Raw genomic sequence first — 225,378 nt, forward strand, 5'->3', positions numbered from 1 at the left:
GCGATCTGGGCTCTGATCAAGGTCTGGCGCGGCCGGAATTCGACTGCGCTGCGTATTGCCGCAGTGGCGGCGGCCACCCTGCTTGTGAGCCCATACGTCTGGTACTACGAGCTTACCTGGATGGGGCTCGCGATTGCGGGTCTGGCGGTCGAGGGGGCGACGCGTGGCTGGAGGGAATGGGAGCGGGAGATCCTGGTGGTGGCATGGCTGCTGCCGATTGTCCTGAGCGCGAATCACGCGGGCCATTTCCCGCAGGTCGGGCCGCTGGTGACGCTGTTGCTGCTGATGGCAATCCTGCGCCGGGCGCGGACCGGGGAGCGGTTCGCACCCGGTAAATAACAAGGCGCATGACAGCGCAATCATGGCGGTGTGCGCACAAGCCACCCCGTCTCGGGAGGGGATCATGTCAGGCCCATACGACGTCAGGCTGCTTTCTCTGGTTGTGCCCTGCTACAACGAGTCAGAAGGCATTGGCCACTTCTTCGACAGCGTCATTCCCGTGCTCGAGTCCATCGATGCGATCCGCTTCGAGATCGTGCTGGTGAACGACGGCAGCTCGGACGACACGCTGGACAAGCTCATTGCGTATTCGCGCCGGGACGCACGCGTGCGAGTCGTGGACCTGACGCGGAACTTTGGCAAGGAAGCTGCCTTGACCGCGGGACTCGACGAGGCCCTTGGCGACGCGGTGATTCCCATGGACGCCGATTTGCAGGACCCGCCCTCACTGATCCCCGAGCTGCTCATGCGCTGGCGGGAAGGGGCAGAGGTGGTGCTTGCCCAGCGCAGCAGCCGCGTGTGCGACTCGTGGCTCAAGCGCGTGACCGCGGGCGCGTACTACCGCATCCACAACAAGCTGTCCGACCAGAAGCTGCCCGTGAACGTCGGGGATTTCCGGCTGATGGACCGGGTGGTGATCAATGCGCTCAAGCAGATGCCGGAGCGACGCCGCTTCATGAAGGGGTTGTTCGCGTGGGTGGGCTACAAGACCGCGATCGTCCGCTATGAGCGCGAGATGCGCAGTGCCGGTCGTTCCAAGTTTTCCGGCTGGCGTCTGTGGAACCTCGCGCTTGAGGGCATTACCAGCTTCAGCACCATCCCGCTGCGCAGCTGGACATATATCGGCGTCCTGATCGCGCTTGGCGCGTTCTGCTACGGCACCTTCATCGTGGCGCGAACCCTGGTCCTGGGGATCGATGTCCCCGGCTATGCGTCGCTGCTGTCGGTGCTGCTGTTCCTGGGGGGCATCCAGCTGATCGGGCTGGGGGTGGTCGGCGAGTATGTCGGCCGCATCTATGATGAAGCCAAGGGGCGGCCGATCTATCTGGTGCGGCGCCGTTACCAGGAGACCGGCCAGGACAAGCTCATCGCCTCGGGAAGGCGCGTGATCCGGATCGACCGCGGGCATGTGAGCGGTGGCCGCTGATGCGAGCCCGGCCTGGCCCTAGTCCCGATAGGTCCAGGCCCGGTGCGCAAGGTAGGTGAAGACCGGCACCGTCAGGACCACGCCGGCCAGGCCCGCCCAATAGCTGGCCCCCAGATATTGGGCCGTCCAGGAAATGCCCACGGTCAGGCCCAGTCCCAGCAGGGATACGCCGGCAAAGCGGCCCAGGGTCCGGTGGCGCAGCCGCGACGAGAAGCTCCACAAGGTGTTGAGCAGATAGGAGCAGGCGGTCGCGCACACGAAGGCCACGCAGTTCGCCGCGACCGGTGAGGCCGCCAGCGTTGTGACCAGCGTCGCGGTGATGGCGACATGCACGCCCGTCGAGGTGGCGCCCGATACCAGAAAGCGCGTGACCCGGCGAAGTTCGGGCGTGGTGATGCCGGCGTTCACGATGCGCGCACGATCGCCATCAGGGAAATGCCGAACGGCAGCGATCCGTGTGCCAGCCAATGGCGTTCCGTGCTGAACATGCGGTGCAATGCCTGGTTGACGGGTTGGGGCGGGAGCCCCGCTCCCGTTGCCTTCTGGCTGCCGCTCAGCCGGTCGCTGATGCGGGCCGCCACCGCAAGCGGAAACAGCAGCGTGTTGAAATAGGACATCCGTTCCACGCGCATGTGACACCGGGTGACGAGCGCATGCAGCGACCGCTTGCTATAGCGGCGCTGGTGATGCAGGAAGACGTCGTGGGAACTCCATAGCCATTGGTAGGCGGGCACGGTAATGAGTGCGGCGCCGCCGGCTTTCAGCATCCTTGCCGTACAGTCCAGTGCCCCGGCATCGTCGGCGATGTGTTCCAGGCAATCGAGCAGGCAGACCAGGTCGAAGCTGTGTTCCGGGAACGGCATGTCGTCGGGGCACCTGCCACTGCGGATATCGTAGGCCCCCAGGGTCTTCTCCCGCGCCAGCCGCAGGGCGGTGCCATCCATTTCCACGGCGCTGACGTTGCCGAACCGCGAGAGCATCTCAAGGTTTCCGCCGGTGCCCGCGCCGATCTCCAGGATGGATGCGTCGCGCGGCAACGCCAGGCCGGACAGGATCGTGCCGACGATTTCGCGCCGCCCCCGGAACCACCAGTGGCAGGCTTCCGTTTCGGCCATTTCAAGGTAGGCATCAGGTGACATCGGTCGGTTCCTCCGCGATGGATCGGCTAGCCCTGCACGCAGATCAACCCCAGATCCCCCTTCTTCACCTGCAGCTTGTAATCCCGCATCAACCTGAACAACGTCACCCGCGAAATCCCCAGCTCTGCGGCCACGTCAATCAGCCGTTCATGATGCCGCTGCAGCGCCTCGACGATCGCGGTCTGCTCGGCCGCTTCGCGGATGGCCGCGAGCGTGAGCGGGCGGTCGTCGGCGGGGGTGGCCAGCTCCAGGTCGTCGGGCTGGATCACGCCGTCTTCGCACATGGCGGCGGCGTGGCGGATGCGGTTGATCAGTTCGCGCACGTTGCCGGGCCAGTTGTGCTGCTGGATCGCGCGCAGCGCCATCGGCGAGAAGCCGCGGATGCGTGCCGGCGACTGCTTGCGCACGTTGTCCAGCACGTGTTCGGCGATCAGCAGGATGTCGCTGCCGCGTTCGCGCAGCGGTGGCTGGCGCACGCGCAGCACGCACAGCCGGTGGTAGAGGTCGCCGCGGAAGCGTTCGGCGGCGATCGCGGCTTCCAGGTCGACGTGGGTGGCGGAGATGATGCGCACATCCACCTCCACCGATTCGGTGCCGCCCAGCCGCTCGATGCGGCCGGTTTCCAGGAAGCGCAGCAGGCTGGTCTGGCTTTCGATCGGCATGTCGCCGATTTCATCGAGGAACAGGGTACCGCCCTGTGCCATCTCGATGCGGCCAGGCTTGCGCTTGGTCGCGCCGGTGAAGGCGCCGCGCTCATAGCCGAACAGCTCGGACATCAGCAGCGTGGGCGGGATCGCCGCGCAGTTGACCGCAACGAAGGGGCGCGAGGCCCGCTCCGAGGAACGGTGGATGGCATGAGCGGCCAGTTCCTTGCCGGTGCCGGACTCGCCGGAGATCAGCACGGGCGTGTCCCACCGCGACACCTTCTCGATACCGCGGAAGAGCGATTGCATGGCCGGGCAGCTGCCGATCATGCCGTCCGGGCGTGCGGTGCCGGGGCGGGCATGCTGCGCGCCCGGGCGCAGTTGCGCCATGCCGAGCGCGTGGCCGAGCGATTCCGCCAGGCGAGAGTGCTGGATCGGTGCGGTGTAATAGTCGACGAAGTACAGGCCCAGCAGCCGGCGCGCGGATTCGGTCAGGGACTCCTGGCCGGCGATGACGCCGATCCAGCCGATATGCGGCAGCGAGAGCCAGGACTCGAACGATTCCAGGTCGGCGTCGCTGAAGCCGCCTTGCAGGTCGAGCATCGCCGCAAGCGGCTGGTTGCCCGGGGGCAGCGCGTGGAGGTCTTGCAGGTTGGAGGCGAAGCTGATCTTCCAGCCACGCTGCGCGAGCATCCTGCAGAGCATGGCGTCGTGGTGCTGCGACAGGTACAGCAGCGGGCGGTTGGTGTACGCGCTCATAAAATTTCCCCGGATCTTTTGTTTTTACAAAGCCGGCGGCCTGCTGTCGCGGGTCACTGGTTTCGTTCGCTCTAAGGCCAGCGCCTTGCCGCATCATGACCATGCCGCGGCCTGGCGCTCTCCCTAAATTGCTGCCCGCGGCGCTGCGCTGCGCGGGCCGGTGGGCCCGTTTTCGCCGCCGCCGCGACCTTACCTCCCTGGTATCGGTCACGGCGGCTGCCGCTTCGCTTCGCCTGCATCGCAGACTGTTGCTTCACCCCGTTTCTTGTCCGGATGCGCCGGCCTGGCCGATGCGTCCGCTTGTTGTCTGCGTGCCGCCCCGTTTGGCCGTGGCGTGCCCGCATAGTCCAGGTACCACGGGCCGCGTTTCGTCCGCTTGCGGCCCGTGTTCCTGAACGACCTCCGCTAATCTTGTCGACGACCCCTGCAACCTGGCCTGCCGATGCGGGCCAGTTCCTGCCGCGTGGCCCACGCTTACAGCGCCAGTCCGAATCCCGCCCTGGGATGCGGGGTCGTCCTGAAACTGATCTTCGGCGAACGCGTGCCAGTGTGTTGCCGCTTCGGTTTCAGACGTCCCCCTGTTCCGGGCTTCTGTTCGCGCGGACATATGTGCGACGAACGTGCCAGATATGGCTAACTCTTTGATAACAAAAGGAAAGAGGAATTTTCGGCTGGCATTTGCCCGTTATTGGCGATCAATAATGTTCCGCGTCTGATACATGCGGCCGGATTTTTATGCTGCGATGCAATATTTGGTGAGCTCGTAATGAGACACAGGCATCACGCCGCGCGGCAGAAGGGTGGCGAAAGACCTACTTTTTGGCGGCAATTCCCATCCGAAGGAGGGAGAGCGAAATTTCAAATGGACAGGCGTCAGGGCTCGGATGCAGCACGCGAGTGAAGCTGCCAGGTAGTTTCATTTCCGTTACAACGATTTGAACTCTGTACATCGGTAGCCACCCCGGCGCGCCGTGGCTGGCCTCAGCCTTTTGGCGCCGCGCGCGCCGTGCGGGCGCGCTTGGGTGGAGGGAATCGACGCGTTGACAAGCGTTTGCCCGATGCCGGCCAAGGCCGGCCCGGCCGTTTCTCATCTCTTTGGATGGGCCGGGTAGATTTTTCACGGTTGCTGGCACCGTGCGCCGATTGGTTGCATTGGTGAAACTCGGGCAGTTCCGGCAAGGCCGCGGCGCACACGTATGGCGGGTCATCGGACGGCTTGCGCCATTCGCCAAGCCCTTGATTTCACTGGCCTAGACGAAAATGATTCGTATTGCCAACATCCACGCTTCAAACGATTTCATGCATGAAACCGCTCGGCGGGCGTGCCGCCGTCGGCGGCAGGGTGGACGTGGCCGGCTTCCTGCCGGACCTGCTCCTGCAGCCATGCATGGAACTGCTGGATGGCCTTCTCGCGCGGATTGCCTTCGCGCCAGGTGACCCAGTAGTGGAGGCTGGACGGGATGCGGGCGGGCCCGATCTGCACCAGTTCGCCGCTGGCCAGGTAGTCGTGCGCCAGCTGGGCGCGCGCAGTGGCTACGCCCAGCCCAGCGACGGCGGACTGCAGCATCAGGCCGGCATCCTGGAAGATCGGGCCGCGTTCGGGCTCGTCGCCGGGCAGGCCGGCGGCTTCGAGCCAGTCGCGCCAGGGGCGCAGCGCAAAGCGCAGCATCGGCATGCGCGGCACGTCGGCCAGCGTGAAGCCGGGGTAGCGCGCCAGCAGCGCCGGGCTGGCCACCGCGATCACATGGTCCTCGATCAGGTTGTGGCATTCAAAGCCGGGCAGGTCGATGCGCTGGTGCCAGATGCCGACATCGACGCTGTACGGGTCGGGCGGCGTGATTTCCGCATGCAGCCGCAGGTGCAGGTCCAGCGACGGCACCTGGGCGTGCAGGCTGGGCAGGCGCCGGATCAGCCAGGCATTGGCCAGGTCGGCCATCACGCTGACCTGCAGCCGGACGACCGGCGGCCCGGCGCTGTTGCCGGCCTCACGCAGCGCGCTTTCGATGCTGTCGAGCGCGCCGCGCACCTGTTCGGCCAGCCGCGCGCCCACGCTGGTGGGGATCATCTGGCTGCCGCTGCGCTGGAACAGCTTGGTGCCCAGGCTGGTCTCCAGCGCGCGGATATGGTGGCTGATGGCGCTGTGCGTCAGGGCCAGTTCCTCGGCCGCGCGCGAGAAGCTACGGTGGCGCGTGGCGGCCTCGAGCGCACGCAGCGCTTGCAGCGGCGGCAGGTGGACCGGGCGTTGGGCGGGTTTGGCGGGGGATTTGGCCATGGCCGTCAAATTCTACTCACAATTGCGGCGGGTATCTTTCGTTGGCCTTGAATTGCCAGAGGAACGACAATTCGGGCCATCATGACGACTACGACTTCAAACTTGTCTTCTGCGCCCTCGCAAGCGCGACTCGCCACTGGTGCTGCTGCCGGCGCCCGCTGGCGCGTGCTGGCGGTATTCTCGCTGGGCTTCCTGGTGTCCTATCTGTTCCGCGGCGTCAACCTGGGCTTTGCGCCGCACCTGACGCGCGAACTCGGGCTCAATGCCGGCGACCTGGGCCTGCTCACCAGCTTCTACTTCCTTGGCTTTGCCTGCGCCCAGCTGCCGGCGGGAATCCTGCTGGACCGCTACGGCCCGCGCCGCACCGAGGCGGTGATGCTGCTGGTGGCCGTGGCCGGTTCGATGGTGTTCGCGCTGGCGCCCGGCATGGCCGGGCTGGCCGCCGGCCGGCTGCTGATCGGGGTGGGCGTGTCGGTGTGCCTGGGCGCCACCATCCAGGCGCTGTCGATGTGGTTCCCGCTGTCGCGCATGCCATTGCTCAACGGCGTGGTGATGGCCATTGGCGGCCTGGGCGCGGTGCTGGTCGGCGCGCCGCTGTCGTGGCTGCTGTCATTGACTGACTGGCGCACGGTCAGCATGGGGCTGACCTGCATATCGCTGGCGATGGCGGTGCTGCTGTGGTTCGGCGTGCCCGACAAGCCACGCGCCGGCAAGGAAAGCCTGCGCGAACAACTGCGCGGCACGCGCCAGATCCTGGCCAGCGAACGTTTCTGGCGCGTGGTACCGCTGACACTGCTCAATCAGGGCGTGTTCATGGCGGTGCAGACGCTATGGGTGGGTGCTTTCCTGCGCGACGTGGCCGGCTTCGATCCGGCCAGCAGCGCACAACTGGTCTCGGTGATCGGCTTTGCCATGATGGCCGGCTGCGTCGGCGCGGGCTGGGCCGCGCGCCACCTGGAGCGTATCGGCGTGAGCCTGTATGCCTTTGCCGGCACTGGCATGACCGCCTTTATCGTGGTCCAGCTGCTGCTGATGGCGCAGGTCCCGCTGCCGCCGGTGCTGCTGTGGGTGGCTTATGGCGTGTTCGGCTCCAGCGGCATCCTGACCTATGCGGTGCTGGCGCGCAGCTTCCCTGATGCGCTGATCGGAAGGGCTACCACGGCGCTGACGCTGACGGTGTTCCTGTCCACCTTTGCCTGTCAGGTGGGTGTGGGACTGGTGCTGGATCTGTGGCCTGCCACGGCCGGACACTATCCCAAGGCTGCACACCTGACGGCGTGGGGCGGACTGGTGGCGCTGCAAATATTCGCGGCCGTGTGGTACCTGATGGGTGCGCGCCGCCCGCGCTGACGATGACTGGCCCGACCTGAATTTCCTTCGCGTCGTCGCCCCCGGTTGGCGGGCTATCCCAATCCCAATGACGGGTTCGGCACGCTCAGTAAACACCTGGCAACGCGCGGAATCGCACTTTTTCGCGATACCGACAGTATTCGGGGTCGTCGGAGAGCAGCCTTTCTTCGCGATTTATCCGCACAGCCTGCAGCGCGTACAGCCCGGCATAGACCAGCAAGTTCTGCGGCCCGAAATTTGTGAGCAGGAAGCCGACGTCGGTGATGAGGTAGCCAAGGTAGATCGGATGCCGCACGAACCGGTAAGCCCCGCTCGACACGATTCCGCGATTGGCAGGCAGTATTCCGAACGAGAACCGGAGCGAGATCTTTGCGTAGATCTGCCAGGTGATTCCTATGACCTGGAGGCCAGCGCCAAGTATTTCCGGTACCAGGTGCTCCCCTGGCGCCAGCTGAATTGCCACGAAATAGTATGAGGCGCCCAACGAGCAGATGACTGTGACCGGATTCCAGTCTCGTCGCTTCGGAACCCGGACAAACAGGGACAGGCCAAGGGTCAGGCAGTTTGCCAGCACGAGCAGCAGCAAGGTGATTCGCGTCGGGTCCGCGAGCCAGTGCCGGATTGCCGCGTAAGCGAACGCAGCAAACATGATGGCGCTGGCACTTCTGAGACTTGCCTCCAAAAGGAATTCCCGAAGGTCTGTTCTGGGCGCAGGGCCCCCTCGATCCTCGTCCGTTGGGCATTCTGGCATGGCTTCCCCTTGTCCTGGCGGAGTCTTGGCGCTCCGCCTCACTGGCTGTCGTGCAGTTGTTGACCAAGCGTAGCCCGTGAACGCCAGACGTCATATCGGGAAAAAGGATGTTTCGCCGATGAAAGCCGCGCATTGCCTGGTCGATGGCGCAGGCCAAGGGGAAGGCCAGAAGGAAACCGGCAACGAGCTTGCGCATCGCTATCTGGCCGTTACGTCGTTGGCCATTGCGATGGAGCCAGACCTGGCGATGTGAACAGACCTTAGAGCATGACCGGACGGTCGTCCAGCTCGTTCGGGTTGGGCCCGCCGCCAGACGGGAAGTGCGTGGCCAACAGTGCATGGATGCGCGCCACCGTGGCCAGCACCGGCCGTACCGACAGGTCCTGCCTGAGTCCCCGCGCCAGTTCGTCGCACAGCTCGCGCCAGGTGGCGGGCCCCACGCAGGCGTCGATGCCGCGGTCGGCCAGCAGCTCGACCGCATGGTCGGCCAGGTTGATATAGAGCAGCACGCCGGTATGGTCCGCGGTGTTCCAGACCTCGAGCGCGCCAAACAGGAAGCGGGCGCGCTCGCGCGGCGTGACGCCGGCCCAAGCATGGCCCACCGGCAGGCTGGCTTCGATCACCACGCGGATCTCGCCGCGGTGGCTGGCTTCGCCGGCGTGCACGGCTTCATGCAGCTGTTGCTGGGCTTCGGCCGGAAAGTGCTTGCGGGCTGCGCCGGCTGTGGTGGCGATATGGTGCAGGGCACGTCGGAGATTCGGCATTGTCGTCGTTCCTTGCTGTCACCAGTTGCCCGAGGCGCCGCCGCCGTCGAAGCCGCCGCCGCCCCCGCCACCAAAGCCGCCGCCGCTGTCACCGCCGCCTCCGCCAAAGCCGCCACCACCCCAGCCGCCGCTGCGCCGGCCCCAGTCCTGCCCCATGGTGTAGCCGCCCAGGCCGCCCAGCCCACCGGCGATCACGTCGCGACCGCGCCGGGTGGTGACGATCTGCGGGCCGCGTCGGCGCAGGATGGCACTCAGGAAGAAGAACACGATGATCGCCAGCGGCAGCAGTGCCGGCAGCCACTCGGCCAGCCCGGACGATTGCTGCGCCTTGCGCTGCGGTGCCGCCAGGCCTTCCTTGTCGATGGTGGCCTGGATGGCCGAGATTCCCGCCGCCAGCCCGCCGTAGAAGTCGTTCTGGCGGAAGTGGGGGGCCATCACGTCCTGCAGGATGCGCTTGGACATGGCATCGGTCAGCGACCCCTGCACGCCGCGCCCGACCTCCAGCCGCATCTTGCGCAGCCCGGGCGGGTTGTCCTTGGCGATCAGCACGATCACGCCGTCGTCGATGCCCTTGCGCCCGGCGCGCCAGGCGTCGGCCACGCGGATGCTGTAGGCATCGATCGGCTCGGGATCGGTGGTGGGCACCATCAGCACGAAGATCTGGCTGCCGCGCTGCTGCTCGTATTCCGCCAGCACGTTCTCGAGCGCGCCGCGCTGCTGCGGCGTCAGCGTGCCGGTCAGGTCGGTGACGCGCTGGGTCAGCGGCGGCACCGCGACAAAGCCGTCTGCCGCCAGCGCCGGGCCGGCCAGCAACGCCGCCAGCCATAGCAGGGCGGCCGCCAGCCAGGCGTGCCGCCAGGGCGAGCGCAGGGTGTGGCCCATGGTGTGGTCCGTCTCAGAACTTGACTGCGGGCGGCGTGGAGATGGCTTTCTCGTTGTCCACCGTGAACGACGGCTTGACCGGGTACTTGAAGACCATCGCCGTCAGGTTGGTCGGGAAGCTGCGCGCCAGCACGTTGTACTGCTGCACGGCGGCGATATAGCGCTGGCGGGCCACGGTGATGCGGTTCTCGGTGCCCTCAAGCTGCGACTGCAGGTCGCGGAACGAGGCGTCGGCCTTCAGTTGCGGGTAGTTCTCGGACACCGCCAGCAGGCGCGACAGCGCGCCGGACAGCTCGCCCTGGGCCTGCTGGAAGCGCTTGAAGGCTTCGGGGTCGTTCAGGGTTTCGGGCGAGACCTGGATGCTGGTGGCGGCGGCGCGCGCCTTGGTCACGGCCTCAAGCGTCTCACGCTCGTGCGTGGCGTAGCCCTTGACCGTGTTGACCAGGTTGGGGATCAGGTCGGCGCGGCGCTGGTACTGGTTGATGACTTCGCTCCAGGCTGCCTTGACCGCCTCGTCCTTGGTCTGGAAGTCGTTGTAGCCGCATGCGGACAGCAGGCTGGCCATAACCGCCAGCAGCAGCCAGCGCAAGACAGGCATCGGCGAGCTGCTGGACAAGGAGGGGGACGAAGAGGCGCGCATCAGAGACTCCGCGGGTTGGACGAAAACCCAAGTGTAGCGCACCGCCCCTGTCGCCAGAGGGGCAGGCGGCGCACCGGGGCGCCGCCTGCCTGGCATGGCCTCAGCCCGCCGCGAACGCCTTGCGCGCGGCGTCGAGCGTGGCCGCCAGGATGGCGTCGTCGTGCTGCGCCGAGACAAAGCCGGCCTCGAAGGCCGACGGCGCCAGGTAGACGCCGTGATCCAGCATGGCGTGGAAGAAGCGGTTGAAGCGCGCGGTGTCGCTCCTGGTTACCTCGGCGAAGCTGCACGGCACGCCGTCGCGGAAGTAGATCCCGAACATGCCGCCGATGGCATCCGCCGCGAACGGCACGCCCGCGGCCTTGGCGGCCTCGGCCAGGCCGTCGGCCAGCTTGCGGGTCTGGGTGGCCAGGCGCTCATAGAAGCCGGGTGCCTGGATCAGCTTGAGCGTGGCCAGGCCCGCGGCCACCGCCAGCGGGTTGCCCGAGAGCGTGCCGGCCTGGTAGACGCCGCCCAGCGGCGCCAGCTTGGCCATGATGTCGCGGCGCCCGCCAAAGGCCGCCGCCGGCATGCCGCCGCCGATCACCTTGCCCAGGCAGGTCAGGTCGGGCCGGATGCCGTAGTGCGCCTGCGCGCCGCCCAGCGCCACGCGGAAGCCGGTCATGACCTCGTCCAGGATCAGCACCGCGCCGTCGCGGGTGCACAGGTCGCGCATGGCCTTCAGGAAGGCATCGGTGGCGCGCACCAGGTTCATGTTGCCGGCCACCGGCTCGACGATCACCGCGGCGATCTCGCCGGCATGCCTGGCGAAGGCCTGTTCCAGCTGCTCGACGTTGTTGTACTCCAGCACCATGGTGTGGCGCGTCACGTCGGCCGGCACGCCGGCTGACGACGGCGCGTTCTGGGTGGTGTCGGCAAAGGTCAGCAGGCCGGAGCCGGCCTTGACCAGCAGGCTGTCGGCGTGGCCGTGGTAGCAGCCTTCGAACTTGATGATCAGGTCGCGGCCGGTGAAGCCGCGCGCCAGCCGCAGTGCGCTCATGGTGGCTTCGGTGCCGGAGGAGACCAGCCGCACCTGCTCGATCGACGGCACCAGCTTGCAGATTTCCTCGGCCATGGTGATCTCGGCCTCGGTCGGGGCACCGAACGAGAAGCTGTGCGCGGCGGTTTCCTGTACCGCACGCACCACTTCCGGGTGGGCGTGGCCCACGATCATCGGGCCCCAGGAGCCGATGTAGTCGATATAGCGCTGCCCGTCGGCGTCCCACATATAGGCGCCTTCGGCACGCGTGATGAAGCGCGGCGTGCCGCCCACCGAGCGGAAGGCGCGCACGGGCGAGTTGACGCCCCCGGGAATGGTCTGCTGGGCGCGGTCGAAGAGCTGCTGATTACGGGACATGGCGTTGAGGTGAGGACAAGGACTGCAGGGATCGTGTGCGGCGGGCCCGGGCCTTATCGTTGACATGCAGCAAAAACAGCGGAAATTCGCTGCAATTGCCGGCCAATCAGGCGCTAACAGGGCGCTAACATGCGCGAACACGGCGGATCTGGCACGATTCTGGCGGCCGCCGGCTGGCGCCGGCGGCACGGTTTCGGTACCATCTGCGCTGGATTTTAATGGAGAGTGGCCAGAGCCTGTTATGGAATACAAGACTTGGATGTGCCTGATCTGCGGCTGGATCTACGATGAAGCCGCAGGCGCGCCGGAAGACGGCATCGCCCCCGGAACCCGGTGGGAAGACGTGCCCATCAACTGGACCTGCCCGGAATGCGGTGCGCGCAAGGAAGATTTCGAGATGGTCGCCATCTGAGGCGGCGTCCCCCAGAAGAACAATTACCGGGCGCGCGTCGCGCCGATGCGACAGAACGCCGGCCGGCCGCGGCCGGACCGGATTGACGGCCCCCCGGCGTCTTGTCACACTCTGTTGCAAAATGACTGCCCGTCCCTCTGCCTCTGGCTGGGAGGACGGTAGGCAGGTGCGGGTTCCACGCACCGCCGCTGCCGGGCACAGCCCGGCCTTGGAAGGGAAACAAAAATTGTCGGGGGTCCGTCGGGGCGCGCATGGGGTCGCGCTGCTCCGCACGGGTGTTCTCTAGTGCTTGCCGGCGCTCCGCAAGGGGCAGCTGGTCGCGGGAACAACAATGCGGGTCGCTCAAACAGAAGAAAACCAGCGGGTCAATACCGCCGGCGCCCAGGGTGTGGCGCCTGGCGTTTCCATTCCGGACACCACGGCGCCGCCGCGCCGCAAGGTGCTGGTCATTGATGATTCCAGCACCATCCGCCGCACCGCGGAGATCTTCCTGTCGCAGGCGGGATACCAGGTGGTGCTGGCCGAAGACGGCTTCGAGGCGCTGGCCAAGGTGGGCGAGCTGCACCCGGACCTGGTCTTCTGCGACATCCTGATGCCCCGCCTGGACGGGTACCAGACCTGCTCCCTGATCAAGAAGAGTCCGCGCTTTCACGCCATCCCCGTGATCATGCTGTCCTCGCGCGACGGCGTGTTCGACCGCTCGCGCGGCCGCCTGGTCGGCGCGCACGACCATCTAGCCAAGCCTTTTACCCGCGAAGCGCTGCTGCACGCCGTGCAGGCCTGTCTGCCATGCCAGGCCGCGGGCCACGTGCTGCCTGCCTGAAGCGCATGCACGCGACGCCATGTACGAATCGAAGGAAAACCTCATGACTGCCATCAACAAGATCCTGATCGTCGACGACTCCCCCACCGAAGCCCTGTTCATGTCCGACCTGCTCGGCAAGCGCGGCTTCAAGGTCTCGGTTGCCAGCAACAGCGACCAGGCCTTCGCGCGCCTGCAGGCCGAGAGCTTCGACCTGATCCTGATGGACGTGGTGATGCCCGGCCAGAACGGCTACCAGGCCACCCGCGCGATCAAGCGCGACGACCGCTTCAAGGACATCCCCGTGATCATGTGCACCAGCAAGGGCCTGGACACCGACCGCATCTGGGGCATGCGCCAGGGCGCGTCTGACTACATCGTCAAGCCCGTCGACGGCGAAGAGCTGCTGGGCAAGATCGCCGCGCTGGCGCACTGAGCTGCCAGCGCAGGCCGTACGGGAAGCCACTGCCACCTGTTCCGGGGACCGCCAGATGAATGCGCCACGCCAAGACCTCCGCGCCCGCCAGACCCGTCTGCAGGACTACCAGGCCATGCTGGCCCGGCGCCTGCGCGAGGCGCGCAGCCTGCCCGCGCCCGACAGCTACCTGGCGCTGCAGGTGGGCGCGCGCAACTGGCTGCTGCCGCTGGCCGATACCGGTGAGGTGCTCGACATGCGCCCGCCCAGCCCGGTGCCGCTGACGCAGCCGTGGTACAGCGGCCTGGTCAATGCGCGCGGCAGCCTGCTGGGCGTGATCGATTTCAGCCTGTTCTGCGGCGGCGCGCCAACGCCGCTGCAGCCCGGCAGCAAGATCGTGGTGCTGTCGCGCCAGGTGGAGCGCGCCTGCGCGATCCTGGCCACGCGCGTGGCGGGTTTGCGCCATGCCGCCGACCTGAGCCTGCCGCACGGCGATGCGCCACCACCGGCCGGCACGCCGGCATGGGAAGGGCAACGCTTTGCCGACCGCGACGGGCGTGACTGGCAGGTGCTGGACGTGCGCGCGCTGCTGGACGCGCCGGCCTTTCTGCAGGTGGGACGGGTTGCGGCCTGAGGCCCGCCGCCAATTACAAGATACAAGAATGACGCGCAGGCCACGGCCTGCGGCACCCGGCACGAGCCGCCGGGCATGACAACGAAAAAAACGGAAGAGGGTGCCATGGGTTTCAAGAAATTCAGCCTGGGCCGGCGCACGCCGGCAGCCGAAGCAGCCAGCGGCCTGGCGGGCGGGCCCGGCATGGCCTATGCGGGCGGCCCGGAACCCGCACCGGCACCCCCATCCGCCGACGGCCTGGGCGCCACGCCAATGGAGCATGTCACGCGCTGGCTTGGGCGCATGCCGTTCTCGTCGCAGCAGCGGCTGCTAACGGTGGGCGTGGTGGTGTCGCTGGTGGCACTGCTTGGCTCGGTGTACCTGGACAACCGCATCGCCAACAACGCCGCCGCGCAGATCGAGATCGCCGGCGACATGCTGATGCACTCGCAGCGCCTGGGCAAGGCGGTGCCGGTGGCGCTGCTAGGCAATGCGCAGGCCTTCACGCAGCTGCGCCAGTCGAAAGACGCGCTGGCAGGCGACCTGAAGGCGCTGCAGGAAGGCAGCGACGAGAAGCGCGTGCGCGCCACCAGCGGCGCGGCCGAACCGCTGCTCGAGACCGCGATGCAATCGTGGAAGCGCTCCGAGAAAAGCGCCGCCGACGTGCTGGCGCAGCAGCCGGTGCTGAACACCATTGGCCAGACGCTGCAGATCTTCAACGCCTCCAACCCTGAGCTGCTGGAGTCCGCCGAACAGGTCGCGGCAATTAAGCTGCAGTCCAGCGCCAACGCGCGCGAGGTGGCGGCCTCGGCGCAGCTGGTGATGCTGACGCAGCGCCTGGGCAAGAACCTGAACGAGTTCCTGGCCGGCGAAGGCGTCAACCCGGAAACCGCGTTCCTGCTGGGCAAGGACACCAACACCTTCCGCGAAACGCTGGACGGCCTGCTCAACGGCAGCGAGGCGCTGCGCCTGTCGGCGGCCGCCGACGAAGAAACGCGTGGCTACCTGAAGCAGCTGTCGCAGCGCTTTGAAGCGGTGCAGAAGACCACGCAGACCATCCTGCAGAATCTGCCGGGCCTGATTGCCGCCAAGCGCGCGCAACAGCAGATCTTCAACGACAACGAGGCGCTGCGCGGCGAGCTCTCGGCGCTGCAGCGTGCCTACGCGCAGTCGGCGCGCGTCCGCCCGGTGACGCTGGGCGCGACCGTGGTGTCGGCGGCCATGACGCTGCTGTGCCTGGTGGGCCTGGCGGCCCTGTACCTGCGCGATTCACGCATGCGCGCGCTGGAAGCCGAGGCGCGCGAGCGCGAGGCCGAGTCCCGCCGCCTGGACGAAAAGCGCAACAACGACAACACCCAGAAGGCGATTCTGCAGCTGATGAACGAGCTGCAGGACATCGCCGACGGCGACCTGACGCGCCAGGCCACGGTGACCGAGGACATCACCGGCGCCATTGCCGATTCGGTCAACTACACCGTGGAAGAACTGCGCGAGCTGGTCGGCCGGGTGCAGCAGACCGCCGGCGAGGTGACGCAGGCGTCGGGGCAGGTGCAGTCCACCTCGACCCAGCTGGTGTCAACCACCGAAGAGCAGTCGCGCCAGATCCGGCAGACCGGCGAATCGGTGGTGGACATGGCCGACCGCATCACGCAGGTGTCGCGCGGCGCGGCCGAGTCCGCCAACGTGGCGCGCGCCTCGCTGTCTGCCGCGGAGCAGGGCCAGCAGGCGGTGCAAAACGCCATCGCCGGCATGAACGATATCCGCGAGCAGATCCAGGAAACCTCCAAGCGCATCAAGCGCCTGGGCGAGTCGTCGCAGGAGATCGGTGAAATCGTCGAGCTGATCTCGGACATTACCGAGCAGACCAACGTGCTGGCACTGAACGCCGCCATCCAGGCCGCGTCCGCGGGCGAAGCCGGGCGCGGCTTCTCGGTGGTGGCCGAAGAAGTGCAGCGGCTGGCCGAACGCTCCGGCGAGGCCACCAAGCAGATCGGCGCGCTGATCCGCACCATCCAGACCGATACCCAGGACGCGGTGCACGCCATGGAGCGCAGCACGCAGGGCGTGGTGGAGGGGGCGCGGCTGTCGGACAACGCCGGTGCCGCACTGGTCGAGATCGGGCGCGTGTCGCGCCAGCTGGCCGAGCTGATCGAGCAGATCTCGCAGTCCACCTCACACGAGGCTGACCTGGCCACCACCGTGGCCCGCCATATCGAGCGCATCCTGCAGGTTACCGAGCAGACCACCACCGGCACGCGCCAGACCGCGCAGTCGGTGCGCCAGCTGACGCTGCTGACCGAAGAGCTGCGTAACTCCGTGTCGCGATTCAAGATCGCCTGAGTGGCCGGATGACGCCTGCGACCGCTTCCGCGCACCGCGGCCTTACCGGGCTTAGCGGCCACGCGCTCCATGCCAACTCCGCGCCTGCCGCCTGTTGCGGCAGGTCGCCCGCGGCCGCCTTCCGGGCGCCGCACTGGAAGCCGTCATGTCCCTGAATTTCCCTGTCCCGCGCGATGGCGCCGCAGCCGGCGCACCGGCTGACGCCGGCGCCGTGCCTGAGCCGGCTCCCGCGCCGCCGTCCGCGAGCGCGCCAGCTGTTTCCGATCCGGGCGCCCCCGCGCGCGACCTGTCTGGCCTGGCGTGGCTTGCGCCGAGCCTGCGCAGCGCGCTGGAAGACGCCGCCGCCGAGCTTGGCCACTATGTCGACGAGGTCCGCCAGGCGCCCGAAGCGCTGGGCGCGCGCGATACCACCTCACTGCGGCTGGCCGGCCAGCACCTGCACCAGGCCGCCGGCGCCGTGCATATCGTCGGGCTGCGCGGCACCGATCCGTATTGCCAGGCCCTGCGCCGCCTGCTCGAAGCCATCGACGCCGGCACCGTTGCCGCCGGCCCCGAGGCGCTGGCGGTATTCCGCGCCGGCGTGCAGGCGCTGGCCGAGTATGTCGACGACCTGATGGCCGGCGACGATGAAGCGCCGTTGCGCCTGTTCCAGCCCTATGCGGGCGTGCTGGCGCACCTGGGCGAAGAGCGCGTGCATCCGGCCGACCTGTGGCTCGATGAGCTGCAGATGCTGCCCGGCATGCTGCTGCCGGCGAGAGGTCCGGCGGCGGTCATGCGTGCGCGCCAGCAGTTTGAGTCAGCCTTGCTCAAGGCATTGCGCCTGCCTGCGCCGTGCCCCGACGCGGCGCTGCTGCGCGAAGCCTGGCTGCCGCTGTGCGCGGCGCTGGACGAGGTGCGCGCCAATGAGCAGGAGGCGCGCCGCGCGGCGGATCATCCGGATCGCGGGGTCTGGCATGTGCTGGGGCTGGTGTTCCGCGCGCTGGGCCTTGGCCTGTTGCCTTCCGACCTGCTGGCCAAGCGCTTTGCCGGCCGCGCCAACCTGCTGCTGCGCCAGTACCTGCAGGGCCATGTGCGCGTGCCGCAGGCGCTGCTCAACGACGCGGTGTTCCTGCTGGTCTGCACCGGCCTGGCCCGCGACGGGGCCGGTGACGGCGATGGCCTGGCTGCGCCGCGTGCCGATATTGCGCGCACGCTCGCGGCGTTCCGCCTCGACCCCGCACACGCGCTTGCCAATGCGGACTTCCGCCAGCGCTATTACGGCTGGCTCGACCCGATCGACACGCGCAACCTGCAGCAGGCCGCCGCCGGGCTGGAGCACGCCGCCGCCGGCGAACCGACCGGCTGGGAAACCGCGCTGGCCGCGCTGGCCGAAGCCGCGCAGCCGCTTGGGCAGCCGGCGCTGCAGCGCTGCCTGGCGCAGGCGGCCATGCACGGCGGGCAGCATCACCGTGGCGAGGCACTCGGCGCCTCCGGCATCGCGTTGTTTCTGGCGCGCGCGCTGGCGTTGCCGTGGCGCGTGCACGGGCAATCCGCCCATCCGGCGGCGGCGCGTTTTGCCGCGCAGTGCGAGGCGCTGGCGACATGCCTGGCCGATCCCGCCGCGAGCGCGCCCGCGTGGCTTGCGGGCATGGTCGACGAGGCGCGCGCCCAGGCGCTGCGCAGCGAGGCCGTGACGCAGCTGCGGGCGCAACTGGACAGCGGCGAATCGTGGCTGGACAGCTTCGACCGCAACGCGGCCCGCGCCGAAGGCGCCGGCCACCTGCGCGATGCGTGCCAGGCCTTTGCCGCGCTTGGCGCCACGCTGGCGCACTTGCAGTCGTCCGCCGCGCTGCCTGCAGCGCTGGTGGACGATGCCGCGCAGGCCGCCGCCGCGGTGCATTCCGTCAATGCGCGGCTGGCCGATCCGGGCGAACTCGCCGATGCCAGTACGCGCGCCGCGCTGCTGGGCGAAGTCGCGGCAGAGCTGGGCGCGGTCCATGCCTTTGCCGATGCGCTGGAATTCGGCCGCGTGCGGCGGGCCGATACGCTTGCCGACGCCGGCGAGCCCGATGCGCCGCGCGCCGCGCAGCATCCGCTGGCCGCCGCGCGCGCCGCCGCGGCCGAGGCGATCCAGGCCGGCCCCGTGCCCGATGCGCCGCCCGTGCAGCGCCTGCGTGCCGCGCTGCAGGCGCTGGCCGACCAGGCCACCATCGACGACGATGCCGCGCTGCGCCGCCAGGCCGCCGAAGCCACCATGCAATGCAATGCCTGGCTGGCCGGCAGCGATGATGCCGCAGGCAGGCTGGCACTGGCACTGGCCGAGCCGGCGGGGGCTGCGGCACCCGCGGCCGCGCCGGCCGCGGCGCAAGGCCTGCCGGCTGCCGGTGACAAGGCGGCGCTGGACGCCGAACTGCTCGACATCTTCCTGAACGAAGCCGACGAGGTGCTGAGTGGCATCGCAGGCGACCTCGGCTCGGGCGTTGAGGCGCTGCACGATGCCGATACGCTCAGCCGCGTGCGGCGCGCCTTCCATACGCTCAAGGGCTCCAGCCGCATGGTCGGACTGCATCGCTATGGCGAAGCGGCCTGGGCGGTCGAGCAGGTCATGAACCTATGGATTGCCGAGGCGCGCGAGCCGGTGCCGGCGCTGCTGTCGCTGCTGCGCCGCGCGCATGCCGAGCTGTCGGCGTGGGTCGCACAGCTGCATCGCGATGCGGCGACCTGGCACGACATCGCGCCGCTGGTGGCAGCCGCCGAGGCGGTGCGCGACCCGGCCGCCGCGCAGGCCGCGGACGAACTGCCAGTGTTGCCCGGAGCGGCTGCTGAAGCGCCGCCCGAGCCGGCCGCCGAGACTGCCGATCACACCGGCGCCGATGCCGTCGGGCACGGCGAAGACAATGTGATCCCGTTCCGCCTGTCCGGCGGCCTGTCGGACGAGGACGACCACTACAAGGTCATCGGACCGGTGCGCATCGGCCTGGCGCTCTACAACGTCTACCTGCAGGAGGCCGACGACCTGCTGCGCCAGTTCGCCACCGATATCTCCGAATGGCGGCATGAAGGCCATCCGTGCCCGAGCGAACTGGGGCTGCGCGTCGCCCACACGCTGCAGGGCAGTGCGTCCACCGTCGGACTGGAACCCGTGCGTGAGATCGCCGAGGCGCTGGAGGCCCTGCTGCTGCAGCTGGGCTCGCACCCGGTGGCGATGCACCCGGGCGATTTCCGCCTGCTGGAGCAGGCGGTCGAGCGCCTGCGTGGCATGCTGCACCAGTTTGCCGCGGGCGTCTGGCCGGATGCCGATGCCGGCCTGCGCCGCAGCCTGGTTGAGTTTGGCGAGCGCGCGCTGCTGCGTCCGCGCGTGGCGGTGCCCGCCGAGCCGGATGGCTCGGTCGCGCAGCTGCTGGGCCAGTTGCCGCCGGCGCAGGAAGACCAGCCGGAGCCGGCGGCATCGCCCGGGCCGGAGGCCGCACAGCCACTGGCCACGCCGCATGACGCGGTCGTTATCGCGCTGCCGACCCCGCACCGGGCGCCCCTTGCGCCGGTATCGGACGAGGGCGGCGCCCCGGATCCGGCGCTGGTCCAGATCTTCCTGGAAGAGGCACAAGGCACGCTGCCCGAGCTGGGCAAGCTGCTGCGCGGCTGGGAAGCCGCGCCGGAAGACTCGCGCCACGGCGGCCTGGTGCTGCGCGCGCTGCATACGCTCAAGGGCAGTGCGCGCATGGCAGGTGCCATGGCACTGGGCCAGGCCGCGCATGAAATGGAGACGCTGCTCGACGCCAGCCTGCGCGGGCAGGGACAGCAGGCCGTCGGGCCGAAGCTGTTCGAGCGGCTCTATGCCTGGTACGACCGCATCCTGGCGCATGTCGAGGCGCTGCCGTCCGGCCGCCTGCTGCCCGCGGACGACCCGGACGTGGTCAACGGCCTGGCCGAGGTGCCGGAGGACGCGCAGGCCGATGCGCCGCTGCCGCAGGCAGATGCCGTGGTCGAGGCGGTGCCCGCCGCCAGCCTGCCCGCCATGCCGGGGCCGGCAGACGTGATGGTGGCGATGCCGCCGGCCGTGCCCGCCGAGCCGCAACGCGCGCTGGTGCGTGTGCAGGCGCGCGCGCTCGACACGCTGATCAATGAAGCCGGCGAGGTCGGCGCCACGCGCGCACGCCTGGACAGCGAACTGGAGGCGATGCGCGCCTACCTGGGCGAACTGAACGACAACGTCGCGCGCTTGCGCGGGCAGTTGCGCGAAATCGAGATCCAGGCTGAATCGCAGATGGCGTCGCGCATTGCCGACGCGCAGCACAAGCAGGAATTCGATCCGCTCGAGTTCGACCGCTTCACGCGCTTCCAGGAGCTGACGCGGATGATGGCCGAGTCGGTCAACGACGTGGCCACCGTCGAGCAGAACCTGCAGCGCGGCTTTGACCGCGCCGCCGGCGACCTGGCCGCGCAGGCGCGCCTGACGCGCGGCATGCAGCGCGGGCTGATGCAGGCGCGCATGGTGCAGTTCGACGCGCTGGCCGAGCGCCTCTATCGCGTGGCACGCCAGGCCGCGGCCGAGACCGGCAAGGAAGTGCGCCTGTTGATCAAGGGCGGCACCGTGGAAATCGACCGCTCGGTGCTGGACCGCATGGCCGGCCCGATCGAGCACCTGATCCGCAATGCGGTGGTGCACGGCATCGAAGCCGCCGCGCCGCGCCGCGCCGCGGGCAAGGCCGCCACCGGCGCGCTGACGCTGGAGGTGCAGCAGGAAGGCAACGAGGTGGTGCTGCATTTCGTCGATGACGGCGGCGGGCTGGACCTGGCGCGCATCCGCGCGCGCGCGGTCGAGCGCTGTCTGCTGGCGCCGGACGACGACGCCAGCGAAGCGCGCCTGACCGAGCTGATCTTTGCGCCGGGCTTCTCCACTGCCGACGCGGTGTCGGAGCTGGCCGGCCGCGGCGTGGGCATGGACGTGGTGCGCGCCGAGACCGTGGCGCTGGGCGGACGCATCACGCTGGAGTCGAAGCCGGGGCAGGGCACCACCTTCACCGTACACCTGCCGCTGACCACGGCAATCACGCAGGTGCTGGTGATCTCGCTGGGCGCACGGCGCTATGCCGTGCCCAGTGGCATGATCGACCAGGTCCAGCAGCTGCGCGCCCCGGCGCTGCTGGATGCCTACAACCAGGGCCGCCTCACTGTGGCTGGCGCCGAGGTGCCGTTCTTCTACTTCGGCGCGCTGCTGGAGGAAGGCAACGCGGTCGCGGCCGGGCGCAAGTATTCGCCGGTGGTGTTGGTGCGCAGCGGCGCCGAGCGCGTGGCGGTGCATGTGGACGATGTGGTCGGCAACCGCGAAGTGGTGGTCAAGCACATCGGCCCGCACCTGGCGCGGCTGGAAGGCATTGCCGGCGCGACCACGCTGGGCGATGGCGAGATCGTGCTGATCTACAACCCGGTGGTGCTGGCGCAGCGCTTGGTGCGCGAACGCGGCCAGTTGGTGCCGCAGGCCTTGCCGCAGACGCCGGCGCTACCTGCCGTGCAGGCGCAGATGGGCGCGGTCGCGGAACTGGCGAGCGACGGCACCACCGAGCCGGTGCGTGGCCTGGCCGTGCAGCCGACCGTGATGGTGGTGGATGACTCGCTGACCGTGCGCAAGGCCACCCAGCGCCTGCTGGGCCGCGCCGGCTACCAGGTGGTGCTGGCGCGCGACGGTGTGGATGCGCTCAAGCAACTGCAGGATGTCATGCCGGACGCCATGCTGGTCGACATCGAGATGCCGCACATGGACGGCTTCGACCTGACGCGAAACGTGCGCTCCGACGCGCGCACCGCGCATATGCCGCTGGTGATGATCACCTCGCGCACGGCCGACAAGCACCGCCGCTATGCCGAGGAGATCGGCGTCAACGTGTACCTGGGCAAGCCTTACAACGAGGATGAACTGCTGGGCACGCTGCATCGGTTGCTGGGTGAGCGGGCGGCCGGTACGGCAGGGTCGGTGGCGCAGATGCTGGGGGACGGCCAGGCGGGCTGACGGTTTGCTCCCCTTTCCCGCTTGCGGGAGAGGGAGCATGCAGTTGGCATGCAAAGGGCAGCGGCGCGCTCAAGGGTCTGCCATGCAAAAGGCTCGACATCGCAAGATGCCGAGCCTTTTTTCCCTCCACCGGCGCGCCGTCCCGGCTGATTACCAGCGCATCTGCGCGTTCTTGCCGCCGGTGGTGACCGTCGCGGTCTTGGTCCGGCCCTGGTAAGTCGCCCGCACGTTGTACGTGCCCGACGGCGCCTTCAGCAAGCAGCGCGGACCGTCGGCGATAAAGCTGGCGACCTCCTTGCCGCCGCGCATCAGCTTGACGTCCACGTCGGACAGGTACTCGCCGCGCGCGCCCTGCGTGAACAGCAGGCTCATGTTGTACTTGCGCGCCTGCGATTGCAGCGCGACCTGCTCGTCTTCGGCGACACCGCCGCAGATATAGGCGACCGAGCCGGCCGTACGCTGGACCATGGCATCACGCGGCGGCGGCGGGGGCGGCGTGGTCAGCGGCGGGCGTGGCTGCGCGGGCGCTGCCATCGGCGGTGGCGCCGGCGCAGCTGGTGGCGTGCCGGTGGGCGCGGGTGCCGAGGATGCCATCGGCGGCGGTGCTGCCGTGGCAGGCGCCGCTATGCCCGGTGCGGGCTGTGTGGCAGGGGGCATGGTGTCGGCCGGCGGCGCGGCCGGCATCGTGGCACCCGGGGTCGGGGCCATGGTGCTGCCCGGGGCAACTGGCGCCGGGGCGGCAGGTGCAGGGTTGGTGTCTACCACCGGCGCCTGCGCATGGCTGGCAGCCGGCACCAGGGCCAGCAGCGCGACCACGCCGGCGCTGAGCGCGATCACCAGGCGCTTGACGCGCGAGCGGCGTGCCAAGCGCGCTTCGACAATTTCCAGCGAACGGGTAGGGGCAAACGGGAGCAGTTGCGGCATCGTGGCCTCCTTGGGCGAGCTTCGGAATCAGATGCCCCGGAGGACCCCGTGGGATCACTTCGGGTCTCTCTTTTCCATCCTAGGGCTCAAGGGTGGGCAACAGTGCCGGGGTTGGTCCTACATCCGCGTCAGCCGACGGCGCATTGTGGCCCGCAGGCGGCGTGCGAGCGACTTCGCAGGTACCGGAAGAAAAACGGCCCTTCCCGCAGGGGAAGGGCCGTTGACGGCGCGTGATCCTGGCGGGCGGGTTATTTCTGGCTCACCAGCCGCTTGGGCACCGACAGCGTCAGCGCCGCGCCCACCACCAGGCACGCGGCCAGCAGGTACATGCCCGAATCGGTGCTGTGGGTCAGGTCCTTGAGCCAGCCCACCGCATAGGGGCTGAGGAAACCAGCAAGGTTGCCCAGCGAGTTGATCAGCGCGATGCCCGCGGCCGCGCCAGTGCCGGCCAGAAAGGAAGTCGGCAGGCTCCAGAACAGCGGCAGCGTGGTCAGGATGCCGATGGTGGCCAGCGTCAGCGCCACCATTGCCAGCGTGGTGTCGCTATGCCATTGCACCGACAGCAGCAGGCCCAGCGAACCGGCCAGCGCGGGCAGCGCGATATGCCAGCGGCGCTCGCCGCTGCGGTCTGCGCTGTAGGCCACCAGCACCATGCCGACCACCGCGCAGCCATAGGGGATGGCGGTCAGCAGGCCGATATCGAGCGCGCCCTTGACGCCGGTCTGCTTGATGATGGTCGGCAGCCAGAAGCTGACGCCGTACAGGCCCATCACGAAGCAGAAGTAGATCGCGCTCATCAGCCAGACGCGCGGGCTGGACATCACGGTGCGGATCGGCGGGTCTTCCTTGTGCGCATCCTCGCTAGCGATATTGCGCTCCAGCAGCGCCTTCTCTTCCGGCGACAGCCACTTGGCGTGGGCGATGCGGTCGTCCAGGTAGGCCAGCACCCACAGGCCCACCAGGATCGACGGAATGCCCTCGAGCAGGAACATCCATTGCCAGCCGGACCAGCCGTTGTGGCCGTGGAAGGACTGCATGATCCAGCCTGACAGCGGCCCGCCGATTACGCCTGCCAGCGCGACCGCGGTCATGAAGTAGGTGGTGGTGCGCCCGCGCCGGTTGGCCGGGTACCAGTAGGTCAGGTACAGGATGATGCCGGGGAAGAAGCCTGCCTCGGCAATGCCCAGCAGGAAGCGCAGCACGTAGAACATGGTCGGCGTGGTGACGAACATCATCGCCGCCGAGATCGCGCCCCAGGTGATCATGATGCGCGCGATCCAGATGCGCGCGCCCACCTTGTGCAGGATCACGTTGCTGGGCACTTCGAACAGGAAGTAGCCGATAAAGAAGATGCCGGCGCCCAAGCCATAGATGGTCTCGCTGAACTGCAGGTCGTTGAGCATCTGCAGCTTGGCAAAGCCCACGTTGACGCGGTCCAGGTAGGCCACCACGTAGCACATCAAGAGGAAGGGCACCAGGCGCCAGCTGACCTTGCGGTAGGTGGCGTCTTCAAAGGCGGCGTCGCTGACGCCGGGGCTCACTGCGGTCGTTGTCATGCTGTCTCCTGAGGATATGGCGCTTCTGTGTGACGCGTTTTACAGCTACGGTACGACCGGCTCAGACGCAGCGGCCGCCGTCCACTTCGATGCAGGTGCCGGTGATAAAGGCCGCTTCGTCCGAGGCCAGGTACAGGCAGGCGTTGGCCACGTCCTGCGGGGTCGACATGCGGCCCATCGGGATGGTGGCAAGGAACCTGGCGCGGTTCTCGGGCGTATCGGGCATGCCCATGAATTCTTCGAGCAGTGCGGTGGCGCCGATCACCGGGTTGACGCAGTTGACGCGGATATTGTCCTTGCCGAGTTCCGCGGCCATGGCCTTGCTGGCGGTGATCACCGCGCCCTTGCTGCCGTTGTACCAGACCAGGCCCGGGCGCGGCCGGATGCCGGCGGTGGAGGCGATATTGACGAACACGCCGCCGCCGCGCTGGCGGAAGTGCGGGATAAAGGCGCGCGCCGACCAGTAGATGCTCTTGAGGTTGACGGCGTAGACGCGGTCGAACTCCTCCTCGGTGACTTCGAGGATGGGCTTGTTGCGATGGGTCGTGCCGGCGTTGTTGACCACGATATGCACGTCGCCGAAGGTGGCCAGCGCGGCTTCGCGCATGGCTTCGGTGTCGGCTTCGCGCGAGACGTCGGCGCGCACCGCGCGGGCCCGGCCGCCGGCGTCGCGGATCGCGGCGGCGACGCGTTCGGCGGCTTCCTCGCGCAGGTCGGCGACCACCACGTTGGCGCCTTCGCGCGCGAAGGTGTGGGCAATGCCTTCGCCGAACCCGGAACCGCCGCCGGTGACGATCGCTACCTTGTTGGCCAGTCTCATGGCTTGTCTCCTGGTGTTGTGGTTATGTTCTGGTGATCAGTGCTGCGAGGGGTCTCAATGCCTAATGCGAGAACGGCCCCTGGCCGCGCAGTGCATTGGCAACCATCATCAGTGCCAGCAGGAAGGGCAGTGCCACATACAGGCACCAGTGCACGCGGTCGCCGACGACGTCGCCCCACTTGCGCTTGAAGACCTGCAGCCGCGGCATGCCGGAAGGATTGGTGGCGCGCTTGTTCCGCACATGCCACGCCATCCAGAAGAAGAAGATGGCAAAGGCGACGGACAGGAAATTGATGTTACCCATGTTGGATGGCGATGGTTTTCAGGGTGGTGAATCCGTACAGGGCCTCGAAGCCCTTCTCGCGGCCGTAGCCGGACTGGCCGGTGCCGCCGAAGGGCAGCTCCACGCCGCCGCCGGCACCGTAGTTGTTGATAAAGACCTGGCCCGCGCGCAGCTTGTGCGCCAGGCGCAGCTGGCGCCCGCCGTCGCGCGTCCAGACCCCGGCCACGAGCCCGTAGGGCGTGCCGTTGGCCAGTGCGATGGCTTCGGCCTCGGTGTCGAACGGCATGGCGGCCAGCAGCGGGCCGAACACTTCTTCCTGCGCTAGCCGGTGCGCCGGCGGCACGTCGCGGAACAGCATCGGCACCTGGTAGTAGCCGGCCTCCGGCGCCTCGGCCACGATCTGGCCCTGAGCCATCACCGACACGCCGGCGTGCTGCGCATCGGAAACGAAATCCCACACGCGCTGCTGCTGCTTGCGGCTGATCAGCGGGCCGCATTCCAGGTCCAGCTCTGACGGGCCCACGCGCAGCGACTCGAACACCGACGCCAGTCGGTCGAGCAGCGCGTCATAGACTGGCCGCTCCACCAGCAGGCGGCTGCCGGCCGAGCAGGTCTGGCCGGCATTCTGCACGATGCCGTTGACTACCACCGGCACCAGCGTATCCAGGTCGGCATCGGCAAAGACGATCTGCGGCGACTTGCCGCCCAGCTCCAGCGTGACCGGCACGTGGTTCTCGGCGGCCAGCTGGGCCACCTGCTTGCCGGTCTGGGGCGAGCCGGTGAACGAGATATGGTTGATGCCCGGGTGGCGCGCCAGCGCGGCGCCGGCTTCATGGCCGTAGCCGGTGATGATATTGAGCGCACCTTCGGGCAGACCGGCCTCGGCGGCGATCTCGGCCACGCGCAGCAGCGACAGGCAGGCGTCCTCGGCCGGCTTGACCACGCAGGCGTTGCCGGTGGCCAGCGCCGCGCCCACGCTGCGCCCGAAGATCTGCAGCGGGTAGTTCCAAGGGATGATGTGGCCGGTTACGCCGTGCGGCTCGCGCACGGTCAGCACGGTGTAGCCGGGGTTGTAGGGGATGGTCTGGCCGTGCAGCTTGTCGACCGCGCCGGCGTAGAACTCGAAATAGCGGGCCACGGCGCGGGCATCGGCGCGCGCCTGGCGCAGCGGCTTGCCGGTGTCGCGGGCCTCGAGCGCGGCCAGCTCGTCCTCGTGGGCGATCAGCGCCACGGCGACGCGGTTGAGCAGGCGCACCCGCTCGGCTGGCGCCATCTGGCCCCAGGCGCCTTCGGCGGCCTGGCGGGCCGCATGGACGGCGACGTTGATATCGGTGGCGTTGCCGCGTGCGATCTCGGCGAACGGCTCGCCGTTGGACGGATCGAAGACCTTGATGCGCAGGCCGTTGTCGGGCGCGATCAGGCGGTTGGCGACGAAGTGCTGGGCGTGCATGGGTGGCTCCGGGGCAGCAGGTGCAACAGGGGGGGGCAGCACGGCGGCTGCACTATTCAGTGACGGCTGAAGAATGCGCCATTATCGCCGACACCGGCCAGCGTGCAATGCGCCTTGCCTGGCCCAGTTGTCAGCCTGCGGTCAGGCACGAGCCGCTATAATGCCCGCCATCCAACAACACACCGCAGGCATCTGGAGAATCGCATGAGCTTCAATCTCGTGTCCCCGGGCAAGGACATCCCCAACGATTTCAACGTCATCATCGAGATCTCGGCCCAGAGCGATCCGGTGAAGTACGAGGCAGACAAGGAAACCGGCCTGCTGTTCGTCGACCGCTTTATCGGCACCGGCATGCGCTATCCGGCCAACTATGGCTACATCCCGCAGACGCTGTCGGGCGATGGCGACCCGGTGGATGTGCTGGTGCTGTCGCCGTTCCCGATCCTGGCCGGCGCCGTGGTGCGCTGCCGTGCACTCGGGATGCTGAAGATGACCGACGAGTCGGGCGTGGACGCCAAGCTGGTGGCCGTACCCCTGGATAAGCTGTCGCCGGCCACCGCCTACATGAAGGGCCTGTCGGACGTGCCGCAGAATCAGCTGGACCAGATCAAGCACTTCTTTGAGCACTACAAGGCACTGGAAGCCGGCAAGTGGGTCAAGGTCGAAGGCTGGGCCGGCATCGAGGAAGCCCACAAGGAAATCACCGACGGCGTGGCCAACTACAAGAAGTAAGCTGAACCTCCGCTGAAGAAGCCCCGCTCCGGCGGGGTTTTTTGTTGCCGCGCGCTTGACGCACCGCAGTACCTGGGCAAGTGCCTTGCGCTACGCTGTGCGGGTGCTGACAAGAGGAGTCCCCATGCATTCCATCACCGAAATCCAGGCATCGCCGCAGGCCTTGTCGCCGTCGCGCCGCTATGACCGGCTGGCGGTGTGCTTCCACTGGGCGGTATTCCTGCTGGTGGCGCTGGCCTATGCCGCGATCGAGCTGAAGGGCAGTTTTGCCAAGGGCACGCCGCCGCGCGCGCTGGCGATGACGGTCCATGAATGGGCGGGCGCTCTGGTGCTGGTGCTGGCGGTGCCGCGCCTGCTGTGGCGCCTGGTGCGCGGCGCGCCTGCGCTGGAGCCGGGCGCGCGCTGGATGCAGTTGGTCGGCGAGGCCATGCACTGGGTGTTTTACCTGTATATCCTGGCCCAGCCGCTGCTGGGGCTGCTGGCGATGAACGCTGGCGGCCACCTGCTGGTGCTGCCTTCGCTGGGGATAGAAGTGCCAGCGCTGGTGGCAGCCGACCCGGCGCTGAAGGACACCGTCAAGGCAATCCACGAGACCCTGGGCACCGCCTTCTACCTGGTGATCGGGCTGCATGCGATGGCGTCGCTGTTCCACCACTACATGCTGGGCGACAATACGCTGCGGCGGATGTGGCGCTGAGCGCCGGCTCGCGTATTCAGGCGCGGGCGAACGGGTTGCGCTCGCCCAGCTCGTCCAGGTAGGCGTCGATGCCCTGGCGCTCGCGTTCCAGGAAGCGCTCGACGGCATCGGCAAAAGCGGGATGCGCCAGCCAGTGGGCCGAGCGCGTGGCCACCGGCAGGAAGCCGCGCGCCATCTTGTGCTCGCCCTGGGCGCCGCCTTCGAAGGTGCGTATGCCTTGCTCGATGCAGAATTCCAGCGGCTGGTAGTACGCGGTTTCGAAGTGCAGGCAGGCGTGGTACTCCAGCGCGCCCCAGTAGCGCCCGTAGAGCGTGCTGACTTCGGGCGTATCGTCATAGACCAGCAGCGAGCTGGCGATGGGCTGGCCCTCGCGCTCGGCGATCACCAGCAGCAGGTGCTGCGGCATGGCGGCGCCGATGCGCCGGAAGAAATCCAGGTTCAGGTAGGGCGTGGAATGGTGCTCGCGGTAGGTCTGGCGATAGCACCGGTTGAAGAACTTCCACGCATCGTTGTCGATCTGCGCGCCACGCAGGCGCCGGAAAGTGATGCCGGCCTGCGCCACCTGGCGGCGCTCGGCGCGGATGTTCTTGCGCTTTTTCTGCGACAGCGTGGCGAGGAAGTCGTCGAAGCTGCCGTAGCCGTCGTTGGTCCAGTGGAACTGCACGCCGTGCCGCATCAGCATGCCGGCCTGCTGCATCAGGGCGGCCTCGGCCTCGTCGGGGAACAGGATGTGCAGCGACGACATCTGGCTTTCGGCGGCCAGCGCCAGCGCCATCTGCAGCAGCAGGCGGCGCGCATGGGCGTCTTCGGCCAGCAGCCGCGCGCCGCGCACCGGCGTGAAGGGAATTGCCGCCAGCCATTTGGGGTAGTACTCGAGCCCGTTGCGGGCATAGGCGTCGGCCCAGGCCCAGTCGAAGACATACTCGCCATAGGAATGCGCCTTGGCGTAGAGCGGCATGGCCGCGGCCAGCCGTTCCGGGTGGCCGTCCTTGCCCGGCGCCCATAACGTCAGGTAGCGCGGGTTCCACCCGGTTTCGGCGCAGGCGCTGCCGCTGGCGTGCAGGGCATGCAGGAAGGCGTGCTTCAGGAACGGCGTGGCATCCGCGTGGTGCGCCACCAGGGCGTCCCAGGCGGCGGCATCGATCTCGCCCAGGTCGGAGATGATCTCGGTACGGTATTCCTGCGCAGGGTCGCCCGCCGCCTTGCGCTTGTGCTGTGCCGGCTGGCGCTGGTCCTTGCCAGGCACGCATGATTCAGACTGCATTGCACCAGTTTCCGTCTGTGGATCGAGCGAGTCTACCGGAAACGATGCGCCGTTGCTGTGCCCGCGGCAGGCGCGGGGCGGCCGTCGTAAAATGGAGCATCCTCGTCACCAGTGCTGCCGAGGCATCCCGGGATGCTTCAGGCGGCCCGCCTGCGCGCGGCATGGTCCGTCCGATAACCAAGGCCCGATATGAAGAACCCGTTTTTCAACCTGTATTCCCACGGCTTTGCGCGTGTCGCGGTGGGCGTGCCCGTCTGCCGGGTGGCCGACCCGGCCTTCAACGCGGCCGAGACCATTGCCCTGGCGGCGCAGGCGGCACAGCAGGGCGCCGTGCTGGTGGCGTTCCCGGAACTGGGCATCTCCGCCTATACCTGCGACGACCTGTTCCACCAGCGCGCGCTGCTGGACGCCTGCGAGGCGGCGCTGGCCACCATCGTCGAGGCCTCGCGCAAGCTGCCGGCGGCGCTGATCGTCGGCATGCCGCTACGGGTCGAGCACCAGTTGTTCAACTGCGCCGTGGTGGTGGCGCGCGGGCGTATCCAGGGCGTGGTGCCCAAGTCCTACTTGCCGAACTACTGGGAGTTCTATGAGGCGCGCCAGTTCAGCGCCGCCGACAACGCCGCGGTCGAGTCCATCCGGCTGCTGGGCCAGGACGTGCCGTTCGGCGCCGGGTTGCTGTTCGATGTCGAAGACATCCCCGACTTCCGCTTCCATGCGGAAATCTGCGAAGACGTCTGGGTGCCGATCCCGCCGTCGTCGTTCGCGGCGCTGGCCGGGGCCACGGTGCTGGTCAACCTGTCGGCCTCGAATATCGTGGTCGGCAAGGCCGGCTACCGGCACCAGCTGGTCTCGCAGCAGTCGGCGCGATGCCTGGCGGCCTACCTGTACACCTCGGCCGGCAAGGGCGAGTCCTCCACCGACCTGGCCTGGGACGGCCAGGCGCTGATCTGCGAGAACGGCGAGCTGCTGGCCGAATCCGAGCGCTTTGCCGATACCTCGCACCTGCTCTGCGCCGATATCGATGTCGAGCGGCTGTCGCGCGAGCGCATGCACCAGGTGACCTTCGGCCACTCGGTGCGCCGGCACAAGGCAGAAGTGGACAAGTTCCGTGTGGTGCGCTTCCCGCTCGACCTGACCCTGGAAAAATCGCTGCCGCTGGCGCGCAACGTGGCGCGCTTCCCGTACGTGCCGGCCGATCCGCGCCAGCGCGACGAACGCTGCATGGAGGTCTACAACATCCAGGTGCAGGCGCTGGTGCAGCGCCTGTCGGCCAGCAAGATCAGCAAGGTGGTGATCGGCGTCTCGGGCGGGCTGGATTCCACTCACGCGTTGCTGGTCTGCGCCAAGGCGATGGACCGCCTGGGCCTGCCGCGCGCCAATATCCTGGCCTACACCATGCCGGGCTTTGCCACCAGCGACCGCACGCTGCTGCAGGCGCGCCAGCTGATGCAGATGGTGGGCTGCACCGCGACCGAGATCGATATCCGCCCGTCGTGCCTGGCCATGCTGAAGGACCTGGGCCACCCGTACGCCGCCGGCGAGAAGGTCTATGACGTGACCTTCGAGAACGTGCAGGCCGGCGAGCGCACCAACCACCTGTTCCGGCTGGCCAACTTCCACCATGCCATCGTGATCGGCACCGGCGACCTGAGTGAACTGGCGCTGGGCTGGTGCACCTATGGCGTGGGCGACCACATGTCGCACTACAACGTCAACGCCAGCGTGCCCAAGACGCTGATCTCGCACCTGGTGCGCTGGGTGGCTGAGACCGGGCAGGTGGGCGAGGGCGGTTCCGACGTGCTGCTGGCCGTGCTCGACACCGACATCAGCCCCGAGCTGGTTCCGGGCGACAGCAACCACGGCCCCGAGCAGAAGACAGAGAGCACCATCGGCCCGTATGAGCTGCAGGACTTCAACCTCTACTACACGCTGCGCTTCGGCTTCACGCCGTCCAAGATCGCCTTCCTGGCGCTGCACGCCTGGGGCGACCGCGAGCGCGGCGTATGGCCCAACGGCCCGCATGTGGTGCGCAACCAGTACGGGCTGCCGGAGATCAAGCGCAACCTGGCGATCTTCCTGGACCGCTTCTTCCGCACCAGCCAGTTCAAGCGCTCGTGCATCCCGAACGCGCCCAAGGTGGGCTCGGGCGGATCACTGTCGCCGCGCGGTGACTGGCGTGCGCCGAGCGATTCAGAGTCGGTGGTGTGGCTGGCGGACCTGGAGAAGGTGCCGGATTGATGACCGTTTCTTGCCGATAAGAAAAATGGCCCGCATCGAGCGGGCCATTTTTCTGACTGCGTGATTGTCATGGCGCCGGGCCGGAAACCAGTTTCAGCCCCACCACGCCACCCAGGATCAGCGCGATGCAGCCCATGCGCGCCAGCGATGCGGGCTCGCCCAGCCAAAGCATCCCGAGCATCGCGGTGCCCGCCGCGCCGATACCGGTCCACACCGCATAGGCCGTGCCCACCGGCAGCACGCGCAGCGACAGCGTCAGAAGCAGGATGCTGGCCATCCCGGTGGCGACCGTATAGACGCTGGGCCAGAACCGGCTGAAGCCGGCCGACCATTTCATGCCGAAGGCGAAGGCGATTTCAAGCAGGCCGGCAACGGCCAACAGGGTCCAGGACATCTCTCAGGCGGCCAGCAGGCGATGCGTGAACAGGCTGTGCAGCGTGCGCACGAACAGCACCACGATCGCGGTCGTCAGCACCAGCAGGATCAGTCCCGCCAGCCAGGCCAGCACGGCGGACTGCTCGTGCCCGGCGTACTTCAGCGCCGCGTTCGATAGCGCCGCCATCGGGAAGCTGATGGCCCACCACGACGGCGCGAACGGCGCCGGGCGGCGGAACACGCGCCACGACAACAGCAGGAACAGGAACAGGCCGAAGTAGAACAGCATGCCGGCGAACATGTCGACGCTGCCGGTCATATTGACGTAGGCCAGGAAGCCCACCTCGAACGGCGCGATCAGGATGATCAGCGACGGCACCATGCCGGCCGGTAGCGGATCGTGGTGGATCAGGCGCGAGATGATCATGGTGAAGAACACCAGCGCGATCACGGTGCCGACGCCGACGGCGAGCAGGTTGACTTCATGCGCCCAGGCCATCGGCATGGTGCCGCCGGCCACGGCGATGTCCAGTGTGGCCACGCCGGGGATCAGCCACGCCGGCACCACGTTCGCCGCCTCGGTCCGGCCGTGCAGCAGCCGCCCGGCGATGACAAAAGTCAGCCCCACGGTGATCACGGTGCCGAGCGTCCAGATCGTCTGGCCCAGAGTCTCGTGATGCGCGCCGACCACCGACGACAGCAGCAGGATCGCAATCGCGATGGTGCCGAAGAAGTTGCCGGCGACGGGGTGGCTGAACTCGGCCCTGACCGCGTCCGGGTAGCGCAGCCACTTGGCCAGGTAGCCGGCGGCCAGCGCCAGGAAGGCGAGCACCGCGACCACGCCAACCGCGTTGCCAATGACGGGGCTGACGCCGAATGCGGAGCCGGCGCCGCGCCATGCCATGGACAGGCCAGACAGGCCCATGACGGCGCCGAACAGGTTGACCGGAAGGTGTTTCACCGAGCTGCGCGGCGCCGGCAGGGTGGCCGCGGGATGGGCTGCAAGAGTCATAGGGGTGGGTCTGCTTTTCAGTGGGGGCGCCGGCTTGGCGTGCCTGGCGGGAGGGTTGCCGGGGCCGCGTCCTGGATCGGACGGGGCCTGGTGAAAGGAATTATGGTTGCCGCTCTTGCTGGCCGAAAGGCGCTAGACACGTCAAATCCAGCCAAACCAATCGCGATGTCTGCCAGCGCCCGCGCAGCGCCGGAATTCCTGCCTAGACTGCGCCCCGGTTCTGATCCGTAGTGAGAGGAAAGACAGGAATGACTAGACGAAACATGAAAAGAGCCAGCATGGCTGGATTGCTGCTGGCGTGCTGCCTGGGCCTCGCGGCCTGCATCCAGGCGCCGATCCGGCGCCACGAAGGCGAACCCGTGCGGCACGGGCAGGGCGGCGCACGCGAGCATGTCGACGGGGTCGATATCTGGATGCGCGGCGAACCGCCGCGGCCCTACGAGGTGCTGGCCTACACCAGCGTGGAAACGCCGGAAGGCTGGATCGGCGAACGCTTCCTGCTGAAGCGGGTGGCCAGCCGCGTGCGCGAAGCGGGCGGCGACGCTGCGCTGCTCGGCGACCAGCGCAGCCGAGTGGTCGCGCTGCAGCGCGCCGGCAGTCACACCGCGCTGGCGGAGTCGCAGCGCATCGTCGAGATCACCATCGTGCGTTACCGCTGACCCTCCGCGCTGGCGGAATCTGCCTAGACTGCCAATATCAGCCACGCGCCAGCCAACCGCCGGCCACCGCCCCGGTCCCCTGCCTTGCTGCCATGAAGATTGCCGTCGTTGCCTTCCCCGGCTTCCAGATGCTGGACCTCGCCGGCCCCATTGACGTGTTCCACGAAGGTGCCCGCCAGGCCGGGCAGCCTGACGCCTACCAGTTCGAGATCATCGCGCCGGTCCCGGGTCTGCTGACTGCCTCCAACGGCATGCGCGTCGAGCCGGACGCGACGCTCGATACTTGCAGTGACGATATCGACACGCTGCTGGTCGCAGGCGGCCCGGGGTTGCGGCAGCAGCAGCAGGACGAGACCGTCAGCGCTTGGCTGGCACGGCAGGCCCGGACCGTGCGGCGGATGGGGTCGGTCTGCTCCGGCGCGATGGTGCTGGCGCATGCGGGCCTGCTTGACGGGCGCAGCGTCACCACGCACTGGAACACCACCGACCGCCTGGCTCGCTTGTTTCCGGGCGTCCAGGTCGAACCGGACCGGATCTATGTCAAGGACGGCAACCTGTACACCTCGGCCGGCGTGACCGCGGGCCTGGACCTGGCGCTGGCTCTGGTCGAGGAGGATTTCGGCCGCGCCGTGGCGCTGCGCGTGGCGCGCGAGCTGGTGATGTTCCTCAAGCGTCCGGGCGGGCAGTCGCAGTTCAGTGCCCACCTGGCGGCGCAGACCGCCGAGCGCAACGCGATCCGTGAGGTGCAGGGCTGGGTGGTCGAGAACCTGGCGGGCAACCTGTCGGTGGAGGCGCTGGCGGCGCATGCCGGCATGAGCGCGCGCAACTTTGCCCGCATCTTCAAGCAGGAATGCCAGGTGACGCCGGCGGATTTTGTCGAGGCCGCGCGCATCGATGCCGCGCGTCGGCTGCTGGAGGGCTCGCGCCATCCGCTCAAGCGCGTGGCGGCGCTGGCCGGCTTCAGCGATCCGAACAACCTGCGCCGCGCCTTTTTGCGCCGGGTCGGGGTGGCACCGTCGGACTACCGGCGCCGCTTTCGCGGCGAGGCCTGAGCAAGTGCTGTGCACAGGGCTTGCACAGGCTTTGCACAGGTTTTCCGGTCTGGTATCCACAGGGTTGTCCACAGCCTTGGGCGCCGGCGGGCCGCCACGCGGTGCGCACTGGCGAACGTTCTGGCCGCGCCGGGCGAGGGATAGCGGGGAATACGTGGCGCCAATGACTGGTAAAATGCCAGCCGGAGAGCGCCGCGACCGCGGCGATGCGCCGCCAGGCGCGTGAACAAACGATAAACAGGGGCCAGTCATGAAGCAGATTACCGCCATCATCAAACCGTTCAAGCTCGACGAGGTGCGTGAAGCCCTGGCCGACGTCGGCGTGACCGGGCTGACGGTGACCGAAGTGAAGGGATTTGGCCGCCAGAAAGGGCATACCGAGCTCTACCGTGGCGCCGAGTATGTGGTCGACTTCCTGCCCAAGATCAAGATCGAAGTGGTGGTGGCCGAGAACCAGCTGGACACCGTGCTGGACGCCATCGTCAAGGCCGCCCACACCGGCAAGATCGGCGACGGCAAGATCTTCGTCACCGAGATCGAGCGCGTGATCCGCATCCGCACCGGCGAGCAGGACGAAGCCGCGGTCTGAGCCACGGGCCAGGACAGAAAGACGCCGCCTTGCGAGGCGGCGTTTTTGTTGGCGGGGTGGCGTTCAGCTGGGCAGCTTCCACCCGTAGCGCACCGACACCAGCCGCATGGCGATGATCGCCACTGCCCCGGTCAGCAGCGCCGCTTCCTGCTGCACCGCCAGCCAGCTCATGCCGACATAGATCCAGCAGCCGATAAAGGAGCAGGTGGCGTAGGGCGAGCGGTCGCGCAGGATCATCGGCACCTCATTGCACAGCACGTCGCGCACCACGCCGCCGAACACGGCCGAGATGATGCCCATCATCACCGCCACGGTGGGCGTCATCTGCGCCACCAGCGCCAGCGAGGCGCCGGTCACCGAGAACAGCCCCAGCCCGATCGCGTCGGCCACGATCATGGCCCGGTCCGAGGCCACGCGGCTGACCACGCGCAGCACGAACGAGGCGCCGAACGACATCACGAAGATCAGCAGCACGTAGCCTTCGTGGTCGACCCAGTAGAACGGGCGCCGGTCCAGCAGCACGTCGCGCACGGTGCCGCCGCCAAAGGCGGTGGCAAACGCCACCACGAAGGTGCCGACCACGTCCAGGCGCTGCTTGCGCGCGTCAACCACGCCCGAAACCGCAAAGGCGAGCACGCCGATCACCTCCATGATGTGGAGGATCAGGGGCAGCCGCCCCATCAGCAAGTCAAGCGGAACGTGCATCCGCGGCGAGGCGTCAGGTGCGCGGCTGGCGCAGCAGCACCATCAGTGCGCCGGCGCCGCCTTCGGCCTCGCGCGCCTGCACGAAGGCGAGCACTTCTTCCTTCTGCACCAGCCAGCTGCGCACCTTGCCCTTGAGCACCGGCTGCTTGTCGGGCGAGCCCAGGCCCTTGCCGTGGATCACGCGCACGCAGCGCACGCCGTTGCGCACCGAGCGGCGCAGGAACTCGGCCAGCGCCTCGCGCGCCTCGTCGCTGCGCAGGCCGTGCAGGTCGACCTTGTCCTGCGGCACCCATTCGCCGCGGCGCAGCTTGCGGATCACGTCCATGCCGATGCCGGGCCGACGGAACGACAGGGTCTCGTCGGTTTCCAGCAGGCTTTCCACGTCGAAATCATCGGACAGCGAGGCCGCCAGCACCGCTTCGTCGTTGCGGCGCGACTGCACCGGCACCGGGGCGGGCTTGCTGGCGGGCACGGGGGCGCGGTTGCGGTCGCGCAGCTGGCTGACCTGGCCCACGCTGGTGCGGAAGACGTCGGCCTCCTCGCGGGCGCGCTGGGCGGCCTGCTCGGCGGCCACGCGCTCGGTTTCTCGGCGCTCGGTATCGGCCTTGAGGGTGTCGCGCAGCCTGGCAAGGTCGTTCAGGCCGAATCGTTGGGGCGGTCGGTCGGGTTTGCGGGCGCCGTGCGTCATTGAGAATCTCCGGGGGCTCGGCGCCGATTATATCGACTGGCGGGGCAGCAGGAGGGCGGCACGAGGTGCCAAAGGGGACGCGCCGGCGGGCCGTGACGGCCCGGCCGGCGGAGGGAGCTGTGCTTACTTCAGGGCTTCGACAAAGCGCTGGGCGTCCAGCGCGGCCATGCAGCCCGTGCCGGCGCTGGTGATGGCCTGGCGGTAGACATGGTCCTGCACGTCGCCGGCGGCAAACACGCCCGGCACGCTGGTGGCGGTGGCGTCGCCCTGCAGGCCCGATTTGGTCACCAGGTAGCCGTTTTCCATGGCCAGCTGGCCTTCGAACAGGTCGGTGTTGGGCTTGTGGCCGATGGCGATGAACACGCCGGCCAGCTTCAGGTCCTCGGCCTGGCCGGTCTTGGTGCCGCGGACGCGGATGCCGGTCACGCCGGATTCATCGCCCAGCACCTCGTCCAGCACGCTGTCGTAGCGGATCACCACGCGGCCTTCCTTTTCGCGCTGCAGCAGGCGGTCGACCAGGATCGGCTCGGCGCGGAAGCTGTCGCGGCGGTGGATCACGGTGACCTTGCTGGCGATATGCGACAGGTACAGCGCCTCTTCCACGGCGGTGTTGCCGCCGCCGACCACGGCCACTTCCTGGTTCTTGTAGAAGAAGCCGTCGCAGGTGGCGCAGGCCGACACGCCGCGGCCCATAAAGGACTCTTCGGACGGCAGGCCCAGGTACTGCGCCGAGGCGCCGGTGGCGATGATCAGCGCATCGCACGTATATTCACCGGCGTCGCCGATCAGGCGGAAGGGGCGGGCCGGCTGGCCGTTGTCGTCCACCAGCTTGGCAGTGTGGATGTGATCGAAGATGATTTCGGTCTTGAATTCCTCGGCGTGCGCCAGCAGGCGTTGCATCAGTTCAGGACCCTGGACGCCCTTGGCATCGCCCGGCCAGTTCTCGACGTCCGTGGTGGTCATCAGCTGGCCGCCCTGTGCCAGGCCGGTGATCAGCACCGGCTCCAGGTTAGCGCGGGCCGCGTAGACCGCGGCGGTGTAGCCGGCGGGACCAGAACCGAGAATCAGCACTTTTGCGTGTTTTGCCATGATGCGTTCCTGTGGCCGGTGCGGCATGCTGCCCACCGGCATTGCTCGAAAGCGACATTATAAGAGGAGCCGCATTTGCTCACTGTTGCAAATTCCAATGAGTGCGATAGTCTCGGGCCACGTTAAAATGGCCGCCACGATGACCGTCAGCCACCCGGTGAGTGACCACTGACCGATGCCGGCATCGGCCCGAAACGCATCCGGAATCACCTTACACGCGAGTCTTAACCAGGCATGGCCCGAGCTACCACGACCACCCGCACCGATCCCTCAGCCTTGCCATCCCGCATCGGCAAACTGCTGGGCGAGGTCCGCTGGTTTCTGCTGCTGGCCGTCACGCTGGGCTTCCTGTGCGTGCTGGCCAGCTACAGCAAGACCGATCCCGGCTGGTCGCATGCCAACCAGGTGGCCGATATCCACAACCTGGGCGGCCGCGTCGGCGCCTGGGTGGCCGACGTGCTGTTCTTTATCTTCGGCTTTTCCGCCTACTGGCTGGCGGTGCTGCTGGTGCGCCGCTGCTGGCGCGGCTGGCGCACGCTGACCGCCGAGCTGCCCGAGCGCGCGGACCACGGCCTGCACCGCCAGGGCGTGACCGTCAGCTGGATCGGCTTCGGGCTGACCCTGTTCTCCAGCATGGGCCTGGAGGCGATCCGCATGTACCCGCTGCGCGCCGCGCTGCCGCGCGCGCCGGGCGGGGTGCTGGGCGATCTGCTGGGCGGCTGGCTGCAGGTGGCGCTGGGCTTCACCGGCGCGACCCTGCTGCTGTTGCTGCTGCTGGCGATCGGGCTGTCACTGTTCTTCCATTTCTCCTGGCTGACCGTGGCCGAGCACGTCGGCGGCTTTGTCGAGACCCTGTTCCTGGGCTTCAAGGCCCGCCGCGAGAGCAAGCAGGACCGCATTATCGGCGAGGCCGCCAAGACCGAGCGCAAGGAAACCGTCGAGGTGCAACGCGTGCGCATCGAAGAAGCAGCGCCGGTGCAGATCGTGCGCCCGCAGGCGGTGCCCAAGCATGAGCGCGTCGAGCGCGAGAAGCAGCAGCCGCTGTTCGCCGATATCCAGGACTCTGACCTGCCGCCGCTGTCGCTGCTGGACCCGATCCCGCCGCACCAGGAAACCGTCAGCGCCGAGACCCTGGAATTCACCTCGCGCCTGATCGAGAAGAAGCTCAAGGACTTCGGCGTCGAGGTCAAGGTGGTGGCGGCCTACCCGGGCCCGGTCATCACACGGTATGAGATCGAGCCCGCCACCGGCGTCAAGGGCAGCCAGGTGGTGAACCTGGCGCGCGACCTGGCGCGCTCGCTGTCGCTGGTGTCGATCCGCGTGGTCGAGACCATCCCGGGCAAGAACTACATGGGGCTGGAGCTGCCCAACCCGAAGCGCCAGACCGTGCGCCTGTCGGAAATCCTTGGTTCGCAGGTCTACAACGAGAGCGCGTCCAGCCTGACCATGGCGTTGGGCAAGGACATCGCCGGCAAGCCGATGGTGGCCGACCTGGCCCGCATGCCGCACTGCATGGTGGCCGGCACCACCGGCTCGGGCAAGTCGGTCGGCATCAACGCGATGATCCTGTCGCTGCTGTACAAGGCCAAGGCGGAAAGCGTACGCCTGATCCTGATCGACCCGAAGATGCTTGAAATGAGCGTCTACGAGGGCATCCCGCACCTGCTGTGCCCGGTGGTGACCGACATGCGCCAGGCCGGCAATGCCCTGAACTGGGCCGTCGGCGAGATGGAGCGCCGCTACAAGCTGATGAGCAAGCTGGGCGTGCGCAACCTGGCCGGCTACAACAAGAAGATCGATGAGGCCGCGGCCCGCGAAGAGAAGATCCCCAACCCGTTCAGCCTGACCCCGGACGCCCCGGAGCCGCTGGACCGGCTGCCCACCATCGTCATCGTCATCGACGAGCTGGCCGACCTGATGATGGTGGTCGGCAAGAAGGTGGAAGAGCTGATCGCCCGCATCGCGCAGAAGGCGCGCGCGGCCGGCCTGCACCTGGTGCTGGCCACGCAGCGCCCGTCGGTGGACGTGATCACCGGCCTGATCAAGGCCAACGTGCCGACCCGGATCGCGTTCCAGGTCAGCAGCAAGATCGACTCGCGCACCATCCTCGACCAGCAGGGTGCCGAAGCCCTGCTGGGCATGGGCGACATGCTCTACCTGGCGCCGGGCACCGGCTTGCCGGTGCGCGTGCACGGCGCCTTTGTGTCGGACGAGGAAGTCCACCGCGTGGTGGAAAAGCTCAAGGAATCCGGCGAAGCCAACTACATCGAGGGCATCCTCGAAGGCGGCCTGACCGAGGACGCCGGCGGCGGCGACGGGTTTGGCGGCGGTGCCGGCATTGGCGGTGGCGGTGGCGAGGCCGATCCGCTGTACGACCAGGCAGTCGAGGTGGTGCTGAAGAACCGGCGCGCGTCGATCTCTCTGGTGCAGCGCCACCTGCGCATCGGCTACAACCGTGCCGCGCGGCTGCTCGAAGACATGGAAAAGGCCGGCATGGTCTCGGCCATGTCGGGCAACGGCAACCGCGACATCCTGGTGCAGGGCGCGGGTGCTGCCCGCGAAGATGACTGAGCGCCGCTCGCGCAGCCCTCGTAATATCCGGTTACCCGCCGACGTGCGGTGCGCGGAATCCCCGGGCCGCCGGCGGCTCTAAAAGGACAGGTTGCCCGTGCCCGACGCGGCGCAGGCAACGCACCTACAACTACCAGGACCCGAACCATGCGAAACCGCATCCTCGTGTCGGCTTGCGCCGCGCTGGCGATGTTTGCCCTCCAGGCGCCGGCCCATGCCGCCGCCACCGACCAGTTGCAGAGTTTTGTCACCGGCGTGAAGAGCGCGCGCGGCGAGTTCACGCAGCGCCAGGTCAAGGGGCAGGGCGCCAACGGCAAGGTGACCGGCACCTCCAGCGGCACCTTTGTGTTCTCGCGCCCGGGCAAGTTCACCTGGCGCTATACCAAGCCTTACGACCAGCTGCTGCAGGCCGACGGCCAGACCCTGTATATCTACGACAAGGACTTGAACCAGGTCACCGAGCGCAAGCTCGACGGCGCGCTCGGCTCCAGCCCGGCGGCGATCCTGTTCGGCAGCAATGACCTGGAAAAGAACTTCGTGGTCAAGAACGGCGCGACGCGCGATGGCGTAGAGTGGCTGGAGCTGACGCCCAAGGCCAAGGACACGCAGTTCGAGCGCATCGGCATCGGCTTCAAGGCCGGCAATCTTGAGGCCATGGAGCTGCGCGACGCGTTCGGCAACACCACCCTGCTGACCTTCACGGGCATGCAGAAGAACCCGCCGCTGGCGGCCGATGCATTCCGGTTCACGGTGCCCAAGGGCGCCGATGTGATGAAGCAGTGAGGCCCGCCATGAACGATCCGCAGGAAGGTCCCGCAGTCACCATCCGTTCCCGGCGCCGCCAGCGCGCCGTGCTGCTGGCCAGTGCCGGCGCGCTGCTGTTGGCGGCATGCGCCAGCAGCGGCGGCGGCGCCAGCAAGTTCGATGTCGATTCCTTCCTGCGCGCATCGGACTCGGCGTTGCCCGAAGTACTGGGCAATGGGGCCTTCCTCAAGGCCACGCGCGTGCCTGCCACCGACTGCGCGGTGATGCTGCAATCGGCCAGCACCGGCGTACTGGAAGACCTGCCGCCGAGCAGCAGCGCGCGCGGCCCGGCCTGGCTGTTGCACCCGAAGGACAAGCCCGGCGAGGTATGGCTGGTGGTCAGCGAGTCCGGCGGCGAGCGCACCTGCCACGGCCCGTTGCCGGCCGACGCCATGCAGGCGCTGGCCGCCCGGGCCAAGGGCTGAACCTGGGGCGCCGCCGTCAGTGCGGCTTGATGGCGATCTTCAGCACGCCGTCGCGCTGGTTGGCGAACAGGTCGTAGGCCGCGACGATGTCGTCCAGCTTGTACTGGTGCGTCACCAGCGCGCCCAGGTCGACGCGGCCCGACTCGATCACATTGATCAGCCGCCGCATGCGCTCCTTGCCGCCGGGGCACAGCGCAGTGTTGATCTTGTGGTCGCCCAGCCCTGCGGCGAAGGCCGACAGCGGAATGGTCAGGTCGCTTGAGTAGACCCCCAGGCTGGACAGCGTGCCGCCGGGCTTGAGCACGCGCAGCGACTGCTCGAAGGTTGCCTGCGTACCCAGCGCCTCGATCGAGGCATCCACGCCGCGCCCGCCGGTCAGCTTCATGACCTCGTCCACCACGTCGCAGTTGCGGAAGTTCAGGACCACGTCCGCGCCCATCTTGCGCGCGATCTCCAGCCGGTGGTCGTTGCCGTCGATGGCGATGATGGTGGTGGCGCCGCATAGCCGCGCGCCGGCGGTCGCGCATAGCCCGATCGGGCCCTGCGCGAACACGGCCACGGTGTCGCCGATGCGGATATTGGCGTTTTCCGCGCCCTTGAAGCCGGTGGACATGATGTCGGGGCACATCAGCACCTGCTCGTCGGTGAGGCCATCGGGGATCGGCGCCAGGTTGGCCTGGGCGTCGGGCACCAGCACATATTCCGCCTGGGTACCGTCGATCATGTTGCCGAAGCGCCAGCCGGCGGTCGCCTTGTAGCCGTGGCAGCCGCACTGCCCGCTGGCCATCAGGTAGCTGCCATCCTGCGAGGCCACGCCGTCCTGCGCCGCGTACGAGTTGAAGTTGGGGCAGATTGCGCCGGCGATCACGCGCTGGCCTTCGCGGTATCCCGTAACCGCGCTGCCGAGCTTTTCGATGATGCCGACGGGTTCATGGCCCACGGTCAGGCCCTTCGCCACCGGGTACTCACCCTTGAGGATGTGCACGTCGGTGCCGCAGATGGTGGTGGTGGTGATACGCACCAGGGCATCGTTGGGGCCGATATCCGGGATGGGCTTGTCTGCCAGTTCGATCCGGCCAGGCTCGACAAAAACGGCGGCTTTCATCATTGCGGTCATGCGTTGCTCCCAGGGAAGGCGCAAGGGGATGCGCGGTGGGTGGAGTGGGGCGGGATGTTGCCGGCCCGCTTACTCACTGATAGCACGCATGGGTTATAGCCCGGTTTATCCAGATCAAGCCGAGGCCACACGGAAAATGTGCACAATACATGGCAATCCGGCAAAAGTTTCATATCGGTGTGCAAGGAAGCTGAACGCTGCGGTATGCCGCGGGTCCCAGCGTCCTCATACTCGCCATACCCATCAGGAGAACAACATGATTGCGATGCGAACTATCCTCTGCTGGACGCGCCAGGCCGCCACGCTGGCGGCGGGCGGGGTCCTGCTGGCAGCCTGCGCGGCGCAGCCGCCGGCGCCCGCGCCGACCGGCCCGCAAGGCGCGCGTGGCACGCCCGAGGGCTGTGCCGCCGACAAGCTGGCCGACGATGCCCTGGTCGGCAAGACCGAGGCCGAGGTCATCGGCCTGCTGCAGGGCTGCGCGTGGCGCCTGGGCGAGCGCGACGGCCAGCAGTTCCCCGGCACCATGGACTACAACCCGCAGCGCCGCACCCTGGGCGTCAAGGCCGGCAAGGTAGTCTGGGTGCGCCGCGGCTGAGGCCGGGCGCGCATCCTGCGGGCATTGATCTGTCAACTGCCGCCAACATGACGGAATTGTAATTTGACGGTCTGAACAAGAATCAATATTGTTTCCCGCTGACCGGAATCCAATAACCGGGCGGCCCCGGGGTGCCCGGCGGCTGCCCAAACCATGCTGGGGAGCCATCCGCGTGAAGACCACTATCCGAACCTTGCTGCCGCGCGCTGCGGCGCTGGCCCTGCTGACCCTGCCGCTCGCCGCGGCGGCGCAGGAAAAGGTGCTCAACCTCTACACCGCGCGGCACTACCAGACGGACGAAGCGCTGTACACCAACTTCACCAAGCAGACCGGCATCAAGATCAACCGCATCGAAGGCCAGGAAGACCCGCTGCTGGAGCGCATCCGCAATGAAGGCGCCAACAGCCCGGCGGACGTGTTCATCACGGTGGATATCGGCCGCCTGTGGCGCGCCCAGCAGGCTGGCGTGTTTGCGCCGGTAAAGTCGAAGGTGCTGGAATCGCGCATCCCGGCCAACTACCGGGACGCCAATGGCGAATGGTTCGGCTTCTCGGCGCGCGGCCGCGTGATCGCCTACAACAAGACCGCGGTCAAGGCTGGCGATATCGCCAGCTATGAAGACCTGGCCGATCCCAAGTGGAAAGGCAAGGTCTGCACGCGTTCCAGCGGCCATGTCTACAACCTGTCGCTGGTTTCCAGCCTGATCGCCCACGATGGCGAGGCACGCACCGAGCAATGGGCGCGCGGCGTGGCCGCCAACCTGGCGCGCGTGCCCAAGGGCGGCGACACCGACCAGCTCAAGGCGGTTGCCGCCGGCGAATGCGACGTGGCCATTGCCAACACCTACTACATCGCGCGCCTGCTGAAGTCGACCAAGCCGGAAGACAAGGCCGTGGCCGACAAGCTGGGCGTGCTGTGGCCGAACCAGTCGAGCCAGGGCGTGCACATGAATGTCTCGGGCGGCGGCATGCTCAAGCATGCGCCCAACAAGGAAGCGGCGGTCAAGTTCCTGGAGTACCTGGCCAGCGACGAGGCCCAGCGCTACTTTGCCGACGGCAATAACGAATGGCCGGTGGTGCAGGGCGTGAAGGTCAGCAACCCGGCGCTGGAAGCGCTGGGCACGTTCAAGTCCGACACCATCAACGTGGCCGAACTGGGCAAGTACCAGCCGCAGGCACAGAAGCTGGTGGACCGCGCCGGCTTCAAGTAAGCCGCCACGGCCTTTACAGCAGGGCGGTTCCTGCTACAGCAGGAACCGCTTGTTCCCCGTCACCTGCGTCGGCTCCAGCTTGCGGAACGTCAGCTTCACGCTGCTGTTGAGCCGCCGCCCCGCCTGTCGCCGCACCAGTGCCCGGTGCAGCAGGCCCTTGTGGCCGACCGTGCCTTCGGCATAGGGCTGGTCCGAGGTCCCGCCCAGCGCCATCGCGGCCAGTGCCTGGTTGCGTTCGGCCGCACTCTTTTCCAGCAGCTTGTCCAATGCCATGCGTGCGCGCACCTGCGCCGCCAGCGCGGTGTCGCCTGGATTGGCGCGGGCGCGCTCGGCATCCCACGGCAGCTGCACCTTGCCGGCAAGGCGGCGCAGCGCGGCGCGCAGTTCGGCGCCATCCATCCGGGTTTCCTGCACGATCCAGACGGCGTCATGGCGCAGCACCGCTTCGGCATCGGCCATGCGGCGCACCAGCGCGGGCTGCAGCTCGGGCGACGAGAACTGCCGCGCGCGGCGGATCGCGTTGAGCGCGATGCGGCGCACCTGCGGGTTGGCGTGATCGAACAGGTCAGCGATGACGCGCGCGGCCGTGTCGGCCGAATCGACCATCTCCGCCAGCTGGCCGGCCAGCGAGACTTCTTCCACGCCGCTCAGCTTGTTGCGGCTGAGCCGGTTCAACTTGAACAGCAGGATGTGATATCGCAGCATAGGTTCTTGCGCGGCAGGCATGCCGCTGTTCGCTCCCGGGCGAACGCCGGGCCATAAAAGGCTATCGGCGCGCAGCGGTGCGACTTTAGCGCAGGAACGGCAAGGGGCGTAAGTTCAGTGCTGCGCTTCGCGCCGGATCGTGCGCGACAGCACGATCACCGGCAGCAGGCCCACGGCCACGATCACCAGCGAGGCGGTGGCGGCCTCGGCCAGGCGCTCGTCGGCAGCGAGGTTGTAGGCCTGCACGGCCAGCGTGTCGAAATTGAACGGGCGCATCACGAAGGTGGCCGGCAGCTCCTTCATCACGTCGACAAAGACGATCAGTGCCGCCGTCAGCAGGCTGCCGCGCAGCATCGGGAAATGCACGCGCCGCAGCGTGGCGCCGGGGCCGTGGCCCAGGCTGCGCGCGGCGGCGTCCATGCTGGGCGTGATCTTGCCCAGCCCGGCATTGACGGTTTGCAGCGCCACGCCCAGGAAGCGCACCAGCAACGCATAGACCAGCGCGGCGATGCCGCCGGTCAGCAGCAGCCCCACTGAGAGCCCGAACTGCTGCTGCAGCCAGGCCGACAGCGCGTTGTCGAGCCGCGCCACCGGCACCAGCACGCCCACAGCAATGACCGAACCCGGCAGCGCATAACCCATGCCGCACAGCCGCGTCAGGCCGCGCATCAGCCAGCTGCGCTTGCCGTTGACCGCGCGCGCGGCGTAGCCCACCGCCAGCGCGACCGCCACCGCGGCCAGCGCGGTGGCGCTGGCCAGCAGGAAGCTGTTGCGCACCAGCCCGACAAAGCGCGGGCCGAACTGCGCATCGCCGTCGGAGAAGGCCATGCGGCACAACATCAGCGCGGGAATCAGGAAGCCCAGCAGCACCGGCACCATGCATACGGCCAGCGCCAGCCAGCCGCGCCCGCCGTCCAGCGTCCAGGCCACGGCGCGGCGCTGGTTGCCGTAGACCTGCGCGCGGCCGCGGCTGGCGCGCTCCATCAGCAGGATCGCGGCGACGAACAGCAGCATGCATGCCGAGAGCTGCGCCGCGGCGTTCTTGTCGCCAAGCGAAAACCAGGCGCGGAAGATGCCGGTGGAGAAAGTCGGGATGGCAAAGTAGGCGACGGTGCCGAAGTCGGCCAGCGTTTCCATCATCGCCAGCGCGGTGCCGGCAACGATGCCGGGGCGCGCCAGCGGCAGCACCACGCGCCAGAGCCGGCTCCAGGTGCCGTGGCCGAGCAGGCGCGCGGCCTCCAGCGTGTTCTGGGTCTGCTGCAGGAAGGCGGCGCGCGCGGTCAGGTAGACGTAGGGGTACAGCACCAGCGAGAACAGCGCGATGGCGCCGCCCAGCGAGCGGATATCGGGGAACCAGTACTCGCGCGCCTTCCAGCCGGTCAGCTCGCGCAGCCAGCCCTGTACCGGCCCGGCAAACTGCAGCGCATCGGTGTAGGCATAGGCGATGACGTAGGCGGGCATCGCCATCGGCAAGACCAGCGCCCATTCCATCACGGTGTGCCCCGGGAAACGGTAGGTCGATACCAGCCAGGCGGTGGTCACCCCCAGTAGCAATACCCCCACGGCGACGCCGCACAGCAGCCAGACGGTATTGAGCACGTATTCCGCCAGCACCGTGTCGATCAGGTGGCGCCAGGTGTCGCCGGCGGGCAGCAGCACGGCCGAGGCGATCACCAGCACCGGCACGGCGATCAGCAGCGCCATCACCAGGGTGGCCAGGGTAAGGGGATGGAAGCGGCGGCGGCTGGACAGGAGCATGCGTCGGAAAGTGGGCGGAAGTGCCGCGCGCAGCGTGCGGGCTGCCGCATTCTAGCAATGTGGGGCACCCTTTCGCCCCGAAAGTCGGTCCCGGCCCCCGGCTGCGTCTTTATAATGCGCACATGCGAACCGATTCCTATTCACGCTTACCCGGCGCCCAGGCCCGCAGCCGGCCGGCGACCCGCGCAGGCGTTGCTGACGTCACTGGCGCCGGCGCCGCTGTCATCGAGGTGGACCATATCCGTCACGCCTTCGGCCGCCATGCGGTGGTCAAGGGACTGTCGTTCTCGGTGGCGCGCGGCAATATCGCCTGCCTGCTGGGGCCCAGCGGCTGCGGCAAGACCACGGTGCTGCGCGCCATCGCCGGTTTCGAGCCGCTGCAGGACGGCCGCATCGTGCTGGACGGGCAGGTCGTGTCGTCTTCCGGGGCGATGCTGGCGCCGGAGCAGCGCCGCATCGGCATGGTGTTCCAGGACTATGCGCTGTTCCCGCACCTGGACGTGGCGGCCAACGTGGGTTTCGGCCTGGTGCGGGCCAGCCGCGCCGGGCGCGCGGCGCGCGTGGACGAGGTGCTGCAGCTGGTCGGGCTGGCCGGTGCGGGCCGCAAGTATCCGCATGAGCTGTCCGGCGGCCAGCAGCAGCGCGTGGCGCTGGCGCGCGCGCTGGCACCGCGCCCGGAACTGCTGCTGCTCGACGAGCCGTTCTCCAACCTCGACGTCGACCTGCGCGAACGCCTGAGCCTGGAGGTGCGCGCGATCCTGAAGGCGCAGGGCACCACCGCGATCCTGGTCACGCACGACCAGCACGAGGCCTTTGCCATGGCCGACGAGATCGGCGTCATGCACGACGGGGTGATCGAGCAGTGGGGCAGCGCGCACGACCTCTACCACCGGCCGACATCGCGCTTTGTCGCGGGCTTTATCGGGCAGGGCGTGCTGATGGCGGGGCGGCTGCGCGGGACTGCGGAGATTGAACTGGAACTGGGCCTGCTGCGCCCCGCGGCGCCGCTGGCGCTGCCCGCGGGCGCCGCCGTCGACGTGCTGGTGCGCCCCGACGACATCATCCACGACGACGCCAGCCCGATGCGCGCCGAAGTGGTCCACAAGGCCTTCCGCGGCGCCGAGATCCTGTACACGCTGCGCCTGGCCAGCGGCAGCCGCGTGCTGGCGCTGGTGCCGTCCCACCACAACCATGCCGTGGGCGAGCGTATCGGCATCCGTGTCGAGATCGAGGACGTGGTGGCATTTGCCGCGTAGCCTGCCACGCAAGGGCAGGGCGCCGATGGTCTACACTGTGGCGTTCTGCATTCACAAGGCTTGAATACCGTGGCGGACACGCTGTTTTCCGATACTCCCGACCGTTCCCGGCAACCGCTGGCCGAGCGCCTGCGCCCGCGCACCATCGACGAGGTGATCGGGCAACAGCACCTGCTCGGTGCGGGCAAGCCGCTGCGCGTGGCGTTCGAGTCCGGCGAGCCGCATTCGATGATCCTGTGGGGCCCGCCGGGCGTGGGCAAGACCACGCTGGCGCGGCTGATGGCCAGCGCCTTCGACGCCGAGTTCATCGCGCTGTCGGCGGTGCTGTCGGGCGTCAAGGACATCCGCGAGGCGGTCGAGCGCGCCGAGCAGTTCCGCGCGCACGGGCGGCGCACGCTGGTGTTCGTCGACGAAGTCCACCGCTTCAACAAGAGCCAGCAGGATGCCTTCCTGCCGCATGTGGAAAGCGGGCTCTTCACCTTTATCGGCGCCACCACCGAGAATCCCTCGTTCGAAGTCAACGGCGCCTTGCTGTCGCGCGCGGCGGTCTATGTGCTCAAGAGCCTGGACGATGCCGAGCTGACGCAGCTGGCGCTGCGCGCCAGCGAAGAACTCGGCGGACAGGGGGGCGACCTGAGCTGGCAGGACGAAGCGCTGCAGCTGATCGTGGCCTCGGCCGATGGCGACGGGCGCAAGCTGCTGAACAATATCGAGATCGTGGCGCGCGCCGCGCGCACCGCCGGCGCCGCGCAGATCGATACCGCGCTGCTTGGCAGCGCGCTGTCGGAAAACCTGCGCCGCTTCGACAAGGGCGGCGACGCCTTCTACGACCAGATCAGCGCGCTGCACAAGTCCGTGCGCGGATCGGACCCGGACGCCGCGCTGTACTGGTTCTGCCGCATGATCGACGGCGGCGCCGACCCGCGCTACCTGGCGCGGCGCATCGTACGCATGGCGTGGGAGGATATCGGCCTGGCCGATCCCCGTGCCGCCCGCATCACGCTGGACGCGGCCGAGACCTATGAGCGCCTGGGCTCGCCCGAGGGCGAACTGGCGCTGGGCCAGGCCCTGATCTACCTGGCCGTGGCGCCCAAGTCCAACGCCGGCTACAACGCCTACAACGCGGCGCGAGCCTTCGTCGGCAAGGACAAGTCGCGCGCGGTGCCGGTGCACCTGCGCAACGCGCCGACCAAGTTGATGAAGGAGCTTGGCCACGGCCACGCCTACCGCTACGCGCACGACGAGCCCGAGGCCTACGCCGCCGGCGAGCACTACTTCCCGGACGACCTGAAGGCCCAGGGCTGGTACCAGCCGGTGCCGCGCGGGCTGGAGGGCAAGATCGCCGAGAAGCTGCGCCACCTGCGCGAGCTGGATGCCGCCTGGCATCGCGAGCAGCGCGTGGCCAAGTCAAAGGACGGCGGCAAGGGCGGGGAGTGAGCGGTGGCGTGAGCCGGCAGCACGGCGGCGGCCTGGCCTCGCCCGGTTCGCGCCGGACTGGGCCGGTGCAGTAAAATGGCGGGTCCGCCGGCATGTCGCTGGCCCTGCACTTCACCAAAGCAACATGCTCGACATCCAGCTGTTCCGCAAAGACATCGACGCCGTGGCGCAACGCCTTGCCACGCGCGGCTACCAACTCGACATTGCGGCGTTCCAGGCACTTGAGGCCGAACGCAAGCAACTGCAGACCCAGACCGAGGAACTGCAGGCCCGCCGCAACAGCCTGTCCAAGCAGATCGGCATGCTCAAGGGCAAGGGCGAGGACGCCTCGGCCGTGATGGCAGAAGTGGGCGGCATCGGCGACACGCTCAAGGCCTCGGCCGCGCGGCTGGACGAGATCCAGGCGCACCTGGCTGAACTGATGCTGGCTATCCCCAACCTGCCGCATGAAAGCGTGCCGGTGGGCAATGACGAAACCCAGAACGTCGAAGTGCGCCGCGTGGGCGAGCCGCGCCAGTTCGATTTCGCCGTGCGCGACCACGTCGACGTGGGCGAGAAGCTGGGCCTGGACTTCGACACCGCGGTCAAGGTCACCGGTTCGCGCTTCTCGATGCTGCGCGGCGGCCTGGCGCGCATGAACCGCGCGCTGGTGCAGCTGATGCTCGACACCCATACGCAGGAACACGGCTACACCGAGATGTACGTGCCGTACATGGTCAACGCCGCCTCGATGCGCGGCACCGGCCAGTTGCCCAAGTTCGAGGAAGACCTGTTCAAGGTGCCGCGCAAGGTCGGCAGCGAGGAAGGCGAGCGCATCGAGAACTTCTATCTGATCCCGACCGCCGAGGTGCCGCTGACCAATATCGTGCGCGATGCCATCGTCGCGGGCGAGAAGCTGCCGCTGCGCTTTGTCGCGCATACGCCGTGCTTCCGCTCGGAAGCCGGCTCGTACGGCAAGGACACGCGCGGCATGATCCGCCAGCACCAGTTCGACAAGGTCGAGTTGGTGCAGGTGGTGCCGGCCGGGCAGTCGTTCGATGCGCTGGAGCAACTGACCGGCCACGCCGAGGCGATCCTGAAGAAGCTGGATCTGCCGTTCCGCACCATCGTGCTGTGCACCGGCGACATGGGCTTTGGCAGCACCAAGACCTACGACCTGGAGGTGTGGATCCCCGCGCAGAACACCTACCGCGAGATCAGCTCGTGCTCGAACATGGGCGACTTCCAGGCGCGCCGCATGCAGGCGCGCATGCGCACGGGGCAGGGCAAGCCGGAGCTGGTGCACACCCTCAACGGCTCAGGCCTGGCCGTGGGCCGCACGCTGGTGGCGATCCTTGAGAACTATCAGAACGCAGACGGCTCGGTCACGGTGCCGACCGCGCTGCAGCCGTACATGGGCGGCATCACCCGCCTGGAGTCGGAGCTGTAAAGCGAACTGAAAAAATCCGCAGCCAGCCTCTTGCATCGGCTGGCTGGACATGGCTATAATCTTGGTTTCGCCACACGGCAACAAGTTACCGGAGAGGTGGCAGAGTGGTCGAATGTACCTGACTCGAAATCAGGCGTACCGGCGACGGTACCGTGGGTTCGAATCCCACCCTCTCCGCCAAAACAAGAAGCTGCCCGGCTCGACCACCGGACAGGCAAAAACAGTGTAGTAAAACTCAGGCCGACGCCCACGAAAGTGCGCGTCGGTTTTGTTTTTTCCGCGGCCGGTTTTTCATGCGGCGGGCATGGGCCGCCGCACTGGCCTGCGTACCGGACGCGCTGCCGGGTGCACTATCATGGCGATCCGCAACGCAGGATGCCGCACCATGACACAGCCACCCGCCACCCAACCCCCAGCACCGGTCTTCCACGGCGATCCGGCCGAACTGCCGGCCGACCCCAACCTGGTCGCCGGCATGCCGTACCTGCACTACAAGGGCGGCGCCTACACGGCGGTCGGCATCGGCCGCTTCGAGGCCGATCTCGCGCCGGTGGTGGTCTATCGCGCGATGCGCGATCCCTCATTGCTGTGGGTGCGCCGCGCCGATGTGTTCAGCGAACCGGTGGCCACGCCGCACGGCGAGGTGCCGCGTTTTGCGCCCGCCTGGCCCGCGGCGCTGGCCTGCCTGGACTTCCTGCCGCGTCAGGCGGTGCTCGATGTGCTGGCGCTGCACGACACGCCTTACCGGCACTACCACGACCGCCGCCATATCCTGGAGATGTTCGAGACCGCTCACGCGCGCGGCATTGCGCTGGACCGCGCGCAGGCGCTGGCGGTGCTGTGCCACGACGCGATCTATGTGGCGGGGTGCGAGCACAACGAGGCGGCGTCGGCGGCGCTGATCGAAACGGTGGCGCCCGGCGAAGACCGCGCGGTGCTGGACCGTGCCGCGCAGATCGTGCTCGATACGCGCGGCCATGGCCCGAGCATTGCCGGCGCCGAAACTGTGCTCGATCTCGACCTGCTCAGGCTGGCCGCGACGCCGGAAAGGTTCGATGCCCATAGCCTGGACGTGTTCGCCGAGAACCGCGCCTTGCTGGCCGCGCGCACCGGTCTCCAGGGGGAGGCGCTGGAGACGGAATTCATGCGCCGCCGCGCGGCGTTCCTGGGCAAGCTGGCGCAGCGCCCGCAACTTTTCCTGACCGAAGCTTTTGCCGACTGCGAGGCGCCGGCGCGCGCCAATATCGCCCGCATCGTCGGCGCGGCGGGCGCGTCCCGTGATTGACGTGCCGGCACGCGCGAGCGCCTTCGCCGAGGCCGGGCTCACGCGGGGCACGGCGCTGGGGCTGCTGGCGCTGTTCACGCTGGTGACGGTGCTGCTGCTGAGCCTGGTGCCGCTGCTGGTCGCGCTGTTGCGGCCGGTGGTGCGCTGGCTGGACCGGTGGCGCGTGTGGGGGGCCGGCGCACTGTCCGCGCGCGTCGCCGCACAGCCGCGCCGCCTGAGCACGCTCACGCTGCGCGTGCTCGAGCGCGACATGGCCGAGCTGCTGGTGGTGCTGCTGGCCTGCGGCAGCGCCCTGTTCTGGCTGGCCGGCGAGGTCGCCGAAAGCGGGGGCGTGGTGCGCATCGACCAGATCGTGTTTGCTTGGCTGGGTGCCTTGCGCACCGACTGGCTCGATATCGCGATGGTGGCCGTGACCGAACTGGGCGGCGCGCGCATTTCCGTGGTGGTGGGCGTGGCGGTGTTCGCGTGGCTGTGCTGGCGGCGCGCCTGGACCGTGGCGCTATACTGGGCCGCCGCGCTGCTGGGTGCGCGCGCCTGCGTGATGGCGCTCAAGCTGGGCATGGCGCGCGTGCGCCCGGCCAGCATCTACAGCGGCCTGGAATCGTATTCCTTTCCCAGCGGCCACGCCACCAGCAGCATGGTCACCTATGGCTTCCTGGCGTTCCTGATGTGCCTGCGCCAGCCGTGGCGCGTGCGCATTCCGGTGCTGGCGCTGACCGTGGTGGCGGTGGCGGCGATCGGGATCTCGCGGCTGTACCTGGGCATGCACTGGCTGTCGGATGTCGCGGCAGGCTATGCGCTGGGGCTGGCATGGATCGCGCTGCTCGGTACGGCTTACCGCACGCTGCATGTGCCGGCGCCGAGGGAATCGGTGGCGCCATGGCGGCTGGGCGTGGTGGCTGCGGCAGCGGTGGTGGTGGCGTTCAGCTATGTGGCGTGGTTCCGGCTGCCGGATACGCTGGAGCGCTACCGGCAGGCTGGCGCCCCTAAGCCAGCGGCGCTGGCGCTTCAGCCTCCGGCGCTTGCGGCAGGCGCGACACCAGCAGCTGATCGATCTTGTGATGGTCGATGTCCAGCACTTCGAAGCGATAGCCCGCTACGGTGATCGACTCGGATTTCTTCGGGATGCGCTTGAGCGCGTAGATCACCAGCCCGGCCGCAGTGTCGACATAGTCCTCGCCGGGCAGGGTGTCGAGATCCAGCGCCTTCTTCAGGTCCACCAGCGGGGTGAGGCCGTCGACCAGCCAGGAGCTGTCATCGCGCCGCACGATCTGCTCGTCCTCGCTGGAATACAGGATGTCTCCCATCAGCGCGCCGACGATATCGTCCAGCGTGACTATGCCCACCACCAGCCCGTACTCGTTCATCACCACGGCAAAGTTCTGGTGCATCTCGCGGAAGCGCGTGAGCGCCTCGGACAGGGTCAGCGTGTCGGGGATCACCAGCACGTTCTTGTCGTGGTGGCGGCCGATATTGCCGATCGCAGCGGCGCTTTCATTGGCGAGCAGCAACTGCAGGATGTCCTTGGAATCGATATAGCCCTGCACGTCGTCGAGGTCGTGCCCGCACACCGGGTATTGCGCGTGCGGCTGGCTGACCAGCTTGCGGCGCACGCTGTCGGCGGGTTCGTCGAGACTCAGGTAGACCACGTCGTCGCGCGGCGTCATGATCGCAGTAATGCTCTTGAACTCGAGCTCGAACACGTTCTCGATCAGGTGGAGTTCATGCTTGTGGAGCACGCCGGCTTCGGCGCCGGCATCGACCATCGCGGCGATGTCCTCGGTGGTGATCTGGTCGACCGGCTTGGTCGGCAGGCGCAGCAGCCGCAGCGTGGCATCGGCGGCGGCGTTGAAGATCCACACCAGCGGCTTGAGCACGCGCAGCAGCGTCAGCATCGGGTCGATCACCGCCACCGCGCACCGCTCGGGGAAGGTCATGGCGATGCGCTTGGGGATCAGGTCGGCAAACTGGATAAACAGCAGCGTCACGATCAGGAACGAGCCGATATTGGCCGTGCGCTGGGCGTGGACCACCTGCATATAGGGCGACAGCGTTTCCAGCAGCAGGTCCGACACATGCTTCTCGCCGAGGATACCGGCCAGGATGGCCACGCTGTTGACGCCGATCTGCACGATCGTGAAGAAATTCCCGGGCTCCTCCTTGAGCCGCAGCACGCGCGTGGCGCGGCCATCGCCGCGCTCCGACAGGACTTGCAGCTTGGTGCGGCGGGCGGCCGTCAGCGCGATCTCGGAGACCGAGAAAAAGGCGCTGACAAGGACAAGGGCGATCAGGATCAGGACGAACATAGGCGGTTTGGCGCCTGCAGCTTGTGCCTGCAGGCGGCTTGATGATGGTGCACGGCGCGAGCGGCTGTCAATCAGGCATCAGGCAGACCTCGATCGCGGCTCCGAGGCACCGCGTCAAAGCTGGCGGCCGGCGCTTCCAGCCGCTGCGGCAGCGTCGCGGCCAGTTCCCCGGCGGCCAGCGCAAACTGCGCGCGCAGGTCGTCGGCCAGGCTGGAGCCGGCGCGGTGGCTGGCGCGCAGCATCTGGATCTCGAACGGCAGCACCGGCGCCACGTCATGCAGCGCGACCCGCTCCGGGCTGGCGCTGAGCGCGGTGTACTGGTCCAGCAGGGTCACGCCCAGTCCGGCATCGACCAGGGCCAGCGCCAGCGAATAGGTCTGCACCTCCAGCGTCGAGCGCGGCTCCAGCGCATGCCGGGCCAGGGTCTGGCGCACCAGCAGCCCGAGCGAGCTGTTGTCGTCATAGCCGATGAAGGCGCGCTCCATCAGCCGCTGCATCGGCACCACCTGGCGGCGCCCGCCGGCAGGCAGCGGCTGGCCGCGCGGCACCGCCAGCAGCATGCGGCCGCTGGCCACCGGCTCGCAGGAGATGGCCTCGTGGCCCGGCGGCGCAAAGGCAAAGCCCAGGTCGATCTGGTTGGCCAGCAGCGCCCCGACGATCTCGTCGGTATGGTGGGTCAGCACCTGCACCTGCGTGTCCGGGTGGCGCGCGCAGAAACGCCGCACTGCCGGCACCAGCAGCGGGTTGGCCAGGCTGGGGGTGGCGGCCACGCGCAGCCGCCCAGCGCCCTTGTGACGCAGGCTTTCCGAGACCCGGCGCACGCGCTCGATCTCGCCATATAGCCTTTCGACATCGCCATAGAGCGCATTGGCCTCGGGCGTGGCCTGCAGCCGGCCGCGCACCCGTTCGAACAGGCGGAAGCCGAGCGAGGCCTCGGCATGCTGCAGCACGCGCGTGACCACCGGCTGGGACACATGCAGCAGGCGCGCGGCCTCGCTGACGGTGCCGGTCAGCATCACGGCGCGGAAGACTTCGATCTGGCGCAAGCGCATGGCAATCCGGGAAGCGGGCAGGCATCCATAGCCTGATGACATATTCTGGCACGTATTCGCATTGGGCAATCCGCGCCGCCTGCACTACGCTTTGCCGGATCAGGACGAAGCAATCAAGGGATGGCAATGCAGGTAGTGATCGTGGGCGCCGGCGTGGTCGGCATGACGACGGCATGGCGCCTGGCCGAGGACGGCCACCAGGTGACGGTGCTGGAGCGCCACGACGGGCCGGCCGAGGAGACCAGCTTTGCCAATGGCGGGCAGCTCAGCTACAGCTATGTGGCGCCGCTGGCCGGGCCGGGCGTGATGGCCAAGGTGCCGGGCTGGCTGCTGCGGCGCGATTCGCCGATGCGCTTCCGGCCTGCTGCCGACCCGGCGCAGTGGCGCTGGCTGGCAGCCTTCATGGGCGCCTGCAATGCCGCCACCAGTGAAGCCACCACGCGCAAGCTGCTGCGGCTGGGGTTCTATTCACGCGACCTGATGCAGGCCTTCGTGGCCCGGCACCAGCATGATGATGTGGGCGCCGGCTTCGATTTTGCGCGGCGCGGCAAACTGGTTGTGCACCGCGATGCAGCGGCGCTCGACGCGGCCTGCCAGTTGCTGGAATACCAGGCCAGCCTGGGTTGCGAGCAGCAGGCGCTGGACCGCGATGCCTGCGTGGCGCTGGAGCCCGCGCTGGCCGGCATCCGCAACGAGATTGCCGGCGCCATCTACACGCCGAGCGAGGAGGTGGGCGACTGCCACCGCTTCTGCCTGTCGCTGGCACGGTTGCTGCAAGACGGGGCGCACGCCGGCGTGTCGATGCGCTTCGGCACCGTCGTGCAAGAACTGGTGCAGCAGGGCGGGCGCGTGACCGGCGTGCGGACCGCCAGCGGCGTGATGCCGGCCGACGTGGTGATCGTGGCCGGAGGCATCGGCAGCGTGCCGCTGCTGCGCCCGCTGGGCGTGCGGCCGATGCTGTGGCCGCTCAAGGGTTACAGCATCACGGTGCCGCTGGCCAGCGGCGCGCGCGCGCCGCATATCAGCGTGACGGACTTTGCCAACAAGATCGTCTACGCGCGCATCGGCAATACACTGCGGGTGGCGGGCATGGCCGACCTGGTGCGCGGCGGCACCCGCATCGACCCGGAGCGGGTCGGCACGCTGGTGGCACAGACGCGCGCGCTGTTCGAGGGCATCGTGCCCGAGCTGCCGCTGGCGCAGCTGCAGCCGTGGGCCGGGCTGCGCCCGACAACGCCGGACGGCCTGCCGCTGGTGGGCCCGTCGCGGGTGTCCGGGCTATGGCTGAACCTGGGCCACGGCGCGCTCGGTTTTACGCTGGCGATGGGCAGCGCCGGCCTGCTGGCCGACCGGCTGGCAGGGCGCCGTCCGGCCATCGAAGCAGAGGATTTTGATGCTGCGCGCGCATAGCCGCAGGCAAGTATTGCTTCATGCCGTACCCGTGCGTCCGCAATCCACGACGCTGTTCACGAAACATGCCTCAATGACCAAGCCCCACTACAAGGAGCGAACTTGACGTCCTCCCCCTGCCTAAAGGCAGGGGATTCCCACACTTGGCGATGCACGTCCGCATCGGAGAATGTTTAACGCAGCATTGGTATCACGGTCATGCACGACACCACATCTACTGCAGGTCCACTCTCTTATTCGCAGTCCTGCGATACCTTTCGGCCGCGTCGTGCTGTCCTTCGAACCGCACGCCGAACAGGACTGGGTAGAACCGCTTTCGTTCACTTCCTCAAACGTGGCTCCGTGCGCAATCGCTTTGTAGCGGAGCTTGTCCCGGAAGGACGACCAGGATGCGTCGTAGACGCTCTTCGCCATCTTGGTTTTGGCGAGTTTCAAAGCCGACACGTTGCCGACCGCGATGTAATCGAAGCGCCGGACGAGCTCGAGCGCAAGCTTGTGCTGGAAGTCGGCGCGGGCATTCGCCACCTTGGCATGCAGCTTGGCAATATGCCGCTTGTGCTTTCGCGCACGCTGCGCCTTCGCCAGTCGTTCGGCGGCATGCCGGCCAAACCGGTCATTGGGGAGCTTCTCGCCGGTCGAAAGCGTCGCGAAGTCCTTCAAACCAAGATCGATGCCGACGCCAGTTTGAATCGGGCGTGCCGGCATATCAGCAACTTCTATCACGATGTTGAGAAACCAGTTCCCGCGCGAATCCTGCGCAAAGTTGCTGCCGTCCCTGACCTTGCCTTCGGGCAACAGGCGACTATTGAAAACGCGGAAGGTATGCCCGGCAAAGCGAAACGCCTCGCCCTCTCGTTTCAAATCGCGGCCCTTCATGGGCACCCATCCAAGGCTCTTCCTACCGCGGTATCGCAAGTAAGGACGGCGATGCTGGCTGCGCGATTTCGCGTACTGCTCGCATGTCGCGTTGACCGTGCCGGAATGGATGCCGAGTTCCTTGCTGCTGCCCGTGGTCAGCACGTTCAGATCGAACCCGCTCGGCCACGTCTTCCCCCATTTGAGCGCGTGCTTCTGCGTGTCATTGCAGAAGTTCCAGACGTAGTTCACCGCGCGGCTCTGCTTGTTGAGCAGGCCGTTGAGCGACTTCACCCGGTAGCGGTAGACACGAATCATGCCGCTCATTCTAACGTGGGAATGCCGCCTCTCGGCGGCGCCCCTTTCACTCCCCGCCTTGAATGGCGAGGCTTCTCGGAGCAAATCTGATGAAATCACTGCACACCCACCGATCCGCCACCCGCCACGCGCTTGCGGCCGCCACGCTGCTGCTGGCCGCCGGCGCCGCCCAGGCCGCCGATGGCGACACGCTGAAGAAGATCAAGGACAGCGGCGTGATCTCGCTTGGCTATCGCGAATCGTCGATCCCGTTCTCATACACCGACGGCAAGGAGGTCATGGGCTATTCGCACGAGATCCTGCTGCAGATCGTCGACAAGGTGAAGAGCGAACTGAAGATGCCCGGCCTGCAGGTGCGACTGACCCCGATCACCTCGCAGAACCGCATCCCGCTGGTGCAGAACGGCACGATCGACATCGAATGCGGCAGCACCACCAACAACCTGGAGCGCCAGAAGCAGGTGGCGTTCTCCAACAGCCTGTTCGTATACGGCATCAAGATGCTGACCAAAAAGGATTCGGGCGTGAAGGAGTTCGCCGACCTGAAGGAGCGCAACGTGGTCACCACCGCCGGCACCACCGGCGAGCGCCTGCTGGTCAAGATGAACGGCGAGAAGGCCATGAACATGAACCTGATCAGCACCAAGGACCACGGCCAGTCCTTCCTGATCCTGGAGACCGGCCGCGCCGCTGCCTTCGTCATGGACGAGCCGCTGCTGTATGGCGAGCGCACCAAGGCCAAGAGCGCGGGCGACTGGGTGGTGGTCGGCGCGCCGCTGCAGACCGAGAACTACGCCTGCATGTTCCGCAAGGACGATCCCTCGTTCAAGAAGCTGGCCGACGGCGTGATCGCAGACCTGCAGACCAGCGGCCGTGCCGAGAAGCTGTACAACAAGTGGTTCATGTCGCCGATCCCGCCGCGCGGCATCAACATGAACTACCCGCTGTCGGCCGACATGAAAGCGCTGTTCGCGGCGCCGAACGACAAGGCCTACCAGTAAGAGCAGGGCGCCACCGCCGGGATGGCATCAGGCCCGGCGGTTATTTAGCCATAATGAATCGATATTTAGCACTCGATAGTGTTTGCGGTAGTGTTGAGCCCGATATAGGCTCATAGCAGCACAACTGGCCGGCGGCCCTCACAAGCGGCCTCCGGCGCTGTCTGACCCCACACTGCTTATCCGCATCCACTGGAGAACATATGCGATCGATTCGTACTGGTTGGCTCAAATCCCTGCTGGCTGCCTCGCTGCTTGCCGGCGCCGGGCTGGCGTCCACCGCGGCGCAGGCCGCCGACCTGCTCGATACCGTCAAGCAGGCCGGCGTGCTCAAGATCGGCCTGGAGGGCACGTATCCGCCGTTCGGCTTCCGCGGCGCGAAGAACGAGCTGGAAGGGTTTGACGTGGACGTGGCGCGTGCGGTGGCGGGCAAGCTGGGCGTGAAGCCGGAGTTCGTCACCACCGAGTGGAGCGGCATCATTGCCGGCCTGCAGGCTGGCAAGTTCGACGTGATCGTCAACCAGGTCAACGTCACGCCTCAGCGCCAGCAAGTGCTGGACTTCTCCACGCCCTACGTTTACTCGGATGCGCAGCTGATCCAGCGCAAGGACGACAACCGCCAGTTCAAGTCGCTGGAAGACCTGAAGGGGCACAAGCTCGGCGTCAGCCTGGGCAGCAATTTCAACGACCTGGCCAAGTCGGTGCCGGGCATCGACGTCAAGACCTATCCCGGCGCGCCTGAGTACCTGCGCGACCTGGCGGCACAGCGCGTCGACGCCGCGCTGAATGACCGGCTGATGGTCGCCTACCTGGTCAAGACCGCCAACCTGCCGCTGCGGCAGGGCGCAATCGTGGCGGGTGCCACCACGCAGGTGGCCATCCCGTTCCGCAAGGACAACCCCAAGTTCGCGCAGGCCATCAACCACGCGCTAGATGACCTGGCCAAGGACGGCACGCTTGGCAAGCTCTCGGTGAAGTGGTTCGGCACCGACGTGACCAGGCCCGCCGGTAAGCCAATCAAGTAAAACAGTCAGGAAAGCCAGTCAGGTAAGCCGGCCAGCAAGCCGGGCGGTATCATGTCGCGGCGCCGCGGCCTGCATGGCTGCCGCGCCGCTTTCTTTTTCATTCTTCTGCCGCCGCCACGCCCATGTCCGCTCTCCAGCTTGTCACCGATTCTCTGCCCGTACTGCTGCAGGGCACGCTGCTGACCATCAAGTTCGCGTTATGGTCGATGGTGTTCGGGCTGATGCTGGGCACGGTGGTGGCGCTGATGGGCATCAGCCATAGCCGCGTGCTCAAGGCGGTGGCGCGCACCTACGTCAGCATCATGCGCGGCACGCCGCTGCTGGTGCAGATCTTTGTCGTCTACTACGGGCTGCCGGGCATCGGCATCGCGCTGGAGCCCACGCCCGCGGGCGTGCTGACGCTGAGCCTGAATGTCGGCGCCTACCTGTCCGAGAGCATGCGCGGGGCCATCCTGGGCGTGTCGCGCGGCCAATGGCTGGCAGCCTACAGCCTGGGCCTGACGCCGGTGCAGGCACTGCGCTACGTGGTCGGCCCGCAGGCGCTGCGGCTGGCGGTGCCGAGCCTGTCCAACAGCCTGATCAGCCTGATCAAGGACACCTCGCTGGTATCGGTCATCACCGTGACCGAGCTGCTGCGCACGGCGCAGGAGGTGATCGCGGCCACCTACCAGCCGTTGCCGCTGTACCTGGCAGTGGCGGCCATCTACTGGGTGCTGAGCACGGGGCTGTCGGGCGTGCAGCATATGCTGGAGCGGCGCTTGTCGCTGCCCGGGCGACACTGATCGGTGCTACAAAGTAAAAGGCCAGCTCCGCGGAGCTGGCCTTTTTTATCGCCGGGCCGGTCAGCCCTGCGCGATGCGGCTGGCGATATGCCCCAGCGCCTCTTCCACCTGGTCTACCAGGACCAGGCACAGGTCGCCCGGCTGCAGGTGCGACAGCGCGGTATCGATGGCGAGGAACTCGCCACGGATCTCCTCGACCTGGCCGGCGCGTTGCGCGCCCTGCAGGCCTTCGCGCAGCAGCGCCAGCACCTCGCCGTCGGCGCGGCCGCGCTGGCACTGGTCCTGGTACAGGATGACTTCATCGAACACGCCGCCCAGGATCTGGGTCTGGCGGCGGATGTCGTCGTCGCGGCGGTCGCCCGCGCCGCTGATCACCACCACGCGCCGTTTGGCGGGGATGGTCTCGACAGCGCTGCACAGTGCCAGGATGGCATCCGGGTTGTGGCCGTAGTCGGCGATCAGCGTGGCGCCGCGGTAGTCGAACACGTTGAAGCGTCCCGGGGCGGTCTGCGCGTCGTTGACGAAGGTGGCCAGGCCGCGGCGGATAGTCGACCAGTCGATGCCCAGCGCCCACGCGGCGGCGATCGACGACATCGCGTTATCGACCTGGAAGCCGATGGTGCCGTTGCGCGTCAGCGGGATCTCGGCCAGTGCGATGCGCACTTCGGTATCGCCTTCGGATACGACGATGTCGGCGCCGTCCACGAACACCACGCGCTTGCCCTGCGCACGGTGCGTGGCCATGGCCGGCTGGTTGGGGTCGTGCGCGAAGAAGGTGACACTGCCGGGGCAGGCGTCGGCCATGCGCACCACCATCGGGTCGGCCGCGTTCAGGACCGCCATGCCGTGCGGCGCGACGTTCTGCACGATCACGCTCTTGAGCACCGCCAGGTCTTCCACCGAGTTGATGAAGGACAGGCCCAGGTGGTCGCCTTCGCCCACGTTGGTCACCACCGCCACGTCGCAGCGGTCGAATGCCAGGCCTTCACGCAGCAGGCCGCCGCGCGCGGTTTCAAACACGGCGGCGTCCACGTCCGGGTGCAGCAGCACGTTGCGCGCGCTGCGCGGGCCGCTGCAGTCGCCGGTGTCGATGCGCTCGCCCTGGACATACACGCCGTCGGTGCCGGTCATGCCCATGCGCAGGCCGCTGGTGGCCATGATGTGGGTGATCAGCCGGACCGTGGTGGTCTTGCCGTTGGTGCCGGACACGGCCACCACCGGAATGCGGCCATCGTCGCCATCGGAGAACATGGTCGAGACAATGGCTTCGCCGACCGCGCGGCCCTTGCCGTACGACGGCTGCAGGTGCATGCGCAGGCCCGGCGCGGCGTTGACCTCGACGATGCCGCCGGCCTGTTCCTCGAACGGCTTGAGCATGGTCTCGCACACGGCGTCGACGCCGGCGATGTCCAGGCCTACCATCTGCGCCGCCGCCACGGCGCGCGCGGCGATGTCCGGGTGGACGTCGTCGGTCACGTCGGTGGCGCTGCCGCCGGTGGACAGGTTGGCGTTGTTGCGCAACACCACGCGCGTGCCCTTGGCCGGCACGGAATCGGCGGTCAGGTTCTGCTTGGCCAGCGTGGCCAGCGCGATATCGTCAAAGCGGATCTTGGTCAGCGAGGTCGCATGGCCTTCGCCGCGGCGCGGGTCGCGGTTCACTTCCTCGACCAGCTGGCGCACGGTATGCACGCCGTCGCCGATGACCTGCGGCGGATCGCGGCGCGCGGCCGCCACCAGTTGCTTGCCGACCACCAGCAGGCGGAAGTCATGGCCCGGGATATAGCGCTCGACGATCACGTCCGAGCTGATGTCCGAGGCGACCTCATAGGCCGTCATCACTTCCTCGCGGGTGCGGATGCGCACCGCCACGCCCTTGCCCTGGTTGCCGTCGCGCGGCTTGACCACCACCGGGGCGTCGATTTCCTGCGCGGCGGCCCAGGCCTCTTCGGCGCTGCGCACCGAGCGGCCCAGCGGCACCGGCACGCCGGCGGCGTGCAGCAGGGTCTTGGTCAGGTCCTTGTCCTGCGCGATCGATTCGGCCACGGCGCTGGTGCGGTCGGTCTCGGCGGCCTGGATGCGGCGCTGCTTGCTGCCCCAGCCAAACTGCACCATCGAGCCCTGCGTCAGTCGCCGGTAGGGAATGCCGCGCGCCACCGCGGCGTAGACGATGGAGCCGGTGCTCGGCCCCAGGCGCACGTCCTCGTCCAGCTCGCGCAGGCGGTGCAGCGCGTCGGCGAGGTCGAATGGGGTGTCGTTGCGCGCGGCGCGGCACAGGGCCTCGGCCAGCTCGAGTGCAAGCCGGCCGACTTCTTCCTCGCTGTATTGCACGATCACCTGGTAGGTGCCGGGCTCGACCGTCTGCGCGGTGCGGCTGAAGGTGACCGGGCAGCCGGCGGCGGCCTGCAGGCGCAGCGCCGTCACTTCCAGCACGTGGGCCAGCGACAGCTCGCCCGATTCCTCGTCCGGGCGCAGCGGCCCGATCTCAGGGAAACGGGCGCGCAGCCGGTCTTCAAAGCCGGGCAGCGCCGACAGCATGTTGGTGGCATCCTGGCAGGCCACGATCGCCTCGATGGCGGTGTGGCGGCACCACAGGTTCGGGCCCCGCAGGGCCCGGATACGTGAGACTTCCATAGAACGGTTTCCGTGTCTTCTATGCGCGGTTGAGCTTGGGGCCGCGTCAGCCGCGGCGCGCAGGCTGGCCCATCCAGTGGTGCACCAGGTCGACGGTGGCGCCGGTGGCGGCCTCGTCGCACTGCAGTACCAGCAGGTCGCCCGGCACCAACTGGCTCAGGGCGGTTTCAATGGCGCTGGCACGCGTGCCTTCGTCGATGATCTTGGTTACGCGCCGGCCTTCGTACATGCCCTGCTTGAGCAGCGCGCGCGCCTCGGCATCGGGCAGGGCGCGCTTGACGCTGCGGTCCTCGCACAGGAAGACGCGGTCGAAATGCTGGCCCAGTGCCTTGCCCTGGCGCACCAGGTCTTCGTCGCGGCGCTGCACGCCGGCGCCGTAGACCACCATGCGGCGCTCGGCCGGAAAGCGGTCCAGCGCGGTCGCCAGTGCTTCCAGCGCGGGCGCGTTGTGGGCGTCGTCGATCACCACGGTGGCGCCGTTGCGCTCGAACAGCGTGAAGCGGCCCGGCACGTCGACCTGGCCGACATCGAAGGTCACCACGCCGGCGCGGATCAGGTCGTTGGAAATGCCCAGCGCCCAGCCCGCGGCCACGGCCGCGAGCACGTTCTCGACTTGGAACGCGACGCGTCCGGCGTAGGTCAGCGGCACCGCGGCCACGTCCACCAGCGCGGTTTCACTGCTGCCGATGGCCAGCACGATCTTGCCTTCGCGCAGGTACACCGCGCGCTTGCCGGCGGCGCGGTGCGACACGATCGCGGGCAGCTCCGGCGTCAGGCCGAAGAAGATCACGTCGCCGTCGCACAGCCCGGCCATCTCCACCAGGCGTTCGTCGCGCGCGTTGAGCACGGCCGCGCCTGTCTCCAGCACCACGTCGACCTGCGTGCGCAGCACGTTGTACATGCGGTCCTCGTCCTCGACGTAGTAGTCGCCGAGGTGGTCGGGCTGGTCGAAATTGGTGACCACGCCGACCTGGCAGCGGTCGTAGACCAGGCCTTCGGAGAGGATGCTGCCGCTGTCGTTCTCGAACACGGCGGCCTCGACCGCGCGGTTCATCAGGATGCGATGGCCAGATTCCCAGTTGGCGCGGTCGCCGCTTTCCACCTGGCGGCGGTCCAGGAACAGCCCGTCGCTGCAGGCCAGGCCGGTATGCTTGCCCGACAGTTGCAGCAGGCGCGCCACCAGGCGCGCCACCACGGTCTTGCCATTGGTGCCGGTCACGCCCACCACCGGGATGCGGCCCTGGTCGTCATCGGACTCAGGGAACAGGTGGTTGACGATGGCGCGGCCCACCGGGCGCGGCGTGCCTTCGGCCGGCTTGATATGCATCAGCAGGCCGGGGCCGGCGTTGACTTCGACGATGGCGCCGCGTTGCTCGGCCAGCGGGCGCGAGATGTCCTCGGCCACCAGGTCCACGCCGGCGATGTCCAGCCCGACCACGCGCGCGGCCAGCGCCGCATGCGCGGCGACGCTCGGGTGCACGCGGTCGGTGACGTCGAAGGCGACGTTGCCGTTGCGCTGGATCAGCACCGAGCGGCCTTCGGGCGGGACCGTGCTGGCGTCCATGCCCTGGCGCTTCAGTTCCAGGCGCGCGGCCGAGTCCAGCCGCACACGGTTCAGCGGATGGTCCTCGGTGGTGCCGCGGCGCGGATCGGAATTGATCTGCAGCTCGATCAGCTCGTCGATGGTGGACTTGCCGTCGCCGACCACGCTCGCGGTCTCGCCCATGGCGGCGGCCACCAGGCGGCCGCCCACCACCAGCAGGCGGTGCTCGTTGCCGGGGATGAAGCGCTCGACGATGACGCCGTTGCCTTCGTCGATGGCCACGCCGTAAGCGGTCTCGACTTCCTCGCGGGTCATCAGGTTGGTGAACACGCCGCGGCCGTGGTTGCCGTCATAGGGCTTGACCACCACCGGCACGCCGATGTCCTCGGCGGCGTCCCAGGCGTCGGCCGGGGAATCGACCATGCGGCCCTCAGGGACCGGCACGCCGCAGGATTCCAGCAAGCTCTTGGTCAGGTCCTTGTCGCGCGAAATGCTTTCGCCGATGGCGCTGGTGCGGTCGGTCTCGGCGGTCCAGATGCGGCGCTGGCGCGCGCCGTAGCCGAGCTGCACCAGGTTGCCGTCCGACAGGCGGATCGCCGGGATCTCGCGGTCGTCCGCGGCATCGACGATGCAGGCGGTGCTGGGGCCCAGGCAATGCTCGTCCACCAGGCGGCGCAGGTTGTCCACGGCGGCGGGGACGTCGAAGGGACGGTCCTCGATCGCGGCCATGACCAGGTCGCGGGCGGTGAACAGTGCGACGCGGGTGACTTCCTCGTGCCAGGCGCGCACGATCACCTTGTAGACGCCGCGCACCGGGGTCTCGCGCGCCTTGCCGAAGCCGCCGGGCATGCCTGCCAGGTTCTGCAACTCAAGCGTCACGTGTTCCAGGATATGGCCGGGCCAGGTGCCTTCCTTCAGGCGCTGCAGAAAGCCGCCGCGCTCGCCGATGCTGCAGCGATGCTCGATCAGCGACGGCAGCCAGGCCGACAGGCGCTCGTAGAACCCCGGAATCGTGTTGGAGGGAAAGTCCTCCAGTTCCCCGATATCGACCCATGCCTCCAGTACGGGCCGATATGTCCACATATTCGGGCCGCGCAGCGACATGACATCGAAAATCTCAATGTCCTTCTTTTTCATTGAATTAGCTTGAGGCAGTGGGCGGAACCGCCCGAGAAATGGAAGCCTAACCTTTCAGTAACGTTACAGCACAGAGCGGGTTGACTTTCTTCGTGTAAAAGTGATTGTGCAGTGCATCAGGAGTACCCGCGCGTTCGTCGTTATGTATACTGCGGGCGAATTCGCGGGCCGCCAGAGCGTGCCCGGCCTAAATTTGTTTCAAGTTATGTCCGTACCCCCTGGACGCACGCCGCGCCATCCATGACCCAGTCCTCCCTGCCTGTCCCTACCGCCCCTGCTGCCGACGAGCCCTGGCGGGCTGAATCCGGATCGTGGCTCCGACCCGGCGAGACCGTCCTGGCCGGACTGGCTCTGGACCTCGACGCGAAGCTGCATTTTACCCAAGGGTGGCTGGTTGTGACCGACCAGCGCATCGTTGCCCGGGCTCCCGGTGAAAAAAATGTGCGGGAATGGAACATCGCGCCCACCCTGCGCCTGTCGCACACCGACCACGCGGGCGTGGGCGCGCTGGAACTGAGCGGTCCGGAGGGCCGGCTGGCCAGCTGGCGATATACGCTTGGTTACAATCCGGCCGCGCTGCGGCTGGCTGACCAGTTCGAAGCCCAGCGCGACGCCGCCGGCGCGCGCCCGGCCGGCGAGGCGGGCGAGGTGCTGTGCCCGACCTGCAAGGCGCCGCTGCCCCCTGACGAGGAGCAGTGCCCTCAATGCAGCCGGGAGCTGGAAACCCCGCCCTCGACCTGGGCGCTGCTGCGCCTGTGGCGCTTTGCCCGGCCCTACCAGTGGCAACTGCTTGCGGGCTTCCTGCTGACGCTGCTGTCCACCGCGGCCACGCTGGTGCCGCCGTACCTGACCATGCCGCTGATGGACAAGGTGCTGATCCCGTTCCAGAACGGCGTGCCGATTGACTACGGCCTCGTGCGCGTGTACCTGGCGGGATTGCTGGGCGCGGCGCTGGTGGCCTGGTCGCTTGGGTGGGCGCGCACCTACCTGTTGGCGCGCGTATCGGAGCGCATTGGTGCCGATCTGCGTACAACAACATACGAACACCTGCTAAAGCTGTCGCTGGAATATTTCGGCGGCAAGCGCACCGGCGACCTGATGGCGCGCATTGGTTCGGAAAGTGACCGCATCTGCGTTTTCCTGTCGCTGCACCTGCTGGACTTTGCCACCGACGTGCTGATGATCGTCATGACGGCGGTGATCCTGGTGTCGATCAACCCGTGGCTGGCATTGGTCACACTGGTGCCGCTGCCGTTTATCGCCTGGATGATCCACCTGGTGCGCGACCGCCTGCGCCACGGCTTCGAGAAGATCGACCGGATCTGGTCCGAGATCACCAATGTGCTGGCCGATACCATCCCCGGCATCCGCGTGGTCAAGGCCTTTGCCCAGGAAAAGCGTGAGGTGTCGCGCTTCCGCGAGGCCAACAAGCACAACCTGGCGATCAACGACCGCGTCAACGCGGTATGGTCGCTGTTCACGCCTACGGTCACGCTGCTGACCGAGATCGGCCTGCTGATCGTGTGGGTGTTCGGCATCTGGCAGGTGTCGCACAGCGCCATCACGGTGGGCGTGCTGGTGGCGTTCCTGACCTATATCAGCCGCTTCTACACCCGGCTGGATTCGATGAGCCGGATCGTCTCGGTGACGCAGAAGGCCGCCGCCGGCGCCAAGCGCATCTTCGACATCCTCGACCATGTGTCGAGCGTGCCGGAGCCGGTGCGCCCGGCGAAGCTGGACAAGGTCGAGGGCGCCATCGACATGAGCGACCTGGGCTTCCGCTACGGCAACCGCGCGGTGATCCGCGGACTGAACCTGTCGATCGAGCCGGGCGAGATGATTGGCCTGGTGGGACACAGTGGCTCGGGCAAGAGCACGCTGGTCAACCTGATCTGCCGTTTCTACGATGTTTCCGAGGGTGCGATCCGCGTCGACGGCGTCGATATCCGCTCGTTGCCGGTGTCGGAATACCGCCGCCATATCGGCCTGGTGCTGCAGGAGCCGTTCCTGTTCTTCGGCACGATTGCCGACAACATTGCCTACGGCAAGCCCGACGCCACGCGCGAAGAGATCATCGCCGCCGCGCGCGCCGCGCATGCGCACGAGTTCATCCTGCGCCTGCCGCATGGCTATGACTCCCTGGTCGGTGAACGTGGCCAGGCGCTGTCGGGCGGCGAGCGCCAGCGCATCTCGATCGCGCGCGCGCTGCTGATTAATCCGCGCATCCTGATCATGGACGAGGCCACCTCGTCGGTCGACACCGCCACCGAGAAGGAAATCCAGAAGGCGCTCGACAACCTGGTGCAGGGCCGCACCACCATCGCCATCGCGCACCGCCTGTCGACACTGCGCAAGGCCGACCGGCTGGTGGTGATGGACCGCGGCCAGATCGTCGAAGTCGGCAGCCATGACGAACTGCTGTTGCGCGAAGGCGCGTACTACAAGCTGTACCAGGCGCAGGCGCGCAATGTCGACACCGAGGACGGAGACGGCGAGGACGAAGCCGTTGAAACGCTGGAGGCCGCCAATGCCCAATGACATCCCCGCCACCACGCCGACGCCCATGTTTACGCTAGATCGCAATCCGTTCGGCCGCCTGGTCCTGATCGCCGAGGACGGCACCGTCCACGAAGGCGTGGTGCCGGTGCGCGCCTTCCCGATTTCCGCGCCGCAGGGCGGCATCGGCCTGATGAGCACCGACGGGCATGAGGTGGTGTGGATTCCGCGGCTGGAGGATGTGCCGCAGGCAGAGCGCGACATGATCGAAGCGGAACTCGCCTCGCGCGAGTTCATGCCGGAGATCGAGCGTATCGTCAGCGTGTCGACCTACGCCACGCCCAGCGTGTGGACGGTGCAGACCGATCGCGGCCAGACCGAGTTGGTGCTGCGCGGCGAAGAGGCGATCCGGCGCCTGGCCGGCAGCACGCTTCTGGTATCGGACACGCACGGCATCCACTACCTGATCCGCGACCTGATGGCGCTGGACAAGCACAGCCGAAAGATCCTCGACCGCTTCCTCTGAGGCGTCGCTGGCGACGCTGGAACCCTGGCCGGAGCTCTGCCGGCTGGGTTCTTGTTCCGTGTCCTAGTGCAGCATCTCGGACGCGTCGTCTTCGTCGTCCCAGTCATCGTGCATGACCGGCACGTCAGGCGCCATGTCGAACACCATCGAGTGGTAGCGCACGCTGAACCACTCGCGGAACATCTGCAGCGACAGTTCCTCGGGCCACATCGAGTCGTCGAACCACTCGCCCAGCATGAATTCAAAGAACTCCTGCCAGCGCTTCTCGACCCAGCGCATGGCATTGTCGTGCGTATCGGCCAGTTCTTCCGGCAGCAGGAACACGCTCTGGTCCTCGCGCACCTGCTCTAACGTGAGGCCGGCCACCGGCTGGGGATCGACCGCCTGGATCCAGTCCAGGAACGGCTGTTCCGGGACCAGGGCGACCATGGAACGGTTGATGGTGAAGCGGGGATGGTCAGACATGGCGAAAGCCTTCAAGGACTGCAACCGCCTATTGTAGTCCTTCGCCGTGCGGCTTCCCTGCGCGCTACTGATAATCCATGGTAAAGATCATCGCGCTTGATACCGTCCCCGGTGAGGGCGTGCCGCCCAGGCCGATGTAGCGCGCGCCGAAGCAATATGTGGCGGGGACGTTGGCCGTGATGTTGCTCATCGAACGAAGGGCTGCCCAACTGCCCCTTGATCCACACCATGCCGCAAGGCGCTGTGATCCGGACCTCCGTTCGCTTTCGTCGAGCCATTGAGGAAAACGACAAGCGCATTGCCGCCGGTGGCTGGCTATAGTCTGCGAGGGGCTGCAGGCAGGCCATGCCGTCTGATGCGGACAAGGCATGAATCGATTCTTGTCTGTCATGAATCGGGCACCTGCCGACAAGGCACAGGCCCGACAAGGAGAAGTCATGGATACGTATGTCGACCTGCAGCGGGCCATCCTGAACAACATACCCGACCAGGCCTGGCTGAAGGACGCCGGCTCCCGCTACGTGCTGGTCAATGACGCCTTCATGGCCGCATGCGGGCGGTCCGAGGCCGAGATCTTGGGCAGCACGCCGGACAAGGTATGGTCGGAGGAATGGGGACGGGTCTACCTGGGCACCGACAAGGCCGTGGTGGCCAGCGGCATCCGCCGGCGTTATGAGGAATGCCGTCACGGCCAGGACGGCAGCCTGCGCTGGTTCGATACCATCAAGATGCCGATTCGGGGCCAGGACGGCGCGGTCGTCGGCACGGTCGGCATCTCGCGCGACATTACCGACCGCAAGCGCTCCGAGCAGGAGTTGCTGGATTCGCGCGCGCAGTTGCGTGAGCTGTCCGCCTACCTGCAGTCCGTGCGCGAGGCGGAGCGCACCCGGATCTCACGCGAGCTGCACGATGAGCTGGGCCAGTCCCTGACGGCATTGCGCCTGGGCCTCAGTTTTATCGAAGCGCAGCAGGGCCCCGATGCCGACGACGCGTGCCGCAAGCATTTGCAGATGCTCAAGCAGATCGCGGATTCGACGGTGGATGCGGTGCAGCGCATCGCGGCAGACCTGCGCCCGCCGCTGCTGGATGAGCTGGGGCTGACTGCTGCGATCGAGTGGCTGGCCGAGTCTTTTTCCGAGCGCGGCGGCATCGCCTGCGAGCTCGCGCTGCAGCCCGTCGGCGAGCTCAGCGCCGAACTCAGCACCGCGGTCTTTCGCATCGCGCAGGAAGCGCTGACCAATGCCTGCCGCCATGGCCGCGCCGATCGCGTGCGGGTGGAACTGAGCGAGGCCGGCGGAACCTTGCGGCTGGTGGTTGCCGACAACGGCCGCGGCATCGATGCGTCCAGGGCCGGGCATCGCCGCAGCCTGGGTTTGCTGGGGATGCGCGAGCGTGCGCTGATGCTGGGCGGCAAGCTGACGGTAACCAGCGAGAAGGGCGGCGGCACCCGGGTCGAGGCGCAGATCCCCAATGCCCGCGCTGCCGGTAACGGAGGCGCAAGATGATCCGCCTGATGCTTGCCGACGACCACACCATCATCCGCGACGGGCTCAAGAAGATCTTCTCCACCGTGCCCGACATGCAGGTGGTGGCCGAAGCCGCCGACGGCTGCGAAGTGTTGGCGCTGCTGCGCGCGCAGGCGCCGGACGTGCTGCTGCTGGACATGTCGATGCCGGGGCGCAGCGGCATCCTGCTGATCCAGCAGATACGGGCCAGCCATCCGGCGCTGCCGATCCTGGTGCTGAGCATGTACCGCGAGTCGCAATATGCGGTGCAGGCCATCCGCGCAGGCGCGGCGGGCTACCTGACCAAGAATGTCGAGTCCGACCAGCTGCTCGGTGCCATCCGCAAGGTAGCGCGCGGCGGTACCGCGGTCTCGCCGGCGATTGCCGACAAGCTTGTCAGCCAGGCTCGGCAGCCGGATGCCATGTTGCCGCATGCACGCCTGACGGCGCGTGAACTGCAGGTGTTCCAGATGCTGGCCGAGGGGCAGGGCATCAACGAGATCGCTGCGGCGCTGTCGCTCAGCGCCAAGACCGTGAGCACCCACAAGGCCAATATCCTCGGCAAGATGGATATCGCTTCGACTGCCGGGCTGGTGCACTACGCCATTCGCCACGGCCTGCTCGCCGAAGCCGGGGACGCCGCCTAGCCTGCTGCGGATCTGCTGCGGTGCGTCTAGGAAAATCCTTAGGTCGAATTCAGCCAATCCTGATGCAGTGATGCCGCCCCGGCACCTACGCTTCAGGTAGCGAAGCCCTGACTTCGCCTGCATAACAAGACCTGAGGAGACAAGCCATGCAGCTGGATCTGCTGATCCGGGACGCCTGCGTTCGCGACGACGCGCCCCTGACCGATATCGCCATCCGCGACGGCCGCATCGCCGCCATCGAGCCCGGCATCGACGTGCCGGCGCATGAAATGATCGAGGCCGGCGGCCGCGCGGTCATCCCGGGGCTGGTCGAAGCGCACCTGCACCTGGACAAGGCCCTGCTGCACCGCCGCCTGCCGGCGCGCTTCGGCACGCTGGACGAAGCCATCCGCGTCACCGGCATCCTGAAAAGCAAGCAGCAGCGCCAGGATGTGCTGGACCGCTCGCGCCAGGTGCTGGAGATGGCGGTCAGGAACGGCACGGTGGCGATCCGCGCGCATCCCGATGTCGACCTGATCCAGGGGCTGATCGGAGTGGAGACGCTGCTTGAGCTGAAATCGGAGTACCACGATCTGCTCGACCTGCAGATCGTGGCCTTCCCGCAAGAGGGCATCCTGAAATCGCAGGGCACCCGCGAGCTGATGACAGAGGCCATGGACATGGGCGCCGATGTGGTCGGCGGCTGCCCGTACAACGAGCTGAGCTGGGTCGACACCATGCGCCATATCGACATGGTCTTCGAACTGGCGCAACGCTATGACGCGCCGGTCGACATGCATGCCGATTTTGCCGACGACACCGGCGACCAGCGCTTTGCCGCAGTGTCATATATCGCGCAGAAGACCATCGAAGCCGGCTACCAGGGACGCGTGTCGCTGGGCCATGTCACGAGCCTGGGCGCGCTTGACGCGGCGCAGCTGCAGCCGCTGATCGAGCAGATCCGCGAGGCCGGCATCAGCATCGTCACGCTGCCCGCCACCGATCTCTATCTCGGCGGCCGCACGGACGTCCAGAACCAGCGCCGCGGGCTGGCGCCGGTGAAGGCCCTGCACAGCGGCGGGGTCAACGTGGCGTATTCCTCGAACAATATCCGCAATGCCTTCACGCCGTTCGGCAAGGCCGACATGCTGCAGATCGGCAACATGCTGGCGCACGTGGCCCAGTTCGGCGTGCCCGAGCACCAGCTCGCGGTGCTCGACATGGGCACGCACAACGCCGCGCGCGCGATCGGCCTGCACGACACCTATGGCCTCAAGGTAGGGCGCCAGGCGGACCTGGTCGTGCTCGATACCTTCCAGGTGGCCGATGCGCTGATCGACATCCCGCCGCGGCTGTGGGTGGTCAAGCGCGGCAGGATCACCGTCGTCACGCAGCATCGCTGCGAGATCCATCGGCACCGGTGCTGCCCGCACTGACAGCAATGCCCGTTCCCCGTCCATCAAGGAGTCGATCATGAGAAAGCTGCCTGCCGAAGTCGTGGCCTCACTGCTTGCCATCACCACCGTTCCCATCGCCGCGCATGCCTCGCACCTGCCGCCATGGGCCATCTTCATCAGCTGGGCCGCGACCTTTGCCATGGGCGGTCCCACGCCGGAGAACCTGAAGAAGATCTGGCCGACGCTGCCGGTGGGCTCGCTCTTTGCCTTTGTCATTGTGCTTTGCTTCCGCCAGGCGGCCGAGCAGTTCTCCGGGCCTGCGCTGATCGTGGCGGAGATGGTGATCCTGTTCACGCTCAACGCTTCGATGATGTACCTCGCACGCGTGTTCGTCACGCTGCGCTTCATCCCTGGCATGTTCTTTGGCTTTGCCTCGTATTTTGCAACGCTGTTCGGCGGCTTCGGCCCGGTGCCGGGCGATCCCGTTGCCGCGCTCGGCGCGGTGATCGCCATGAATGCGCTCGGACCGGCCTATGCCTGGATCAAGCATCACTACGCCGCGCCGGAATCCGTTGCCGAACGCCCATGGCGGGGCTGGAAGACGGAGGCCTGAGCCGACGCGTCCTGCCGGGTTTGCGTGCCAGGCGCAGCGTGACCCGGCGTCATCATCGAATCATTATCGCGGCTGCCGGCGCGCAGGGAAGGCCAGCGTCGGCCGGCCGCCGCGTATCCGGGGGAAGTGGGTATGGAATTTCTGGGTGAAGTGGATCCTTGCGGCACCGGCACGTCGCGCCGGGCATTCCTGGCCGGGTCGGCCGCGCTGGCGGGCAGCACGGTATTGCCTGCAGTCGGGCAGGAACTGGCACAGGAGCCGGCGCAATCCGGACGTGCGGGGCTGGCGCATTCGTCCGCGGGCATGGTCACGAGCCCGCATGGACTGGCCAGCCAGGCGGGGCTGGAGGTATTGAAGGCCGGGGGCAACGCCATCGAGGCGGCGATTGCCATCGGCGCGGTGCTGAGCGTGACCTATCCCCACTTTACCGGCCTGGGGGGCGACGCCTTCCTGGTGGTCAGCGACCGCGGCGGTAATGTGCGCACGTTCTCCGGCATCGGCCAGGCCGCGTCCGAGACCTCGGGCTATGCCGGCACCATTCCGCTGCGGGGCCCGGCAGCGGCGCTCACTGCCGCCGCTACCGTTGCGATCTGGGACCGAGCCTTTGCCTTCAGCCGGGACCAGTGGGGCGGCACGCAGTCGTGGTCGTCGTTGCTGGCGCGGGCCACCGAGTACGCCGCAAACGGATTCCCGGTCACGCCGTCGCAGTGCTTCTGGCAGGAGTTCCGCTCGGCGGACCTGTCAGGCTGGGATGGCTTCGAACAGGTCTTCATGCCAGACGGGCGCATGCCCAGGCCCGGAGAAATGTTCCGCCAGCCTGAGCTGGCCCGCACCCTGGACCGGGTGGCGACACAGGGCGGGCGCGAATTCTATGAGGGCGACCTCGCAGGTCGCCTTGCCGCCGGGCTGGCCAAGGCCGGCTCGCCGTTGCGCGAACATGACCTGGTGCGATGCCAGGCGCGCGAAGAAGTGCCGCTGCGTGTCGCCTACCGCGATGGCGAACTGCTCGGCCTGCGGCCGCCCACGCAAGGCGTGACCACGCTGGAGATCATGGGCATCCTCGACCGGTTCGATCTGTCCAGTATCCCGGAAGGCAGCGCGGACTATTACCACCTGCTGGTCGAGGCGGTGAAGCTGGCGTTCCTGGACCGCAACCGCTACGTCGCCGATCCCGATTTTGTCGACGTGCCGCTGGACCGGCTGCTGTCGAAGTCCAATCTCGATGCCCACGCGCGCCGCATCCGCATGGACCGCGCCATGGTGTGGCCGCATGTGTTCAGGCCCGGCGACACGGTCTACATCGGCGCCGCCGACCGCGCGGGCCGCTGCGTGAGCATGCTGCAGACCGTCTATTTCGACTGGGGCAGCGGCCTGGTCGTCGGCGACACGGGGGTGCTCTGGCACAACCGCGGCGCATCGTTCAGCCTCGATCCCGCCAGCCCCAACGTGCTGCGCGGCGGCAAGCGGCCATTCCATACCCTCAATCCCGGCATCTACCTGAAGCAGGGCCGGCCGCACCTGCTGTACGGCACGCAAGGCGCCGATGGCCAGCCGCAGACACTGGCCGCGGTGCTGACACGGATGATCGACTACGGCATGGATCCGCTGACAGCACTGCGCCGCCCGCGCTTCCTGCTGGGCAAGACCTTCTCGGACAGCCGCGACAGCCTCAAGCTGGAACAGGATGCCGGCCTGCCGGTGTTCAGCGAGCTTGCCGCGCGCGGCCATCAGCTGAGCCCGATTCCTGCGCAAAGCCAGCTGGCCGGCCATCCGGGCGCGATCCGGATCGATGCCGGCGGGCAGCTTAGCGGCGCGCACGACCCGCGCAGCGATGGCCGGGCGCTGGGAGTATAGCGCGCGGCGCTTTCCTGGTGACGCTGCGCTGTACCGGTGCGTCATCCAAGAAAAAGCCCTCGGCCAGGGAGGACGAGGGCCACAAGTGGTAGCGGGCGAGTCGCAGTACGCCCGCATGCCATGATGGTGCCGCTACGCGATCCGGGCATCCCCAATTCTGGGGATGTTGCTTTCCACTGCGCGCTGATAGCACCACCATCAATGGAGCAAAGGGGTGTGTAATTCCCTGAAATCGAACGCGTCCGATTTGTCATTGATGCCATGAATCGTCAGCACGGCATCGTGGGTCATCGCCAGCTGCAGGCCTGCGGCAATCGCGGCATCGCGGGACGGGTAGACCGGTCCCGGGTTATCGGGGTCGTATTCCAGGGCCCACTGCGCGTCTCGCGTGAGGATGATCTCGATGGACTTGATTGGCATCGCCAACTCCGTTTCTTGTGGACGATGTGTGGTCGCGCGGGCGTGGAGAAAGGGCCTGGCAACGGGGGAGCCGGTGCCAGGCCAGTCCGCCTGTGGAGCACTGTGATGCTGACGCCGTGCGTGGCCCGGCCTGCAGCAATTCCAGCGTAGGCCAGGGCTGGGGACATGACTGCAAACAACTGCAAAGGCGGCGTCCTGGGAAACAGATAGCGGGGGATCCGGCGGCCAAAGAAAAAACCCGCGAAGCCTTTGGCTATCGCGGGTTTCTAGACCTGCTGGTACTGCATCGGACTGAATACTGGTGGAGCCGGCGGGAATCGAACCCGCGTCCGTAAGCCCTCCACAGAGAGTTCTACATACTTAGTTCTGTCATTTGATTTAACCGGCGCATCGCGGACGAACACGCTCTACGACGGCGAGTCACTAAATTTTCGTCCCCGGCTTCGTGACCCTTCCGGAGCTTATCTGACGTAAATGACCTCGCGTGGTCTTGCGACCCTAGCCCGTCAGCGAGCCAGTGCGAGGACGGCCGCAATTAAGCGGCCAGTGCGTAACGTTCGTCGTTAGCAGTTATTGCATTCCCATTGATTAACGAGGTGACGGGTCCTCGGTATGCCCTCCACTGCTTTGTAACCCACGTCGAAACCAGGTCGGCCCCAGTGAGGAAGATGGATTGTACCCGGTTGGACGCAAGCTGTCGCGGGGAGTTCCTGGCGCGGCCAGGACACCCCTGCGACACAATCAGGCGACCGCGGCGGGCACCAGAAGCGGGATCAGCTCGGCCGGGTGGCGGATCAGGTGGTCGGCGCCCCAGGTCTCGGGCGGCTCGGCGTCGCCGCAATAGCCATAGGCGGCGGTGACGGTGATCATGCCGGCGGCCTTGCCGGCCTGGATGTCGCGCAGGTCATCGCCCACGTAGACGCACTGGCGCGGGTCGACGCCGGCGCTTGCCGCGGCATGCAGCAGCGGGGCGGGGTGCGGCTTGGCGTGGGGCGTGGTGTCGCCGCTGACCACGGCGCTGGCGCGCGGGGCCAGGCCGATCGCGGCGACCAGCGGAACGGTGAAGCGTGCGATCTTGTTGGTGACGATGCCCCACGGGATGCCCGCTGCCTCGAGCGCGGCCAGCACTTGCGGCATGCCGTCGAACAGGCGCGTGTGGACCGCGATGTCGGCCTCGTAGTAGTCGAGGAAGACGTCGCGCAGGGCCGGGAACTCAGCATCCTCCGGGCGCAGCCCGAAGGCTGCACCCAATAGTCCGCGCGCGCCGTGCGAGGCGACGGGACGCAGTTTCTCATAGGCCACCGGCGGATGGCCGCGTTCGATGACCAGCCGGTTGGCGGCAGCCGCCAGGTCCGGCGCGGTGTCCGCCAGCGTGCCGTCCAGGTCGAAGAAGACCCCAGCGATGCCGGCCGTCATGCTGCCACCCGGCAGAACGCCATCATGTAGTTCACATCGGTGTCGCGGCCCAGCGCATACACCTGCGACAGCGGGTTGTAGGTCATGCCGCGCATTTCCACCAGGTCCAGCCTAGCTTGGCGGGCAAAGCGCGCGAGCTCAGACGGGGTGATGAACTTGTCGTAGTCGTGCGTGCCGCGCGGCAGCATGTTGAGCACATATTCCGCGCCGACGATGGCCAGCAGGTAGGCCTTCAGGTTGCGGTTGATGGTCGAGAAGAACACATAGCCGCCGGGCTTCACCAGCGTCGCACAGGCTTGCACGATCGATGCCGGATCGGGCACATGTTCCAGCATCTCCATGCAAGTCACCACATCCACGCTGGCCGGTTCACGCGCGGCCAGCGCTTCTGCGGCGATCTCCTCATAGGTGACGGCAACGCCGGACTCCAGGCTGTGCAGGTCTGCCACCTTCAGTGCCTTAGTCGAGAGATCGATACCGCGTACCGTGGCGCCCAGGCGCGCCATGCTTTCGGACAGGATGCCGCCGCCGCAACCCACGTCGACCACGCGCTTGCCGGCCAGGCCGGCGATGCCGTCGATCCAGCCCAGGCGCAGCGGGTTCAGCTCATGCAGCGGCTTGAACTCGCTTTCCGGGTCCCACCAGCGGTGGGCCAGTTCGCTGAACTTGTCGATTTCCTTCGGATCGGCATTGCGGCGCGGCTGGTCCTGATTGGCGGCGTCGGCTGCGGAAAGGGTTTGCGATTGCAACGTCATCGTATGCGGGGCCGGCGGCACTAGCCGCGCCGGCGGTGTGAAGGGAAGAGAGGACAGTCCGGGCAACTGTACCAAAAAAAAAGCCCAGCTTGCGCTGGGCTTTCTTCATCGGAAGGGATCCGATTAACGTGCGCTGCGGGTGCCGACCACTTCGACTTCCACGCGGCGGTTCGGCTGCTGGCAGGCGATCTGGGACTTGCGGTTGCCCTTGCACGACTTCGGATCGACCTTCAGCTGGCGCTTGCCCTTGCCTTCGGTGTAGACACGGTTGGCTTCGACGCCCTTGCTCACCAGGTAAGCCTTGACCGATTCAGCACGGCGGATCGACAGGCGATCGTTGTACTTGTCCGAACCGAACGAGTCGGTGTGGCCAACGGCGATGATGACTTCCAGGGTGATGGCTTGCAGCTTCGAAACCAGGTCGTCCAGCTTGGCCTTGCCTTCCGGCTTCAGGACAGCCTTGTCGAAGTCGAACAGGGTGTCAGCAGCGAAAGTGACCTTCTCGCTCGAGACGACCGGCGGGGCCACCGGAGCCGGTGCCGGTGCCGCTACGGCCGGGGCCAAGGCGCCGTCGCACAGCGCGTTGGCCGTGGCCGGGGTCCAGGAGCTGTCGCGCCAGCAGAGCTCGTTCGTGCCATTCTTCCACACGTACTCGCTCGTACCGTTGCCCCAGTTGTCGTTCACTGCCTTCTTTTCATAAGGGACGGACTGAGCTTGAGCGGATGCAGCCATTACTGCGGTAGCTGCAACGAGCGCGAGCTTGGCAAATTTTTTCATATTTCTCCTCTCAGGATGAGATCACCGCAGGGTTACTGCGAGCAAATGGACGAAAACAAGTCATACATTCTTCGGAGTATAACATTCTCGATGTGGTGGATGCTCCACTTCGAACAATGTCTGGCTCTTCGCTGGGGAATTGTGCCACAAGGGTCGTTTCCTAAGAAGTAAATATATTCGATTCGCCGCATGGGTTTTGGGCCTGTGGTGTTTGTGCAACACGGGTCTTGTGTCGCCCGCAAAGCCTTGTGGCATCAGGGATTCCGGGTTTCAGTCAGGGCCTCGGGAGGTGCGCGTAAGGGCTGTCCGGAGAGCGGGAGGCGGGGGGTGGCGGCATGTTAGAATGGCACGTTGCCCAGCCGTCAGGCGCCCACTGTGCCGCGCGCTAAAGGGCCTGTCATTCGCTTAAACCTGCCGCATAAACCACGCCGCAATGGATCCATTCGCAAAAGAAACCCTTCCGGTCTCCCTCGAAGAGGAAATGCGCCGCTCCTATCTTGATTACGCCATGAGCGTGATCGTGGGTCGGGCGCTTCCTGATGTGCGGGACGGCCTGAAACCGGTGCACCGGCGCGTGCTGTTTGCGATGCACGAGCTCAACAACGACTGGAACCGGGCCTACAAGAAGTCGGCCCGTATCGTCGGCGATGTGATCGGTAAGTATCACCCGCACGGCGATACCGCAGTCTACGACACCATCGTCCGCATGGCGCAGAATTTCTCGCTGCGCTACATGCTGGTCGACGGCCAGGGCAATTTCGGTTCGGTCGACGGCGATAACGCCGCGGCCATGCGTTATACCGAAATCCGCCTGGCGAAAATCGCCCACGAGATGCTGTTCGACATCGACAAGGAAACCGTCGATTTCGACAGCAACTACGACGGCTCTGAAAAAGAGCCTTCAATTCTGCCGGCGCGTATTCCCAATCTGCTAATCAACGGTTCGTCCGGTATTGCGGTGGGCATGGCCACCAATATCCCGCCGCATAACCTGAATGAAATCGTTGACGGCTGCCTGCACCTGTTGCGCAACCCGCAGGCCACGGTGGATGAACTGATTGAATTGATTCCCGCGCCGGATTTTCCGACCGCCGGGATTATCTATGGTATCCAGGGCGTTCGCGAAGGCTACCGCACCGGCCGCGGCCGCGTGGTGATGCGGGCCAAGACGCACTTCGAGGACATCGACCGCGGCCAGCGCCAGGCCATCATCGTCGACGAGCTGCCCTACCAGGTCAACAAGCGCACCCTGCTTGAGCGCATTGCCGAACTGGTCACTGAAAAGAAGGTCGAGGGCATCTCCGACATCCGCGACGAGTCGGACAAGTCCGGCATGCGCGTGGTGATCGAACTCAAGCGCAACGAGGTGCCTGAGGTTGTCCTCAACAACCTGTATAAGAACACCCAGCTGCAGGACACCTTCGGCATGAACATGGTGGCGCTGGTCGATCGCCAGCCGCGCCTGCTGAACCTGCGCCAGATGCTGGAGTACTTCCTGGCGCACCGGCGCGAAGTCGTCACCCGCCGCACGGTGTTCGAACTGCGCAAGGCGCGCGAGCGCGGCCATGTGCTGGAAGGCCTGGCCGTGGCGCTGGCGAACATCGACGAATTCATCGCCATCATCAAGGCCGCACCGACTCCGCCGATCGCCAAGCAGGAACTGATGGCGAAGGCATGGGATTCGGCTCTGGTCCGCGACATGCTTGCACGCGCCGAAGGCGAGACGCCGGGCGGGCGCGCCTCCTATCGTCCGGACGGGCTGCCGCCCGTGTTCGGCATGCAGGCGGACGGCCTGTACCGGCTGTCCGATGGCCAGGCGCAGGAAATCCTGCAAATGCGCCTGCAACGCCTCACCGGGCTGGAACAGGACAAGATCGTCCAGGAATATCGCGACATCATGGCGGTAATTGCCGACCTGCTGGACATCCTGGCGCGGCCGGAGCGTATTACTACCATCATCGTCGACGAACTCACCGCGATCCGCGCCGAATTTGGCGATGAACGCCGTTCGCAGATCGAACTGAACGCGACCGAGCTGGATACCGAAGACCTGATCACCCCGCAGGATATGGTGGTCACGCTGTCGCACAGCGGCTATATGAAGAGCCAGCCGATCTCCGAGTACCGTGCGCAAAAGCGTGGCGGACGCGGTAAGCAGGCGACAGCGACCAAGGAAGACGACTGGATTGACACGCTGTTCGTGGCCAATACCCACGATTACATCCTGTGCTTCTCCAACCGCGGCCGGCTCTACTGGCTGAAGGTGTATGAGGTGCCGCAGGGTTCGCGCAACTCGCGCGGGCGCCCGATCGTCAACATGTTCCCGCTGTCAGAAGGCGAGAAGATCAATGTGATCCTGCCGGTCAAGCAGTTTGACGCTGAGCACTTCATCTTCATGGCCACCGCTCGCGGCACGGTCAAGAAGACCGCGCTGACCGAGTTCTCCAATCCGCGCAAGGCCGGCATCATCGCGGTCGACCTGGACGATGGCGACTACCTGATCGGCGCGGCCGTGACCGATGGCCAGCATGATGTGATGCTGTTCTCCGACGCCGGCAAGGCGGTGCGCTTTGACGAGAACGACGTGCGTCCGATGGGCCGCCAGGCGCGCGGCGTGCGCGGCATGAACCTTGAAGACGGCCAGACCGTGATCGCCATGCTGGTGGCGCCGGCCGAGACCGCCGAAGAGGCTGAGGCGGGCGTGCGCGGCAGCGTGCTGACCGCGACCGAGAACGGCTATGGCAAGCGTACCCCCATTGCTGAGTACACTCGACACGGCCGCGGCACCAAGGGCATGATTGCGATCCAGACGAGCGAGCGCAATGGCCGTGTGGTGGCGGCAGCACTGGTTTCGCCCGAGGACGAGATCATGCTGATCACCACCGGTGGCGTGCTGATCCGTACCCGCGTGGCCGAAATCCGAGAAATGGGCCGCGCCACGCAGGGTGTCACGCTGATCAACGTTGACGAAGGCACCAAGTTGTCCGGGCTGCAGCGCATCGTCGAAAGCGATGCCGACAACGGCGCAGGTGGCGAAGAGGCTGAAGACGCCGACGGCGCAGAAGGTGCTGCCGGGGCCGACGCGGACGCTAATCCGTAAGACAAATCGTAAATTGTTGCAACAATAGGACGCCAGCCGGAACTCGCCTCGCGGCTGTCCGGACTAAAACGGACGTATTTACCAGGGAGTCACAATGCTCAAAACCTATCGACGTATCGCTGTTCTGGCTGCTTTCGTTCCGACCTTCATGATGGCGCAGCATGCACACGCGCAGGATGCGGAAAAGACAGCAGCCATCAAGGAACTGCTTTCCGTCATGCAGGCGGACCAGGCCGTCAAGGGCCAGGCCGAAAACTGGCAGCAAGGCGCCAAGCAGGAAGCTCCGCTGGTGCTGGAACAAGTGCTGGTCGAGAACAAGACCCTGAACGACAAGCAGAAGCAGGCCGCTGTCGAAAAGCTGAAGAAGAACGGCGCGGTCCAGCGCATGGTTGATGGCGCCGGTTCGGCGTTCAGCACCGATGGCTTCCGCAAGGACGCGATCCAGGCGCACTACGATGCCTTTGGTAAGTACTACTCGACGGCGGAACTCAAGGACCTGACCACCTTCCTGAAGTCGCCGACCGGCCAGAAGTTCATGGCCAACCAGGGCAAAGCGACCCAGGAGATCTGGGGCTCGATGATGCAGAAGTACGGCCCGCAGGTCGGCAAGTCGATGCGCGACGCCGCCGAGAAGGAAATCACCGCCGCTTCGAAGTGATGCTGGCGTGATCCGCGACTGACTCAGACCGCCGCCCACCTGCAGCCTTGCAGGCCGGTGCGGCACCGGGGCCGGGCCCCGGGTGCCCAACGGGGCGCGGGTTTTGAGGGATAATGGCTGCTTGGGTAACACCGGCAGCCATTTTTCCATTCTCCGTCTCATGAACGATCCCCAGAATCCCGCTCTTGCCGGCATGATGCAGCGTGCATTGGCCGAACGCGTCTACAACTTTTCGCCCGGCCCGGCTGTGCTGCCTGCCGAAGTGCTGCAACAGGCTGCGGAGGAGATGCTGTCCTGGCGCGGGACCGGGGTCTCGGTGATGGAGATGAGCCACCGCAGCCGCGAGTTCGAGGGCATTCAGGCCGAAGCGATCGCGGACCTGCGCGAACTGCTGCATATTCCCTCCAACTTCCATGTGCTGTTCCTGCAGGGCGGCGCCATCGGCGAGAACGGCATCGTGCCGCTGAACCTGATGCGCCTGCGCAGCGCCGACGCGCCCAAGGCTGACTTCGTCGTCACCGGCACCTGGTCGGTCAAGACCGAGCAGGAAGCCCGCCGCTATGGCGCGGTCAATATCGCGGCCACCAGCGAGGCGCAGAAATTCCACCGCATCCCCGACGTCGCGGACTGGAAGCTGTCGGACGATGCCGGCTACGTGCACCTGTGCACCAACGAGACCATCGTCGGCGTGGAGTTCCAGAACATTCCCGATATCGGCCAGGTCAAGGGCGACCGCATCGTGGTGGCGGACGCTTCCAGCCATATCCTGTCGCGCCCGATCGACTGGTCGCGCGTGCAGGTGGTCTACGGCGGCGCGCAGAAGAATATCGGCCCGGCCGGCGTCACCATCGTGATCGTGCGCGATGACCTGATCGGCCATGCCCACCCGCTGTGCCCGTCGGCATTCAACTGGCGCCTGGTGGCCGAGCACAACTCGATGTACAACACGCCGCCGACCTATGCGATCTATATCGCCGGCCTGGTCTTCAAATGGCTCAAGCGCCAGGGCGGCGTGCCCGCGATCGAGCAGCGCAATATCGCCAAGGCGTCGGCGCTGTACAACTACCTGGACCAGAGCGATTTCTATCGCAACGAGATCCATCCGAGCTGCCGCTCGCGCATGAACGTGCCGTTCTTCCTGGGCGACGAATCGCGCAATGAGGCCTTCCTGCAGCAGGCGCGGGCCAACGGCCTGGTGCAGCTCAAGGGACACAAGACTGTGGGCGGCATGCGCGCCAGCATCTATAACGCGATGTCGCTGGAAGGCGTGATGGCGCTGGTCGATTTCATGCGCGAGTTCGAGCGTACGTCCGCCTGACGCGCATTCCTGCTGGCTGCCCGCGCACGTCAGGCACAGTGCGCCGGCAGGCAGCGGTCAGTTTTTCTCCGGCCGCCGCGCCCCGGCGGCCCACCGGATTCATACAAAATGACAAGCCAAGACCGCACCCCCGCGCGCGAGGAGACGCCGCCGAATGAGCAGCAGAACGACAGCCACCTGAGCGAAGCCGAGCGCAAGCTGTCGGTCGAGCTGAGCCCGCTGCGCGAGCAGATCGACACCGTTGACCGCGAACTGCTGGCGATGCTGAACCGCCGCGCCAAACTGGCGCTCGAGGTCGGCGAGGTAAAGAAGAAGTACGGCGCGCCGGTGTTCCGCCCGGAACGTGAGCTGCAGGTGATCCGCAAGGTGCAGGGCGCCAACCCCGGCCCGCTGCTGGGAGAAAGCGTGGCGGCGATCTGGCGCGAGGTGATGTCCGCCTGCCGCGGGCTGGAAAAGCCGCTGGAAGTGGCTTTCCTCGGCCCGGCCGGCACGTTCTCCGAGCAGGCGCTGTATGCGCACTTCGGCCATGAGGTGTCGGGCGTGCCTTGCCCGAGCATCGACGAGGTGTTCCGTGCCGTCGAGGCCGGCACGGTCGAGTACGGCGTGGTGCCGGTCGAGAATTCCACCGAGGGCGCGGTGTCGCGCACGCTCGACCTGTTCCTGCAGACTTCGCTGAAGATCAGCGGCGAGATTGCGCTCAAGGTGCATCACAACCTGATGGCATCCACGCCCGACATGCAGGGCGTAACAGTGGTGCGCGCGCATGCGCAGGCACTGGCGCAGTGCCAGCACTGGCTGACCGCCAACTACCCGCACCTGGAGCGTCAGGCGGTATCGAGCAATGCCGAGGCCGCGCGCATGGCCAGCGAAGACCCGACCGTGGCTGCGATTGCCGGCGAGTCCGCCGCCAACCGCTATCACCTGCATATCGTGCGCACGCATATCCAGGACGATCCGCACAACCGCACGCGCTTTGCCGTGATCGGCCGCTATGAGACCGAGCCGTCGGGCAGCGACCAGACCTCGATGATCCTGTCGGTGCCCAACAAGGCTGGCGCGGTGTACCAGTTGCTGGCGCCGCTGGCGGAGAACGGCGTGTCGATGTGCCGCTTCGAGTCGCGCCCGGCGCGCAGCGGCGCGTGGGAGTACTACTTCTACGTCGACGTGGAAGGGCACCAGCATGAGCCGGCAGTGGCGCGCGCCATCGAAGAGCTGCGCCGCAATGCGGCCTACCTGAAGGTGCTGGGCTCGTATCCGTCGAGCAAGTAAGGCAGCCAGGCAAGAACAAGGAGACGAGATGGCAGAGCAGGGTAAGCAAGGCGGCACGGTGTTCGGACCCGGCTATGTGCGGGCGATTTCGCCTTACGTGGCCGGGAAGCCGATTTCGGAAGTCGCGCGCGAGTTCGGCCTGGACGAGGCCGGCATCGTCAAGCTCGCCTCCAATGAGAATCCGCTCGGCATGCCCGAGTCGGCCCGACGCGCGGTGGCCGATGCGGTGGCTGAACTCGGCCGCTACCCGGATTCCAACGGCTTTGCGCTGAAGGGCGCGCTGTCGGCGCGCCTCGGCGTGCCCGCCGACTGGCTGACGCTGGGCAACGGCAGCAACGACATCCTGGAGCTGGCCGCGCATGCGCTGGTGGAGCCGGGCCAGTCGATCGTCTATGCCGAGTACTCGTTCGCGGTCTACGCGCTGGCCACGCAGGAGATCGGCGCACGCGCCATCGAAGTGCCCGCGCGCGACTACGGCCATGACCTCGAGGCGATGGCCGCGGCGATCGCGCCGGATACGCGCCTGGTCTTTATCGCCAACCCGAACAACCCGACCGGCACGTTCGTGCCGGCCGCGCAGATCGAAGCCTTCCTGCAGCGGGTGCCGGCCAGCGTGGTGGTGGTGCTGGACGAGGCGTACAACGAATACCTGGATGCGGACCAGCAATACGATTCGCTTGCCTGGGTGCGCCGCTACCCGAACCTCATGGTGTCGCGCACGTTCTCCAAGGCCTATGGCCTGGCGGGCCTGCGCATCGGCTACGCGGTGGCGCAGCCGGAGCTGTCGGACCTGCTGAACCGCATCCGCCAGCCGTTCAACGTCAACAGCGTGGCGCAGGCCGCGGCCATCGCCGCGCTGGGCGATGCCGACTTCCTGCGCCGCAGCGCCGAGCTGAACCGTGCCGGCAAGCGCCAGCTGACTGATGCCTTCAACCGGCTCGGGCTGGAATATGTGCCGTCGTCCGGCAACTTCGTGATGGTGCGCGTGGGCGATGACGACGGCGCCGGCGCGCGCGTCAACCTGGCGTTGCTGAAGCAGGGTGTGATCGTGCGGCCGGTGGGCAACTACAACCTGCCGCGCTGGCTGCGCGTGACCATTGGCCTGGCCGAGGAGAACGCGGCCTTCATCGCGGCGCTGGAGCGGGCGCTGGCGTGAGCGCGGCTACAATCGCGGCGTTTTGCAGCGTGTAGCGGCGGGCTGCTTGCCTGCCGCTTTGCCAATCATCGATTTACCTCGGCCTGGTCCGAGCCACTGCCCCTAGCGGCCTGAGATTGTGAGTGCATTGCATTTTTCCCGTGTTGTCATTGTCGGTGTCGGCCTGATCGGCGGCTCGCTCGCGTTGGCGCTCAAGCGCGCCGGCGTGGTGGGCACGGTGGTCGGGGTGGGGCGCTCGCCGGCCTCGCTGCAGAAGGCGCTGGATCTTGGGGTGATCGACGAGGCCGCGACGCTGGCGGATGCCGCGCGCGGCGCCAGCGTGATCGTGCTGTGCGCGCCGGTGGCGCAGAACTTTGCGCTGCTGCACGCGCTGGAGCCGCATCTGCAGCCAGGCACCATCGTCACCGATGCCGGCAGCACCAAGTCGGACGTGATCATGGCGGCCAAGACGGCGCTGGGCGACAAGGTCGCGCAGTTCGTGCCGGCACACCCGATCGCCGGACGCGAGCTCAACGGCGTGGAGGCGGCGCTGCCGGACCTGTACGTTGGCAAGAAGGCCGTGCTGTGCCCGCTGCAGGAAAATTCGCGCGCAGATGTCGCCGCGGTGCGCGCCATGTGGGAAAGCGCCGGCGCAGAATGCCACGTGATGTCGGCGGTGCAGCACGACGCGGTGTTCGCCGCGGTCAGCCACCTGCCGCATGTGCTGTCGTACGCGCTGGTGGCGCAGGTCACCAATGCGGAAGATGCGGCGCTGAAGCTGGGCTTCGCCGGCGGCGGCTTCCGCGATTTCACGCGCATCGCGGCCTCGTCGCCGGAGATGTGGCGCGATATCTGCGTGGCCAACCGCGACGCGCTGCTGCGTGAGCTGAATACCTACCAGTCGGTGCTGGCGCACCTGAAGGCGCAGATCGAGAAGGGCGACGGCGACGCGCTCGAACGCATCTTCGCGCGCGCCAGCAAGACCCGGCTGGCCTGGGGCGCAGAGCGTGCCGCGGGCAACCATACCGAACCCTGAACCAATCGCCTGACCGCGGCGCCCCGGCGCCCACGAGAACCATGGAACACCTGACGCTAGGCCCCCTGACCCGCGCCAACGGCACCGTCCGGCTGCCGGGCTCGAAGAGCATCTCCAACCGCGTGCTGCTGCTGGCCGCACTGGCCACGGGCGAAACCCGCGTGCGCGACCTGCTCGATTCCGACGACACCCGTGTGATGCTGCAAGCGTTGCGCACACTCGGCGTGGCGTGGCGGCAGGAAGGCGACGACTACATCGTCACCGGCGCCGGCGGCAATTTCCCGAACAAGTCGGCCGAGCTCTTCATGGGCAATGCTGGCACCGCGATCCGCCCGCTGACTGCCGCGCTCGCGCTGCAGGGCGGAAGCTACAAGCTGTCGGGCGTGCCGCGCATGCACGAGCGGCCGATCGGCGACCTGGTCGACGGCCTGCGCCAAGTGGGCGCCGTGATCGACTACCTGGGCAATGAAGGCTTTCCGCCGCTGCATATCCAGCCGGCCGGCATTCGCATCGATGCGCCGATCCGCGTGCGCGGCGATGTGTCGAGCCAGTTCCTGACCGCGCTGCTGATGAGCCTGCCGATGGCGCAATCCGACAGCGGCCGCATCGAGATCGAGGTGGTGGGCGAGCTGATCTCCAAGCCGTATATAGAGATCACGCTGAATCTGCTGGCGCGCTTCGGCATCCAGGTCGAGCGCCAGGGCTGGGAACGCTTCGTGCTGCCGGCAGGCGCGGCTTACCGCTCGCCGGGCGAGATCTTCGTCGAGGGCGATGCGTCGTCCGCTTCCTATTTCCTGGCGGCCGGCGCAATCGGCGGCGGCCCGGTCCGGGTGGAAGGCGTGGGCATGGCCAGCATCCAGGGCGATGTGCGCTTCGCCGAGGCGCTCAACCGCATGGGCGCCAATGTGATGGCCGGCGACAACTGGATCGAAGTGCGCGGCACGGAACGCGACGACGGGTGCCTGCACGGCATCGAACTGGACTGCAACCATATCCCCGATGCGGCGATGACGCTGGCGGTGGCGGCGCTGTTTGCCGAAGGCACGACCACGCTGACCAATATCGCCAGCTGGCGCGTCAAGGAGACGGACCGTATCGCGGCGATGGCGACGGAACTGCGCAAGCTCGGCGCAGTCGTGGAAGAAGGGGCGGACTACCTGCGTGTGACGCCGCCGCAGCCCTGGCAGACTCCGGCCGAAGGCATTGGCACCTATGATGACCATCGCATGGCGATGTGCTTCTCGCTGGCGGCCTTCGGGCCGCTGCCGGTGCGGATCAATGATCCGGGCTGTGTGGCGAAGACGTTCCCGGATTACTTCAGCGTGTTTGCGGGCGTGACCGGCTAAGCGCTGGCCAGGTTGGCGTGGTCGCGGGCAGCCCCGGCCTGGCGGCGCTCGCGCTTCTCCCAGTAGCGGTCGAAGAAGTAGTGGGCCACGGTATTGACGGCCGGTTCGATGAAGGTGATGGCGCCGCTGATGGCGAGGCTGCCGGTCAGCGCATACGTCACGCTGAACGCGATGCCAAGGTGCATGATGCCGAACGTCAGGGTTTTTGCCATGGTAGATTGCCTCGCGACTGGACGGAAAGGGCACCGTGCCGCGGCTGCGGCGAAGTGCCATGAATCAAATGATAATGATTCTCAATTGAATTCACAATCAATCGTTTCTCTTGGTTTTATAAATAATGACTATCGTCAACGTCATCGCCATTGACGGGCCGACTGCCTCGGGCAAGGGCACTGTCGCGCACAAGGTTGCGGATGCCGTGGGCTTTCACCTGCTCGACAGCGGCGCCCTGTACCGGCTCGTGGCGCTGGCCAGCGACCGCGCCGGGATTGACCTGGCGGACGTGGACGCCCTTGCAAAGATCGCTTCCCGCCTCGATGTGAAGTTCGGCCCTGACCGCGTCTGGCTGCAAGGCGAGGAAGTCAGCCTGGCAATCCGCGCCGAGGCGATCGGCAACCGGGCCTCGGCCATTGCCGTGCACCAGCCGGTGCGCGACGCGCTGACCCAGCTGCAGCGCAGCTTCCGCAAGCTGCCGGGGCTGGTGGCCGACGGCCGCGACATGGGCACCGTGATCTTCCCGGATGCGCCGCTCAAGGTGTTCCTGACCGCAAGTGTTGAGGCGCGCGCTCGCAGGCGCTATAAACAATTGATTGATAAGGGAATTTCTGCTAATATTGAAGACCTTTTGCGTGACCTTGAAGCGCGCGATGTACGGGATCGCACCCGCACCGCCGCGCCGCTTCGTCCCGCCGAGGATGCAAAGCTGCTGGATACCTCCGATATGACGGTGGACCAGGCAGTGGCGCAGGTGCTGGAGTGGTTTGCCGCTGTGCGGCCCGGTGCATGAGATGCATGCGGGCGCATCAGTAGAAGCGGCGTACCCCGACGGCACCAGATGGCGCCAGCCCGGGCAAGACTTGTGGCTGGCTTGTGTCAAACCTGACCCCGCTGCCCTGGCAGACTGAGCGCGATAGTCGCGCCGGCCAGCGTATTGCGGATTTCACCTTACGTTTATGTCCGACCTGCAAACTAACGAATCCTTTGCCGCACTGTTCGAGGAATCCGTCGCCCGCTCCAATATGAAGGCTGGCGAAGTGATCTCCGCTGAAGTCGTGCGCATCGACCACAATTTCGTGGTCGTCAATGCCGGCCTCAAGTCCGAGGCATTCGTGCCGGTGGAGGAGTTCCTGAACGACCAGGGCGAACTCGAAGTGCAGGCCGGCGACTACGTCTCCGTGGCCATCGATGCGCTCGAGAACGGCTATGGCGACACCATCCTCTCCCGCGACAAGGCCAAGCGCCTGGCATCGTGGCTGAACCTCGAGAAGGCGCTGGAAGACGGCGAAATCATCTCGGGTACCGTGACCGGCAAGGTCAAGGGCGGCCTGACGGTGATGGTCAACGGCATCCGTGCGTTCCTGCCGGGTTCGCTGGTTGACGTGCGCCCGATCAAGGACACCACCCCGTACGAAGGCAAGACCCTGGAATTCAAGGTCATCAAGCTGGATCGCAAACGCAACAACGTGGTGCTGTCGCGCCGCGCCGTGGTCGAAGCGACCCTGGGCGAAGAGCGCCAGAAGCTGATGGAAACCCTGAAGGAAGGCGCCATCGTCAACGGTATCGTCAAGAACATCACCGACTACGGCGCGTTCGTGGACCTGGGTGGCATTGACGGCCTGCTGCACATCACCGACCTGGCCTGGCGCCGTGTCCGCCACCCGAGCGAAGTGCTGTCGGTTGGCCAGGAAATCACCGCCAAGATCCTCAAGTTCGACCAGGAAAAGAACCGCGTCTCGCTGGGCGTGAAGCAGCTGGGCGAAGATCCGTGGGTCGGCATCTCGCGCCGCTACCCGCAAGGCACCCGCCTGTTCGGCAAGGTGACCAACCTGACCGACTACGGCGCGTTCGTCGAGATCGAAGCCGGCATCGAAGGCCTGGTGCACGTGTCGGAAATGGACTGGACCAACAAGAACGTTGCGCCGTCCAAGGTTGTCCAGCTGGGCGACGAAGTCGAAGTCATGGTGCTGGATATCGACGAAGACAAGCGTCGTATCAGCCTGGGCATGAAGCAGTGCAAGGCCAATCCGTGGGACGATTTCTCGCGTAACCACAAGAAGGGCGACAAGCTGGCCGGCCAGATCAAGTCGATCACCGACTTCGGCGTGTTCATCGGCCTGCCGGGCGGCATCGACGGCTTGGTGCACCTGTCCGACCTGTCGTGGCAAGAGACTGGCGAAGAAGCCGTGCGCAAGTACAAGAAGGGCGACGAAGTCGAAGCCGTGGTCCTGGGCATCGACGTCGACAAGGAACGCATCTCGCTGGGCATCAAGCAGCTGTCGGGCGATCCGTTCAACAACTTCATCTCGGCCAACGACAAGGGTTCGCTGGTTCAGGGCACCATCAAGGCCGTTGACGCCAAGGGCGCCGTGGTCCAGCTGGCTGACGATGTGGAAGGCTACCTGCGTGCATCGGAAATCTCCGCTGACCGCGTGGAAGACGCCCGCAACGTGCTGAAGGAAGGCGAGCAGATCACCGCCCTGGTGGTGAACGTCGACCGCAAGTCGCGCAATATCAACCTGTCGATCAAGGCCAAGGACAGCGCAGAGCAGCAAGAAGCGATGCAAAAGTTCCAGGCTGACACCGGCACGGCTGGCACGACCAACCTCGGCGCCCTGCTGAAGGCCAAGCTCGGCCAGGACAACCAGTAATCGCAGGCCCCCGCGCTTGCGCGTATGCCCATGACCAAGTCGGAGCTCGTCGAAAAACTGGCTGCCCGCTTCCCCCAGCTGTTGCTGCGGGACGCGGACATCTCGGTCAAAACGATACTCGACGCGATGTCCGAGGCGCTGGCCGACGGCCATCGCATCGAGATCCGCGGATTCGGCAGTTTTGGTCTGAACAAGCGTCCGCCTCGCGTGGGGCGCAATCCCAAGTCCGGCGAGCGTGTGCTGGTGCCCGAGAAACGGGTGCCGCACTTTAAGGCGGGCAAGGAATTGCGCGAACGGGTTGACCGTAGCCAGCCGGTGCCTGCGGGCGTCAATGGCAACGGCCATTCCGGCGGCGCGGTGCAAGCCGCGCCGGGCAAGGCTGGCCAGGGTGCCGCTCCCGTCACACCGGCGGGATTGCATGAGAGCGGGCTGAATTTTGTCCGCTCCTGATTGCCCGGGCTTTGCCTGCTGCTGTGTTGTTGGTAAGAAAGCGCCCCGTTGGGGCGCTTTTTTTCGTTTGATGCTTCTGAGATGACGCCATGCCAGGTGCTGCATCGTGCGCAAGTCGATGCCAGGGGTCGATCGCCGCAGCGGGTTCGCACCCCGTTACCGCCACGTTACCGAATCCGGGAAGTGATTCCGTTACAATGCCGGGGTCCTTGCCGGGCCTTGCGCCAGTACGCCTCGCCTGTCGCTTCCCCGTCCCAATGTCACGCTGACTCGCTGCCTACCTGCATGAAACTGTTCGCCTGGATCGTCCGTATCGTCGTATTCGTGCTGCTGTTCGTGCTGGCGCTGCGCAATACCGCCGAAGCCTCGCTGCAGCTGTTCTTCAATGCCGTCTGGCATGCGCCGCTGATCCTGATCCTGTTCGCCGCCTTCGTGCTGGGCGCGGTGGCGGCACTGGCATCGGTCGCGCCCGGGCTGATGCGCCAGCGCATGGAGGTGGCGAAACTGCGCCGCGTGGCCGCGGAGGCGCAGGCACCGGCGTCCGCCGCAGCAGCGTCGTCGGCGGCCGCATCCGCGCCGCGTGACGGCAAGCCTGTTCCCTATAACGTAGTCGGCCCGAAAGTCTGATCCATGATGTTTGAAACCTGGTGGCTGCTGGCGCTGCCACTTGTCTTTGGCCTTGGCTGGATGGCGGCGCGCTTCGACGTGCGCCAGCTCATCAGCGAACAGGGCGCCTTGCCGCGCTCGTACTTCAAGGGCCTCAATTTCCTGCTCAACGAGCAACCCGACCAGGCCATCGATGCCTTTATCGAGGTGGCCCGGCTGGACCCGGAAACCACCGAGCTGCACTTTGCGCTGGGCGCGCTGTTCCGCCGCCGCGGCGAAACCGAGCGCGCCATCCGCGTGCATCAGAACCTGGCGACCCGCCCCGACCTGCCCGAGCCCGAGCGCGAGCATGCCTTGTTTGAACTGGGCGAGGACTTCCTGCGCGCCGGCCTGCTGGACCGTGCCGAGGAATCGCTGCGCCGGCTGATGTCGGGCCCGTACGCGGCGTCGGCCAAGCGCGTGCTGCTTGAGCTCTATGAAGTGGAAAAGGAGTGGCAGAAGGCGATCGAGGCCGCGCGCGAGCTGCAGACGCTGGAGCAGACGAGCTACAGCCTGCAGATTGCCCAGTTCTGCTGCGAGCTGGCGCAGGACGCGCTGCAGCGCAAGCGCCCCGAAGATGCGGTGAAGTGGCTGAACCAGGCCGTTGCCGAGAATCCTGCCAACGTGCGCGCCCCGATCCTGCTGGGCGACGTGGCCGCGGCCGCGGGCGACGCCCGCGCGGCGCTTGGCCACTGGCTTGGCATCGAACGGCAGGATGCATCTTTCCTGCCGCTGGTGGCGGACCGCGTGGTCAAGGCCTACGCCAGCCTGCAGGAGGAGGGCGCCGCGCTGGAATGGCTGCGCGGCCTGCTCAAGGGCAAGCTGGCGCCTGAGGTGCTCGATACCGCCTACCAGGCAGAACTGGACGTGAACGGCCCGGAAGCCGCCGCGCGCCTGATGCGCGAGCAGCTGCGCCGCCAGCCCACGCTGCTGGCGCTGACCAAGTATTTCGAGGCGCAGGCGGCGGTGGTCGCGGCCGGCGCCCCGTCCGCGCAGCCGGCGGGTGCCGATGCCCCGGCAGAGGGCGCCGACGGCAACAACGAGCAAGCGCAGGAAACCACGGCCATCCGTGACCTGCTGCAGCTGCGCACGCGCAACCTCGCGCGCTACACCTGCCGCGAGTGCGGCTTCCGCGCCCGGCTTTTCTATTGGCAATGCCCGGGATGCAACCGTTGGGAAACCTATGCCCCGCGGCGCTCCGAGACGCTCGGCTGATCCCGGGCGGTCCTGTGCAACAGAATTGAATTAACGCTATGAAAGTCACCATCATCGGCAGCGGCTATGTCGGCCTTGTCACCGGCGCCTGCCTGGCGGAACTTGGCAATGACGTGTTCTGCCTGGACCTGGACGAGCAGAAGATCGCGCTGCTTAACGCAGGCGGCGTGCCAATCTACGAGCCGGGCCTGCTGGAGCTGATCCAGCGCAACCGTGCCGCCGGGCGGCTGACCTTTTCCACCGACGTGGCGGCCAGTGTCGAGCACGCCGACGTGCAGTTCATCGCCGTGGGCACGCCCCCGGACGAAGACGGCTCTGCCGACCTGAAGTACGTGTTGGCGGCGGCGCGCAATATCGGCCGCCATATGACCGGATTCAAGGTCGTGGTCGACAAGTCCACCGTACCGGTCGGCACCGGCGACCGCGTGGCCGCCGCGATCCGCGAGGAGCTGGTCGCGCGCAGCCTGGAAGACCTGCAGTTCTCAGTGGTGTCGAACCCCGAGTTCCTGAAAGAGGGCGCCGCGGTCGAGGACTTCATGCGCCCGGACCGCATCGTGCTGGGCTGCAACGCCGACGTCGCCGGCCGCCACGCGCAGGCCACCATGCGCCAGCTTTACGCGCCGTTCAACCGGCACCACGAGCGCACCTTCTACATGGACGTGCGCTCGGCCGAGTTCACCAAGTACGCGGCCAATTCGATGCTGGCCACGCGCATCTCGTTCATGAACGAGCTGGCCAACCTGGCCGACGAGGTTGGCGCCGATATCGAACTGGTGCGCATGGGCATCGGTTCGGACCCGCGCATCGGCTACAGCTTCCTGTATGCCGGTGCTGGCTATGGCGGTTCATGCTTTCCCAAGGACGTGCAGGCGCTAATGCGCACTGCCGCCGACCATGGCAAGCCAATGCGCGTGCTGGAGGCGGTGGAATCGGTCAACGGCGCGCAGAAGCGCGTGCTGGGCGACAAGGTCGTGCGCCGCTTCGGCGATGACCTGACCGGCCGCACCTTTGCCGTGTGGGGCCTGGCCTTCAAGCCCAACACCGACGACATGCGCGAGGCGCCGTCGCGGGTGCTGGCGCGCGAACTGGTGTCGCGCGGCGCGTCGCTGCGCATGCACGACCCGGTGTCGATGGCCGAAGCCCGGCGCGTGCTGGATGCCGACCTGGCCGACCTGCCGGGCGGCGCCGCGCGCGTGAGTTTCCATGAGAACCAGATGGATGCGCTGGACGGCGCCGACGCGCTGGTGATCGTGACCGAATGGAAGGTGTTCCGCAGCCCCGACTTCGGCCAGATCAAGCGGCGCCTGAAGACCCCGGTGATCTTCGACGGGCGCAACCTGTATGAGCCCGAGGCCATGGTCGAGAACGGCGTGGAGTACCACGCCATCGGACGCCCGACCCGGCCGGCCGTGAACGAATGAGGCGCCGGCGGGTCAACGGACTCATCAACCGATAAGCTAGCGCGACGGCTGCGGCCGTCGCGATATTGCCAAGGATCTTCATGAACAAGACCGTCATTCCGCAGGAGCAGATCCGGCAGTCCCATATCCTGGTGGTCGGCGACATGATGCTGGACCGCTACTGGTTCGGCGATGTGGAACGGATCTCGCCGGAAGCGCCGGTGCCGGTGGTGCAGGTCAAGCGCAGCGACGAGCGCCTGGGCGGCGCCGCCAACGTGGCCCGCAATGCCGCGGCATTGGGCGCACGCGTGGGCATGCTGGGCGTGGTCGGCGACGACGAGCCGGCCCGAACGCTCGAAACGTTGCTGGGCGAGAGCCACGTGCAGCCCTATCTGCACCGCGATCCCAAGCTCAACACCACCATCAAGCTGCGCGTGGTGGCGCACCAGCAGCAGTTGCTGCGCGTGGATTTCGAGAGCGCGCCGGCGCATGAAGTGCTGGCCGCGGTACAGGACCGCTTCCTGGCCCTGATCAACGACTACCAGGTGCTGGTGCTTTCCGATTACGGCAAAGGCGGCCTGACCCACGTCACGCGCATGATCGACGCCAGCCGCGCAGCCGGGCGCAAGGTGCTGATCGACCCCAAGGGAGACGACTACTCGCGCTACCGCGGCGCCACCCTGATCACCCCCAACCGGGCCGAGATGCGTGCCGTGGTCGGCGCCTGGAAGACCGAGGCCGACCTGACCATCCGCGCGCAGAACCTGCGCCGCGGGCTGCAGTTGGAGGCACTGCTGCTGACGCGCTCGGAAGAGGGCATGACGCTCTACACCGAGGCCGAAGTGCTGCACGTCTCCGCCCAGGCGCGCGAGGTCTATGATGTATCGGGTGCGGGCGATACCGTGATTGCCACGCTCGCCACCATGCTGGGTGCCGGCGTGCCGCTCAAGGAAGCCGTGCAGCTTGCCAATCGTGCCGGCGCCATCGTGGTGGGCAAGCTTGGTACCGCCGTCGTCTCCTATTCTGAATTGTTCGGCGCCGCCCCGTGAGGCGTGGCGCCCCCATCCTGATCCGACCATGACCATCATCGTCACCGGCGCCGCTGGCTTTATCGGCAGCAACCTCGTCAAGGGTCTGAACGACCGCGGCGAAACCAACGTCATCGCCGTCGATAACCTGACCCGTGCCGACAAGTTCCACAACCTGGTCGACTGCGAGATCTCCGACTACCTTGACAAGCAGGACTTCCTCGCGCGCTTAGCCCGCGGCGAGTTCGGCAAGGTGCGGGCGGTATTCCATGAAGGCGCGTGCTCCGACACCATGGAGACCGACGGCCGCTACATGATGGAGAACAACTACCGTTACACGCTGTCGCTGATGGAGAGCTGCCTGGAACAAGGCACGCAGTTCCTGTACGCGTCGTCGGCGGCCACCTACGGCGCCTCGCAGGTGTTCCGCGAAGACCGCGAGTTCGAGCGCCCGCTGAACGTGTACGGCTACTCCAAGTTCCTGTTCGACCAGATCGTGCGGCGCCGGCTGCCGTCGGCGCTGTCGCAGATCGTGGGCTTCCGCTACTTCAACGTGTACGGCCCGCGTGAAACGCACAAGGGCCGCATGGCCTCGGTTGCCTTCCACAACTTCAACCAGTTCCGCGCCGACGGCACGGTGAAGCTGTTCGGCGAGTACGGCGGCTATGCCCCCGGCATGCAGAGCCGCGACTTCGTCTCGGTCGAGGACGTGGTCAAGGTCAACCTGCACTTCTTTGACCATCCGGACAAGTCCGGCATCTTCAACCTCGGCACCGGCCGCGCGCAGCCGTTCAACGACATCGCCGCCACCGTGGTCAACACCCTGCGCGAGGCCGAAGGCAAGCCGCGCCTGTCGCTGGAAGAACTGGTGCAGGAAGGCCTGCTCGAGTACGTCAAGTTCCCCGATGCGCTGCGCGGCAAGTACCAGTGCTTTACGCAGTCGGATGTGTCGAAGCTGCGCAGCGCCGGCTACAGCGAGCCCTTCCTGTCCGTCGAGGAAGGCGTGGCGCGCTACTGCCGCTGGCTGATCGAACGCGCCGGCTGATACCGGCGCGCAACCGGCTGACACGCTTTCGTGCGGCCGGTGTCAACTTTTGTTGCTGCATGGGCCGCAGCTGCGGCCCGCCCCTATCCTGACCTGACCTCGCCGCCCCGGCGGGGGGTGGTACCTCAGACCATCCACAGGAAAGGAGAGCCTTCATTTTCAAGCATTGGGTCCGGCAACTTGCCCGGCGTTTTTCCCTGGTTTCCCTCGCTGCAACCATCTGCCTGTTCGCGGGCGGTGCCGCGCATGCCGCCATCGATGTCAATACGGCGGACGAGGCGGCCCTGACCTCGGTCAAGGGCGTGGGACCAGCCACCGCCCGCAACATCATCGACGAACGCAACAAGCGTGGGCCCTACAAGGACGCCGCGGACCTGGCCGAGCGCGTCAGTGGCATCGGGCCGAAGTCCGTGGCGAAGCTGCAGGACGCTGGCCTTGCCATCGGCACGAAGGGAACCGCAGCAGCGGCGCCGCCTGCGGCCGCCACCCCGGCCAAGACAGCCAAGGCAGCGCCCGCTGGCGCCGCCAAGCCAGCGCGCTGACAGGGTCACGGTCCGGCGTCCGGCCGCGCAGCGGCCGGACGCTCTCCTTGCTGGTATGGGTTGTGCTAGACCCTTGCCGCTTCGCACGCCCCGTGGCGGCGGAGTATCATGCGGACGCCGCGCCGGCAGGATCTGCCGCGCGCGGCTGCCGACAGGCACGCATCTACCAGACAACCAGGCACAAACGCGGCGGCTGCCGACCAGGCGGCCAGCCCGGACCACAGGGAGCAGAACAATATGGCGAATGGCGAGGACGCGGGATTCCTGCCGCAATGGCGGCTCAAGACCGAAGGCGTGATCGGGCCGGATGAGCGGCTGCCCGCCGGACAGACGCTGCTGGCCGGCATCCAGCACGTGGTGGCGATGTTCGGCTCGACCGCCATTGCACCGATCCTGATGGGTTTCAACCCGAATATCGCCATCCTGTTTTCCGGCATCGGCACGCTGATCTTCTTCCTGTGCGTGCGCGGGCGGGTGCCGAGCTACCTTGGCTCCAGCTTCGCCTTCATCGCCGTGGTGATCGCTGCCACCGGCTACGCGGGCAGCGGCCCCAACCTCAATATCCCGGTGGCGCTGGGCGGCATCATCGCCGCCGGCGCGTTGTACACGGTGATCGGCCTGATCGTGCAGGCGGTGGGCTACGCCTGGGTCGAAAAGCTGATGCCGCCGGTGGTGACCGGGGCGATCGTCGCGGCGATCGGGCTGAACCTGGCCCCGGTGGCGGTCAAGGCGGTCAGCGGCGCGGCCCTCGATACCTGGGTGGGCCTGCTGACGGTGGTGGCCGTGGGGCTGGTGGCGGTGCGCGCGCCCGGCATGATCGGGCGTCTGCCGGTGCTGATCGGCGGCCTGGCCGGCTACCTCGCCTACTACCTGGGCACCAACGTGATGGGGCTGGGCAAGCCGATCGACTTCTCGAGCGTGGCAGCGGCCAGCTGGTTCGGGCTGCCGGCGTTCACCGCACCGACCTTCGAGTTCAGCGCCATGCTGCTGATCGCGCCGGTGGCGATTGTGCTGGTGGCGGAGAACCTGGGCCATATCAAGGCCATCGGCGTGATGACCGGGCGCAACCTGGACCCGTATATCGGCCGTGCCTTTATCGGCGACGGCATCGCGACCATGCTGTCGGCCAGCGGCGGCGGCACCGGCGTGACCACTTATGCCGAGAACATGGGCGTGATGGCGGTCACCAAGATCTACTCGACGCTGATCTTCGTGGTGGCGGCCGCGGTGGCTATCCTGCTGGGCTTCTCGCCCAAGTTCGGTGCGCTGATCCTGACCATCCCGGGTCCGGTGATCGGCGGGCTGACCATCGTCGTGTTCGGCCTGATCGCAGCGACAGCGGGCCGGATCTGGGTGCAGAACAAGGTGGACTTCTCCAGCTCGCGCAACCTGATCACGGTTGGCGCCACGCTGACGGTGGCCGCCGGCGACCTGACGTTGAAGCTGGGCGGCATGACGCTGGGCGGCATCGGTACTGCCACCTTCGGCTGCATCCTGCTGTACCACCTGCTGGGCGAAGGCAACCACGAAGAAGGCTGAGCCACGGCAGGATGGGCGCAGGCGGGCGGGAGGCAGCGTAAATCCCGCCTGCCGGCGAGGGATAGGTGTCTGGATTACAATGGCCGGCGAATTGGAATCCCCCGTTTGCGACCCCATTTCGCGACCCCTCGCCCCATGGCCTACAAGACAATTGAAGACACCATCGGCAACACGCCGCTGGTCAGACTGCAGCGCATCCCCGGTGCCGCCAACGACGCGCGCGGCAATGTGATCCTCGGCAAGCTCGAAGGCAACAACCCGGCCGGTTCGGTCAAGGACCGCCCCGCGGTGTCGATGATCGCCCGGGCCGAGGCGCGCGGGCGCATCAAGCCGGGCGACACCCTGATCGAGGCGACTTCCGGCAATACCGGCATCGCGCTGGCCATGGCAGCCGCCATCCGCGGCTACAAGATGGTGCTGATCATGCCCGAGGACCTGAGCCTCGAGCGCCGCCAGAGCATGGCGGCCTACGGTGCCGAGATCATCCTGACCCCGGTCAAGGGCGGCATGGAGTACGCCCGCGACCTGGCGGATTCGATGGAGCGCGACGGCAAGGGCGTGATCCTCGACCAGTTCGCCAACCCGGACAACCCGCAGGCCCACTACGAGGGCACCGGGCCGGAGATCTGGCGCGATACCGACGGCCGCATCACCCACTTCGTTTCGGCGATGGGCACCACCGGCACCATTACCGGCGTGTCGCGCTACCTGAAGGAACAGAACCCGGAGATCCAGGTCATCGGCGCGCAGCCGGCCGACGGCTCGCGCATCCCGGGCATCCGCAAGTGGCCCGAGGCGTATCTGCCCAAGATCTACGATGCCAGCTACATCGACCGCACCGAGCCGGTGAGCCAGGGCGACGCCGAGCACATGGCGCGGCGCATGGCATCCGAAGAGGGCATCTTCTGCGGCATTTCGGCGGCCGGCGCGCTCTGTGTTGCGCTGCGCATTGCCGAGGAAGTGGAGAACGCCACCATCGTCTTCGTGGTGTGCGACCGCGGCGACCGCTACCTGTCGACCGGCGTGTTCCCGGCGTGACCTGAACCGGTCCCAACAAGAAAGGCCTCGCAAATTGCGAGGCCTTTTTGCTTTGGCGGGCAGCTGGCGTCAACCCATCGCCGCCTTGACCGCCTCGCCCAGCTGGTACACCGCCAGCGCATAGAAGAAGCTGCGGTTGTAGCGTGTCAGCACGTAGAAGTTGCGCAGGCCGAGCAGGTATTCGGTCGGCTGGTCGGGGGTTGGCAGGTCCACCACCAGCACGCCGGTCTCGCCTTCGCGCACGGGGTCGATCGGCTCGTCCACGCGCAAGCCGGCGCGGGTCAGCTGGTTGAGCGTGCGCGTGGGCCATGGCTCGCCGTCGGCCGCCGCCGTGGCGACACCCAGGCTGCCGGCGTCGCCGGCAATGCGCCACACCACCGGGCGGCCCGGCTCCCAGCCGTGCAGCTGCAGGAAGCGCGCGACACTGCCGATGGCATCGGTAGGGCTGTTGCGCAGGTCGATGCGACCGTTGTTGTCGTAGTCGATGGCGTATTCGCGCAGGCTGGTCGGCATGAACTGCGGGATGCCGATCGCGCCCGCGAAGGAGCCCAGCACCGAGTACACGTCGGTGCGGGTGTCGCGGCACCACAGCAGGTAGTCGGCCAGCTGGTTGCGGAACAGCGTGCTGCGGGCTTCGCGGTTGGGCGTGTCCGGGTAGTCGAAGGCGAGCGTGGACAGCGAGTCGAGCACGCGGAAGGTGCCCATGTCGCGGCCGTAGATGGTTTCCACGCCGATGATGCCGACGATGACCGAGGCCGGTACGCCGAACTCGGCTTCGGCACGGCGCAGCGTGTCGCGGTTGTCCTGCCAGAAGCGCACGCCCGCGTTGATGCGGATCGGCTCGATAAAGCGCGAGCGGTAGGTGCGCCAGCTTTTGCGGCCGGTGGTGGCGGGCGGCATGATCAGCCGCACCACGGTGGCCGAATAGACCGCTTGGCTAAACCACTCCTGCAGCATCCCGCGGTCAAGGCGGTGGCGGGCCACCATCTCGTCGATAAACGCGCGGGTCTGCGGATTGTCGCGGTAGCGGCCGGGTTCGATCTCTTCCTCGCGCATGCTGACGCGGCGCTTGCCCGCGGCGAGCAGGCTGGGGGAGAGGCCGCAGAGTCCGAGTGCGGCAGCGGAAAGCGCGGCGCCCAGCAGGGGGCGTCGCAGTGAGCGCTGGGTGTCGGTCATGATGTCCTTTGCAAGTCGCACCGAGTATAGCGGATGCCACTGCGGCAACTACGGGCAAGCCGTCACGGCATGGCGCGCCAGCGCCGCTGGGTGGCATGGGCTGGCGTGTGCTAACGTAGCGATTGGAGACAACATTGCGACGATAAGAGATGCCGACAGGCTATTACACGCACCCCGAGTTCCAGCGGCACGAGATGGGGCATTTCCATCCTGAGTGCCCGGAACGCCTGCAGGCGATCGAGGATCACCTGATTTCGCACGGCCTGGACGGGCTGCTGGAGCGCCGCGAAGCCCCGCCCGCCACGCGCGAGCAGCTGGAGCGCGTGCACCGTCCCGACTATGTCGATTCGCTCGAACGCGCCAGCCCGGCCAGCGGCTATCACGCGATCGATCCGGATACCTCGATGAACTCGCACACGCTTGCCGCCGCCACGCTGGCCGCGGGCGCGGCGGTGGCGGCCACCGATGCGGTGATCGCGGGCGAGTTCGAGAACGCGTTCTGCTGCGTGCGCCCGCCCGGCCACCACGCCGAGCCTGACCGCGCCATGGGCTTCTGCTTCTACAACAACGTCGCCATTGCCGCGCGCCACGCGCTGCGGGCGCACGGCCTGGAGCGCGTGGCCATCATCGATTTCGACGTGCACCACGGCAACGGCACCGAAGCGGCGTTCCGCGGCGACGAGCAGGTGATGATGTGCAGCATCTTCCAGCACCCGTTCTATCCGTACAGCGGCACCGAGCATCTCGCGCCCAATATGGTCAACATCCCGCTGCCGGCCTATACCAACGGCGTGGCCGTGCGTGAAGTGGTCGAGACCATCTGGCTGCCGCGGCTCAATGAATTCCGCCCGCAGATGCTGTTTATCTCCGCCGGCTTTGATGCGCACCGCGAGGACGACCTGGGCCAGATGGGCCTGGTGGAGCAGGACTACGCCTGGATTACCGGCCAGCTGGTGGACCTTGCGCGCGTCCATGCGCAGGGCCGCATCGTCAGCTGCCTGGAGGGGGGCTACAACCTGAGCGCGCTGGGCCGCAGCGTGCTGGCGCACCTGAAGGTGCTGCTGGAACGATAGGAGAGCATGGCCATGGCCGAGAACGATGCGCGCGTGGACGCGCCGCTGCTGACCGAAGTGCGCGACACCGCGGGCGTGGTGCGACTGACCATGAATCGGCCGCAGGCGTTCAATGCGCTGTCAGAAGGGCTGCTCGACGCGCTGACCGAGGCCCTCGGCCGGCTGGCGTCGGACCACACCGTGCGCGTGGTGGTGCTGGCCGGCGCCGGCAAGGCCTTCTGCGCCGGGCACGACCTGCGCGAGATGCGGGCCTCGCCGTCGCACGACTACTACCGGCGCCTGTTCGACCGCTGCACCCGCATGATGATGGTGATCCAGAAGATGCCGCAGCCGGTGCTTGCGCGCGTGCAGGGCATCGCCACGGCGGCGGGCTGCCAGCTGGTGGCCATGTGCGACCTTGCGGTGGCCGCCGACGATGCGCGCTTTGCGGTATCCGGCGTCAACCTGGGCCTGTTCTGCTCGACGCCCGGGGTGGCGTTGTCGCGCAACCTGCACCGCAAGCAGGCAATGGAGATGCTGCTGACCGGCGACATGATCGACGCCGAAACCGCCCGTGAGCGCGGGCTGGTGAACCGGGTGGTGCCCGCTGGGCAGCTGGACCAAGAGGTGGCGCGCCTGGCCGCCAGCATCTGCGCCAAGCCGGCCGCCGCGGTGGCCGCGGGCAAGGGCCTGTTCTACCGCCAGCTGGAAATGGGCATCGAGGCCGCCTACCAGCTCGCCGGCCAGACCATGGCCTGCAACATGATGGACGAGTCGGCGCTGGAGGGGGTGCAGGCCTTCATTGACAAGCGTTCGCCGTCTTGGTGTGGCTCATAGTATACTTTCTCGCTTCTTATATGCCGGGAACGTATAAAGACATCGGCAAAAAGTCGTTTATGGTATGAAGCGAATCGCCTAAAATACGCGCTTCAGAAAAATAACGAGCGGCAACAGCGCTGGAGATCCCTCGCCTGTTGCCGTTTTCTTTTGGTCACCTTTCCATGATCGAACTGCAAGGACTGTCGCAGCGCTTCCCGGGCGCGTCTGGCGACGTGCATGCATTGCGGGACGTCAGCCTGTCGATAGCGGCGGGCGAAGTCTTCGGCATTATCGGCCGCAGCGGCGCCGGCAAGAGCACGCTGGTACGCGCCATCAATCTGCTGAACCGGCCCTCGAGCGGCCGCGTGATCGTCGCGGGCCAGGAACTGACAGCGCTGGACACGGGCGCGCTGCGCCTGGCACGCCGCGAGATCGGCATGATCTTCCAGCACTTCAACCTGCTGTCGTCGCGCACGGTGTATGAGAACGTGGCGCTGCCGCTGGAACTGGCCGGCAAGCCCAAGGCCGAGATCGCCGCGACGGTGCTGCCGCTGCTGGACCTGGTGGGCCTGTCGGCGCTGAAGGACCGCTATCCGGCGCAGATCAGCGGCGGGCAGAAGCAGCGCGTGGGCATTGCACGCGCTCTTGCCAGCAAGCCCAAGGTGCTGCTGTCGGACGAGGCCACTTCCGCGCTGGACCCGGAAACCACCCGCTCCATCCTGGAACTGCTCAAGCAGATCAACCGCGACCTGGGCCTGACCATCGTGATGATCACGCACCAGATGGAAGTCATCAAGCAGGTCTGCGACCGCGTGGCCGTGCTTGAAGCCGGCCAGGTGGTGGAGACCGGGCGCGTGATCGACGTATTCCTGCGCCCGCAGCACGACGTCACGCGCGCCATGATCGGCGACGTCATCTCGCAGGAGCTGCCGGCCAGCGTGCTCAAGCGCGTGGAGAGCCGGCTGGGCAACGGGCGCGACCACGTCTACCGCCTGGCCTTCACCGGCGAGGGCGTGGACCAGCCGGTGCTGGCCCAGGCAATCCGCCGCTACGGGCTGGACTTCAATATCTTGCACGGCCATATCGACGAGATCCAGGGCCAGGCCTTCGGCTCGCTGGCGATCATGGCCACGGGCCAACTGGCCGACGTGAAGGCGGCGATGGAATACCTGCAGGCGCAAGGCGTCGTGGTGGAGGAGTTCGAGCATGTGGTCTGAAATGTTTGACCTGTTCCTGACCTCGTTCAACGAGACCCTGCTGATGGTGGCGATCTCGGGCGTGGTCGGCTCGCTGCTGGGCGTGCCGCTGGGCGTGCTACTGCACCTGACCAACCGCGGCGGCGTGCTGTCGCACCCGTTGTTCAACCGCAGCATCGGCGTGGTGGTCAACGCGGTGCGCTCGATCCCGTTCATCATCCTGCTGGTGGTGGTGATCCCGTTCACGCGCTTTATCGTCGGCTCGTCGATCGGCACCACCGCGGCAATCGTGCCGCTGACCATCGCGGCGATCCCGTTTATCGCGCGCCTGGTGGAAAGCGCGCTGCGCGAGGTCGACAAGGGCCTGGTCGAGGCCGCCCAGTCGATGGGCGCCACCACCCGCCAGATCGTGTGGAAGGTGCTGCTGCCCGAGGCCATGCCCGGCATCGTCGCCGGCCTGACCATCACCTTTGTCAGCCTGGTCGGCTATTCGGCCATGGCGGGCGCGATCGGCGGCGGCGGCCTGGGCGACCTGGGCATCCGCTACGGCTACCAGCGCTATATCACCGAGGTCATGGTGGCGGTGGTGGTGATCCTGATCGTGTTCGTGCAGGCCGTGCAGAGCTTCGGCGACTGGCTTGTCCGCCGTATCAGCCACCGCTAATCCGTCAACGCCAAGACAATTATTTTCTGAAACAGGAACGCATATCATGCAACGTCGCAACCTGCTGCAATGGATTCTCGGCGCCGCGATCGGCGCAACGCTGGCCACCGGCGCCGTCGCCCAGGAAAAGCCGATCAAGATCGGCGTGACCGGCGGCCCGCACGCCCAGATCATGGAACAGGTGAAGAAGGTCGCCGCCAAGGACGGCTTGAACATCCAGGTGGTCGAGTTCAGCGACTACATCCAGCCCAACGCCGCGCTGGCTGCCGGCGACCTGGACGCCAACAGCTACCAGCACCTGCCGTACCTGGAAGCCCAGATCAAGGACCGCGGCTACAAGTTCACGCATATCGCCTATACGGTGACGTTCCCGATGGGCGTGTACTCCAAGAAGATCAAGTCGCTCGACCAGCTCAAGCAGGGTGCGCGCGTGGGCGTGCCCAACGATCCCACCAACGGCGGGCGCGGCCTGTTGCTGCTGCAGAGCAAGGGCGTGATCAAGCTCAAGCCCAACGCCGGCCTGAAGGCCACGCCGCTGGACATCGTCGAGAACCCGAAGAAGATCCGCATCGTCGAGCTGGACGCCGCGCAGCTGCCGCGCTCGCTGGATGACCTGGATGCCGCCGCCATCAACGGCAACTACGCGGAATCGGCCGGCCTGTCGCCCGTCAAGGACGCCATCGCCATCGAAGGCCCGAAGGGTCCGTACGCCAACCTGATCGCGATCCGCGAGGCCGACAAGAACAAGCCCTGGGTGGCCAAGCTGGTGAAGGCCTATCACTCGCCGGAAATCAAGCAATACGTCACATCGACCTTCAAGGACTCGGTCATTACCGCTTGGTAAGCCCGACGTCACTTTGAGGTTTTCATCCAATCAGACGATGCCCGCAAGCCCCAGTTTGCGGCACAATCGCTGGACGGCTGGGATCTGCCGGGCTATGCCCGGCATCATTTTGCCGATAAAATAGTACGATCGTTCGAAAAACAGGAGAGCCGCCAACCCGGTGGTTATAATGACGAGCGAACAAAATTTCTGACTATCAGCTATCAGTGGAGTGAGCGCATGAAAGTACTCGTCGCAGTCAAGCGGGTGGTGGATTACAACGTCAAGGTCCGCGTCAAGGCGGACGGCAGTGGCGTCGATCTGGCCAATGTGAAGATGAGCATGAACCCCTTCGACGAAATCGCCGTGGAAGAGGCCGTGCGCCTGAAGGAAGCGGGCGTTGCCACCGAAGTGATCGCCGTCTCGTGCGGTGTCACGCAGTGCCAGGAAACCCTGCGCACCGCGATGGCCATCGGTGCCGACCGCGGCATCCTGGTGGAATCGAACGAAGACCTGCAACCGCTGGCCGTGGCCAAGCTGCTGAAGGCGCTGATCGACAAGGAACAGCCGCAACTGGTGATCCTGGGCAAGCAGGCCATCGACGACGACTCCAACCAGACCGGCCAGATGGTGGCCGCGCTGGCTGGCCTGCCGCAAGCCACGTTCGCCTCCAAGGTGGTGGTTGCCGACGGCAAGGCCTCGGTGACGCGTGAAGTCGATGGCGGCCTGGAAACGCTGTCGCTCAAGCTGCCGGCCGTGGTCACGACCGACCTGCGCCTGAACGAGCCGCGCTACGTCACGCTGCCCAACATCATGAAGGCCAAGAAGAAGCAGCTCGATATCGTCAAGCCGGAAGACCTCGGCGTCGACGTCAAGCCGCGCCTGTCGACCCTGAAGGTGGTCGAGCCTGCCAAGCGCAGCGCGGGTGTGATGGTGCCGGACGTCGCGACGCTGGTGCAGAAGCTGAAGAACGAAGCCAAGGTTATCTGAGCGCGGGGGAGAAATAACATGACTGCACTCGTCATTGCTGAACACGACAATCAATCCATCAAGGCCGCCACGCTGAACACCGTCGCCGCCGCTGCCCAGTGCGGCGGCGACGTGCACGTGCTGGTGGCTGGTTCCAACGCCAAGGCCGCGGCTGACGCCGCCGCCAAGATCGCCGGCGTGACCAAGGTCCTGCTGGCCGACGCACCGTACTTCGGTGACGGCCTGGCCGAGAACGTGGCCGAGCAGGCGCTGGCCATCGCCAACGACTACTCGCACATCCTGGCTCCGGCCACCCCGTACGGCAAGAACATCCTGCCGCGCGTGGCTGCCAAGCTGGACGTGGCCCAGATCTCGGAAATCTCCAAGGTCGACGCCCCGGACACGTTCGAGCGCCCGATCTACGCCGGCAACGCCATTGCCACGGTCAAGTCGGAAGACAAGATCAAGGTCATCACCGTGCGCGGCACCGCCTTTGACGCCGCTGCCGCCGAAGGTGGCTCGGCCGCCGTTGAAACCCTGCCGGCCGTGGCCGACGCAGGCGTTTCGCAGTTTGTTTCGCGCGAAGTGGCCAAGAGCGACCGTCCGGAACTGACCGCCGCCAAGATCATCGTCTCGGGTGGCCGTGGCGTAGGTTCGGGTGAGAACTACACCAAGGTGCTGACGCCGCTGGCCGACAAGCTGGGCGCCGCGCTGGGTGCCTCGCGCGCTGCCGTGGACGCCGGCTTCGTGCCGAACGACTACCAGGTCGGCCAGACCGGCAAGATCGTCGCGCCGCAGCTGTACATCGCCGTCGGTATCTCCGGCGCGATCCAGCACCTGGCCGGCATGAAGGACTCCAAGGTGATCGTCGCGATCAACAAGGATGCCGAAGCGCCGATCTTCTCCGTGGCTGACTACGGCCTGGTGGGCGACCTGAACACCGTGGTGCCGGAGCTGGTGGCAGCACTGGGCTGATGCCTCGCCGGCCGCCCGGCGGCCGGCACGGGTAGCCGCAGGTAGCAAGTAACGAGCCGTTCCGGGGGTGACCCGCGAACGGCTTTTTCATACATGTTGGGAGACATCGATGACTTACCGTGCGCCGATCAAGGACATGCTGTTCGTCATGAACGAGCTGGCCGGGCTTGAGGCCGTCAGCAAACTGCCGGGCTTCGAAGAAGCCACGCCGGAAACGGCCGAGGCCGTGCTGGACGAGGCCGCCAAGTTCAACGAGCAGGTGGTCGCGCCGCTGAACCGCGCCGGCGACCTGGACCCGAGCAGCTGGAAGGACGGCGTGGTCTCCACCACACCCGGCTTCAAGGACGCGTTCCGCCAATTCGGCGAGGGCGGCTGGCAGGGCGTGCTGCATCCGCAGGAGTTTGGCGGCCAGGGCCTGCCCAAGCTGATCGCCACCGCCTGCAACGAGATGCTGAACAGCGCGAACCTGTCGTTCGCGCTGTGCCCGCTGCTGACCGATGGTGCCATCGAGGCGCTGCTGACGGCCGGCACGGATGAGCAGAAGGCGACCTTCTTGCCGAAGCTGATCTCGGGCGAGTGGACCGGCACCATGAACCTGACCGAGCCGCAGGCCGGCTCGGACCTGGCCGCGGTGCGCACCCGTGCCGAGCCGCAGGGCGACGGCACCTACAAGGTGTTCGGCACCAAGATCTTCATCACCTACGGCGAGCACGACATGGCGAAGAACATCGTCCATCTCGTGCTGGCCCGCACGCCCACCGCGCCCGAGGGCGTCAAGGGCATCTCGCTGTTCATCGTGCCGAAGTTCATGGTCAACGTCGACGGCAGCACCGGTGAGCGCAACGACGTGCATTGCGTATCGATCGAGCACAAGCTGGGCATCAAGGCCAGCCCCACGGCCGTGCTGCAGTTCGGCGACCATGGCGGCGCCATCGGCACGCTGGTCGGCGAAGAGAACCGCGGCCTTGAGTACATGTTCATCATGATGAACTCGGCACGCTTCTCGGTCGGCATGCAGGGCATCGCCGTGTCCGAACGCGCCTACCAGCAGGCGGTGGCCTTTGCGCGCGAACGCGTGCAGAGCCGCCCGGTCGATGGTTCGGCGCGCGAGGCAGTGACCATCATCCACCACCCGGACGTCAAGCGCATGCTGATGACCATGCGCGCGCTGACCGAAGGCGCACGCGCCGTGGCCTATGTGGCCGCGGCCGCCAGCGACGCGGCGCACCAGCATCCCGACGAGGCCGTGCGCAGGCAGAACCAGGCCTTCTACGAGTTCCTGGTGCCGGTGGTGAAGGGGTGGAGCACCGAGCTGTCGATCGATGTCACCAGCCTGGGCGTGCAGGTGCACGGCGGCATGGGCTTTATCGAGGAAACCGGCGCGGCGCAGCACTACCGCGATGCGCGCATCCTGCCGATCTACGAAGGCACTACCGCAATCCAGGCCAACGACCTGATCGGCCGCAAGACCGTGCGCGACGGCGGCGCCGTGGCACGCGCGATCTGCGCGCAGATCGCCGAGACCGAGGCTGCGCTGGGCAAGCATGGCTGCACTGCGTTCACCGCGATGCAGGCGCAACTGGCCAAGGGCCGCGCGGCGCTGGAAGATGTAGTGGCGTTTGTCGTGGCCAATGCCAAGTCCGACCCGAACGCCGTCTTTGCCGGCAGCGTGCCTTACCTGAAGCTGTGCGGCATCGTGTTCTCCGGCTGGCAGTTCGGCCGCGCGATGCTGGCTGCCGATGCCAAGCGCGCCGAGGATCCTGCCTTCCACGATGCCAAGATCGCGACCGCGCATTTCTTCGCCGAGCACATCCTGTCGCAGGCGTCGGCATTGCGTGATGCCGTCGTCAGCGGCGGGGCGCCGGTCAATGCGCTGACCGCCGAGCAGTTCTGACCGGCAAGCGCTGCGCGCAGATGTGAAAAGGGCGACCCCGAAGGGTCGCCCTTTTTGCTGGTCGGGACGGTACCTGGATCAGGCGGCAGCCGGGCGCGGCGCCAGGTGCTGGCGCGCGGGCTTCAGGTAGCGGCCCACCGACAGGTCGTCGGCGCGGATCGCGGGCGACTTGCCCGAGACCAGGTCCGACAGCAGCTTGCCCGAGCCGCAGGCCATGGTCCAGCCCAGCGTGCCGTGGCCGGTGTTCAGCCACAGGCCGCGCACCTGGGTCGGGCCGACGATGGGCGTGCCGTCTGGGGTCATCGGGCGCAGGCCGGTCCAGAAGGTGGCGCGGCTGACATCACCGGCGCCCGGGAACAGGTCGGTCACCACGTGTTCGAGCGTGCGGCGCTTGGCCGGATCGAGGCTGCGGTCATAGCCGACGATCTGGGCCATGCCGCCCACGCGGATGCGGTCTTCGAAGCGGGTGATGGCGACCTTGTAGGTTTCGTCCAGCACGGTGGACACCGGGCTGCGCGACGGATCGTTCAGCGGCACCGTGATCGAGAAGCCCTTGAGCGGGTACACCGGCAGGTTGGACATGCCCGACAGGAACGGCTTGACCAGCTGCGTCGACCAGCTGCCCAGCGCCACCACCACCAGGTCGGCGGCCATCGGCTCGCCGTTGACCACGGCGCCGGTGACGGCATCGCCCTGGGTCATCAGGCTGTCGATCGAGCGGTTGTACAGGAATTTCACGCCCAGCATCTCGGCCATGCCTGCGAGCCGTTGCGTAAACAGCGCGCAGTCGCCGGTTTCATCGTTGGGGAGGCGCAGGCCGCCGGCCAGCTTGTGGCGGACGGCGGCCAGCGCCGGTTCGCTCGCGGCGAGTTCCTCGCGCGAAAGCAACTGGTAGGGCACCCCGGCTTCTTCCAGCACGGCGATGTCCTTGGCCGCGCCTTGCAGCTGCTCTTCGGTGCGGAACACCTGCAGCGTGCCTTGCTGGCGGCCTTCGTAAGCGATGCCGGTTTCCGCGCGCAGCGCGCGGATGCAGTCGCGGCTGTACTCGGCCAGCCGCACCATGCGTTCCTTGTTGACGGCGTAGCGCCCGGCGCTGCAGTTCAGCAGCATCTGCCACATCCATTGCAGCTGGAACAGGGTGCCGTCCGGACGGATGCTGAGCGGCGCGTGTTCCTGGAACATCCACTTGATCGCCTTGAGCGGCACGCCGGGCGCGGCCCATGGCGACGCATAGCCGGGCGAGATCTGCCCCGCGTTGGCAAAGCTGGTGCCGAGCGCGGGACCCGCCTCGCGGTCGACGACGGTCACTTCGTGACCGGCCTTGGCCAGGTACCACGCACTGGTGACGCCGATAACACCACTGCCGAGTACGAGAACGCGCATGTCCGGAAGCTCCAACTGCAATGACAAGTTGATAGAGGATTTATCTCTATACTATTGAATCCAATCCAGTCATTGTTATCGAATTTCTTCGGAAAACAGGAAAAACTCATGAGAACGAGTCGCCAGCCCATGCGCACCCTCGACCGGCTCGACCGCAAGATCCTGATGGCGCTGCAAAGCGACGGCAGGATGTCGATGAAGGACCTCGCCGAAGCGGTCGGGCTGACCATCACGCCCTGCATCGAGCGCGTTAAGCGCCTGGAGCGCGATGGTGTCATCATGGGCTACTACGCACGGCTGAACCCGGCACTGCTGGGCAGCGCGCTACTGGTGTTCGTCGAGATCTCGCTGGGCAACAAGTCGGGCAATATGTTCGAGCAGTTCCGGCGCGAGGTGCTGCGCATCCCGGAAGTGCTGGAATGCCACCTGGTCTCGGGCGATTTCGACTACCTGATCAAGGCGCGCATCCGCGAGATCGGCGAATACCGCCGGCTGCTGGGCGATATCCTGCTGCAGCTGCCCGGCGCAGCGCAGTCGAAGAGCTATGTGGTGATGGAAGAGATCAAGGAGACACTGGCGATTTCCGTCGAGGAGAAGAGCCAGGCAGTGTGACCAAGGCCAGCATGGAGCGCCCTCCGCAAAAACCCAAGCCCGCCAGCGGCCGCCCGACGCGGCCCGATGCCGACCCGGATGCACTCGCGCCGCAGGCAGGCCCGCGGCCGCCCGTGGCGCGCAAGGGCCGGGGCGCCGTGAGCAACCTGCAGGGACGTTTCGAGCGCGACCTGCGCGAAGCGTTCGACGATGGCTGGGGCAGTGCACCGGAAGAGGCACCGCATACCATCGAGGCCGCCCCGTCGCCGGAAGCCGCCCCGCTGCCGCCGCTGCGCACGGAAGTCCATATCGAGCGCGCCCGTTCTGTCCTGACGCGCAATGCATCCCCCGACATCCCGTTCGATGTCTCGCTCAACCCCTACCGCGGTTGCGAGCACGGCTGCATCTACTGCTTCGCCCGGCCGACGCACGCCTACCTGGACCTGTCGCCGGGGCTGGACTTTGAAACGCAGCTTTATGCCAAAACCAATGCCGCCGAGCGGCTGCGCGAGGCGTTGGCACGGCCGTCGTACCGCTGCGAGACCATCGCGCTGGGCGTCAACACCGACGCCTACCAGCCGATCGAGCGCGAACAGCGCATCACGCGCGGCCTGCTTGAGGTTATGAGCGAGTGTGACCACCCGGTGGCGCTGATTACCAAGTCGTCGCTGATCGAGCGCGATATCGACCTGCTCGCGCCGATGGCGGCGAAGCGGCTAGCGGTGGCGGCGGTCACCATCACCACGCTGGATGCCGGCATCGCGCGCACGCTGGAACCGCGCGCGGCCACGCCGTCACGCCGGCTGCGCACCATCCGCACGCTGACCGACGCCGGCATCCCGGTGGGTGTGAGCATCGCCCCGGTGATCCCGTTCATCACGGAACCCGACCTGGAGCGTGTATTGGAAGCGGCGCACGAAGCGGGCGCCGTCTATGCAAACTACATCGTGCTGCGGCTGCCCTGGGAAGTGCGGCCGCTGTTCGAGGAATGGCTGCTGGCACATTTTCCCGACCGCGCGGAACGGGTGATGAACCGCGTGCGCGACATGCGCGAGGGCAAAGCCTACGATGCCAGCTTTGCCTCGCGCATGCGCGGTACGGGCGTGTGGGCGGACTTGCTGCGCCAGCGCTTCTACAAGGCCGCCGAACGGCTAGGGTTTCGTTACAACCGGTTTGAGCTGGATACGTCGCGTTTCCGCCCGCCGGTCAGGGGGCCCCGCGGCAAGGACGATCCGCAGGGTTCGCTGTTCTGAGTCTTCTGAGCGCGCTCGGTGGCCAGCTGGTCGCCGATCATGCTGCTGGCGAGTTCCAGCGCGGCCTTCGCGCTCGATGGCGGCAGTCCCGAGGACAGCGCCAGCCTGACAGCGATCGCCGCCAGGCGTCCTTCCTCATAGGTTGGCATGTCGATGCTTGCTCCTTTGCGCCAGGGTGTGGCCCCGCCGCGCGTGACACCGCCGGGATCGGTCGGCTCTACCAGTATGGGCGAATTGGCGGAAAGGAGAGCCGCCGTTTGCGCCGGCCTTGATCGTGCGCAAGCGCGCAGTGCGCTCTAGGTATCGGGCCGGTCCCAATAGGGCGGGTTGCCGAAGCGCTCGGCGAAGAAGTCCACGAAGGCGCGTGTCTTGGGCGGTACCAGGTGCCGGCTGGGAAACACTGCCCAGATCGACACTGCCGGCACCACTGGATATTCGTCCAGCACTGTCGCCAGCGCGCCGCTGCGCAACAGCGGGCCCACATCCCAGGTCGACTTGAGCGAGATGCCGACGCCGGCCACCACCGCGTCGCGCAGCACTTCGCCGTTATCCACGCGCAGGTTGCCGCGCACGTTCACCACGGTCTCGCCCAGCGGCGTATTGAAGCGCCACGCCGACTGGTCGGCCAGCACCAGGCAGTTGTGCTGGCGCAGGTCGTCCGGGTGGCGCGGCACGCCATGGCGCTGCAGGTAGGCGGGTGAGGCGCAGATCACGCGGTGGCTGGGTGCGAGCGCGCGTGCCACCAGCGTGGAATCGGGCAGCACGCCCATGCGCAGCGCCACGTCGATGCTGGCATCGACCAGTCCGATCACCTGGTCGGTCAGGCGCAAGTCAAGCGTGATGTCGGGATAAGCGGCAAGGAATTCCGGCAGCGCCGGCGAGACATGCTGGCGCCCGAAGGACGCCGGCGCGGTCACGCGCAACTGCCCGCGCGGGTGCTCGGCGCCGGTGCCGACCGATTCGCTGGCCAGATCCGCGGTGGCAAGCAACTGCTCCGCATGCGGCAGGAAGCGTTCGCCGTCGGCGGTGAGTGCCAGCCGGCGTGTGGTGCGATGCAACAGGCGGCTGCCCAGGGACTGTTCCAGGCGGCCCAGGCGGGCGCTGGCGGTAGAGGTGGACAAGCCCAGGTCGCGCGCGGCGGCCGACAGGTTGCCCAGCGCCGCGGCGCGGACGAAGACGGCAATGTCGAGCAGGTCGAAATGCACGGCGCCAATGCCGCCGCGGCCGTTATTGCGACAACGCGCGGGCGGCCTCGACCTGCGATTCGAAGAAGGTCTGGAAGCTGATCGCCAGCCCGGCCATCAGCAGGCCGGTGCCGATCAGCAGCGACAGGATCACCAGAATCACCACCGGCCAGCCGGAGCGCGTAGGTTTGCCGAGCTGGTTGAAGCGTGCGTCCCATTTGTCGTCCGGGCGCAGCCCGTAGACGATGGCCGCCAGGAAGGCGCTGATGACGGAGGCTCCGCCGGCGACGGCGAAGGTCCAGTTCAGCACCGGGGTGCCCGCGCCGGCCGCCATCGAGGCCACGCCGATCGCGCCCGCCAGCAGCGCCAGCAGGTGCGTCCAGCCATACGGGTCGCGCAGGCCGCCCAGGTAGAAGCGATGCGCGCCCAGGCTGCCGAACAGGAACGCCAGCGCCACGGTCAGCAGCTTCGATTTGCCGCGCGCGGGCGGCGAGGCGAGCGTGGAGGCATGGCGGGCTGGCGTGGCTGCTGGCATGGTCGGATATCCGGCGGTTGCGGGCCGGCAATGCACCGGCACAGGAACGGCGGCACACGGGTACCGGCCGGCCCACATTGTACGCCGGCAGTCAGCGCAAGAAAGGGAAGTGCGTCAGAAGACGCGCAGGACGGCGCTAATGCCAGCCTGACTGCAGGCCGTCCAGGAAGGCCACCGCGTGCTCGCTGATATGGGTTTCGCCGTAGAGGACCAGGGTCAGGATGCCCATGAACAGGATTGACAGCGATAACTGGCCGGCGTGTTCGGCCAGGTCGCTAAGAAGGGATGACATGATAAACCTCACAGAATTATTGTTATTGTCTTTCTGGAGGCTGCGCCCGGGCCGTTTTGATCGGGTCCGGCAGGAGGTGTCGGGCAGAGGCAGGTCAGTTCGATTGCCGTCTGCACTGGACGGCACGCTGTGAGCCCCGGACAGCGCCGGGCGGCAGCCTGTGCGTGGCACCCGGAAAGCGGGGCACACACTTAAATAGAGACAGGGGGAGCGGGGGAGGAGTTCCGTGAACAGCCGAAAGACCGTTGGGCCGTGCGGCAATGGGCGGGGTTGCGCCGACAGCCGTCAGCAGCGACCTTTATCGGCCATTGTCGCGGCCACGTGCCTGCCAGCCGGGGCCGACGTTGCCTGGCCGGGAGTCGTTGCGGGCTTCATTGGGGTTGTCGCGTTCCTGGCCCCGGCCGCGGTTATCGTCGCGGGCACCAGCCAGCGCGGCGCGGCGCCCGCTCAGGCGGTCGTCGGCACGGGCGCGTGCTTCCATGCGGTCGATCTGGGCTTGCACGTGCTCGCGGCTCTCGGCGCGCACGCTGGCCATCTGCCAGCCGTCGCGGGGCTGCGGCTGCATCCGAGCGGAGCGGCCATCGGGCCGTACTTGTTGCCAGAACGCGACCTGGGCATGGCTGGCGGCAACCGCGCCGACCAGGCCCGAGGCCACCAGGATGCCAGCCACCAGGTCGCGCAGGAGAGAGCGGGTGAGCATGCGGATTCCCAGGTTCCTGACGCGCTGTGTTGCTGTTGGAAGATGGGTTCATGGTACGCATGGGCCATCGGGGCGCCTATGCCAATCCCGTTACCGGTGTAACGGATTGTTTCGGCCACCCGGGCCCCCTTTCCGTGGGGTTTTCAGCGGGGTTCAGGGCCGGTAGCGGATGCGGTAAATGGCCCCGGCAAGGTCGTCGCTGACCAGCAGCGAACCGTCCGGTGCAACCAGGACGTCGACCGGGCGGCCCCACGGCCTGCCACCGCGCAGCCAGCCCTGCGCGAACACCTCCTGGTGCACCGCCTTGCCGGCATCGTCGAGCACCACCCGGACCACGCGGTAGCCGGACGGCTCGCTGCGGTCCCAGCTGCCGTGCTCGGCAATGAAGACGTTGTTGCGGTAGGGCGCCGGGAATTGCGTGCCGGTATAGAAGCGCATGCCCAGGGCCGCCACGTGCGCACCCAGCAGGGCCACCGGCGGCACGAACTCGGCGCAGGAGCGCTGGCTGCCATATTCGGGATCGGCAACCTTGCCGGCATGGCAGTACGGGTAGCCGAAATGCTGGCCGGCAGCGGTGGCGCGGTTGAGTTCGTCGTCGGGCAGATCGTCGCCCATGCGGTCGCGGCCGTTGTCGGTGAACCACAGTTCGCGCGTGGCCGGGTGCCAGTCGAAGCCGACGGTGTTGCGCACGCCGCGTGCCACCACCTGCAGGTCGCTGCCGTCGGGCTTCATCTTCATGATGTTGGCGTAGCGGTTCTCGTCGGGCGCGCAGATGTTGCATGGCGCGCCGACCGGCACGTAGAGATAGCCGTCGGGACCGAAGGCGATGAATTTCCAGCCATGGTGCCCGTCCGTGGGGAAGCGGTCGCTCACCACCGTTGGTGCCGGCGGCTTGTCGAGGCTGGCCTCGATATGGTCGATCCGCACGATCTTCGACACCGAGGACGCGTACAGGCTGCCGTCGTGCAAGGCCACGCCGGCCGGCATGCGCAGCCCGGTGGCGACCGTGCGCACGCGCGGCCGGGCCCCCAGCGCGTCGGTCACCGCGTAGACCTTGCCTTCGCCGCGCGAGCCGACGAAGAGCGTGCCCGACGGCGACATCGCCATGGCGCGCGCGCCTGGCACGTCCTGCGTCAGCACCTCGATGCGGAAACCAGGCGGCAGCCGGACCTGGTCCAGCGGCAGGGCGGCCGGCGCGGACCCGGTGCCTGCCAGCAGTACAATGGCGAGCAGGGCCGCGGGCTGCACGGTGCGTGCCATGAAGTGCAGAGCCGGGCGCATGTCGGGCCTCCTGTCGCGGTTTTTGCCACGATGCCTGCACGGCAGGCGCGCGTCAATCGCCTAAGTTCACCTAAGTGTTTGTTTGGCCTCGGTAACTGGGCTATACTCTTGCGTTTCGTGTTCGAACGTCCTCGAACACCCCCGTTTCGAACACCCCGTTTTCTGAGGAATCATTCCATGGTCGTTATCCGTCTGGCTCGCGGCGGCAGCAAGAAGCGCCCGTTCTTCAACATCGTCGCCACCGACTCGCGCAACCGTCGCGATGGTCGTTTCATTGAGCGCGTTGGTTTCTACAACCCGCTGGCTACGGAAGGTGAAGAAGGCCTGCGCCTGGCGCAAGACCGCCTGGCTTACTGGCAAGGCGTTGGCGCCCAGCTGTCGCCGACCGTTGCCCGCCTGGTCAAGCAAGGCGCCGCCAAGGCTGCTGCCTGATAGTCGCCTGCAGCGCGCCCCGTCGAACCGTTTTTACGGCCGGCGGGGCGTGTTCTTATTGCACACGTGACTGAACGAAAGCAGGGCGCCGTCCGGCCGCTGAACCGACCGCTGGTTCAGCCCCAGGGCGAGCCACAAAAGGCTTGCAAACTGCCCGCGGCGCTCCTGTATGCCGACCCCCTGCCGGAAGACCTGGTAGAGGTCGGCTATATTGGCGCTGCCTACGGCATCCGCGGCTGGATCAAGGTCTTGCCGCATGCCGATGATGCTTCGGCCCTGCTGCATGCCCGCCGCTGGTGGCTGCTGGCACCGCCGCAGGCGGGGCTGGTGGCGGCCGATGCGTCGCGTGCCCAGCCCGTCTGCGTAAAGATCGCGCAGTCGCGCGAGCACAGCGGCACCGTCGTGGCGCAAGCGTCCGGCGTGGCCGACCGCAATCTTGCGGAAGCGCTCAAGGGCCGTCGCGTGTGGATCCGGCGTGCGGATTTTCCCGCGCCGGAAGAAGATGAGTTCTACTGGGTCGACCTGATCGGCTGCACCGTCAGCAACGAGCAAGGCGAGTTGCTGGGCGAGGTGTCCGGGCTGATCGACAACGGTGCCCACCAGATCCTGCAGGTGGCCTGCGTGCTCCCTGACGGCAAGGCCGGTGAACGGCTGATTCCGTTTGTCGATGCGTTCCTGCGCTCGGTGGATACCGCGGGCAGGCGCATCGTGGTGGACTGGGGGCTCGACTACTGAGCCTGTGCCCGCGATGGTGCGGGATTGGCGCAGGATTGGGATTGGGAGAGAGCGGATGCAGTTCGATGTGATCACGCTGTTTCCCGACATGTTTCGCGCGCTGACCGACTGGGGTATCACCAGCCGGGCGGCCAAGCAGCAGCGCTATGGCTTGCGCACCTGGAATCCGCGTGATTTCACGGTCGACAACTACCGCACCATCGATGATCGTCCTTACGGCGGCGGTCCCGGCATGGTGATGCTGGCCAAGCCGCTGGATGATGCGATCGATGCCGCGGTGGCGGCGCAGGCGCAGGCCGGCGTGCCGAAGCCGCATGTGGTGCTGATGTCGCCGCAGGGCAAGACGCTGTCGCATGCCAGGGTGATGGAGCTGGCCGAACGGCCGGGCCTGGTCTTGCTGTGCGGCAGGTATGAGGCCATCGACCAGCGGCTGATCGACCGCCGCGTGGACGAGGAAATCAGCCTCGGCGACTTTGTGCTGTCGGGCGGCGAGCTGCCGGCGATGGCGCTGATCGACGCCGTGGTGCGGCACTTGCCCGGCGTGCTGGGCGATGCGCAGTCCGCCGTGCAGGACAGTTTCGTCAATGGCCTGCTGGATTGTCCGCACTACACGCGGCCGGAAGAATATGAAGGCGTGCGGGTTCCCGAGATCCTGCTCGGGGGGCATCACGCCGAGATCGAGAAATGGCGGCGCCAGCAGGCGCTGGCCAATACCGCGAGCAAGCGCCCCGACCTGATCAAGGCCGCTCGCGAACAAGGTTTGCTGACCCGCGCCGACGAGAAATTCTTGTCGGAATGGGCGGCGAAGGAAGGGCGGGGGGAGACCCCCGCCAGGTAAAACCCCATCCTCTGCCGGGGCCCGGGCAATGCCTGGGGCATACAACGCCGGCACGATGGTTACGGAGAAAAAACGATGAACATCATCGAGCAGATCGAGAAGGAAGAGATCGCGCGTCTGACCGCGAACAAGACCATCCCCGCATTCGCACCTGGCGACACCGTGATCGTCAACGTGAACGTGGTGGAAGGTACCCGCAAGCGCGTGCAGGCCTACGAAGGCGTCGTGATTGCCAAGCGCAACCGCGGCCTGAATTCGTCCTTCATCGTGCGCAAGATCTCGTCGGGTGAAGGCGTGGAACGTACGTTCCAGCTGTACTCGCCGCTGATTGCCGGCATCGAAGTGAAGCGTCGCGGCGACGTGCGTCGTGCGAAGCTGTACTACCTGCGCCAGCGTTCGGGCAAGTCCGCACGTATCAAGGAAAAGCTGGTGTCGAAGGCTGCTGTCGCTGCCAAGGCTGCGCAGTAAGCTGGGCATGCCGGCCGGGGCAGCCCGGCCAGCGTTTCCTCAGGAAGGGCACCCCAGGGTGCCCTTTTTGCATTGGCGCGGCGCAAACGTTGGAAGCGGCGGGCATTTTTGCTGCGACGCCAGAATGCGCGCTTCTGTCATACTTGCAATGTTATGCGTCCTGCTTTCGATCCCGAATCCCTTCCCGTCATCGACACCGACCTGCGCAACAGCGCCCTGAGCGCGCCGCGGTTGCAGGTGGACTTTATCCGGCACCGCTTCCAGGTGCCGCCGGCCTGGGCGCCGGAGCTGACCGATGAATCGCGTGTCTATGACCGCAGCCGCGGGCTGCGCGACGCCGCCGTGCTAGTGCCGCTGGTGGAGCGCCATTACGGCCTGACGGTGCTGCTGACGCAGCGCAATGCCAACCTGAGCGCGCATGCCGGGCAGATCAGCTTCCCGGGCGGGAGGCAGGAGTCATGGGATGTCAACCGAATCGACACGGCGCTGCGCGAGACGGAAGAAGAGGTGGGCCTGGCGCGCGACTATGTGGAAGTGCTGGGTGCGCTGCCGGACTACATCACCGGCACCGGTTTCCACGTGAGCCCCGTGGTAGGGCTGGTGCGTGACGGTTTCACGCTGCGCCCCGATGCCTCGGAAGTCGCCGATGTCTTCGAAGTGCCGCTCGCGTTCCTGATGGACCCGTCCCACCATGAACGGCGCCTGTTCCGCTGGGTCGATGGCGAACGGGTGTTCTACGCCATGCCCTATCCGCGCGAGACAGGCGGCCACCGCTTTATCTGGGGCGCCACCGCGGGCATGCTGCGCAATCTTTACCACCTGCTGGCGGCCTGAGCTGCCGGGTTCTTACGCTGCGGCCTGGTCCTTGCTGCCGATGCAGTGGGGGCAGCTCTTGCCGACCACGTAGTGCGGGCTTTGCTGCTCCTGCGGCGTGACCACCGCGCGGCAGGCAAAGCATTGCTTAGGGCCGGCAGGCTCCAGGTTGGGGTTCAGCGCGGTGCGGTAGTCAAAGACGAAGCAGTCGCCGCGATAGTGGCTGCCGCCGACCTCCTCGAAGTACTTCAGGATGCCGCCCTCGAGTTGGTACACGCGCTCGATGCCGGCTTCCTGCATATGGATCGCCGCCTTCTCGCAGCGGATGCCGCCGGTGCAGAACGACACCACGGTCTTGCCTTCCAGTTCACCCTTGTGGGCCGCCACTGCGTCAGGAAATTCGCTGAACTTGGCGATGTCGTATTCGACGGCGTCTTCGAACGTGCCAACCGCGACTTCGAAATCATTGCGCGTGTCCAGCATCACCACCGGACGGCCTTCGTCGTCGTGCCCCTGGTCCAGCCAGCGCTTCAGGTCGGCCGGCCGCACTGACGGCGCGCGGCCTTCCTCGGGGCGGATCAGCGGCATCTTCATGGTGATGATTTCCTTCTTGGCGCGCACCAGCATGCGCTTGAAGGGCTGGTTTTCCGACAGGCTTTCCTTGGGCACGATATCGGCAAAGCGCGCATCGGCATGCAGCCAGGCCATGAAGCCGTCGATGGCAGCGCGCGGGCCCGCCAGGAACATGTTGATGCCCTCGGGCGCGAGCAGGATCGTGCCTTTCAGGCCGGCCGCTTCGCAGCGCTCGCGCATGGCCGGGCGCAGGGTCTCGATGTCGTCCAGCGAGACGAATTTGTAAGCGGAAATATTGACGATCTGCATGAGAGACTGCGCCTGCACGGCCGCGTCCGGGAGGGGCGCCGACGGCTTGCGATAACTACCTGATTGAAAAGGCGAAATTATAACGCGTGCGGGCGCCGGCGCCGCGCATTCCCAAGCACGCCGATCAGCTATGCCGGGCCCTCGCGCGAGGCCGCCTGCACGCAATATCGGAGGCATGCCAGCGGACTGAGCCGGTACAATGTCGCCCATGTCCGCACCCCGCTTCGTACACCTCCGCCTGCATTCCGAATATTCCATCGTGGACGGCATCGTCCGCCTGGAAGACGCCGTCAAGGCCGCCGCCGCCGATGGCATGGGCGCGCTCGCCCTGACGGACCTTGCCAACGCCTTCGGGCTGATCCGTTACTACAAGGAGGCGCGCGGCGGCGGCGTGAAGCCCGTGGTCGGTGCCGACGTCTGGCTCACCAACGCCGAGGACCGCGACAAGCCGTCGCGCCTGCTGCTGCTGGTGCAGGACCGCCGCGGCTACCTGAACCTGTGCATGCTGCTGTCGCGCGCGTGGCTGGGCAACCAGCACCGCGGGCGCGCCGAGATCGATCCGGCCTGGTTCCTGGAACCCGGCGAGGACGACCTGCCGCTGGCCACTGGCCTGATCGCCCTGTCGGGCGCAATGGGTGGCGATATCGGCATGGCGCTGGCCAACGGCAATGCCGACGGTGCGCGCCGCGCGGCACAGCATTGGTCCACGGTATTCGCGCAGCGCTTCTACATCGAACTGCAGCGTGCCGGCAATGCCGGCACCGATGCCTACGTGCAGCAGGCCGTGCAGCTGGCGGCTGAACTGCAACTGCCGGTGGTGGCCACGCATCCGGTGCAGTTCATGACGCCGGACGACTACACCGCGCACGAGGCGCGCGTGTGCATCGCCGAGGGCGAGCTGCTGGCCAATCCGCGCCGCACCCGGCGCTTTACCACCGACCAGTACTTCAAGACCCAGGACGAGATGTGCGCGCTGTTCGCGGACATCCCCTCGGCACTGGAGAACGCGGTCGAGATCGCGCGCCGCTGCAACCTGACGCTGGAGCTGGGCAAGCCGCGCCTGCCGCTGTTCCCGACGCCCGACGGCATGTCGCTGGACGACTACCTGGTCTTCATGGCCAAGGACGGGCTGGAGAAGCGCCTGGCAGTGCTGTTCCCCGACGAGGCGGTGCGCGAATCGAAGCGCCCGGAATACTACGCACGGCTGGAGTTCGAGACCGGCACCATCATCAAGATGGGCTTCCCCGGCTACTTCCTGATCGTGGCGGACTTTATCAACTGGGCCAAGAACAACGGCGTGCCGGTGGGTCCGGGCCGCGGTTCGGGCGCCGGTTCGCTGGTCGCGTATGCGCTCGGCATCACCGACCTGGATCCGCTCAAGTACGCGCTGCTGTTCGAGCGATTCCTGAACCCAGAACGGGTGTCGATGCCTGACTTCGACATCGACTTCTGCCAGCACGGCCGCGATCGCGTGATCACCTACGTGAAGGAGAAGTACGGCAAGGACGCGGTATCGCAGATCGCCACCTTCGGCACCATGGCGGCCAAGGCCGCGGTGCGCGACGTGGGCCGCGTGCTCGACCTCGGCTACGGCTTTGTCGACGGCATCGCCAAGCTGATCCCGTTCAAGCCGGGCAAGCTGGTCACCATCGAGGAGGCCAAGAAGGAAGAGCCACTGCTGACCGAGCGCGAGAATAACGAGGAAGAAGTGCGCCAGTTGCTGGAACTGGCGCAGCGCGTGGAAGGCATGACGCGTAACGTCGGCATGCACGCCGGCGGCGTGCTGATCGCGCCCGGCAGGCTGACCGACTTCTGCCCGCTGTACACGCAGGGCGCGCAGAACGACGGCATGAGCGGCGTGGTCAGCCAGTACGACAAGGACGACGTCGAGGCCGCCGGCTTGGTGAAGTTCGACTTTCTGGGCCTGACCACGCTGACCATCCTGGACTGGGCCGAGCGCTATATCCGCCGCCTCGATCCGAGCAAGGCCGACTGGAACTGCAGCCATATCCCGCTCGACGACAGTCCCGCCTTCGATATCCTGAAGACTGCCAACACCGTCGCCGTGTTCCAGCTGGAAAGCCGCGGCATGCAGGGCATGCTCAAGGACGCCAAGCCTGACCGCTTTGAGGACATCATCGCGCTGGTGGCACTGTACCGCCCGGGCCCGATGGACCTGATCCCCAGCTTCTGCGCGCGCAAGCACGGCCGCGAGAAGGTGGAGTATCCCGATCCGCGCGTCGAACCCGTCCTGAAAGAGACCTACGGCATCATGGTCTACCAGGAGCAGGTGATGCAGATGGCGCAGATCATCGGCGGCTACTCGCTCGGCGGCGCCGACCTGCTGCGCCGCGCCATGGGCAAGAAGAAGCCCGAGGAAATGGCGCAGCACCGCGTGATGTTCCGCGAAGGTGCCGACAAGAATGGTCTCTCCGCGCAGCAGGCCGACGATATCTTCGACTTGATGGAGAAGTTCGCGGGCTACGGCTTCAACAAGTCGCACGCGGCCGCGTACGCACTGCTGGCGTACTACACCGCCTGGCTCAAGGCCCACCATCCGGCCGAATTCATGGCAGCCAACATGTCGCTGGCCATGGATGACACCGACAAGGTCAAGATCCTCTACGAGGACTGCAAGCTCAACAAGCTCGCGGTGCTGCCGCCCGACGTCAACGCCAGCGAATACCGCTTCGCGCCGACCGACTCCAAGACCATCCGCTATGGCCTGGGTGGCATCAAGGGCAGCGGCCAGGGCGCGATCGAAGACATCCTGCGCGCGCGCGAGGAACGGCCCTTCACCGATCTGTTCGACTTCTGCGAGCGCGTCGACCGCCGCCAGGTCAACCGCCGCACCATGGAGGCCCTGATCCGCGCCGGCGCTTTCGACAGCCTGAACGACAACCGCGCACAGCTGCTGGCATCGGTGCCGATCGCGATGGAGGCCGCCGAGCAGAAGGCGGAGTCCGCCAACCAGGTGTCGCTGTTCGACCTGATGGGCGATGCCGGCGAAGCGCACCGCCCAGAGTTGCTGGACGAGCCGCGCTGGAGCCCGAAGCGCACGCTGCAGGAAGAGAAGCAGGCGCTTGGCTACTACTTCTCAGGCCATCTGTTCGATGCCTATCGCGACGAGGTGCGCCGCTTCAACAAGGGCACGCTGGCCGCGCTGGAAAAGGAAGTGCAGGGCAACGGCGGCGGCTTCGGCCGCGATGTGCGCGGCAAGACCATCGCCGGCGTGATCTCCGGCGTCCGCACGCAGATGACCCAGCGCGGCAAGATGCTGATCGTGACGCTCGACGACGGCACCGGGCTGGTCGAGATGACGGTGTTCAACGAGCTGTTCGACGCCAACCGGCACATGTTCCGCGAGGACGAGCTGCTGATTGCCACGGGGAATGCGCGGCACGATACGTTTACCGGTGGGGTGAGGTTCACGGCGGAATCGGTGATGGACCTGGTGGCCGCGCGCCTCAAGTTCGCCAGCGCGGTGCGGCTGGCGATGAATGGCAATTCCTCGACCGGGATGCTGCGCGAACTGCTGATGCCGCACCTGGCCCGCGCCAGCGGCGGGCAGGGTTTGCCGGTGCGCATCCACTACCAGTCGGCGGCGGCTTCGTGCGAGGCCATGCTCGGAGCGGACTGGAAGGTGGTGCCCTCCGACGAGGCGCTGACCGCGTTGCGGCTGGCACTGTCGCCGGACAGCGTCAGCACCCTCTACGAATAAACCGACGGCAGCGGCGGTCTCAGGCCGCCTGCCGGGCGGCACGCGCGCTGGCCGCCAGCGTTAGCAGCGCGTCGACGTGGGCCTCGATGCCCGGATCGTAGTTGAGCATCGCCATCGGGTCCGCCAGCCGGCCCTGGCCGCTGCGTGCCGCGTCGACCGCGGCGCGAATCGCGCGGTCGAGCGTCTCGGCGCGATCGCGTGCGAAGGCATGCACGGCCTGCGGCCGGATCACCTCCAGGCAGGCAATATTGTCGGCAAAGACCAGCGGTGTGCCGCACAGCACCGATTCCACGCCGACCAGTCCGAACGGTTCATAGCCCGAAGCCAGGATGGTGAAGTCCGCGGCGCGGTAGAGCGCGTCGATGCGGCTGCTGTAGCCCAGTTCCCGTACCCGCGGGATGGTGCGCCCGACCGGACGGCCGGCCACGGCAAGCGTGATCGGCAGGTCCGATTCAGAGAAATAGTCGGCAAGCAGGTCGAAACCCTTGCGGGCATGGCCCGAAGACGGGAACAGGAACACGACCTCATCGTCACCGAAACCGAACTCACGGCGCAACGCGGCGCGCGCGTCGGCGTCGACCGGCGTGAAGCGCTGCGTGTCGACCGGCGGATAGATCAGTTCCACGCGGTCCGGCGGCATCCCGTACAGCTCGATCACCTCGCGGCGCATCAGCGCCGAATGCGCCACCACGCGATGCGCGCCAGCATACTGCGCACTCTCCAGGTCGATCTGCCACTGGTCGGAGCGGCGCGCTGCCGTGCCGCGCGCGCCGAGATAGCCGCGGTGGGTGCCGCCGCAAATGGCGATGTCCGAGCCGCGCACGCGGTTGCAGCCGATCAGCACTTCATCCGCTGGCAGGCGCGCTTGCAGGCGCCACGAGAAATAGCGGTCGCGCAGCTTGCCGGGCAGCCACGAGACCAGGATGCGATGCGGCGTGACGCCGGCCGCCTGCGCCACGCCGGTGTCGAAGCGGCGCGCGTAGACCGACACCTCGGTGCCGGCGCGGGCGGCCATCGCGCGGCTGATGTCGAGCGCGTAGCGTTCCAGGCCGCCGCCTGCGCCGAAGCGATTGCAGGAGATGCCAACTTTCATCGATGCATGGAATAAAGGGGAGGGGCGGCCGGCCGCCTCAACGGGTGACCTCGGGGGCGGCTGCCTTGAGATCGGTTTCGGCCTGCAACTGCGCCAGCTTGGCGTACTTGTAGTAGCTTGCCTGCGCATTCATCAGCGCCACGCCAAAGCCTGCGCTGCCGTCCAGGAAGCCGCGCTTGAGCAGGTAGGTCCGGATGAAGGCCCACAGGCCGTGGCCCGCGGCGGACGCCACCGAACTACGCTTGCCCCGCGCGTAGGCCTGCTGCGCGCCTGCGCTGGAGTAGCTGTCGATCTTGCGCAGCACGTCCGACAGTGTGCGGTAGCTGTAATGGATCAATGGCTCGCGCAGATGAGTGACCGGGTCGACCACCTTCAGGTGTTCGTGGACCAGGTCATCCGTGAAGCGGCCGCGGCCCTTGCGGAAGACGCGGGTCACATAGTCCGGATACCAGCCTGCGTGGCGCACGAAGGTGCCGCAGAACGCTGAAAGGCGCGGCAGCGCAAGCGCGTGGGCGTCGGCCCGCTTCAGATGGCCCCGGATCTCGTCGCGCAGGGCGGGGGTGACACGTTCATCGGCATCGAGGCTCAGGATCCAGTCGCCCGTGGCGGCGTCAACCGCACGGTTCTTCTGCGGTCCGAAGCCAGGCCAGTCGTCGGTCTGGATGACAGTGGCGCCGGCAGCACGCGCAATCGCCACCGTGTCATCCGTGCTGGCCCAATCCACTATAATCGCCTCTTCGCACCAGGACACGCTTTCGAGGCATGGCCCGATATTGTGAGCTTCATTCCTGGTAATGATGACGGCCGAGACTCTCATGGAACATAGGGGAGGCACGCAGGTCGGACAAGACCGACGGGCCGCCGGAGTCGCCCACGGCGCCAGGCGCTGGATCGAGACCGCGTATTCTACCGCACTGGCGCATGGCGCCCTTCGCGCACCCTGATGCGATCGAGTCGGCTCGCGGGCCGTTTCCTGATTCTCAAATTGATGATACGAGCACAATTGTCCCGTTCTGCCGGGATGGAAGAAGTCTTCCTTCTGCCTGCGCGTGCAGCATTGGCCTCTCTCTTGCCGGCTGCAATCCGGGCAAGACCGGACGCGCAGGCGCTAGCCGTATGATCGGCGCCTACGTCATCAATCTCGACACCGCGCGGGAGCGCCGGGAGCGCATTTCCGGCCAGCTGGCGGGCCTTGGTATCCCGTTCCAGGTGTTCCGGGCCGTGGATGGCCGCGTGCTGGCGGAGGAGGAAGTGGCCAGCAAGTACGATGCCGCCGCCGCCGCCGCGCGTTACCGCCCCATGAGCCGGGGCGAGGTGGGGTGCGGATTGAGCCACCTTGGCGTGTACCGCAAGATGCTGGACGACGGCGCCGCCTTCGCGCTGGTGCTGGAGGACGATGCATCGCTCGGCCCCGACCTCGCAAGCGTGCTGGCCGACCTCGAGTCACGCCTGGATCCGGACCGGGCCGAGGTGGTGCTGCTGTCCCATGTCGACAAGTACACCCGCTGGGGTGCGCGCAGGCTTGGCGGCGAGCGACGCCTGGTCAGGCGCTACGGCGAATGGTGGCTCGCGCACGGCTACGTGGTGACGCGCGCCGCAGCGCAGCGGCTGCTGGCCGGCCTGCAGCCGCTGTGGTGCGCGGCCGACTATTGGTCGGCCTTTGAAAAACAGGGTCTGGTGTCGGTCAGTGCGGTGGTGCCATATTGCATTGGCCTGACCGAGCTGGCCGAGACCTCGTCGCTCGAAACGCATCGCGCCGACCTGGACGCCACCGACAAGGCTCAGCGCAGCATCGGCTATTATCTGCGCCGCTACGTCTATCAGCGCTTCCTGTTCCAGCTCATCGTCAGGCCCTTCCTTCGGGTAGCCCGGCAGAAGCGGCCGGGCTAGCGCCGGGCCGGCACGTCGCCTCCACACACAAGAAATATCAGTGACCACATCCAAACCGCCCATTTCGCCAGGTGCCGCCGTGCCGTCCAGCATGGCCAGCCGGCTCTGGTCTTACCTGCGCCCCGAGTTACGTATCTTCATCGGCGCTATCCTCGCCATGGCCGTGGTCGCGGGCAGCGAAGGGGTGATCCCCAAGGTTGTCAATGACCTGCTCGACAAGGGCTTCGGCGGCGACTACGCCGGCACGCTGTGGCATGTCCCCGCGATCCTGACCGGCGTGGCCCTGATCCGCGGCGTGGCGCAGTTTGCCTCGGGCTACCTGTTGAACCTGATCTCGAACCGCGTGCTGCTGAAGATGCGCCTGCAGATGTTCGAGCGCCTGCTGCAGGCGCCGGCGTCGTTCTTCCACCGCAACACGGCGGCTTCGCTGATCAATGCCGTGATCTTCGAGGTCAACCAGGTGCTGCAGATCCTGACTAGCGTCTTTATCACGCTGGTGCGGGACTCGCTGACGGTTGTCGCGCTGCTGATCTATCTCTTCTATACCAACTGGCGCCTGACGCTGATCGTGGCGGTGATCCTGCCGGTGATCGGCTACCTGATGTCGAAGATCAACCGCCGGCTGCGCAAGCTCAACCGCGATCACCAGGCCTTTACCAACAACGCTGCCTATGTCGTGGAAGAGGCCGTGGGCGGCTACAAGGTGGTCAAGCTGCATGGCGGCGAAGCCTACGAGATGGGCCGCTTCCGCACCGTGGCCGAGCGGCTCAAGAACTACTCGATGCGCATGGCGGTTGCCGGCGGGCTGAACCAGCCGGTCACGGCCTTCCTGGCTGCGCTGGCGCTGTCGGTGATCATCACCATTGCGATGGTGCAGGCACAGGCCAACCAGACCACGGTGGGCGGTTTTACCGGCTTTGTGATGGCGATGCTGCTGCTGATCTCGCCGCTCAAGCACCTGACCGACATCAACCAGCCGCTGACGCGCGGCATCACCGCAGCCGAGATGATTTTCCGGCTGATCGATGAACCGATCGAGCCGCAGGACGGTGGCAAGATGCTGGGTCGTGCCCGTGGCGAGCTGGCCTTCGAGCAAGTCGGCTTCCGCTACGGTGAAGCGTCCCGCGCAGCGCTGGAGGGCATTGACCTGCGCGTCAGTCCGGGCGAGGTGGTGGCGCTGGTGGGCCCGTCGGGCAGCGGCAAGACCACGCTGGTCAACCTGGTGCCGCGCTTCTTCGACCCCACTGCCGGGCGCATCTTGCTGGATGGCGCGCCGCTGACCGAGTTGTCGCTGAAGGACCTGCGCAACCAGATTGCCTTCGTCAGCCAGGACGTGGTGCTGTTCAACGACACCGTCGCCGCCAATGTGGCATATGGCGCGCAATCCGATAGCGAGATCGACATGGCCCGCGTTGAGCGCGCGCTGGCGGCCGCCTACCTGACGGAAACGGTCAAGGGGCTGCCGGAGGGCCTGAACACCAATATCGGCGACAACGGCATGAAGCTGTCCGGTGGCCAGCGCCAGCGGCTGGCGATTGCCCGGGCGCTGTACAAGGACGCACCGATCCTGATCCTGGACGAGGCCACTTCGGCACTGGATTCGGAGTCGGAGCGCCAGGTGCAGGCGGCGCTGGAGGAACTGATGAGGGGCCGGACCACGCTGGTGATTGCGCACCGGTTGTCCACCATCGAGAACGCCGACCGCATCGCCGTGCTGGACCACGGCCGCGTGGCGGAGCAGGGCACGCACGCGCAGCTGCTGGCGGCCAACGGCCTGTACGCCGGGCTGCACCGGATCCAGTTCGCGACGCAGCAACGGTAACGGACGTACCAACGACAAAGGCCGGCGCTTGCGCCGGCCTTTGTCGTTTCCTGCGTGCTCAGTTTGGCGAGGTGACGGGCGGCTGCACGCCCAGCACTTCATCGATGGCAGCCAGCACCTGATCGCGCCGCGGCACCACGCCGCCGCCGCCCAGCGAGACCGCGCGGCCCGGCGCATCGACGCCGTACAGGTGGCGCGACGTGGTCGTGAACAGGATCACGGTCGGGCGGCGCAGCGCATCGGCGATATGCACGAAGCCGGTGTCCATGCCAACCACCAGCGATGCCTTGCCTACCATCTGCGCCACGCCGGTGATGCTCAGGCGCGGCATCACTTCGGCGTTGGGCACGCTGGCGGCGATGGTTTCGGCTTCCTTGCGCTCCGCGTCGTTGCCCCAGGGCACCAGCACGCGCAGCCCGCGCGCCGAGATCGCGCTGCCCACGCTGATCCAGTCGGCGACCGGCCACTTCTTTTCTTCGCTAGAGGTGGCATGGAACAGCATCGCGTACGGACCCTTGGCGGCCGGCGCCGGCGTGTCTGCGGGCATCTCCAGGCCGTAGTCCATGTCCCTGGTCAGCTCATAGCCCAGGGCGCGGCTGACGGCGCGGCGCATCCGCTGCCGCGCGCAATCTTCTTCGACAAATGGCTGGAACACATGGTTGTAGGCGAAGCGAGCGCCGCTCTCGCCCAACTCTGCCACGGGGTAGCCATAGCGATTGCGCGTGCGTGCCAGGAACGTCACGATGGCGCTCTTGTAGACCCCGTGGACGTCCAGCACCGCATCGTACTTCTCGCGGCGCAGTTCACGCAGCGCACTGAAGATCGCACGCAAGCCAGCCCAATTGCGCGACTTCTTGAAGCCGCGCAGCGGCGCGGAAATCACACGCTCGATATTCGGATTCCAGCGCGGCACGTCGGCGCAATATGAGTCGGCGATCCAGTCGATCTTGACGCCGGGAAAGGCCCGCTGCAGGTCCGCGACGAGCGGCTGGGTGAACACCATGTCGCCGAGGGAGGTCAGCTTGACGATGAGAATACGTTTCATCAGGAACAGTAGGGCGGGCAGTGTGCCCCGCCTGGTTCGGAAGGTGCGTAGTATGCCTTATCCAGGAGACAAGTGTCCGTGCGATGCATGGGCGACATAGCGCCCGCTACACCCATGCCGATCCGTTAGTATCTGCATCAGAAGCTCACGATCGATGACGCATATCCAACAGGAGACCACCATGTCCGACACGTCATTCCCCATCAGCCGCTACCCCATCCCCGCGCTGACCAACCTTCCCGACGACATCCGTGCCCGCATCCTGGAAGTCCAGGAAAAAGCCGGCTTCGTCCCCAACGTCTTCCTGGCGCTGGCGCACCGTCCCGACGAGTTCCGCGCGTTCTTCGCCTACCACGACGCGCTGATGCTCAAGGAGGGCGGCCTGACCAAGGGCGAGCGCGAGATGATCGTGGTGGCGACCTCCGGTGCCAACCAGTGCCTGTACTGCGTGGTGGCGCATGGGGCAATCCTGCGCATCTATGAGAAGAAGCCGCTGGTGGCGGACCAGGTGGCGGTGAACTACCTGAAGGCGGATATTCCGCCGCGCCAGCGCGCGATGCTCGACTTTGCGATGAAGGTGTGCAAGGCGTCGCATGAAGTGGGCGATGCCGACTTTGCTGCGCTGCGCGAGCACGGTTTTTCCGAGGAGGATGCCTGGGATATTGCCGCCATCACGGCGTTCTTCGGCCTGTCGAACCGGATGGCGAACACGATCAGCATGCGCCCGAACGACGAGTTCTACCTGATGGGCCGGGTGCCGAAAGCGAAGTAACGCCGCAGGGGCTCAGCGCACCTCGGCGCAGGCACCGCTCTTGGGATCGAACAGCACCGGCCACGCCTGCTCGTAGATGCCGGGCGTGCAGTGCTTCTCGCAGCGGTTATGGGCCAGCGTCACGCGGCGCGGGTCCTGCCACACCAGCAGCTTGCACTGGCTGCCGTCGATGGCCTGCAGTTCGATGTGCGGGCTCTCGCGGACCTGGCGGAACTCGGCCAGGTTGAATTCGCAACTGCCGCGCCGCGATACCCACAACTTCCATTTCAGTGCGCGCACCTCGTTGGCCCTGACGTCCATCAGCGCGTCTTCGCGGAAGCCATCTTCCTCGGTGCGCTTGCAGGCGGCGGCAATGTTGATGGTCTTGTTCGCGATAGGGGTGGCGCGCTCCTTGGGCGCAGCGGCGACCGCTTCGCCCTTCGCCTCGGGCGGCGGTAGGGGCGCGCGCTTGGTGATCGGCAATGGCGCGCACGCTACCGACAACAGAAGGGCCAGCAGACAGGCCCCATGGTTCGTGGCGTTCATGCCGGACTCCTCGCTTGCTTGCCGGCCGGGCCGCGCCTTGCATCGGGGCGGCAGGCCGGGCGCGGCATCCGTGCGGATGCCGCTGACTACCCTAGCTTAGTTATAGCGGATGGCAAACGGAATTGGAGTAGGACCATCCCCGAGCCCGTGAGGAGGCGGACGCAAGCGGACAGACGAATGCGCTGCAACGCGGTTACGTTCGTAAACAGCTTGATACATAGATGCGGGATGCGGCGTGCTAGCCTTCCTCAACCATCGCTCGCCGCCCCCAGAATGAAGCCCCGCGCCCTTGTTGCCCTCGTTGTATTGCCCGTGCTCCTTGGCACCATCTCCGCCGCCGCGCATGCCGACGACGACTGGGACGACGATCACCACTACGCGCGCCGCTACAAGGGCGGCGACTACAAGGAAGAGTTCTGGGTCGGCAACTGCAAGATCAAGCGCAAGTGGAAAGACAACGGCGAGTACAAGGAAGAGCGCAAGTGCAAGGACCGGCCGGTCGTGTACCAGCCGCCGCCGGCTGTGTACTACCAGCCCGAACCCGCCTTCGTGGTGAGTCCGCAAGTCGTGATCCGGCCCTAGGCCAGAATGCAGAAAGGCCCGCCAGTGAGCGGGCCTTTCCATGCCTGCGCCGGCATCTTCACATCAGGATGATGTCGTATTGCTCCTGGTGGAACGTCGATTCCACCTGCAGCGAGATCGGCTTGCCGATGAAGTCGCCCAGCATCGCCAGATGCTGGCTTTCTTCTTCCAGGAACAGGTCGATCACTTCCTGCGAGGCCAGGATGCGGAATTCGCGCGGGTTGAACTGGCGCGATTCGCGCATGATCTCGCGCAGGATGTCATAGCAGGCCGTGCGCGGCGTCTTGACCTGGCCCTTGCCCTGGCAGACCGGGCATTGCTCGCACAGCACATGCGCCAGCGACTCGCGCGTGCGCTTGCGCGTCATCTCGACCAGGCCCAGTTGCGAGAAGCTGTTGACCGTGATGCGGGTGCGGTCGCGTGCGAGCGCTCGCTTCAGCTCGGACAGCACCGCGTCGCGGTGCTCGGCGTTCTCCATATCGATGAAGTCGATGATGATGATGCCGCCGAGGTTGCGCAGGCGCAGCTGCCGCGCGATGGTGTGGGCCGCCTCCAGGTTGGTCTTGAAGATGGTGTCGTCGAAGTTGCGCGCGCCCACGTAGCCGCCGGTGTTGACGTCGATGGTCGTCATCGCCTCGGTCTGGTCGATCATCAGGTAGCCGCCCGACTTCAGGTCCACCCGGCGCGACAGCGCCTTCTCGATCTCCGCGTCGATATTGAACAGGTCGAAGATCGGGCGCTCGCCGGTGTAGTGCGACAGCCGCGGCAGTACCGCCGGGGTGTATTCCTTGGCGAACTCCAGCAGCATCTGGTAGTTCTCGCGCGAGTCGATCTGGATCACGCCGGTGGCGTCGTTGATGAAGTCGCGCAGCACGCGCTGGGCCAGGTTCAGGTCCTGGTAGAGCAGGCTGGGCGCGGGCAGGGTGGTGGCGTTCTGGCGGATCGTGCCCCAGATCTTGCGCAGGTAGGCAATATCGTTGCCGAGTTCCTCGTCGGTCGCTTCCTCGGCGATGGTGCGCACGATAAAGCCGCCGCGCTCGTCGGCGGGCACCAGGCCCTGCACGCGGCTGCGCAGCGCCTCGCGGTCCACTTCGCCCTCGATGCGCTGCGAGATGCCGATATGCGGGTCCTGCGGCAGGTACACCAGGGTGCGCCCGGCGATGCTCACTTGCGTGGACAGCCGCGCGCCCTTGGTGCCGATCGGGTCCTTGATCACCTGCACCATCAGCGCCTGGCCTTCGAACAGGGTCTTCTCGATGGCCAGCTGCGGGGTGGAATTGTTGCGGTCGGCGTCGCGTGGATGCCAGATATCGGCCACGTGCAGGAAGGCGGCGCGCTCCAGGCCGATGTCGATAAAGGCCGATTGCATGCCGGGCAGCACGCGCACCACCTTGCCCAGGTAGATATTGCCGACCAGCCCGCGCGTCAGCGTGCGTTCGACATGCAGTTCCTGCACGGCGGCCTGCTGCACGATGGCGACGCGGGTCTCTTGGGGCGTGATGTTGACGAGGATGTCTTCAGTCATAGCGGGTGAAACGCGTCGCCGGTGGTCCGGCTGTATAGGGTGGCCCGGCGCGGGGGCCGGGTCTTGTCTGGGCACGGAGGGCGCGGCTCAGAACTGCAGATGAGCCTGGCGAAGTAACGCCGCCGTCTCAAACAAAGGTAAGCCCATGATACCTGAATAGCTGCCCGCGATCCGCTCCACGAACTCCGCCGCCCGGCCCTGGATGCCGTAGGCACCGGCCTTGCCGAGCGGCTCGCCGCTGGCGACGTAGCGCTCGATCTCGGCGGGCTGCATCTGGCGGAAGGTGACTTCGGAGATCGACAGCGCATGCCGCATGCCCGTGGTCGACACGATCGTCACGGCGGTCAGGACGCGGTGGGTGCTGCCCGAGAGCGCGCCCAGCATGGCCGCGGCATCGGCGCCGTCGGCGGGTTTGCCCAGGATGCGGCCGCCCAGGCAGACCGTGGTGTCCGAGGTCAGCACCGGCGCATCGGGCAGCGCGCGGCGTTCGCGGCGGCGCAGCGCGGCTTCTGCCTTCAGCGCGCAGACGCGCTGGACGTAGTCGTCGGGGGTTTCGCCGGGCTGGACCGCCTCGAGCGCTTCGGCATCCTCGTCGTCATCGGCCAGCAGCAGTTCGTAGCGCACGCCGAGCTGGGTCAGCAGCTCGCGGCGGCGCGGGCTCTGCGAGGCGAGGTAAAGATAGTCGTGCAGGGTGTCGGGCATCGCGGCGGAGGGGCCTTCCGGCGACAGCCGGGATCAGGCCCGATGATAGGGGTGGTTCTGCGTGACGGACCAGGCGCGGTACAGCTGCTCGGCCAGCAGCACGCGCACCATGCCGTGCGGCAGGGTCAGGCTGGACAGCCGGATCAGGGTGCTGGCGCGGGCTTTCAGGGCCGGGTCGAGCCCGTCGGCGCCGCCGATCAGGAAGGCCACGTCGCCGCCCTCGCGCTGCCAGTCGGTCAGCTGCGCGGCCAGTTGCACGGTGGTGAAGTCGCGCCCGCGCTCATCCAGCGCGACGATGCGGCACTGCTTCGACAGCGAGCCCAGCACCGCCTCGATGCGCGCGGCTTCGCGCTGCATCACGGTGGCGGCGTTGTTGCTGGATGAGCGGGTTTCAGGCTTGACCTCGCGCAGTTCGATGCGCAGCTCGGGCGGCATGCGCTTAGCGTACTCGCTGAAGCCGGTTTCGATCCAGCCGGGCATCTTGTGGCCGACGGCCACGATCACCAGTTGCATGGGGCAGAGGACGGGTCATGCTGCGCGGCCGCCTGGCGGCCGCGCGCCGGGGCTCAGGCCGAGCGGGTGGTGCGCTTGCGCGCGGCCGGCTTGGCTGCTGCGGTCTTGCTGGCAGCGGTCTTGCTCGGGGCCTTCTTGACCGCGGTCTTGGTCGCGGTCTTGCGCGCGGTGGTGCCGGCAGCGGTCTTGCGCGGCGCGGCGGCGCGGGTGCCGGCGGTCTTGGTCGCTGCCGACTTGGTGGCGGTCTTGCGGGCCGGCTTGCGGATGGTGGCGATGGCGTCCGCGTCGGTGTCCTCATGGCCCATCGGCGGCGACGGCTCCTTCATGCCTTCGGGCAGGCGGGCCAGCGCGGGGCGCAGGTTGCTGGCGCGGCGCACGGTGCGCACCGGGGCTTCGTCCTCGTCCTCGTCCATCGGCTCGCTGGCCTTGGCCAGGCCGCGGCCGCCGGTGGCCAGCTTCATGCGCACCGGCTTGTCGCCCCAGATCTCTTCCAGGTTGTAGTACAGGCGCAACTGCGGCTGCAGGATGTGGACCACGGCGTCGCCGCAGTCGACCAGCACCCATTCGCCGGTTTCCAGGCCCTCGACCGCCACGATATGGCCGCCGGCTCCCTTCACCGTATCCCGCACCGACGCTGCCAGCGCCTTGGTCTGGCGGTTGGATGTCCCGCTGGCAATCACCACCCGGTCGAACAGTTCGGTCAGGTGGCTGGTGTCGTACACCTTGATGTCCTGCGCTTTGACATCCTCGAGGCCGTCGACGATGGCGCGTTGCAGTTTACGAATATCCATGGTGTCTTCTTGTTCAGCTGAGATCGGTTGGGGGTGGGCGCCGGGATTGGTGCAACCCCGGTCATGCCCTGGCCGGGGCGTTGCGGTACAGCCCGTGGTTGGCAATGTAGTGTGCCACGCCGGGCGGCAGTTGGTCATCTGCCGGCTGGCCGGCTGCCAGCCGCTGGCGCAGGTGGGTGGAAGACAGGTCGACGGCGAGCGTCTGGTCGATCCACATCCGGCCGGAGGGCGTGCATTGTATCAGGTGCGTGTCAGCCTGGCGTTCGGCCAGTGCCGCCAGCACCGGACCCTCCAGTGCCGCCAGCTCAAAACGCGGCCGCGTGGCGGTGCACAGGTGCACATGTTCGAACAGGGCCTGCCAGCCGTGCCAGGTGTGCAGGCGCAGCAGCTGGTCGGCGCCCATCAACCAGCACAGCGAGGCTTCGGGGCCGTATTCGGCGCGCAGCTGGCGTACCGTGTCGATGGTGTAGCTGGGGCCGGCGCGGTCCACTTCCATGCGGCTCACGCGGACTTTGGCGCCGCTGTCGCCAAGCGCCGCGGCGGCCAGTTCGGTCATCGCCAGGCGGTCGGCGGCAGGGGTCACGTCGTCGCCTTTTTGCCACGACTGGCCGGTGGGGATCCACACCAGCTCATCCAGCCCAAGGTGTTCGATGCACAGCCGCGCCAGTGCCAGGTGGCCGACATGGGGGGGATCAAAAGTGCCGCCAAGGATACCCAGGCGATAGGGGCGGGCGGACGGTTGCGGCGGTTCTCCCGCGTCGGCGGCGGGCTTGCGGTGTTGCGCTGGATTGGCCATAGGTCAGGCGTCAGGCCCAGTCGCGCGCTGGCAGGAAATCGGTGTACAGCGCCGCTTCGGGGCTGCCCGGTTCCGGTTGCCAGTCATAGCGCCAGGTCACCAGCGGCGGCATCGACATCAGGATGGATTCGGCGCGTCCGCCCGACTGCAGGCCGAACAGCGTGCCGCGGTCGAACACGAGGTTGAATTCGACGTAGCGCCCGCGCCGGAAGGCCTGGAAGCCGCGCTCGCGCTCGCCGTAGGGCGTGTCCTTGCGCGCCTGCAGGATCGGCAGGTAGGCGTCCAGGAAGGCGTCGCCGACCGATTGCATCATGGCGAAGCTGCGCTCGAAGCCCAGCGCGGAGAAGTCGTCGAAGAAGATCCCGCCCACGCCGCGCGCCTCGTTGCGGTGGCGCAGGAAGAAATACTCGTCGCACCACTGTTTGAAGCGCGGGTACAGGTCATCGCCATAGGGGGCCAGCGCCTGCTGGCAGGTGCGGTGGAAGTGCGCGCAGTCGCCGGCGTCGCCGTAGTAGGGCGTCAGGTCCATGCCGCCGCCGAACCACCATACCGGCTCGGCCCCCGGCTTGACCGCCAGGAAGCAGCGCACGTTCATATGGACTGTGGGCACATAGGGATTGCGCGGGTGGAACACCAGCGACACGCCCATGGCCTCGAAGCTGCGACCGGCCAGTTCCGGCCGGTTGGCGGTGGCCGACGGCGGCAGGGTGTCGCCGCTCACGTGCGAGAAGCCCACGCCGGCGCGCTCCATCACCGCGCCGCCTTCCAGGATGCGGGTGCGGCCGCTGCCGCGCAGGCGTTCGGTGGGCGGTTTCTCCCAGGCGTCGGTCAGGAACGGCTGGCCGTCGATGGCACCGATGGCATCGGTGATGCGGTCTTGCAGACCGAGCAGATAGGCACGGACTGCCTGGGAATCGATCATGATTGGCGGAAAGCGGATGGACCGGGCTCGGCGTCCGGCAGCGCTGGCGGCTGCCGGGTGCGTCACAACGTTGTCACGATTGTACCGGCTGGGGCCGCTGGCCGGGCGCGCGGGTCCAAAGCTGGCCGGCAAGGCGGATCAGCCATGCCGGCCGGAACGGCGTTTGCCGGGAAGGATCAGCGCTTGATGGCGCGGTAGCCGATGTCGGTCCGGTACTGCATGCCGTCGAAGCGGATCTGCTCGACCGCGGCATAGGCGGCGCGCTGCGCTGCCTTGACGGTGTCGGCCAGGCCCACCACGCACAGCACGCGCCCGCCCGAGGTCAGCAGGGTGCCGTCCTTGAGGGTGGTGCCAGCGTGGAAGGTCACGCTGTCGTCGGTCTCGGCCGGGATGCCGGTGATGGCATCGCCCTTGCGCGGGCTGTCGGGATAGCCGTAGGCGGCCATCACCACGCCCAGCGCGGTGCGGCGGTCCCAGTCCAGCTCGATGCTGTCGAGCTTGCCGTTGACGGCGTGCTCCATCACATCGACCAGGTCGGTCTTCAGGCGCGCCAGGATCGGCTGGGTTTCGGGGTCGCCCATGCGGCAGTTGAATTCCAGCGTCTTCAGGTTGCCGTCCTTGTCGATCATCAGGCCGGCGTACAGGAAGCCCGTGTACGGAATGCCGTCCTTTTCCATGCCGCGCACGGTCGGCAGGATGATCTCGCGCAGCGCGCGCGCATGCAGCGCGGGCGTGACCACCGGGGCGGGGGAATACGCGCCCATGCCGCCGGTGTTGGGGCCGGCGTCGGCGTCCAGCAGGCGCTTGTGGTCTTGGCTGGTGGCCAGCGCCAGCACGTTCTTGCCGTCGACCAGCACGATAAAGCTGGCTTCCTCGCCGTCCAGGAACTCTTCGATCACCACGCGCGCGCCGGCGTCGCCGAGCTTGTTGTCGGCCAGCATCATGTCGACCGCGGTGTGCGCTTCTTCCAGCGACATCGCCACCACCACGCCCTTGCCCGCGGCCAGGCCGTCGGCCTTGATCACGATCGGAGCGCCTTGGGCGTCGATGTAGGCGTGCGCCTGGGTGGCGTCGGAGAAGGTCTGGTAGGCGGCGGTCGGGATGCCGTGGCGCTCCATGAACGCCTTGGCGAAGTCCTTGGACGATTCCAGCTGCGCGGCAGCCTGGGTGGGCCCGAAGATGCGCAGGCCCTTGGCGCGGAAGATATCGACGATGCCGGCGGCCAGCGGGGCCTCGGGGCCGACCACGGTGAAGGCCACGCCCTCGCGCTCGGCAAAGGCGGCGATGACCTCGGGGTCGGTCAGCGGAACATTCTGCAGGCGCTTGTCGAGCGCGGTCCCGCCGTTGCCCGGCGCGACATACACCACCTGCACCTTGGGGGACTGGGCCAATTTCCAGGCCAGCGCGTGTTCACGTCCACCCGAGCCGACAACCAATACTTTCATGATCACTGCCAGAAAAGAAACACATACTAAGAGGCGGCGGCCTGGGCTGTGTCCGGGTCGCCGCCGATGGGGGCTTGTTGCAGCTTAGTCTTCGATTACCGCGTTGGTGAAGACTTCCTGCACGTCGTCCAGGTTTTCCAGGGCGTCGAGCAGTTTCTGCATCTTGAGCGCGTCGTCGCCGCTGAAGCTGACTTCGTTCTGCGGCTTCATCACCACGTCGGCCACTTCCGCCTTGAAGCCGGCGGCTTCCAGCGCGGCCTTGACCGCCGAGAAGTCGTTGGGCGGGCAGGTGACTTCGATCGAGCCGTCGTCGTTGGTGACGACGTCGTCGGCGCCGGCTTCGAGCGCGGCTTCCATCAGCTTGTCTTCCGGCGTGCCGGGGGCATACAGGAACTGGCCGCAGTGGGTGAACATGAACGCCACCGAACCTTCGGTGCCCATGTTGCCGCCGTGCTTGGAGAACGCATGGCGCACTTCGGCCACGGTGCGGGTGCGGTTGTCGGTCAGGCAGTCGACGATGATGGCCGCGCCGGCCAGGCCGTAGCCCTCGTAGCGGATTTCTTCGTAGTTGGCGCCTTCCATGCCGCCCACGCCGCGCTGGATGGCGCGCTGGATGTTGTCCTTGGGCATGTTCGCGTCCATGGCCTTGTCAATCGACAGGCGCAGGCGCGGGTTGGAGTCGACATCGCCGCCGCCGAGCTTGGCGGCAACGGTGATTTCCTTGATCAGGCGGGTCCAGATCTTGCCGCGCTTGGCGTCAGCGGCGGCCTTCTTGTGTTTGATATTGGCCCATTTCGAGTGACCGGCCATGATTCTCTCCGAAGCGGAATGCGGTGATCTGCGGTGATGTTGTGCGGGGTCGCCATGCACGCCGTAACCGGGGTGGCAAAGCCCTCGGACAGCGCGCGCCAGGTGACGGATATGCCTGGCGGCTGGCTATAATCAGCCCAGGATTTTATCACGCGGGCCTGCCCGCGCCGCCCCGGATCCACCAGATCCCATCAGACGCTATCAGACGCTTACGGAACCCAGGAACATCATGGCCGACCCCATCCTCATCGCCAAGAACGCCGAACATGAACTGGTGCTGCTGCCGCAGATGGGCAACCGGCACGGGTTGATCACCGGCGCCACCGGCACCGGCAAGACCGTCACGCTGCAGACGCTGGCGCAGGGCTTCTCGCGCCTGGGCGTGCCGGTCTTCATGGCGGACGTCAAAGGTGACCTGACCGGCATCTCGCAGGCCGGCCAGCCGTCCGACAAGCTCAAGCAGCGCCTGGCCGACCTGAACCTGCCGGAGCCGGCATGGGGCGCGTGCCCGACCACGCTGTGGGACGTGTTCGGTGAGAAGGGCCATCCGGTGCGCGCCACGGTCTCGCATATGGGCCCGCTGCTGCTGTCGCGCATGCTGGAGCTGAACGACACCCAGCAGGGCGTGCTGAACCTGGTGTTCCGCATTGCCGACGCCAACGGCCTGTTGCTGCTCGACGCCAAGGACCTGCGCGCCATGCTGCAGTACGTCGGCGACAACGCCGGCCAGTTCACCACCGAGTACGGCAATATCTCGGCCGCCTCGATCGGCGCCATCCAGCGCGGGCTGATCGCGCTGGAATCGCAGGGCGGGGATGTCTTCTTCGGCGAGCCGATGCTGAACCTGGAAGACTTCATCCAGACCGAGAAGGGCCAGGGCGTGGTCAATATCCTGGCCGCCGACAAGCTGATGAACGCGCCGCGCCTGTACGCCACTTTCCTGCTGTGGATGCTGTCCGAGCTGTTCGAGAAGCTGCCCGAGGCCGGCGACCTGGACAAGCCCAAGCTGGTGTTCTTCTTCGACGAGGCCCACCTGCTGTTCAACGATGCGCCCAAGGCGCTGCTCGACAAGATCGAGCAGGTGGTGCGGCTGGTGCGCTCCAAGGGCGTGGGCGTGTACTTCGTCACGCAGAACCCGATCGATATCCCCGACACCGTGCTGGGCCAGCTGGGCAACCGCGTGCAGCATGCGCTGCGCGCCTTTACCCCGCGCGACCAGAAGGCGGTCAAGGTGGCTGCCACCACCATGCGCGCCAATCCCAGGCTGGACCTGGAAACCGCGATCAGCGAACTGGGCGTGGGCGAAGCGCTGGTGTCGTTCCTGGACGCCAAGGGCACGCCCTGCGTGACCGAGCGTGCCTGGGTGCTGGCACCGGGCAGCCGCATCGGCCCGGCGACGGAGGAAGAGCGCAAGCAGCTGATCGCCAGTTCGCTGGTGGCGGGCACCTACGAGAAGACCGTGGACCGCGAATCCGCCTATGAAAAGCTGCGCGGCAGCGTGGCGACGGCCGGCAATGGCAACGGCAAGGGCGCTGGCGGCGCGCCGGCGGGGCAGCCCGCTGGTGAGCAGGACAGCGGCTGGCTCGGTACGGCCGGCGAGATCTTCGGCACGCTGACCAAGGGCACCGGCAAGACCGGCCGCGGCGATTCGATCCTGGAGTCGATGGCCAAGTCGGCCGCGCGCACGGTGGGGTCGCAGGTCGGCCGCGAACTGATCCGCGGTGTGCTGGGCAGCCTGCTGGGTAAGAAGAAGTAAAGACGGACTGACGGAATGACGGAAAGGGCCGCGCGATGCGGCCCTTTTCCTTAGTGGCGCTGCGCCTGTTGCTGCGCCTTGGCCGCTGCCGCGTCCTCGCGCATCTTGCGCGCGAACATCCGCGCAAAGAACCACCCCATGCCGATGATGAAGACGATCACGCCCAGGCTCATCAGGCCGGTGCTGGTACTGAACAGGATCTTGAAGGCTTCCATGCTTGGCTCCCTTTGCGTTGGCGATGGCGGCCGGCGAGGTCTCGCCGGCGCTTGCCGCCAGTGTAGGGAGCCCTGTGGCGCGGACTATTGAGGCCGGTCAAGCGCAAGCCAGCCCGCCGCCGCACCACTCAGTTCTTGGTGCCGAACAGGCGGTCGCCCGCATCGCCCAGGCCCGGCACGATATAGGCATCGCCGTCCAGGTGGCTGTCCAGCGAGGCGACGAACAGCTTCACCCCTGGATGCGCCTTCTGGAACACTTCCACGCCCTCCGGGGCCGCCACCAGCGCAACGAAGGTGATGGCCTCGTCCTTGACCCCGCGGCGCTTGAGCACCTCCACCGCGTGCGCGGCGGAGTAGCCCGTGGCCACCATCGGGTCGCACAGGATGAAGCTGCGGTCTTCCAGGTCAGGCAGACGCACCAGGTATTCCACCGGGCGGTGCTGCTCGTCGCGGTACACGCCGATGTGGCCGATGCGCGCCGACGGGATCAGCTCGACCAGGCCGTCGCTCATGCCCACGCCCGCGCGCAGCACCGGCACGATGGTCAGCTTCTTGCCGGCGATCACCGGCGCCTCCAGCTCTACCAGCGGCGTTTCGATGCGGCGTGTGGTCAAGGGCAGGTTGCGGGTGATCTCGTAGCCCATCAGCAGCGTGATCTCGCGCAGCAGTTCGCGGAAGGTGCGCGTCGACGTTTCCTTGTCGCGCATGTGCGAAAGCTTGTGCTGGATCAGCGGGTGGTCGAGGATGAACAGGTTGGGAAAGCGCGGATCTTGTTTCATGGCTGGCGGCGAGGGCTCGGCGGGGTAGGGACAAGCAGGTGAAGCGGGCGGCGAGATCGGATGGACCAGCGCGCCGCGCCGTTGCAGCCGGATTGTAATGGAAGCGGGCCGCCCTGCCCGTGGCTTCGCTTTCGAGACCCGCCCACGCCAGCCGCCGGCGGGCTCCCTGAACTGCCGGGAGCGGCCGGCGGTGCCTTGCGCTAGTCAAGCGCGCGATTCTTCGACTCGATATCCACCATGTAGATGGCGATTGCCGCCACGGCAAGAAATGACGAAAGCAGCGCCAGGGCAAGGGTGAACTGGCTGGCCATGATCGGTGCAATGATCGAAGGCGCAAACAGGCCGCCAAAGCGCGCCATCGCGCCGGCAGTGCCCATCCCGCTGGCGCGCAGGTCGGTCGGGTACACCTCGGGCGTGAAGGCGTAGAGCGCGCCCCAGGTACCGAGGAGCGAGAAGCTCATCAGCAGGGTCGAGCCGACGATAAGCGCGGTGGACTGGCCCAGGCTATAGAGCATGCAACCTGCCGCGCTGAGCAGCAGGAAGCCGATCAGCGTCGGCTTGCGGCCCCAGCGCTCGACGCCGTGCGCGGCCAGCGCGAACCCGGGAAGCTGCACCAGCGCGAGCACAATCAGGAAGACCTGGCCACGCATGAAGCCAAAGCCCTGGCCCGCCAGCTTGACCGGCAGATAGACGAAGACGCCGTAGTAGGCGATCGAGATCAGCGCCCAGGCGGCAAGCAGGCAGATGGTGCGGCGCCGGCATCCGCGCGCGAACAGCGCAAAGACCGACTTGCGCTCCATCGGCTGCGGCTCCAGGTTGCCGATTTCCACGGACACGCGATTGGCGGTGGCGACACGCTGCAGCACCGCGCGTGCCTCGGCCGAGCGTCCCGATTTATTCAGGTAGAGCGGAGACTCGGGAACAAAGAACCGGAAGACCACGCCGACCAGGGCGGGGATGCCCGTGACGAGGAAGATCAGCCGCCAGGCATCATCGCCTCGCGACACGGCGATCAGCGCAAGAATGGCGAGCAGGATCGTGCCGACGGCCCAGAACGACTCCAGCAGCACCAGCCAGCGACCGCGCCGGTCCGAGGGCAGGAACTCGGCCATCATGGTGTAGTCCACGGGCAGCGTGCCGCCCACGCCGATGCCGGTCAGGAAGCGCAGCAGCAGCAGCCACTGGAAGTCCGGTGCGAAAGCGGAAGCGACACCGCAGATGGCGTCGATGACCACCGCCATCATCAGCACGGGCCGGCGGCCGATCCTGTCAGCCAGTCGGCCGAACACGAATGCGCCGATCAGCATGCCGACAAAGAACATCGTCCCGGTCTGCAGAGCGGTCGGTACGGGAATGCCGAAGGTCGCCGCAATCGACGGCGCGGTGAAGCCGATCGACAGCACCTGCATCGCGTCAGCCAGCCAGACCAGGCCGAAGATGACAAAGAGCCGATACTGGAACCGGCCGACGCCGGCCGCGCGGATGCCTTGCTCGATCGTGATGGTTTGAGGCGATGCTCCCCGCGCGCTGGGCTGTGGGGCCGAGCCTAGCGTGACTTCCGGGATGGTCGTGGTTGCCATGGATGAAATTGATGACGACATGTTGTCTACCTGTCTTTATAGGCTGGTTCTTGAACTCGGACGCACACGTTTATCGAAGCAGGGCCAGACGGTACTGACTAATGCGTGATGATCACACCGGGACAACCGCACCAAATTGCAACGAAACGTGGTGAGTACTCCAATTGGCGAGGCTGGAACTAACCCGGTAGCACGCTCGCAACACCTGCTTGGTTCTGATACGACATAGTCACTCCTTGTTGTCTACCCTTGGTTGGTCCAGGCCCGGCCTCCCGGTCGGCGCTGCGGGGAACTATGCAAGCCCCGGGCCAGCGCTTCCGGTGATGTAAAGGGCCAATCTTTTAGTTTTGTTGTCTCGTCTGCCGCTTGCGGCGCGCCGTCCTTGTGCGGGGAGGCACCGCTGCGGGCCTAGCGGCACTCATGTAGTGCGCACTACATGATCGTTCAGCGTAAGCTACATGAAATTGGCGGGCAAGGCCGAATTGCGTTTTCCCTCCTCGGGGTTTTCCCGCGCGTGGCGCGCATGGCGCCGGCGCGGGAATGCACGTCTCCCTGCCCGGTGGCGAAGCGCCTTGCCAGGCACGGCGTAGGTGCGGTCAGCGTGGATGCGGAAGGCGCGGCGAGCCGGCCCCGCGGCGTCTGCGTTGGTCCTAGTGGGCAGGCATCGCGCGCAGGCGCGCGACGGTGTTCTCCAGGTCCTGCCATGCGGGTTTGTCGGGCGCAAAGCGCGCGCGCAGGTACTGCGCCAGCTGCGTGATCTGCTGGTCGTCGAGGGTGTCGGCATAGGCCGGCATCGCACCCAGTTCGCTGTTGGGCGGTGCCGGCATGCCTTGCAGCAGCACCTGGATCACGTTGTCCGGCAGCTTGCTGTGCAGGTTCGTATTGAGCGCCAGCGAAGGCTTGACGCCGAACTGGGCGATGCCCTGGTCCGACTGGTGGCAGACCGCACATGCGCTTTGGTACAGGCGTTCGCCGGGACCGCCCAGGGTGCGCGCGGCCTGCGCGCTGCGCTGCTCGATCTGCGCGGCCTGTGCGGCCAGTACGGTAGGCGAGGGCGGTGGCGTGCCGAACGAGGCCACGTAGTGCGCGATCGCGCGCACGTCGGACTCAGGCAGTTGCGCCAGTTCTTCGACCACCGGTGCCATCGGTCCGGCCGCGGCGCCATGGTGCGGCGCATAGCCGCCGCGCAGGTAGGTGAACAGCGCTGCTTCGGTCCAGGGCAGCGGTGCGTGCGACAGTGCGCTCAGCGGTGGCGCTTCCCAGCCTTCGGCGCTGCCGCCGGTCAGGTACTGGCGGCCGCCTTGCTCGGCACCGAGCGCGTTGCGCGGCGAATGGCAGGCGCTGCAGTGGCCCAGTCCTTCGGCCAGGTACGCGCCGCGATTCCATTGCGCGGAGCGCGACGGGTCCGGCGTGAAGCGCTCGTTGCGATGGAACAGCAGGTTCCAGCCGGCCAGCAGCGGGCGCACGTTGAAGGGGAACGCAAGCTGCGTCTGCGGGACTTCGGATTTCACCGGCTCTGCCGACATCAGGTACCCGTATAGCGCCTGCATGTCGCCATCGCTGATCTTCGCGAATGCGGTGTATGGGAACGCGGGATACAGGCGCCGTCCGTCGCGGTGGATGCCCTCGCGCATGGCGCGCTCGAACGCGGCGAAGGACCAGTTGCCGATGCCGGTCTGCACGTCCGGGGTGATATTGGTGCTGTAGACCGTACCGAAGGGCGTCTCCAGCGGCAGGCCGCCGGCGTTCTTCACGCCGCCCGGCGCGGTATGGCAGACCGCACAGTCTCCCGCGGCGGCCACCAGCCGGCCGCGTTCGAGCGTGGCGGCGGAATAGAAGCCGGCCTCGGGCGGCGCCACCGGTGCGATCGGCGCGCGCCAGGGCAGCAGCGTGGCGCACACGCCGGCAGCGGCTGCGGCGGCAGCGGCGATCCAGCCGCGCTTGCTGCGCTGGTTGCCGGGCCTGGCCTCGGCCAGCGCCAGGCGGATGCGATCGGCGCTGAAGGGCGGCGCGCGCAGGCGCACGCCGGTGGCGTCGTAGATGGCATTGGCCACGGCCGCGGCGGCGGGCATGGTGTCGGTCGGGCTGGCAGCCAGCGCGTCATGCGTGGCGAGCGTGCCGGCCAGGCGGATTTCCGGCAGGGTGCTGCCCGGCACGGCTGGCAGCGTCTGGCTGGCAGGTGGCGCTTCGGCCGGCCAGGTGTCGAAGGCGGGCGTGGCCGACGTCAGCTGCAGGGCGGCATCGGCCACGGCCTGCTCCAGCGAGCGCGCGGACGGCGCGGCTTGTGCGCGCGGCAGCGATTCACTGTCATGCCCCACCGTCACGCGCGTGACCGCCAGCTCGCCGGTGGTGCCGTCGACCTCGACCTCGGCCACCCATGCCGACCAGGTCTGCCCGGCTTCGTGATCGACGGTGTTGGCATAGGCAAAGCCGCGGCCGCGCTGCACGTTGCCGGCCGCTGTGTTGGCGCGGGGCGCGGCCGACGTCCAGCCGGCACGCTCGGACACTTGGCGTACCAGGGCTGTGCCGCGCGCATCGTCGAGATGCGCCATCCGCAGCGCGACCGGGTCGGTGCCGGAGTCGGCGGCAAGCTCGTCGAGATGGGATTCCCGGGCGAACACCTGGGCCCGGGCTGCCGCCAGTGGCGCCGCATCGGACGCGGCGGCGCTGCCTGTCGAGACCAGGTCGACATGCGGGATGCGATAGGGCGGCATGGCGGTGTCGCCTGCGTGGCCGGCAGCGATGCTGTCCGCCACGGGCGATGCCGTATGCGTCAGCCACAGCGCCAGCGGCACGGCCGGGGCTGCGGTGCCCGCCAGTGTTGCGGCGTAGGCTTCGACGGCGGTGCCGGCCAGCGCGGTGTCGACGCGCACATCGAGCACGGCATCGGCAAGGCCTACATCGGCCGCACACAGCCGACGCATCACGGGCAGTCCGGCGGCGTGGGCCAGCAGCGCCGCGTCGGCGGCGGCGTGCGGCGCGAGCAGCGCGGGGTCCGCGCGGTCGTCGGGCGATTGCCAGCAGGCCAGCACCACCTGTTGCGGCGCGATGCCCAGCAACGCGGCAAGCTCGGCGCGCAGCGCGCCAGGGCGCGTGCTTGGCAGCCACACGGTCAGCTTGCCGTCGCGCCAGTCGGCGACGGCCGTGCAATACGCCTCAGCGTGGGTGCCGGCCAGGGGCCACTGGTAGTGCTGCGTGTGGCGCGCATCGGCGCCGGCCAGCACCGCATCGGCATTGCCGCGCTGGGCCAGCGTGAGGCGCGCTACCGGCGCGTCGTCCGCGCGGGGCGGGGCGGACCATCGTGCCTGCAGCGCATGGGTTGCGTTGGTGGCCTGTGCGCCGGAAGCCGTTGCCATGCCGGCGAAATTGTTGCGGATGACGACCGCGCGCACGCCCGGCAGCGCCAGCGCTGCCTCGCGCTCCGCGCCCAGCAGGCGCGCCGTCAGCGGCTTGCCGTCGATCCAGCGCAGGCCAGGCGGTGTCAGCACCCGGGCAACCAGGCAGTCGGCGGCGGGCGGCGGCATGCTGCCCGCGACCGCGGTCGGGGTGGCCTGTGGCACGAGCCCTTCGTTCACGATGCCGACCCCTCGGCCGCCTGCCGTTGCAGCACCGCGGCCCGTTGCACCGCGCGCACGATTTCCACGTGGGTGCCGCAGCGGCACAGGTTGAAGCGCAGCGCCTCGCGGATCTGGGCCTCGTCGGGATCGGGGTTCTGCGCGAGCAGCGCCTTGGCGGTCATGATCATGCCATTCAGGCAATAGCCGCATTGCGCGGCCTGCTCATCGATAAATGCTTGCTGCACAGGGTCGGGCTGCGCGTCGGTGCCCAGTCCCTCCAGCGTGGTGACGGCGTGCCCGACCACGGCCCTGACCGGCAGCACGCAGGCGCGTGCGGGCATGCCGTCCACCAGCACCGTGCAGGCGCCGCACTGGCCCAGACCGCAGCCATACTTGGGCCCGTTGCAGCACAGGTCGTTGCGCAGGATGTAGAGCAGCGGCGTGTCAGGGGCCACGCTCAGCGTGTGCTCGGCGTAGTTGACTTGCAATGTCAGGGGGCGGGGCGTGTTCATCGGGGGCTGGGGGCGGTTTGAACATCACGCATCGCTGCGCCGCGCCCCTTCGATGAGGGGCTGCGGCGGGCAGGGTTGGTCAGGCGTCAGGCCGCTGCGGACAGCGTCCCGGTCCCGGCCGACACCAGCGGCACGTTGAAGACATCGTAGCCGAAACACCAGTCGGGGTTCTCGTTGCCGCGCAGCCAGGTGTTGTTGTGCGAGACCAGCTGGACCTTGCTTGCGCGCTCGTTGCGGTTCGCTTCATACAGCGCGAATGCCGAGGCGAAGTCGTCCACGCCGGTCTCGGTGAAGCAGCGCGTGAGCATGGCCGCATCCTCGATCGCCATCGCGGCGCCTTGTGCCATGTGCGGCTTCATCGGGTGGCAGGCGTCGCCGAGCAGCACCAGGCGGCCCCGGCTCCACAGCGGCAGCGGGTCGCGCTCCAGCAGCGGCCACTTGGTCACTTCAACGGTGCCTTCGATCAGCGACTGCACGCCCTCATGCCAGCCGTCGAACGCGGCGCGCATTTCCTCGATGCTGCTCGGCACCCAGCTCTTGCTCATGTCCCACTCGGGCTCGGGCACGCCGGTGACGTAGTAGATCTCGTCGAGCTTGCTGGTATCGAAGTAGACCATCATGTGGCGGTCGTCGGTCCACCACTTGGTGCAGCGCTCATGCGTGAAGCCCTTGACGCGCGCGATCGGGAACACCGCGCGGTGTGCCACGTAGCCCGTGTACTTGGGCGGCTCGGCGCCCAGCAGCGTCTCGCGGATGCGCGAGTTGACACCGTCCGCGCCGATCACGATGTCGGCCTCTTCGACCGTGCCGTCGGTGAAGCGCAACTGCACCACGTCGCCCTGGTCGGTGACGCTTTCCAGCTTCTTGTTGAAGAACAGCGTGTCGGGCGCCACGGCGTCGGTCAGCAGCTTGTGGAAGTCGCCGCGGTGCACGGTCAGGTAGCTGGCACCGTAGTGGCGCTCTGCGTAGTCGCCCAGCGGGATCTGCGCGATCACCTCGCCGGTCAGGCCGTCGCGGCTGTACCAGTAGTCGGGGTGGCAGCCCATGTCGTTGAGCGCGTCCTCGATGCCGATGCGCCGCATGATCTTCGTCACGTTGGGCCCCACATGGATGCCCGCGCCCAGGCGCGAGAACGCCGGTGCCTGTTCATACAGCCTGACTTGGAAGCCGGCTCGCTGCAGCAGGGCGGCCGCGGCCGTTCCTCCGAGTCCGGCGCCGACAACTGCGATTCGCGGTTTGCCTTGCACGTTCTTTCTCCTGGCAATGACACAAGGTCGATGGGGGCTGGGGCGGCCACTCGGCCGACCGTTGAAAACGAGTGTACACACTCAAAACATCAAAGTAAAAGAAGAAAATTATGAACCTATGGAAAACCCTTACGGAAATGTGATGACGCTCACGCATCGCGTTATATCGGTGAATTGATGCGCAAATACAGGGATTGATTAGTTAAGTATGCACTGAACGAGTGAATTCGCGGGCGCGCAGATTCTGTTTGCTTAGATAAAGTGTGTACACTACAATCAATCACAGCATGCAGGGCCGCCAGGCCGAGGCAGGCGGGTAGACAGACAAACAGATGACGGAGTCGACAGTGCAGAAAGTCTTCCGAATCGGCCAGATCGTGCCGAGCTCCAACACCACCATGGAAACCGAGATCCCGGCGATGCTGGCAGCGCGCCAGCTGGTGCGCCCGGAACGCTTCACCTTCCACTCAAGCCGGATGCGGATGAAGAAGGTGGTCAAGGAGGAACTGGCGGCCATGGATGCCGAATCCGACCGCTGCGCGGTGGAACTGAGCGACGCCCGCGTCGACGTGCTCGGCTATGCCTGCCTGGTGGCCATCATGGCCATGGGCCACGGCTACCACCGGGTGTCCGAGCAGCGCCTGCAGGCGCATACCGCCGAGAACGGCGGCGACGCGCCGGTGATCACCAGCGCCGGCGCGCTGGTCGATGCGCTCAAGGTGATGGGCGCGAAGCGCATCGCCGTGGTGGCGCCCTATATGAAGCCGCTGACCGAGCTGGTGGTCGACTACATCCGCAATGAAGGCTATGAGGTGGTCGACTACCGCGCGCTGGAAATCCCCGACAACCTTGAGGTGGGGCGCCACGACCCGGCACGGCTGCCGGAGATCGTCGCGCAGATGAATACGGCCGACGCCGATGTCATCGTGCTGTCGGCGTGCGTGCAGATGCCGTCGCTGCCAGCCGTGGCCAAGGTCGAGGCGATGACCGGCAAGCCGGTGGTCACCGCCGCCGTCGCCACCACCTATGCGCTGCTGAAGCGGCTCGGGCTGGAGCCGGTGGTGCCGGGCGCCGGCGCGCTGCTGTCGGGCGCGTACTGAAGGGGGCGGCCATGGCAGACAGCACCTTTCTCTACGGCGCCAACGTGAACGCCAACGGCATCCGCCAGCACTACCTGCGCTATGGCGGGCAGGGCGGTGCGCGTGCGCAGCGCGATGCCGTCATCATCGTGCCGGGCATCACCAGCCCGGCGGTGACCTGGGGCTTTGTCGGCGAGCAATTCGGGCAGCAGTTCGATACCTATGTGCTCGACGTGCGCGGCCGGGGCCTGTCGCAGGCCGGCGCTGAGTTGGACTACAGCCTCGATGCGCAGGCTGCCGATGTGATCGCGTTTGCGCAAGCGCTTGGCTTGCAGCGCTACGCCATCGTCGGCCATTCGATGGGCGCGCGCATCGGCATCCGCGCCGCGGGCAGCAAGCCGGCGGGCCTGACGCACCTGGTGCTGGTCGATCCGCCGGTGTCGGGGCCGGGCCGCCGCCCGTACCCGTCGCAACTGCCGTGGTACATCGATTCGATCCGGCTGGCGCAGCAGGGCATCGACGTGGAAGGCATGCGCCGCTTCTGCCCGACTTGGACCGAGGACCAGTTGCGCCTGCGCGCGCAATGGCTGCATACCTGCGACGAGCGCGCGATCCTGGCCAGCTTCAATGGCTTTCATGAGGACGATATCCACGCCGACCTGCCGCACGTCGCCGTGCCGGTCCTGCTGATGACCGCGGGCCGTGGCGACGTGATCCGCGAGGAAGACGTGCAAGAGATGCGCAAGCTGCTGCCCGCACTGCTGCTTGTGCATGTCGCCAACGCCGGCCACATGATCCCGTGGGACGACGAGGCCGGCTTCTACCGCGCCTTTGGCGACTTCCTGGGTGCGGCGCTGAACTAAACGAGGAGCGAACATGCCCGTAAGCGATTACGACCTGACCGCGGCGTGGAAGCAGGTGCTGACGCTGTCGAAGCTTGAGCCGGGGCAGACCGTCACCGTGCTGACCGGCGCCGCCACGCATCCGCAGACGCTGCGCACCGCGATGGTGGCGGCGGCATCGATGGGCGCCATCGTCAACCGGCTCGACTTGCCGCCGGTCAATGGCGAAAAGGCGCTCAGCCGCGACGCGCTGGCCTATCTGGGGACCACGCCGCTGACCGGCAACCCGGCCGCCATTGCCGCACTCAAGGCCAGCGACCTGGTGCTGGACCTGATGACGCTGCTGTTCTCGCCCGAGCAGCACGAGATCCTGGCGCAAGGCACCAGGATCCTGCTGGCTGTGGAGCCGCCCGAAGTGCTGGCGCGGCTGGTGCCGACCGAAGCCGACCGCGCCCGCGTCAAGGCCGCGGCCGCGCGGCTGGGCAAGGCGCGCGAGATGCATATCGTGTCCGACGCCGGCATGGACCTGCGCTGCCGCCTGGGCGAGTTCCCGGCGATCAGCGAGTACGGCTTTGTCGACGAGCCCGGCCGCTGGGACCACTGGCCGAGCGGCTTCGTGCTGACCTGGCCGGACGAGGGCGGCACCAACGGCACCATCGTGCTGGACCGCGGCGACATCCTGCTGCCGATGAAGTCCTATCTCCAGGCGCCGATCCGCATTACGGTCGAAGCCGGCTACGTGCGCCGCATCGAAGGCGGCGTGGACGCGGAGTTGCTGGCCGACTACATGGCCTCGTTCAACGACCCCGAAGCCTATGCCATGTCCCATATCGGCTGGGGGCTGCAGCCGCGCGCCAGCTGGTCGGCGCTGGCGATGTATGACCGTGAGGCCACCATCGGCATGGACGCGCGCGCCTACGAGGGCAACTTCCTGTGCTCGTTCGGCCCCAACAACGAAGCCGGCGGCAGCCGCACCACCGCCTGCCATATCGACATCCCGGTGCGCCACTGCACCGTCAGTCTGGATGGCGAGCCCGTGGTGGTGCGCGGCAAGGTGATGGACGGCCACCACGCGCCGGCCGCTTCTCTCTACAAGGACGCGCGCCATGGATGACGCCGTGCAGACTTACCAACGCCAGGGCTTTGGCGCAGCCATGGAACTGAGAGCGCCGTACGGCCTGCTGATCATCGACTTCGTCAACGGCTTCGCCGATCCGGCGGTGTTTGGCGGCGGCAATATCCCCGAGGCGATCCGCAACACGCAGCCGCTGCTGCGCACCGCGCGCGAGCAGGGCTGGCCGGTGGCGCACAGCCGCATCGTGTTTGCCGACGACGACAGCGATCACAATATCTTCACGCTGAAGGTGCCGGGCATGCTGACGCTGAAGGAGGATGGCCACAACAGCAAGATCGTGCCGGAGCTGGCGCCAGCGCCGGGCGAACTGGTGGTGCGCAAGACGGTGCCGTCAGCGTTCTTCGGCACCTCGCTGGCGGCGTGGCTGACGCAGCGTGGCGTGCAGACGCTGCTGGTGGCGGGTTGCGTCACCAGCGGCTGCGTGCGCGCCAGCGTGGTCGACGCGATGTCGCTGGGCTTCCGCCCGCTGGTGGTGTCGGATTGCGTGGGCGACCGCGCGCTGGGCCCGCATGACGCCAACCTGTTCGACATGGCGCAGAAGTACGCCACCGTGCTGACGCGCGACGAGGCGCTGGCGCAGGTTGCCGGCGTGCGCGCCGCCGCCTGAGGCGTGGCGATGCGGCCGGGCCTGGCGTCAGCCTGCCGCCGCGCGCCGGCCGCGGGCCGTCTTGCGCGGCGCGGCCGGCGGCGCCACATCCGCATCCGGCACAGCGCCGGGCACGGCCACGGCGCGCAGCACCGTCTGCTGGATCACATCGCGCCAGTGCGCCAGCGCCGGCGGGCTCATCATGGGTTCGCCCAGGAAGGCGCTGAGCGTATGATGGTTGGAGTTGTAGAAGTAGCCAAGCGAAGCGATCACCATATAGACATCGCGTGCGGCCGCGTCCGGCCGGAACAGCCCCGCGGCCTTGCCGCGCGCGAGGATGCCGTCGAGCACCGACAGCGCGTAGCTGGAGATCTCGCGCAGCCGCACCGACTTCTTCGCGTGCTTGCCCTGGCTCATGTTCTCGCTGGTCAGGATGGCGACGAACTCCGGATGATCCAGGTAGTACTGCCAGATGAAATCGATCAGTTGCGACAGCGCACGCACGGGGTCGGCGGCGTCGAGCTCATGTTCCAGCTGCTGCTCGGCTTCATTGAGCTGCAGGTAGATGGTCTCGAGCACTTCGACAAACAGCTTTTCCTTGCTGCCGAAGTAGTAATAGATCATCCGGTCGTAGGTCTTGGCCAGCGACGAGATGCGTTCGATGCGGCCCCCGTCGTAGCCGCGCTGGGCGAAGACCTTGATCGCAGCCTTCAGGATGCGGTCGCGGCTGTCCTGCGCTTGCCTGGCCCGCGTGCCGGCTGGCGCCCGCTTTGCGGTTGGCTTGGGCGCGGTCGTGATCGTCATGGTCGATGCTTGGGCTATTCCACTGTTGGCTTGCAGTATAACGGGCGCCCCGGGGCGCAGCCGGTGAAGGAGATGGCAGAACGATGACGGCAACCAATCTGCAAGCCGCGGCACAGGCCGACGCCGACACGCCGCGCACGCTGCGGCTGGCGCTGCTGCAGGCCACCGGCGTGCTGCTGGTGACGCGCGCCCCGCAGGCGGCGGCACGGCCCGCGCCCGGCCAGCCCGGCGCGGCGTCGGACTACGTGCCGGCACTGCCGGACATCTTCATTGCCTTGCGCGACAGCGGCGAGGTGCTGGCCTTCAACGGCCACGTCGACCTGGGCACCGGCATCCGCACGGCACTGGCGCAGATCGTGGCGGAAGAACTCGACGTGCCGCTCGAACGCGTACGCATGGTGCTTGGCCATACCGAAGCCACCCCCAACCAGGGCCCCACCATTGCCAGCGCATCGATCCAGATCTCGGCGCTGCCGTTGCGCCGCGCCGCCGCCCAGGCGCGTGCGTGGCTGCAGGCGCGTGCCGCGCAGCACCTCGGCGTGGAAGCCGGCGGGCTGGAGGCAGAGGACGGCGTCTTCCGGGTTCCCGGCACGCAGGCCAGCGTCGGCTATGGCGCGCTGCTTGCCGGCGAGCACCTGGAACTGCCGCTGGCCGACGACATACCGACCAAGCCGGTCGAGTCCTACCGCATCGTCGGCCGTGCCGCGGGCCGCGTCGATATTCCCGGCAAGGTGCGCGGCGCACTGACCTTTGTCCACGACGTGCGCGTGCCCGGCATGCTGCATGGCCGCGTGGTGCGACCGCCGTATGCGGGGCGCGACAGCGGCCACTTTGTCGGCAACAGCCTGCTGGAAGTCGATCGCGACTCCGTGCGCGACGTGCCGGGCGTGGTCGATGTGGTGGTGCAGGGCGACTTTGTCGGCGTGGTGGCCGAGCGCGAGGAATACGCGGTGCAGGCCGCGCGCCGGCTGCGCGTGCGCTGGAAACCCATCCCGCCACTGCCGGCGCTGGACGATCCGGAGCCCGCGCTGCGCGCCAACCCGGCCACGCGGCGCGAGTTGCAGGCCGACGGCGAACTGCCGGCAAACGGCGCCGGCATGGCATTGCAGCGGCGCTTCGTCTGGCCGTACCAGATGCATGGCTCGATCGGCCCGTCATGCGCCGTGGCCGACTGGCATGACGATGGCCTGACAGTCTGGTCCGGCACGCAGAACCCGCATGTGCTGCGCATCGATCTGGCAAAGTTGTGCGGGCTCGGCGAAGACCGCATCGAGATCGTGCGCTTGGAGGCTGCCGGCTGCTACGGGCGCAACTGCGCCGACGATGTAGGCGCCGACGCGGCACTGCTGTCGCGCGCGGTCGGGCGGCCCGTGCGCGTGCAGCTCTCGCGCGAGCAGGAACACCTGTGGGAGCCCAAGGGCGCGGCCCAGCTGATGGACGTCAGCGCCACGCTGGGGCCGGACGGCGCGCTGCTTGGCTATGACTTCACCAGCCGCTATCCGTCCAACGATGCGCCCACGCTGGCGCTGGTGCTGACCGGTGCCGTGCCCAACGCGCCGCGCACGCTGGAGATGGGCGATCGCACCGCCGTGCCACCGTACGCGTATGGCGCGCGCCGCATCGGTTGCGACGACACGCCCGCGATCGTGCGCGCGTCCTGGCTGCGTGGCGTGTCGGCGCTGCCCAATGCGTTTGCGCATGAGTGCGTGATCGATGAGCTGGCAGCAGAGGCGGGTGCCGATCCCGTGGATTTCCGGCTGCGGCACCTGCCGGATGAACGTGCCGCGGCTTTGCTGCGCGCCGTGGCCGAAGCGGCTGGCTGGCAGCGGGGCGTGGCCGGATCGCGGGGTATCGCGGATGCCGAAGGCCGGCTGCGCGGCCGGGGCGTGGCCTATGCCCGCTATATCCACAGCCGTTTCCCGGGGTTCGGCGCAGCGTGGTCTGCCTGGGTGGTGGACCTGGCGGTGGATGCCGGCAGCGGCCGCATCACCATCGAAAAGGTGGTGGTCGGGCAGGACACGGGCATGATGGTCAACCCCGACGGCGTGCGCCATCAGATCCACGGCAACGTGGTGCAGACGCTCAGCCGGGTGCTGAAGGAGCAGGTGCGCTTCGATGCGGAGGGTGTCGCCAGCCGCGAATGGGGCAGCTATCCGCTGCTGACCTTCCCGGAAGTCCCGCCGATTGAAGTGGTGCTGATGCCGCGGCAGTCGGAGCCGCCGCTGGGCGCCGGCGAATCGGCCTCGCTGCCGGGTGCGCCGGCGATCGCCAATGCCTTGTTCGATGCGCTGGGGGTGCGGCTGCGCCGGCCGCCTTTCGCGCCGGAGACGGTGCTGGCGGGGTTGCAGGCCCGCTGAGGCCCCCAAACTCAAAGCGGCGCCTGCTCAGGCGCCGCCATTCCCCTCGTCAATCTCACTCATCTTGCGCAGCAGGTAGGTCACCGCCACGCGCTCGGCCGGGTTCAGGCCGCCGAAGGTCTGCTCCGAGATCTCCTTCGCAAACGGCACGGTCTCATCGATCAGTGCCAGCCCGGCGGGCGTGACCGTTACCACCACCTTGCGCCGGTCATTGGGATCGTGCGACACCGCAATCAGCTCGCGCGACTTCAGCCGGTCGATGATGCCCCGCACCGTGGCCTGGTCGATGGCGGTGGCGCGCACCACCTCGTTCATCGAACACGGCTGGCGGTCCCTGACCGCGCACAGCACCACGAACTGCGCCGCGGTCAGCTGCGAATCCGGGATGGTCTGCTGGAAGATCGCCACATGGCGCTGGTAGGCGCGCCGCAGCAGGTGGCCCACCTGCTCGGTGAAATCGTAGTCGGCGGCGGTCTTGCCGGAAGGCGTGTCGGAGGGCTGGGGCACGAACCTGGTGCAGTGGGTAAGGTGACTCAGAGTATACCGAGGAAGGGGCCGGGAAGGTGGCCGGGGCCGCCGCGGCGATGGCCGATGCCATTGCGTCTTTTCGAATACAATCGTCGGGTCGTTTCGCGGGGCCGACGTGCCCGCCCGCTTTCCCCCTGTATTCCCCGTGCCAGCCTCCCAGAAGTCTCTCGCCGCACCTGCCGCGCTGCCGTCGCCGCAGCGCTCGGGGCTTGTCATCGCCGCCGTCGGAGCGGTGCTGTTCTCCGCCAAGGCGATCGTCGCCAAGCTGATGTACCGCTACAACGTCGATGCGGTGATGGTGATCACGCTGCGCATGCTGTTCGCGGTGCCGCTGTTCATGGCGATCGGCTGGTGGCAGTCGCGCCGGCTGGCGCCGCTGTCGTGGGCGGATCGGGGCCGCGTGGTGTTTCTCGGATTTATCGGCTACTACCTGTCGAGCTTCCTCGATTTCATCGGGCTGCAATACATCACCGCCGGGCTGGAGCGGCTGATCCTGTTCCTGACGCCGTCGTTCGTGCTGCTGGCCACCGCGCTGGTGTTCCGCCGGCCGATCGCCATGCGCCAGTGGCTGTCGCTGCTGCTGGCCTACGCCGGCATCGTGCTGGTATTCGCGCATGACCTGGACGTCAGCGGCAGCCAGGTGTGGCTGGGCGGCGCGCTGGTGCTGGGCAGCGCCTTGACATATGGTATCTACCTGATCCTGAGCGGCGAGCTGGTGCGGCGCATCGGCTCGCTGCGGCTGGTGGCGTATGCGATGTGCGTCTCGACCGCCTGCTGCGTGATCCAGTACCTGGTGCTGGGCCGGCCGGTGTCGGAACTGGCGCAGCCGGCGCCGGTGATGTGGCTGTCACTCGTCAATGCGGTGTTCTGTACCGTGCTGCCGGTGTCGCTGACCATGGTGGCGGTGTCGCGCATCGGCGCGCCGATGGCGTCGCAGGCGGGCATGATCGGCCCGGTGTCGACGCTGTTCCTGGCCTTCTGGCTGCTGGGCGAACCCGTCAGCGGCGTGCAGCTCGCCGGCAGCGCGCTGGTGATGGGCGGCATGTATTTGCTGTCGGCAAGAAAAACGTGATTCCAGGCCGGCCGCCGAGCTGGCCCGTCAAAGACAACAGACAAAGGAGAAAGACATGGATCTGGGACTGCGCGGCAAGCATGCGCTGGTATGCGGCGCCAGCAAGGGCCTGGGCTTTGCCTGCGCCGATGCGCTGGCGGCCGAGGGTGTTGACGTGGTGATCGTGGCGCGCGGCGCCGAGGCGCTGGAGAAGGCCGCTGCCGGCTTGCGCGCGCGCCATGGCCGCCGCGTGATCGCGGTGGCGACCGACATCACCACGCCCGAAGGCCGCAAGGCGGCGCTGGACGCCGTGGCCAAGCTGGGCGACCTCGACATCCTGGTTAACAACGCCGGCGGTCCGCCGCCGGGCAACTTCCGCGACTGGGAGCGCAGCGACTGGCTGGCCGCACTGGACGCCAACATGCTGACCCCGATCGAGCTGATCAAGGCCACCGTCGACGGCATGATCGCGCGCAAGTGGGGCCGCATCATCAATATCACCAGCGGCGCGGTCAAGGCGCCGATCGATGTGCTGGGCCTGTCCAATGGCGCGCGCTCGGGCCTGACCGGCTTTGTCGCGGGCGTGGCGCGCGAAGTGGCGCAGCATGGCGTGACCATCAACAACCTGCTGCCGGGTCCGTTCAACACCGACCGCCTGCTCAAGACCATGGAAGGCGGGGCCAAGAAGGCTGGCCTGAGCGTCGATGAGGTGGCGCAACGCCGCGCCGCGGCGAACCCGTCGCGCCGCTTCGGCGAGCCGGCCGAGTTCGGTGCTACCTGCGCCTTCCTGTGCAGCCGCCATGCCGGCTACATCACCGGGCAGAACATCCTGCTCGATGGCGGCGCCTACCCGGGCACCTTCTGATTCCGCTGCTTTCTCCTGTTTCCTGACGTTCACCGACCCCGCAACAAGGAACCCCTGATGACTCGCCCCCGCATCGCGCTGATCGCCCACGACCACAAGAAGGACGATATCGTCGCCTTCGCCACGCGCCACCGCGCCTTCCTTTCGCAGTGCGAGCTGCTGGCCACCGGCACCACCGGCGGGCGCCTGATCGACGAGGTCGGGCTGGAGGTGACGCGCATGCTGTCGGGGCCGTGGGGCGGCGACCTGCAGATCGGCGCGCAACTGGCAGAAGGCCTGGTGCGCGCCGTGGTGTTCCTGCGCGACCCGATGACGCCGCAGCCGCATGAACCCGATATCAACGCGCTGGTGCGCGCCTGCGACGTGCACAACGTGCCGTGCGCGACCAACGTGGCCACTGCCGAGCTGTTGATCGCCGGGCTGACGCGCGAGGCTGAAGCCGGCAACTGAATTCCCATCGATGCATCACCATAACGAGGAGCGACACAGATGAGCAAAGCCATCCGGATCGAGCAGACCGGCGGTCCCGAAGTCATGCAGTGGGTCGATGTCGAAGTGGGCGATCCCGGCCCCGGCGAAGTGCGCGTGCGCCATGAGGCGGTGGGCCTGAACTACATCGATGTCTATTTCCGCACCGGGCTGTACAAGCAGCCGCTGCCGGGCGGGCTGGGCATGGAAGGCGCCGGCGTGGTCGAAGCGGTGGGCGAGGGCGTGCGCCACGTCGCCGTGGGCGACCGCGTGGCCTACGCCGGCCGTCCCACCGGCGCCTACGCGCAGGTGCGCGTGATGCCGGCCGATATCGTGGTGCGGCTGCCCGATGCGATCCCGTTCGACACCGCCGCGGCGATGATGCTGCAGGGCCTGACCGCGCAGTACCTGATCCGCGACAGCTACAAGGTGCAGCCGGGCGACACGGTGCTGCTGCATGCGGCCGCCGGCGGCGTTGGCCTGATTGCCAGCCAGTGGCTCAAGGCGCTCGGCGTGACCGTGATCGGCACCGTGGGCAGCGACGAGAAGGCCGAACTTGCGCGCGCCAATGGCTGCGCCCATACCATCGTCTACACGCGCGAATCCTTCGTGGACCGCGTCAAGGAAATCACCAACGGCAAGGGTGTGGCGGCGGTCTATGACTCGATCGGCAAGGACACTTTCGAGGGCTCGCTCGACTGCCTGGCGCCGCGCGGCACCATGGTCAGCTTCGGCAATGCCTCGGGCCCGGTGCCGCCGTTCGATCTGTCGGTGCTGAGCAGCAAGGGGTCGCTGCGGCTGACGCGCCCGACGCTGATGACCTACGTGGTGAATCGCGAGCTGCTGGAGCCGATGGTGGCCGACCTGTTCGACGCCGTGGCCACCGGCAAGGTGAAGATCGACATCCGCCAGCGTTACGCGCTGTCCGAGGTGGCGCAGGCGCACCGCGACCTGGAATCGCGCAAGACCACCGGCTCGACCATCCTGCTGCCGAACTGAGCACCAGCCAGGCAAGCAAAAGCCCCGGGGCGGCAGGTGCCGCGCCGGGGCTTTGTCATTCAGCGATGCGGTCAGTGCGGCCGGACCGTGGTGGCGGTGGCGCGCGTCTGCGCCTGGCGCAGGATATGCGGCGGCAGGCGCTTCAGGATCAGGTGCACCGCCAGCGGAATCAGCACCACGTCATCGACGATGCCCAGGCCCGCGACCACATCGGGGATCAGGTCGATCGGCGAGATTGCGTAGAGCAGGAGCCCGATGGCGGCGGGCTTGAGCCAGGCCGGCGCGTCCGGATGGCGCAGCGCGTACCAGAACAGGCGGCCGTCGCTACGAACCAGCGTCCACAGGGCCGAAAATCGCTTCCACATGAGAGGCCTCCTTCACATTGTGGGCGCCGGTCACTGGCGCATGCACAGATAGCTTGGGCCGTTATCGGCGGCTTCAAGTTCCGGAGGTGCAGGGAGATGCCTTGGGTATAGCCAAGGCTGGCGGTTTGCGCCCCTCTCCCGCTTGCGGGAGAGGGGCGGGGGAGAGGGCAGGAGCGTCAAAGGCTGAGGGCGGTGGGTGAAAACCGTTGGCCCCGCTTGGTGTGGCTCCTAGCTAAACCACCGCTCTCCCCGACCCTCTCCCGCTGATGGGAGAGGGAGAACACCTTGCTTAGGCAAGCTCGGGCGGCTCAGGAGCACCGGCGATCAGCCCGGGATCTTGCCTTCCACGCCTTCGACATAGAACTTCACGCCGTGCAGGAAGCCATCGTCGGCCACCTGGTCCTTGGCCAGCTGTTCCTTGCCAGTGTTGTCCTTGATCGGACCCTTCCAGATCGGCGCGCTGCCGTCGGCGATGCCCTTCTTGCGCTCTTCGACCAGCGCCTTGACGTCAGCCGGCACGTCCGCGTTGAAGCCCTTCAGGTCGATCATGCCTTCCTTCAGGCCCCACCACGTGGTGCCGTTCTTCCACTGCTTGTTCAGCACGTCTTCCACCACCTTGTTGTAGTAGACGCCCCACGAGATCACCGACGCGGCCAGGTGGGCCTTGTCGCCGAACTTGCTCATGTCGCTGTCCCAGCCAAAGGCGTGCACGCCCTTTTCCTGCGCGGTCTGCACCACGGCGGCGGAGTCGGTGTTCTGCATCAGCATGTCGACGCCCTGGCCGATCAGCGTGGTGGCGGCTTCGCGCTCCTTGCCCGGATCGAACCACTTGTTGACCCACACCACCTTGACCGTGGCCTTGGGGTTGACGCTGCGCGCGCCCAGTGTGAACGAGTCGATATTGCGGATCACCTCGGGGATGGGCACCGATGCCACCACGCCCATCTTGCCGGTCTTGCTCATCTTGCCGGCGACCACGCCCGCCAGGTAGGCGCCCTCATAGGTGCGCACGTCGTACTGCGCCAGGTTCTCGGCGGTCTTGAAGCCGGTGGCGTGCTCGAACTTCACGTCCGGGAATTCCTTGGCGACCTTGAGCATCGACTCCATGTAGCCGAAGGTGGTGCCGAAGATCAGCTTGTTTCCCTGACTGGCCAGGTCGCGGAACACGCGCTCGGCGTCGGCGGCGGATTCGGGCACGTTCTCGACGAAGGTGGTCTTGACCTTGTCGCCGAACTTCTCTTCCACGGCCTTGCGGCCGGTGTCATGCGCGAAGGTCCAGCCGGCATCGCCGACCGGCCCGATATAGACGAAGGCGACCTTGAGCGGCTCGGCCTTCTGCCCGGCCGCGGGCGCGGAGGCCGCGCCTGCCGTCTCGGCAGGCTTGTCGGCCTCTTTCTTGCCGCAGCCTGCGAGGGCCAGCACGGCGGTGGCGGCCAGGGCCGCCAGGGTCTTCCTGCGCGTGACGATCATGATTTCTCCTTGTGATGAATTGTTGGTAGCTCAGGGATTTCCGTCAAAAAAAATGAGGCTCAGGCATTGCCGGGCCGGAAGGGCTTGCCCAGCGAGGCCGGCATGTTCAGCCGGATCCAGGCCGGATTGCGCGAGATCAGCGCCAGCACCACGATGGTGGCGGCGTACGGCAGCATCGACAGGAATTGCGATGGCACCGATACGCCGATCCCTTGCAGGTAGAACTGCAGGATGGTCACGCCGCCGAACAGCCACGCCCCCACCAGCACCCGGCCCGGGCGCCAGGTGGCAAAGGTGGTCAGCGCCAGCGCGATCCAGCCGCGGCCGGCGACCAGGTTCTCGACCCACATCGGCGTGTACACCAGCGACAGGTAGGCGCCGGCCAGCCCGCAGCAGGCGCCGCCGAACAGCAGTGCGCCAAAGCGGATGGTGCGCACCGGGTAGCCCAGCGCGTGCGCCGATTCCGGCGCTTCGCCGATCGCGCGCAGCGTCAGCCCCGCGCGCGTGCGGAACAGGAACCACATGATGGCGAAGCACAGCAGCAGGCTGAAATACACCATCCAGTGATGCTGGAAGAAGGCCGGCCCGAAGAAGGGCAGGTCGGCCAGGCCGGGCACGGCCTTGGCCTGCGCCGGCATGGCGTGGCCGACAAAGCGCTGGCCCATGAAGGCCGACAGGCCGGTGCCGAAGATCGACAGCGCCAGGCCGGTGGCGACCTGGTTGGTGGCCAGCACCAGCGCCAGCCACGAGAACAGCGTGGCCATCAGCATGCCGGCGAGCGCGCCGGCGGCAAAGCCGAGCAGCGGCGACTGGGTCTGGTAGCCGACCATGAAGCCGGCCACCGCGGCCACCAGCATCATGCCTTCGGCGCCCAGGTTGAGCACGCCCGAGCGTTCGTTGATCAGCAGGCCCAGCGCGGCCAGCAGCAGCGGCGTGCCGGCGTTGATGGCGGTGGCGATGAGGGGAGCGAGTTGTTCCATATTGTTCGGTAGCTCCGCTCAGGCCGTGGTGGCGCGCCAGCGCAGGCGGTTTTCGATCAGCGTGTCGCAGGCCAGCAGGAAGAACAGCAGCATGCCCTGGAACACCCAGCCTATGGCCGACGGCAGGCCCAGGCGCGATTGCGCCATCTCGCCGCCGATATAGAACAGCGACATCATGATGCCGCCGAACACGGTGCCGACCGGATGCAGCCGGCCGATGAAGGCAACGATGATGGCGGTGAAGCCGTAGCCCGGCGAGATCGACGGCAGCAGCTGGCCGATCGGGCCGGTTACTTCGAACGCGCCCGCCAGGCCTGCGGTGGCGCCCGAGATCAGCAGCGCGCTCCACAGCGCGCTGCGCGCCGAGAAGCCCGCGTAGCGCGCCGCCGCCGGCGCGGTGCCGCCCACCTGCAGGCGGTAGCCCGCAAAGCTGCGGAACACGAACACGGTCATCACCGCCACCAGCACCAGCATCACCACAAAGCCGACATGCAGGCGCGAGCCCGACATCAGGTTGGGCAGCAGGTACGCGGACGAGAACACCTTAGACTGCGGGAAGTTCATGCCGTTGGGATCCTTCAGCGGCCCATTGACCACCCACAGCAGCAGTTGCTGCGCGATATAGGTGAGCATCAGCGAGACCAGGATCTCGTTGGCGTTGAACCTGTCCTTGAGCACCGCCGTGAGCGAGGCCCACAGCATGCCGCCGATCATGCCGGCCAGTGAGGCCAGCACCAGCACCACGGTGCCGTTCATGGCCTGGCCCGGCACATCGAAGTAAAGCACGGTGGCGCCGGCGCAGATGCCGCCGGCAATCAGCTGCCCGTCGGCGCCGATATTCCACACGTTGGCGCGGTAGCACACCGACAGGCCGAGCGCGCACAGCACCAGCGGCACGGTCTTGAGCAGCACCTCGCCGATGGCGCGCTGGTCGCGCAGCGGATCGGCCAGGAAGACCTTGAGCGCGGCCACGGGGTCCTTGCCGAGCACCAGGAACAGCAGCGCGCCGAACAGGAGCGTCAGCGCCAGTGCGATCACCGGCGAGGCATAGGCCATGGTGCGCGAGGGCAGGCCACGCGGCGTCAGCGAGAGGGGGGAGCGGGGCAGCAGTTGTCGCACATCAGTCATGGCTTGCCACCTCCGCGCCGGATTGCGCCTGGGCGGGTCCGCCTTGCCACAGTCCGCTCATCCACAGGCCGACCTGCTCGCGCGTGGCGGTCTCGGTCGGCACCGAGGGCGACAAGCGGCCCTTGGCGATCACGTGCAGCCGGTCGCAGATCGCGAACAGCTCATCGAGCTCCTCCGACACCACCAGGATGGCGCAGCCGGTGGCCTTCAGCGCCAGGATCTCGTTGTGGATCTGCGCCGCTGCGCCCACGTCCACGCCCCAGGTCGGTTGGGCCACGATCAGTACCTTCGGGCCGCTTTCGATCTCGCGGCCGACAATGAATTTCTGCAGGTTGCCGCCGGAGAGGCTGCGCGCCAGCGCCTCGGGGCCGCTGGCCTTGACGCGGAATCGGCTGATCACCGCCGCGGCCAGCCCGGTGGCGGCCTTGGGCGAGATCATGCCCCGCCGCACGTAGGGCCGCGTCTGGTGCGACAACAGGATATTGGTGGCCAAGCTCATGCCCGGCACGGCGCCGCGGCCCAGGCGTTCTTCCGGCACGAAGGCCAGGCCGGCGCGGCGGCGCTGGCGTGCATCGCGCTTGCCCACCAGCCTGCCGCCGAGCTGCACCGATACGTTGGCCGCGCGCGTGTCTTCGCCCGACAGCGCTGCCAGCAGTTCCTGCTGGCCGTTACCGGAGACCCCCGCAATGCCGACGATTTCGCCCGCATGCACGTCCAGCGAAATCCGGTTCAGCTCGGTGGCGAAGGCATGCGCACGCGGCAGCGACAGCTCCTGCACGCTCAGCTGCACCGGGCCGCGAAAGGCAGCCACGCGCGTCTCGCGCGGGGGCTCGCCGCCGATCATCAGGCGCGACAGCGAGGCCGCGGTTTCCTGGCGCGGATCGCACACGCCGGTGACCTTGCCCATGCGCATCACGGTGGCCTGATGGCACAGCGCGCGGATCTCGTCGAGCTTGTGGCTGATATAGAGGATGCTGGTGCCCTCGGCGGCCAGCTGGCGCAGCGTGACGAAGAGTGTATCCACCGCTTGCGGCGTCAGCACCGAGGTGGGTTCGTCCAGGATCAGCAGCTGCGGATTGGCCAGCAGCGCGCGCACGATCTCCACGCGCTGGCGCTCGCCGACCGACAGCGTATGCACATGGCGGTTCGGCTCCAGCGGCAGGCCATAGCGCTCGGCGGTGGTGCGGATGCGCTCGGCCAGCTGCTTCATGTTGCCTTGCTGCCCGGCGGGCAGGCCGAGCGCGATGTTCTCGGTCACGGTCAGCGTGTCGAACAGCGAGAAATGCTGGAACACCATGGCGATGCCCAGGTTGCGGGCGTCGTGCGGGCTGTTGATCGTGACCTGCGCGCCGTTGAAGTGCATCTCGCCGGCATCCGGACGGACCGCGCCAAAGATAATCTTCATCAGGGTGGACTTGCCTGCGCCGTTTTCACCCAGCACGGCATGGATCTCGCCGGGAGCGACGCTTAGGCTGACGTCGTCGTTGGCGACGACGCCCGGGTAGCGCTTGCTGATATGGGCCAGCGCCAGCCTGGGAGGGAGTTGTGATGTCACTGAGGCGGCTCGGGTTGTTGTGGTGGCAGCAACGTGGGATGAGTCAACGGCGCGGCAGTGCGTGGCGCAGCATCGCCGCGACGCATTGCAGCATTCATCATGGTCTGGTGATGCCCGATATTGGTGATGGATTATATAAGTGAGCGGGGACCGGGCGGGCCGATTCCGGCGTCAATCCAGTCCCTGCAACGGTTTGGGGGCGGTTGCAAGTCGCGTGCCGGCTACAGCACGAAAAAACCGCCGGCTCCTTGCGGAGCCAGCGGCTGGGCTGGCGCGGCAGCGGCGGGCGGCCAGGGCGGCCGCTCGCTGGCAGGGCTCAGGCGTCGATGGCGGCGGCGCTGGTGGCGAAGCGCCCGTCGCGGAAGTCCGCCAGGGTCTGGTAGATCTGCTCCTGCGTGTTCATCACGAACGGCCCGTACTGCGCGATCGGCTCGTTCAGCGGCTGGCCCGCGATCAGCAGGAAGCGCGCGTCGGCCTCGGCCCTGACGATGACGCCGTCAGACTGGCCGGCGTTGTCCAGCACGCCCATGCGCTGGGCCTCGATCACGGCGCGGTCGTCGCCGTTGCCGATCGAGACCTCGCCCCGGTACACGTAGACGAACGCGTTGTGCCCGACCGGCAGCGCCTGCGCAAAGGTCTGGCCGGCCGGCAGGTGCACGTCCAGGTAGACCGGCTCGGTCACCGGGCGCGTGATCGCGCCGGCCACGCCGTGCGTGGCGCCCGCCAGCACGCGCACCGTGCCGCCGTTGTCCAATGCCACCGTCGGGATCTCGGCGGCGGGCAGGTCGCGGTACCACGGCGCGGTCATCTTGTCCGCGGCCGGCAGGTTCAGCCACAGCTGGAAGCCCTCCATGCGGCCGTCTTCCTGCTCGGGCATTTCCGAGTGGACCACGCCGGCGCCCGCCACCATCCACTGCGCGCCGCCGTTCTGCAGCAGGCCCTCGTTGCCGGCGCTGTCGCGATGGCGCATGCGCCCGGCCAGCATGTAGGTGATGGTCTCGAAGCCGCGGTGCGGGTGATCGGGGAAGCCGCCGATGTAGTCGTCCTTGCTGTCGGTACCGAAGGCATCGAGCATCAGGAACGGGTCCAGCCGGCGCTGCAGGTTCTGCGTCAGCACGCGGGTCAGCTTGACGCCGGCGCCGTCCGAGGTGGCGATGCCCCGCACGACGCGATCCACGGCGCGCGAACGTTGCACGGTTTCGGCAGCGGCGGCGGGAACGGTGGCGAGGGTGGTGGTAAGGGTGTCCATGTCTTTCTCCTGTGGGCGGGTCCCGCGCGGCAATGGCCAGGCCGGGTTCCCGTCGTTTCAGCTACCTCGTCAATTTAGTGGTTTGGCGCGGAAAGAGTAGAGGGTCGCCGGGCAACAGATTGTTCTGCTGGCGTACCAATTACCTGCGTCGGTCTCCGCGAATTCAGAACGATCCGAGTGATCGCGATGTGCTGACTAATGCACGGCCGAAACTGCCGTCCCAGTGCTGCCAATTCGCGCCAGATCGGCGCAGGAAGGCCGGAAGAATGCGGGAAGATGACAGGATCGATGAAGATCGCTATAATAGCGCTCTCTTTGTCATCCGTTGAAGCGAGATGCGGGGGTGGAAAAACCTCGCTAGCCCTTGCCAGTCAACGGCCGATGTACCGGCGGCGCGTCGGAAAACTTCAATACTTGCGCTGCCACTGGCCAACCGATCGCAACATGCTTGCGGCGCCGGTTGCGCCGCTTCAGGGACTGCCATCCAACCCGGCATCCCGTCAATCGGACTTCCCGCCCACGGCGGAGGAATCCACAGACCGTCCGCCGGCAATCGTGCCGGTCATGGCGGCAATGCAATCTGAACCGGGACTGGTGGCGCCCCATCTCCGCACGCACCAGCCCATATTGTTTTCCATCGCCGGGAAGTGGCGTGCTGCGCGCTTTCCGGTTTCGGAAAAGGGGAGAGTATGTCAAAGGAATCGGCACGGGTCTTCGCCTGGGCAGGACTGACGCTTGCCGCGCTGGCCGCACTGGTGGCATGGATCGGCGTCGATGTGATCCGCCAGTACCAGGAGCGCCTGCTCTACGACGTGGCCGACCACTTGCGCCTGGTGGTGCTGTCCATGACGCTGGCGCTGGCCACCGGCATCCCGGCCGGCATCGCGCTGAGCCGCCCGTGCATGCGCCGCTGGGCCGACCGCCTGATGCAGGTCTTCAACGTGGGCAATACCGTGCCGTCGCTGGCGGTGCTGGCTCTGGCCCTGGCCGTGCTCGGCATCGGCGAGCGGCCCGCCATCCTGGCGCTGTGGCTGGCCTCGCTGCTGCCGATCGTGCGCAATACCTACGAAGGCCTGCGCAATGTCTCGCCCACGCTGCTGGAAGCGGCGCGTGGCATCGGCATGACCCCGGTGCAGCGCCTGGTGCGCGTGGAACTGCCCAACGCACTGCCGGTGATGCTGGCCGGCATCCGCATCGCCCTGGTCATCAACGTGGGCACGGTGCCGCTGTCGTTCCTGATCGGCGCCAACAGCCTGGGCGAGCTGATCTTCCCGGGCATCTATCTGAACAACCAGCCGCTGCTGCTGCTTGGCGCGGCCGCCACGGCGCTGCTGGCGCTGGCCCTGGACGCGCTCTTTGCCGCCGCCGGCCAGCTGTACCTGCGCCGCCGCGGCCTGGCGCGCTGAACATGGGGACCGAAATGGAAAACCAGATGCAATTCATTCGCCGCCGTGCCCGGCGTGTCGCCCTGGTGGTGGCTGCCGTCACCGCCTTTGCGGCGGGCCTGGCGCTGGCCACTGCGCCTGAAGCGCATGCCGAGGCCACGCCGATCCGCGTGGGCGGCAAGAACTTCACAGAGCAGCTGCTGCTGTCGTCAATGACGTCGAAGTACCTGCGCGCCAAGGGCCTCACCACCGAACTGACCGCCGGCCTGGGCAGCACGCTGATGCGCCAGGCAATGGAGAGCAACCAGCTCGACGTGGTGTGGGACTACACCGGCACCGCGCTGATCGTGTTCAACAAGGTCCAGGAAAAACTGGGCGCCAGGGAAAGCTACGAGCGCGTCAAGCAGATGGATAGTGCGCGCGGGCTGGTGTGGCTCGATGCCTCGAACATCAACAACACCTATGCGCTGGCGATGCCGAAGGAACGCGCGGCCAGCGGCGTGACCACGCTGTCGGGCTTTGCCGAGCAGATGCGCCGCGCCGGTCCCGACGCCAGCCACCCGTTCGCGGTCGACATGGAATTCGCTGCGCGCCCGGACGGCCTGGAGCCGCTCAAGGCGCTGTACAAGCTGCCGTTCTCGCGCCGCGACGTGATCCAGCTCGACCCGGGCCTGGTCTACACCGCACTGAAGAACAACCAGGTGGAACTGGGCCTGGTCTATGCCACTGACGGCCGCGTCAAGGGTTTCGACCTGGTGCTGCTGGAAGACGACCTGCACTTCTTCCCGCCATACAACGCCGTGCCGGTGGTGCGCAAGCCGGTGCTTGACCAGCGCCCGGAGCTCGCGGGCCTGCTCAACGCGCTGGCGGCCAAGCTCGACAACGAGAGCATGACCGACATGAACTACAAGGTGGACATCGGCCAGCAGCCGGTGGACAAGGTCGCGGAGGATTTCCTGCGCCGCCACGGACTGATCTGAGGAGGGCTGCATGGACTTGATCTCGTACCTGCAACACAGCTGGCCCACGCTGCTGAAAATGACCGGCGAGCACCTGGCGCTGGTGGGTTCGGCAGTGGGGCTGGCCATCCTGATCGGCGTACCGCTGGGCATTGTGATCACGCGCTTCCGCGCGCTCGCCACGCCGCTGCTGGCGCTGGCGACGATCGTGCTGACGCTGCCGTCGATCGCGCTGTTCGGGCTGATGATCCCGATCTTCGCGCGCTTCGGCCATGCGCTGGGCTACGTGCCCGCGGTGACGGCGGTGTTCCTGTACTCGCTGCTGCCGATCATGCGCAACACCTACACCGCGCTGGCCAATGTCGACCCCGGCATCCAGGAAGCGGGGCGCGGCATCGGCATGACCACCTGGCAGCGCATGCGGCTGGTGGACCTGCCGCTGGCGGTGCCGGTGATCCTTGGCGGCGTGCGTACCGCCGTGGTGATGAATGTCGGGGTTGCCACCATTGCCGCCATCATCGGCGCGGGTGGCCTTGGAGTGCTGATCCTGCAGGCGATCAGCCAGAGCAACATGAGCAAGCTGGCCGTGGGCGCGGTCCTGGTCAGCCTGCTCGCCATCGTGGCGGACGCCTTCCTGCAGTGGCTGCAGCGCGCGCTAACGCCGAAAGGAATCCGGCTATGATCGAACTCGACCAACTCACCAAGTCCTTCCCGCAGAAAGACGGCACCGAAACGCGCGCCGTCGACGCCGTGTCGCTGACGGTGCCGCGCGGCGAGATCTGCGTCTTCCTCGGCCCCTCGGGCTGCGGCAAGACCACCACGCTGAAGATGATCAACCGGCTGATCGAGCCGACCTCGGGCACGGTGCGCATCGAGGGCGAGGACACGCGCGGCCTTGACGGCGTGACCCTGCGCCGCGAGATCGGCTACGTGATCCAGCAGATCGGCCTGTTCCCCAACATGACCATCGAAGAGAACATCATGGTGGTGCCGCGCCTGCTGGGCTGGGACAAGAAGCAATGCCGCGAGCGCGCGCGCGAGCTGATGGCGATGGTGCAGCTCGACCCCAACCGGCTGCTGACGCGCTATCCGCGCGAGCTCTCCGGAGGCCAGCAGCAGCGCATCGGCGTGATCCGCGCGCTGGCGGCCGACGCGCCGCTGCTGCTGATGGACGAGCCCTTCGGTGCGGTCGACCCGATCAACCGCGAGAGCATCCAGAACGAATTCCTGCAGATGCAGCGCCAGCTCGGCAAGACCGTGATCATGGTCTCGCACGACATCGATGAGGCCATCAAGCTGGCCGACAAGGTGGCGGTGTTCCGCCGCGGCAAGCTGGTGCAGTTCGACCACCCCGACGCGCTGCTGGCACATCCGGCCGATGAGTTCGTGCAGGCCTTCGTCGGCCATGACAACACGCTCAAGCGCCTGCTGCTGGTGCGCGCCGGCGACGCCGCCACCATGCCGCCGAGCTGCCGCCCCGACATGCCGCTGGCCGAGGCGCTGGCCGTGATGGACGACGCCGACGTGCGCCACCTGCCGGTGGTGGACGACGCCCAAGTCGCGCTGGGCTACGTCACGCGCCGCGATGCGCGCTCCGGCAAGGGGCAGTGCAGTGATGTAATGCGTCCGTTCGCCGTGACCGCGGCCTTCGACGAGCACTTGCGCATCGTGCTGTCGCGCATGTACCAGCACAACACCAGCTGGCTGCCGGTGATGGGCGCTGACGGTGCCTACCTGGGCGAGGTCACGCAGGAATCGATCGCGGGGTACCTGAGTTCGGGACGTTCGCGCGGGCAGGCCGGGGCGCTGGCCGCCTCCGCTCCCGCGCCGCTGCGAGCGGCGGCCTGAGCCAGCAGCAGGGCGGCGGCTTCCGCGCTATGCTAGGTGCATGCTTCGCTATTGCCGCTCGCCCCTGTGCCTGGTCGTCGAAACCCGCTGGCTGATCCCGCGCGGGTTTGACGGCTTCACGCCCGGTCCGCTGATCCTACTGCGCCCCGGCGCCAGCCATGCGCTGATCGAGCACGAGAAGGTGCATGTGCGCCAGTTCTGGCGCAGCTGGGGCCTGATGGGCGTGCTCTACCTGGCCAGCCGGCGCTGGCGCCTGCGCTATGAAGTGGAGGCCTACCGCGTGCAGCTGCGGTACAGCCCGCCGGGCGCGGCGCATGGGCTGGCGCGCGTGCTGGCGTGCAAGTACCGGCTCAGGATTTCAGAAGCCGAGGCGTACCGGCTGCTGACGCAAGACCCGCACGGCGATGCCCAATGAAAACGGCCCGCACCAGTCACTGGTGCGGGCCGTTTCTCTTGTCTGGCGGAAGCGGTGAGATTCGAACTCACGGATGGGTCACCCCATCGGCAGTTTTCAAGACTGCTGCCTTAAACCACTCGGCCACGCTTCCTGGAAAGTGCGGACATTGTAGCGCGAAAGGACACGGGCCCCGCGCGCTGCCGCCTGCAGACCTGACGGTCAGGCCGCGCATTATACAAGGCTCGCGTGGATCGATGGTGGTCTTGTGTTGCGGCACGCAAGCGCGCGTAAACTTCCTGCCACATCCACCGCCGCGGATGTCGGCGTCTGTCTGACATTACGGAACCTTCACACGCCGGCATCGCTCATATTGTCGTGCCGGGTGGCGCGGTGTGTGCCGCATCCCCGGCTTTCGCCTGGCAACAGAGGAGAACTCAAAATGCGAATCCATAGCAAGAAATGGCTGATCGCTCCGGTGGCCGCAGCGGCTGTGCTGGCCGGTTGTGCCGCGCCGCCGTATGACAGCGGCTACAACACCGGCTACAACGCCCCGCCTCCGGGGTACCAGACTCCCAACACCTCGCAGGCCCCGGCTGGCGCGGTGTACTACGGCCGTGTGGAATCGATCGAACCGATCACCAACACGCAAAACAGCTCGGGCCTGCTTGGCACCGTGATCGGCGGTGCGGCCGGCGGCCTGCTGGGCCACCAGATCGGCGGCGGGCGCGGGCAGACCGCGGCGACCATCGGCGGTGCCGTGGTCGGCGCCGTGGCCGGCAACCAGATCGAGAAGCGCGCGGGCAGCAACACGCAGACCGCGTACCGCGTCAACGTGCGCCTGGATGATGGCCGCGTGGCCACGGTGACCCAGTCGAGCCTGGGCAACCTGCAGGTGGGCATGCGGGCGCGCGTGGCCAACGACATGGCAACGCCGTACTGATAAGGCCAGCCTGACGTTTGCCAGCATGTAAAAGGCCACGCATTGCGTGGCCTTTTTTTGTTGCCGGCGCACGGCGGCGCTCAGTCCTTCAGGAACATCTCCTGCAGGTCGTTGAGGAAGCGCCGGCCCAGCTCGGTGGGGCGGATGGTGGTCAGGTCCGCTTCCAGCAGCCCTTTCTTTTCCGCCTCGGCCAGCTGCTTGCTGATGGTATGCAGCGGCAGCCCGGTGTAGTCGTGGAAGCTTGATGCCGGCACGCCGTCGGTCAGGCGCAGGGCGTTGAGCATGAACTCGAACGGCAATTCGTCGGCGCCGACATCGCGCGCTTCCTGCACGGCATTGCCGGCCAGTGCCCGCTCCATGTAGGTGGCCGGATGCTTGTGCCGCATCTGGCGCAGTATCCGATGCGGGAACGACAGCTTGCCGTGCGCGCCGGCGCCGATGCCGAGGTAGTCGCCGAAGCGCCAGTAGTTCAGGTTGTGGCGCGCCTCGCGATGCGGCTTTGCGTACGCCGAAGTTTCGTAGTGCCGGTAGCCGGCCTCGGCCGTGCGCGCTTCAATCCAGTCCTGCATCTCGTACGCGCTGTCGTCGTCCGGCAGCGCGGGCGGGAACCTGGCGAACAGCGTGTTGGGCTCCAGCGTCAGGTGGTACAGCGACAGGTGCGTGGTGCCGTACGACAGCGCGGTTTCCACATCCTGCCGGCATTCATCCAGCGTCTGGCCGGGCAGGGCGTACATCAGGTCCAGGTTGATGTTGTCGAAGCTGGCCTGGGCGATGTCGATCGCCTTGCGCGCCTCGGCACCGCCGTGGATGCGGCCGAGCGCCTGCAGGTGCCGGTCGTTGAAGCTCTGGATGCCGATCGACAGCCGGTTGATGCCGCTGGCGCGGTAGCTGGCGAACTTGTCGGCCTCGAAGGTGCCGGGGTTGGCCTCCATCGTGATCTCGGCGTCGGCGTCCAGCGGCAGCAGCGCGCGGATATCCGACAGTAGCCGGTCCATACCCGCTGCCGACAGCAGGCTGGGCGTGCCGCCGCCGATAAAGACCGTATGCACCGGCCGGCCCCACACCAGCGGCAGCGATTGCTCCAGGTCCGCGCGCAGCGCGTCCAGGTAGATGTCTTCCGGGATCTCGTGGTTGTCGGCGCCGGGCGCGGCGTGCGAGTTGAAATCGCAATACGGGCACTTGCGCACGCACCACGGGATATGCACGTACAGCGACAGCGGTGGCGAGCCGGGTAGGCTGATCTGCCCGGGCTTGAGCCAGAGCTGCTTGCTGTCCACGGGCACGGACGCGGAGACCGGTACGATCGGGATCATCGGGTGGTGGTTTCCGCGGCATCGGCCTGCAGCCGTGCCACCAGCGCGCGCAGCGCCTGGGCCCGGTGGCTGACCGTGTTCTTCTCTTCGGGTGACAGCTCGGCGGCTGTCTTGCCCAGGCGCGGCAGCAGGAAGTGCGGGTCGTAGCCAAAGCCGCCCGCGCCGCGCGGCGCGTCGACGACCTCGCCGTGCCAGAGGCCTTCGGCAATGATCGGGCAGGGGTCTTCGGCGTGGCGCACGAACACCAGCACGCAGTAGTAGTGTGCGTGGCGGTTCAGCTTGCCGGCCAGTTGCGAGACCAGGTGCGCATTGTTGGCGGCATCCGACCTGGCCTGCCCGGCCATCTGCGCATAGCGCGCGGAATAGACGCCGGGCGCGCCGTCCAGCGCCTGCACGCAGATGCCGGAATCGTCGGCCAGCGCGGGCAGCCCGGCCAGCCGGCTGGCGTGGCGGGCCTTGGCCAGCGCGTTCTCGACGAAGGTGGCAAAGGGCTCTTCGGCCTCGGGAATGCCCAGTTCGCCCTGGGGCACCACGTCAAAGCCGAGCGGAGCCAGCAGCGCGCCGAATTCGCGCAGCTTGCCGGCGTTGTTGGAAGCCAGTACCAGGCGTTGCATCGCGGGTCCCGCTGCTCAGGCCAGGTCGAGCGCTTCGCGCTGGTGCTGCACCAGGCGGGCGATGCCGGCTTCGGCCAGGCGCGTCATGGCGTCCAGGTCGGCGCGGCTGAAGGGCACGCCTTCGGCGGTGCCCTGCACCTCGACAAAGCCGCCGCTGCCGGTCATGACCACGTTCATGTCGGTGTCGCAGTTGCTGTCCTCGGCGTAGTCCAGGTCCAGCACCGGCACGCCGTCGACCATGCCGACTGAGACCGCGGCAACATGGTCGCGGATCGGGCTGGCGGCGATCAGGCCGTCGCGCAGCATGGTCGAAACCGCGTCATGGGCGGCGACGAAGGCGCCGGTGATGGCCGCGGTGCGGGTGCCGCCGTCGGCCTGCAGCACGTCGCAGTCCAGGTGGATGGTGTATTCGCCCAGCGCCGCCAGGTCGAACACCGAGCGCATGGCGCGGCCGATCAGGCGCTGGATTTCCTGGGTGCGGCCGGTCTGCTTGCCGCGCGCGGCTTCGCGGTCCGAGCGGGTGTGCGTGGCGCGCGGCAGCATGCCGTATTCGGCCGTGACCCAGCCTTCGCCGCTGCCTTTCTTGTGCGGCGGCACCTTGGCCAGCACGCTGGCGGTGCAAAGCACCTTGGTGTCGCCAAAGGCACACAGGACGGAGCCCTCAGCATGGCGGGTGTAGTGGCGGGTAAGGCTGATGGAACGCAGCGCATCGGCTGCGCGGCCGCTGGGTCGCATGGGATGGTTTGTCCGAATCGGGGAGAGACCGCGATTCTAACGCCGCCAGCCCAAAGAACCCATTTCATGATGAAAGGGGACGCGTTCAAGCCAGGCGCGGCGCAGGCTAGGCGCGGGCCGCCGGCCTTGGTTATTCCAAGGTCAAGGCCCGCAACAACGCATGCGCCACGCCTGGCTTGAACCCACAGGGAAGGCTGCTGCCGGGCCGCATGGCGTTGTTGTGGCCTCCTTGCGTGGAGTGACCACGCGGCGTCGGCCACGCCTAACCCTGCGGCCCGGCAGCAGCCTTCGCGCCCCTTCTTCATCATGAAATGGGTTCTAAAACGCTGCATAGCCTCCCCGGCGTGCGCCCGGGAAGGGCATTACCGCATCAGGTTGCTGGTCTTGTCGATGGCGGCGCGGATCTCGGCGATCGAGCGCTCGATCTCCTCTTCGGACAGCAGGTCGCTATCAGTGCCGGTGCGCTCCAGGATCGAGGTGGTGAAGGCGTTCAGCGGCAGGGTGTCAGTCATGACCGAATCCTGTCCCGCCGCATTGCTGTCCAGTTCCCACATCATGGCGATGCCGGTGGTGTTGTCGGCACCTTCGCCGGCGTTCTGCAGCGCCTGCTCGATCAGCGCCGGCACCGCCTGCACCACCGACAGGCGCGACAGCTTGTCCACCAGCGCGGGCTCTTCCAGCGCGCCCCACAGGCCGTCGGAGCAGAGCAGGGCCACGTCGCCCGGCTCCAGCCGCACCGGGCCGCCCAGGTCGATCAGCGGCAGGTTGGGCGAGCCCAGGCAGTTGTAGAGCTTGTTGCGCTCCGGGTGGTTGGCCACGTGCATCGGCAGCACGCGCTCCTGCTGCAGCAGGTTCTCGATCTTGGAGTGGTCGCGCGTGCGCGTCAGCAGCCGGCTCTTGCGCAGCAGGTAATAGCGCGAGTCGCCGGCGTGGGCCCAGTAGATCTGGCCCTGCTGCACCAGGCAGCAGACCACCGTGGTGCGCGGCACGTCCGCCATCTGGTTGGCTTCGGCATAGCGGTGGATCTCGCGGTGGGCCAGCATGATGGTGTCCTGCAGGAACTCGGCCGGGTTGCGCACCGTGGGCCGCGCCTGCACCTGGAACTGGCGCGCCAGCGTCTGCAGCGCCTGCTGCGCGGCGACTTCGCCGTGCGCATGGCCGCCCAGGCCGTCGGCCAGCACCATCAGCAGCGCGTCGCGCGTGAAGCAATAGCCCATGCGGTCCTGGTTGACGCGGCGGCCGCCTTTCCTGCTTTCCTGGTAGACAGAGAATCGCATGTTGGCTTTCAGGGAATTCAGTGGACTGGCCGCAACCGGGGCGCCAGATTTGTGATTCAGTCGACGCTCGCGCCGGGGACGGGTTCGTCACGCCGGCGCAGCAGGGTCAGGAAGCGCGATGTCGCCGCGGGCCGCTCCGCCGGTGCCATGGCCGGGGCTTGCGTCTGCGGCGCCAGCGTCTGCTCGCCCAGGGCGTTGGTCTGCTCGCGCAACTCCTTTTGCAGCCGGAACACGCTCTGCGGGCGCTCGGCCGGCGTCAGCCGCAGGCACCATTCGACCAGGTCCACCAGCCCGTTGGTGTAGCTGCTGCGCAGCCGCGCCAGGGCTTCGCCCATGCGGTCTTCCTTTTCGCGCTGGTTGGCTTCCTGCGGCGGCATGCCGGCCATGCAGGCGTAGAGCGTGGCGCCCAGGCTGTAGACATCGGTCCACGGGCCCAGGTCGGAATGCTTGCCATAGAGCTCGGGCGCGGCAAAGCCGGGGGTGTACATCGGCTGGAAGCGGGCCGCTTCCATCGTCAGGGTCTGCCGCGCGGCGCCAAAATCCAGCAGGATCGGGGATTCGTCCTCGCGCAGGTAGATGTTGCCGGGCTTGATGTCCAGGTGCAGCAGCTTGTGGATATGGACCTCGCGCAGGCCGCTCATCAGGTCGTGGAAGACCTTGCGCATGAAATGCTCGCGCAGCACCTTGGGGCCGCCTTGCTGCCGGGCGGCCAGCACGTGCTCCTGCAGCGTCTTGCCCAGCTCGTAGTTCATCACCATGTAGACGGTGGAATTCTCGCGGAAGAAATTCACTACGCGCACTACGCTGGGATGGGAGATGCGGGCCAGCGAGCGGCCCTCTTCAAAGAAGTATTTCAGGCCCAGCCGGAACGCGGCGGCGTTTTCCTCGGGCACCACGGGGATGAGTTCGCCCGGGTTGCGCCGCGCCAGCGACGCCGGCAGGTATTCCTTGATGGCAACTGGCGCGCCGGTATCGTCGGTGGCCAGGTAGACGAAACTGAACCCCCCGCTGGCCAACTTCTTTACAATACGATAGTTGGACAACAGCGTGCCGACGGGCAGCGGTGCACTCTTCGGTTGTGTCGTGCCCTTTGGCTCTGTCATGGGAATAGGGACCTGATTTGCCTCCGGATTGTCCGGGCTAATCGGTCACTTGTAAAGAACACAAATAAGGGCATTGTTGCCCTCCTTTCAACGTATTGAGAGCGTCCCCGGGCTCCCGTGCGGGGCGCTCGAGGCGGACGTACGCGGGCCGCCAGCAGCCCGGGGCCGCCGCCATTCACGAGAACATCCAATGATCCACAGCATGACAGGCTATGGCCTGGCCACGCGCCAGGCGCCATTGACCAACGCGCAAGGCGAGCCCAGCGGGCGCTCCGCGTCCGTTTCGGTGGAATTCCGCACTGTCAATTCGCGTTTCCTCGACCTGTTGTTCCGGGCCCCGGAAGAGTGCCGCGCCTTCGAGCCGGCCCTGCGCGAGATGCTGATGGCCGAGCTGTCGCGAGGCAAGCTGGAGTGCCGCATCAACCTGCAGCGCACCGACGCCGGCGGCGCCACCCTGGCCCTCAATGAAGGGCTGCTGGCGCAGATCCGCGCGCTGGAAACCACCGTCGCCGCCACCTTCGCCAGTGCCGGCACCCTGCGCATGGGCGAGATCCTGCGCTGGCCGGGCGTGCTGGTCGAGCCGGAACTGTCGCAGGAGGCACTGCGCGAGGCGGTGCTGGGCGCCGCGCGCGAGGCGCTGGACCAGCTGCTGGAAGCCCGCCGCCGCGAAGGCGACGCGCTCAAGGCGACGCTGATGGAGCGCATCGACGCCATGCTGGCGATCGTCGAGCGCCTGACGCCGACCATCCCGCAGCTGATCGCCCATCACCAGGACAAGCTGACCGAGCGCCTCCAGGAGGCCTTCAACCTGGCCGCGCCTGCCGGCATGCCGTCGATGAGCCGCGACGAGATCGCCGAGCGCATCCGCCAGGAAGCCACCGTCTACGGCATCCGCATCGACATCGCCGAAGAGCTGTCGCGGCTGCAGGCGCACCTGAACGAGACCCGGCATATCCTGAAGAAGGGCGGTCAGGCCGGCAAGCGCCTGGACTTCATGATGCAGGAGCTCAACCGCGAGGCCAACACGCTTGGCTCCAAGGCCGCCGCCAAGGAACTGGCCGACGCCTCGATGGAGCTCAAGCTGCTGATCGAACAGATGCGCGAGCAGGTCCAGAATCTCGAATAAAGACAGTCCCAGGAATCACCAAAGAATCATCATGAGCCCAACGCCTCAATCCGCGCCCCACACTGCCATCGATACCGTCTACCCCGGCAACCTCTTCATGGTGGTGGCGCCGTCCGGAGCCGGCAAGTCGACGCTGGTCAACAAGCTGCTGTCGCAGGACCCGGCCATCCGCCTGTCGATCTCGCACACCACGCGCGCGCCGCGCCCGGGCGAGCAGGACGGGCGCGAATACCACTTCGTCACGGTCGACGCGTTCCGCGCTGCGCGCGATCGCGGCGACTTCCTGGAATGGGCCGAGGTCCACGGCAACTACTACGCGACCTCGCGCGTGTGGATCGAGCAGCAGATGGCGCAAGGCAACGACGTGCTGCTCGAGATCGACTGGCAGGGCGCGCAGCAGGTGCACCAGCGCTTTTCCAACGCGGTCGAGATCTTCATCCTGCCGCCGTCGCTGACGGCGCTGGAAGAGCGCCTGAAAAAGCGCGGCCAGGACGAGCCCAATGTGATCGTGCGCCGGCTGCTGGCGGCGGGCAGTGAAATGGCCCACGCCTCGGAGTCGGACTACGTCATCATCAACGAGGTCTTCGACGATGCTCTGGAGCAGTTGCGCAACGTGATCAGCGCCACGCGGCTGCGGTTTTCCTCGCAGAAAGCGCGGCATACGGAGCTGTTTATCGAGCTGGGCATCCACTGAGCCGATGCCTGCCGATGACAGCCGCGCGAGGCGCCGCCGGCGTTTTCCGCCGCGTGCTGTAAAATAGCAACCCAACGTAAGGTTTTGTCCCAAGGTGGATTTGATATGGCGCGTATTACCGTCGAAGATTGTCTGAAACACATTCCGAATCGCTTCGAGCTCGCGCTGGCGGCCACGTATCGTGCCCGTCAGCTGGTGCAGGGCCACACGCCCAAAGTCGAAGCAAAGGACAAGCCGACTGTGGTGGCACTGCGCGAGATCGCGTCGGGCCAGGTCGGCATCGAGATGCTGAAGAAGGTCCCGACCTGATTGGTCAGGCGGCCCATGGCTTATCCTCGCATCGTGCCAGCACGTATCCAGCCGGATTCCAGGGGCCGCCGCCATGCCTTCGCCGCATTCGCCCTCCAAGCCTCCCTCCCAGCCGTCGCCGACTGCCGTGGCGCCGGCGCTTGGCGATGCGGCCCCGCCTACGGCGCGTAAGCGCACCATTCCGGGCCAACCCTCCGTGAACGCGCGCACCGGCGCTCCCAATCTTCCCGATCCGCTCGGCGGCGATGTCGTCGGCGAACGTGCCGTCGCGCCCGCGCTGGCGCCGGGCAAGGCCAGGGGCGCGGCACTGCAGGACGAGCTGGCCGCGATGCAGGATGTGGCGCCGGCGGCTGACAGCCTGTTTATCGACGCAGTGCTGGCGCAGTCATACCGTCACTTCTTCGGCCCGACCTCGCAGCCGGCGGTGCCGCCGCGCCAGCAGGTCATCTCCATCACCCGGCTGATGGAGAAACTCGCGTACCTGAAGGCGCCCGACCTGGCGCGCGTGCGCGAGGCCTTCCAGTTTTCCGACGAAGCCCATCTGGGCCAGTACCGCCAGAGCGGTGAGCCCTACATCACCCATCCGGTGGCGGTGGCCGAGCTGTGCGCGGACTGGAAGCTGGATGTGCAGTCCATCATGGCGGCGCTGCTGCACGACGTGATGGAAGACCAGGGCATCACCAAGAGCGAGCTGGCCGAGAAATTCGGCCCCAAGGTCGCCGAACTGGTCGATGGCCTGACCAAATTGGACAAGCTCGAATTCCAGAGCCGCGAGCAGGCGCAGGCGGAGAGCTTCCGCAAGATGCTGCTGGCGATGGCGCGCGACGTGCGCGTGATCCTGGTGAAGCTGGCCGACCGTACGCACAACATGCGCACGCTCGACTTCGTGCCGCCGGAGAAACGCCGCCGCATCGCGTTGGAGACGATGGAGATCTATGCGCCGATCGCGCACCGTCTCGGTCTCAACACGATCTACCGCGAACTGCAGGAGTTGTCCTTCAAGGTCGGCTCGCCGTTCCGCTACGCCACGCTGGAGAAAGCCGTCAAGGCCGCGCGCGGCAACCGCCGCGAGGTGGTCAAGCGTATCCTGGAAGCCGCGCAGAAGGGGCTGGCCGATGCCGGCATCGTGGCCGAACTGTCCGGGCGCGAGAAAACGCTATACAGCATCTACCGCAAGATGCACGACAAGCAGCTGTCGTTCTCGCAGGTGCTGGACGTATATGGTTTCCGCGTGGTGGTGGAAACGCAGATGCACTGCTACATGGCGATGGGCGCGCTGCACGGGCTGTACAAGCCCATGCCCGGCAAGTTCAAGGACTACATCGCCATCCCCAAGATCAACGGCTACCAGTCGCTGCACACCACGCTGGTGGGCCCGTTTGGCACGCCGGTGGAGTTCCAGATCCGCACGCGCGACATGCACCAGATCGCCGAGGCCGGCGTGGCTGCGCACTGGATGTACAAGCACCAGGCCGACCACGCCAACGATATTCAGCAGCAGGCGCACCAGTGGCTGCAGTCGCTGCTCGATATCCAGAGCCAGACCGGCGATTCGCAGGAATTCCTGGAGCACGTCAAGATCGACCTGTTCCCGGATGCGGTCTATGTGTTCACGCCCAAGGGCCATATCCGCGCGCTGCCGCGCGGCGCCACCGCGCTGGACTTTGCCTACGCGGTGCACAGCGATCTGGGCAACCAGTGCGTTGCGGTCAAGATCAACAACGAGATGTTGCCGCTGCGCACCGAGCTCAAGAGCGGCGATATCGTCGAGGTGGTGACGGCGCCATACTCCAAGCCCAATCCGGCGTGGCTGTCGTTCGTGCGCACCGGCAAGGCGCGCGCGGCGATCCGCCACTACCTGAAGACCACCAAGCTCGACGAAGCCATCCAGCTCGGCGAGCGCCTGCTGGAACAGTCGGCGCGCCAGCTCGGCTTCGAGCTCAAGGCGGTGCCGCAGTCGGTGTGGGACCGCATGGTCCAGTGGACCGGCAACAAGCAGCGCGAAGACATCTTTGCCGACCTGGCACTGGGCCGGCGTGTGCCGGCGGTGGTGGCCAAGCGCATGGAGATCCTGCTGCAGGAGCTGTCCGGCGATGTCGACAGCGCGCTGCTGGCGGCGGTGCAGACCTTTGCCGGCGAAGAAGCGCCCGCGGTGCCGATCACCGGCGACGAAGGCATGTCGATGATCTTCTCGGCGTGCTGCCGCCCGATCCCGGGCGATTCGATCGTCGGCTACCTGGGCAAGGGCGAAGGGCTGCAGATCCACGTGCAGGACTGCAAGATCGCCAAGCGCCTGCACAGCAAGGATCCTGAGCACTGGATCGACGTGATGTGGGCCAAGAAGACCACGCGCGCCTTCGATGTATCGATCAAGGTGATGGTGCGCAACGTCAAGGGCATCGTCGCGCGCGTGGCGGCCGACCTGACCGCCGCCGATGCCAACGTGGCGCACGTGGCCATGGAGCAGCAGGACGCCGGCCACCAGGAAGCCACCTATATGCAGTTCATCATCCAGGTACAGAACCGCCTGCACCTGGCCAACGTGATGCGCGGGCTGCGCCGCAACCCCGACGTCATCCGCATCTTCCGCGACCGCAACGACGGCTGAGCGCCGCTCGGCAGCGTGGGATTACTCGGCGCCGCGCGGCGACGGGTAGCGGACTTCCAGGATATCGATCTGCTCAACCCCGGCCGGCGTGCGCAACGCCACGGTGTCGCCTTCGCGCGCCTTGATCAGCGCCTTGGCGATCGGCGAGATCCAGCTCACGTGGTTGCTGTCCAGGTCGACTTCATCCATGCCGACGATGGTGATGGTGGTTTCTTCGCCGGCGCGATTGGCGTAGGTGACGGTGGCGCCGAAGAAAATCTGGTCGTTGTCGCCCTGCAGGGACGCGTCGACCACTTCCGCCTTGTCGAGGCGGCGCGTCAGGAAGCGGATGCGGCGGTCGATCTCGCGCAGCCGCTTCTTGCCATAGAGATAGTCGCCATTCTCCGAGCGGTCGCCATTGGAGGCCGCCCACGACACGATCTGCACCACATCGGGCCGGTCGACGTCGATCAGCTGCATCAGCTCATTGCGCAGGCGGTTGTAGCCATCGGCGGTGATGTAGTTCTTGGTGCCGGGAGGTAGCGGCGTTGCGCCTTCGGGGAGATCGTCGTCCTCGTCGCCGGACGACTCTTTGACAAATGCCTTGTTCATGTTCCGGATCACTTCTTGGGTCTGTCATTATAGGAAAACGCCACAGGCGAACCTCGCCGGCGGGCATCTGCTGCGCCCCTTCCAAGGAAAGATCACAAAAAAGTTGCGAAGGGGCTTCCCAAAAATAAAAACTGGGTTATAATCTTTTTCTCGCGTGCGGCTGTAGCTCAGTTGGATAGAGTACTTGGCTACGAACCAAGGGGTCGTGGGTTCGAATCCTGCCAGCCGCGCCACCTATGCCGAAAGAAAAGGGCTTCCGGAAACGGAAGCCCTTTTTCGTTTCCGTCCTCTCGCCGTCGTGCCGTTCGACCTGTGCGCTGCGGCGACCGTTCCCGCTTTCCCCTGCACCCAACGCGTCGCCTGCGATTGCTGCGTCACGCCTTGCGGTCGCGCGTGCGGCCTCCTAGGCTCGAATCAGGCACAACCTCGACCCTGGGAGCTGAGCGCATGGAAAACGCAGAGTGGCGCGTTGAAGAGTACCGCGGCATGGATGTCTATGTCCTGGTATCGCCGCAAGGGCAGGACAGCATCGGCCGTTGGGGCTATGAAGTCCGCGTGTCGCAGGAAGGCGCCGACCCGGCCGACGCGGGCGATACCGAGTTGCTTGCCAGCGGCCCGCAGCAGTTCGCCACGCGCCATGCGGCAGAGGTGGCTGCCTTCGGCGCGGGCTATGCCCTGGTGGACCGGCTGCTGGGGCCCGCCGAATAAGGGCTGCGCGTCATTGTGATTGGCGCAACGGCTTATATCATGCCGTGATCTATTGCTATTGACGCGGATCATTTTTGATCCGGCCCGGCATTCCTACGCTGGAAATGAAGCGAGCGAAGTCTCGCTCGGTCCATGAACCGGACGGCAAAGCCAGGCGCATTGCATGACGGCGCGAGGCACGAATGAACGATTTCATGCGCACGGCAAAATAGCGCTTGCCATGCGCGGGTGAATCGCCCATAATCCGTCTCCTTCAGACGCGGGGTGGAGCAGTTGGCAGCTCGTCGGGCTCATAACCCGAAGGTCGCAGGTTCAAGTCCTGCCCCCGCAACCAACGCCTTATCTCAGTATCCAGCGGCATTCGCCGCAGTCCTTCAAGGCGTTGTTCTCAAGGCCGTCCGGCCTGACTCACCCACTGCTCCGATGTGATTCCGCGCAACCCAAAGGCATGGCCTTGCAGCGTTCGTGCGCCTGCTCGCTAGGTGCGCACCAGTTCCGCCGCACGCCTGAACGTATCGCGCACCAGCGGCTGGTCTTCACGCTCCGCGGCGTCGGCATGCTCACGCAGCCGCATGGCCAGCACCGTCAGTGTGCCTTGCGCCTGCGGCCCGCCCGCGGCCTGGCACTTGGTTACCGCTTCGCGCATCACCGCATCGAGCTCGCCGCTGACATCGGCACCATCGAAGGCGCTCACCGAGAGAGCCGAGATGCGTTCCAGGTAGAGATTGACCAGCGCTTCATCGTGTAGCGGTTCGGACATGTCGGCTCCTTGTCGGTGACGGGGATACAAACCCCATTGTAGTGAAGCCGCCGCCCGCACAGGATCAAACAGTAATGATTCTTGTTCTTGTCCTTTCCGCGCTTCCCATACAATGTGCACCTGCCCAATTTATCCCGATGTTATTGCCATCATGATGCTGCAGATTCCCGACGTACTGTCCAAGGCCCAGGTGGCGCAAGTCCGGCAAGTCATCGAAGCGGCGGCGTGGGCCGACGGCAATGAGACCTCGGGTTACCAGTCGGCGCTGGCCAAGCGCAACCTGCAGTTACCGGAGGGCTCGCCGGCGGCGCGCCAGGTGGGCGACCTGATCCAGGACGCGCTCGGCAACAATGCGCTGTTCTTCTCGGCGGCGCTGCCGCTGAAGGTCTATCCGCCGCTGTTCAACCGCTATGAGGGCGGGCATACCTTTGCCAATCACGTCGACAACGCGATCCGCTACCTGCGCGGCACCAGCTTCCGCATCCGCAGCGACCTGTCGGCGACACTGTTCCTGACCGAGCCGGAGGAATACGACGGCGGCGAACTGGTGATCGAGGACACCTACGGCCAGCAGCGCGTGAAGCTGCCGGCCGGGCATATGGTGCTGTACCCGGCCACCAGCATCCACCACGTGACGCCGGTCACGCGCGGGGCGCGGGTGTCATCGTTCTTCTGGATCCAGAGCATGGTGCGCGACGATGGCCAGCGCGCGCTGCTGTTCGAGCTGGACGCACGTATCCGCCAGGTGGCGCAGGAGTTCGGCCAGGCGCATGAATCGGTGATCGGCCTGACCGGGGTCTATCACAACCTGCTGCGCCGCTGGGCGGACGCCTGAACGCCGGCGGCGCCCTCTCAAGGGCGCTGCATCACGTCAGCCAGCAAGCAGGCGCGACTATTCGTCGCGCCGTCGCTGCATCTGCAACAGTTCGATCGGAGAGGGCTGGATACGCCGCCGCGCCGGACGCAGCGCGCGGTTGGGCCACAGCACGTAGTTGGTGTGCGGATCCAGCGGCTTGCCGAAGTACGAGACCCAGACCTGTACGCCTTGCTCGGTTTCGGCAATGATGGCCGCGACGGCGCGCGCCGCGGCGGAAGGGGACTTGAGCAGCTCCGCCAGGGCTTCGACGCCCTGCACGACATGGTGCTTCACCCCGGCAAACCATGCGTACTGACGCATGGCGGACAACAAACGCTTGGTCATGAACGCGACTCTGGTTGTGTGGAAAGTGCGAATGAGACCCGCACGCTTCCGATTTGTTCACGGCAGTTTGCGAAATACCAGCATGACTGCGGCGCCATCTCGCCGGGATGGCATGCGCGCGGGATGCGTCACCTGATATCGCTCCTGTGCCGCTCGCGTCACGTGGCGTGCGGCGGCTCAGGTACCAGTGCAGAGAGTACCATTGCCAGCCGGTCCAGGGCAGGATCGATATCCAGCAGGTCGATGGCGCCGAAGCCCAGCAGCAGCCCCGCGCAGGTAGCAGGGGGCGAGGCATAGCAGGGATCGAGCGTGGCAAGCGCCAGGTCGGCCAGGCGCGCCATCGAGACCAGCGCCTCGGACGCCACCGGCACGCGCAGCCGTGCCGCCAGGTGGAAGCCCGCCATCGCCGGCAGCGGCTCCAGCCACGGCGACAGGTCGCCCTGCAGCCGCGCCAGCAGGCGGGCGCGGCGCTGGGCGTGGCGCGCGTGCGAGCGCCGGATATGGCGCAGCAGGTGCCCCTCGGACAGGAAGCGCGCCAGCGCCTGCTGGATCAGCGTCGGCGTGTACCAGTCCATCAGGTGCTTGACCTTGCGCGCGGCCGGCATCAGCCAGGGCGGCACCACCAGGTAGCCGCCGCGCAGGTTCGCCACCAGCGTCTTCGAGAAGGTGCCGAGGTAGACCACGCGGCCATGCCGGTCCAGCGTCTGCAGCGCGTCCAGTGCCTGGCCGCCGTAGCGGAATTCGCTGTCGTAGTCGTCTTCCAGGATCACCGCGTGGCGGCGCGCCGCCCAGTCCAGCAGCGCCTGGCGCCGCGCCAGGCTCATCGGCACGCCCAGCGGCGACTGGTGCGAGGGGGTGACATAGACCAGCGTGGCATCGTTCGGCAGTGCGTCCACCACCAGCCCTTCGCCATCGACCGGCACTGGCACCACCCGTGCGCCCAGCCCCTGGAACAACGAACGCGCCATCGGGTAGCCGGGATCCTCCATCGCCACCACGGCGCCGGGCCCGAGCACCAGCCGGGCCAGCAGGTCGATGCCCTGTTGCGCGCCGCCTGTGACCAGGATGTCAGTCGGCATGCTCTGCACGCCGCGCGTGAATGCGATATGGCGGGCAATGGCCTGGCGCAGCACCATCTCACCGGCCGGATCGGCGGCGCCGGGCGGACGCTGGCGCTCGGCGGCCAGCGCCGCGCGCACGCAGCGCGACCAGGCTTCATGCGGAAAGCGCGTGGTGTCGGCCTGCCCCGGCTGGAACGCATAGCGCGCGCCGCCGGCGGCGTCCAGGAACGGCGTCGGCACCGCCATCCAGCGCTGCACGGCGGGCGGCAGCACCGGCGCAGCCGCCATGCGCACGGCCGGGCGGGACAGCCCCTCGGCCACATAGGTGCCGTCGCCGACGCGCGCGTGCAGCCAGCCCTCGGCCACCAGCCGTTCATACGCCGTGGTCACCGTCTTGCGCGCCACGCCCAGCTGCGTGCCAAGCAGGCGCGTAGGCGGCATGCGTGCGCCGGCCCCGAGCCGTCCGCCCTGGATTGCGTCGCGGATCTGGTGGACGATCTGCGCGGTCAGGTCGCTGGCTTGGTCCAGCGCGAGATGCAGTTCCATGAGGGTACGCGTCGATCAAAATTGGTCTACTGATTCTGCCGGAAATTGGCAGTGTACGGGACCAATCGATGCGTCTATCTTTCATCCCAACGGGCGCGACACAGTGCCCGCCGAATCCAACCTGTCAAATCGGAGATCGATCATGGAAGAACGGATGAACTGGCAAGACGTGGCCCCTGACGCGTACAAGGCAATGATCGGCCTGGAGGTCTACCTGGCGCGCTGCTCGCTGGAGACCACGTTGAAGGAACTGGTGAAGATCCGCGCCTCGCAGATCAACGGCTGCGCGTTCTGCCTGGACATGCACATCATCGATGCGCGCAAGCATGGCGACAGCGAGCGCCGCTTGAACCTGCTGCCGGCCTGGCGTGAAGTGAGTTGGTTCACCCCACGCGAGCGCGCCGCGCTGGCGTGGACCGAGGCGCTCACGCTGCTGCCGCAAAGCCAGGCGCCGGATGCGGACTACCAGGCCTTGCGCGAGCAATTCTCGGAAAAGGAAATGGCCGACCTGACCTTGCTGATCTCGGCCATCAATGCATGGAACCGCTTTGGCGTCGGTTTCCGGCGCCAGCCACCGGCGCTCTGAGCCACGGCGCACATTCGCCTGACCCCAGCCTGACCCCTGCCGCGGCCTGCCGATTGACAAGCCGCGGCGCAGTGCATTAGCTTCTGTTGCAGATGCTGCACAAATGGCAACCGCCGGCGGCGCCGGCATCGGGGGCATGGTGGCGATACGTCAGGAGGGCGGCGAAGCCGGGGCCGAGGGTACCGTCAAGGCCCGGCGCGAGCGCGGCAGGGCCGCACGCCAGAAGGTGCCGTGCGGTGCGCATGAAGCCATCGGCAACGTCGACCGCGACCCCGTCGAACTGCTGGAAATCAGCAGCCACGGCCGGGTGGAGCGGCTGGTGCCGCTGCGCTATGGCCGCGTGATCCAGTCGCCGTTCGCCTTCTACCGCGGCAGCGCCATCATCCAGGCGCACGACCTGGCCGGCACCGCGGATTCCGGGCTGCATATGCAGATCTGCGGCGACTGCCACCTGGCCAACTTCGGCGGCTTTGCCACGCCCGAGCGCGCGCTGCTGTTCGACCTCAACGATTTCGACCAAATCAGCCCCGGCCCGTGGGAATGGGACCTCAAGCGCCTGTGCGCAAGCTTCGTGGTGGCGGCACGCCACCTGCAGCACAAGGCCGGCGTGGCCGAAGCCGTGGTGCGCGAGGCAGTGGGCAGCTACCAGCGCCGCATGCTGGCCTATGCCGAAATGGGCATGCTTGGCATATGGTACGACCGCATCACCTTCGAGCGGCTGCTCGAAGAAGAAACCTTGCCCGAAGTCCAGAAACGCATCCGGCGCGGCATGGAGCGCGCCGCCGACCGCACCCACGAGTCGCTGCTGCCCAAGTTGGCCGAGCGCATCGGCGACCGCTGGTCGATACTCGATACGCCGCCGGCTATCTTCCGCGTGCGCGGCGAGCAGACGCTGTTCGGGACGGGCGACGACTGGCTGGCCGCCAGCGACGCGGATCTGGCGCTGGACCAGGCCTACAAGGACTACCTGTCCACGCTGGCTCCCGACCGGCGCCAGCTGCTCGGCCATTTCACGCGCCATGACGTGGCCTTCAAGATGGTCGGCGTAGGCAGCGTGGGCACGCGCTGCCTGGTGCAGCTGATGTGGACCAGCATGAGAAGCCGCTGTTCCTGCAGGTCAAGGAGGCCACCAGGTCAGTGGTGGCGCGTTACTTCAAGAGCGCGCCGAGCGCGCACGAGGGCCGCCGCGTGGGCGAGGGCCAGCGCCTGATGCAGGCCGCGAGCGACCTGTTTCCTCGGCTGGACCAAGGGGCTGTTCGGGCGGCACTTCTATATGCGGCAGCTGCGCGACATGAAGCTGTCGGCACAGATCGAGCTGATGGATGGCGACCTGCTCGGCCGCTATGCCTCGCTGTGTGGCTGGGTGCTGGCGCGGGCGCACGCCAAGGCCAGCGGCCTGGCCGCCGAGGTCAGCGGTTACCTGGGCCGCAGCGACCGCATGGCCGACGTGATGGTAGGCTATGCCAATGGCTATGCCGACCAGGTCGAGCGCGACTACGATCAGTTTGTCGCCGCGTGCCGCTCGGGGCGCCTCGAGGCGCGCACCGATGCCGACATGGCTGCTGATTTCCGCGTGTAGCCCACGCATCTTGCCTGGCCAGGAGTCTGCCCATGACAGAAGACACCCTGCTGCAACTGATGACGGAAGTCGAGAAGGAAGACCCCATCGACTACGCCGACCTGCCGTTCGACGACGCCGCGCTGCGCCGGCTGGCGTGCCGCCTGATCGCCGAGCGTTCCAGCGAGATGGAGGCGTCCGGCCTGCCGGTGGAAGCACTGCTGGCCACGATGTGGGCCTCGACCGCCAAGCTGGTGCTGGAGAACCTGGTGCTCAACGCGCGCCTGCTGACGCTGCAGGGCCTGCCCGACGACGCCCAGGCGCTGATCGAGCGCATCGCGCGCCAGTCGCGCGGCGGGGCCTGAACGCGCCAGCCTGACTGCGCGGCCCGCACCCCGGGCAATGTGCCGCAATCATCTCAAGCTGCGGCGGCTCTGCCGTTTCGCTAAAATACGCGTTTTCACCCAGCCGGTCCGCGCTGTGACTGACACGCGGCGGAGGCGGCTGACCAGGAGGATTTCGGTGATCAAGTGGATAATCGTCGCGGGCTACCTCGGTGCCGTCCTGTATGTGCACTTCCGCGGCAAGGTGCGCCTGCGCATCTGGCGCCAGCTGCTGGACCATTCGGCCCTGGTGGCTCCAATCAACTGCTTCATGTATGCGTTCTCGGGCGTGCCTCGCACGCCGTACATCCCGGTCGACAACTTCCCCGACCTGGAAAAGCTGCGCGCCGCCTGGCCCGAGATCCGCGATGAAGGGCTGGCGCTGGCCGCGATGCGCAAGATCAAAGCCGCGGACAAGAACGACGACGCCGGCTTCAATTCCTTCTTCAAGTACGGCTGGAAGCGCTTCTACCTGAAGTGGTACGAGGCCCAGCACCCGTCGGCCGAGCAGCTCTGCCCCAAAACTGTGGCGCTGCTGCGCGAGCTGCCCACGGTGAAGGCGGCGATGTTTGCCGAGCTGCCGCCGGGCGGCAAGCTCAACCCGCACCGCGACCCGTTTGCCGGCTCGCTGCGCTACCACCTGGGCCTGGCCACGCCGAACGACGACCGCTGCTTTATCGAGGTCGACGGCGAGCGCCACAGCTGGCGCGACGGTGAGGGCGTGGTCTTCGACGAAACCTACCTGCACTGGGCCGAGAACCGCAGCGATGCCAACCGGCTGATCCTGTTCTGCGATATCGAGCGTCCGATGCGCTACGGCTGGGCTGCGAAGTTCAACCACTGGATGGGCCGCAAGGTCATGACCGCGGCCAGCTCGCCCAATGACGAGCACGACCAGACCGGCATGATCAACCGGCTGTTCCGCTTTGTCTGGCTGGGCGGCCAGTATCGCCGCCGCTTCAAGGCCTGGAACCGCCAGCTTTACTACGTCACCAAGTTTGGCCTGATCGTGCTGGGCGTGGGGCTGATCGTCTTCCTGTAAGCAGCAAGAGAGCCGGCGCAAGCCGGCTCTTTGCCTTGGGCGGGCAGCGAGCGCCGTTCACATCCCGCTTTGCGACCCTGTTCCGGAGATCCCGATGCGCGTCCGCTCCGCACTGTGGCTGGCCGCCGCCCTTGGCGCCGCCGCTTGCACCACGACACCTGAAGAACGAGCCGCCAGCAGCGCCGCTGCCGTCGGCAAGCCCAACCCCGCCTCCTTGACATCCCCCCCGTCCTCAGCCTTCGGCTGCCGCCTTACGGCGGAAAGGACGAGGATTCCTACGGCGCTACGTGATGCTCTACGTAGTCACTTCGGTGGGTTCCTGCTTCGTAGAGCGGCTTGACTACGCCGACTCTCCACAGGCTGCAACGCGGTGCCCCCGCGCCAAAATGTTGATCGCGCCGACCACGTCGGCGTGATTCGCATAGCCGCATGCCACACAGGCGAAGCTCGCCTGGCTCTGCCGGTTCTCGGCAGATACATGCCCGCAGCAAGGGCACGTGCGACTGGTGTGTTGTGGCGGCACAGCTATTAGCCAGCCGCCATTCCACGCTAGCTTGTATTCCAGTTGACGCCCGAACTCGTACCAACCCTGATCGAGGATGGCCTTGTTCAGGCCGGACTTGGCCCTGACGTTCTTGCCCGGTTGCCCGCTTGAACCGGCCGCTGACTTGGACATGTTCCGTACCTTCAGGTCCTCGATACACACCATCGCTTGATTTTCGCTGATCGTGGTCGTGGCTTTGTGCAGGTAGTCGAGGCGGGCGTTACCGATGCGTGCGTGGATACGCTGGATTCGGGCCTTGGACTTCTTCCAGTTGTTGCTGAATTTCGTCTTGCGGCTCATCGCCCGCTGCGCACGGCGCAGTCTGGCTTCGTGCTTCCTAAAGCTGTTGAGCGGCGCGAGGAAAGTGCCATCGCTCATGGTGGCAAAGCGAGCGATGCCCATGTCGATGCCGATGGCGCTGGTGGCTTTCGGCACAGGTCGCTCGACCTTCCGCTCAGTCTGGATCGAAACAAACCACTTGCCGCCCGAAAGACTGACGCAGGCATTGCGTACCTCACCGAGTACGTCGCGGCTGTTCCTGTATCGCAGCCAGCCCAGCTTGGGCAAAAAGATACGCGAGTTGGTCTGATCAAGCTTGATTTGCTTCTGGTCGGGATAGCGGAAACTGTCGCCCAGACCCTTCTTCTTGAAACGCGGGAAGTCGGCCCGTTTTGCGAAGAAATTTGTGTAGGCCCGCTCCAAGTCCTTGAGCGTCTGTTGAAGAGGATGGACTGGTGCATCGGCCAGCCATGCTGTTTCCGTGCTGTTGCGCCACTCCGTGAGTTGCTTACACAGACCGGCATAGCTGAGCTTCTTTTCGCCTTGATCGTAACGCTGTTTCTGCAACGCCAGCGCCTTGTTATAGACGAACCGGCACGATCCGGCATAACGGCGCATGTTGCGCTGCTGCTCGCCGTTCGGCATCAATTCGTATTTGAAGGCTTGAAGACGCTGCATGGCCCAATCATACTCTTGGCCTATGAGCGACGACAATGACATTCGGCAGAGGACCTGCGCGACATATTTACCGGCGTTTGCGCAGATTTCGAAGCTGAACTGGTGGAGTTCGATGGGGAGGACGATCACGTTCACCTTCTTGTGAACTACCCGCCAAAGGTCGCGGTGTCCGCACTGGTAAACAGCTTGAAAGGGGTCCAGCCGTATGATCCGAAAGAAGAACTACCCGAGCATCAGCAAGAAGCTATGGGGCGGTGCGCTGTGGTCGCCGTCTTACTTCGCAGGGAGCTGCGGCGGTGCGCCCATCGAGATCATCCGCCAATACATTGAGCAACAACAGACGCCGCATTAGCCGCCGAAAGGACGCCGACGGCGTCCGCGCTATCCTTCCCCGGCCTAAAGGCCGAGGCTTGCCGCGCACCTGGTCAACTGCACGCAGCGCGGCGGCAAGCTGCAGATCGTGTCGACACCGGCCGGCCAGTCCGGCATCTGCACCTTCCCGTCCGGCAAGCAATGCGAGGAGTGGGCGCTGATGCGCGGCCAATGCACGCCGGGCTGAGCCGCCAAGCTTCAATCGCGGCGGCGTTCGTTGGCCAGCGTAGTGTAGTAGTCGCGCTTGGCCTGATACATGCGGCTGTCGGCCAGCTTGACGATCTCGTTCAGCCGGTCGCCTTGCAGGCAGGTGGCGTGGCCGATGGAAAAGCTCAGGCGTGCTCCCGGGTAGAACTGGTTGTTCAGCTCCACCACCTTGCCGATCTGCTCGATCACCGTGGCAGCGCCGCGCTCGTCGCGCCCGGGCAGCAGGATCATGAACTCGTCGCCGCCGATGCGCGCCACGCAGGCCTGCTCGCCCACCGCCTTCTTCAACACCTCGCCGGTGCGGCGCAGCAGCCCGTCGCCGTCGGCATGGCCGAACTGGTCGTTGACCACCTTGAGGCCGTTCAGGTCCACCGCCACCACGCTGACCGGCCACGGGCCCTTGCGGCCCAGCCGCGCCAGCTCGTCCTCATAGTAGGCACGGTTGTAGAGCTTGGTCAGCACGTCGTGCTTGCCCAGAAACTCGACATAGGCCTCGGCCTTCTTGCGCGCCGTGATATCGGTCAGCGACACGAGCACCTGGTCCCAGTCCGCTTCCCGCCCGGGGAACACCGACCACTGCATGAAGACGTCCACGGCGCGGCCATCGAGCGCGTAGTTGATGACTTCGCGCTGCTGCCACAGCTTCTCGTGCCAGAGGTCGATCAGCTGCTCGGCAAAATGGATGCGCATGTCGTCGCGGAACACATCGCCCAGCCGCGACAGCAGGACTTGCTTGCTGTCCGCGCCGAACATCTGCAGCGTCTGCTGGTTGACATCGAGCACACGAATCTCCTGCATGCAGCGCGAGACAAAGTCCGGATGCACGTTGAGGAAGGTGCGGAAGTCGGTAATGCCGGCGCCGCGGACCTCATCGAGCAGCACCTTGACCGCGCTGAAGTCCTCCACCCACAACGACACCGGCGAATGCTCGAACAGCCCCAGCGCATATTGCTCGCTGCGGCGCAGCTCGCGCTCGGTGCGCATGCGCGCGGTGATGTCCTTGATCGACAGCAGCACGCGCTCCCAGGTGTCTTCGTGGCCCGGCATCACCGTGGCCTCAAGCTGGATGTCGAGCCGCTCGCCATCCAGCGTGTAGTTGACGGTCTGGCTGGCGAAGCGATTGCCGCCGTCCCACAGCTGGCCGAGTTCCTCGACATGCTGATCGAGCATGTCGTCGCGGAACACGGTGTCGAGGTTGGCCACCAGGTCGTCGAGATCGGCCGCGCGGAACAGCTCCAGCGTGCGCCGGTTCACGTCGATCACGCGGATCAGCGCCGAGCATTGCGCCGCTTGCTGCGGGTTCGCGCGCAGGTGGGCGCGCAGGTCGGCGACACCTTCCTTGCGCAGTTGCGCAAAATACTCGCGCACGGCGCTGAAGTCTTCCAGCCACAGCGAGACAGGTGCTAGTTGGAACAGGGTTTGATAGTCGTCCAGGTTGTTGCCGGCAGGGTTGCCGACACCCTTGCCGACGGACGTTGCCGCGGATGCACTGCTCAAGGCTTTTCTCCTTTTTCTTTTTCCCGTGGTGCACGGCGCCCGTGGTCGGTCTTCGCCCCCGGAGACCAGCCGGGCAGCCCCTGCGCACCAGCGCATTAGGATAGGCGAGGCACCGGCAAAAGGGGAGGGATATTGCAGGCAGGCGCCAGGGCTAGCCTGCCAGCCGCTGCACGATGGCGGCCAGCGTGCCCAGCGCCCGCTCGATCTGCGCCGAGCGCGGCGTGCCGCAGTTGACGCGCAGGCAGTGGTCGAAGCGCCCGGCGTTGGAGAACATCACGCCCGGCATCACGCGGATGCCGGCCTGCAGCGCCTGGTCGAATACCGCTTCGGACGACACCTGCGCGGGCAGCTCCACCCACAGGTGCATGCCGCCGCGCGGCGAGCCCAGCCGCGTGCCGGCGGGAAAGCTGGCGGCGATGGCCTGCGCGAACCATTCGCGCTGCGCGCGCAGCCGGGTGCGCAGCCGGCGCAGGTGGCGGTCGTGCGCGCCGGAAGCCAGGAAGTCAGCGGCCGCCATCTGCGACAGCATCTCGTTGGGCCGCGACAGGCCGAACTTGAGCATCTCCACCCGCGCCTGCCATTTGCCGGCGGCGATCCAGCCCAGGCGCATGCCGGGCGCCAGCACCTTGTGCAGCGAGGCGCAGTGGATCACGTTGCCGCTGCCATCCCAGGCCTTGGCCGCGGCCGGCGGCGCATCGCTGTCGGCGGTGGCCGAGAAGCAGTCGTCCTCGATCAGCGCGATGCCACGCGCTTCGCACCACTGCACCAGCCGCGCCTTGTGCGCGTCCGGCATGATGCAGCCGAGCGGGTTCTGCAGGTTGGGCACCACCGCCACCGCGCGGATGTTGTCGTAGTGCTGCGCGGCCAGCTCCAGCGCCTCCAGCGAGATGCCGGTCTGGGGGCTGCACGGGATTTCCAGCGCGCGCATGCCCAGGCTTTCCAGGATCTGCAGCAGGCCATAGTAGGTCGGGGACTCCACCGCAATCACGTCGCCCGGGCCAGCCACCGCGCGCAGCGCGAGGTTGAGCGCCTCGGTGCAGCCGTGCGTGATGACAATCTCTTCCGGTGCCAGCTGCACGCGGTTGCGCAGCGCCTGGCGCGCAATCGCGGCGCGCAGCGGCTGGTAGCCATCGGACTCGACCGCCTCGCCGAACAGCTGCGGATGCCGGCGCAGCGCACGCGCCGCGGCACTGCGCAGGGCCTCGGTCGGGTAGAGCGACGGCGCGCAATAGGCGCCGCCCAGATCGGTATGCACGTGCTCATGCTGGCTGCGTGCCAGCAAGCCTGAAATGCGCTGGTGGATGCCAACGTACTGGGCCGGGTCCGGCAGCGCGGCGGCGGGCTCTGACAGTCCGGCCAGCGGGCCGCGCAGCGGCGCGGCAACAAAGTAACCCGAGCGTGGGCGCGCTTCCAGCAGGCCGTCGCTTTCCAGTTGCCGGCATGCCTGCAGCGCGGTGGACAGGCTCACGCTGTGCAACGCCATCAGCGCACGCACCGACGGCATGCGGTCGCCGGCGGCGAGCGTGCCGGATTCAATGGCGCGGCGGTAGTGGCCGGCAACCTGGCGGTAGAGCGGGGTGGTGTCCATGGGGGGATCGTGGCGTGGTCGGCCGCATCGGTACAGATACAGAAGCGGGGCCCCTGTATCGTAACAGCCCGAAATCCTGGTTGCTGTTCCGGTTCAGGTGCTACACGGGTGTGCCTGCCGCATGCGCTGGCCGGTCGATAGGCTGGAGTCCTGTGCCTGTTACCGGAGTCCTGTCATGCAAAGCGATCTCAACGACACTTCAATCGTAATGCCGCTTTCGGCCGGCCAGTGCCTGCGCGTGCGCGTGGCGGCGGGCACCGTGCTGCGTGCCGGCGTGGGTGAGCTGGAGGTTGCTGGGCCGCCGCAATGGCTGGCCGATACCTGCTATGTACCGCGGCGGCGCCTGCGCGCGGGCGACACGTGGATCGTGCCCGCGCGCGGCTGGCTGGCGGTGTCGGCCAGCCGTGCCGGCGCGCTCTTGGTCACAGCCCCGCCGGGCTGGCTGCCCCGGCTGCGAGCTTGGCTGGCGTGGTCCTGGCGCCGCACCGGCCCGGCTCGCCAGCCCGTATCCCGCCCGATTCCCGACTCCGCGCCCGAAAGACTATAAAATTGCGCTCCGGCCGGCCTGGCACATTGGTGTGCCCAACCCCCCGGCCGCAGTTCTCGGGTTCCCCATGCTACGTCTAAGTGAAGTCAAACTCCCGCTCGACCATACCGAAAGCGACCTGGACGCCGCCGTGCGCACCAGCGCCGCGCAGATCGGCGTCAAGGGAGACGGCCTGATCGGCTATACCGTGTTCCGCCGTGCCCACGATGCGCGTAAGCGCTCGGATATCAAGCTGACCTACATCATCGATATCGAGGTGCGGGACGAGGCCGCCGCCATCCAGCGCATGGCCGGCAAGCCGCACTGGAGCGTGGCGCCCGACATGGCGTACCACTTCGTCGCGCGTGCCCAGGCAGGCAGCACGCATCCGCGCCCGGTGGTGATCGGCATGGGCCCGTGTGGCCTGCTGGCCGGGTTGATCCTGGCGCAGTCGGGCTTCCGCCCCATCATCCTGGAGCGCGGCAAGGCAGTGCGCGAGCGCACCAGGGACACCTTTGGCCTGTGGCGCAAGAGCGTGCTCAACCCCGAATCGAACGTGCAGTTCGGCGAGGGCGGTGCGGGCACGTTCTCGGACGGCAAGCTGTACAGCCAGATCAAGGACCCGAAGCACTATGGCCGCAAGGTGCTCAACGAGTTCGTGCGCGCCGGTGCGCCGGAAGACATCCTGTACAAGGCACGCCCGCATATCGGCACCTTCCGGCTCGTGAGCATGGTCGAAAAGATGCGCGCCGAGATCACCGAGCTCGGTGGCGAGATCCGCTTCGAGACGCGCGTGGACGATATCGACATCGACGGCGGCCAGGTGCGCGGCCTGAAGCTGTCCACCGGCGAATACCTGGAAGCCGACCACGTCATCATGGCGGTGGGCCACAGCGCGCGCGACACCTTCGAGATGCTGCATGAGCGCGGCGTGTTCATGGAGGCCAAGCCGTTCTCGCTGGGTTTCCGCATCGAGCATCCGCAGGGGCTGATCAACCGCAGCCGCTTCGGCAAGTTCGCCGGCAACAAGCTGCTGGGCGCGGCCGACTACAAGGTCGTGCATCACTGCAGCAACGGGCGTTCGGTGTACAGCTTCTGCATGTGCCCGGGCGGCACGGTCGTGGCGGCTGCTTCCGAGCCGGGCCGCGTGGTGACCAATGGCATGAGCCAGTACAAGCGCGCCGAGCGCAACGCCAATGCCGGCATCGTGGTGGGCATCACGCCCGAGGACTATCCCGGCGGCCCGCTCGCCGGCATCGAATTCCAGCGCAAGTGGGAAGCGCGCGCGTTCGAACTGGGCGGCAGCAACTACTGCGCGCCGGGCCAGCTGGTGGGTGATTTCATCGCGGGCCGGGCATCGACCGCGCTGGGCTCGGTCGAGCCTTCGTACAAGCCCGGCGTGACGCCGACCGACCTGAGCACGTCGCTGCCTGACTACGTGATCGCGGCGATCCGCGAGGGCATTCCCGAGATCGACAAGAAGCTGCCTGGCTTTGCCCTGCATGATGCCGTGCTGACCGGGGTGGAAACGCGCACCTCGTCGCCGCTGCGCATCCGCCGCAACAACGATGACTACCAGAGCATCAATGTGAAGGGCCTGTACCCGGCGGGCGAAGGCGCGGGTTATGCCGGCGGCATCTACTCCGCGGCGATCGACGGCATCGAAGTGGCCGAGGCCGTGGCGCTAAGCATCGTCGGCGGCAAGGCCGCCTAAGCCTGCTGCAGGTAAGCCGCGGCGCCGAGCGCCGCGGTGCGCCCGCTGGCAAAGCACGCCGTCAGCAGGTAGCCGCCGGTGGGCGCTTCCCAGTCCAGCATCTCGCCCGCGCAGAACACGCCCGGCAGCGCGCGCAGCATCAACCCTTCATCCATCGCTTCGAAGCGCACGCCGCCAGCGCTGCTGATCACTTCATCGATGGGCCGCGGGCGCAGCAGCCGCAGCGGCAGCGCCTTGATCGATGCCGCCAGCGTGCCCGCATCGTGCATCGCTTCCTTCGACAGGCATTCGCGCAGCAGCCCGGCCTTGACGCCGGTGAGGCCAAGCCGGCTTTGCAGGTGGCTCGACAGCGAGCGCGCGCCGCGCGGATGCTTTACCTGCGCGCTGACGTGCTCGGCGCTGTGCGCCGGCAGCAGGTCAAGGTGGATGGTGGCGTCGCCATCGGCTTCGATGCGGTCGCGGATCGGTGCGGACAGCGCGTAGACCAGGCTGCCTTCGATGCCGGTTGCGCTGATGACGAACTCGCCCTGGCGGTAGTGCGCGTGTTCATCGCGATCGGCCAGGGCGATCGCGACGGGCTTGACCGGCTCACCGGCAAAGCGCTCGGCAAATGCCTCGCTCCACGCTACATCGAAGCCGCAGTTGGCGGGCCGCAGCGGCGCAATCTCGACGCCGCGCTCGGCCAGCCGCGGCACCCATGTGCCATCCGATCCCAGCCGTGCCCAGCTGGCGCCGCCCAGCGCCAGCACCACCGCGCGTGCCTGCACGACCGTTTCACCGTGCGGCGTGGCAAAGCGCAGCGGATGCTGCGCGCTCTCGTCCCAGCCCAGCCAGCGGTGGCGCATATGGAACTGCACGCCGGATTCGCGCAGGCGGTGCAGCCACGCGCGCAGCATCGGCGCGGCCTTCATGTCGGTCGGGAAGACGCGGCCGGAACTGCCGATGAAGGTTTCGATGCCAAGCCCGTGCACCCACTCGCGCAGGGCCTGCGGGCCGAAGCCCGCCAGCATCGGCGCGATCTGTGCGGTGCGGGCGCCATAGCGGCCCAGGAAGGCCGGCTGCGGCTCCGCATGGGTCAGGTTCATGCCGCCCTTGCCGGCCATCAGGAACTTGCGCCCGACCGACGGCATCGCGTCGTAGACGGCCACACTGGCACCCTGTGCCGCCAGCACTTCGGCCGCCATCAGCCCGGCCGGGCCGCCGCCGATGACGGCAACGTCTAGGCTGGCTTGAGAAGGGGAGGAAGTGGCGGAAGAGGGCATCAGGAGGCTCGGCAGGGGGCAGGGTGTTTCCGCCGCGGATTATAGAGCCTGCGGCAGCGCTAGAATGACGGTTTGCCGCGCCTTGCCATCATGACCTCCGCCACCCACTCCGCAGACACCGTCATCGCCGCCACCCGCCACTGGCTGGAGCGCGCCGTGATCGGGCTCAACCTGTGCCCGTTCGCCAAGAGCGTGTATGTGAAGGAGCAGGTGCGCTACGTGGTCAGCACCGTCACCGAGGCGCCGGACGTGATGGACGACCTGGAGCGCGAACTGCGCCTGCTGGCCGATGCCGACCCCGATCAGATCGACACCACGCTGCTGATCCTGCCGGATGCGGTGGCGGACTTCCTCGACTTCAACGACCTGCTGTATTTTTCCGAGCGCCTGCTCGGCAGCCTCGGCTTGGAAGGCACGCTGCAGATCGCCAGCTTCCATCCGCAGTACCAGTTTGCCGGGACCGAGCCGAACGATATCGAGAACTACACCAACCGCGCGCCGTATCCGATCCTGCACCTGCTGCGCGAGGATTCCATCGCCCGCGCGGCGGCGGCGTTCCCGGATGCGGCGGATATCTATGAGCGCAACCAGGCCACCATGCGCCGCCTGGGCCACGACGGCTGGCAGCGCTGGATTGCGGGCGAGGACGAACCCGAAAAAGGCTGATTACGCAGCCGGCGCCGGCGCGGTAAAGAAGCGTTCGCGCATCTCTTCCAGCCCCAGTCTTTCCAGCACCTCTTCCAGCCGCTCGGCCGGGCGGCGGCGCGGCAGGTCCTTGTACTGCGCGATGATCAGCTCGTTCTTCATCGAGTGTTCCCAGCCCACCAGCTCGGTCACGTTGACCTGGTAGCCATGCGCCTCCAGCTGCAGGCAGCGCAGCACATTGGTCACCTGGCTGCCGAACTCGCGCGTGTGCAGCGGGTGGCGCCAGATCTCCGTCAGCGGATTGCCCGCCAGCAGCTTGCCCTTGTGCTTGCGCAGCACGCTGGCCACTTCGGCCTGGCAGCACGGCACCAGCACGATATGGCGGGCCTCCTTGGCCAGCGCAAAGCGGATCGCATCGTCGGTTGCGGTATTGCACGCATGCAGCGCGGTGACGACGTCGACAGTGGGCGGCAACTGCGGCGAGGTGATCGAATCCGCCACCGACAGGTTCAGGAACGACATCCCCGGAAAACCCAGCCGCGCGGCCAGCGCCTGCGAGGTCTTCACCAGTTCTTCACGGGTTTCGATGCCGAAGATGTGCGAATCGTCCTGCAGCGCCTTGAAGAACAGGTCGTACAGGATAAAGCCCAGGTACGACTTGCCGGCGCCGTGGTCCACCAGCGTGACGCGGCCGCGCTCGGCCTTGACCTCCTGCAGCAGCGGTTCGATGAACTGGAACAGGTGATAGACCTGCTTGAGCTTGCGCCGGCTGTCCTGGTTCATCTTGCCGTCGCGCGTCAGGATATGGAGTTCCTTGAGCAGTTCGATGGACTGGCCGGGGCGGATTTCGTGGGTATTTGACATGAGGGGGGACTGCACAGGCTGCGGGACGCGGCGCGTCCCGGAATGCCGACAGTTTACCGAAAAGTCCCCAAGGGCCCCTGAGTGACGTGGACCTCACCGGCTCGGGCGTGGTGCAGCGGAGTCGTCGGCGTCGCCAGCACGGGTGGGTTTGAGCGAAATTGCGCGTCGGTGCCGGAGTAAATGGTAAAAATATTAAAAATGCTTGGCTGCTGCCCGTTCCAGGAATGATTGCGTTCCACCAGGCTCCGGTCGCTGGGCTTCAGCCAAAAAGGTGGCAAAAAGCAGTAATCGATTGCATTTCCCCGTCAGCGGCCGTGTGTGTTGCACATGGGCCAAGGCTGATTTCCGAAATCTGCAACGAACCGGAAACAACATAATTGACACGATTTGTGTCATGAGCTCGTAACGCGCAAATTTGGCAGAGGCGGATGGCGGGCTGACGTGCCGGGTTGGATGCGGTGACACGGTGGAGCGGTACGCCCGGCGGCGCGCCGCGCCGCCGGGACGTTGCCCTTACTGCAAGGAAGCGCATTTCCCGCCGAGAAATGCGAGGACTGAGGAAATGCCTTCGGTGGTGGCGGAGTAAATCATAAACCGTCCTTGCTGGCGGCTTTTAACCAATCCCGTTCTGACCAGTTCCTTCAAATGGAATGTTACGGAGGACGGGGTTAAATCGGAAGATGCTGAGATAATGCCCGCCGGTATTCCTTCCGGTCCCGAATCGGCGAGCAGTAAAAATATCCTGAGCCGATTTTCCTGTGCTAACGCCCCCAGTATTTCCACTGCGTTCTTTATATCCAGTTCTGCCATTTTTTTGCTTCTTTATTTTATGCCGCGGGCAGCTGGCAGGGGCGGTATGACTGCCCCGGTTCGCCTTGAAGTCCAGCAGGCAGGCCGCATGCGGCCTGCCGCCCGTGGCGCGGCTTGTCATCCGTAAATCAACACTCAATAGCACCCCATTGCTGGCAATGTGCCGGTTCCGAGAATAGTTCCTATAACCTCAGTGTATTGTAAAAGATTACTTTTTGTTACATTCGGGGGGGAGTCATTGGTAGGGTTATTTCAATGCTATTAAAAATATTGAAATTATTCTTCTTCGGCCCTAAGGAACCTTTTGATAGCATGCACGCCGCTGGTGCCGGATAACCGTTCGCATCAGCGTTTTCTTTACATATGGCTTCCATATGAGGCGCCTTTCATATGGCGCAACCGTTTCTGTGCATTCCCATGGAAGGAGTCGTTATGACATTCGCAAATCTTCGCCGCAAAGCGCGTCAGCAAGGTCAGGGCATGACCGAATACATCATCATCGTGGCACTGATCGCGGTGTCCGCGATCGGCGTCTATGCCATGTTCGGCCAGACTATCCGCAACCAGACGGCGGGCCTCGCCCAGGAAATGGCCGGCAAGAACGCGGCGTCCAAGCAGGCCATCAAGCAAGCCGGCAGCGCCGCGGACGATGCCAGCTCCAAGGCCAACCAGGGCAAGGGGCTGAACAACTACAACGTCGGCAACGACACGGGCAAGAACAACTAAGCGGCACCGCCGCCAGTTGCTTGCTGCGCTCCAGCACTCGCGATCCCGGAACATGGGCAAAACAGGTCTTGCGCATCGACGCAGCCGCCCCGGCCAGCGCGGTCAGGCACTCGCCTTCGCGCTGGTGTTCCTCGCCATTGGCGGGCTGGCCCTGTATCTCGCCTTCAACGCGAGCCAGCTGACCAGCGCCAAGACCAAGCTCCAGAACACGGCGGACGCAGCGGCCTATAGCGCCGCGGTGCTGCAGGCGCGCGACTACAACTTTGCCGCCTACGCGAACCGCGCGATGGTGGCCAACCAGGTGGCCGTGGCGCAGGCCGTGAGCCTCAAGTCGTGGATCGATGAGCTGAAGGGCACCTACACGGACAACACCTGGATCGACACGCTGGTTAAGATCTTCTCCGACGGGCAGTTGCTGTGGACCACGCCCAAGCAACTCGGCAAGGCCGCGATCACACCGGTGCGATCCGCCCTGAACACGCTGCTGCCGCCGCTGGTGACCGGGCTCGATGACATCATCGCCGCGCTCAGCATGGCGCAGCACGCCTACCACGCCGGCACCATCGCCGCGGTGCCGCTGGTGACCGACGAAGTCGCCAAGCGCAACCAGCCGGATTCGACGGTCAGTTCCGGCTACTTCTTCGGCCCGCGTTACGGCGTGCAGCTGGCCCGCTGGACCAAGTTCACCACCGTGACCGATCCGCAGAACCCCAAGCAGGGTTCGGCCACCGGCAAGGACCGCTTTGCCGACGTCACCACCGACGGCGCCACGCTCGACGGCTTCCTGAAGGACCGCGGCTCGCCGCGCTCGCCGACGGCGGTCCCGACCGCCTACAAGGGCTGCAAGGGCGCGGTGGTGGCCATCATGGTGACCGTCGTCACGCATGATGGCGGTACGCATTTGCGCCGCGACAAGAAGGGCTGGGAAGCACTCGATGCTTCGCAGGCCAACGGCACGCTTGCCTGTGTCTGGGCCACGCCGGCCGGCCCGGTCGGGTTTGCGATTCCCACCGTGTCCAGTGTCGGGCGCGGCGGCGCGGCCAATGGGCCGGGCGGGCGCTATTCGGGCCGCTCCGGCTATGGTGGCTACAGCAACTTCGGCGGTTCGCTGCTGAACCCGCTGACGCTGATCGCCGCGCAGATGCAGTACTCGTCGGGTCCTGGCAAGACCCTGCACAACAAGCCCGCGGGGCTGCAGGAGTACGCCGACCTGAGCAACCAGCCCAAGCCCGGCACCGGGCCCGTGGACGATTTCAACCGCGCGCCTTCGATCACGATCGAGGCGCAGCGCCAGGACACTTCAGTCGTCACCAGTTCGCGCGTGCTGCCGGGCGGCGATCGCCTGACGCTGGACGAACGCATGGCCGGCGGCATGATGCGCGCGCTTGCCAGCGGCAGCGCGTACTTTATCCGCCCGACCGACAGCGGCGGTATGGCGGGTGCGCTGCGCAGCGCGGCGGGGTGGCGGCGTGCCGATTCGCGCGTGGAATACCCGAGCCTCTTCAATCCGTACTGGCAGGCATCGCTGACGCAGACCAGCGATCTCGAACGTGTTGCCGCGATCGCGGCACAGGGCAACTGAGGGAGCGGAGATGCGCATGCGCAGGCCAGCCAGGCCGAACCGGGCAGCCGGACAGGCAATGATCGAATTCGTGATCGCCGCGATGACGGTGCTCGGCGTGCTGTTTCTCGGCATGGCGATGCTGGGCAAGTTCAGCGACGTGCGCAACAAGGCGCTGATGGCCTCGCGCTATGCCGGATGGGAGCGCACGGTGTGGACCGTCGATCCGGGCTGGCGCGCGTCACACGGGAGCTTCGCCAGCAAGGGCGACGAAGAGATCCGCAGCGAGTTCGTGCAGCGCGTACTGGGGCACGACCAGGCCGCGCTGGCGTCGAACGACCGCACGGCGCGCCGGCTGCCCGGCGGCATGGCGCCGATGTGGAAGGACCATGCCGGCGTGGACATGCTGCGCAACTATGCCGACGTGACCCTGGGCAGCGGCGTCGACGAGACGCCGGCCGCCACGCTCAAGCCGATCACGGCCGCCATGGGTGCGGCCAACGCGGTCAGCGCCGGCTTTGACCTGGCCACGCGCAACCTCTACCGGGCCGAGGTGGGGTTGTCCGTCGCCGGCGACAACGCGGCCCTGCGCGCGCTGTGGCCGGGCTGGACCGGCTTCGGCATGCAGGACCACACCGTGCTGCTGACCAACGCCTGGACGCCCGAGGGGCGCAACGGCACGCTTGCCGTGATCAAGGAAGCGGTGCCCACCAGCAAGGGCGGCGTGATCGACACCGCGCTGACCGTCGGGCTGGCCGCCTTCGGGCCGGAAATCCTGCAACTGGACCTGGGCCGCATCCAGCCCGACGTGGTCCCCGCCGACCGCCTGGGGGCCCGTTGAGATGAGAGGCTGCATGCATGGCGTCCTGATGCGCTGCCTGGCCGCGCTGCTGCCGTCTGCGCTCGCCTGGTCCGCCGCGGCAGCGACCGCGACAGACTGCACCCGGCAGCCGGTTGCGCCTGCCAGGGCGCATGCAGTTGGCACCGACATGGTGGTCAACGGCCTGCCCACGCGGGTGCTGACGATGGAGTTTGCCGGCACCGCCGAAGCGGTGTCGGACGCATGGCGCCAGTACTGGACCCGTGAAGGCGTGCCGGCGCGCGGCCAGCGGGCCGGCGGCCAGTACGTGCTGAGCGCGATCGACGGGCTTTGCCACTATGTGCTGTCGCTGGAACCCAGGCCCGCGCCGGGCGGGTATGTGGCGGGCATCTTCTCGGTCAGCAAGCTGGCGCCAGTGGCGTCCGGCGCCGGGCTGGGCGAGCTGGGCCTGCCGCCCGGCGCCAAGGTCCTGTCGGATGTCCAGAGCACGGACCGCGGCCAGCGCGGGCGCACCCTGGTGGTCCGGCTGCCGGGCAACGCGCAGGGCGCGCGGCAGCGCGCCGCCGACCGGCTGGCGGCGCAGGGCTGGAGTTCGGTGGTGCAGATGCCCGCGCCCATGGCCGATGGCTCCGGCCGCATCGAGGGCCTGACGCTGGCCATGCAGCGGCAGCAGGAACGCATGGATGCCACCTTTGTCGACCGCGCCGGCCAGACCGACGCGGTGATCACCGTGGCGCGGCCGGAGTAGGGCGATGGCAATCCGTAGCAGGCGCCAGCGCGGGCAGGCCGCGTTCGAATACATCGTCATCACGCTGCTGGTCGTTGCCGTGCTGGTCGCCGGTGGCGACAACTCGGTCATCAGCATGCTGGCCGCGGCGTTCAGGTCCTTCTTTCAGGCGTACAGCTTTTCCCTGTCACTTCCCTGACGCACCGCCACCGGGCGGCGTCTGGCCACTGCAAGCACATTCATGCTGAAGAAAATCAAGATTCATTCAATCATCGGGAATCCCTGGGTCGTCCTTGTCATCGCCGTGCTGGTCGCCGGCCTGCTGACGCTGTGGATCTACCGCTTCCTGAGCGGGCGCGAAGCGGCACTGAAAGAGCAACTGGCCGCGCAGCTGAACGAGGGCCGCCGCGTGGCCGTCATGGTGCCGGTGCGCAACGCTGCGCCGGGCACGATGATCGACGGCAATGGCTTCGCGGCGCGGGAGATCCCGGCCGACCTGGTCTACGAAGACATGATCCTGGCGAGCAGCTTCGACAAGGTGGCGAACCTGCGCCTGGTGCGCAAGGTGCGGCAGGGCCAGCCGGTGCGGCGCGCGGACGTGGAAGCGCTGCAGTCGCGCGATTTCTCCGACCTGCTCAAGCCCGGCAAGCGCGCCTTCACCATCGAGGTCGACATGGTCAATTCGACGGCCAAGATGCTCAAGCCGGGCAACCATGTCGACCTGTTCCTGATCAGCTCTACCTCGCCCACCGCGGCAGGCACCGACAAGCAGACCGCGCGCCTGCTGATGTCGGACATGCTGGTGCTGGCCACCGGCCAGGACGTGCGCCCGCGCGACTATGGCGAAGCCATGGCGGCGCAGGCCGCGGAGGGCGCGGAGGGCGCGGAGGGCATGGAGACCAACCCTGACTACGACAGCCTCACGCTGATGGTGTCGCCAGAACAGGCGGCGCGGCTGGCGCTGGCGCAGAAGGTCGGCAGCCTGCGCGCGGTGCTGCGCAATGCGGCCGATAAGACCGCGACCCCGCAGATCGCGGTCAGCGAGCACGCGCTCTTTGCCGGTGGCGACGAAGCGGCCATCGAATACATCGTCGGTGGCCGTTCCGCGGGCGCCAACATGATCTCCAAGCTGCCTACCGCGCAGGACATCGGCAACGCCATTTCTTCGGCGCTGGCCAATGGGGGTTCCATGGGCGGTTCCGCGGGCGGCATCGCCCAGGCCCAGCAGGGCGCGGTTGCCAACGCCGCCAACGCCATGGCGGGCCGGCCGGCCTCGCGTTGAGCGTGGCCGCCGCACGACATCAGATTATCCAGAACACCAACTGACGGAACACGCAATGGATGGGTCTTTCGCGCAGCCCGGCGGCAACGCCGCGTGCCTGCAGGCGGTCACGGTACACAGAGCACCGGACGGGAAAACGGGTAAGGGCGCGCGCCATGCGGCGCGCGCGGGGATGGCAGCACTGGCGGCAGCCGCATTGGCCTCGGGGGCCTGGGCCGCCGAGCCCGTGACCACCGCGGCCCGCACTGGCGCTCAGCCGCCGTCGTACGAGGTGCCGGCGCGCTTTGGCGCGATCGAGCTGTTCAAGGGCGAGGTGCGCGCGCTCGAGGTGCCGGGCACCATCAAGCGCGTGGCCATCGGCAACGGCGCGCTTGTCAGCAGCACGGTGGTCGATGGCCGCCTGCTGCTGCTGGCCGAGGAAATCGGCACCACCAGCCTGATTGTCTGGAACGAGCGCGGCGTGGCGCTGCAGGGCAAGCTGCGCGTGGCGCCGGCCGATACCGCCGACGTGGCCCAGCGCCTGCGGGCGTCGCTGGGCAGCGTGCGCGGACTGAAGATCGAGGTGGTGGGCCCCAGCGTGGTGCTGTCGGGCATCGTCGATCCGCAGATGGTGCCGCTGATCAAAACCGCCACCTCGGGCCTGGACAGCGTGGTCAACCTGGTGCGCGCCGACGAGGGGGATGCCCTGAAGAAGACCGTGCACTTCAAGGTCCACATCATGGAGATCACCCGGCGCGGCATGGAGAAGCTGGGCATTGCCTGGCAGCAGAGCTTCAACGGGCCGCAGATCGCCTTCGCGGGCAATCCGGTGCACACCGGGCGCTATCGGACGCTGCCGTCCACCGATGCGGCCACCTTCACCGATACCCCGAGCCAGGTGGCCGGCGCCGCCAGCGGTTTCTATCTCGGCATTGCCACGACCATCTTCTCGCGCATCAACCTGGCCATCTCCGATGGCGATGCCTACGTGCTCGCCGCGCCGGAACTCAACAGCAAGAGCGGCGGGCTGGCCACCTTCCTGGCCGGAGGCGAAGTGCCGATTCCCAAGGCCGGGGCGTTCGGCACCACCGACGTGGACTACAAGCCGTACGGGATCAAGCTCAACATCCGCCCGGCGGTGAACGTCGACAACGTCATCTCCACCACGCTGGAAACCGAGATCAGCCAGATCGATCCGTCGGTATCGTTCGGCGGCTTCCCGGCATTCCTGACGCGCCGCACCACCTCCGAGACCTCGATCCGCGCGGGCGAAACGCTGGCAATCTCGGGGCTGGTCAATGCCGACGCGTCCAAGGCCGTCGACAAGGTGCCGCTGCTGGGCAGCATTCCCATCCTCGGGCGATTGTTCCGTTCCGACGAATTCCGCAACAACAAGAGCGATCTGGTGATCTTTGTCACCCCCGTCGTCTATGACCCGGCCAGCCCGGAAAACGGCGCGCTGCTGCAGCGTGGTGCTGATGTCGATGCCAATTACCGCCACCGCTTCGGCGAGCCGAGCCCGCTGCCCGCGGCGAATGCCGTGCGCGAGCAAGAAGTGATGGAGCAGAAGCGGCCGCCGCTGCCGCCGCCCGGCGTCGACCCGATGAACGGGGGCTGATCCGGCCATGCTCAATATCCGCCTGCAGCAGCGCAATGGCAGCGCCGAAGTGATCCATGTCAAGGGGCCGGGCTGCACCATCGGCAAGGATCCTGGCTGCGACATCGTCCTCAAGGGCCTGCTGATCGGCAAGATCCACGCCCGCATCGAAGGACACAACGGTGGCTGGTATATCGAGGATCAGGGCGGCATTGCCTCGACGCTGATCAACGGCGACCCGATCACGCGCTATGGCCCGCTGGCGGCGGCCGACCAGATCGAGATCGGCGGGTTCGTGATGTCGGTCGTAGCCGAGCCGGGACGTGCGGGAACAGGCGCGGCGGCGCAGCCATCGCCGCCGCAGCAGAACCACACCCAACCGCAGCGGGATGCTCCGGCGCCTCAAGCGGCGGTGTCGGTGCCCAAGCCTGTGCCGCCTCCGTCGCCGCCACGGGAGGCGGTGACGGAGGCGGCATCGCCCCAGGCAAGCGTGCCGGTGCTGCGCGACGCCATGCCCGCACCCAGGCCGCCGGGGCCTGCGCCGATACCGCCGGCCGACGAGGCATTGCGCGCGCCGATCAACTCGCTGCGCGGCGTGGAACTGCGCAAGCAGGCGCACCAGCGTCTGATCGCGGCACTCGACCTGCGCCGCGTGAATGTCGCGCGCATGGACGAGGACGAACTGCGCGAACTGGTGGGCTCGCTGCTGGATGACATCCTGAAGGAGAGCGTGTTCCGCAGCCAGGAGATCCCGCTGGATGCGCTCAAGCATAGCGTCTTCGACGAAGTGATCGGGCTGGGTCCGCTTGAAGAGCTGCTGGACGACGACGCGGTCTCGGAAATCATGGTCAACTGCCATGACGAGATCTTTGTCGAGCGTGCCGGCAGGCTGACGCGTTCACCGGTGATCTTTACCGACGACCGCGCCGTGCTGGGCGCCATCGAGCGCATCGTTGCGCCGCTGGGACGGCGCATCGATGAAAGCTCGCCGATGGTCGATGCGCGCCTGCCCGATGGCTCGCGCGTGAACGCGGTGATCCCGCCGCTCGCCCTCAAGGGGCCGAACATCACCATCCGGAAGTTCTCGCGAAAAAAGCTCAGGGGCGAGGACCTGGTCGGCTTCGGGTCGCTGTCGCCCGAGATGCTGGAGTTCCTGCGCACCGCCGTGGAGCGGCGCGCGAATATCGTGATCTCCGGCGGCACGGGCTCGGGCAAGACCACGCTGCTGAACGTGCTGTCGAGCTTTATCCCAGACGACGAACGCATCGTCACGGTCGAGGATGCGGCCGAGCTGCAGCTGTCGCAGCCCAACCTGGTGTCGCTGGAAGCGCGGCCGCCAAATATGGAAGGCAAGGGCGCGGTGACGATCCGCGACCTGGTCAAGAACTGCCTGCGCATGCGCCCGGACCGAATCGTCGTCGGCGAATGCCGCGGCGGGGAAGCGCTGGACATGCTGCAGGCCATGAACACCGGCCATGACGGCTCGCTGACCACGGCCCACGCCAACTCGCCGCGGGACTGCCTGTCGCGTCTTGAGGTGATGACGCTGATGGCGGGGCTGGACCTGCCGGTGCAGGCCATTCGCGAGCAGGTCTGCTCGGCGGTCGACGTGATCGTGCAGCAGACCCGTTTTTCCTGCGGCTCGCGGCGCGTGACGCATATCACCGAGGTCAGCGGCATGGAAACGGGCGTGGTGCAGTTGCAGGACGTGTTCATGTTCCGCGAGGAAGGCTACGGTGCCGACGGGAAGGTCAAGGGGCGCTATGTCGCCACCTCATATATCCCGGATTTCTACCAGGACCTGATCCGGCGCGGCATCCAGGTCAATACGGGCATCTTCACCGCCCACGACGAGTAAGGAGGCGATATGAACCTTGCGCTGGTGCTGTGCGGCGCCTTCCTGATGACCGTGCTGATTGCTTGGGCCGTGCTGTCGCAGGGCAAGCGCTGGTTCGTGCGGCACACGCAGACGCTGGCGACCGAGGTCGAGGCATCGCTGGCCGATCTCTTCATCTTCATCAATATGCGGCAGGTGGCCGGCATCTCGGTGGTGGCGGTATTCGCGCTGCCGCTGCTGACCTGGCTGGTATCGCAGAACGTGTTCTTCGCGGTGCTCAGCATTCCGGTGAGCCTGCTGCTGCCGCGCGCGCTGGTGAAGAAGATGCAGCGCAAGCGCCTGATGGCCATCGAAGACCAGATGCCGGATGCGCTGCTGATGATGTCGAGCGCGCTGCGCGCCGGCGCCAGCTTCCCGATGGCGCTGGAAAGCGTGGTGGCCGAGTCGCGCCCGCCGATCTCGCAGGAGTTCGACCTGCTGATGCGCGAAGTCCGGCTTGGCGTGGACCTGATGGATGCGCTGCGCAATATGGAAAAGCGCATCCCGGTGCCCGATTTCCTGATGGTGACCGCAGCCATCACGATCTCGCGCGAGGTGGGCGGCAACCTGGCCGAGACGCTGGAGTCGGTGGCGCGCACGCTGCGCGAGAAGCACCAGATGGAAGGCAAGATCCGCGCGCTGACCGCGCAGGGCAAGATGCAGGGCCTGGTGATGACGGGCTTGCCGCTGTTCCTGATCGTGGTGCTGAACCACATGGAGCCGGTGGCGATGGCACCGCTGTTCAATTCGCCGATCGGATGGGGCACGCTGTCCGTGATCGCGGTGATGGAGATGCTTGGCTACAAGGCGATTAGCAAGATCACCCATATCGATGTCTGACCGGGGCCGACCATGATGCTTGTTGTTGCCTTCGCACTTGCCGCCGGCCTAGTCGGCGTGCTCGCCGCCACCACCATGGCCATGCGCCGCCTCACCGTGGTCGTGCCCGACGAGGCGCGCGACTACCTCGACCCGCTGCCGCCGTCGCTGCGCGCGGTCTGGCCGGTGGTGCGCTTCTTCGACCACCATTTCGTCTGGATCACGCCGAAGTCGCTGCGCGCCGCGGTGGACGAGCAGCTGCGCCTGACGGGCATGTCGTTCCTGATGACGGCGCGCCAGTTCCTGTCGCTGTCGATCGTTTCGGCGCTGGCGTTCTGCCTGCTGGCGGGCATTGCCATGCTGGGGCTGGGCCTGTTCTCGCCGCTGCTGTTGCTTGCCGCCGGCGCGCTGGGCTTCTTCTATCCGCGCATCTGGCTGCGCGACGTGCGCAAGCGCAACCTGCTGCAGATCACGCGCCACCTGCCGGTGTTTCTGGATTTCCTGACACTGAGCGTGGAGGCCGGCCTGAACATCAACGGCGCCCTGCTGCAGGCGGTTGAGAAGGGGCCGGAGGGCCCGCTGCGGCGCGAGTTCGAGCACGTGCTGCGCGACCTGAAGTCCGGCCTGAGTCGCGCCGATGCGCTGCGCCGCATGGATGACCGCTTGCGCGTGAAGGAGGTCACCAATTTCGTCGGTGCCGTGATCCAGGCGGAGCGCATGGGCTCGGGGCTGGCCGCCACGCTGCGCTTCCAGTCGGAGCAGCGGCGCACCGAGCGCTTCCAGCGCGCGGAGAAGCAGGCAATGGAAGCGCCGGTCAAGCTGATCTTTCCGCTGGTGGTGTTCATCTTCCCGGTCACCTTCATCGTGCTCGGCTTCCCGATCGTGATGAAGTTCATGCAGGAAGGGCTGCTGTGAGGCAGGCGCGCCTCTACCTGCGGGCCAGCCACGGAACGCTCGACACCGGCGTGCGCGTGTCGGTGGCCGCCACCGCGCGCGAACGCATGGCGGGGCTGCTCGGCCGCGAATCCATGGCGCCGGACGAAGCCCTGCTGCTATCCCCCTGCGGCGCGGTACACACCTTTGGCATGCGCATGGCGATCGACGTGGTGTTTCTCGACAAGCGGCAGCGCGTGCTGGCCGTGCACCCGTGCGTCGGGCGCCAGCGAGTGCGTGGCCACTGGCGCGCGCGCCAGACGCTCGAGCTTGGCGCGGGGCGCGCGGCGGCGCTGGGGATTGCGCCGGGCCAGACCCTGGAGATGCGGGAGGAGAGACCATGAGCCACAAGCCGATGCATGCGGCGCGGCGCGGGGCACGGGGACAGTCCGCGGTGGAGTTCCTGATCATCGCGCCGGCGCTGCTGCTGCTGTGCCTGGGCGTGATCCAGTTCGGGCTGCTGTACCAGGCCAAGGCCACGCTCGACCACGCCGCCTTGCAGGCCGCGCGCGAAGGCGCCGTCGACCACGGGCGGCTGGCCAGCATGCGCAAGGGGCTGGCACTGGGGCTGACGCCGCTGTTCGTGCGCTCTGCCGACCGTACCGCGCATGCCACCGGCTATGCCAAGGCCCAGTTCGAAGCCCGCACCCAGGCCAGGATCGATGTGCTGAACCCGACGCCGGCGGCGCTACAGGATTTCGGGCGAAGCGGCTATTACGCCGGCAAGACCACGCGGGAGATCCCCAACGACAGCCTGATGTACCGCGCCACCAGCGCGGGGCCGTCCTCGGGCCTCAATATCCAGGACGCCAACCTGCTGAAAATCCGGGTCACGTACTGCTATGAAATGTTCGTGCCATTTGCCGACCGCACCATCTACTCGCTGGTCAACGGCATCCGGAATTTTGTTGCGACGGGTGCGTACGGTGGCATGGAGGTCCCGACCACGCCCAATTTCTGCACCGGACGGGCCACGCTGGCGTCGGAATGGCGCATCCCGCTCGAGTCCGAGGCGATCGTGCGGATGCAATCGCCATACCGTGGAAACTGACGGGCCCGCAGCCGCCATTTTTGTAAGTATTTGTGAAAATTTGCCGGGATAAGCCCGAAGACACCGATGCCAGAATCGACAAGGTCGACAAAATTGCCGAAGCGGGGTTGTTTGGCGTTGCTGTTGTTGTGTAACCTCGGGTTCGTGCCCCAACCGGCGCTGGCGGCGATGGAGGTGTCGCGCTCCGAAGGCGTGCAGATCATCACCACGCGACGTGCGCCGCCGGCCGCAAGCAGCGCCGTGCCGGCTTCCGCGCCACAGGCGTCGGCGCTGTCCGGACGCGGCAACGCGCCCGACCTCGCGCAGGCCGCCGTCGCGGGTGCCGCGCAGGCGGCGATTCCGAGCGTGGCGGCCAGCGATGAGCGCGAGCTGGTCAAGCGTGCGCTGGCCGAAGAGCAGCGCGGCATGAACGAGGCGATCGCGAATTACGCGCGCGCCAGCAAGGCCGGTGCCAGCCCGGAAACGCTGGCGCCGCTCGAGCGCGAAGTCCGCGCGCGGCTGCAGAAGATCGACATGCTGATGCGCGCCCCGCATTGAGGCGCGCACCGGACAGGCCGGCATCACAAAAAGAAGAAGGGGAAGTACCTTGAAGGGAATGACGTTTGGACTGACGACCCGCAAGGCCGCCATCGGCCTGGGCGTCGTGGCCTTGCTGGCCATGGCCGGTTGCAAGAAGAAGCCCGCTGACAGCGCCGCTGCGCAAGGCGATGCGCAGCCCGCGCCCGCAGCGGCCTCGGCCCAACCCGCGGCATCGGCGCCGGCGACGCCCGCGCAAACCAACGTTGCCGGCCTGTGGTCCGGTGCATTCGTGGTCAACCGCGACAAGGAAGACCGCTCGTGGTATCCGCTGCTCAATGAGATTCCGGACCATGCCGGCTTTATGCGCAACGGCAGCCGGCAGGAGCTGGTGATTGCGCTGGCGCAGGCGTCATCTGTCGACGTGCTGCGCTTTCGCGGCCTGTCCGATGCCGGGGCGCGCAGCAATGCGCGCCATGCCCGCGTCGAAGCCTCCGCCGGCGGCACGCAAGGCCCCTGGACCGTGATCTACGATGCGGATCTGCCGGGGCAGGACGGCTACGATACCCGCGTGCCGCTGGCTCAGCCCGTCAAGGCCGGGGCACTGCGCCTGACGCTTACCGGCAACCGCTGGTCGGGCGACCAGGACGAGGGCCAGATCGGCCTGCAGCAGTTCATGGCCTATGGCAAGCCCGAGGCCGCGGCCGACAAGGTGCGCCAGGTGGGCGGCATCTACCAGTTCCCGGTGGAATTCGGTTCGTCCGGCTACGTGCTGCTTCACCAGGACGGCGCGGCGGTGGAAGGCTGCTATGTGGAAGGCGACTACAGCAACAAGCAGATGAAGATCACGCAGGTGCTGGGCACGATTTCCGGCGGGCTGGAAAACGGCGCCCTGCTGGCCTTCCGGCGCACCACCGAGGGCGCGCCGGAGAAGGGCGCAATGGCATTCAGCCCGGACGGCAGCCATGCCTACGCCGCGCTGGTGAAGGGCGATGCGCGCACCTTCGACAGCGTGCGCGAAGCCGGCGGCTGGCGCCTGGCGGACCAGGCGCCGCCGTGCTTCCCGAAGGCCGAGGCCGCCCCCGATCCCATCGGCCAGGCCCTTGAAGGCGCAGGCCGCGTGCAACTCTACGGCGTCAACTTCGAAACCGATTCCGACGTGCTGAGCGCGGCGGCCCGGCCGCTGCTGGACCGTGCCGCCAAGGCGGTGCTGGCGCATCCCGACTGGCGCCTGCGCGTGGAGGGGCATACCGACAGCACCGGTGGCGACGCGCGCAACCAGCCGCTGTCCGAGCGCCGCGCCGCCGCCGTCAAGCGCTACCTGGAAAGCGCCGGCGTGCCCGCCGACCGCCTCGATGCCAAGGGCTATGGCGCCACCCATCCGCTAATGCCCAACGACACGCCATTCGGCCGCGCGCAGAACCGCCGCGTGGAGCTGGCCAAGCAGTGATGCCAGCGCTTGTGGCCGCGCCGGCGCGCGGTGTGGTGGCGGCAATGCTGCTGGCTGGCGCGGTGCCGGCCGGCGCCGAGATCGTCATGCATGCCGACCGCGGCAGCGGCGTGACCTTCCTTACGTCGCGCAGCGCCGGGACGGCAGAAGTGGCTCCCACTGCGGCGCCCGCTGCGTTGCCGGCGCGGGCGTTTATTGGGCTGCCGACGCAGCCGGTGGCAAAGGCTGCCGTCGTCGCTGGCAAATCCCCACCCTCTGAGCTGGTTGCCCTCGCGCATCGCGCGGCGCAGGCCGCGGCAGTGGACCCGCATCTGCTGATGGCCATGGTGGAGGTGGAGTCAGGCTGGAACCCGCAAGCCACCTCCGTCAAGGGTGCCATCGGCCTGACGCAGCTGATGCCGGCCACGGCACGCATGCTGGGCGTGACCGATGCCTATGATCCGGCCCAGAACCTGCAGGGCGGTGCGTCCTACCTGGGCGGCTTGTTGTCGCGCTTCAACGGCGACACCAGCCTGGCCCTGGCGGCCTACAACGCGGGCGAAGGCGCGGTGCTGCGCCACGGGTCGCGCATCCCTCCGTTTGCCGAGACCCAGGCCTACGTGCCGCAGGTGCTGGGTCGCTATGCGCGCTTGCGCGGCGGCCAGGACGACAGCGCCGCGGCGCCCTTGCGCCAGCCGGCGGCGCCGGCGCAGCGAAGCGGTCTGGTCATCGTCTCGTTCCAGAAAACCCCCGCCTCCGTGGTGAAGAAAAAGGAGAAATCATGAAGTCGTACTGGATCCCGCGTGCCTGCCTGCCGGTCATGCTGGCGCTGGCCGTTGCCAGCTGTGGCAAGGACGAAGGGCGTTCCGCCGCGGCCAGCGATGCCTTGCCGAAAGCCTGCCAGGAAGCCGAGGCCGCGCAACGCGCCTGCACCGAGAACATGGCGGCCAAGCTCGACAAGTCGGGGCAGGCCGCGGCCGCCCAGACCCTGCGCGACGGGCTGCCCGGCGAGCTGGAATCGATCCGCACGCGCTGGGCCGGCGTCTCCGACAAGGATGGCCTGGCGCAGTCCTGTGCGACGGTGCGCGACAGCTTCCGCGACATGCCGCAGTGCAAGGATTGACGCCTGTCCGCCGCAGCGCCAGCGTGCCGGCGCCTTGTTGAACAGACCCTAATGGAGAGGCGACAGATGCCGAAGAAATCCGACCGCGCGACCGCGCGTCAATCCCTCGACCGCCGCACGGCGCTTGGCGCAAGCCTGGCCCTGGCTGCGCTGCTGCTCCCGGCAGCCGCTGCGGCCGGCGTCTGCGATGCGCCGTGGATGCATGACGGCGGCGAGATCCGCATGACCATGCAGGGCGGTGCGCCGGGCACGGCGACCATGTCCGTGTCCGGCGTGCGCAAGTCGGGCAAGGGCCAGTGCAATGCCAATATCAGCGTCGTGTCGAATGTGGCCGCGGCCGGCTCAGCCAACGAGACGCGGCTGGACTACACCATGGCGGTGATCGAAGACCGCCTGACCATCTCGCGCGGCGGCGCGCCGGGCAAGGTCGAGGGCAAGAGCGCCGCCGGCACGGCATCGGGCATGCTCGACAGCAGCGCGGTCGGCACGCTGGCCTACGGCGGCGTCATTGAAGCGGAAGGGCAGCGGCTGCCGGGCGAGTCGCAGACCGTGCGCATGGACCTGCAGATGACCGCCGCCGGCCAGAGCGCCGGCCAGGCCAAGATCCCGTCCGCCAAGGTCACCATCGGCGGCAAGGTCGTCGGCAAGCGCGCGACCATTCCCACCCGCCTCGGCCAGAAATCCTGCTGGCCGGTCCGCTACGAGCGCAGCACGACCATGGCGCCGGTCACCGTGGCGGGCCACACCGTGTCGGTGCCGCCGGCGACCGCCAGCGTCACGGACTGGTACTGCCCCGACATGGGCCTGGTCATGAAGCAGGAGGTCGTGCAGAACGGCCAGACCGGCACCATCGAGGTGGTCTCGGTCAGATAACCCGGGCATCGTCCGGATCATCCCCCCACGCGGGGTGCTGTGCGCTAAAGTTCTCCGCGCGGCTGCCGTTGGTTATGGATCGATAACAAGCGGAGCGCCGGCACCCGCCGCGCGGCTCCACAAGACGATTCAGGGGACGCATGACGCATGAGTCGGGTTTGCGCCTGGAACTTGCCGAGCCAGGCGAGCAGGTGCATGCGCGCTACACGCCGCAGCCGGGCAGGCTGCCGCCGGACCAGGCCAGCCTGCGCCAATGCCTGGACAGCCTGGGCTGGGCCGGCGCGCGGCTGGATGCGCGCGCGGTGGCGCAGTTCCTGGCGCAATGCCAGCGGGCCGAGCATGAGATCGATGCCACCATCGGTGCGCTGATCGACGGCGCCTTCGAGCTCGACATCACCGCCGACGGCCTGGCCGTGCGGCTGACGCTGCTGCCAGCCGAAGGCGGCCGCCCGGTCAGCGCGGAGGACATCCGTCGCGCCGTGGCCGAACGCGGCGTGGTGGCACCGGTCCAGACCCTGGCATTGGACGCCGCGCTGGCCGAAGGCCGTTGCGAGCTGCGCACCATTGCCGCCGGCGTCGCGCCGCGCCAGGGTGAGCCGGCGCGCTTTATCAACCTGCTCGAACCGCGCAAGCCGGCGCAGCCTGACGACGAGGCCGGCAAGGTCGACCTGCGCGACCTGGGCAACCTGCTGCTGGTCAGCCCCGGCACGCCGCTGATGCGGCGCATCCCGGCAGTGCATGGCAATGACGGCATCGACGTATTCGGCAAGCCCGTCGCCGCCGATCCGGTCGATGATCCGCCCTTTGCCGAAGGCCTGACCGGCGCTGCCGCCGATGCCGACGATCCGGAGCTGCTGCGCGCGGTGATCGCAGGATCGCCGGTGGTGGGCGTGCACGGCATCTCGGTCAGCCCGGTGGTGCAGGTGGACTCGGTTGACCTGCACTCAGGCAACGTGGCGTTCGACGGCACGCTGCGCGTGTCGGGCGATATCCGCACCGGCATGTCGGTCAATGTCAGCGGCGACGTGGTGGTCGAGGGCACCATCGAAGCCGCCAACGTCGAGGCCGGCGGCAATGTCATCGTCAAGGGCGGCATCATCGGCAAGGCCGACACCGGCCGCGCCGAAGGCGGCATCAGCCGCGCCAGTGTGCGCTGCAAGGGCGCGGTGAAGGCGCGCTTTATCGAGAACGCCGTGGTCGAGGCCGGCACCGAGGTCAACGTCGAAAGCGGCATCCGGCAGAGCGATGTTGCTGCCGGCGAGCGCATCGTGGTGGGCGGCACCGGCGCGCAGGGCAGCATCAGCGGCGGCCGCAGCCGTGCCTTGCTGGCGGTGCGCGCCGCGGTGCTGGGCGCACCTGCCGGCACCGCCACCAGCATCCAGGTCGGCCTGAATCCTTTTGCCGACGCACAGCGCGCCGCGCTGGAAGCCGAGCGCCGCCGCATGCTGGCAGAGCAGAACAAGGTCAAGCAGCTGGTGGATTTCTTTGCCAAGCATCCCGAGAAGGCCGTGGGTGACCTGCGCGAAAAGGCGCGCGCGACACTGTTCAAGCTGTCGCGCGATCTGTTCGAGCTGGAGGCACGCCTGACCGAACTGGGGCAGCAGATGCAGCCGGCCGCCGAGGCCGTGATCGACGCCGCGCGCCGCATCCATGGCGGCGTCACGCTGCAGGTTGGCAGCCGCGTGCTCAAAGTGATGGAAGACAAGCCTGGCGGCCAGATACGTCTGGTCGACGACCGCATCGCCGTCAGCTGAACGCGCGCTGTTATCCGCGGGGATTTGTACTATGCTGCAGTTATGTCCTGGGGTGCCGCAGGATGGGCGAGAGAGCTAGAGTCGGGCAGTGAATGAAGAAGCGGATCAGCACTCTGCGGAAGCGTTACACGGAACCAACTCACGTGGCACTGGAATAACCGGAAGGCCAGCCATCAAGGCTGGCCTTTCTGTTTTCCGTGATGGCTGCCAGGCGAACTACACTGAAGGTGCAACCATTATCCAAAGGAGGTTGCTATGGCCGCCACCTTGATTACCGCGCTGGTCCTGATCGCCCTTGTTGCGTGCGCCGCATTTACCATCTGGATGTTGCGGGAAAAGAACCCGACGCTGCTGCAGCAGCAGGAGCAGTCAGTGCGCACATGGTTTGATCACATGATCCATCGCCACTGACGCCTGGCGATTCGATTTCGTGCAGCCCGCCGCCACGGCGGGCTTTTTCATGGACTGAGGCTCATGCGGCCCACAAGCGCAGTTCATGCAATCCGCTTCGCTCCACCCGGGTGCCGAGTGCCCGTCCCTCGTCTTCAAACATGGCCTGCAGCCACGTCATATCCACTTCGCGCGCGTAGGCCAGACGGAAATGGCTGCGCCGCAACGGCACCAGCCGCAGGTCGGCGCTGCCGCCGGCATCGAAGCTGACGAAGGCCATCAGCGCCAGGTCCGGCCGGTATTCGTCGTAGCCACCGATGCCTTCGTAATCGTTGATGAAATCGCCGCAGCCGTACAGGATCGGCTTGCCGGCATGCAGCTCAATCCCCAGCGGATGATGCGAGGAATGCCCGTGCACAATGTCGATTTCGCCGCTTTCCACCAGCCCGCGGGCGAAGGCGCGTTGCGCGGGGTCGATGTGGTAGCCCCAGTTCGGGCCCCAGTGGATCGATACCACCACGACGTCGCCGGCACGCCTGAGCTTGCGCACCTGTGCGGCAATGCGTTCGCGCGAGGCAACGGACCAGTCTTCCAGCAGGTTCACGCCGGAATGTCCGGCGCTGGCGCGCCACGCCGCCGGGGTGCCGGCATTTTCCATGGCGAGGGCCAGCACCAGCACGCGGCCGCCGCCGGGCAGCGGCAGCTGTACGGCGTGCGCCGCGCTCGCCTCGTCGGGGCCGGCGCCGGCATGCGCGATATGCGCGCCGTCGAGCGCCGCCAGCGTATCCGTCAGGCCCGCGCGGCCCCAGTCCATCACATGGTTGTTGGCCAGCACCGCACAGTCGATGCCGGCGGCCTGCAGGCAGGCGATATTGCCCGGATGCATGCGATAGTGCACCGCCTTGCCGGGCCAGGCATCGTCGCTGGTGGTGATGGCGGTTTCCAGGTTGACGATGCGCGGCCGCGCAACACGGCTTTCCAGTTCCGCCAGGGCATCGCCCCACGGGTATTCCGGCGAGGCGGGGCGCGCGATCGGGCCGGCCTTGTGCTCGGCCAGGCGCACGTAGTCGAGCGCGGAATGCACATACGATTCATGCAGCAGCGGCTGGCTGGGATGCGCGAGGATCTGGTCGATGCCGCGCCCGGTCATTACGTCGCCGCACAGGAACAGGGGAGGGTGGCTGGCTGTGTTCATGGCGCAGACGGACGGCGCGAGGGCGCCATGCCGGCTGTTCATTCATGATAGGCCGGCAGGGTGGCGGCGCGGCATGATCGCGTTGCGGCACTTGCCATGGAGATTGTGCGCGTGGGGCCAGAGCCCCATTTACATTTAGGTGGTGCCTGCCTTAAATGATGTAGTCATCGGTCCTCGTGGCCATTTCCCTGCACCCAGACGCCGCGCGCCGTCCGATGTTTCCAACCAGCATCGGGAGGCACACTATGGCCCAGCCATCGCAGGAACACATTGAGGCACTCAAGACACAGCTGCGCGGGCGCCTGCTGCAGCCGGACGACAGCGGCTACGACGAAGCGCGCCGCATCTGGAACGCGATGATCGACCGCCGTCCGCCACTGATCGTGCAGGCCGCGGGCGCTGCAGACGTGATCGCCGCGGTCAACTTCGCGCGCGACCATGGCGTGCTGCTGTCGATACGCGGCGGCGGCCACAATATCGGCGGGCTGGCGATCTGCGAGGATGGCATGGTGCTGGACCTGTCGCAGATGAAATCCGTGCGCATCGATCCCCACGCGCAACGTGGCTTCGTGGAGCCTGGCGCCACACTGCGCGATTTCGACCATGAAGCGCAGGCCTTTGGCCTCGCCACGCCACTGGGCATCAACTCCACCACCGGCGTGGCCGGGCTGACGCTCGGCGGCGGCTTCGGCTGGCTCAGCCGCAAGTTCGGCACCACCGTCGACAACCTGGTGTCGGCACAGGTCGTGACTGCCGACGGCAAGCTGGTGCGCGCCAGCGCCGACGAGAACGCCGACCTGTTCTGGGCGCTACGCGGCGGCGGCGGCAACTTCGGCGTGGTGACGATGTTCGAGTTCCGGCTGCACCCGGTCGGCCCCGAGGTCTATGGCGGGCTGATCGTCTATCCGCTGGAACAGGCCGCCGCGGTGCTGCCCGCCTATCGTGAACTGTTCAAGTCGATGCCGGACGAGCTGACCGTCTGGGTGGTGCTGCGCCAGGCGCCGCCGCTGCCGTTCCTGCCGCCCGAGGCGCACGGTAAGCCGATCGCGGCACTGGCGATCTGCTATATCGGCCCGCCTGACAAAGGCCCCGAACTGGTCGAGCCTTTGCGCAAGCTCGGCACGCCCTACGGCGAGCATGTCGGTCCCATGCCGCTTACGGCATGGCAGCAGGCGTTCGACCCCTTGCTGACGCCGGGCGCGCGCAATTACTGGAAATCGCACAACTTCGCCGGGCTGGACGACGGCCTGATCACGATGCTGATCGAGCAGATCGGAAAGCTGCCCTCGCCGCAATGCGAAGTCTTTATCGGCGCCATGGGCGGGCAGACCAACCGCGTCGCGCCTGACGCGACTGCCTACGCCAGCCGCGACGCCAACTTCATCATGAACCTGCACGGGCGCTGGGACGCGCCCGCTGACGACGACAAGTGCATCAGCTGGGCCCGTGAAGTGTTCCGCGCGGCAGCGCCCTTTGCACTGGGCAGCGTCTATGTGAACTTCCTGACGCAGGAAGAAACCGACCGCATTGGCGCGGCCTACGGGCCCAACTACGACCGGCTGGTCGAGGTGAAGCGGCGCTACGATCCGGGCAACCTGTTCCGCCATAACCACAACATCAATCCAGCGGCGTAACTGGCGTAACCTGCAGGGACAGGCAGGAAGGCGGGGCAGGGCGGGTGGCCTGCCCCGTTTTCACGCGGCTGCAATACTGGCATGCGAGTATCGCCGCGACCGCGTTGTATCCACAGGGAGCAGATCAGATGAGACCGGGCGAAGCAGAATTGGTGCGGCGCATCCACAACGAGGTGGCCGACTACTACGACGAAGAGATCGAACTGGAACTGGACGACCGCGAAGCCAGCGAGGCCTTCGGCGATCCGGTGCACCTGGACGACGAGGCCGAGCAGGACAGCCGCCGCCACTATTTCCGCGAGCTGTTCCGCCTGCAGGGCGAACTGGTGCGGCTGCAGAGCTGGGTGGCCGCCACCGGGCACAAGATCGTCATCATCTTCGAAGGACGCGACGCTGCCGGCAAGGGCGGCGTGATCAAGCGCATCACGCAGCGCCTGAACCCGCGCGTCTGCCGCGTGGCGGCGCTGCCCGCGCCCAACGACCGCGAACGCACCCAGTGGTACTTCCAGCGCTACGTGGCGCACTTGCCCGCCGCCGGCGAGATCGTGCTGTTCGACCGCAGCTGGTACAACCGCGCCGGCGTCGAACGCGTGATGGGCTTCTGCTCTGACGAGCAGTATGAAGAGTTCTTCCGCTCCGTGCCCGAGTTCGAAAAGATGCTGGTGCGCTCCGGCATCCAGGTGATCAAGTACTGGTTCTCGATCACCCACGACGAACAGCGTCTGCGCTTCCTCAGCCGCATCCACGATCCGCTCAAGCAGTGGAAGCTGAGCCCGATGGACCTGGAATCGCAGCGCCGCTGGGAGGACTACACCAAGGCCAAGGAAATCATGCTCGAGCGCACGCACATTGCCGAAGCGCCGTGGTGGGTGGTGCAGGCCGACGACAAGAAGCGCGCACGGCTGAACTGCATCCATCACCTGCTGAGCCAGGTCCCCTATGCGGACGTAGAGGCGCCCAGCGTGGTGCTGCCGGGGCGCGAACGGCATGAGGACTATGTGCGGCAACCGGTGCCGAAGGAGATGATCGTGCCGGATGTGTATTGAGGAATCAGACCCTAGGGTTTGCACGGGGTGCGCCATCGTCCCCCTGCGGTAGACGGCTACCTATAATGAAAACAGCCACCTGTAAATCCAAGGGTGGCCGTTATCGTGGAACTGCTAGTTTTTTGGGCGGCCATGCTTGCTGCCTACCTTCTGATGAAGCGTGCCGGCTGCTTCAGCCAGCCGGTGCTTTATCCCGATTTAGATCATCCCTTCCGCTACTGGTGGGCGCAACGGCTGGGGCGCCCGCTGCCACCGCCGGCTTTGCCGGATCCCAGGCAACAAAAAACCCGGAGAGCGTGACGCTGTCCGGGTTGGCTTGTGTGGGCGATGCCCTGGAATTCTGTGGTGCCGAAGAGAGGAATCGAACCCCCGACCTTCTCATTACGAATGAGCTGCTCTACCGACTGAGCTACTTCGGCAACATGTTCCGGTGAACTGGAACAGCCCGCA

Annotated in this window: 211 protein-coding genes, 5 tRNA genes, 1 other RNA gene and 2 pseudogenes (1 of these 219 cut by a window edge); 130 read left to right on the forward strand and 89 right to left on the reverse strand. The window is 67.0% G+C overall.

The window, feature by feature from the left end:
• On the forward strand, positions 1–339 hold the end of the coding sequence (locus tag KB879_RS03865; RefSeq protein WP_249221248.1) for a glycosyltransferase family 87 protein. 1,200 nt of this gene lie to the left of the window's left edge; the window shows 339 of its 1,539 coding nt (coding positions 1,201–1,539); its start codon lies beyond the left edge, outside the window; it ends in the stop codon at positions 337–339.
• Between the two features lie 64 nt (positions 340–403).
• Entirely contained in the window at positions 404–1,426 is a 1,023-nt protein-coding gene (locus KB879_RS03870; protein WP_211980800.1) for a glycosyltransferase family 2 protein, read from the forward strand.
• 18 nt (positions 1,427–1,444) lie between these two features.
• On the opposite strand, the gene KB879_RS03875 is transcribed toward KB879_RS03870, so the two are convergent.
• The 4 genes from KB879_RS03875 to KB879_RS03890 all read right to left on the reverse strand — a co-directional run bounded on the left by KB879_RS03875 (position 1,445) and on the right by KB879_RS03890 (position 6,240).
• Entirely contained in the window at positions 1,445–1,834 is a 390-nt protein-coding gene (locus KB879_RS03875) for a GtrA family protein (RefSeq protein WP_211980801.1), read from the reverse strand.
• On the reverse strand, positions 1,831–2,565 hold the full coding sequence (locus KB879_RS03880; protein ID WP_211980802.1) for a bifunctional 2-polyprenyl-6-hydroxyphenol methylase/3-demethylubiquinol 3-O-methyltransferase UbiG: 735 nt from the start codon (positions 2,563–2,565) through the stop codon (positions 1,831–1,833). The genes KB879_RS03875 and KB879_RS03880 overlap by 4 nt, the downstream gene beginning before the upstream one ends.
• Before the next feature lie 26 nt (positions 2,566–2,591).
• Complete coding sequence (locus KB879_RS03885) at positions 2,592–3,968, reverse strand: sigma-54 dependent transcriptional regulator (RefSeq protein WP_211980803.1); 1,377 nt, start codon at positions 3,966–3,968, stop codon at positions 2,592–2,594.
• A 1,297-nt stretch (positions 3,969–5,265) separates the two neighbouring features.
• A complete protein-coding gene (locus tag KB879_RS03890; RefSeq protein ID WP_211980804.1) occupies positions 5,266–6,240 on the reverse strand; it encodes a LysR substrate-binding domain-containing protein in 975 nt (324 codons plus the stop codon).
• Positions 6,241–6,321: 81 nt separating this feature from the next.
• Here KB879_RS03890 and KB879_RS03895 point away from each other — a divergent pair, with 81 nt between their 5' ends.
• The gene (locus KB879_RS03895) at positions 6,322–7,590 is read left to right on the forward strand and encodes a nitrate/nitrite transporter (protein ID WP_013955783.1); all 1,269 of its coding nucleotides are present in this window, start codon (positions 6,322–6,324) and stop codon (positions 7,588–7,590) included.
• Between the two features lie 85 nt (positions 7,591–7,675).
• On the opposite strand, the gene KB879_RS03900 is transcribed toward KB879_RS03895, so the two are convergent.
• Positions 7,676–8,239, reverse strand: a complete 564-nt coding sequence (locus KB879_RS03900) for an isoprenylcysteine carboxylmethyltransferase family protein (RefSeq protein WP_371827389.1) — start codon at positions 8,237–8,239, stop codon at positions 7,676–7,678.
• A gap of 178 nt (positions 8,240–8,417) precedes the next feature.
• On the opposite strand from KB879_RS03900, the gene KB879_RS03905 reads away from it, so the two are divergent.
• Positions 8,418–8,594 carry a hypothetical protein gene (locus tag KB879_RS03905; RefSeq protein ID WP_211980806.1) on the forward strand — a complete coding sequence of 59 codons (177 nt, stop codon included), beginning with the start codon at positions 8,418–8,420 and terminating at the stop codon, positions 8,592–8,594.
• Between the two features lie 7 nt (positions 8,595–8,601).
• On the opposite strand, the gene KB879_RS03910 is transcribed toward KB879_RS03905, so the two are convergent.
• The 4 genes from KB879_RS03910 to hemL all read right to left on the reverse strand — a co-directional run bounded on the left by KB879_RS03910 (position 8,602) and on the right by hemL (position 12,020).
• Complete coding sequence (locus KB879_RS03910) at positions 8,602–9,105, reverse strand: TPM domain-containing protein (protein WP_211980807.1); 504 nt, start codon at positions 9,103–9,105, stop codon at positions 8,602–8,604.
• 18 nt (positions 9,106–9,123) lie between these two features.
• A complete protein-coding gene (locus KB879_RS03915; protein WP_013955787.1) occupies positions 9,124–9,987 on the reverse strand; it encodes a YgcG family protein in 864 nt (287 codons plus the stop codon).
• Positions 9,988–10,000: 13 nt separating this feature from the next.
• Complete coding sequence (locus KB879_RS03920) at positions 10,001–10,627, reverse strand: LemA family protein (protein ID WP_013955788.1); 627 nt, start codon at positions 10,625–10,627, stop codon at positions 10,001–10,003.
• Positions 10,628–10,727: 100 nt separating this feature from the next.
• Positions 10,728–12,020, reverse strand: coding sequence for a glutamate-1-semialdehyde 2,1-aminomutase (gene hemL, locus KB879_RS03925; RefSeq protein WP_013955789.1), 1,293 nt, complete (start codon positions 12,018–12,020; stop codon positions 10,728–10,730).
• A 241-nt stretch (positions 12,021–12,261) separates the two neighbouring features.
• On the opposite strand from hemL, the gene KB879_RS03930 reads away from it, so the two are divergent.
• From KB879_RS03930 to KB879_RS03955, 6 genes are all read left to right on the forward strand, one after another.
• Complete coding sequence (locus KB879_RS03930) at positions 12,262–12,432, forward strand: rubredoxin (protein ID WP_010813017.1); 171 nt, start codon at positions 12,262–12,264, stop codon at positions 12,430–12,432.
• 331 nt (positions 12,433–12,763) lie between these two features.
• Positions 12,764–13,255, forward strand: coding sequence for a response regulator (locus KB879_RS03935; protein ID WP_249221249.1), 492 nt, complete (start codon positions 12,764–12,766; stop codon positions 13,253–13,255).
• Positions 13,256–13,298: 43 nt separating this feature from the next.
• Entirely contained in the window at positions 13,299–13,670 is a 372-nt protein-coding gene (locus KB879_RS03940; RefSeq protein WP_010813015.1) for a PleD family two-component system response regulator, read from the forward strand.
• Positions 13,671–13,725: 55 nt separating this feature from the next.
• Positions 13,726–14,283: a chemotaxis protein CheW gene (locus KB879_RS03945; RefSeq protein WP_211980808.1), complete on the forward strand. Its 558-nt coding sequence runs from the start codon at positions 13,726–13,728 to the stop codon at positions 14,281–14,283.
• Between the two features lie 105 nt (positions 14,284–14,388).
• A complete protein-coding gene (locus tag KB879_RS03950; RefSeq protein WP_153954890.1) occupies positions 14,389–16,602 on the forward strand; it encodes a methyl-accepting chemotaxis protein in 2,214 nt (737 codons plus the stop codon).
• Between the two features lie 145 nt (positions 16,603–16,747).
• On the forward strand, positions 16,748–22,588 hold the full coding sequence (locus KB879_RS03955; RefSeq protein ID WP_211980809.1) for an Hpt domain-containing protein: 5,841 nt from the start codon (positions 16,748–16,750) through the stop codon (positions 22,586–22,588).
• A gap of 150 nt (positions 22,589–22,738) precedes the next feature.
• On the opposite strand, the gene KB879_RS03960 is transcribed toward KB879_RS03955, so the two are convergent.
• The 5 genes from KB879_RS03960 to KB879_RS03980 form a co-directional block, all read right to left on the reverse strand.
• Positions 22,739–23,512 carry a hypothetical protein gene (locus tag KB879_RS03960; protein WP_211980810.1) on the reverse strand — a complete coding sequence of 258 codons (774 nt, stop codon included), beginning with the start codon at positions 23,510–23,512 and terminating at the stop codon, positions 22,739–22,741.
• A 248-nt stretch (positions 23,513–23,760) separates the two neighbouring features.
• Positions 23,761–25,068 (reverse strand): MFS transporter, encoded by a 1,308-nt coding sequence (locus tag KB879_RS03965; RefSeq protein ID WP_013955795.1) that lies wholly within the window; start codon positions 25,066–25,068, stop codon positions 23,761–23,763.
• A gap of 61 nt (positions 25,069–25,129) precedes the next feature.
• Entirely contained in the window at positions 25,130–25,888 is a 759-nt protein-coding gene (locus KB879_RS03970; RefSeq protein ID WP_153954861.1) for an SDR family oxidoreductase, read from the reverse strand.
• Between the two features lie 61 nt (positions 25,889–25,949).
• On the reverse strand, positions 25,950–26,192 hold the full coding sequence (locus KB879_RS03975) for a hypothetical protein (RefSeq protein ID WP_013955797.1): 243 nt from the start codon (positions 26,190–26,192) through the stop codon (positions 25,950–25,952).
• Positions 26,185–27,621: an aldehyde dehydrogenase family protein gene (locus KB879_RS03980; RefSeq protein ID WP_153954860.1), complete on the reverse strand. Its 1,437-nt coding sequence runs from the start codon at positions 27,619–27,621 to the stop codon at positions 26,185–26,187. The genes KB879_RS03975 and KB879_RS03980 overlap by 8 nt, the downstream gene beginning before the upstream one ends.
• Positions 27,622–27,825: 204 nt before the next feature.
• Between KB879_RS03980 and ppa the strand changes: the two genes are divergently transcribed.
• Together ppa and KB879_RS03990 are read left to right on the forward strand one after the other, a co-directional pair.
• A complete protein-coding gene (ppa, locus tag KB879_RS03985; RefSeq protein WP_013955799.1) occupies positions 27,826–28,353 on the forward strand; it encodes an inorganic diphosphatase in 528 nt (175 codons plus the stop codon).
• Positions 28,354–28,477: 124 nt separating this feature from the next.
• The gene (locus KB879_RS03990; protein ID WP_153954859.1) at positions 28,478–29,050 is read left to right on the forward strand and encodes a cytochrome b; all 573 of its coding nucleotides are present in this window, start codon (positions 28,478–28,480) and stop codon (positions 29,048–29,050) included.
• Positions 29,051–29,066: 16 nt separating this feature from the next.
• Here KB879_RS03990 and KB879_RS03995 read toward each other — a convergent pair whose 3' ends face one another.
• Positions 29,067–30,314 carry a GNAT family N-acetyltransferase gene (locus KB879_RS03995; RefSeq protein WP_153954858.1) on the reverse strand — a complete coding sequence of 416 codons (1,248 nt, stop codon included), beginning with the start codon at positions 30,312–30,314 and terminating at the stop codon, positions 29,067–29,069.
• A gap of 189 nt (positions 30,315–30,503) precedes the next feature.
• On the opposite strand from KB879_RS03995, the gene KB879_RS04000 reads away from it, so the two are divergent.
• On the forward strand, positions 30,504–32,552 hold the full coding sequence (locus tag KB879_RS04000) for an NAD(+) synthase (protein WP_013955802.1): 2,049 nt from the start codon (positions 30,504–30,506) through the stop codon (positions 32,550–32,552).
• Positions 32,553–32,619: 67 nt separating this feature from the next.
• Here KB879_RS04000 and KB879_RS04005 read toward each other — a convergent pair whose 3' ends face one another.
• Both KB879_RS04005 and KB879_RS04010 read right to left on the reverse strand, forming a co-directional pair.
• Entirely contained in the window at positions 32,620–32,946 is a 327-nt protein-coding gene (locus KB879_RS04005; protein WP_153954857.1) for a multidrug efflux SMR transporter, read from the reverse strand.
• Positions 32,947–32,949: 3 nt separating this feature from the next.
• Positions 32,950–33,939 (reverse strand): SLAC1 anion channel family protein, encoded by a 990-nt coding sequence (locus KB879_RS04010; protein WP_153954856.1) that lies wholly within the window; start codon positions 33,937–33,939, stop codon positions 32,950–32,952.
• Positions 33,940–34,202: 263 nt separating this feature from the next.
• Between KB879_RS04010 and KB879_RS04015 the strand changes: the two genes are divergently transcribed.
• From KB879_RS04015 to glnK, 3 genes are all read left to right on the forward strand, one after another.
• On the forward strand, positions 34,203–34,598 hold the full coding sequence (locus KB879_RS04015) for a hypothetical protein (protein WP_249221250.1): 396 nt from the start codon (positions 34,203–34,205) through the stop codon (positions 34,596–34,598).
• Positions 34,599–34,690: 92 nt separating this feature from the next.
• The gene (locus tag KB879_RS04020; RefSeq protein WP_153954854.1) at positions 34,691–35,650 is read left to right on the forward strand and encodes a GlxA family transcriptional regulator; all 960 of its coding nucleotides are present in this window, start codon (positions 34,691–34,693) and stop codon (positions 35,648–35,650) included.
• 250 nt (positions 35,651–35,900) lie between these two features.
• Positions 35,901–36,239, forward strand: a complete 339-nt coding sequence (glnK, locus tag KB879_RS04025; RefSeq protein WP_006162803.1) for a P-II family nitrogen regulator — start codon at positions 35,901–35,903, stop codon at positions 36,237–36,239.
• Between the two features lie 63 nt (positions 36,240–36,302).
• On the opposite strand, the gene KB879_RS04030 is transcribed toward glnK, so the two are convergent.
• The 3 genes from KB879_RS04030 to trxB all read right to left on the reverse strand — a co-directional run bounded on the left by KB879_RS04030 (position 36,303) and on the right by trxB (position 38,721).
• The gene (locus tag KB879_RS04030) at positions 36,303–36,944 is read right to left on the reverse strand and encodes a trimeric intracellular cation channel family protein (RefSeq protein ID WP_013955807.1); all 642 of its coding nucleotides are present in this window, start codon (positions 36,942–36,944) and stop codon (positions 36,303–36,305) included.
• A 13-nt stretch (positions 36,945–36,957) separates the two neighbouring features.
• Complete coding sequence (locus KB879_RS04035) at positions 36,958–37,632, reverse strand: Smr/MutS family protein (RefSeq protein ID WP_013955808.1); 675 nt, start codon at positions 37,630–37,632, stop codon at positions 36,958–36,960.
• A gap of 123 nt (positions 37,633–37,755) precedes the next feature.
• Positions 37,756–38,721, reverse strand: coding sequence for a thioredoxin-disulfide reductase (gene trxB, locus KB879_RS04040; protein WP_010813000.1), 966 nt, complete (start codon positions 38,719–38,721; stop codon positions 37,756–37,758).
• A gap of 234 nt (positions 38,722–38,955) precedes the next feature.
• Between trxB and KB879_RS04045 the strand changes: the two genes are divergently transcribed.
• From KB879_RS04045 to KB879_RS04055, 3 genes are all read left to right on the forward strand, one after another.
• Entirely contained in the window at positions 38,956–41,292 is a 2,337-nt protein-coding gene (locus KB879_RS04045) for a DNA translocase FtsK (protein WP_153954853.1), read from the forward strand.
• A gap of 147 nt (positions 41,293–41,439) precedes the next feature.
• Positions 41,440–42,075, forward strand: coding sequence for an outer membrane lipoprotein chaperone LolA (gene lolA, locus KB879_RS04050; protein ID WP_153954852.1), 636 nt, complete (start codon positions 41,440–41,442; stop codon positions 42,073–42,075).
• Between the two features lie 8 nt (positions 42,076–42,083).
• A complete protein-coding gene (locus tag KB879_RS04055) occupies positions 42,084–42,521 on the forward strand; it encodes a hypothetical protein (protein ID WP_013955811.1) in 438 nt (145 codons plus the stop codon).
• 16 nt (positions 42,522–42,537) lie between these two features.
• Here the strand turns inward: KB879_RS04055 and KB879_RS04060 are convergent, their stop codons facing one another.
• Positions 42,538–43,638 (reverse strand): NAD(P)-dependent alcohol dehydrogenase, encoded by a 1,101-nt coding sequence (locus KB879_RS04060; protein ID WP_211980811.1) that lies wholly within the window; start codon positions 43,636–43,638, stop codon positions 42,538–42,540.
• Positions 43,639–43,894: 256 nt separating this feature from the next.
• On the opposite strand from KB879_RS04060, the gene KB879_RS04065 reads away from it, so the two are divergent.
• Positions 43,895–44,233: a hypothetical protein gene (locus tag KB879_RS04065; protein ID WP_013955813.1), complete on the forward strand. Its 339-nt coding sequence runs from the start codon at positions 43,895–43,897 to the stop codon at positions 44,231–44,233.
• A gap of 172 nt (positions 44,234–44,405) precedes the next feature.
• The gene (locus tag KB879_RS04070; protein ID WP_211980812.1) at positions 44,406–45,443 is read left to right on the forward strand and encodes a Fe(3+) ABC transporter substrate-binding protein; all 1,038 of its coding nucleotides are present in this window, start codon (positions 44,406–44,408) and stop codon (positions 45,441–45,443) included.
• Between the two features lie 33 nt (positions 45,444–45,476).
• On the opposite strand, the gene KB879_RS04075 is transcribed toward KB879_RS04070, so the two are convergent.
• Positions 45,477–46,148 (reverse strand): hypothetical protein, encoded by a 672-nt coding sequence (locus tag KB879_RS04075; protein WP_211980813.1) that lies wholly within the window; start codon positions 46,146–46,148, stop codon positions 45,477–45,479.
• A 114-nt stretch (positions 46,149–46,262) separates the two neighbouring features.
• The gene (locus KB879_RS04080; RefSeq protein ID WP_153954849.1) at positions 46,263–47,906 is read right to left on the reverse strand and encodes an iron ABC transporter permease; all 1,644 of its coding nucleotides are present in this window, start codon (positions 47,904–47,906) and stop codon (positions 46,263–46,265) included.
• A gap of 122 nt (positions 47,907–48,028) precedes the next feature.
• On the opposite strand from KB879_RS04080, the gene KB879_RS04085 reads away from it, so the two are divergent.
• From KB879_RS04085 to KB879_RS04110, 6 genes are all read left to right on the forward strand, one after another.
• The gene (locus tag KB879_RS04085; protein WP_013955817.1) at positions 48,029–49,162 is read left to right on the forward strand and encodes an ABC transporter ATP-binding protein; all 1,134 of its coding nucleotides are present in this window, start codon (positions 48,029–48,031) and stop codon (positions 49,160–49,162) included.
• 69 nt (positions 49,163–49,231) lie between these two features.
• The gene (locus tag KB879_RS04090; protein WP_049800597.1) at positions 49,232–50,599 is read left to right on the forward strand and encodes a replication-associated recombination protein A; all 1,368 of its coding nucleotides are present in this window, start codon (positions 49,232–49,234) and stop codon (positions 50,597–50,599) included.
• Positions 50,600–50,723: 124 nt separating this feature from the next.
• Complete coding sequence (gene serS, locus KB879_RS04095; RefSeq protein WP_013955819.1) at positions 50,724–52,028, forward strand: serine--tRNA ligase; 1,305 nt, start codon at positions 50,724–50,726, stop codon at positions 52,026–52,028.
• 90 nt (positions 52,029–52,118) lie between these two features.
• A tRNA-Ser gene (locus tag KB879_RS04100) sits at positions 52,119–52,208 on the forward strand.
• Between the two features lie 175 nt (positions 52,209–52,383).
• A complete protein-coding gene (locus KB879_RS04105; RefSeq protein WP_013955820.1) occupies positions 52,384–53,313 on the forward strand; it encodes a DUF1653 domain-containing protein in 930 nt (309 codons plus the stop codon).
• Positions 53,306–54,418 carry a phosphatase PAP2 family protein gene (locus tag KB879_RS04110; protein WP_211980814.1) on the forward strand — a complete coding sequence of 371 codons (1,113 nt, stop codon included), beginning with the start codon at positions 53,306–53,308 and terminating at the stop codon, positions 54,416–54,418. The genes KB879_RS04105 and KB879_RS04110 overlap by 8 nt, the downstream gene beginning before the upstream one ends.
• Here KB879_RS04110 and KB879_RS04115 read toward each other — a convergent pair.
• Both KB879_RS04115 and KB879_RS04120 read right to left on the reverse strand, forming a co-directional pair.
• On the reverse strand, positions 54,300–55,619 hold the full coding sequence (locus tag KB879_RS04115; RefSeq protein ID WP_153954845.1) for a hemolysin family protein: 1,320 nt from the start codon (positions 55,617–55,619) through the stop codon (positions 54,300–54,302). The genes KB879_RS04110 and KB879_RS04115 overlap by 119 nt on opposite strands.
• Positions 55,620–55,690: 71 nt before the next feature.
• Positions 55,691–56,671, reverse strand: a complete 981-nt coding sequence (locus KB879_RS04120; RefSeq protein ID WP_153954844.1) for a LysR family transcriptional regulator — start codon at positions 56,669–56,671, stop codon at positions 55,691–55,693.
• 126 nt (positions 56,672–56,797) lie between these two features.
• Between KB879_RS04120 and KB879_RS04125 the strand changes: the two genes are divergently transcribed.
• Positions 56,798–58,081, forward strand: a complete 1,284-nt coding sequence (locus KB879_RS04125; RefSeq protein ID WP_153954887.1) for a D-amino acid dehydrogenase — start codon at positions 56,798–56,800, stop codon at positions 58,079–58,081.
• Between the two features lie 120 nt (positions 58,082–58,201).
• Here KB879_RS04125 and KB879_RS04130 read toward each other — a convergent pair whose 3' ends face one another.
• Positions 58,202–59,254 carry an RNA-guided endonuclease TnpB family protein gene (locus KB879_RS04130; protein ID WP_211980815.1) on the reverse strand — a complete coding sequence of 351 codons (1,053 nt, stop codon included), beginning with the start codon at positions 59,252–59,254 and terminating at the stop codon, positions 58,202–58,204.
• Between the two features lie 89 nt (positions 59,255–59,343).
• Here KB879_RS04130 and KB879_RS04135 point away from each other — a divergent pair, with 89 nt between their 5' ends.
• From KB879_RS04135 to KB879_RS04145, 3 genes are all read left to right on the forward strand, one after another.
• The gene (locus KB879_RS04135) at positions 59,344–60,255 is read left to right on the forward strand and encodes a glutamate/aspartate ABC transporter substrate-binding protein (protein WP_153955014.1); all 912 of its coding nucleotides are present in this window, start codon (positions 59,344–59,346) and stop codon (positions 60,253–60,255) included.
• A 200-nt stretch (positions 60,256–60,455) separates the two neighbouring features.
• Complete coding sequence (locus KB879_RS04140; RefSeq protein WP_013955826.1) at positions 60,456–61,277, forward strand: transporter substrate-binding domain-containing protein; 822 nt, start codon at positions 60,456–60,458, stop codon at positions 61,275–61,277.
• Positions 61,278–61,399: 122 nt separating this feature from the next.
• On the forward strand, positions 61,400–62,059 hold the full coding sequence (locus KB879_RS04145) for an amino acid ABC transporter permease (RefSeq protein ID WP_013955827.1): 660 nt from the start codon (positions 61,400–61,402) through the stop codon (positions 62,057–62,059).
• A gap of 60 nt (positions 62,060–62,119) precedes the next feature.
• Here the strand turns inward: KB879_RS04145 and cphA (KB879_RS04150) are convergent, their stop codons facing one another.
• Both cphA (KB879_RS04150) and cphA (KB879_RS04155) read right to left on the reverse strand, forming a co-directional pair.
• Entirely contained in the window at positions 62,120–64,690 is a 2,571-nt protein-coding gene (gene cphA, locus KB879_RS04150; RefSeq protein ID WP_211980816.1) for a cyanophycin synthetase, read from the reverse strand.
• A gap of 46 nt (positions 64,691–64,736) precedes the next feature.
• Complete coding sequence (gene cphA / locus KB879_RS04155) at positions 64,737–67,370, reverse strand: cyanophycin synthetase (RefSeq protein WP_153955015.1); 2,634 nt, start codon at positions 67,368–67,370, stop codon at positions 64,737–64,739.
• A 240-nt stretch (positions 67,371–67,610) separates the two neighbouring features.
• Between cphA (KB879_RS04155) and KB879_RS04160 the strand changes: the two genes are divergently transcribed.
• Both KB879_RS04160 and KB879_RS04165 read left to right on the forward strand, forming a co-directional pair.
• Entirely contained in the window at positions 67,611–69,908 is a 2,298-nt protein-coding gene (locus KB879_RS04160) for an ABC transporter ATP-binding protein (RefSeq protein WP_211980817.1), read from the forward strand.
• The gene (locus KB879_RS04165) at positions 69,898–70,392 is read left to right on the forward strand and encodes a DUF1854 domain-containing protein (protein ID WP_013955831.1); all 495 of its coding nucleotides are present in this window, start codon (positions 69,898–69,900) and stop codon (positions 70,390–70,392) included. Before KB879_RS04160 ends, KB879_RS04165 begins: the two co-directional genes overlap by 11 nt.
• A 63-nt stretch (positions 70,393–70,455) precedes the next feature.
• Here the strand turns inward: KB879_RS04165 and KB879_RS04170 are convergent, their stop codons facing one another.
• Positions 70,456–70,857, reverse strand: coding sequence for a hypothetical protein (locus KB879_RS04170; protein ID WP_013955832.1), 402 nt, complete (start codon positions 70,855–70,857; stop codon positions 70,456–70,458).
• A gap of 64 nt (positions 70,858–70,921) precedes the next feature.
• Positions 70,922–71,047: a hypothetical protein gene (locus tag KB879_RS40165; RefSeq protein WP_256449301.1), complete on the reverse strand. Its 126-nt coding sequence runs from the start codon at positions 71,045–71,047 to the stop codon at positions 70,922–70,924.
• A gap of 247 nt (positions 71,048–71,294) precedes the next feature.
• Here KB879_RS40165 and KB879_RS04180 point away from each other — a divergent pair, with 247 nt between their 5' ends.
• From KB879_RS04180 to KB879_RS04200, 5 genes are all read left to right on the forward strand, one after another.
• Entirely contained in the window at positions 71,295–72,362 is a 1,068-nt protein-coding gene (locus KB879_RS04180; RefSeq protein WP_153955017.1) for a PAS domain S-box protein, read from the forward strand.
• Positions 72,359–73,009 carry a response regulator transcription factor gene (locus KB879_RS04185; RefSeq protein WP_013955835.1) on the forward strand — a complete coding sequence of 217 codons (651 nt, stop codon included), beginning with the start codon at positions 72,359–72,361 and terminating at the stop codon, positions 73,007–73,009. The genes KB879_RS04180 and KB879_RS04185 overlap by 4 nt, the downstream gene beginning before the upstream one ends.
• Positions 73,010–73,155: 146 nt before the next feature.
• Complete coding sequence (locus tag KB879_RS04190) at positions 73,156–74,424, forward strand: amidohydrolase family protein (RefSeq protein ID WP_153955018.1); 1,269 nt, start codon at positions 73,156–73,158, stop codon at positions 74,422–74,424.
• A gap of 37 nt (positions 74,425–74,461) precedes the next feature.
• Complete coding sequence (locus KB879_RS04195) at positions 74,462–74,998, forward strand: DUF1097 domain-containing protein (RefSeq protein ID WP_211980818.1); 537 nt, start codon at positions 74,462–74,464, stop codon at positions 74,996–74,998.
• Between the two features lie 132 nt (positions 74,999–75,130).
• Positions 75,131–76,852 (forward strand): gamma-glutamyltransferase family protein, encoded by a 1,722-nt coding sequence (locus tag KB879_RS04200; RefSeq protein ID WP_153955020.1) that lies wholly within the window; start codon positions 75,131–75,133, stop codon positions 76,850–76,852.
• Between the two features lie 198 nt (positions 76,853–77,050).
• Here the strand turns inward: KB879_RS04200 and KB879_RS04205 are convergent, their stop codons facing one another.
• The 5 genes from KB879_RS04205 to ompA all read right to left on the reverse strand — a co-directional run bounded on the left by KB879_RS04205 (position 77,051) and on the right by ompA (position 80,220).
• The gene (locus KB879_RS04205; RefSeq protein ID WP_013955839.1) at positions 77,051–77,272 is read right to left on the reverse strand and encodes a hypothetical protein; all 222 of its coding nucleotides are present in this window, start codon (positions 77,270–77,272) and stop codon (positions 77,051–77,053) included.
• A gap of 299 nt (positions 77,273–77,571) precedes the next feature.
• Positions 77,572–77,930: a transfer-messenger RNA gene (gene ssrA, locus KB879_RS04210) on the reverse strand.
• Positions 77,931–78,013: 83 nt separating this feature from the next.
• Positions 78,014–78,688, reverse strand: a complete 675-nt coding sequence (gene gph, locus KB879_RS04215; RefSeq protein WP_013955840.1) for a phosphoglycolate phosphatase — start codon at positions 78,686–78,688, stop codon at positions 78,014–78,016.
• Positions 78,685–79,443 carry a bifunctional 2-polyprenyl-6-hydroxyphenol methylase/3-demethylubiquinol 3-O-methyltransferase UbiG gene (gene ubiG / locus KB879_RS04220; protein WP_153955021.1) on the reverse strand — a complete coding sequence of 253 codons (759 nt, stop codon included), beginning with the start codon at positions 79,441–79,443 and terminating at the stop codon, positions 78,685–78,687. Before ubiG ends, gph begins: the two co-directional genes overlap by 4 nt.
• A gap of 123 nt (positions 79,444–79,566) precedes the next feature.
• Positions 79,567–80,220: an outer membrane protein OmpA gene (ompA, locus tag KB879_RS04225; RefSeq protein WP_211980819.1), complete on the reverse strand. Its 654-nt coding sequence runs from the start codon at positions 80,218–80,220 to the stop codon at positions 79,567–79,569.
• A 433-nt stretch (positions 80,221–80,653) separates the two neighbouring features.
• On the opposite strand from ompA, the gene gyrA reads away from it, so the two are divergent.
• The 7 genes from gyrA (at position 80,654) to aroA (ending at position 90,082) form a co-directional block, all read left to right on the forward strand.
• Positions 80,654–83,320, forward strand: a complete 2,667-nt coding sequence (gyrA, locus tag KB879_RS04230; protein WP_153955022.1) for a DNA gyrase subunit A — start codon at positions 80,654–80,656, stop codon at positions 83,318–83,320.
• Between the two features lie 94 nt (positions 83,321–83,414).
• Positions 83,415–83,978 (forward strand): DUF2059 domain-containing protein, encoded by a 564-nt coding sequence (locus tag KB879_RS04235; RefSeq protein ID WP_010812962.1) that lies wholly within the window; start codon positions 83,415–83,417, stop codon positions 83,976–83,978.
• 160 nt (positions 83,979–84,138) lie between these two features.
• Positions 84,139–85,296 (forward strand): 3-phosphoserine/phosphohydroxythreonine transaminase, encoded by a 1,158-nt coding sequence (gene serC / locus KB879_RS04240; RefSeq protein ID WP_013955843.1) that lies wholly within the window; start codon positions 84,139–84,141, stop codon positions 85,294–85,296.
• 108 nt (positions 85,297–85,404) lie between these two features.
• Positions 85,405–86,565 carry a prephenate dehydratase gene (gene pheA / locus KB879_RS04245; RefSeq protein WP_010812960.1) on the forward strand — a complete coding sequence of 387 codons (1,161 nt, stop codon included), beginning with the start codon at positions 85,405–85,407 and terminating at the stop codon, positions 86,563–86,565.
• A gap of 28 nt (positions 86,566–86,593) precedes the next feature.
• On the forward strand, positions 86,594–87,721 hold the full coding sequence (gene hisC / locus KB879_RS04250; protein ID WP_153955023.1) for a histidinol-phosphate transaminase: 1,128 nt from the start codon (positions 86,594–86,596) through the stop codon (positions 87,719–87,721).
• Positions 87,722–87,839: 118 nt separating this feature from the next.
• Positions 87,840–88,736, forward strand: coding sequence for a prephenate dehydrogenase/arogenate dehydrogenase family protein (locus tag KB879_RS04255; protein WP_211980820.1), 897 nt, complete (start codon positions 87,840–87,842; stop codon positions 88,734–88,736).
• 41 nt (positions 88,737–88,777) lie between these two features.
• Positions 88,778–90,082 carry a 3-phosphoshikimate 1-carboxyvinyltransferase gene (aroA, locus tag KB879_RS04260; RefSeq protein ID WP_211980821.1) on the forward strand — a complete coding sequence of 435 codons (1,305 nt, stop codon included), beginning with the start codon at positions 88,778–88,780 and terminating at the stop codon, positions 90,080–90,082.
• On the opposite strand, the gene KB879_RS04265 is transcribed toward aroA, so the two are convergent.
• Positions 90,079–90,294, reverse strand: coding sequence for a DUF2061 domain-containing protein (locus tag KB879_RS04265; RefSeq protein WP_013955847.1), 216 nt, complete (start codon positions 90,292–90,294; stop codon positions 90,079–90,081). The two genes, aroA and KB879_RS04265, sit on opposite strands and share 4 nt — an antisense overlap.
• Positions 90,295–90,419: 125 nt before the next feature.
• On the opposite strand from KB879_RS04265, the gene cmk reads away from it, so the two are divergent.
• The 11 genes from cmk to cysM all read left to right on the forward strand — a co-directional run bounded on the left by cmk (position 90,420) and on the right by cysM (position 101,851).
• Positions 90,420–91,088 carry a (d)CMP kinase gene (gene cmk, locus KB879_RS04270; RefSeq protein WP_013955848.1) on the forward strand — a complete coding sequence of 223 codons (669 nt, stop codon included), beginning with the start codon at positions 90,420–90,422 and terminating at the stop codon, positions 91,086–91,088.
• Positions 91,089–91,254: 166 nt separating this feature from the next.
• On the forward strand, positions 91,255–92,949 hold the full coding sequence (gene rpsA, locus KB879_RS04275) for a 30S ribosomal protein S1 (RefSeq protein ID WP_010812954.1): 1,695 nt from the start codon (positions 91,255–91,257) through the stop codon (positions 92,947–92,949).
• 30 nt (positions 92,950–92,979) lie between these two features.
• Complete coding sequence (locus KB879_RS04280; protein ID WP_041228311.1) at positions 92,980–93,399, forward strand: integration host factor subunit beta; 420 nt, start codon at positions 92,980–92,982, stop codon at positions 93,397–93,399.
• Positions 93,400–93,684: 285 nt separating this feature from the next.
• Positions 93,685–94,026 (forward strand): lipopolysaccharide assembly LapA domain-containing protein, encoded by a 342-nt coding sequence (locus tag KB879_RS04285; protein WP_153955027.1) that lies wholly within the window; start codon positions 93,685–93,687, stop codon positions 94,024–94,026.
• Between the two features lie 3 nt (positions 94,027–94,029).
• Complete coding sequence (lapB, locus tag KB879_RS04290; protein WP_013955852.1) at positions 94,030–95,259, forward strand: lipopolysaccharide assembly protein LapB; 1,230 nt, start codon at positions 94,030–94,032, stop codon at positions 95,257–95,259.
• A 38-nt stretch (positions 95,260–95,297) separates the two neighbouring features.
• The gene (locus KB879_RS04295; RefSeq protein WP_013955853.1) at positions 95,298–96,680 is read left to right on the forward strand and encodes a UDP-glucose/GDP-mannose dehydrogenase family protein; all 1,383 of its coding nucleotides are present in this window, start codon (positions 95,298–95,300) and stop codon (positions 96,678–96,680) included.
• An 80-nt stretch (positions 96,681–96,760) separates the two neighbouring features.
• A complete protein-coding gene (rfaE1, locus tag KB879_RS04300) occupies positions 96,761–97,708 on the forward strand; it encodes a D-glycero-beta-D-manno-heptose-7-phosphate kinase (RefSeq protein WP_013955854.1) in 948 nt (315 codons plus the stop codon).
• Positions 97,709–97,736: 28 nt separating this feature from the next.
• A complete protein-coding gene (gene rfaD, locus KB879_RS04305) occupies positions 97,737–98,732 on the forward strand; it encodes an ADP-glyceromanno-heptose 6-epimerase (RefSeq protein ID WP_153955029.1) in 996 nt (331 codons plus the stop codon).
• Between the two features lie 155 nt (positions 98,733–98,887).
• Positions 98,888–99,274 carry a helix-hairpin-helix domain-containing protein gene (locus KB879_RS04310; RefSeq protein WP_080569532.1) on the forward strand — a complete coding sequence of 129 codons (387 nt, stop codon included), beginning with the start codon at positions 98,888–98,890 and terminating at the stop codon, positions 99,272–99,274.
• Positions 99,275–99,511: 237 nt separating this feature from the next.
• A complete protein-coding gene (locus KB879_RS04315) occupies positions 99,512–100,813 on the forward strand; it encodes a solute carrier family 23 protein (RefSeq protein ID WP_211980822.1) in 1,302 nt (433 codons plus the stop codon).
• A 135-nt stretch (positions 100,814–100,948) separates the two neighbouring features.
• The gene (cysM, locus tag KB879_RS04320; protein ID WP_013955858.1) at positions 100,949–101,851 is read left to right on the forward strand and encodes a cysteine synthase CysM; all 903 of its coding nucleotides are present in this window, start codon (positions 100,949–100,951) and stop codon (positions 101,849–101,851) included.
• A 69-nt stretch (positions 101,852–101,920) separates the two neighbouring features.
• Here the strand turns inward: cysM and mltB are convergent, their stop codons facing one another.
• Positions 101,921–103,027, reverse strand: coding sequence for a lytic murein transglycosylase B (gene mltB / locus KB879_RS04325; RefSeq protein WP_013955859.1), 1,107 nt, complete (start codon positions 103,025–103,027; stop codon positions 101,921–101,923).
• Positions 103,028–103,176: 149 nt separating this feature from the next.
• Here mltB and KB879_RS04330 point away from each other — a divergent pair, with 149 nt between their 5' ends.
• The 8 genes from KB879_RS04330 (at position 103,177) to KB879_RS04365 (ending at position 111,419) form a co-directional block, all read left to right on the forward strand.
• The gene (locus KB879_RS04330; RefSeq protein WP_013955860.1) at positions 103,177–104,100 is read left to right on the forward strand and encodes a histone deacetylase family protein; all 924 of its coding nucleotides are present in this window, start codon (positions 103,177–103,179) and stop codon (positions 104,098–104,100) included.
• Positions 104,101–104,112: 12 nt separating this feature from the next.
• On the forward strand, positions 104,113–104,916 hold the full coding sequence (locus KB879_RS04335; protein ID WP_211980823.1) for an enoyl-CoA hydratase: 804 nt from the start codon (positions 104,113–104,115) through the stop codon (positions 104,914–104,916).
• A gap of 164 nt (positions 104,917–105,080) precedes the next feature.
• Complete coding sequence (locus tag KB879_RS04340; protein WP_211980824.1) at positions 105,081–106,115, forward strand: methionine ABC transporter ATP-binding protein; 1,035 nt, start codon at positions 105,081–105,083, stop codon at positions 106,113–106,115.
• Positions 106,105–106,758 (forward strand): methionine ABC transporter permease, encoded by a 654-nt coding sequence (locus KB879_RS04345; protein ID WP_010812940.1) that lies wholly within the window; start codon positions 106,105–106,107, stop codon positions 106,756–106,758. The genes KB879_RS04340 and KB879_RS04345 overlap by 11 nt, the downstream gene beginning before the upstream one ends.
• 46 nt (positions 106,759–106,804) lie before the next feature.
• The gene (locus tag KB879_RS04350) at positions 106,805–107,602 is read left to right on the forward strand and encodes a MetQ/NlpA family ABC transporter substrate-binding protein (RefSeq protein WP_013955864.1); all 798 of its coding nucleotides are present in this window, start codon (positions 106,805–106,807) and stop codon (positions 107,600–107,602) included.
• A gap of 219 nt (positions 107,603–107,821) precedes the next feature.
• The gene (locus KB879_RS04355) at positions 107,822–108,571 is read left to right on the forward strand and encodes an electron transfer flavoprotein subunit beta/FixA family protein (protein WP_013955865.1); all 750 of its coding nucleotides are present in this window, start codon (positions 107,822–107,824) and stop codon (positions 108,569–108,571) included.
• Positions 108,572–108,589: 18 nt separating this feature from the next.
• Entirely contained in the window at positions 108,590–109,525 is a 936-nt protein-coding gene (locus tag KB879_RS04360) for an electron transfer flavoprotein subunit alpha/FixB family protein (RefSeq protein WP_153955030.1), read from the forward strand.
• Between the two features lie 109 nt (positions 109,526–109,634).
• A complete protein-coding gene (locus tag KB879_RS04365; protein ID WP_153955031.1) occupies positions 109,635–111,419 on the forward strand; it encodes an acyl-CoA dehydrogenase in 1,785 nt (594 codons plus the stop codon).
• Positions 111,420–111,497: 78 nt separating this feature from the next.
• Here the strand turns inward: KB879_RS04365 and KB879_RS04370 are convergent, their stop codons facing one another.
• Positions 111,498–112,802: a D-amino acid dehydrogenase gene (locus KB879_RS04370; protein WP_153955032.1), complete on the reverse strand. Its 1,305-nt coding sequence runs from the start codon at positions 112,800–112,802 to the stop codon at positions 111,498–111,500.
• A gap of 108 nt (positions 112,803–112,910) precedes the next feature.
• Between KB879_RS04370 and KB879_RS04375 the strand changes: the two genes are divergently transcribed.
• The gene (locus tag KB879_RS04375) at positions 112,911–113,414 is read left to right on the forward strand and encodes an Lrp/AsnC ligand binding domain-containing protein (RefSeq protein ID WP_013955869.1); all 504 of its coding nucleotides are present in this window, start codon (positions 112,911–112,913) and stop codon (positions 113,412–113,414) included.
• Between the two features lie 11 nt (positions 113,415–113,425).
• On the forward strand, positions 113,426–114,646 hold the full coding sequence (locus KB879_RS04380) for a PA0069 family radical SAM protein (protein WP_153955047.1): 1,221 nt from the start codon (positions 113,426–113,428) through the stop codon (positions 114,644–114,646).
• Between the two features lie 296 nt (positions 114,647–114,942).
• On the opposite strand, the gene KB879_RS04385 is transcribed toward KB879_RS04380, so the two are convergent.
• The 5 genes from KB879_RS04385 to KB879_RS04405 form a co-directional block, all read right to left on the reverse strand.
• Positions 114,943–115,851, reverse strand: a complete 909-nt coding sequence (locus KB879_RS04385) for a LysR family transcriptional regulator (protein WP_211980825.1) — start codon at positions 115,849–115,851, stop codon at positions 114,943–114,945.
• A gap of 22 nt (positions 115,852–115,873) precedes the next feature.
• Complete coding sequence (locus KB879_RS04390) at positions 115,874–116,365, reverse strand: NINE protein (protein ID WP_013955875.1); 492 nt, start codon at positions 116,363–116,365, stop codon at positions 115,874–115,876.
• A gap of 136 nt (positions 116,366–116,501) precedes the next feature.
• Positions 116,502–116,657, reverse strand: coding sequence for a hypothetical protein (locus tag KB879_RS04395; protein ID WP_013955876.1), 156 nt, complete (start codon positions 116,655–116,657; stop codon positions 116,502–116,504).
• A gap of 298 nt (positions 116,658–116,955) precedes the next feature.
• Entirely contained in the window at positions 116,956–117,357 is a 402-nt protein-coding gene (locus tag KB879_RS04400; protein ID WP_013955877.1) for a hypothetical protein, read from the reverse strand.
• A 153-nt stretch (positions 117,358–117,510) separates the two neighbouring features.
• Positions 117,511–118,638, reverse strand: coding sequence for a sorbosone dehydrogenase family protein (locus KB879_RS04405; protein WP_013955879.1), 1,128 nt, complete (start codon positions 118,636–118,638; stop codon positions 117,511–117,513).
• Between the two features lie 177 nt (positions 118,639–118,815).
• On the opposite strand from KB879_RS04405, the gene rpsP reads away from it, so the two are divergent.
• The 5 genes from rpsP to KB879_RS04430 all read left to right on the forward strand — a co-directional run bounded on the left by rpsP (position 118,816) and on the right by KB879_RS04430 (position 121,945).
• Complete coding sequence (rpsP, locus tag KB879_RS04410; protein ID WP_010812927.1) at positions 118,816–119,070, forward strand: 30S ribosomal protein S16; 255 nt, start codon at positions 118,816–118,818, stop codon at positions 119,068–119,070.
• Between the two features lie 111 nt (positions 119,071–119,181).
• Positions 119,182–119,805: a ribosome maturation factor RimM gene (gene rimM, locus KB879_RS04415; protein WP_051591612.1), complete on the forward strand. Its 624-nt coding sequence runs from the start codon at positions 119,182–119,184 to the stop codon at positions 119,803–119,805.
• Positions 119,806–119,860: 55 nt separating this feature from the next.
• Positions 119,861–120,643: a tRNA (guanosine(37)-N1)-methyltransferase TrmD gene (gene trmD / locus KB879_RS04420; RefSeq protein ID WP_211980827.1), complete on the forward strand. Its 783-nt coding sequence runs from the start codon at positions 119,861–119,863 to the stop codon at positions 120,641–120,643.
• A gap of 75 nt (positions 120,644–120,718) precedes the next feature.
• Entirely contained in the window at positions 120,719–121,111 is a 393-nt protein-coding gene (gene rplS / locus KB879_RS04425) for a 50S ribosomal protein L19 (RefSeq protein ID WP_013955882.1), read from the forward strand.
• Positions 121,112–121,264: 153 nt separating this feature from the next.
• Positions 121,265–121,945: a CoA pyrophosphatase gene (locus KB879_RS04430; protein ID WP_153955034.1), complete on the forward strand. Its 681-nt coding sequence runs from the start codon at positions 121,265–121,267 to the stop codon at positions 121,943–121,945.
• Positions 121,946–121,957: 12 nt separating this feature from the next.
• Here the strand turns inward: KB879_RS04430 and KB879_RS04435 are convergent, their stop codons facing one another.
• Complete coding sequence (locus tag KB879_RS04435) at positions 121,958–122,806, reverse strand: sulfurtransferase (RefSeq protein WP_153955035.1); 849 nt, start codon at positions 122,804–122,806, stop codon at positions 121,958–121,960.
• 208 nt (positions 122,807–123,014) lie between these two features.
• On the opposite strand from KB879_RS04435, the gene dnaE reads away from it, so the two are divergent.
• A complete protein-coding gene (gene dnaE / locus KB879_RS04440; RefSeq protein WP_153955036.1) occupies positions 123,015–126,527 on the forward strand; it encodes a DNA polymerase III subunit alpha in 3,513 nt (1,170 codons plus the stop codon).
• A 19-nt stretch (positions 126,528–126,546) separates the two neighbouring features.
• On the opposite strand, the gene KB879_RS04445 is transcribed toward dnaE, so the two are convergent.
• Together KB879_RS04445 and KB879_RS04450 are read right to left on the reverse strand one after the other, a co-directional pair.
• Positions 126,547–127,620 carry a glycosyltransferase family 4 protein gene (locus KB879_RS04445; protein ID WP_153955037.1) on the reverse strand — a complete coding sequence of 358 codons (1,074 nt, stop codon included), beginning with the start codon at positions 127,618–127,620 and terminating at the stop codon, positions 126,547–126,549.
• Positions 127,621–127,657: 37 nt separating this feature from the next.
• Positions 127,658–128,437, reverse strand: coding sequence for a glycosyltransferase family 2 protein (locus KB879_RS04450; protein WP_211980828.1), 780 nt, complete (start codon positions 128,435–128,437; stop codon positions 127,658–127,660).
• A gap of 299 nt (positions 128,438–128,736) precedes the next feature.
• Here KB879_RS04450 and KB879_RS04455 point away from each other — a divergent pair, with 299 nt between their 5' ends.
• Together KB879_RS04455 and msbA are read left to right on the forward strand one after the other, a co-directional pair.
• On the forward strand, positions 128,737–129,510 hold the full coding sequence (locus KB879_RS04455; RefSeq protein WP_013955888.1) for a glycosyltransferase family 25 protein: 774 nt from the start codon (positions 128,737–128,739) through the stop codon (positions 129,508–129,510).
• Positions 129,511–129,601: 91 nt separating this feature from the next.
• Positions 129,602–131,332, forward strand: a complete 1,731-nt coding sequence (msbA, locus tag KB879_RS04460) for a lipid A export permease/ATP-binding protein MsbA (RefSeq protein WP_153955049.1) — start codon at positions 129,602–129,604, stop codon at positions 131,330–131,332.
• Between the two features lie 58 nt (positions 131,333–131,390).
• On the opposite strand, the gene waaC is transcribed toward msbA, so the two are convergent.
• A complete protein-coding gene (waaC, locus tag KB879_RS04465) occupies positions 131,391–132,377 on the reverse strand; it encodes a lipopolysaccharide heptosyltransferase I (RefSeq protein WP_010812916.1) in 987 nt (328 codons plus the stop codon).
• Between the two features lie 181 nt (positions 132,378–132,558).
• Here waaC and KB879_RS04470 point away from each other — a divergent pair, with 181 nt between their 5' ends.
• Entirely contained in the window at positions 132,559–133,149 is a 591-nt protein-coding gene (locus KB879_RS04470; RefSeq protein ID WP_013955891.1) for a peroxidase-related enzyme, read from the forward strand.
• Positions 133,150–133,161: 12 nt separating this feature from the next.
• Here KB879_RS04470 and KB879_RS04475 read toward each other — a convergent pair whose 3' ends face one another.
• Positions 133,162–133,674 carry a hypothetical protein gene (locus tag KB879_RS04475; protein WP_013955892.1) on the reverse strand — a complete coding sequence of 171 codons (513 nt, stop codon included), beginning with the start codon at positions 133,672–133,674 and terminating at the stop codon, positions 133,162–133,164.
• Positions 133,675–133,947: 273 nt separating this feature from the next.
• Here KB879_RS04475 and KB879_RS04480 point away from each other — a divergent pair, with 273 nt between their 5' ends.
• Positions 133,948–134,256: a hypothetical protein gene (locus KB879_RS04480; protein ID WP_013955893.1), complete on the forward strand. Its 309-nt coding sequence runs from the start codon at positions 133,948–133,950 to the stop codon at positions 134,254–134,256.
• 58 nt (positions 134,257–134,314) lie between these two features.
• Here the strand turns inward: KB879_RS04480 and rng are convergent, their stop codons facing one another.
• The 8 genes from rng to KB879_RS04520 form a co-directional block, all read right to left on the reverse strand.
• On the reverse strand, positions 134,315–135,781 hold the full coding sequence (gene rng / locus KB879_RS04485) for a ribonuclease G (protein WP_013955894.1): 1,467 nt from the start codon (positions 135,779–135,781) through the stop codon (positions 134,315–134,317).
• 87 nt (positions 135,782–135,868) lie between these two features.
• Positions 135,869–136,483: a nucleoside triphosphate pyrophosphatase gene (locus KB879_RS04490; RefSeq protein ID WP_153955042.1), complete on the reverse strand. Its 615-nt coding sequence runs from the start codon at positions 136,481–136,483 to the stop codon at positions 135,869–135,871.
• A gap of 33 nt (positions 136,484–136,516) precedes the next feature.
• Entirely contained in the window at positions 136,517–136,996 is a 480-nt protein-coding gene (rlmH, locus tag KB879_RS04495; protein WP_011614787.1) for a 23S rRNA (pseudouridine(1915)-N(3))-methyltransferase RlmH, read from the reverse strand.
• A 53-nt stretch (positions 136,997–137,049) separates the two neighbouring features.
• Positions 137,050–137,787, reverse strand: a complete 738-nt coding sequence (gene rsfS / locus KB879_RS04500; RefSeq protein WP_013955896.1) for a ribosome silencing factor — start codon at positions 137,785–137,787, stop codon at positions 137,050–137,052.
• Between the two features lie 61 nt (positions 137,788–137,848).
• On the reverse strand, positions 137,849–138,583 hold the full coding sequence (locus tag KB879_RS04505) for a nicotinate-nucleotide adenylyltransferase (protein ID WP_013955897.1): 735 nt from the start codon (positions 138,581–138,583) through the stop codon (positions 137,849–137,851).
• A 10-nt stretch (positions 138,584–138,593) separates the two neighbouring features.
• Positions 138,594–139,505 carry an oxygen-dependent coproporphyrinogen oxidase gene (gene hemF / locus KB879_RS04510; protein WP_013955898.1) on the reverse strand — a complete coding sequence of 304 codons (912 nt, stop codon included), beginning with the start codon at positions 139,503–139,505 and terminating at the stop codon, positions 138,594–138,596.
• A gap of 176 nt (positions 139,506–139,681) precedes the next feature.
• A complete protein-coding gene (gene purD / locus KB879_RS04515) occupies positions 139,682–140,950 on the reverse strand; it encodes a phosphoribosylamine--glycine ligase (RefSeq protein ID WP_010812906.1) in 1,269 nt (422 codons plus the stop codon).
• Positions 140,951–141,034: 84 nt separating this feature from the next.
• A complete protein-coding gene (locus KB879_RS04520; protein WP_013955900.1) occupies positions 141,035–141,760 on the reverse strand; it encodes a YebC/PmpR family DNA-binding transcriptional regulator in 726 nt (241 codons plus the stop codon).
• A 229-nt stretch (positions 141,761–141,989) separates the two neighbouring features.
• Here KB879_RS04520 and KB879_RS04525 point away from each other — a divergent pair, with 229 nt between their 5' ends.
• Positions 141,990–143,516 (forward strand): helicase HerA-like C-terminal domain-containing protein, encoded by a 1,527-nt coding sequence (locus KB879_RS04525; protein WP_013955901.1) that lies wholly within the window; start codon positions 141,990–141,992, stop codon positions 143,514–143,516.
• 50 nt (positions 143,517–143,566) lie between these two features.
• Here KB879_RS04525 and KB879_RS04530 read toward each other — a convergent pair whose 3' ends face one another.
• The 6 genes from KB879_RS04530 to KB879_RS04555 all read right to left on the reverse strand — a co-directional run bounded on the left by KB879_RS04530 (position 143,567) and on the right by KB879_RS04555 (position 151,406).
• Positions 143,567–143,731 (reverse strand): DUF3149 domain-containing protein, encoded by a 165-nt coding sequence (locus tag KB879_RS04530; protein WP_013955903.1) that lies wholly within the window; start codon positions 143,729–143,731, stop codon positions 143,567–143,569.
• A 128-nt stretch (positions 143,732–143,859) separates the two neighbouring features.
• The gene (gene upp, locus KB879_RS04535) at positions 143,860–144,510 is read right to left on the reverse strand and encodes a uracil phosphoribosyltransferase (protein ID WP_013955904.1); all 651 of its coding nucleotides are present in this window, start codon (positions 144,508–144,510) and stop codon (positions 143,860–143,862) included.
• Positions 144,511–144,710: 200 nt separating this feature from the next.
• Positions 144,711–146,111 (reverse strand): MFS transporter, encoded by a 1,401-nt coding sequence (locus KB879_RS04540; RefSeq protein WP_013955905.1) that lies wholly within the window; start codon positions 146,109–146,111, stop codon positions 144,711–144,713.
• A 629-nt stretch (positions 146,112–146,740) separates the two neighbouring features.
• Complete coding sequence (locus KB879_RS04545) at positions 146,741–149,614, reverse strand: c-type cytochrome (protein ID WP_371827409.1); 2,874 nt, start codon at positions 149,612–149,614, stop codon at positions 146,741–146,743.
• 47 nt (positions 149,615–149,661) lie between these two features.
• Complete coding sequence (locus KB879_RS04550) at positions 149,662–150,159, reverse strand: (2Fe-2S)-binding protein (protein ID WP_211980830.1); 498 nt, start codon at positions 150,157–150,159, stop codon at positions 149,662–149,664.
• An 86-nt stretch (positions 150,160–150,245) separates the two neighbouring features.
• Positions 150,246–151,406, reverse strand: coding sequence for an FAD-dependent monooxygenase (locus tag KB879_RS04555; protein WP_013955908.1), 1,161 nt, complete (start codon positions 151,404–151,406; stop codon positions 150,246–150,248).
• A gap of 347 nt (positions 151,407–151,753) precedes the next feature.
• On the opposite strand from KB879_RS04555, the gene KB879_RS04560 reads away from it, so the two are divergent.
• The 4 genes from KB879_RS04560 to KB879_RS04575 are packed head-to-tail and all read left to right on the forward strand — an operon-like array spanning position 151,754 to position 155,069.
• Entirely contained in the window at positions 151,754–152,506 is a 753-nt protein-coding gene (locus KB879_RS04560) for an Asp/Glu racemase (RefSeq protein ID WP_010812897.1), read from the forward strand.
• 11 nt (positions 152,507–152,517) lie between these two features.
• A complete protein-coding gene (locus KB879_RS04565; RefSeq protein WP_211980831.1) occupies positions 152,518–153,348 on the forward strand; it encodes an alpha/beta fold hydrolase in 831 nt (276 codons plus the stop codon).
• A gap of 13 nt (positions 153,349–153,361) precedes the next feature.
• Positions 153,362–154,441, forward strand: a complete 1,080-nt coding sequence (locus KB879_RS04570) for a hypothetical protein (RefSeq protein WP_013955911.1) — start codon at positions 153,362–153,364, stop codon at positions 154,439–154,441.
• Entirely contained in the window at positions 154,434–155,069 is a 636-nt protein-coding gene (locus KB879_RS04575) for an N-carbamoylsarcosine amidohydrolase (RefSeq protein WP_013955912.1), read from the forward strand. Before KB879_RS04570 ends, KB879_RS04575 begins: the two co-directional genes overlap by 8 nt.
• Before the next feature lie 27 nt (positions 155,070–155,096).
• On the opposite strand, the gene KB879_RS04580 is transcribed toward KB879_RS04575, so the two are convergent.
• Positions 155,097–155,852 (reverse strand): TetR/AcrR family transcriptional regulator, encoded by a 756-nt coding sequence (locus tag KB879_RS04580; RefSeq protein WP_153955045.1) that lies wholly within the window; start codon positions 155,850–155,852, stop codon positions 155,097–155,099.
• A gap of 83 nt (positions 155,853–155,935) precedes the next feature.
• Here KB879_RS04580 and KB879_RS04585 point away from each other — a divergent pair, with 83 nt between their 5' ends.
• Positions 155,936–158,209: a molybdopterin cofactor-binding domain-containing protein gene (locus KB879_RS04585; RefSeq protein ID WP_211980832.1), complete on the forward strand. Its 2,274-nt coding sequence runs from the start codon at positions 155,936–155,938 to the stop codon at positions 158,207–158,209.
• A 27-nt stretch (positions 158,210–158,236) separates the two neighbouring features.
• Here the strand turns inward: KB879_RS04585 and KB879_RS04590 are convergent, their stop codons facing one another.
• Complete coding sequence (locus tag KB879_RS04590; RefSeq protein ID WP_013955915.1) at positions 158,237–158,716, reverse strand: MarR family winged helix-turn-helix transcriptional regulator; 480 nt, start codon at positions 158,714–158,716, stop codon at positions 158,237–158,239.
• A gap of 205 nt (positions 158,717–158,921) precedes the next feature.
• Here KB879_RS04590 and KB879_RS04595 point away from each other — a divergent pair, with 205 nt between their 5' ends.
• From KB879_RS04595 to KB879_RS04610, 4 genes are read left to right on the forward strand one after another with little or no spacing between them, the layout of a single operon-like run.
• Positions 158,922–159,809 carry a DMT family transporter gene (locus KB879_RS04595; protein WP_211982120.1) on the forward strand — a complete coding sequence of 296 codons (888 nt, stop codon included), beginning with the start codon at positions 158,922–158,924 and terminating at the stop codon, positions 159,807–159,809.
• Between the two features lie 55 nt (positions 159,810–159,864).
• Positions 159,865–160,653, forward strand: coding sequence for an SDR family oxidoreductase (locus tag KB879_RS04600; RefSeq protein ID WP_010809246.1), 789 nt, complete (start codon positions 159,865–159,867; stop codon positions 160,651–160,653).
• 57 nt (positions 160,654–160,710) lie between these two features.
• Entirely contained in the window at positions 160,711–161,103 is a 393-nt protein-coding gene (locus KB879_RS04605; protein WP_013955917.1) for a methylglyoxal synthase, read from the forward strand.
• 39 nt (positions 161,104–161,142) lie between these two features.
• Positions 161,143–162,120 (forward strand): quinone oxidoreductase, encoded by a 978-nt coding sequence (locus KB879_RS04610; RefSeq protein ID WP_013955918.1) that lies wholly within the window; start codon positions 161,143–161,145, stop codon positions 162,118–162,120.
• Positions 162,121–162,191: 71 nt separating this feature from the next.
• On the opposite strand, the gene KB879_RS04615 is transcribed toward KB879_RS04610, so the two are convergent.
• The 6 genes from KB879_RS04615 to KB879_RS04640 all read right to left on the reverse strand — a co-directional run bounded on the left by KB879_RS04615 (position 162,192) and on the right by KB879_RS04640 (position 168,867).
• On the reverse strand, positions 162,192–162,485 hold the full coding sequence (locus KB879_RS04615) for a YkvA family protein (RefSeq protein WP_013955919.1): 294 nt from the start codon (positions 162,483–162,485) through the stop codon (positions 162,192–162,194).
• A gap of 324 nt (positions 162,486–162,809) precedes the next feature.
• Positions 162,810–163,955 (reverse strand): BMP family ABC transporter substrate-binding protein, encoded by a 1,146-nt coding sequence (locus KB879_RS04620; RefSeq protein ID WP_013955920.1) that lies wholly within the window; start codon positions 163,953–163,955, stop codon positions 162,810–162,812.
• Between the two features lie 59 nt (positions 163,956–164,014).
• Positions 164,015–164,935, reverse strand: a complete 921-nt coding sequence (locus tag KB879_RS04625; RefSeq protein ID WP_018312370.1) for an ABC transporter permease — start codon at positions 164,933–164,935, stop codon at positions 164,015–164,017.
• A gap of 18 nt (positions 164,936–164,953) precedes the next feature.
• The gene (locus tag KB879_RS04630) at positions 164,954–166,063 is read right to left on the reverse strand and encodes an ABC transporter permease (protein WP_013955922.1); all 1,110 of its coding nucleotides are present in this window, start codon (positions 166,061–166,063) and stop codon (positions 164,954–164,956) included.
• On the reverse strand, positions 166,056–167,618 hold the full coding sequence (locus KB879_RS04635; RefSeq protein ID WP_013955923.1) for an ABC transporter ATP-binding protein: 1,563 nt from the start codon (positions 167,616–167,618) through the stop codon (positions 166,056–166,058). Before KB879_RS04635 ends, KB879_RS04630 begins: the two co-directional genes overlap by 8 nt.
• Positions 167,619–167,934: 316 nt before the next feature.
• Positions 167,935–168,867, reverse strand: a complete 933-nt coding sequence (locus tag KB879_RS04640) for a pirin family protein (protein WP_013955924.1) — start codon at positions 168,865–168,867, stop codon at positions 167,935–167,937.
• A gap of 689 nt (positions 168,868–169,556) precedes the next feature.
• Between KB879_RS04640 and KB879_RS04645 the strand changes: the two genes are divergently transcribed.
• Genes KB879_RS04645 through KB879_RS04665 form a run of 5 tightly spaced genes read left to right on the forward strand, consistent with a single transcriptional unit; the run spans position 169,557 to position 173,474 of the window.
• Positions 169,557–170,273: an ABC transporter permease gene (locus tag KB879_RS04645; RefSeq protein ID WP_013955925.1), complete on the forward strand. Its 717-nt coding sequence runs from the start codon at positions 169,557–169,559 to the stop codon at positions 170,271–170,273.
• A gap of 26 nt (positions 170,274–170,299) precedes the next feature.
• Entirely contained in the window at positions 170,300–171,232 is a 933-nt protein-coding gene (locus tag KB879_RS04650; RefSeq protein ID WP_249221251.1) for a glycine betaine ABC transporter substrate-binding protein, read from the forward strand.
• Between the two features lie 10 nt (positions 171,233–171,242).
• A complete protein-coding gene (locus tag KB879_RS04655; protein ID WP_013955927.1) occupies positions 171,243–171,893 on the forward strand; it encodes an ABC transporter permease in 651 nt (216 codons plus the stop codon).
• Positions 171,890–173,059 carry a betaine/proline/choline family ABC transporter ATP-binding protein gene (locus tag KB879_RS04660; protein WP_211980834.1) on the forward strand — a complete coding sequence of 390 codons (1,170 nt, stop codon included), beginning with the start codon at positions 171,890–171,892 and terminating at the stop codon, positions 173,057–173,059. Before KB879_RS04655 ends, KB879_RS04660 begins: the two co-directional genes overlap by 4 nt.
• A 40-nt stretch (positions 173,060–173,099) precedes the next feature.
• Positions 173,100–173,474 (forward strand): hypothetical protein, encoded by a 375-nt coding sequence (locus KB879_RS04665; RefSeq protein WP_013955929.1) that lies wholly within the window; start codon positions 173,100–173,102, stop codon positions 173,472–173,474.
• Between the two features lie 43 nt (positions 173,475–173,517).
• Here the strand turns inward: KB879_RS04665 and KB879_RS04670 are convergent.
• Positions 173,518–173,607, reverse strand: a tRNA-Ser gene (locus tag KB879_RS04670).
• 288 nt (positions 173,608–173,895) lie between these two features.
• On the opposite strand from KB879_RS04670, the gene KB879_RS04675 reads away from it, so the two are divergent.
• Positions 173,896–174,396 (forward strand): glycine zipper 2TM domain-containing protein, encoded by a 501-nt coding sequence (locus KB879_RS04675; RefSeq protein WP_211980835.1) that lies wholly within the window; start codon positions 173,896–173,898, stop codon positions 174,394–174,396.
• A gap of 80 nt (positions 174,397–174,476) precedes the next feature.
• Here the strand turns inward: KB879_RS04675 and hemW are convergent, their stop codons facing one another.
• The 5 genes from hemW to KB879_RS04700 all read right to left on the reverse strand — a co-directional run bounded on the left by hemW (position 174,477) and on the right by KB879_RS04700 (position 179,438).
• Positions 174,477–175,709, reverse strand: a complete 1,233-nt coding sequence (hemW, locus tag KB879_RS04680; protein ID WP_013955931.1) for a radical SAM family heme chaperone HemW — start codon at positions 175,707–175,709, stop codon at positions 174,477–174,479.
• Complete coding sequence (rdgB, locus tag KB879_RS04685) at positions 175,706–176,323, reverse strand: RdgB/HAM1 family non-canonical purine NTP pyrophosphatase (RefSeq protein WP_013955932.1); 618 nt, start codon at positions 176,321–176,323, stop codon at positions 175,706–175,708. Before rdgB ends, hemW begins: the two co-directional genes overlap by 4 nt.
• Before the next feature lie 15 nt (positions 176,324–176,338).
• On the reverse strand, positions 176,339–177,058 hold the full coding sequence (rph, locus tag KB879_RS04690) for a ribonuclease PH (protein WP_153956179.1): 720 nt from the start codon (positions 177,056–177,058) through the stop codon (positions 176,339–176,341).
• Between the two features lie 362 nt (positions 177,059–177,420).
• Positions 177,421–178,335: a PP2C family serine/threonine-protein phosphatase gene (locus tag KB879_RS04695; RefSeq protein ID WP_153956180.1), complete on the reverse strand. Its 915-nt coding sequence runs from the start codon at positions 178,333–178,335 to the stop codon at positions 177,421–177,423.
• 56 nt (positions 178,336–178,391) lie between these two features.
• Positions 178,392–179,438 (reverse strand): serine/threonine-protein kinase, encoded by a 1,047-nt coding sequence (locus tag KB879_RS04700; protein WP_035819595.1) that lies wholly within the window; start codon positions 179,436–179,438, stop codon positions 178,392–178,394.
• A gap of 190 nt (positions 179,439–179,628) precedes the next feature.
• On the opposite strand from KB879_RS04700, the gene KB879_RS04705 reads away from it, so the two are divergent.
• From KB879_RS04705 to KB879_RS04720, 4 genes are all read left to right on the forward strand, one after another.
• On the forward strand, positions 179,629–180,564 hold the full coding sequence (locus KB879_RS04705) for a YicC/YloC family endoribonuclease (RefSeq protein WP_013955935.1): 936 nt from the start codon (positions 179,629–179,631) through the stop codon (positions 180,562–180,564).
• Between the two features lie 31 nt (positions 180,565–180,595).
• Complete coding sequence (gmk, locus tag KB879_RS04710; RefSeq protein WP_010809225.1) at positions 180,596–181,258, forward strand: guanylate kinase; 663 nt, start codon at positions 180,596–180,598, stop codon at positions 181,256–181,258.
• 105 nt (positions 181,259–181,363) lie between these two features.
• On the forward strand, positions 181,364–181,567 hold the full coding sequence (gene rpoZ / locus KB879_RS04715; protein WP_006578656.1) for a DNA-directed RNA polymerase subunit omega: 204 nt from the start codon (positions 181,364–181,366) through the stop codon (positions 181,565–181,567).
• 196 nt (positions 181,568–181,763) lie between these two features.
• Positions 181,764–184,175, forward strand: a complete 2,412-nt coding sequence (locus tag KB879_RS04720) for a bifunctional (p)ppGpp synthetase/guanosine-3',5'-bis(diphosphate) 3'-pyrophosphohydrolase (RefSeq protein WP_041228319.1) — start codon at positions 181,764–181,766, stop codon at positions 184,173–184,175.
• Between the two features lie 21 nt (positions 184,176–184,196).
• Here KB879_RS04720 and greB read toward each other — a convergent pair whose 3' ends face one another.
• Positions 184,197–184,766, reverse strand: coding sequence for a transcription elongation factor GreB (greB, locus tag KB879_RS04725; protein ID WP_013955937.1), 570 nt, complete (start codon positions 184,764–184,766; stop codon positions 184,197–184,199).
• A 156-nt stretch (positions 184,767–184,922) separates the two neighbouring features.
• Between greB and KB879_RS04730 the strand changes: the two genes are divergently transcribed.
• Positions 184,923–184,999, forward strand: a tRNA-Arg gene (locus KB879_RS04730).
• 214 nt (positions 185,000–185,213) lie between these two features.
• Positions 185,214–185,474: a hypothetical protein gene (locus KB879_RS04735; RefSeq protein WP_013955938.1), complete on the forward strand. Its 261-nt coding sequence runs from the start codon at positions 185,214–185,216 to the stop codon at positions 185,472–185,474.
• A gap of 55 nt (positions 185,475–185,529) precedes the next feature.
• On the opposite strand, the gene KB879_RS04740 is transcribed toward KB879_RS04735, so the two are convergent.
• Positions 185,530–185,715 carry a hypothetical protein gene (locus tag KB879_RS04740; protein WP_013955939.1) on the reverse strand — a complete coding sequence of 62 codons (186 nt, stop codon included), beginning with the start codon at positions 185,713–185,715 and terminating at the stop codon, positions 185,530–185,532.
• Positions 185,716–185,732: 17 nt separating this feature from the next.
• On the opposite strand from KB879_RS04740, the gene KB879_RS04745 reads away from it, so the two are divergent.
• Positions 185,733–185,808: transfer RNA gene (locus tag KB879_RS04745), tRNA-Met, on the forward strand.
• Between the two features lie 144 nt (positions 185,809–185,952).
• Here the strand turns inward: KB879_RS04745 and KB879_RS04750 are convergent.
• On the reverse strand, positions 185,953–186,234 hold the full coding sequence (locus tag KB879_RS04750; RefSeq protein ID WP_013955940.1) for a hypothetical protein: 282 nt from the start codon (positions 186,232–186,234) through the stop codon (positions 185,953–185,955).
• A 151-nt stretch (positions 186,235–186,385) separates the two neighbouring features.
• Between KB879_RS04750 and KB879_RS04755 the strand changes: the two genes are divergently transcribed.
• On the forward strand, positions 186,386–187,069 hold the full coding sequence (locus KB879_RS04755) for a Fe2+-dependent dioxygenase (protein ID WP_211980836.1): 684 nt from the start codon (positions 186,386–186,388) through the stop codon (positions 187,067–187,069).
• Positions 187,070–187,126: 57 nt separating this feature from the next.
• Here the strand turns inward: KB879_RS04755 and KB879_RS04760 are convergent, their stop codons facing one another.
• Together KB879_RS04760 and KB879_RS04765 are read right to left on the reverse strand one after the other, a co-directional pair.
• A complete protein-coding gene (locus KB879_RS04760; RefSeq protein ID WP_013955942.1) occupies positions 187,127–187,435 on the reverse strand; it encodes a hypothetical protein in 309 nt (102 codons plus the stop codon).
• 158 nt (positions 187,436–187,593) lie between these two features.
• Complete coding sequence (locus tag KB879_RS04765) at positions 187,594–189,042, reverse strand: PLP-dependent aminotransferase family protein (protein ID WP_153956182.1); 1,449 nt, start codon at positions 189,040–189,042, stop codon at positions 187,594–187,596.
• A 142-nt stretch (positions 189,043–189,184) separates the two neighbouring features.
• Between KB879_RS04765 and KB879_RS04770 the strand changes: the two genes are divergently transcribed.
• The 4 genes and pseudogenes from KB879_RS04770 (at position 189,185) to lpxO (ending at position 192,611) form a co-directional block, all read left to right on the forward strand.
• Positions 189,185–189,628 (forward strand): carboxymuconolactone decarboxylase family protein, encoded by a 444-nt coding sequence (locus tag KB879_RS04770; RefSeq protein WP_153956183.1) that lies wholly within the window; start codon positions 189,185–189,187, stop codon positions 189,626–189,628.
• Positions 189,629–189,764: 136 nt separating this feature from the next.
• Positions 189,765–191,207, forward strand: a pseudogene (locus KB879_RS04775) (DUF2252 domain-containing protein).
• Positions 191,208–191,239: 32 nt separating this feature from the next.
• The gene (locus KB879_RS04780; protein WP_013955947.1) at positions 191,240–191,551 is read left to right on the forward strand and encodes a hypothetical protein; all 312 of its coding nucleotides are present in this window, start codon (positions 191,240–191,242) and stop codon (positions 191,549–191,551) included.
• 157 nt (positions 191,552–191,708) lie between these two features.
• Entirely contained in the window at positions 191,709–192,611 is a 903-nt protein-coding gene (gene lpxO, locus KB879_RS04785; protein ID WP_013955948.1) for a lipid A hydroxylase LpxO, read from the forward strand.
• A gap of 340 nt (positions 192,612–192,951) precedes the next feature.
• Here the strand turns inward: lpxO and KB879_RS04790 are convergent, their stop codons facing one another.
• Entirely contained in the window at positions 192,952–194,112 is a 1,161-nt protein-coding gene (locus KB879_RS04790) for an RNA-guided endonuclease TnpB family protein (protein ID WP_049800573.1), read from the reverse strand.
• Positions 194,113–194,166: 54 nt separating this feature from the next.
• Between KB879_RS04790 and tnpA the strand changes: the two are divergent.
• Positions 194,167–194,464: pseudogene (gene tnpA, locus KB879_RS04795) on the forward strand (IS200/IS605 family transposase); the annotation flags it as partial.
• Between the two features lie 69 nt (positions 194,465–194,533).
• Complete coding sequence (locus KB879_RS04800) at positions 194,534–194,671, forward strand: DUF333 domain-containing protein (RefSeq protein WP_256449324.1); 138 nt, start codon at positions 194,534–194,536, stop codon at positions 194,669–194,671.
• Between the two features lie 11 nt (positions 194,672–194,682).
• On the opposite strand, the gene KB879_RS04805 is transcribed toward KB879_RS04800, so the two are convergent.
• Together KB879_RS04805 and KB879_RS04810 are read right to left on the reverse strand one after the other, a co-directional pair.
• On the reverse strand, positions 194,683–196,188 hold the full coding sequence (locus tag KB879_RS04805; protein WP_013955950.1) for a sensor domain-containing diguanylate cyclase: 1,506 nt from the start codon (positions 196,186–196,188) through the stop codon (positions 194,683–194,685).
• A gap of 151 nt (positions 196,189–196,339) precedes the next feature.
• Positions 196,340–197,776, reverse strand: coding sequence for a PLP-dependent aminotransferase family protein (locus KB879_RS04810; protein ID WP_211980837.1), 1,437 nt, complete (start codon positions 197,774–197,776; stop codon positions 196,340–196,342).
• Positions 197,777–197,951: 175 nt separating this feature from the next.
• On the opposite strand from KB879_RS04810, the gene KB879_RS04815 reads away from it, so the two are divergent.
• Positions 197,952–198,323 (forward strand): hypothetical protein, encoded by a 372-nt coding sequence (locus tag KB879_RS04815; RefSeq protein WP_153956186.1) that lies wholly within the window; start codon positions 197,952–197,954, stop codon positions 198,321–198,323.
• A gap of 67 nt (positions 198,324–198,390) precedes the next feature.
• Entirely contained in the window at positions 198,391–200,016 is a 1,626-nt protein-coding gene (locus KB879_RS04820) for an NAD(P)/FAD-dependent oxidoreductase (RefSeq protein WP_211980838.1), read from the forward strand.
• Here KB879_RS04820 and KB879_RS04825 read toward each other — a convergent pair.
• Positions 200,013–201,278: a TIGR03862 family flavoprotein gene (locus KB879_RS04825; RefSeq protein ID WP_211980839.1), complete on the reverse strand. Its 1,266-nt coding sequence runs from the start codon at positions 201,276–201,278 to the stop codon at positions 200,013–200,015. The two genes, KB879_RS04820 and KB879_RS04825, sit on opposite strands and share 4 nt — an antisense overlap.
• Positions 201,279–201,368: 90 nt before the next feature.
• On the opposite strand from KB879_RS04825, the gene KB879_RS04830 reads away from it, so the two are divergent.
• Positions 201,369–201,944, forward strand: a complete 576-nt coding sequence (locus KB879_RS04830) for a DUF1415 domain-containing protein (RefSeq protein ID WP_013955955.1) — start codon at positions 201,369–201,371, stop codon at positions 201,942–201,944.
• On the opposite strand, the gene KB879_RS04835 is transcribed toward KB879_RS04830, so the two are convergent.
• Positions 201,945–202,787, reverse strand: a complete 843-nt coding sequence (locus KB879_RS04835) for an SAM-dependent methyltransferase (protein ID WP_153956190.1) — start codon at positions 202,785–202,787, stop codon at positions 201,945–201,947. It lies immediately after the preceding gene.
• Between the two features lie 513 nt (positions 202,788–203,300).
• Positions 203,301–203,597: a helix-turn-helix transcriptional regulator gene (locus tag KB879_RS04840; RefSeq protein ID WP_211980840.1), complete on the reverse strand. Its 297-nt coding sequence runs from the start codon at positions 203,595–203,597 to the stop codon at positions 203,301–203,303.
• Between the two features lie 432 nt (positions 203,598–204,029).
• Here KB879_RS04840 and KB879_RS04845 point away from each other — a divergent pair, with 432 nt between their 5' ends.
• From KB879_RS04845 to KB879_RS04935, 19 genes are all read left to right on the forward strand, one after another.
• On the forward strand, positions 204,030–204,323 hold the full coding sequence (locus tag KB879_RS04845) for a Flp family type IVb pilin (protein ID WP_211980841.1): 294 nt from the start codon (positions 204,030–204,032) through the stop codon (positions 204,321–204,323).
• Between the two features lie 52 nt (positions 204,324–204,375).
• A complete protein-coding gene (locus KB879_RS04850; protein WP_211980842.1) occupies positions 204,376–205,905 on the forward strand; it encodes a pilus assembly protein TadG-related protein in 1,530 nt (509 codons plus the stop codon).
• Between the two features lie 58 nt (positions 205,906–205,963).
• Positions 205,964–206,725, forward strand: coding sequence for a hypothetical protein (locus tag KB879_RS04855; RefSeq protein WP_211980843.1), 762 nt, complete (start codon positions 205,964–205,966; stop codon positions 206,723–206,725).
• A 13-nt stretch (positions 206,726–206,738) separates the two neighbouring features.
• On the forward strand, positions 206,739–207,452 hold the full coding sequence (locus KB879_RS04860; protein WP_249221253.1) for a hypothetical protein: 714 nt from the start codon (positions 206,739–206,741) through the stop codon (positions 207,450–207,452).
• 4 nt (positions 207,453–207,456) lie between these two features.
• Complete coding sequence (locus KB879_RS04865) at positions 207,457–207,630, forward strand: hypothetical protein (RefSeq protein ID WP_010809200.1); 174 nt, start codon at positions 207,457–207,459, stop codon at positions 207,628–207,630.
• A gap of 42 nt (positions 207,631–207,672) precedes the next feature.
• A complete protein-coding gene (gene cpaB / locus KB879_RS04870; RefSeq protein WP_211980845.1) occupies positions 207,673–208,713 on the forward strand; it encodes a Flp pilus assembly protein CpaB in 1,041 nt (346 codons plus the stop codon).
• 55 nt (positions 208,714–208,768) lie between these two features.
• Complete coding sequence (locus tag KB879_RS04875) at positions 208,769–210,310, forward strand: type II and III secretion system protein family protein (protein ID WP_249221254.1); 1,542 nt, start codon at positions 208,769–208,771, stop codon at positions 210,308–210,310.
• 7 nt (positions 210,311–210,317) lie between these two features.
• Positions 210,318–212,147: an ATPase, T2SS/T4P/T4SS family gene (locus KB879_RS04880; RefSeq protein ID WP_211980846.1), complete on the forward strand. Its 1,830-nt coding sequence runs from the start codon at positions 210,318–210,320 to the stop codon at positions 212,145–212,147.
• A gap of 9 nt (positions 212,148–212,156) precedes the next feature.
• The gene (locus KB879_RS04885) at positions 212,157–213,005 is read left to right on the forward strand and encodes a type II secretion system F family protein (protein WP_211980847.1); all 849 of its coding nucleotides are present in this window, start codon (positions 212,157–212,159) and stop codon (positions 213,003–213,005) included.
• 12 nt (positions 213,006–213,017) lie between these two features.
• The gene (locus KB879_RS04890; RefSeq protein ID WP_211980848.1) at positions 213,018–213,899 is read left to right on the forward strand and encodes a type II secretion system F family protein; all 882 of its coding nucleotides are present in this window, start codon (positions 213,018–213,020) and stop codon (positions 213,897–213,899) included.
• Entirely contained in the window at positions 213,896–214,261 is a 366-nt protein-coding gene (locus KB879_RS04895) for a DUF192 domain-containing protein (RefSeq protein WP_211980849.1), read from the forward strand. Before KB879_RS04890 ends, KB879_RS04895 begins: the two co-directional genes overlap by 4 nt.
• Positions 214,258–214,968: a TadE family protein gene (locus tag KB879_RS04900; RefSeq protein ID WP_211980850.1), complete on the forward strand. Its 711-nt coding sequence runs from the start codon at positions 214,258–214,260 to the stop codon at positions 214,966–214,968. The genes KB879_RS04895 and KB879_RS04900 overlap by 4 nt, the downstream gene beginning before the upstream one ends.
• 123 nt (positions 214,969–215,091) lie before the next feature.
• Entirely contained in the window at positions 215,092–215,505 is a 414-nt protein-coding gene (locus KB879_RS04905; protein WP_238553043.1) for a hypothetical protein, read from the forward strand.
• A 58-nt stretch (positions 215,506–215,563) separates the two neighbouring features.
• Positions 215,564–216,934: an OmpA family protein gene (locus KB879_RS04910; RefSeq protein WP_013955958.1), complete on the forward strand. Its 1,371-nt coding sequence runs from the start codon at positions 215,564–215,566 to the stop codon at positions 216,932–216,934.
• Positions 216,934–217,698 carry a lytic transglycosylase domain-containing protein gene (locus KB879_RS04915; RefSeq protein WP_211980851.1) on the forward strand — a complete coding sequence of 255 codons (765 nt, stop codon included), beginning with the start codon at positions 216,934–216,936 and terminating at the stop codon, positions 217,696–217,698. The genes KB879_RS04910 and KB879_RS04915 overlap by 1 nt, the downstream gene beginning before the upstream one ends.
• Positions 217,695–218,036, forward strand: a complete 342-nt coding sequence (locus tag KB879_RS04920) for a hypothetical protein (RefSeq protein WP_211980852.1) — start codon at positions 217,695–217,697, stop codon at positions 218,034–218,036. The genes KB879_RS04915 and KB879_RS04920 overlap by 4 nt, the downstream gene beginning before the upstream one ends.
• A 66-nt stretch (positions 218,037–218,102) precedes the next feature.
• On the forward strand, positions 218,103–218,909 hold the full coding sequence (locus KB879_RS04925; RefSeq protein WP_013955961.1) for a hypothetical protein: 807 nt from the start codon (positions 218,103–218,105) through the stop codon (positions 218,907–218,909).
• 140 nt (positions 218,910–219,049) lie between these two features.
• On the forward strand, positions 219,050–220,663 hold the full coding sequence (locus tag KB879_RS04930) for a DUF342 domain-containing protein (RefSeq protein ID WP_211980853.1): 1,614 nt from the start codon (positions 219,050–219,052) through the stop codon (positions 220,661–220,663).
• A 255-nt stretch (positions 220,664–220,918) separates the two neighbouring features.
• On the forward strand, positions 220,919–221,074 hold the full coding sequence (locus KB879_RS04935; protein WP_013955963.1) for a hypothetical protein: 156 nt from the start codon (positions 220,919–220,921) through the stop codon (positions 221,072–221,074).
• A 61-nt stretch (positions 221,075–221,135) separates the two neighbouring features.
• Here KB879_RS04935 and KB879_RS04940 read toward each other — a convergent pair whose 3' ends face one another.
• A complete protein-coding gene (locus tag KB879_RS04940; protein ID WP_371827390.1) occupies positions 221,136–222,248 on the reverse strand; it encodes a CapA family protein in 1,113 nt (370 codons plus the stop codon).
• 245 nt (positions 222,249–222,493) lie between these two features.
• Here KB879_RS04940 and KB879_RS04945 point away from each other — a divergent pair, with 245 nt between their 5' ends.
• Both KB879_RS04945 and ppk2 read left to right on the forward strand, forming a co-directional pair.
• A complete protein-coding gene (locus tag KB879_RS04945; RefSeq protein ID WP_211980854.1) occupies positions 222,494–223,882 on the forward strand; it encodes an FAD-binding oxidoreductase in 1,389 nt (462 codons plus the stop codon).
• A gap of 128 nt (positions 223,883–224,010) precedes the next feature.
• Entirely contained in the window at positions 224,011–224,928 is a 918-nt protein-coding gene (gene ppk2 / locus KB879_RS04950; protein ID WP_153956839.1) for a polyphosphate kinase 2, read from the forward strand.
• A 343-nt stretch (positions 224,929–225,271) separates the two neighbouring features.
• Here the strand turns inward: ppk2 and KB879_RS04955 are convergent.
• Positions 225,272–225,347, reverse strand: a tRNA-Thr gene (locus KB879_RS04955).
• Positions 225,348–225,378 lie beyond the last annotated feature (31 nt).

The sequence above is a fragment of the Cupriavidus sp. KK10 genome (genome assembly GCF_018223725.1).
In the GTDB taxonomy this organism is placed as follows: Bacteria; Pseudomonadota; Gammaproteobacteria; order Burkholderiales; family Burkholderiaceae; genus Cupriavidus; species Cupriavidus necator.

Excerpts from the sequence above, each read along its gene's own strand:
- KB879_RS03870 (WP_211980800.1), top strand. The coding sequence starts at position 404 with ATGTCAGGCCCATACGACGTCAGGCTGCTTTCTCTGGTTGTGCCCTGC.
- KB879_RS03880 (WP_211980802.1), bottom strand. The coding sequence starts at position 2,565 with ATGTCACCTGATGCCTACCTTGAAATGGCCGAAACGGAAGCCTGCCAC.
- KB879_RS03885 (WP_211980803.1), bottom strand. The coding sequence starts at position 3,968 with ATGAGCGCGTACACCAACCGCCCGCTGCTGTACCTGTCGCAGCACCAC.
- KB879_RS03890 (WP_211980804.1), bottom strand. The coding sequence starts at position 6,240 with ATGGCCAAATCCCCCGCCAAACCCGCCCAACGCCCGGTCCACCTGCCG.
- KB879_RS03895 (WP_013955783.1), top strand. The coding sequence starts at position 6,322 with ATGACGACTACGACTTCAAACTTGTCTTCTGCGCCCTCGCAAGCGCGA.
- KB879_RS03900 (WP_371827389.1), bottom strand. The coding sequence starts at position 8,239 with ATGTTTGCTGCGTTCGCTTACGCGGCAATCCGGCACTGGCTCGCGGAC.
- KB879_RS03910 (WP_211980807.1), bottom strand. The coding sequence starts at position 9,105 with ATGCCGAATCTCCGACGTGCCCTGCACCATATCGCCACCACAGCCGGC.
- KB879_RS03915 (WP_013955787.1), bottom strand. The coding sequence starts at position 9,987 with ATGGGCCACACCCTGCGCTCGCCCTGGCGGCACGCCTGGCTGGCGGCC.
- KB879_RS03920 (WP_013955788.1), bottom strand. The coding sequence starts at position 10,627 with ATGCGCGCCTCTTCGTCCCCCTCCTTGTCCAGCAGCTCGCCGATGCCT.
- hemL (WP_013955789.1), bottom strand. The coding sequence starts at position 12,020 with ATGTCCCGTAATCAGCAGCTCTTCGACCGCGCCCAGCAGACCATTCCC.
- KB879_RS03930 (WP_010813017.1), top strand. The coding sequence starts at position 12,262 with ATGGAATACAAGACTTGGATGTGCCTGATCTGCGGCTGGATCTACGAT.
- KB879_RS03935 (WP_249221249.1), top strand. The coding sequence starts at position 12,764 with ATGCGGGTCGCTCAAACAGAAGAAAACCAGCGGGTCAATACCGCCGGC.
- KB879_RS03940 (WP_010813015.1), top strand. The coding sequence starts at position 13,299 with ATGACTGCCATCAACAAGATCCTGATCGTCGACGACTCCCCCACCGAA.
- KB879_RS03945 (WP_211980808.1), top strand. The coding sequence starts at position 13,726 with ATGAATGCGCCACGCCAAGACCTCCGCGCCCGCCAGACCCGTCTGCAG.
- KB879_RS03950 (WP_153954890.1), top strand. The coding sequence starts at position 14,389 with ATGGGTTTCAAGAAATTCAGCCTGGGCCGGCGCACGCCGGCAGCCGAA.
- KB879_RS03955 (WP_211980809.1), top strand. The coding sequence starts at position 16,748 with ATGTCCCTGAATTTCCCTGTCCCGCGCGATGGCGCCGCAGCCGGCGCA.
- KB879_RS03960 (WP_211980810.1), bottom strand. The coding sequence starts at position 23,512 with ATGCCGCAACTGCTCCCGTTTGCCCCTACCCGTTCGCTGGAAATTGTC.
- KB879_RS03965 (WP_013955795.1), bottom strand. The coding sequence starts at position 25,068 with ATGACAACGACCGCAGTGAGCCCCGGCGTCAGCGACGCCGCCTTTGAA.
- KB879_RS03970 (WP_153954861.1), bottom strand. The coding sequence starts at position 25,888 with ATGAGACTGGCCAACAAGGTAGCGATCGTCACCGGCGGCGGTTCCGGG.
- KB879_RS03975 (WP_013955797.1), bottom strand. The coding sequence starts at position 26,192 with ATGGGTAACATCAATTTCCTGTCCGTCGCCTTTGCCATCTTCTTCTTC.
- KB879_RS03980 (WP_153954860.1), bottom strand. The coding sequence starts at position 27,621 with ATGCACGCCCAGCACTTCGTCGCCAACCGCCTGATCGCGCCCGACAAC.
- ppa (WP_013955799.1), top strand. The coding sequence starts at position 27,826 with ATGAGCTTCAATCTCGTGTCCCCGGGCAAGGACATCCCCAACGATTTC.
- KB879_RS03990 (WP_153954859.1), top strand. The coding sequence starts at position 28,478 with ATGCATTCCATCACCGAAATCCAGGCATCGCCGCAGGCCTTGTCGCCG.
- KB879_RS03995 (WP_153954858.1), bottom strand. The coding sequence starts at position 30,314 with ATGCAGTCTGAATCATGCGTGCCTGGCAAGGACCAGCGCCAGCCGGCA.
- KB879_RS04000 (WP_013955802.1), top strand. The coding sequence starts at position 30,504 with ATGAAGAACCCGTTTTTCAACCTGTATTCCCACGGCTTTGCGCGTGTC.
- KB879_RS04005 (WP_153954857.1), bottom strand. The coding sequence starts at position 32,946 with ATGTCCTGGACCCTGTTGGCCGTTGCCGGCCTGCTTGAAATCGCCTTC.
- KB879_RS04010 (WP_153954856.1), bottom strand. The coding sequence starts at position 33,939 with ATGACTCTTGCAGCCCATCCCGCGGCCACCCTGCCGGCGCCGCGCAGC.
- KB879_RS04015 (WP_249221250.1), top strand. The coding sequence starts at position 34,203 with ATGAAAAGAGCCAGCATGGCTGGATTGCTGCTGGCGTGCTGCCTGGGC.
- KB879_RS04020 (WP_153954854.1), top strand. The coding sequence starts at position 34,691 with ATGAAGATTGCCGTCGTTGCCTTCCCCGGCTTCCAGATGCTGGACCTC.
- glnK (WP_006162803.1), top strand. The coding sequence starts at position 35,901 with ATGAAGCAGATTACCGCCATCATCAAACCGTTCAAGCTCGACGAGGTG.
- KB879_RS04030 (WP_013955807.1), bottom strand. The coding sequence starts at position 36,944 with ATGCACGTTCCGCTTGACTTGCTGATGGGGCGGCTGCCCCTGATCCTC.
- KB879_RS04035 (WP_013955808.1), bottom strand. The coding sequence starts at position 37,632 with ATGACGCACGGCGCCCGCAAACCCGACCGACCGCCCCAACGATTCGGC.
- trxB (WP_010813000.1), bottom strand. The coding sequence starts at position 38,721 with ATGGCAAAACACGCAAAAGTGCTGATTCTCGGTTCTGGTCCCGCCGGC.
- KB879_RS04045 (WP_153954853.1), top strand. The coding sequence starts at position 38,956 with ATGGCCCGAGCTACCACGACCACCCGCACCGATCCCTCAGCCTTGCCA.
- lolA (WP_153954852.1), top strand. The coding sequence starts at position 41,440 with ATGCGAAACCGCATCCTCGTGTCGGCTTGCGCCGCGCTGGCGATGTTT.
- KB879_RS04055 (WP_013955811.1), top strand. The coding sequence starts at position 42,084 with ATGAACGATCCGCAGGAAGGTCCCGCAGTCACCATCCGTTCCCGGCGC.
- KB879_RS04060 (WP_211980811.1), bottom strand. The coding sequence starts at position 43,638 with ATGACCGCAATGATGAAAGCCGCCGTTTTTGTCGAGCCTGGCCGGATC.
- KB879_RS04065 (WP_013955813.1), top strand. The coding sequence starts at position 43,895 with ATGATTGCGATGCGAACTATCCTCTGCTGGACGCGCCAGGCCGCCACG.
- KB879_RS04075 (WP_211980813.1), bottom strand. The coding sequence starts at position 46,148 with ATGCTGCGATATCACATCCTGCTGTTCAAGTTGAACCGGCTCAGCCGC.
- KB879_RS04080 (WP_153954849.1), bottom strand. The coding sequence starts at position 47,906 with ATGCTCCTGTCCAGCCGCCGCCGCTTCCATCCCCTTACCCTGGCCACC.
- KB879_RS04085 (WP_013955817.1), top strand. The coding sequence starts at position 48,029 with ATGCGAACCGATTCCTATTCACGCTTACCCGGCGCCCAGGCCCGCAGC.
- serS (WP_013955819.1), top strand. The coding sequence starts at position 50,724 with ATGCTCGACATCCAGCTGTTCCGCAAAGACATCGACGCCGTGGCGCAA.
- KB879_RS04105 (WP_013955820.1), top strand. The coding sequence starts at position 52,384 with ATGGCGATCCGCAACGCAGGATGCCGCACCATGACACAGCCACCCGCC.
- KB879_RS04115 (WP_153954845.1), bottom strand. The coding sequence starts at position 55,619 with ATGTTCGTCCTGATCCTGATCGCCCTTGTCCTTGTCAGCGCCTTTTTC.
- KB879_RS04120 (WP_153954844.1), bottom strand. The coding sequence starts at position 56,671 with ATGCGCTTGCGCCAGATCGAAGTCTTCCGCGCCGTGATGCTGACCGGC.
- KB879_RS04125 (WP_153954887.1), top strand. The coding sequence starts at position 56,798 with ATGCAGGTAGTGATCGTGGGCGCCGGCGTGGTCGGCATGACGACGGCA.
- KB879_RS04130 (WP_211980815.1), bottom strand. The coding sequence starts at position 59,254 with ATGATTCGTGTCTACCGCTACCGGGTGAAGTCGCTCAACGGCCTGCTC.
- KB879_RS04135 (WP_153955014.1), top strand. The coding sequence starts at position 59,344 with ATGAAATCACTGCACACCCACCGATCCGCCACCCGCCACGCGCTTGCG.
- KB879_RS04140 (WP_013955826.1), top strand. The coding sequence starts at position 60,456 with ATGCGATCGATTCGTACTGGTTGGCTCAAATCCCTGCTGGCTGCCTCG.
- KB879_RS04145 (WP_013955827.1), top strand. The coding sequence starts at position 61,400 with ATGTCCGCTCTCCAGCTTGTCACCGATTCTCTGCCCGTACTGCTGCAG.
- cphA (WP_211980816.1), bottom strand. The coding sequence starts at position 64,690 with ATGGAAGTCTCACGTATCCGGGCCCTGCGGGGCCCGAACCTGTGGTGC.
- cphA (WP_153955015.1), bottom strand. The coding sequence starts at position 67,370 with ATGAAAAAGAAGGACATTGAGATTTTCGATGTCATGTCGCTGCGCGGC.
- KB879_RS04160 (WP_211980817.1), top strand. The coding sequence starts at position 67,611 with ATGACCCAGTCCTCCCTGCCTGTCCCTACCGCCCCTGCTGCCGACGAG.
- KB879_RS04165 (WP_013955831.1), top strand. The coding sequence starts at position 69,898 with ATGCCCAATGACATCCCCGCCACCACGCCGACGCCCATGTTTACGCTA.
- KB879_RS04170 (WP_013955832.1), bottom strand. The coding sequence starts at position 70,857 with ATGTCTGACCATCCCCGCTTCACCATCAACCGTTCCATGGTCGCCCTG.
- KB879_RS40165 (WP_256449301.1), bottom strand. The coding sequence starts at position 71,047 with ATGAGCAACATCACGGCCAACGTCCCCGCCACATATTGCTTCGGCGCG.
- KB879_RS04180 (WP_153955017.1), top strand. The coding sequence starts at position 71,295 with ATGGATACGTATGTCGACCTGCAGCGGGCCATCCTGAACAACATACCC.
- KB879_RS04185 (WP_013955835.1), top strand. The coding sequence starts at position 72,359 with ATGATCCGCCTGATGCTTGCCGACGACCACACCATCATCCGCGACGGG.
- KB879_RS04190 (WP_153955018.1), top strand. The coding sequence starts at position 73,156 with ATGCAGCTGGATCTGCTGATCCGGGACGCCTGCGTTCGCGACGACGCG.
- KB879_RS04195 (WP_211980818.1), top strand. The coding sequence starts at position 74,462 with ATGAGAAAGCTGCCTGCCGAAGTCGTGGCCTCACTGCTTGCCATCACC.
- KB879_RS04200 (WP_153955020.1), top strand. The coding sequence starts at position 75,131 with ATGGAATTTCTGGGTGAAGTGGATCCTTGCGGCACCGGCACGTCGCGC.
- KB879_RS04205 (WP_013955839.1), bottom strand. The coding sequence starts at position 77,272 with ATGCCAATCAAGTCCATCGAGATCATCCTCACGCGAGACGCGCAGTGG.
- gph (WP_013955840.1), bottom strand. The coding sequence starts at position 78,688 with ATGACGGCCGGCATCGCTGGGGTCTTCTTCGACCTGGACGGCACGCTG.
- ubiG (WP_153955021.1), bottom strand. The coding sequence starts at position 79,443 with ATGACGTTGCAATCGCAAACCCTTTCCGCAGCCGACGCCGCCAATCAG.
- ompA (WP_211980819.1), bottom strand. The coding sequence starts at position 80,220 with ATGAAAAAATTTGCCAAGCTCGCGCTCGTTGCAGCTACCGCAGTAATG.
- gyrA (WP_153955022.1), top strand. The coding sequence starts at position 80,654 with ATGGATCCATTCGCAAAAGAAACCCTTCCGGTCTCCCTCGAAGAGGAA.
- KB879_RS04235 (WP_010812962.1), top strand. The coding sequence starts at position 83,415 with ATGCTCAAAACCTATCGACGTATCGCTGTTCTGGCTGCTTTCGTTCCG.
- serC (WP_013955843.1), top strand. The coding sequence starts at position 84,139 with ATGAACGATCCCCAGAATCCCGCTCTTGCCGGCATGATGCAGCGTGCA.
- pheA (WP_010812960.1), top strand. The coding sequence starts at position 85,405 with ATGACAAGCCAAGACCGCACCCCCGCGCGCGAGGAGACGCCGCCGAAT.
- hisC (WP_153955023.1), top strand. The coding sequence starts at position 86,594 with ATGGCAGAGCAGGGTAAGCAAGGCGGCACGGTGTTCGGACCCGGCTAT.
- aroA (WP_211980821.1), top strand. The coding sequence starts at position 88,778 with ATGGAACACCTGACGCTAGGCCCCCTGACCCGCGCCAACGGCACCGTC.
- KB879_RS04265 (WP_013955847.1), bottom strand. The coding sequence starts at position 90,294 with ATGGCAAAAACCCTGACGTTCGGCATCATGCACCTTGGCATCGCGTTC.
- cmk (WP_013955848.1), top strand. The coding sequence starts at position 90,420 with ATGACTATCGTCAACGTCATCGCCATTGACGGGCCGACTGCCTCGGGC.
- rpsA (WP_010812954.1), top strand. The coding sequence starts at position 91,255 with ATGTCCGACCTGCAAACTAACGAATCCTTTGCCGCACTGTTCGAGGAA.
- KB879_RS04280 (WP_041228311.1), top strand. The coding sequence starts at position 92,980 with ATGACCAAGTCGGAGCTCGTCGAAAAACTGGCTGCCCGCTTCCCCCAG.
- KB879_RS04285 (WP_153955027.1), top strand. The coding sequence starts at position 93,685 with ATGAAACTGTTCGCCTGGATCGTCCGTATCGTCGTATTCGTGCTGCTG.
- lapB (WP_013955852.1), top strand. The coding sequence starts at position 94,030 with ATGATGTTTGAAACCTGGTGGCTGCTGGCGCTGCCACTTGTCTTTGGC.
- KB879_RS04295 (WP_013955853.1), top strand. The coding sequence starts at position 95,298 with ATGAAAGTCACCATCATCGGCAGCGGCTATGTCGGCCTTGTCACCGGC.
- rfaE1 (WP_013955854.1), top strand. The coding sequence starts at position 96,761 with ATGAACAAGACCGTCATTCCGCAGGAGCAGATCCGGCAGTCCCATATC.
- rfaD (WP_153955029.1), top strand. The coding sequence starts at position 97,737 with ATGACCATCATCGTCACCGGCGCCGCTGGCTTTATCGGCAGCAACCTC.
- KB879_RS04315 (WP_211980822.1), top strand. The coding sequence starts at position 99,512 with ATGGCGAATGGCGAGGACGCGGGATTCCTGCCGCAATGGCGGCTCAAG.
- cysM (WP_013955858.1), top strand. The coding sequence starts at position 100,949 with ATGGCCTACAAGACAATTGAAGACACCATCGGCAACACGCCGCTGGTC.
- mltB (WP_013955859.1), bottom strand. The coding sequence starts at position 103,027 with ATGACCGACACCCAGCGCTCACTGCGACGCCCCCTGCTGGGCGCCGCG.
- KB879_RS04330 (WP_013955860.1), top strand. The coding sequence starts at position 103,177 with ATGCCGACAGGCTATTACACGCACCCCGAGTTCCAGCGGCACGAGATG.
- KB879_RS04335 (WP_211980823.1), top strand. The coding sequence starts at position 104,113 with ATGGCCGAGAACGATGCGCGCGTGGACGCGCCGCTGCTGACCGAAGTG.
- KB879_RS04340 (WP_211980824.1), top strand. The coding sequence starts at position 105,081 with ATGATCGAACTGCAAGGACTGTCGCAGCGCTTCCCGGGCGCGTCTGGC.
- KB879_RS04345 (WP_010812940.1), top strand. The coding sequence starts at position 106,105 with ATGTGGTCTGAAATGTTTGACCTGTTCCTGACCTCGTTCAACGAGACC.
- KB879_RS04350 (WP_013955864.1), top strand. The coding sequence starts at position 106,805 with ATGCAACGTCGCAACCTGCTGCAATGGATTCTCGGCGCCGCGATCGGC.
- KB879_RS04355 (WP_013955865.1), top strand. The coding sequence starts at position 107,822 with ATGAAAGTACTCGTCGCAGTCAAGCGGGTGGTGGATTACAACGTCAAG.
- KB879_RS04360 (WP_153955030.1), top strand. The coding sequence starts at position 108,590 with ATGACTGCACTCGTCATTGCTGAACACGACAATCAATCCATCAAGGCC.
- KB879_RS04365 (WP_153955031.1), top strand. The coding sequence starts at position 109,635 with ATGACTTACCGTGCGCCGATCAAGGACATGCTGTTCGTCATGAACGAG.
- KB879_RS04370 (WP_153955032.1), bottom strand. The coding sequence starts at position 112,802 with ATGCGCGTTCTCGTACTCGGCAGTGGTGTTATCGGCGTCACCAGTGCG.
- KB879_RS04375 (WP_013955869.1), top strand. The coding sequence starts at position 112,911 with ATGAGAACGAGTCGCCAGCCCATGCGCACCCTCGACCGGCTCGACCGC.
- KB879_RS04380 (WP_153955047.1), top strand. The coding sequence starts at position 113,426 with ATGGAGCGCCCTCCGCAAAAACCCAAGCCCGCCAGCGGCCGCCCGACG.
- KB879_RS04390 (WP_013955875.1), bottom strand. The coding sequence starts at position 116,365 with ATGCCAGCAGCCACGCCAGCCCGCCATGCCTCCACGCTCGCCTCGCCG.
- KB879_RS04395 (WP_013955876.1), bottom strand. The coding sequence starts at position 116,657 with ATGTCATCCCTTCTTAGCGACCTGGCCGAACACGCCGGCCAGTTATCG.
- KB879_RS04400 (WP_013955877.1), bottom strand. The coding sequence starts at position 117,357 with ATGCTCACCCGCTCTCTCCTGCGCGACCTGGTGGCTGGCATCCTGGTG.
- KB879_RS04405 (WP_013955879.1), bottom strand. The coding sequence starts at position 118,638 with ATGCGCCCGGCTCTGCACTTCATGGCACGCACCGTGCAGCCCGCGGCC.
- rpsP (WP_010812927.1), top strand. The coding sequence starts at position 118,816 with ATGGTCGTTATCCGTCTGGCTCGCGGCGGCAGCAAGAAGCGCCCGTTC.
- trmD (WP_211980827.1), top strand. The coding sequence starts at position 119,861 with ATGCAGTTCGATGTGATCACGCTGTTTCCCGACATGTTTCGCGCGCTG.
- rplS (WP_013955882.1), top strand. The coding sequence starts at position 120,719 with ATGAACATCATCGAGCAGATCGAGAAGGAAGAGATCGCGCGTCTGACC.
- KB879_RS04430 (WP_153955034.1), top strand. The coding sequence starts at position 121,265 with ATGCGTCCTGCTTTCGATCCCGAATCCCTTCCCGTCATCGACACCGAC.
- KB879_RS04435 (WP_153955035.1), bottom strand. The coding sequence starts at position 122,806 with ATGCAGATCGTCAATATTTCCGCTTACAAATTCGTCTCGCTGGACGAC.
- dnaE (WP_153955036.1), top strand. The coding sequence starts at position 123,015 with ATGTCCGCACCCCGCTTCGTACACCTCCGCCTGCATTCCGAATATTCC.
- KB879_RS04445 (WP_153955037.1), bottom strand. The coding sequence starts at position 127,620 with ATGAAAGTTGGCATCTCCTGCAATCGCTTCGGCGCAGGCGGCGGCCTG.
- KB879_RS04450 (WP_211980828.1), bottom strand. The coding sequence starts at position 128,437 with ATGAGAGTCTCGGCCGTCATCATTACCAGGAATGAAGCTCACAATATC.
- KB879_RS04455 (WP_013955888.1), top strand. The coding sequence starts at position 128,737 with ATGATCGGCGCCTACGTCATCAATCTCGACACCGCGCGGGAGCGCCGG.
- msbA (WP_153955049.1), top strand. The coding sequence starts at position 129,602 with ATGGCCAGCCGGCTCTGGTCTTACCTGCGCCCCGAGTTACGTATCTTC.
- waaC (WP_010812916.1), bottom strand. The coding sequence starts at position 132,377 with ATGAAACGTATTCTCATCGTCAAGCTGACCTCCCTCGGCGACATGGTG.
- KB879_RS04470 (WP_013955891.1), top strand. The coding sequence starts at position 132,559 with ATGTCCGACACGTCATTCCCCATCAGCCGCTACCCCATCCCCGCGCTG.
- KB879_RS04475 (WP_013955892.1), bottom strand. The coding sequence starts at position 133,674 with ATGAACGCCACGAACCATGGGGCCTGTCTGCTGGCCCTTCTGTTGTCG.
- KB879_RS04480 (WP_013955893.1), top strand. The coding sequence starts at position 133,948 with ATGAAGCCCCGCGCCCTTGTTGCCCTCGTTGTATTGCCCGTGCTCCTT.
- rng (WP_013955894.1), bottom strand. The coding sequence starts at position 135,781 with ATGACTGAAGACATCCTCGTCAACATCACGCCCCAAGAGACCCGCGTC.
- KB879_RS04490 (WP_153955042.1), bottom strand. The coding sequence starts at position 136,483 with ATGCCCGACACCCTGCACGACTATCTTTACCTCGCCTCGCAGAGCCCG.
- rlmH (WP_011614787.1), bottom strand. The coding sequence starts at position 136,996 with ATGCAACTGGTGATCGTGGCCGTCGGCCACAAGATGCCCGGCTGGATC.
- rsfS (WP_013955896.1), bottom strand. The coding sequence starts at position 137,787 with ATGGATATTCGTAAACTGCAACGCGCCATCGTCGACGGCCTCGAGGAT.
- KB879_RS04505 (WP_013955897.1), bottom strand. The coding sequence starts at position 138,583 with ATGGCCAATCCAGCGCAACACCGCAAGCCCGCCGCCGACGCGGGAGAA.
- hemF (WP_013955898.1), bottom strand. The coding sequence starts at position 139,505 with ATGATCGATTCCCAGGCAGTCCGTGCCTATCTGCTCGGTCTGCAAGAC.
- purD (WP_010812906.1), bottom strand. The coding sequence starts at position 140,950 with ATGAAAGTATTGGTTGTCGGCTCGGGTGGACGTGAACACGCGCTGGCC.
- KB879_RS04520 (WP_013955900.1), bottom strand. The coding sequence starts at position 141,760 with ATGGCCGGTCACTCGAAATGGGCCAATATCAAACACAAGAAGGCCGCC.
- KB879_RS04525 (WP_013955901.1), top strand. The coding sequence starts at position 141,990 with ATGGCCGACCCCATCCTCATCGCCAAGAACGCCGAACATGAACTGGTG.
- KB879_RS04530 (WP_013955903.1), bottom strand. The coding sequence starts at position 143,731 with ATGGAAGCCTTCAAGATCCTGTTCAGTACCAGCACCGGCCTGATGAGC.
- upp (WP_013955904.1), bottom strand. The coding sequence starts at position 144,510 with ATGAAACAAGATCCGCGCTTTCCCAACCTGTTCATCCTCGACCACCCG.
- KB879_RS04540 (WP_013955905.1), bottom strand. The coding sequence starts at position 146,111 with ATGTCGTCATCAATTTCATCCATGGCAACCACGACCATCCCGGAAGTC.
- KB879_RS04545 (WP_371827409.1), bottom strand. The coding sequence starts at position 149,614 with ATGCCGCCGCCCGCCGCCGACTGCCTGGTTGCCCGGGTGCTGACACCG.
- KB879_RS04550 (WP_211980830.1), bottom strand. The coding sequence starts at position 150,159 with ATGAACACGCCCCGCCCCCTGACATTGCAAGTCAACTACGCCGAGCAC.
- KB879_RS04565 (WP_211980831.1), top strand. The coding sequence starts at position 152,518 with ATGGCAGACAGCACCTTTCTCTACGGCGCCAACGTGAACGCCAACGGC.
- KB879_RS04570 (WP_013955911.1), top strand. The coding sequence starts at position 153,362 with ATGCCCGTAAGCGATTACGACCTGACCGCGGCGTGGAAGCAGGTGCTG.
- KB879_RS04575 (WP_013955912.1), top strand. The coding sequence starts at position 154,434 with ATGGATGACGCCGTGCAGACTTACCAACGCCAGGGCTTTGGCGCAGCC.
- KB879_RS04580 (WP_153955045.1), bottom strand. The coding sequence starts at position 155,852 with ATGACGATCACGACCGCGCCCAAGCCAACCGCAAAGCGGGCGCCAGCC.
- KB879_RS04585 (WP_211980832.1), top strand. The coding sequence starts at position 155,936 with ATGACGGCAACCAATCTGCAAGCCGCGGCACAGGCCGACGCCGACACG.
- KB879_RS04600 (WP_010809246.1), top strand. The coding sequence starts at position 159,865 with ATGGATCTGGGACTGCGCGGCAAGCATGCGCTGGTATGCGGCGCCAGC.
- KB879_RS04605 (WP_013955917.1), top strand. The coding sequence starts at position 160,711 with ATGACTCGCCCCCGCATCGCGCTGATCGCCCACGACCACAAGAAGGAC.
- KB879_RS04610 (WP_013955918.1), top strand. The coding sequence starts at position 161,143 with ATGAGCAAAGCCATCCGGATCGAGCAGACCGGCGGTCCCGAAGTCATG.
- KB879_RS04615 (WP_013955919.1), bottom strand. The coding sequence starts at position 162,485 with ATGTGGAAGCGATTTTCGGCCCTGTGGACGCTGGTTCGTAGCGACGGC.
- KB879_RS04620 (WP_013955920.1), bottom strand. The coding sequence starts at position 163,955 with ATGATCGTCACGCGCAGGAAGACCCTGGCGGCCCTGGCCGCCACCGCC.
- KB879_RS04625 (WP_018312370.1), bottom strand. The coding sequence starts at position 164,935 with ATGGAACAACTCGCTCCCCTCATCGCCACCGCCATCAACGCCGGCACG.
- KB879_RS04630 (WP_013955922.1), bottom strand. The coding sequence starts at position 166,063 with ATGACTGATGTGCGACAACTGCTGCCCCGCTCCCCCCTCTCGCTGACG.
- KB879_RS04640 (WP_013955924.1), bottom strand. The coding sequence starts at position 168,867 with ATGGACACCCTTACCACCACCCTCGCCACCGTTCCCGCCGCCGCTGCC.
- KB879_RS04645 (WP_013955925.1), top strand. The coding sequence starts at position 169,557 with ATGTCAAAGGAATCGGCACGGGTCTTCGCCTGGGCAGGACTGACGCTT.
- KB879_RS04650 (WP_249221251.1), top strand. The coding sequence starts at position 170,300 with ATGCAATTCATTCGCCGCCGTGCCCGGCGTGTCGCCCTGGTGGTGGCT.
- KB879_RS04655 (WP_013955927.1), top strand. The coding sequence starts at position 171,243 with ATGGACTTGATCTCGTACCTGCAACACAGCTGGCCCACGCTGCTGAAA.
- KB879_RS04660 (WP_211980834.1), top strand. The coding sequence starts at position 171,890 with ATGATCGAACTCGACCAACTCACCAAGTCCTTCCCGCAGAAAGACGGC.
- KB879_RS04665 (WP_013955929.1), top strand. The coding sequence starts at position 173,100 with ATGCTTCGCTATTGCCGCTCGCCCCTGTGCCTGGTCGTCGAAACCCGC.
- KB879_RS04675 (WP_211980835.1), top strand. The coding sequence starts at position 173,896 with ATGCGAATCCATAGCAAGAAATGGCTGATCGCTCCGGTGGCCGCAGCG.
- hemW (WP_013955931.1), bottom strand. The coding sequence starts at position 175,709 with ATGATCCCGATCGTACCGGTCTCCGCGTCCGTGCCCGTGGACAGCAAG.
- rdgB (WP_013955932.1), bottom strand. The coding sequence starts at position 176,323 with ATGCAACGCCTGGTACTGGCTTCCAACAACGCCGGCAAGCTGCGCGAA.
- rph (WP_153956179.1), bottom strand. The coding sequence starts at position 177,058 with ATGCGACCCAGCGGCCGCGCAGCCGATGCGCTGCGTTCCATCAGCCTT.
- KB879_RS04695 (WP_153956180.1), bottom strand. The coding sequence starts at position 178,335 with ATGCGATTCTCTGTCTACCAGGAAAGCAGGAAAGGCGGCCGCCGCGTC.
- KB879_RS04700 (WP_035819595.1), bottom strand. The coding sequence starts at position 179,438 with ATGACAGAGCCAAAGGGCACGACACAACCGAAGAGTGCACCGCTGCCC.
- KB879_RS04705 (WP_013955935.1), top strand. The coding sequence starts at position 179,629 with ATGATCCACAGCATGACAGGCTATGGCCTGGCCACGCGCCAGGCGCCA.
- gmk (WP_010809225.1), top strand. The coding sequence starts at position 180,596 with ATGAGCCCAACGCCTCAATCCGCGCCCCACACTGCCATCGATACCGTC.
- rpoZ (WP_006578656.1), top strand. The coding sequence starts at position 181,364 with ATGGCGCGTATTACCGTCGAAGATTGTCTGAAACACATTCCGAATCGC.
- greB (WP_013955937.1), bottom strand. The coding sequence starts at position 184,766 with ATGAACAAGGCATTTGTCAAAGAGTCGTCCGGCGACGAGGACGACGAT.
- KB879_RS04735 (WP_013955938.1), top strand. The coding sequence starts at position 185,214 with ATGGAAAACGCAGAGTGGCGCGTTGAAGAGTACCGCGGCATGGATGTC.
- KB879_RS04740 (WP_013955939.1), bottom strand. The coding sequence starts at position 185,715 with ATGGGCGATTCACCCGCGCATGGCAAGCGCTATTTTGCCGTGCGCATG.
- KB879_RS04750 (WP_013955940.1), bottom strand. The coding sequence starts at position 186,234 with ATGTCCGAACCGCTACACGATGAAGCGCTGGTCAATCTCTACCTGGAA.
- KB879_RS04755 (WP_211980836.1), top strand. The coding sequence starts at position 186,386 with ATGATGCTGCAGATTCCCGACGTACTGTCCAAGGCCCAGGTGGCGCAA.
- KB879_RS04760 (WP_013955942.1), bottom strand. The coding sequence starts at position 187,435 with ATGACCAAGCGTTTGTTGTCCGCCATGCGTCAGTACGCATGGTTTGCC.
- KB879_RS04765 (WP_153956182.1), bottom strand. The coding sequence starts at position 189,042 with ATGGAACTGCATCTCGCGCTGGACCAAGCCAGCGACCTGACCGCGCAG.
- KB879_RS04770 (WP_153956183.1), top strand. The coding sequence starts at position 189,185 with ATGGAAGAACGGATGAACTGGCAAGACGTGGCCCCTGACGCGTACAAG.
- KB879_RS04780 (WP_013955947.1), top strand. The coding sequence starts at position 191,240 with ATGACAGAAGACACCCTGCTGCAACTGATGACGGAAGTCGAGAAGGAA.
- KB879_RS04790 (WP_049800573.1), bottom strand. The coding sequence starts at position 194,112 with ATGCAGCGTCTTCAAGCCTTCAAATACGAATTGATGCCGAACGGCGAG.
- KB879_RS04810 (WP_211980837.1), bottom strand. The coding sequence starts at position 197,776 with ATGGACACCACCCCGCTCTACCGCCAGGTTGCCGGCCACTACCGCCGC.
- KB879_RS04815 (WP_153956186.1), top strand. The coding sequence starts at position 197,952 with ATGCAAAGCGATCTCAACGACACTTCAATCGTAATGCCGCTTTCGGCC.
- KB879_RS04820 (WP_211980838.1), top strand. The coding sequence starts at position 198,391 with ATGCTACGTCTAAGTGAAGTCAAACTCCCGCTCGACCATACCGAAAGC.
- KB879_RS04825 (WP_211980839.1), bottom strand. The coding sequence starts at position 201,278 with ATGCCCTCTTCCGCCACTTCCTCCCCTTCTCAAGCCAGCCTAGACGTT.
- KB879_RS04830 (WP_013955955.1), top strand. The coding sequence starts at position 201,369 with ATGACCTCCGCCACCCACTCCGCAGACACCGTCATCGCCGCCACCCGC.
- KB879_RS04835 (WP_153956190.1), bottom strand. The coding sequence starts at position 202,787 with ATGTCAAATACCCACGAAATCCGCCCCGGCCAGTCCATCGAACTGCTC.
- KB879_RS04840 (WP_211980840.1), bottom strand. The coding sequence starts at position 203,597 with ATGGCAGAACTGGATATAAAGAACGCAGTGGAAATACTGGGGGCGTTA.
- KB879_RS04845 (WP_211980841.1), top strand. The coding sequence starts at position 204,030 with ATGACATTCGCAAATCTTCGCCGCAAAGCGCGTCAGCAAGGTCAGGGC.
- KB879_RS04850 (WP_211980842.1), top strand. The coding sequence starts at position 204,376 with ATGGGCAAAACAGGTCTTGCGCATCGACGCAGCCGCCCCGGCCAGCGC.
- KB879_RS04855 (WP_211980843.1), top strand. The coding sequence starts at position 205,964 with ATGATCGAATTCGTGATCGCCGCGATGACGGTGCTCGGCGTGCTGTTT.
- KB879_RS04860 (WP_249221253.1), top strand. The coding sequence starts at position 206,739 with ATGCATGGCGTCCTGATGCGCTGCCTGGCCGCGCTGCTGCCGTCTGCG.
- KB879_RS04865 (WP_010809200.1), top strand. The coding sequence starts at position 207,457 with ATGGCAATCCGTAGCAGGCGCCAGCGCGGGCAGGCCGCGTTCGAATAC.
- cpaB (WP_211980845.1), top strand. The coding sequence starts at position 207,673 with ATGCTGAAGAAAATCAAGATTCATTCAATCATCGGGAATCCCTGGGTC.
- KB879_RS04875 (WP_249221254.1), top strand. The coding sequence starts at position 208,769 with ATGGATGGGTCTTTCGCGCAGCCCGGCGGCAACGCCGCGTGCCTGCAG.
- KB879_RS04880 (WP_211980846.1), top strand. The coding sequence starts at position 210,318 with ATGCTCAATATCCGCCTGCAGCAGCGCAATGGCAGCGCCGAAGTGATC.
- KB879_RS04885 (WP_211980847.1), top strand. The coding sequence starts at position 212,157 with ATGAACCTTGCGCTGGTGCTGTGCGGCGCCTTCCTGATGACCGTGCTG.
- KB879_RS04890 (WP_211980848.1), top strand. The coding sequence starts at position 213,018 with ATGATGCTTGTTGTTGCCTTCGCACTTGCCGCCGGCCTAGTCGGCGTG.
- KB879_RS04900 (WP_211980850.1), top strand. The coding sequence starts at position 214,258 with ATGAGCCACAAGCCGATGCATGCGGCGCGGCGCGGGGCACGGGGACAG.
- KB879_RS04910 (WP_013955958.1), top strand. The coding sequence starts at position 215,564 with ATGACGTTTGGACTGACGACCCGCAAGGCCGCCATCGGCCTGGGCGTC.
- KB879_RS04915 (WP_211980851.1), top strand. The coding sequence starts at position 216,934 with ATGCCAGCGCTTGTGGCCGCGCCGGCGCGCGGTGTGGTGGCGGCAATG.
- KB879_RS04920 (WP_211980852.1), top strand. The coding sequence starts at position 217,695 with ATGAAGTCGTACTGGATCCCGCGTGCCTGCCTGCCGGTCATGCTGGCG.
- KB879_RS04925 (WP_013955961.1), top strand. The coding sequence starts at position 218,103 with ATGCCGAAGAAATCCGACCGCGCGACCGCGCGTCAATCCCTCGACCGC.
- KB879_RS04930 (WP_211980853.1), top strand. The coding sequence starts at position 219,050 with ATGACGCATGAGTCGGGTTTGCGCCTGGAACTTGCCGAGCCAGGCGAG.
- KB879_RS04935 (WP_013955963.1), top strand. The coding sequence starts at position 220,919 with ATGGCCGCCACCTTGATTACCGCGCTGGTCCTGATCGCCCTTGTTGCG.
- KB879_RS04940 (WP_371827390.1), bottom strand. The coding sequence starts at position 222,248 with ATGAACACAGCCAGCCACCCTCCCCTGTTCCTGTGCGGCGACGTAATG.
- KB879_RS04945 (WP_211980854.1), top strand. The coding sequence starts at position 222,494 with ATGGCCCAGCCATCGCAGGAACACATTGAGGCACTCAAGACACAGCTG.
- ppk2 (WP_153956839.1), top strand. The coding sequence starts at position 224,011 with ATGAGACCGGGCGAAGCAGAATTGGTGCGGCGCATCCACAACGAGGTG.